The sequence below is a fragment of the Mameliella sp. LZ-28 genome (assembly GCF_012274245.1).
GTDB lineage: Bacteria > Pseudomonadota > Alphaproteobacteria > Rhodobacterales > Rhodobacteraceae > Antarctobacter > Antarctobacter albus.
The window spans coordinates 53,147-274,902 of the sequence record NZ_JAANYX010000036.1 but is presented as its reverse complement, the minus strand read 5'-3'; the positions used below and the strand labels follow the sequence as shown (position 1 = coordinate 274,902).

General features: G+C 65.2%; 223 protein-coding genes, 4 tRNA genes and 1 pseudogene (2 of these 228 running past the window's edge). 129 read left to right on the top strand and 99 right to left on the bottom strand.

All coding sequences use genetic code 11. The annotated features are described in order from the left end of the window. The 4 genes in view from G9Q80_RS25240 to G9Q80_RS25225 are tightly spaced (at most 9 nt apart) and all read right to left on the bottom strand, a layout consistent with a single transcriptional unit that may run on beyond the window. Nucleotides 1-1,270, bottom strand: the 5' portion of a protein-coding gene (locus G9Q80_RS25240; RefSeq protein WP_088715366.1) for a vWA domain-containing protein. Its footprint begins 1,214 nt before the window's first position; the window shows 1,270 of its 2,484 coding nt (coding positions 1-1,270); the start codon lies at nt 1,268-1,270; the stop codon falls past the left edge of the window. Beyond that, on the bottom strand, nt 1,260-3,437 hold the full coding sequence (locus G9Q80_RS25235; RefSeq protein ID WP_088715367.1) for a hypothetical protein: 2,178 nt from the start codon (nt 3,435-3,437) through the stop codon (nt 1,260-1,262). Before G9Q80_RS25235 ends, G9Q80_RS25240 begins: the two co-directional genes overlap by 11 nt. Next, nucleotides 3,434-4,402 carry a hypothetical protein gene (locus G9Q80_RS25230; RefSeq protein ID WP_088715368.1) on the bottom strand — a complete coding sequence of 323 codons (969 nt, stop codon included), beginning with the start codon at nt 4,400-4,402 and terminating at the stop codon, nt 3,434-3,436. Before G9Q80_RS25230 ends, G9Q80_RS25235 begins: the two co-directional genes overlap by 4 nt. Nucleotides 4,403-4,411: 9 nt before the next feature. Beyond that, the gene (locus tag G9Q80_RS25225; protein ID WP_069208953.1) at nt 4,412-6,700 is read right to left on the bottom strand and encodes an ABC transporter ATP-binding protein/permease; all 2,289 of its coding nucleotides are present in this window, start codon (nt 6,698-6,700) and stop codon (nt 4,412-4,414) included. 529 nt (nt 6,701-7,229) lie between these two features. Between G9Q80_RS25225 and G9Q80_RS25220 the strand changes: the two genes are divergently transcribed. The 6 genes from G9Q80_RS25220 to G9Q80_RS25195 are packed head-to-tail and all read left to right on the top strand — an operon-like array spanning nt 7,230 to nt 18,507. Next, a complete protein-coding gene (locus tag G9Q80_RS25220) occupies nt 7,230-10,061 on the top strand; it encodes a virulence factor SrfB (RefSeq protein WP_043138415.1) in 2,832 nt (943 codons plus the stop codon). A gap of 23 nt (nt 10,062-10,084) precedes the next feature. Next, nucleotides 10,085-12,667 (top strand): virulence factor SrfC family protein, encoded by a 2,583-nt coding sequence (locus G9Q80_RS25215; RefSeq protein WP_157903834.1) that lies wholly within the window; start codon nt 10,085-10,087, stop codon nt 12,665-12,667. Nucleotides 12,668-12,671: 4 nt separating this feature from the next. Next, the gene (locus G9Q80_RS25210; protein WP_088715370.1) at nt 12,672-14,195 is read left to right on the top strand and encodes a hypothetical protein; all 1,524 of its coding nucleotides are present in this window, start codon (nt 12,672-12,674) and stop codon (nt 14,193-14,195) included. A gap of 12 nt (nt 14,196-14,207) precedes the next feature. Next, entirely contained in the window at nt 14,208-16,007 is a 1,800-nt protein-coding gene (locus G9Q80_RS25205) for an Ig-like domain-containing protein (protein ID WP_088715371.1), read from the top strand. Further along, a complete protein-coding gene (locus tag G9Q80_RS25200) occupies nt 16,007-17,548 on the top strand; it encodes a hypothetical protein (RefSeq protein WP_157903835.1) in 1,542 nt (513 codons plus the stop codon). Before G9Q80_RS25205 ends, G9Q80_RS25200 begins: the two co-directional genes overlap by 1 nt. Further along, nucleotides 17,545-18,507 carry a trypsin-like peptidase domain-containing protein gene (locus tag G9Q80_RS25195; protein ID WP_088715372.1) on the top strand — a complete coding sequence of 321 codons (963 nt, stop codon included), beginning with the start codon at nt 17,545-17,547 and terminating at the stop codon, nt 18,505-18,507. The genes G9Q80_RS25200 and G9Q80_RS25195 overlap by 4 nt, the downstream gene beginning before the upstream one ends. A gap of 21 nt (nt 18,508-18,528) precedes the next feature. Here the strand turns inward: G9Q80_RS25195 and G9Q80_RS25190 are convergent, their stop codons facing one another. The 3 genes from G9Q80_RS25190 to G9Q80_RS25180 form a co-directional block, all read right to left on the bottom strand. Beyond that, nucleotides 18,529-18,855: a carboxymuconolactone decarboxylase family protein gene (locus G9Q80_RS25190; RefSeq protein WP_232788219.1), complete on the bottom strand. Its 327-nt coding sequence runs from the start codon at nt 18,853-18,855 to the stop codon at nt 18,529-18,531. Nucleotides 18,856-18,886: 31 nt separating this feature from the next. Next, on the bottom strand, nt 18,887-19,585 hold the full coding sequence (gst, locus tag G9Q80_RS25185; RefSeq protein ID WP_088715374.1) for a glutathione transferase, Atu5508 family: 699 nt from the start codon (nt 19,583-19,585) through the stop codon (nt 18,887-18,889). A 76-nt stretch (nt 19,586-19,661) separates the two neighbouring features. Continuing rightward, the gene (locus G9Q80_RS25180) at nt 19,662-22,079 is read right to left on the bottom strand and encodes a PIG-L family deacetylase (protein ID WP_088715375.1); all 2,418 of its coding nucleotides are present in this window, start codon (nt 22,077-22,079) and stop codon (nt 19,662-19,664) included. A gap of 238 nt (nt 22,080-22,317) precedes the next feature. On the opposite strand from G9Q80_RS25180, the gene G9Q80_RS25175 reads away from it, so the two are divergent. Further along, nucleotides 22,318-23,322, top strand: a complete 1,005-nt coding sequence (locus G9Q80_RS25175; RefSeq protein WP_246870580.1) for a ketopantoate reductase family protein — start codon at nt 22,318-22,320, stop codon at nt 23,320-23,322. Between the two features lies 1 nt (nt 23,323). On the opposite strand, the gene G9Q80_RS25170 is transcribed toward G9Q80_RS25175, so the two are convergent. Both G9Q80_RS25170 and G9Q80_RS25165 read right to left on the bottom strand, forming a co-directional pair. Further along, nucleotides 23,324-24,754: a glutamine synthetase family protein gene (locus G9Q80_RS25170; protein ID WP_088715376.1), complete on the bottom strand. Its 1,431-nt coding sequence runs from the start codon at nt 24,752-24,754 to the stop codon at nt 23,324-23,326. Beyond that, complete coding sequence (locus G9Q80_RS25165) at nt 24,754-26,070, bottom strand: aromatic ring-hydroxylating dioxygenase subunit alpha (protein ID WP_088715377.1); 1,317 nt, start codon at nt 26,068-26,070, stop codon at nt 24,754-24,756. Before G9Q80_RS25165 ends, G9Q80_RS25170 begins: the two co-directional genes overlap by 1 nt. A 269-nt stretch (nt 26,071-26,339) precedes the next feature. Between G9Q80_RS25165 and G9Q80_RS25160 the strand changes: the two genes are divergently transcribed. The 6 genes from G9Q80_RS25160 to G9Q80_RS25135 all read left to right on the top strand — a co-directional run bounded on the left by G9Q80_RS25160 (nt 26,340) and on the right by G9Q80_RS25135 (nt 32,297). Then, complete coding sequence (locus G9Q80_RS25160; protein ID WP_088715378.1) at nt 26,340-27,827, top strand: UbiA family prenyltransferase; 1,488 nt, start codon at nt 26,340-26,342, stop codon at nt 27,825-27,827. Nucleotides 27,828-27,840: 13 nt separating this feature from the next. Then, nucleotides 27,841-28,251 carry a GtrA family protein gene (locus G9Q80_RS25155; protein WP_315900633.1) on the top strand — a complete coding sequence of 137 codons (411 nt, stop codon included), beginning with the start codon at nt 27,841-27,843 and terminating at the stop codon, nt 28,249-28,251. Further along, entirely contained in the window at nt 28,248-29,573 is a 1,326-nt protein-coding gene (locus tag G9Q80_RS25150; RefSeq protein WP_088715379.1) for an FAD-binding oxidoreductase, read from the top strand. The genes G9Q80_RS25155 and G9Q80_RS25150 overlap by 4 nt, the downstream gene beginning before the upstream one ends. Then, entirely contained in the window at nt 29,570-30,307 is a 738-nt protein-coding gene (locus tag G9Q80_RS25145; RefSeq protein WP_088715380.1) for an SDR family oxidoreductase, read from the top strand. The genes G9Q80_RS25150 and G9Q80_RS25145 overlap by 4 nt, the downstream gene beginning before the upstream one ends. Nucleotides 30,308-30,442: 135 nt before the next feature. After that, complete coding sequence (locus G9Q80_RS25140; RefSeq protein WP_088715381.1) at nt 30,443-31,669, top strand: glutathionylspermidine synthase family protein; 1,227 nt, start codon at nt 30,443-30,445, stop codon at nt 31,667-31,669. Between the two features lie 46 nt (nt 31,670-31,715). Then, complete coding sequence (locus tag G9Q80_RS25135; RefSeq protein WP_043138384.1) at nt 31,716-32,297, top strand: DUF1190 domain-containing protein; 582 nt, start codon at nt 31,716-31,718, stop codon at nt 32,295-32,297. Between the two features lie 64 nt (nt 32,298-32,361). Here G9Q80_RS25135 and G9Q80_RS25130 read toward each other — a convergent pair whose 3' ends face one another. The 3 genes from G9Q80_RS25130 to G9Q80_RS25120 all read right to left on the bottom strand — a co-directional run bounded on the left by G9Q80_RS25130 (nt 32,362) and on the right by G9Q80_RS25120 (nt 35,795). Then, nucleotides 32,362-33,393 carry an L-idonate 5-dehydrogenase gene (locus G9Q80_RS25130; protein WP_088715382.1) on the bottom strand — a complete coding sequence of 344 codons (1,032 nt, stop codon included), beginning with the start codon at nt 33,391-33,393 and terminating at the stop codon, nt 32,362-32,364. 61 nt (nt 33,394-33,454) lie between these two features. Next, a complete protein-coding gene (gene argE, locus G9Q80_RS25125; RefSeq protein WP_184757097.1) occupies nt 33,455-34,609 on the bottom strand; it encodes an acetylornithine deacetylase in 1,155 nt (384 codons plus the stop codon). 1 nt (nt 34,610) lies between these two features. After that, on the bottom strand, nt 34,611-35,795 hold the full coding sequence (locus G9Q80_RS25120; RefSeq protein WP_074621763.1) for a M24 family metallopeptidase: 1,185 nt from the start codon (nt 35,793-35,795) through the stop codon (nt 34,611-34,613). 164 nt (nt 35,796-35,959) lie between these two features. Here G9Q80_RS25120 and eutB point away from each other — a divergent pair, with 164 nt between their 5' ends. From eutB to G9Q80_RS25070, 10 genes are all read left to right on the top strand, one after another. Continuing rightward, the gene (gene eutB / locus G9Q80_RS25115; protein WP_088715383.1) at nt 35,960-36,964 is read left to right on the top strand and encodes a hydroxyectoine utilization dehydratase EutB; all 1,005 of its coding nucleotides are present in this window, start codon (nt 35,960-35,962) and stop codon (nt 36,962-36,964) included. Then, entirely contained in the window at nt 36,954-37,934 is a 981-nt protein-coding gene (locus G9Q80_RS25110) for a cyclodeaminase (protein ID WP_088715384.1), read from the top strand. Before eutB ends, G9Q80_RS25110 begins: the two co-directional genes overlap by 11 nt. After that, nucleotides 37,931-38,410, top strand: a complete 480-nt coding sequence (locus G9Q80_RS25105; protein WP_088715385.1) for an Lrp/AsnC family transcriptional regulator — start codon at nt 37,931-37,933, stop codon at nt 38,408-38,410. Before G9Q80_RS25110 ends, G9Q80_RS25105 begins: the two co-directional genes overlap by 4 nt. Nucleotides 38,411-38,533: 123 nt before the next feature. Next, nucleotides 38,534-40,009, top strand: a complete 1,476-nt coding sequence (locus tag G9Q80_RS25100; RefSeq protein ID WP_088715386.1) for an NAD-dependent succinate-semialdehyde dehydrogenase — start codon at nt 38,534-38,536, stop codon at nt 40,007-40,009. Between the two features lie 18 nt (nt 40,010-40,027). Further along, complete coding sequence (locus tag G9Q80_RS25095; protein WP_088715387.1) at nt 40,028-41,398, top strand: aspartate aminotransferase family protein; 1,371 nt, start codon at nt 40,028-40,030, stop codon at nt 41,396-41,398. A gap of 153 nt (nt 41,399-41,551) precedes the next feature. Continuing rightward, entirely contained in the window at nt 41,552-42,208 is a 657-nt protein-coding gene (locus G9Q80_RS25090) for an ABC transporter ATP-binding protein (protein ID WP_088715388.1), read from the top strand. Further along, nucleotides 42,205-44,601, top strand: a complete 2,397-nt coding sequence (locus G9Q80_RS25085; RefSeq protein ID WP_088715389.1) for an FtsX-like permease family protein — start codon at nt 42,205-42,207, stop codon at nt 44,599-44,601. Before G9Q80_RS25090 ends, G9Q80_RS25085 begins: the two co-directional genes overlap by 4 nt. Further along, nucleotides 44,591-45,631, top strand: a complete 1,041-nt coding sequence (locus tag G9Q80_RS25080; RefSeq protein WP_088715390.1) for a lipocalin-like domain-containing protein — start codon at nt 44,591-44,593, stop codon at nt 45,629-45,631. Before G9Q80_RS25085 ends, G9Q80_RS25080 begins: the two co-directional genes overlap by 11 nt. Nucleotides 45,632-45,717: 86 nt before the next feature. Beyond that, complete coding sequence (locus G9Q80_RS25075) at nt 45,718-46,437, top strand: hypothetical protein (RefSeq protein WP_088715391.1); 720 nt, start codon at nt 45,718-45,720, stop codon at nt 46,435-46,437. A gap of 190 nt (nt 46,438-46,627) precedes the next feature. Further along, nucleotides 46,628-47,125, top strand: coding sequence for a pseudoazurin (locus G9Q80_RS25070; RefSeq protein WP_232786180.1), 498 nt, complete (start codon nt 46,628-46,630; stop codon nt 47,123-47,125). A 116-nt stretch (nt 47,126-47,241) separates the two neighbouring features. On the opposite strand, the gene G9Q80_RS25065 is transcribed toward G9Q80_RS25070, so the two are convergent. After that, nucleotides 47,242-47,318, bottom strand: a tRNA-Met gene (locus G9Q80_RS25065). Between the two features lie 146 nt (nt 47,319-47,464). Between G9Q80_RS25065 and G9Q80_RS28605 the strand changes: the two genes are divergently transcribed. Further along, nucleotides 47,465-48,487, top strand: a complete 1,023-nt coding sequence (locus G9Q80_RS28605) for an AbrB family transcriptional regulator (RefSeq protein WP_088715392.1) — start codon at nt 47,465-47,467, stop codon at nt 48,485-48,487. Nucleotides 48,488-48,523: 36 nt separating this feature from the next. Here G9Q80_RS28605 and G9Q80_RS25055 read toward each other — a convergent pair whose 3' ends face one another. The 15 genes from G9Q80_RS25055 to G9Q80_RS24985 form a co-directional block, all read right to left on the bottom strand. Next, nucleotides 48,524-49,837, bottom strand: coding sequence for a DUF8689 domain-containing protein (locus tag G9Q80_RS25055; protein WP_043138354.1), 1,314 nt, complete (start codon nt 49,835-49,837; stop codon nt 48,524-48,526). Nucleotides 49,838-49,948: 111 nt separating this feature from the next. Then, nucleotides 49,949-50,443 carry a prepilin peptidase gene (locus G9Q80_RS25050; protein WP_043138352.1) on the bottom strand — a complete coding sequence of 165 codons (495 nt, stop codon included), beginning with the start codon at nt 50,441-50,443 and terminating at the stop codon, nt 49,949-49,951. 5 nt (nt 50,444-50,448) lie between these two features. Next, entirely contained in the window at nt 50,449-51,300 is an 852-nt protein-coding gene (locus tag G9Q80_RS25045) for a tetratricopeptide repeat protein (protein ID WP_043138349.1), read from the bottom strand. An 85-nt stretch (nt 51,301-51,385) separates the two neighbouring features. Further along, on the bottom strand, nt 51,386-51,952 hold the full coding sequence (locus G9Q80_RS25040) for a tetratricopeptide repeat protein (RefSeq protein ID WP_069208978.1): 567 nt from the start codon (nt 51,950-51,952) through the stop codon (nt 51,386-51,388). Between the two features lie 4 nt (nt 51,953-51,956). Beyond that, complete coding sequence (locus G9Q80_RS25035) at nt 51,957-52,934, bottom strand: type II secretion system F family protein (protein ID WP_069208979.1); 978 nt, start codon at nt 52,932-52,934, stop codon at nt 51,957-51,959. 14 nt (nt 52,935-52,948) lie between these two features. Further along, nucleotides 52,949-53,914, bottom strand: coding sequence for a type II secretion system F family protein (locus G9Q80_RS25030; RefSeq protein ID WP_069208980.1), 966 nt, complete (start codon nt 53,912-53,914; stop codon nt 52,949-52,951). A 5-nt stretch (nt 53,915-53,919) separates the two neighbouring features. Beyond that, a complete protein-coding gene (locus G9Q80_RS25025; RefSeq protein ID WP_088715393.1) occupies nt 53,920-55,356 on the bottom strand; it encodes a TadA family conjugal transfer-associated ATPase in 1,437 nt (478 codons plus the stop codon). A 14-nt stretch (nt 55,357-55,370) separates the two neighbouring features. Then, on the bottom strand, nt 55,371-56,624 hold the full coding sequence (locus G9Q80_RS25020; protein ID WP_088715394.1) for a CpaE/TadZ family protein: 1,254 nt from the start codon (nt 56,622-56,624) through the stop codon (nt 55,371-55,373). 332 nt (nt 56,625-56,956) lie between these two features. Next, a complete protein-coding gene (locus G9Q80_RS25015) occupies nt 56,957-57,613 on the bottom strand; it encodes an OmpA family protein (RefSeq protein WP_223306163.1) in 657 nt (218 codons plus the stop codon). A 14-nt stretch (nt 57,614-57,627) separates the two neighbouring features. After that, nucleotides 57,628-59,064: a type II and III secretion system protein family protein gene (locus G9Q80_RS25010; RefSeq protein ID WP_043138332.1), complete on the bottom strand. Its 1,437-nt coding sequence runs from the start codon at nt 59,062-59,064 to the stop codon at nt 57,628-57,630. Nucleotides 59,065-59,282: 218 nt separating this feature from the next. Further along, nucleotides 59,283-60,137 (bottom strand): Flp pilus assembly protein CpaB, encoded by an 855-nt coding sequence (cpaB, locus tag G9Q80_RS25005; protein ID WP_043138330.1) that lies wholly within the window; start codon nt 60,135-60,137, stop codon nt 59,283-59,285. Between the two features lie 187 nt (nt 60,138-60,324). Further along, complete coding sequence (locus G9Q80_RS25000; RefSeq protein WP_069208984.1) at nt 60,325-60,504, bottom strand: Flp family type IVb pilin; 180 nt, start codon at nt 60,502-60,504, stop codon at nt 60,325-60,327. Between the two features lie 113 nt (nt 60,505-60,617). Continuing rightward, nucleotides 60,618-60,797, bottom strand: coding sequence for a hypothetical protein (locus tag G9Q80_RS24995; protein WP_043138327.1), 180 nt, complete (start codon nt 60,795-60,797; stop codon nt 60,618-60,620). Between the two features lie 162 nt (nt 60,798-60,959). After that, complete coding sequence (locus G9Q80_RS24990; protein ID WP_043138327.1) at nt 60,960-61,139, bottom strand: hypothetical protein; 180 nt, start codon at nt 61,137-61,139, stop codon at nt 60,960-60,962. A 109-nt stretch (nt 61,140-61,248) separates the two neighbouring features. Continuing rightward, nucleotides 61,249-61,428: a hypothetical protein gene (locus G9Q80_RS24985; protein WP_168246593.1), complete on the bottom strand. Its 180-nt coding sequence runs from the start codon at nt 61,426-61,428 to the stop codon at nt 61,249-61,251. 359 nt (nt 61,429-61,787) lie between these two features. On the opposite strand from G9Q80_RS24985, the gene G9Q80_RS24980 reads away from it, so the two are divergent. Continuing rightward, the gene (locus G9Q80_RS24980; RefSeq protein ID WP_088715395.1) at nt 61,788-62,657 is read left to right on the top strand and encodes a lytic transglycosylase domain-containing protein; all 870 of its coding nucleotides are present in this window, start codon (nt 61,788-61,790) and stop codon (nt 62,655-62,657) included. A 40-nt stretch (nt 62,658-62,697) separates the two neighbouring features. On the opposite strand, the gene G9Q80_RS24975 is transcribed toward G9Q80_RS24980, so the two are convergent. From G9Q80_RS24975 to G9Q80_RS24920, 12 genes are all read right to left on the bottom strand, one after another. After that, nucleotides 62,698-64,113, bottom strand: a complete 1,416-nt coding sequence (locus G9Q80_RS24975; protein WP_088715396.1) for an FAD-binding oxidoreductase — start codon at nt 64,111-64,113, stop codon at nt 62,698-62,700. 101 nt (nt 64,114-64,214) lie between these two features. Beyond that, nucleotides 64,215-65,042, bottom strand: a complete 828-nt coding sequence (locus tag G9Q80_RS24970; protein ID WP_074621745.1) for an MBL fold metallo-hydrolase — start codon at nt 65,040-65,042, stop codon at nt 64,215-64,217. Between the two features lie 135 nt (nt 65,043-65,177). After that, the gene (locus G9Q80_RS24965; protein WP_069208986.1) at nt 65,178-65,762 is read right to left on the bottom strand and encodes a GNAT family N-acetyltransferase; all 585 of its coding nucleotides are present in this window, start codon (nt 65,760-65,762) and stop codon (nt 65,178-65,180) included. Next, nucleotides 65,762-67,024, bottom strand: coding sequence for a M16 family metallopeptidase (locus tag G9Q80_RS24960; protein ID WP_043138318.1), 1,263 nt, complete (start codon nt 67,022-67,024; stop codon nt 65,762-65,764). The genes G9Q80_RS24965 and G9Q80_RS24960 overlap by 1 nt, the downstream gene beginning before the upstream one ends. After that, complete coding sequence (gene thrC, locus G9Q80_RS24955) at nt 67,021-68,409, bottom strand: threonine synthase (protein WP_088715397.1); 1,389 nt, start codon at nt 68,407-68,409, stop codon at nt 67,021-67,023. The genes G9Q80_RS24960 and thrC overlap by 4 nt, the downstream gene beginning before the upstream one ends. A gap of 1 nt (nt 68,410) precedes the next feature. Continuing rightward, nucleotides 68,411-69,088 (bottom strand): SURF1 family protein, encoded by a 678-nt coding sequence (locus tag G9Q80_RS24950; RefSeq protein WP_088715398.1) that lies wholly within the window; start codon nt 69,086-69,088, stop codon nt 68,411-68,413. Between the two features lie 111 nt (nt 69,089-69,199). Continuing rightward, nucleotides 69,200-70,006 (bottom strand): cytochrome c oxidase subunit 3, encoded by an 807-nt coding sequence (locus G9Q80_RS24945; protein WP_043138308.1) that lies wholly within the window; start codon nt 70,004-70,006, stop codon nt 69,200-69,202. A 20-nt stretch (nt 70,007-70,026) separates the two neighbouring features. After that, nucleotides 70,027-70,608, bottom strand: coding sequence for a cytochrome c oxidase assembly protein (locus tag G9Q80_RS24940; protein ID WP_088715399.1), 582 nt, complete (start codon nt 70,606-70,608; stop codon nt 70,027-70,029). Continuing rightward, nucleotides 70,598-70,768: a cytochrome c oxidase system small membrane protein gene (locus G9Q80_RS24935; RefSeq protein ID WP_043138304.1), complete on the bottom strand. Its 171-nt coding sequence runs from the start codon at nt 70,766-70,768 to the stop codon at nt 70,598-70,600. The genes G9Q80_RS24940 and G9Q80_RS24935 overlap by 11 nt, the downstream gene beginning before the upstream one ends. Continuing rightward, on the bottom strand, nt 70,765-71,700 hold the full coding sequence (gene cyoE, locus G9Q80_RS24930) for a heme o synthase (RefSeq protein WP_043138302.1): 936 nt from the start codon (nt 71,698-71,700) through the stop codon (nt 70,765-70,767). The genes G9Q80_RS24935 and cyoE overlap by 4 nt, the downstream gene beginning before the upstream one ends. A gap of 84 nt (nt 71,701-71,784) precedes the next feature. Continuing rightward, nucleotides 71,785-72,660 (bottom strand): cytochrome c oxidase subunit II, encoded by an 876-nt coding sequence (coxB, locus tag G9Q80_RS24925; protein ID WP_043138300.1) that lies wholly within the window; start codon nt 72,658-72,660, stop codon nt 71,785-71,787. Between the two features lie 265 nt (nt 72,661-72,925). Then, complete coding sequence (locus G9Q80_RS24920) at nt 72,926-73,183, bottom strand: hypothetical protein (protein WP_074621740.1); 258 nt, start codon at nt 73,181-73,183, stop codon at nt 72,926-72,928. A gap of 141 nt (nt 73,184-73,324) precedes the next feature. Here G9Q80_RS24920 and tldD point away from each other — a divergent pair, with 141 nt between their 5' ends. From tldD to dprA, 3 genes are all read left to right on the top strand, one after another. After that, nucleotides 73,325-74,746, top strand: a complete 1,422-nt coding sequence (tldD, locus tag G9Q80_RS24915) for a metalloprotease TldD (RefSeq protein WP_043138295.1) — start codon at nt 73,325-73,327, stop codon at nt 74,744-74,746. A gap of 67 nt (nt 74,747-74,813) precedes the next feature. After that, complete coding sequence (locus G9Q80_RS24910; RefSeq protein WP_069208990.1) at nt 74,814-75,212, top strand: hypothetical protein; 399 nt, start codon at nt 74,814-74,816, stop codon at nt 75,210-75,212. 133 nt (nt 75,213-75,345) lie between these two features. Continuing rightward, nucleotides 75,346-76,551 (top strand): DNA-processing protein DprA, encoded by a 1,206-nt coding sequence (gene dprA, locus G9Q80_RS24905; protein ID WP_088715400.1) that lies wholly within the window; start codon nt 75,346-75,348, stop codon nt 76,549-76,551. Between the two features lie 8 nt (nt 76,552-76,559). Here dprA and G9Q80_RS24900 read toward each other — a convergent pair whose 3' ends face one another. Beyond that, nucleotides 76,560-76,994 carry a hypothetical protein gene (locus G9Q80_RS24900; RefSeq protein WP_074621737.1) on the bottom strand — a complete coding sequence of 145 codons (435 nt, stop codon included), beginning with the start codon at nt 76,992-76,994 and terminating at the stop codon, nt 76,560-76,562. Nucleotides 76,995-77,181: 187 nt separating this feature from the next. Between G9Q80_RS24900 and topA the strand changes: the two genes are divergently transcribed. From topA to G9Q80_RS24880, 4 genes are all read left to right on the top strand, one after another. After that, entirely contained in the window at nt 77,182-79,890 is a 2,709-nt protein-coding gene (topA, locus tag G9Q80_RS24895) for a type I DNA topoisomerase (RefSeq protein WP_088715401.1), read from the top strand. An 89-nt stretch (nt 79,891-79,979) separates the two neighbouring features. Further along, on the top strand, nt 79,980-80,546 hold the full coding sequence (locus G9Q80_RS24890) for a L,D-transpeptidase (protein WP_043138279.1): 567 nt from the start codon (nt 79,980-79,982) through the stop codon (nt 80,544-80,546). Between the two features lie 117 nt (nt 80,547-80,663). After that, nucleotides 80,664-81,368, top strand: a complete 705-nt coding sequence (locus G9Q80_RS24885) for a CoA transferase subunit A (RefSeq protein WP_088715402.1) — start codon at nt 80,664-80,666, stop codon at nt 81,366-81,368. After that, complete coding sequence (locus G9Q80_RS24880) at nt 81,368-81,991, top strand: 3-oxoacid CoA-transferase subunit B (protein WP_088715403.1); 624 nt, start codon at nt 81,368-81,370, stop codon at nt 81,989-81,991. Before G9Q80_RS24885 ends, G9Q80_RS24880 begins: the two co-directional genes overlap by 1 nt. A 162-nt stretch (nt 81,992-82,153) precedes the next feature. Here G9Q80_RS24880 and G9Q80_RS24875 read toward each other — a convergent pair whose 3' ends face one another. The 3 genes from G9Q80_RS24875 to G9Q80_RS24865 form a co-directional block, all read right to left on the bottom strand. Then, nucleotides 82,154-82,621, bottom strand: coding sequence for a hypothetical protein (locus tag G9Q80_RS24875; protein ID WP_043138272.1), 468 nt, complete (start codon nt 82,619-82,621; stop codon nt 82,154-82,156). A gap of 264 nt (nt 82,622-82,885) precedes the next feature. Continuing rightward, entirely contained in the window at nt 82,886-83,335 is a 450-nt protein-coding gene (locus G9Q80_RS24870) for a phasin, PhaP (protein WP_043138270.1), read from the bottom strand. Between the two features lie 124 nt (nt 83,336-83,459). Continuing rightward, nucleotides 83,460-85,262: a PHA/PHB synthase family protein gene (locus G9Q80_RS24865; protein ID WP_043138269.1), complete on the bottom strand. Its 1,803-nt coding sequence runs from the start codon at nt 85,260-85,262 to the stop codon at nt 83,460-83,462. Between the two features lie 131 nt (nt 85,263-85,393). On the opposite strand from G9Q80_RS24865, the gene phaZ reads away from it, so the two are divergent. Further along, nucleotides 85,394-86,674 carry a polyhydroxyalkanoate depolymerase gene (gene phaZ / locus G9Q80_RS24860; RefSeq protein ID WP_043138267.1) on the top strand — a complete coding sequence of 427 codons (1,281 nt, stop codon included), beginning with the start codon at nt 85,394-85,396 and terminating at the stop codon, nt 86,672-86,674. Between the two features lie 154 nt (nt 86,675-86,828). On the opposite strand, the gene G9Q80_RS24855 is transcribed toward phaZ, so the two are convergent. The 4 genes from G9Q80_RS24855 to G9Q80_RS24840 all read right to left on the bottom strand — a co-directional run bounded on the left by G9Q80_RS24855 (nt 86,829) and on the right by G9Q80_RS24840 (nt 89,644). After that, entirely contained in the window at nt 86,829-87,368 is a 540-nt protein-coding gene (locus tag G9Q80_RS24855) for an adenine phosphoribosyltransferase (RefSeq protein WP_043138265.1), read from the bottom strand. A gap of 82 nt (nt 87,369-87,450) precedes the next feature. Next, nucleotides 87,451-88,071 (bottom strand): LysE family translocator, encoded by a 621-nt coding sequence (locus G9Q80_RS24850; RefSeq protein ID WP_088669901.1) that lies wholly within the window; start codon nt 88,069-88,071, stop codon nt 87,451-87,453. Between the two features lie 4 nt (nt 88,072-88,075). Continuing rightward, nucleotides 88,076-88,753 carry a DUF2927 domain-containing protein gene (locus G9Q80_RS24845; protein WP_088715404.1) on the bottom strand — a complete coding sequence of 226 codons (678 nt, stop codon included), beginning with the start codon at nt 88,751-88,753 and terminating at the stop codon, nt 88,076-88,078. A gap of 9 nt (nt 88,754-88,762) precedes the next feature. Continuing rightward, nucleotides 88,763-89,644: an S-methyl-5'-thioadenosine phosphorylase gene (locus G9Q80_RS24840; protein ID WP_088715405.1), complete on the bottom strand. Its 882-nt coding sequence runs from the start codon at nt 89,642-89,644 to the stop codon at nt 88,763-88,765. A gap of 283 nt (nt 89,645-89,927) precedes the next feature. Between G9Q80_RS24840 and G9Q80_RS24835 the strand changes: the two genes are divergently transcribed. Further along, a complete protein-coding gene (locus tag G9Q80_RS24835) occupies nt 89,928-91,562 on the top strand; it encodes a SulP family inorganic anion transporter (protein WP_074621730.1) in 1,635 nt (544 codons plus the stop codon). 113 nt (nt 91,563-91,675) lie between these two features. Here G9Q80_RS24835 and G9Q80_RS24830 read toward each other — a convergent pair whose 3' ends face one another. The 3 genes from G9Q80_RS24830 to G9Q80_RS24820 form a co-directional block, all read right to left on the bottom strand. Then, a complete protein-coding gene (locus tag G9Q80_RS24830) occupies nt 91,676-92,350 on the bottom strand; it encodes a CatB-related O-acetyltransferase (protein WP_088715406.1) in 675 nt (224 codons plus the stop codon). 302 nt (nt 92,351-92,652) lie between these two features. Continuing rightward, nucleotides 92,653-93,162: a DUF3592 domain-containing protein gene (locus tag G9Q80_RS24825; RefSeq protein WP_157903836.1), complete on the bottom strand. Its 510-nt coding sequence runs from the start codon at nt 93,160-93,162 to the stop codon at nt 92,653-92,655. 213 nt (nt 93,163-93,375) lie between these two features. Beyond that, the gene (locus G9Q80_RS24820) at nt 93,376-93,981 is read right to left on the bottom strand and encodes a flavin reductase family protein (protein WP_088715408.1); all 606 of its coding nucleotides are present in this window, start codon (nt 93,979-93,981) and stop codon (nt 93,376-93,378) included. Between the two features lie 83 nt (nt 93,982-94,064). Between G9Q80_RS24820 and G9Q80_RS24815 the strand changes: the two genes are divergently transcribed. Continuing rightward, nucleotides 94,065-94,550, top strand: coding sequence for a GNAT family N-acetyltransferase (locus G9Q80_RS24815; protein ID WP_088715409.1), 486 nt, complete (start codon nt 94,065-94,067; stop codon nt 94,548-94,550). A 50-nt stretch (nt 94,551-94,600) separates the two neighbouring features. Next, nucleotides 94,601-95,365, top strand: a complete 765-nt coding sequence (locus G9Q80_RS24810; RefSeq protein ID WP_074621820.1) for an EcsC family protein — start codon at nt 94,601-94,603, stop codon at nt 95,363-95,365. A gap of 254 nt (nt 95,366-95,619) precedes the next feature. On the opposite strand, the gene G9Q80_RS24805 is transcribed toward G9Q80_RS24810, so the two are convergent. The 10 genes from G9Q80_RS24805 to G9Q80_RS24760 form a co-directional block, all read right to left on the bottom strand. Further along, the gene (locus tag G9Q80_RS24805) at nt 95,620-96,045 is read right to left on the bottom strand and encodes a c-type cytochrome (RefSeq protein ID WP_088715410.1); all 426 of its coding nucleotides are present in this window, start codon (nt 96,043-96,045) and stop codon (nt 95,620-95,622) included. Then, complete coding sequence (locus G9Q80_RS24800) at nt 96,045-97,343, bottom strand: multicopper oxidase family protein (RefSeq protein WP_088715411.1); 1,299 nt, start codon at nt 97,341-97,343, stop codon at nt 96,045-96,047. The genes G9Q80_RS24805 and G9Q80_RS24800 overlap by 1 nt, the downstream gene beginning before the upstream one ends. Nucleotides 97,344-97,345: 2 nt before the next feature. Further along, nucleotides 97,346-97,780 (bottom strand): c-type cytochrome, encoded by a 435-nt coding sequence (locus tag G9Q80_RS24795; protein WP_043138240.1) that lies wholly within the window; start codon nt 97,778-97,780, stop codon nt 97,346-97,348. Nucleotides 97,781-97,873: 93 nt separating this feature from the next. After that, nucleotides 97,874-100,114, bottom strand: coding sequence for a phosphoenolpyruvate--protein phosphotransferase (gene ptsP / locus G9Q80_RS24790; RefSeq protein WP_069209003.1), 2,241 nt, complete (start codon nt 100,112-100,114; stop codon nt 97,874-97,876). Nucleotides 100,115-100,330: 216 nt separating this feature from the next. Further along, nucleotides 100,331-101,569 carry an aspartate kinase gene (locus tag G9Q80_RS24785; RefSeq protein WP_043138236.1) on the bottom strand — a complete coding sequence of 413 codons (1,239 nt, stop codon included), beginning with the start codon at nt 101,567-101,569 and terminating at the stop codon, nt 100,331-100,333. 170 nt (nt 101,570-101,739) lie between these two features. Continuing rightward, nucleotides 101,740-102,210: an SgcJ/EcaC family oxidoreductase gene (locus G9Q80_RS24780; RefSeq protein WP_088715412.1), complete on the bottom strand. Its 471-nt coding sequence runs from the start codon at nt 102,208-102,210 to the stop codon at nt 101,740-101,742. Then, the gene (locus G9Q80_RS24775) at nt 102,188-102,832 is read right to left on the bottom strand and encodes an SDR family NAD(P)-dependent oxidoreductase (RefSeq protein ID WP_088715413.1); all 645 of its coding nucleotides are present in this window, start codon (nt 102,830-102,832) and stop codon (nt 102,188-102,190) included. Before G9Q80_RS24775 ends, G9Q80_RS24780 begins: the two co-directional genes overlap by 23 nt. Before the next feature lie 61 nt (nt 102,833-102,893). After that, nucleotides 102,894-103,325: a DUF1178 family protein gene (locus G9Q80_RS24770; RefSeq protein WP_088669890.1), complete on the bottom strand. Its 432-nt coding sequence runs from the start codon at nt 103,323-103,325 to the stop codon at nt 102,894-102,896. Nucleotides 103,326-103,377: 52 nt separating this feature from the next. Then, nucleotides 103,378-104,601 carry a 3-deoxy-D-manno-octulosonic acid transferase gene (locus G9Q80_RS24765; RefSeq protein ID WP_088715414.1) on the bottom strand — a complete coding sequence of 408 codons (1,224 nt, stop codon included), beginning with the start codon at nt 104,599-104,601 and terminating at the stop codon, nt 103,378-103,380. 697 nt (nt 104,602-105,298) lie between these two features. Next, nucleotides 105,299-105,373 (bottom strand) — tRNA-Thr (locus G9Q80_RS24760). 127 nt (nt 105,374-105,500) lie between these two features. Between G9Q80_RS24760 and G9Q80_RS24755 the strand changes: the two genes are divergently transcribed. The 18 genes and pseudogenes from G9Q80_RS24755 (at nt 105,501) to G9Q80_RS24670 (ending at nt 118,612) form a co-directional block, all read left to right on the top strand. Further along, complete coding sequence (locus G9Q80_RS24755) at nt 105,501-105,671, top strand: hypothetical protein (RefSeq protein ID WP_162846271.1); 171 nt, start codon at nt 105,501-105,503, stop codon at nt 105,669-105,671. 7 nt (nt 105,672-105,678) lie between these two features. Next, on the top strand, nt 105,679-106,950 hold the full coding sequence (gene murA / locus G9Q80_RS24750; protein ID WP_043138222.1) for a UDP-N-acetylglucosamine 1-carboxyvinyltransferase: 1,272 nt from the start codon (nt 105,679-105,681) through the stop codon (nt 106,948-106,950). Then, the gene (locus G9Q80_RS24745) at nt 106,947-107,426 is read left to right on the top strand and encodes a DUF2948 family protein (protein ID WP_088715415.1); all 480 of its coding nucleotides are present in this window, start codon (nt 106,947-106,949) and stop codon (nt 107,424-107,426) included. The genes murA and G9Q80_RS24745 overlap by 4 nt, the downstream gene beginning before the upstream one ends. A gap of 331 nt (nt 107,427-107,757) precedes the next feature. Continuing rightward, nucleotides 107,758-109,059, top strand: coding sequence for a histidinol dehydrogenase (gene hisD, locus G9Q80_RS24740; RefSeq protein ID WP_088715416.1), 1,302 nt, complete (start codon nt 107,758-107,760; stop codon nt 109,057-109,059). An 11-nt stretch (nt 109,060-109,070) separates the two neighbouring features. Continuing rightward, nucleotides 109,071-109,524 (top strand): annotated as a pseudogene (gene arsC, locus G9Q80_RS24735) (arsenate reductase (glutaredoxin)). Beyond that, entirely contained in the window at nt 109,521-110,000 is a 480-nt protein-coding gene (locus G9Q80_RS24730) for a UPF0262 family protein (protein ID WP_043138217.1), read from the top strand. Before arsC ends, G9Q80_RS24730 begins: the two are co-directional and overlap by 4 nt. 1 nt (nt 110,001) lies before the next feature. Beyond that, nucleotides 110,002-110,448: an arsenate-mycothiol transferase ArsC gene (locus G9Q80_RS24725; RefSeq protein ID WP_043138215.1), complete on the top strand. Its 447-nt coding sequence runs from the start codon at nt 110,002-110,004 to the stop codon at nt 110,446-110,448. Nucleotides 110,449-110,503: 55 nt separating this feature from the next. Continuing rightward, nucleotides 110,504-110,905, top strand: coding sequence for a ketosteroid isomerase-related protein (locus G9Q80_RS24720; RefSeq protein ID WP_069209009.1), 402 nt, complete (start codon nt 110,504-110,506; stop codon nt 110,903-110,905). Then, nucleotides 110,905-111,486, top strand: coding sequence for a GNAT family N-acetyltransferase (locus G9Q80_RS24715; RefSeq protein ID WP_088715417.1), 582 nt, complete (start codon nt 110,905-110,907; stop codon nt 111,484-111,486). Before G9Q80_RS24720 ends, G9Q80_RS24715 begins: the two co-directional genes overlap by 1 nt. 9 nt (nt 111,487-111,495) lie before the next feature. After that, nucleotides 111,496-112,380, top strand: a complete 885-nt coding sequence (locus G9Q80_RS24710; protein ID WP_069209011.1) for a carbon-nitrogen hydrolase family protein — start codon at nt 111,496-111,498, stop codon at nt 112,378-112,380. 82 nt (nt 112,381-112,462) lie between these two features. Beyond that, nucleotides 112,463-112,681 (top strand): translation initiation factor IF-1, encoded by a 219-nt coding sequence (gene infA, locus G9Q80_RS24705; RefSeq protein WP_023849011.1) that lies wholly within the window; start codon nt 112,463-112,465, stop codon nt 112,679-112,681. Between the two features lie 189 nt (nt 112,682-112,870). Further along, on the top strand, nt 112,871-113,461 hold the full coding sequence (locus G9Q80_RS24700) for a Maf family protein (RefSeq protein ID WP_088715418.1): 591 nt from the start codon (nt 112,871-112,873) through the stop codon (nt 113,459-113,461). Beyond that, nucleotides 113,458-114,489, top strand: a complete 1,032-nt coding sequence (locus G9Q80_RS24695) for a ribonuclease E/G (protein WP_088715419.1) — start codon at nt 113,458-113,460, stop codon at nt 114,487-114,489. The genes G9Q80_RS24700 and G9Q80_RS24695 overlap by 4 nt, the downstream gene beginning before the upstream one ends. Continuing rightward, the gene (locus G9Q80_RS24690; protein ID WP_043138201.1) at nt 114,486-114,668 is read left to right on the top strand and encodes a DNA gyrase inhibitor YacG; all 183 of its coding nucleotides are present in this window, start codon (nt 114,486-114,488) and stop codon (nt 114,666-114,668) included. The genes G9Q80_RS24695 and G9Q80_RS24690 overlap by 4 nt, the downstream gene beginning before the upstream one ends. After that, nucleotides 114,668-115,912 (top strand): aminotransferase class V-fold PLP-dependent enzyme, encoded by a 1,245-nt coding sequence (locus G9Q80_RS24685; RefSeq protein ID WP_184757099.1) that lies wholly within the window; start codon nt 114,668-114,670, stop codon nt 115,910-115,912. Before G9Q80_RS24690 ends, G9Q80_RS24685 begins: the two co-directional genes overlap by 1 nt. Nucleotides 115,913-116,097: 185 nt before the next feature. Then, a complete protein-coding gene (locus G9Q80_RS24680) occupies nt 116,098-116,841 on the top strand; it encodes a 5-oxoprolinase subunit B family protein (RefSeq protein ID WP_232788220.1) in 744 nt (247 codons plus the stop codon). Continuing rightward, entirely contained in the window at nt 116,838-117,839 is a 1,002-nt protein-coding gene (locus tag G9Q80_RS24675) for a 5-oxoprolinase subunit C family protein (RefSeq protein ID WP_088715421.1), read from the top strand. Before G9Q80_RS24680 ends, G9Q80_RS24675 begins: the two co-directional genes overlap by 4 nt. Continuing rightward, complete coding sequence (locus G9Q80_RS24670; protein WP_088715422.1) at nt 117,836-118,612, top strand: LamB/YcsF family protein; 777 nt, start codon at nt 117,836-117,838, stop codon at nt 118,610-118,612. The genes G9Q80_RS24675 and G9Q80_RS24670 overlap by 4 nt, the downstream gene beginning before the upstream one ends. Nucleotides 118,613-118,626: 14 nt before the next feature. On the opposite strand, the gene G9Q80_RS24665 is transcribed toward G9Q80_RS24670, so the two are convergent. Next, nucleotides 118,627-119,589 (bottom strand): zinc ABC transporter substrate-binding protein, encoded by a 963-nt coding sequence (locus G9Q80_RS24665; protein ID WP_088715423.1) that lies wholly within the window; start codon nt 119,587-119,589, stop codon nt 118,627-118,629. 97 nt (nt 119,590-119,686) lie between these two features. On the opposite strand from G9Q80_RS24665, the gene G9Q80_RS24660 reads away from it, so the two are divergent. From G9Q80_RS24660 to G9Q80_RS24645, 4 genes are all read left to right on the top strand, one after another. Further along, nucleotides 119,687-120,166, top strand: a complete 480-nt coding sequence (locus tag G9Q80_RS24660; protein WP_043138190.1) for a transcriptional repressor — start codon at nt 119,687-119,689, stop codon at nt 120,164-120,166. 41 nt (nt 120,167-120,207) lie between these two features. Continuing rightward, nucleotides 120,208-120,906: an ATP-binding cassette domain-containing protein gene (locus G9Q80_RS24655; protein WP_088715531.1), complete on the top strand. Its 699-nt coding sequence runs from the start codon at nt 120,208-120,210 to the stop codon at nt 120,904-120,906. Further along, a complete protein-coding gene (locus G9Q80_RS24650; RefSeq protein WP_088715424.1) occupies nt 120,896-121,696 on the top strand; it encodes a metal ABC transporter permease in 801 nt (266 codons plus the stop codon). Before G9Q80_RS24655 ends, G9Q80_RS24650 begins: the two co-directional genes overlap by 11 nt. Before the next feature lie 84 nt (nt 121,697-121,780). After that, nucleotides 121,781-123,190 carry a hypothetical protein gene (locus G9Q80_RS24645; protein ID WP_232788221.1) on the top strand — a complete coding sequence of 470 codons (1,410 nt, stop codon included), beginning with the start codon at nt 121,781-121,783 and terminating at the stop codon, nt 123,188-123,190. Here the strand turns inward: G9Q80_RS24645 and G9Q80_RS24640 are convergent. Both G9Q80_RS24640 and G9Q80_RS24635 read right to left on the bottom strand, forming a co-directional pair. Then, complete coding sequence (locus tag G9Q80_RS24640) at nt 123,169-123,639, bottom strand: NUDIX hydrolase (protein WP_088715533.1); 471 nt, start codon at nt 123,637-123,639, stop codon at nt 123,169-123,171. The two genes, G9Q80_RS24645 and G9Q80_RS24640, sit on opposite strands and share 22 nt — an antisense overlap. Nucleotides 123,640-123,795: 156 nt before the next feature. Further along, a tRNA-Tyr gene (locus tag G9Q80_RS24635) sits at nt 123,796-123,879 on the bottom strand. Between the two features lie 132 nt (nt 123,880-124,011). On the opposite strand from G9Q80_RS24635, the gene rlmB reads away from it, so the two are divergent. The 7 genes from rlmB to G9Q80_RS24600 all read left to right on the top strand — a co-directional run bounded on the left by rlmB (nt 124,012) and on the right by G9Q80_RS24600 (nt 128,325). Then, nucleotides 124,012-124,788, top strand: coding sequence for a 23S rRNA (guanosine(2251)-2'-O)-methyltransferase RlmB (gene rlmB / locus G9Q80_RS24630; protein WP_069211108.1), 777 nt, complete (start codon nt 124,012-124,014; stop codon nt 124,786-124,788). Between the two features lie 9 nt (nt 124,789-124,797). Further along, nucleotides 124,798-125,130, top strand: a complete 333-nt coding sequence (locus G9Q80_RS24625) for a hypothetical protein (RefSeq protein ID WP_074621657.1) — start codon at nt 124,798-124,800, stop codon at nt 125,128-125,130. Nucleotides 125,131-125,261: 131 nt separating this feature from the next. Beyond that, nucleotides 125,262-126,389 carry a 3,4-dihydroxy-2-butanone-4-phosphate synthase gene (gene ribB, locus G9Q80_RS24620; RefSeq protein WP_069211110.1) on the top strand — a complete coding sequence of 376 codons (1,128 nt, stop codon included), beginning with the start codon at nt 125,262-125,264 and terminating at the stop codon, nt 126,387-126,389. After that, nucleotides 126,389-126,940 (top strand): 6,7-dimethyl-8-ribityllumazine synthase, encoded by a 552-nt coding sequence (locus G9Q80_RS24615; protein ID WP_088715425.1) that lies wholly within the window; start codon nt 126,389-126,391, stop codon nt 126,938-126,940. The genes ribB and G9Q80_RS24615 overlap by 1 nt, the downstream gene beginning before the upstream one ends. Continuing rightward, nucleotides 126,937-127,410, top strand: coding sequence for a transcription antitermination factor NusB (gene nusB / locus G9Q80_RS24610; RefSeq protein WP_043138178.1), 474 nt, complete (start codon nt 126,937-126,939; stop codon nt 127,408-127,410). The genes G9Q80_RS24615 and nusB overlap by 4 nt, the downstream gene beginning before the upstream one ends. Before the next feature lie 168 nt (nt 127,411-127,578). After that, nucleotides 127,579-127,914, top strand: coding sequence for a hypothetical protein (locus tag G9Q80_RS24605; RefSeq protein WP_088715426.1), 336 nt, complete (start codon nt 127,579-127,581; stop codon nt 127,912-127,914). A gap of 78 nt (nt 127,915-127,992) precedes the next feature. Beyond that, nucleotides 127,993-128,325 (top strand): hypothetical protein, encoded by a 333-nt coding sequence (locus tag G9Q80_RS24600; RefSeq protein WP_088715427.1) that lies wholly within the window; start codon nt 127,993-127,995, stop codon nt 128,323-128,325. 286 nt (nt 128,326-128,611) lie between these two features. On the opposite strand, the gene G9Q80_RS24595 is transcribed toward G9Q80_RS24600, so the two are convergent. Together G9Q80_RS24595 and G9Q80_RS24590 are read right to left on the bottom strand one after the other, a co-directional pair. After that, entirely contained in the window at nt 128,612-129,349 is a 738-nt protein-coding gene (locus G9Q80_RS24595; RefSeq protein WP_088669874.1) for a COG3904 family protein, read from the bottom strand. Nucleotides 129,350-129,374: 25 nt separating this feature from the next. After that, nucleotides 129,375-130,703 (bottom strand): coiled-coil domain-containing protein, encoded by a 1,329-nt coding sequence (locus G9Q80_RS24590; RefSeq protein WP_088715428.1) that lies wholly within the window; start codon nt 130,701-130,703, stop codon nt 129,375-129,377. Nucleotides 130,704-130,799: 96 nt separating this feature from the next. Here G9Q80_RS24590 and G9Q80_RS24585 point away from each other — a divergent pair, with 96 nt between their 5' ends. Both G9Q80_RS24585 and G9Q80_RS24580 read left to right on the top strand, forming a co-directional pair. Next, the gene (locus G9Q80_RS24585; RefSeq protein ID WP_246870579.1) at nt 130,800-131,279 is read left to right on the top strand and encodes an MmcB family DNA repair protein; all 480 of its coding nucleotides are present in this window, start codon (nt 130,800-130,802) and stop codon (nt 131,277-131,279) included. Nucleotides 131,280-131,388: 109 nt separating this feature from the next. Beyond that, nucleotides 131,389-131,769, top strand: a complete 381-nt coding sequence (locus G9Q80_RS24580; protein WP_088715429.1) for a VOC family protein — start codon at nt 131,389-131,391, stop codon at nt 131,767-131,769. Here the strand turns inward: G9Q80_RS24580 and G9Q80_RS24575 are convergent. Then, nucleotides 131,766-131,963 carry a DUF6324 family protein gene (locus G9Q80_RS24575; RefSeq protein WP_043138168.1) on the bottom strand — a complete coding sequence of 66 codons (198 nt, stop codon included), beginning with the start codon at nt 131,961-131,963 and terminating at the stop codon, nt 131,766-131,768. The two genes, G9Q80_RS24580 and G9Q80_RS24575, sit on opposite strands and share 4 nt — an antisense overlap. Nucleotides 131,964-132,055: 92 nt before the next feature. Between G9Q80_RS24575 and G9Q80_RS24570 the strand changes: the two genes are divergently transcribed. Next, entirely contained in the window at nt 132,056-132,535 is a 480-nt protein-coding gene (locus G9Q80_RS24570) for a GNAT family N-acetyltransferase (RefSeq protein WP_088669970.1), read from the top strand. A 1-nt stretch (nt 132,536) separates the two neighbouring features. On the opposite strand, the gene paaG is transcribed toward G9Q80_RS24570, so the two are convergent. Together paaG and G9Q80_RS24560 are read right to left on the bottom strand one after the other, a co-directional pair. Continuing rightward, complete coding sequence (paaG, locus tag G9Q80_RS24565) at nt 132,537-133,325, bottom strand: 2-(1,2-epoxy-1,2-dihydrophenyl)acetyl-CoA isomerase PaaG (RefSeq protein ID WP_074621811.1); 789 nt, start codon at nt 133,323-133,325, stop codon at nt 132,537-132,539. Between the two features lie 53 nt (nt 133,326-133,378). After that, entirely contained in the window at nt 133,379-133,870 is a 492-nt protein-coding gene (locus G9Q80_RS24560; protein ID WP_074621649.1) for a MarR family winged helix-turn-helix transcriptional regulator, read from the bottom strand. 151 nt (nt 133,871-134,021) lie between these two features. On the opposite strand from G9Q80_RS24560, the gene G9Q80_RS24555 reads away from it, so the two are divergent. The 10 genes from G9Q80_RS24555 to G9Q80_RS24510 all read left to right on the top strand — a co-directional run bounded on the left by G9Q80_RS24555 (nt 134,022) and on the right by G9Q80_RS24510 (nt 143,640). Further along, on the top strand, nt 134,022-134,486 hold the full coding sequence (locus G9Q80_RS24555) for a MarR family winged helix-turn-helix transcriptional regulator (protein WP_069209040.1): 465 nt from the start codon (nt 134,022-134,024) through the stop codon (nt 134,484-134,486). Between the two features lie 225 nt (nt 134,487-134,711). Beyond that, nucleotides 134,712-136,241 carry a benzoate-CoA ligase family protein gene (locus tag G9Q80_RS24550; protein WP_088715430.1) on the top strand — a complete coding sequence of 510 codons (1,530 nt, stop codon included), beginning with the start codon at nt 134,712-134,714 and terminating at the stop codon, nt 136,239-136,241. Further along, on the top strand, nt 136,238-137,056 hold the full coding sequence (locus tag G9Q80_RS24545; RefSeq protein WP_088715431.1) for an alpha/beta fold hydrolase: 819 nt from the start codon (nt 136,238-136,240) through the stop codon (nt 137,054-137,056). Before G9Q80_RS24550 ends, G9Q80_RS24545 begins: the two co-directional genes overlap by 4 nt. Before the next feature lie 2 nt (nt 137,057-137,058). Beyond that, nucleotides 137,059-137,493, top strand: a complete 435-nt coding sequence (locus G9Q80_RS24540; RefSeq protein WP_088715432.1) for a DUF309 domain-containing protein — start codon at nt 137,059-137,061, stop codon at nt 137,491-137,493. Nucleotides 137,494-137,639: 146 nt separating this feature from the next. Next, nucleotides 137,640-139,298 (top strand): 2,3-epoxybenzoyl-CoA dihydrolase, encoded by a 1,659-nt coding sequence (boxC, locus tag G9Q80_RS24535; RefSeq protein WP_088715433.1) that lies wholly within the window; start codon nt 137,640-137,642, stop codon nt 139,296-139,298. A gap of 85 nt (nt 139,299-139,383) precedes the next feature. Further along, nucleotides 139,384-140,835: a benzoyl-CoA 2,3-epoxidase subunit BoxB gene (gene boxB / locus G9Q80_RS24530; RefSeq protein WP_088715434.1), complete on the top strand. Its 1,452-nt coding sequence runs from the start codon at nt 139,384-139,386 to the stop codon at nt 140,833-140,835. A gap of 97 nt (nt 140,836-140,932) precedes the next feature. Then, nucleotides 140,933-141,100, top strand: coding sequence for a hypothetical protein (locus G9Q80_RS24525; RefSeq protein ID WP_157903837.1), 168 nt, complete (start codon nt 140,933-140,935; stop codon nt 141,098-141,100). Next, nucleotides 141,097-142,290 (top strand): benzoyl-CoA 2,3-epoxidase subunit BoxA, encoded by a 1,194-nt coding sequence (gene boxA, locus G9Q80_RS24520; protein WP_088715435.1) that lies wholly within the window; start codon nt 141,097-141,099, stop codon nt 142,288-142,290. Before G9Q80_RS24525 ends, boxA begins: the two co-directional genes overlap by 4 nt. A gap of 1 nt (nt 142,291) precedes the next feature. Continuing rightward, nucleotides 142,292-142,726, top strand: coding sequence for an acyl-CoA thioesterase (locus G9Q80_RS24515; RefSeq protein WP_043138148.1), 435 nt, complete (start codon nt 142,292-142,294; stop codon nt 142,724-142,726). 17 nt (nt 142,727-142,743) lie between these two features. Continuing rightward, nucleotides 142,744-143,640: a helix-turn-helix transcriptional regulator gene (locus tag G9Q80_RS24510; protein ID WP_088715436.1), complete on the top strand. Its 897-nt coding sequence runs from the start codon at nt 142,744-142,746 to the stop codon at nt 143,638-143,640. A 20-nt stretch (nt 143,641-143,660) separates the two neighbouring features. Here the strand turns inward: G9Q80_RS24510 and G9Q80_RS24505 are convergent, their stop codons facing one another. After that, entirely contained in the window at nt 143,661-143,894 is a 234-nt protein-coding gene (locus G9Q80_RS24505; RefSeq protein WP_083342214.1) for a DUF6455 family protein, read from the bottom strand. 300 nt (nt 143,895-144,194) lie between these two features. On the opposite strand from G9Q80_RS24505, the gene G9Q80_RS24500 reads away from it, so the two are divergent. Then, complete coding sequence (locus G9Q80_RS24500; RefSeq protein WP_088715437.1) at nt 144,195-145,394, top strand: thiolase family protein; 1,200 nt, start codon at nt 144,195-144,197, stop codon at nt 145,392-145,394. 113 nt (nt 145,395-145,507) lie between these two features. Further along, a tRNA-His gene (locus G9Q80_RS24495) sits at nt 145,508-145,584 on the top strand. 71 nt (nt 145,585-145,655) lie between these two features. On the opposite strand, the gene G9Q80_RS24490 is transcribed toward G9Q80_RS24495, so the two are convergent. Beyond that, nucleotides 145,656-146,429, bottom strand: a complete 774-nt coding sequence (locus G9Q80_RS24490; protein ID WP_088669865.1) for a DeoR/GlpR family DNA-binding transcription regulator — start codon at nt 146,427-146,429, stop codon at nt 145,656-145,658. Nucleotides 146,430-146,675: 246 nt separating this feature from the next. On the opposite strand from G9Q80_RS24490, the gene glpD reads away from it, so the two are divergent. From glpD to glpK, 8 genes are all read left to right on the top strand, one after another. Continuing rightward, nucleotides 146,676-148,274, top strand: coding sequence for a glycerol-3-phosphate dehydrogenase (glpD, locus tag G9Q80_RS24485; RefSeq protein WP_184757101.1), 1,599 nt, complete (start codon nt 146,676-146,678; stop codon nt 148,272-148,274). A gap of 13 nt (nt 148,275-148,287) precedes the next feature. Next, nucleotides 148,288-149,376: an ABC transporter ATP-binding protein gene (locus tag G9Q80_RS24480; RefSeq protein WP_088715439.1), complete on the top strand. Its 1,089-nt coding sequence runs from the start codon at nt 148,288-148,290 to the stop codon at nt 149,374-149,376. A gap of 11 nt (nt 149,377-149,387) precedes the next feature. Next, complete coding sequence (locus tag G9Q80_RS24475; protein ID WP_088715440.1) at nt 149,388-150,464, top strand: ABC transporter ATP-binding protein; 1,077 nt, start codon at nt 149,388-149,390, stop codon at nt 150,462-150,464. Further along, entirely contained in the window at nt 150,464-151,333 is an 870-nt protein-coding gene (locus G9Q80_RS24470) for a carbohydrate ABC transporter permease (protein ID WP_043138132.1), read from the top strand. Before G9Q80_RS24475 ends, G9Q80_RS24470 begins: the two co-directional genes overlap by 1 nt. Nucleotides 151,334-151,336: 3 nt before the next feature. Then, a complete protein-coding gene (locus G9Q80_RS24465; RefSeq protein WP_043138130.1) occupies nt 151,337-152,188 on the top strand; it encodes a carbohydrate ABC transporter permease in 852 nt (283 codons plus the stop codon). 22 nt (nt 152,189-152,210) lie between these two features. Beyond that, complete coding sequence (locus tag G9Q80_RS24460; RefSeq protein ID WP_043138128.1) at nt 152,211-152,483, top strand: DUF2160 domain-containing protein; 273 nt, start codon at nt 152,211-152,213, stop codon at nt 152,481-152,483. Between the two features lie 88 nt (nt 152,484-152,571). Beyond that, nucleotides 152,572-154,284, top strand: a complete 1,713-nt coding sequence (locus G9Q80_RS24455; protein ID WP_043138125.1) for an ABC transporter substrate-binding protein — start codon at nt 152,572-152,574, stop codon at nt 154,282-154,284. 108 nt (nt 154,285-154,392) lie between these two features. Further along, complete coding sequence (gene glpK, locus G9Q80_RS24450) at nt 154,393-155,871, top strand: glycerol kinase GlpK (protein WP_088715441.1); 1,479 nt, start codon at nt 154,393-154,395, stop codon at nt 155,869-155,871. A gap of 57 nt (nt 155,872-155,928) precedes the next feature. Here the strand turns inward: glpK and G9Q80_RS24445 are convergent, their stop codons facing one another. Both G9Q80_RS24445 and G9Q80_RS24440 read right to left on the bottom strand, forming a co-directional pair. After that, nucleotides 155,929-157,113, bottom strand: coding sequence for a nuclear transport factor 2 family protein (locus tag G9Q80_RS24445; RefSeq protein WP_088715442.1), 1,185 nt, complete (start codon nt 157,111-157,113; stop codon nt 155,929-155,931). A 72-nt stretch (nt 157,114-157,185) separates the two neighbouring features. Continuing rightward, nucleotides 157,186-158,262, bottom strand: coding sequence for an ester cyclase (locus G9Q80_RS24440; RefSeq protein ID WP_088715443.1), 1,077 nt, complete (start codon nt 158,260-158,262; stop codon nt 157,186-157,188). Nucleotides 158,263-158,482: 220 nt separating this feature from the next. Here G9Q80_RS24440 and G9Q80_RS24435 point away from each other — a divergent pair, with 220 nt between their 5' ends. The 16 genes from G9Q80_RS24435 to G9Q80_RS24360 all read left to right on the top strand — a co-directional run bounded on the left by G9Q80_RS24435 (nt 158,483) and on the right by G9Q80_RS24360 (nt 173,829). Further along, complete coding sequence (locus tag G9Q80_RS24435) at nt 158,483-159,721, top strand: ABC transporter substrate-binding protein (protein WP_088669861.1); 1,239 nt, start codon at nt 158,483-158,485, stop codon at nt 159,719-159,721. Nucleotides 159,722-159,819: 98 nt separating this feature from the next. Next, complete coding sequence (locus G9Q80_RS24430) at nt 159,820-160,848, top strand: carbohydrate ABC transporter permease (RefSeq protein ID WP_069209055.1); 1,029 nt, start codon at nt 159,820-159,822, stop codon at nt 160,846-160,848. Between the two features lie 13 nt (nt 160,849-160,861). Beyond that, complete coding sequence (locus tag G9Q80_RS24425; RefSeq protein ID WP_043138112.1) at nt 160,862-161,743, top strand: carbohydrate ABC transporter permease; 882 nt, start codon at nt 160,862-160,864, stop codon at nt 161,741-161,743. Between the two features lie 12 nt (nt 161,744-161,755). Next, a complete protein-coding gene (locus tag G9Q80_RS24420; RefSeq protein ID WP_043138110.1) occupies nt 161,756-162,808 on the top strand; it encodes an ABC transporter ATP-binding protein in 1,053 nt (350 codons plus the stop codon). Beyond that, nucleotides 162,808-163,305 carry an ester cyclase gene (locus tag G9Q80_RS24415; protein WP_074621635.1) on the top strand — a complete coding sequence of 166 codons (498 nt, stop codon included), beginning with the start codon at nt 162,808-162,810 and terminating at the stop codon, nt 163,303-163,305. Before G9Q80_RS24420 ends, G9Q80_RS24415 begins: the two co-directional genes overlap by 1 nt. Next, on the top strand, nt 163,302-164,633 hold the full coding sequence (hisD, locus tag G9Q80_RS24410; RefSeq protein ID WP_088715444.1) for a histidinol dehydrogenase: 1,332 nt from the start codon (nt 163,302-163,304) through the stop codon (nt 164,631-164,633). The genes G9Q80_RS24415 and hisD (G9Q80_RS24410) overlap by 4 nt, the downstream gene beginning before the upstream one ends. Continuing rightward, nucleotides 164,630-165,385 (top strand): SDR family NAD(P)-dependent oxidoreductase, encoded by a 756-nt coding sequence (locus G9Q80_RS24405; RefSeq protein ID WP_088715445.1) that lies wholly within the window; start codon nt 164,630-164,632, stop codon nt 165,383-165,385. Before hisD (G9Q80_RS24410) ends, G9Q80_RS24405 begins: the two co-directional genes overlap by 4 nt. After that, on the top strand, nt 165,385-166,401 hold the full coding sequence (locus G9Q80_RS24400; RefSeq protein WP_088715446.1) for a LacI family DNA-binding transcriptional regulator: 1,017 nt from the start codon (nt 165,385-165,387) through the stop codon (nt 166,399-166,401). The genes G9Q80_RS24405 and G9Q80_RS24400 overlap by 1 nt, the downstream gene beginning before the upstream one ends. Beyond that, nucleotides 166,402-167,424 carry a nuclear transport factor 2 family protein gene (locus G9Q80_RS24395; protein ID WP_088715447.1) on the top strand — a complete coding sequence of 341 codons (1,023 nt, stop codon included), beginning with the start codon at nt 166,402-166,404 and terminating at the stop codon, nt 167,422-167,424. Then, nucleotides 167,421-168,398 (top strand): nuclear transport factor 2 family protein, encoded by a 978-nt coding sequence (locus G9Q80_RS24390; RefSeq protein WP_088715448.1) that lies wholly within the window; start codon nt 167,421-167,423, stop codon nt 168,396-168,398. Before G9Q80_RS24395 ends, G9Q80_RS24390 begins: the two co-directional genes overlap by 4 nt. Nucleotides 168,399-168,558: 160 nt before the next feature. Continuing rightward, nucleotides 168,559-169,524, top strand: coding sequence for a cupin domain-containing protein (locus tag G9Q80_RS24385; RefSeq protein ID WP_069209060.1), 966 nt, complete (start codon nt 168,559-168,561; stop codon nt 169,522-169,524). 6 nt (nt 169,525-169,530) lie between these two features. Next, nucleotides 169,531-169,977, top strand: coding sequence for a hypothetical protein (locus tag G9Q80_RS24380; RefSeq protein ID WP_088715449.1), 447 nt, complete (start codon nt 169,531-169,533; stop codon nt 169,975-169,977). Next, nucleotides 169,974-171,095, top strand: a complete 1,122-nt coding sequence (locus G9Q80_RS24375; RefSeq protein WP_088715450.1) for a cobalamin-independent methionine synthase II family protein — start codon at nt 169,974-169,976, stop codon at nt 171,093-171,095. Before G9Q80_RS24380 ends, G9Q80_RS24375 begins: the two co-directional genes overlap by 4 nt. Next, on the top strand, nt 171,092-171,793 hold the full coding sequence (locus tag G9Q80_RS24370; RefSeq protein WP_088669852.1) for an alpha/beta fold hydrolase: 702 nt from the start codon (nt 171,092-171,094) through the stop codon (nt 171,791-171,793). The genes G9Q80_RS24375 and G9Q80_RS24370 overlap by 4 nt, the downstream gene beginning before the upstream one ends. Continuing rightward, on the top strand, nt 171,786-172,481 hold the full coding sequence (locus G9Q80_RS24365; RefSeq protein WP_074621626.1) for an RraA family protein: 696 nt from the start codon (nt 171,786-171,788) through the stop codon (nt 172,479-172,481). Before G9Q80_RS24370 ends, G9Q80_RS24365 begins: the two co-directional genes overlap by 8 nt. Nucleotide 172,482: 1 nt before the next feature. After that, nucleotides 172,483-173,829 (top strand): amidase, encoded by a 1,347-nt coding sequence (locus G9Q80_RS24360; RefSeq protein WP_088715451.1) that lies wholly within the window; start codon nt 172,483-172,485, stop codon nt 173,827-173,829. Here G9Q80_RS24360 and hisD (G9Q80_RS24355) read toward each other — a convergent pair. Beyond that, complete coding sequence (gene hisD, locus G9Q80_RS24355; RefSeq protein WP_168246592.1) at nt 173,811-175,106, bottom strand: histidinol dehydrogenase; 1,296 nt, start codon at nt 175,104-175,106, stop codon at nt 173,811-173,813. The genes G9Q80_RS24360 and hisD (G9Q80_RS24355) overlap by 19 nt on opposite strands. Nucleotides 175,107-175,261: 155 nt before the next feature. Next, nucleotides 175,262-175,738 carry a homoprotocatechuate degradation operon regulator HpaR gene (hpaR, locus tag G9Q80_RS24350; RefSeq protein ID WP_043138075.1) on the bottom strand — a complete coding sequence of 159 codons (477 nt, stop codon included), beginning with the start codon at nt 175,736-175,738 and terminating at the stop codon, nt 175,262-175,264. Nucleotides 175,739-175,803: 65 nt separating this feature from the next. On the opposite strand from hpaR, the gene G9Q80_RS24345 reads away from it, so the two are divergent. The 7 genes from G9Q80_RS24345 to hpaH all read left to right on the top strand — a co-directional run bounded on the left by G9Q80_RS24345 (nt 175,804) and on the right by hpaH (nt 182,844). Continuing rightward, nucleotides 175,804-176,193 (top strand): 5-carboxymethyl-2-hydroxymuconate Delta-isomerase, encoded by a 390-nt coding sequence (locus G9Q80_RS24345; RefSeq protein ID WP_088715453.1) that lies wholly within the window; start codon nt 175,804-175,806, stop codon nt 176,191-176,193. A gap of 9 nt (nt 176,194-176,202) precedes the next feature. Then, on the top strand, nt 176,203-177,714 hold the full coding sequence (gene hpaE, locus G9Q80_RS24340; RefSeq protein ID WP_088715454.1) for a 5-carboxymethyl-2-hydroxymuconate semialdehyde dehydrogenase: 1,512 nt from the start codon (nt 176,203-176,205) through the stop codon (nt 177,712-177,714). Nucleotides 177,715-177,804: 90 nt separating this feature from the next. Beyond that, complete coding sequence (gene hpaD, locus G9Q80_RS24335; RefSeq protein ID WP_088715455.1) at nt 177,805-178,665, top strand: 3,4-dihydroxyphenylacetate 2,3-dioxygenase; 861 nt, start codon at nt 177,805-177,807, stop codon at nt 178,663-178,665. Further along, complete coding sequence (hpaD, locus tag G9Q80_RS24330; protein ID WP_088715456.1) at nt 178,665-179,645, top strand: 3,4-dihydroxyphenylacetate 2,3-dioxygenase; 981 nt, start codon at nt 178,665-178,667, stop codon at nt 179,643-179,645. The genes hpaD (G9Q80_RS24335) and hpaD (G9Q80_RS24330) overlap by 1 nt, the downstream gene beginning before the upstream one ends. A gap of 144 nt (nt 179,646-179,789) precedes the next feature. After that, nucleotides 179,790-181,187 (top strand): pyridoxal phosphate-dependent decarboxylase family protein, encoded by a 1,398-nt coding sequence (locus G9Q80_RS24325; RefSeq protein WP_088715457.1) that lies wholly within the window; start codon nt 179,790-179,792, stop codon nt 181,185-181,187. After that, entirely contained in the window at nt 181,187-182,050 is an 864-nt protein-coding gene (locus G9Q80_RS24320; protein ID WP_198549987.1) for a fumarylacetoacetate hydrolase family protein, read from the top strand. Before G9Q80_RS24325 ends, G9Q80_RS24320 begins: the two co-directional genes overlap by 1 nt. Beyond that, nucleotides 182,047-182,844, top strand: coding sequence for a 2-oxo-hept-4-ene-1,7-dioate hydratase (gene hpaH / locus G9Q80_RS24315; protein ID WP_088715459.1), 798 nt, complete (start codon nt 182,047-182,049; stop codon nt 182,842-182,844). Before G9Q80_RS24320 ends, hpaH begins: the two co-directional genes overlap by 4 nt. Nucleotides 182,845-182,990: 146 nt before the next feature. Here hpaH and G9Q80_RS24310 read toward each other — a convergent pair whose 3' ends face one another. Further along, nucleotides 182,991-183,302 (bottom strand): DUF6476 family protein, encoded by a 312-nt coding sequence (locus G9Q80_RS24310; RefSeq protein WP_043138058.1) that lies wholly within the window; start codon nt 183,300-183,302, stop codon nt 182,991-182,993. On the opposite strand from G9Q80_RS24310, the gene G9Q80_RS24305 reads away from it, so the two are divergent. Both G9Q80_RS24305 and G9Q80_RS24300 read left to right on the top strand, forming a co-directional pair. Beyond that, nucleotides 183,301-184,323, top strand: coding sequence for an RluA family pseudouridine synthase (locus G9Q80_RS24305; protein ID WP_088669843.1), 1,023 nt, complete (start codon nt 183,301-183,303; stop codon nt 184,321-184,323). The genes G9Q80_RS24310 and G9Q80_RS24305 overlap by 2 nt on opposite strands. 60 nt (nt 184,324-184,383) lie before the next feature. Then, nucleotides 184,384-184,749, top strand: coding sequence for a cupin domain-containing protein (locus tag G9Q80_RS24300; RefSeq protein ID WP_088715460.1), 366 nt, complete (start codon nt 184,384-184,386; stop codon nt 184,747-184,749). A gap of 3 nt (nt 184,750-184,752) precedes the next feature. Here the strand turns inward: G9Q80_RS24300 and G9Q80_RS24295 are convergent, their stop codons facing one another. Then, nucleotides 184,753-185,394, bottom strand: a complete 642-nt coding sequence (locus G9Q80_RS24295; protein WP_088715461.1) for a DUF4386 domain-containing protein — start codon at nt 185,392-185,394, stop codon at nt 184,753-184,755. Between the two features lie 283 nt (nt 185,395-185,677). On the opposite strand from G9Q80_RS24295, the gene rpoH reads away from it, so the two are divergent. Continuing rightward, nucleotides 185,678-186,574 carry an RNA polymerase sigma factor RpoH gene (gene rpoH / locus G9Q80_RS24290; protein WP_088715462.1) on the top strand — a complete coding sequence of 299 codons (897 nt, stop codon included), beginning with the start codon at nt 185,678-185,680 and terminating at the stop codon, nt 186,572-186,574. A 78-nt stretch (nt 186,575-186,652) separates the two neighbouring features. Here the strand turns inward: rpoH and G9Q80_RS24285 are convergent, their stop codons facing one another. Continuing rightward, nucleotides 186,653-187,672 carry a leucine-rich repeat domain-containing protein gene (locus G9Q80_RS24285; protein WP_088715463.1) on the bottom strand — a complete coding sequence of 340 codons (1,020 nt, stop codon included), beginning with the start codon at nt 187,670-187,672 and terminating at the stop codon, nt 186,653-186,655. 185 nt (nt 187,673-187,857) lie between these two features. Here G9Q80_RS24285 and G9Q80_RS24280 point away from each other — a divergent pair, with 185 nt between their 5' ends. From G9Q80_RS24280 to G9Q80_RS28345, 3 genes are all read left to right on the top strand, one after another. Then, nucleotides 187,858-188,832 carry a Gfo/Idh/MocA family protein gene (locus G9Q80_RS24280; protein WP_074621615.1) on the top strand — a complete coding sequence of 325 codons (975 nt, stop codon included), beginning with the start codon at nt 187,858-187,860 and terminating at the stop codon, nt 188,830-188,832. A gap of 82 nt (nt 188,833-188,914) precedes the next feature. Next, nucleotides 188,915-189,523, top strand: a complete 609-nt coding sequence (locus tag G9Q80_RS28350; RefSeq protein ID WP_232788224.1) for a TonB-dependent receptor plug domain-containing protein — start codon at nt 188,915-188,917, stop codon at nt 189,521-189,523. Next, the gene (locus G9Q80_RS28345) at nt 189,489-189,893 is read left to right on the top strand and encodes a hypothetical protein (protein ID WP_232788225.1); all 405 of its coding nucleotides are present in this window, start codon (nt 189,489-189,491) and stop codon (nt 189,891-189,893) included. Before G9Q80_RS28350 ends, G9Q80_RS28345 begins: the two co-directional genes overlap by 35 nt. Nucleotides 189,894-189,958: 65 nt before the next feature. On the opposite strand, the gene G9Q80_RS24270 is transcribed toward G9Q80_RS28345, so the two are convergent. Continuing rightward, complete coding sequence (locus G9Q80_RS24270) at nt 189,959-190,927, bottom strand: NADPH:quinone oxidoreductase family protein (protein WP_088715464.1); 969 nt, start codon at nt 190,925-190,927, stop codon at nt 189,959-189,961. Between the two features lie 293 nt (nt 190,928-191,220). On the opposite strand from G9Q80_RS24270, the gene G9Q80_RS24265 reads away from it, so the two are divergent. The 4 genes from G9Q80_RS24265 (at nt 191,221) to G9Q80_RS24250 (ending at nt 194,412) form a co-directional block, all read left to right on the top strand. Then, entirely contained in the window at nt 191,221-191,595 is a 375-nt protein-coding gene (locus G9Q80_RS24265; protein ID WP_168246591.1) for a helix-turn-helix domain-containing protein, read from the top strand. A 49-nt stretch (nt 191,596-191,644) separates the two neighbouring features. Further along, complete coding sequence (locus G9Q80_RS24260) at nt 191,645-192,454, top strand: inositol monophosphatase family protein (RefSeq protein ID WP_088715465.1); 810 nt, start codon at nt 191,645-191,647, stop codon at nt 192,452-192,454. Between the two features lie 87 nt (nt 192,455-192,541). Beyond that, nucleotides 192,542-193,903, top strand: a complete 1,362-nt coding sequence (locus G9Q80_RS24255) for an 8-oxoguanine deaminase (protein ID WP_088715466.1) — start codon at nt 192,542-192,544, stop codon at nt 193,901-193,903. Nucleotides 193,904-193,914: 11 nt separating this feature from the next. Beyond that, nucleotides 193,915-194,412: a CAP domain-containing protein gene (locus G9Q80_RS24250; protein ID WP_229754771.1), complete on the top strand. Its 498-nt coding sequence runs from the start codon at nt 193,915-193,917 to the stop codon at nt 194,410-194,412. Nucleotides 194,413-194,425: 13 nt separating this feature from the next. Here the strand turns inward: G9Q80_RS24250 and G9Q80_RS24245 are convergent, their stop codons facing one another. Then, nucleotides 194,426-194,821 carry a DUF6524 family protein gene (locus G9Q80_RS24245; protein ID WP_088715467.1) on the bottom strand — a complete coding sequence of 132 codons (396 nt, stop codon included), beginning with the start codon at nt 194,819-194,821 and terminating at the stop codon, nt 194,426-194,428. A gap of 140 nt (nt 194,822-194,961) precedes the next feature. Here G9Q80_RS24245 and G9Q80_RS24240 point away from each other — a divergent pair, with 140 nt between their 5' ends. Together G9Q80_RS24240 and G9Q80_RS24235 are read left to right on the top strand one after the other, a co-directional pair. Further along, nucleotides 194,962-196,257 (top strand): adenylosuccinate synthase, encoded by a 1,296-nt coding sequence (locus G9Q80_RS24240; RefSeq protein ID WP_088715468.1) that lies wholly within the window; start codon nt 194,962-194,964, stop codon nt 196,255-196,257. A gap of 32 nt (nt 196,258-196,289) precedes the next feature. Further along, a complete protein-coding gene (locus tag G9Q80_RS24235; RefSeq protein WP_043138030.1) occupies nt 196,290-196,517 on the top strand; it encodes a DUF2842 domain-containing protein in 228 nt (75 codons plus the stop codon). 117 nt (nt 196,518-196,634) lie between these two features. On the opposite strand, the gene G9Q80_RS24230 is transcribed toward G9Q80_RS24235, so the two are convergent. Next, entirely contained in the window at nt 196,635-198,812 is a 2,178-nt protein-coding gene (locus tag G9Q80_RS24230; RefSeq protein ID WP_232788226.1) for a hypothetical protein, read from the bottom strand. A 121-nt stretch (nt 198,813-198,933) separates the two neighbouring features. Here G9Q80_RS24230 and G9Q80_RS24225 point away from each other — a divergent pair, with 121 nt between their 5' ends. Beyond that, nucleotides 198,934-199,620 (top strand): thiamine diphosphokinase, encoded by a 687-nt coding sequence (locus G9Q80_RS24225; protein WP_088715470.1) that lies wholly within the window; start codon nt 198,934-198,936, stop codon nt 199,618-199,620. Here G9Q80_RS24225 and G9Q80_RS24220 read toward each other — a convergent pair. From G9Q80_RS24220 to purD, 3 genes are all read right to left on the bottom strand, one after another. Next, nucleotides 199,541-200,491, bottom strand: a complete 951-nt coding sequence (locus G9Q80_RS24220) for a DMT family transporter (protein ID WP_088715471.1) — start codon at nt 200,489-200,491, stop codon at nt 199,541-199,543. The two genes, G9Q80_RS24225 and G9Q80_RS24220, sit on opposite strands and share 80 nt — an antisense overlap. Nucleotides 200,492-200,538: 47 nt before the next feature. After that, entirely contained in the window at nt 200,539-201,018 is a 480-nt protein-coding gene (locus G9Q80_RS24215) for a hypothetical protein (RefSeq protein ID WP_088715472.1), read from the bottom strand. Between the two features lie 91 nt (nt 201,019-201,109). Further along, nucleotides 201,110-202,375 carry a phosphoribosylamine--glycine ligase gene (gene purD / locus G9Q80_RS24210; protein ID WP_043138021.1) on the bottom strand — a complete coding sequence of 422 codons (1,266 nt, stop codon included), beginning with the start codon at nt 202,373-202,375 and terminating at the stop codon, nt 201,110-201,112. 158 nt (nt 202,376-202,533) lie between these two features. Between purD and xseA the strand changes: the two genes are divergently transcribed. Both xseA and phaR read left to right on the top strand, forming a co-directional pair. Further along, nucleotides 202,534-204,075, top strand: a complete 1,542-nt coding sequence (gene xseA, locus G9Q80_RS24205; protein ID WP_088715473.1) for an exodeoxyribonuclease VII large subunit — start codon at nt 202,534-202,536, stop codon at nt 204,073-204,075. Between the two features lie 101 nt (nt 204,076-204,176). Continuing rightward, nucleotides 204,177-204,713, top strand: a complete 537-nt coding sequence (phaR, locus tag G9Q80_RS24200; RefSeq protein ID WP_069209090.1) for a polyhydroxyalkanoate synthesis repressor PhaR — start codon at nt 204,177-204,179, stop codon at nt 204,711-204,713. A 72-nt stretch (nt 204,714-204,785) separates the two neighbouring features. On the opposite strand, the gene G9Q80_RS24195 is transcribed toward phaR, so the two are convergent. The 7 genes from G9Q80_RS24195 to G9Q80_RS24165 all read right to left on the bottom strand — a co-directional run bounded on the left by G9Q80_RS24195 (nt 204,786) and on the right by G9Q80_RS24165 (nt 212,959). Continuing rightward, nucleotides 204,786-205,991, bottom strand: coding sequence for a DegT/DnrJ/EryC1/StrS family aminotransferase (locus tag G9Q80_RS24195; protein ID WP_069209091.1), 1,206 nt, complete (start codon nt 205,989-205,991; stop codon nt 204,786-204,788). A 185-nt stretch (nt 205,992-206,176) separates the two neighbouring features. Beyond that, nucleotides 206,177-207,478 carry an NAD(P)/FAD-dependent oxidoreductase gene (locus G9Q80_RS24190; RefSeq protein WP_088715474.1) on the bottom strand — a complete coding sequence of 434 codons (1,302 nt, stop codon included), beginning with the start codon at nt 207,476-207,478 and terminating at the stop codon, nt 206,177-206,179. 100 nt (nt 207,479-207,578) lie between these two features. Then, nucleotides 207,579-208,952, bottom strand: coding sequence for a glutamine synthetase family protein (locus tag G9Q80_RS24185; RefSeq protein WP_043138010.1), 1,374 nt, complete (start codon nt 208,950-208,952; stop codon nt 207,579-207,581). 17 nt (nt 208,953-208,969) lie between these two features. Continuing rightward, nucleotides 208,970-209,668, bottom strand: a complete 699-nt coding sequence (locus G9Q80_RS24180) for a type 1 glutamine amidotransferase (protein ID WP_088715475.1) — start codon at nt 209,666-209,668, stop codon at nt 208,970-208,972. Between the two features lie 55 nt (nt 209,669-209,723). After that, nucleotides 209,724-211,070: a glutamine synthetase family protein gene (locus tag G9Q80_RS24175; RefSeq protein ID WP_043138005.1), complete on the bottom strand. Its 1,347-nt coding sequence runs from the start codon at nt 211,068-211,070 to the stop codon at nt 209,724-209,726. 204 nt (nt 211,071-211,274) lie between these two features. Continuing rightward, entirely contained in the window at nt 211,275-212,081 is an 807-nt protein-coding gene (locus tag G9Q80_RS24170; protein WP_088715476.1) for an ABC transporter permease, read from the bottom strand. Continuing rightward, on the bottom strand, nt 212,078-212,959 hold the full coding sequence (locus G9Q80_RS24165; RefSeq protein WP_088715477.1) for an ABC transporter permease: 882 nt from the start codon (nt 212,957-212,959) through the stop codon (nt 212,078-212,080). The genes G9Q80_RS24170 and G9Q80_RS24165 overlap by 4 nt, the downstream gene beginning before the upstream one ends. Nucleotides 212,960-213,094: 135 nt before the next feature. Here G9Q80_RS24165 and G9Q80_RS24160 point away from each other — a divergent pair, with 135 nt between their 5' ends. After that, complete coding sequence (locus G9Q80_RS24160; protein ID WP_088715478.1) at nt 213,095-213,337, top strand: hypothetical protein; 243 nt, start codon at nt 213,095-213,097, stop codon at nt 213,335-213,337. Nucleotides 213,338-213,403: 66 nt separating this feature from the next. Here G9Q80_RS24160 and G9Q80_RS24155 read toward each other — a convergent pair whose 3' ends face one another. The 6 genes from G9Q80_RS24155 to G9Q80_RS24130 form a co-directional block, all read right to left on the bottom strand. Next, a complete protein-coding gene (locus G9Q80_RS24155; protein ID WP_043137994.1) occupies nt 213,404-214,129 on the bottom strand; it encodes a transporter substrate-binding domain-containing protein in 726 nt (241 codons plus the stop codon). Nucleotides 214,130-214,194: 65 nt separating this feature from the next. Beyond that, a complete protein-coding gene (locus tag G9Q80_RS24150) occupies nt 214,195-214,968 on the bottom strand; it encodes an ABC transporter ATP-binding protein (RefSeq protein ID WP_088669823.1) in 774 nt (257 codons plus the stop codon). A 99-nt stretch (nt 214,969-215,067) separates the two neighbouring features. Further along, nucleotides 215,068-215,838, bottom strand: coding sequence for a phosphate/phosphite/phosphonate ABC transporter substrate-binding protein (locus G9Q80_RS24145; protein WP_088669822.1), 771 nt, complete (start codon nt 215,836-215,838; stop codon nt 215,068-215,070). Beyond that, the gene (locus G9Q80_RS24140; protein WP_043137988.1) at nt 215,835-216,275 is read right to left on the bottom strand and encodes a tellurite resistance TerB family protein; all 441 of its coding nucleotides are present in this window, start codon (nt 216,273-216,275) and stop codon (nt 215,835-215,837) included. Before G9Q80_RS24140 ends, G9Q80_RS24145 begins: the two co-directional genes overlap by 4 nt. Before the next feature lie 40 nt (nt 216,276-216,315). Continuing rightward, the gene (locus tag G9Q80_RS24135) at nt 216,316-216,759 is read right to left on the bottom strand and encodes a tellurite resistance TerB family protein (RefSeq protein ID WP_043137985.1); all 444 of its coding nucleotides are present in this window, start codon (nt 216,757-216,759) and stop codon (nt 216,316-216,318) included. A 52-nt stretch (nt 216,760-216,811) separates the two neighbouring features. Continuing rightward, nucleotides 216,812-217,603, bottom strand: coding sequence for a 23S rRNA (adenine(2030)-N(6))-methyltransferase RlmJ (locus G9Q80_RS24130; RefSeq protein ID WP_088715479.1), 792 nt, complete (start codon nt 217,601-217,603; stop codon nt 216,812-216,814). Between the two features lie 125 nt (nt 217,604-217,728). Here G9Q80_RS24130 and G9Q80_RS24125 point away from each other — a divergent pair, with 125 nt between their 5' ends. Beyond that, nucleotides 217,729-218,220: a hypothetical protein gene (locus tag G9Q80_RS24125; protein WP_088715480.1), complete on the top strand. Its 492-nt coding sequence runs from the start codon at nt 217,729-217,731 to the stop codon at nt 218,218-218,220. On the opposite strand, the gene G9Q80_RS24120 is transcribed toward G9Q80_RS24125, so the two are convergent. Continuing rightward, nucleotides 218,201-218,860, bottom strand: coding sequence for a DUF2306 domain-containing protein (locus tag G9Q80_RS24120; RefSeq protein WP_088715535.1), 660 nt, complete (start codon nt 218,858-218,860; stop codon nt 218,201-218,203). The genes G9Q80_RS24125 and G9Q80_RS24120 overlap by 20 nt on opposite strands. 312 nt (nt 218,861-219,172) lie before the next feature. Here G9Q80_RS24120 and G9Q80_RS24115 point away from each other — a divergent pair, with 312 nt between their 5' ends. After that, complete coding sequence (locus tag G9Q80_RS24115; RefSeq protein ID WP_133066411.1) at nt 219,173-220,126, top strand: hypothetical protein; 954 nt, start codon at nt 219,173-219,175, stop codon at nt 220,124-220,126. Between the two features lie 37 nt (nt 220,127-220,163). On the opposite strand, the gene pyrG is transcribed toward G9Q80_RS24115, so the two are convergent. Next, nucleotides 220,164-221,756 carry the 3' portion of a CTP synthase gene (pyrG, locus tag G9Q80_RS24110; protein ID WP_043137979.1) on the bottom strand. The gene runs 51 nt beyond the window's last position, so 1,593 of the gene's 1,644 nt are visible here — the last part of the coding sequence; its start codon lies beyond the right edge, outside the window; the stop codon is at nt 220,164-220,166.

The following is a 221,756-nucleotide window of genomic DNA, read 5'->3' as shown; positions in this document are numbered from 1 at the left end:
GGGCGATGGGATAGCGGAACTGCATCGGATCGCGCAGCCGGGTGGCCGAAGGCGACAGGTAGTCACCGTACATCGCCACGCCAAAGCGGAACGAGGCATTGCCCACATAGTCACGTGCCAGCCCGCGCACCGCGCGCGACACGATGTCGAAATAGCTGCGCATGGACTTGGTGCCGTCGATCAGGAACAGCACGTCGGTCTTGTTCAGCGCGTCAAAGACCTCGGGCGGGGGCGTGTCGTCGATCCGGGAACAGACGCCCGCACCGCCGCTGTCGCAATAGGCCCCGATGAAGGCGACCCGCAGGTTGGGCAGGAAGTTGTTGTTGTCCGAGCTGGCCTGCCGGTTGTCCTGCAAGACCGGGTATCGCTGGAACTCCGGTCCCTCGGTGGCGACGCGGTCCAGATTGCCCGGGACGCCGGCGATGGGCTTGGCGTAGGGGCTGTGCGGAAAGTCCGACAGCACCTGTCCGTCGCCGCCGGTCTTGAAGAAGGTGGTCAGGCGCGAATACCAGACCTGTCCCGCCTGCGCGTCCACCCAGCCGATGGGCTGTTCGCCCGAAAGCAGCAGATAGCGCAGCTGGCCATCCGGGCCCCGCGCGATCTCGCGGATCAGCAGCACGTTGAAGATGTTGATCGTGCCCGAGCGTTCGCGGTCATCTGGCAGGGCGTAGACGGGGATTTCCACCGGGCTGAGATCGCGGACGCTGGCATCCCCGGACAGGCCGGTGTTGTCGACGATGAACTTGGCGTCAAAGACCGACCGCGCGATCGAGGCGTCCTTGCACTCGGCGGTTTCCTCGCCCATGTCCTTGAGCCGCGAACAGAATTCCGACACCCGCATCGGCAGGATGTCACCGCAGTATTCGCCCCCGACGATGGTCCGCAGGGTCGCGGACATCTTGCCGGCCAGCACGTCGTCACCGTCGATCCAGCCGCAGTAGGGGGTTTCGCCGGTGCTGGACACCAGCACCTTGTCGCCGGCTTCGAAATGGCATGTCAGCCGCGTCAGAGGCGGCACCTTGGTCGGCGTCGGGATCGGGTTGCCGCCGCGCGTCTGGAAGATCTGGGTGTCGGCCACGGTCAGCACCGCGCCACCCGTGCCCTGCGGGTCGGGCAGCGAATCCAGCTGCTGGATGCTGCAAAGACCCTCTTCGATGTAGAAATCCTGCGGCGGCGTCCCCTGGGCATGGGCCAGGGACGCAAGCGTCAGTGTGGCCGTGAAACCGGCGACACCGATCACCCGGCGCCATTGGTCGGTCTTAGTCCGCATGGGTCGCGTTTCCTCCTTTGAGGCCCTCGAAGCTGACGGAGAGCTCATCCGGTGTCGGTCTGATGAACACGCTGTCGGGAAAGATGATGATATGCCTGTTCAGCTGGTCACGGCACCGCAGGGTGCGCACGTCGGCGTCCCGCACGGTGTTTTCCTCGCCGAGGCTGCTGGCAAGGTCGGGGAAATAGTTGCCGGAGGCGAACTCGACGATGCTGACCGTGGACCCCTCGTAGCCCAGAAAGGCGGAGGGATCGCAATAGTCGTTGCGGTCGGAAAAGCCGGTGCGGCCCACGACGTGAACGCCCGTCGGGACATCCGCGGACAGGGCGCCCGCCGCGCGCAACTCGTCCAGAACGGCGGTGACGCGAACATCGGCATAATCCGCGTTCGGTTCGACCCGGGCAAAACGCCCCAGTAGCTCGCGCAGCCAGTCGGGTTTCTGCCGCATCTCCAGCGGTGTCAGGCGGGCGACCTCGCGGTGCAGGCCGTTTTCGTCGGGCGCGAAAAAGACGAACTCGGCCGAACGGCTCTCTTCCAGCGCATCCTCGACGGCGAAATCGACATATGCTGCCAGGTAATGCAGCAGGTCGCTCCTTTGGTTGGTGAAGGCATAGACACCTTCGCCCTGTTCGGCGGTGCCCACCAGAGAGGCGCCCAGGTAGGTGTTCAGAAAGAAATACTCGGTGGCGGCATTGGGCAGCAGCCGGACCTCGGAAATCGTCACCACGCCATCCAGGTCGATCGAGACACGCGGGTCGCTGTCCGCGTCGCGCAGCGACAGGATCACGGGTTCGGCCAGGCGGCAGGCCTGGTTGTCGGCATCCTGCGGCGCGGTGATCTCGATCGCGATCTCGTCCAGCCGGGCCTTGTCGGGGAACAGTGCCTGAACTTCCTGCTCTCGCAGGAACCAGCCGGCCGAAATGTCACGCCCGGTAAAGAGCCGGGTCGATTTGCCGGCAAAGACCGGATCGGCATCCGTTCCCGGGGTTTCGGCGAAACGAACGCTGAGCGTGCAGTCGAGGTAGAGCGTCTCGGGGATCTCGAACCCGACGACCAGGCGCTTGAGGAAGGCCGACCGCTTGCGGGCCAGCGCGACGTTCACGACCAGGCGTTCGGTGGTGACGCTGGCCTCGACCAGGCGGGCGGACGCCGCTTCGTATTCCTCGTCGAACTGCAGGCATTCGGGGCCATAAAGCTGGGTGGCCAGCCGCGCCAGGTTGGCGTCCCAGGCCGGCGCCGCGTCCCTGCAGGCGATCTGGTAGGGCGGGACAGTGACTTCCTGCCCCTCGAAGAGGAAGACCGGCTCGACCAGATCCAGGAGGCTGCTGGCCCAGAGCTTGGAATAGGGGATGCCCGGTTCCGCCGGGGGCAGGGGCGTGGCCGTCACCTCGGGGCGGTCGACAGGCGCTGGATCGGGTGCCGGGTCTTCGTCCGGTTTCGCGGTCTGAACCGTCACCGGTGCGTCCGGTTCGACCGGTTTTGGCGGCGTGACGACCAGGGGCGCGTCCACCGCTTCCGGCAGGTCCGCAAGGTCCGCGGCGCAATCGTTGATGCACAGCAGCATAATGACCCCCTGTGACAGGTCGTCGGCGTCACGGGCGATGATGCGATAATACTTGGCAAGCCTTTCGCTCGTAAACTCCCCGGACCCGGCGGGGTTCGACTCCTTGCCGTCAAGGTTGGGCCAGAACTGGCGAATGGCCAGGCCGAAATTCGGTTCTGTCGTGTCAGTGACCGGCTTGTAGAATTGCAGTCCGACGCCCGGCAGATCGCCCGCGTCCTCGGGCATCGGGACGTCGTTGTAGGCGATGAGGCGCAAGGGAAAGCGCAGGAAACCCTCTGAATTGGCGTCGCGGCCGGGCAAAGGGTAGTCCAGCACGAGCCCCTCAGTGACCAGGCAATGCGGGTCGTCCGTGGCGACGGTGCGTCTTTCACCGCCCGCCCATTTGACCTTTTCCAGTGCCTCGTTGGACCGCGCCAGCGGGATCGCGTTCCGCGCAATCATCTGGTCACGCACCTTGGAGGCCAGCCCTGCCGGACCGCCCAGCAGGCGGTCGGGCTGATCGCGCATGATGCGCAGGTCCTCAAGGCAGGTCTCGGCAAGGGCGGGGGCGGCGGCGGATATGGTGGCCAGCAGGAGACTCGTGAAAAGCCTGTGACGTATCATTGCTTTCCTCCCTCAACGACGATGTGGGCTTTGTCCAGGCGGCCGGCAGAGACGACCGACCATTGGTCTCCGACCAGCTTGCACATGGCGATTTCGCCCTCCCTGGTGACGTAAAATGCATCGGCAATCCGGTTGGCCGCGCTGTCGACCAGCCATTGCCCGGCCTCCTGGCACATGGCGGCATCCGGCAGGTCGGGGATCATGGCGGCCAGCGGTCCCTGGTCCAACCCGAATTCCCGTTGGGCCGGGAACAGGGGCAGGCCATCCGGCGTCTGGCGCAGGACAAAGGGATCACCTTCGGCCACAACCGGGCCGGTGTCTTCGCGTGGCGTCGGCGCGGGGTCCGGATCTTCGGCAATCACCGGAGGTTCCGCCGTCGGCGCGGCAGGACGTGCGCGCAGCTCGGCAAGTTCGCCCTGCAAGGTGAGGATGGTGCGGTTCAGCTCGTCGATCTGGGCCTGCAGCGGGTCAAGGTCCGGCGGATCCGGGTGCAGGTGCAGGCAATCGGGCGGATCGGCCTCGTAGCCTTCGTTGGTGCAGACCTGGCGGAGCAGCTTTTCATGCGCCGCGACCTGTCCTTCCAGCGCGTCGATCCTTGGGCGAAGCTCCTGCATGTCCTCCAGCGCGGACAGCAGCGTGTCCATCAGCAGGTCGACATCGATACCGCTGTCTGCCGCCGGCGGCTCCGGCGCCTCGGGGGGCGGATCGGGAACCGGTGCCGGATCGGGAGGGGCATCCGCCGGCCCCGCGCCTTCGTCTGGCGCGGCGGGCGGATCGGCGTCCTCGGTTGCCGGGGCGGCGGCGGGATCATCGGCGTCCGGTGTTCCGTCCGGCGTGACCAGGCGGCCCTGTACCTCTTCCGAGACATCCGGCCCGGCGGCTTCATGGGACTCCGGGTATCCGGCGGTGGCCGTCAGGCAAAGGACGGACGCCGTGGCGGCCAGGACGGTGGATATTCTACCCAATGCTTTCCCTCAGATCGTTTGTAGCGTTTCACTCAAGTAGCGGTTCTTTCGCCACCATGTCCCGATAACGACGACGGTTACCAAGAGTGATAGCAGGAAAACCGCGATGAATGCGCGCCAGAAAAGCCCCTGTTTCATCGCCAGCCATTCCACCGGCAGGTCAAAGGCATTGGCGGCATAGGGCGCCGCGTAGGTCTGAAAGATCCAGTGCAGCCCCAGGAACCAGAAGATCGCAAGGCACAGCAACACGGCAATCTGCGTCTGGATCATCATCGCCATGTGGGCAACGGTGTAGCCAAAGGCCTTCATCACCGCGATCGACTTTTCGTTGCGCTGGACAAAGGCGGCGGTGGCCAGCGCGGTCGAGATCACGATGGTGGCGGCAAAGGTCCAGGACAGCACAGCGAAGGACACACTGGCCCCGTCCATTGCCCGCAGCATCCCCCGCACCTGGTTCAGGATGTCCTGGTCCAGCTTGAACCCGAACAGGACTGGCGTTTCATCCGGCGTACACTCGGGCATGTCGGGAAACTTGCAGACCACGTTTTCAAAGCTGGTCTTGTCGAAATAGACCGCCGCCTCGCGGTAGGTGGGCAGGGTGATCTTGCCGTTCTGCACGAAATTGTCCGGCGGGGCCTCCAGGAAAAGGTCATGATAGACCAGTTCGGTCACCGCCAACGGGTACTTGCGTTCCCCGCCGCCGGGGAATTCCTCGGCCACGCCCAGAACCGGCAGGCCGATGGTGCGATTGAACAGTTCCAGGCAGATCTCCTGACCGGCTTCGATCCGGAATGTTTCCATGAACCCCTGCGTCGCAAGGATGCCGGGCCTGGTGCGCCATTCGGGGTCGGCCTCCACCCCGTTCCAGGCCGGAAAGGAAAGATCCTCGAACAGCGGTTCGCGCGCGTCAAAGACCTGCATGGTGCGGATATAGGGTTCGATCCCGTCCAGGGGGCGCGTGTTGCAGGTGCCGTCCTTGGATTCATCGGGGAACCAGAGGTACTGCTGTTCGTGGACGCGGCGGCCAAAGACGCGGCGCGCTTTGTCGCTGGCCTCGGTGGCGATGGGGGCGGCATCGAACAACGTCTTGTCCAGCACCCCCAGAGAGGCGATGTCCAGCGTTTGCCCGCCGTTGTAGACCGTGCGCATGGTGAAATGCGACATGCTGGGTTGCGACAGTTGCGCGTTCAACGCGGCCTCTGTCACGTTGCGGCCAAGCGCCACGAAGTAAAAGACCGTCAGCCCCAGAAAGAGGATCAGGGTCAAGGAGCGCGTCATCGCCTGGTAGAGACCGCGCAGATGCGCCCAGATCCGGTTTGACCCGGCGGCGACGGCCCGGCGCATCCCCAGCGACACCTCGTCGACAGCGCAGTTCACGACAAAGCCGTAGGACCGCAGAGAGCCGGGGCGCCAGCGGGGCGCCCGCGCCAGCTCCATCTCGTCCGGTGCCGCATCGCCCGGACGGTCGATCATCCGGTCGAGCGCCTCGACCGTCAGGGCGGGCTGCTTGCGGCCCTGTTCGATCAGGTCATGCAGGATGTCCAGGCGTTCCTCGTAGGGCGCGTCCAGCGTCCAGGGCTGGCCGGTTTCCGCATCACAATAGACCCGGCCAGACGAGACCAGTGCCACCCGGTCCGCGTAATGTGCTGCCAGGTCCAGCTCATGCGTCACCCAGAGCACCGCGCAGCCGGTTTCATGGGTCCACCAGCGCAGCGCCTCGATGACGTTCTGGCTCATGGTCTTGTCGAGGCTGCTGGTCGGCTCGTCGCAGACGATCAGGTTCGGCTCGACACAGAGCGCGCGGATGATGGCGATGCGCTGGGCCTGACCGCCAGAAAGCGTTTCCGACAGCTTGTCCCACTGCGGTCCCAATTCGAAGTCCTGGGCCAGGTCGCGGGCCAGTTCCCCGGCATTGCCCTTGTTCGAGATATGGCCCGCCATCTTGGCATTGGCGCGGGCGGGGATCGCCTTGATCAGCTGCGCTTCCTGGAAAACGAAGGCGATCTCGCCCGGGGGCGGCCGGTTCTCGCGCAGCTGGTCCCAGACACGCCCGTCCTTGCCCCGGTACAGCAGTCGGCTCTGGTCGTTGAGGCGGTTGGGCTTGCGCAGTCCGGCCAGGATGCTGAGCAGGGTCGACTTGCCGGACCCGGACTCACCGATGATGGCGGTCACCTGGCCGCGGGGCAGGGTGAACTTGTCGGCATAGACACCGCTGGACGGTTGGTTTCCAGAGCCATTGTCGGCATAGACACAGCCAAGCCGCTCGGCTTTCAAGACCCAATCGTCACCCGCTGTCAAAATCGCCTCCGGTCGCCATGCGTTTATGTATTACATCAAACAGTAGGCAAATTAGGTCTGGCCAATCCAAAGAGCAACGGGATTCCTGACCGCCTTGCGCTGCTTTGCGGCAGGTCTTCCATCTCAGGCCTGTTGGAGATGTGGCGGGAAAATATTCCGTGGGACAGTCGCTTGCGCAGGGTTTGTCGCGCCCGGGTCGCGGTTCTTGAGGGCCAAGCCGGTCCATTTGTCGCCAGCAAGTCAGGAAAAGGTGAAAGTGGATCATGGTTAACGGACCCAGGGTTCCGGGTCCCTGATCGGTAAACAATTCCTGCCTGTGTTGGGCGATTGGTGCGCGCTTGGAAATCGTCGTCGCCCAAAGGCCGTATCTGGGGCGTTCGCCGCACTCTCCGGCTTCTTCCCGCTGCCCGTTTTCGAGGCAAATCAGGGGCAGGGGCTGCGGCTGCTGCCCTGGGCAAGCGCCCTTGTGACCTACAAGGGTGTCACCTAGGATCGTGAGCGTGTTGCGAAAACAGGAGATTCGGTTTGCATGTTTAGGCTTGTGCCAAATTCCGGAATTCAGTTTTTCGATTTTGAGTTTAATGTAAAAGACTTTCGCAGCATCCGGTTTTCCGTCGTGCGCGAGGAACGGACCCTGCGGTTTTCCCGCCTGCAATTGCACGAGGACGGGGAAAGCTACATCGACGAGTCCGGGCGTCCCGTCGCAGACGATGACCAGGTGTCCGGCAGCGTCGAGGCCGCGCTGCGGGACTTTGCCGGGCAATGGCTGCCCTTGCCGTTCTTTCGCAATGACAGGACCGGACCTCTGAACTGGGCGCGGGCCTATTTCCCGCGCAAGCAGCGGTCCGCGGACGTCAAGATCGTGCTGGTTTTCGATACCACACTGGGCGAGCACGAATCCGGACGCGCGCTGGAAGGGGACGAGCTCAACCGTATCGCCTCGCTCATGCCGGTCGAAAGCGACGTGGTGGCGGGCGAGACGACCTTTGGCGTGCCGAAGGACCACGAGGGCATCCGCACCTTCTTTGAACAACGCTGGGTCGGGGACTGGATCAAGAAAAGCTGGGTGCGCCCCGAACGGATCAACCCCGAGGCTGAAGAGATCCGCAATCGCAAGGCGCTGGCCAACTACCTGGCGCTGCTCTATTCCTTCGGCTCATCCGAGACGGTCGATTTCCCGCGCTGCCGCTTCATCGACAATACAGCCGACTCCACCCACCGCCCGATCGACGTGGACCTGGTGCTGGACATCGGCAACTCGCGGACCTTCGGCCTGCTGATCGAGGATGACGAGCGCGAACCGCATGTCGACCTGACCCGCAGCTATCCGCTGGAATTCCGCGACATCTCGCAACCCGACCAGGTGCACAATCGTCCCTTCGAAAGCCGGGTGGAATTCTGCAAACCCTTCTTCGGGCCTGCCAACCTGTCGCGGCTGACCGGGCGTCGGTCGGCGTTCCAGTGGCCCTCGGCGGTGCGGATCGGCGACGAGGCCGTGCGCCTGTCGCATGAATACAGCAGCGTCAACGGCGTTACCGGCATGTCCAGCCCGAAACGCTATCTCTGGAGCCGTACGCCGGTTTCCGTCGAATGGCGGTTCAATTCCGGCGGGCGCGAATCCGAGGACAGCGCCCTGGACACCGGCGGCTATTTCCGCAACTTCGCTGCCGACGGTGAATACCTTGCCGATGTGCCAGACGCGCTGCCGGCGGTGACGGCGAGTTTTTCGCGCTCTTCGGTCATGACCTTCTTCCTGATGGAACTGCTGTTGCAGGTCCTGCGCGAGATCAACAGCCCGTCACGCCGTGAAAAGCAGGGCCAGCAGCTGCAGGCCCGGCGCCTGCGCCGCATCGTGCTGACCATGCCGACGGCGATGACGCGTCCGGAACGCTCCATCCTGCGTCGCCGCGTCGAAACCGCGATCAAGGAAGTCTGGCAGGGGCTGAACTTTGCGCCCGACACGCAACCCAAGCTGCAGATGCAGTGGGACGAGGCCTCTGCCACGCAGGCGGTCTTTGTCTACAACGAGGTGGTGGAGCGGTTCTTTGGGGACACGGCGTCGTTCATGTATGCCTCGTCGCGCCCCGAGGCCCGCGACCGTCCCTTGCGGATCGTCAGTCTGGACATCGGCGGCGGGACCTCGGACCTGATCATCAGTTCCTACCGGAACGATGAACGCTCTCTCACGCCGAGGCAGGAATTCCGCGAAGGCTTTCAATGTGCCGGGGACGACATCGTCAAGGCGGTGATCGAGAACCACGTGATCCCTGCACTGACGGAATACCTGGCGAAACAGGATGTTCCGGGGGCCAAGAACTTTGTCGTCTCGCGCCTGGGCGCGGTCAGGGCAGGGGAAAGCGCGAAACGGCTGATCCGGCGCCAGCAGTTCTCGCAACAGGTGCTGACGCCCTTCGCCTACTGGCTGCTGGAGGCGCACGAGGGCAGTGACCGGTTCGGCGAAGACCTGCAGCTGAGCGCATCCTGGGACCGCGTCTTTGGCGAGACCCAGCCGACGCGCGAGGTGCTGGACCATATCTGCGAGATCGACGGGCTGGCGGAGCCGGTCGACCTTTCGGGCTTTTCCTTCTCCGTCACCTCGGCGCAACTGACACACACGGTCTACAAGGTCATGGAGCCCTTTATCGACTGCCTGGCCGAGGCGACCTATTATTTCGACTGCGATTTCATGCTGCTGGCCGGGCGGCCCTCGCGGTTCCCGGCCCTGCGGGCGATGATCGCCCAGCGGATGCCGGTCATGCCAGAACGCATCGTGACCATGCATGACTATGAGGTCGGCGCCTGGTATCCCTTCCGCAACTTCAACGACGAGATCGGCGACCCCAAGACCTGTGCCGCCGTCGGCGCGATGATCTGCGCCCTGTCCGAGGGGCAGCTCAACGACTTCCACATGCGCACCAGCGAGCTGACCATGCGGTCGACCGCGCGCTACATTGGCCAGATGAACCAGGGCCGCATCCGCGAGGATCAGCTGTTGTTCCGTAACGTGGACATGGAGCAGGACGACCAGTCGATCGAGGACGCGGTGTTCCGCTGTCACCCGCCGGTCGCGCTGGGCTTTCGTCAGCTGGACCTGGATCGCTGGCCGGCGACGATGCTGTACAACGTGACCCTGTCCAAGTCGAACCTGGAACGAGACCCGCCCTCTGTGATGGACGTGACGCTGACGCGGTTGCGGCCAGAGGATGATCCGTTGGAAAAACTGTTCGAGATCGAGGCCATCGTCGATGGCAACAAGGAAGACCTGCCGCGTGGCCTGGTGCGGATGAACCTTCAGACGATGGTGACGACGGATGTGCATTGGGCCGAGTCGGGCAGCTTCAACCTTGGGGGGATGATGTGATGTCGGGGGCTCAGGAGGCATTGGTGAGCGCGATCTCGGCGCACCGCGCCATCGCGGGCAAGTACAAGACCTGGGTGCGCAAGCATGCGGATATCGTCGGCCTGCGCCACGACCCGGTCGAACGTGAATGCGTGCTGATGGAAACCGAACTGGGCCGCCTGGAACGGGCGGCGCAGCGGCGCATGTGCGTCGGCGTGTTCGGTGCCAGCCAGGCGGGCAAGTCCTACCTGATCTCCTCGCTGGCGAGCAAACCGGGGGAACAGCTGCTGGCAAAGGCGGGCGACCGGACGTTGAAATTCATCGGGGACATCAACCCGGCAGTCAGCGGCAAGGAAACCACGGGCGTGGTGACGCGGTTCACCAGCACCGAAACGCTGGATGATCCGAACTACCCGATCGAGCTGTCCCTGCTGTCGGAAATGGACATCGCCAAGATCCTCAGCAACTCCTACTTTTCGGACTTCGAGACCGATGCCCTGAAACGGGTCTCGGGCGACGAGATCGAAGCGACGCTGGGCGAGGTCGCCCTGGCCGTGGATGCGGCGCGCAGCGACAGGGCCTATGATCTTTCGGCCTACCTGGAACGCCAGCTGCACCCGGATGTCTACCGGGCGAATTTCGCGCAGTTCAAACCGCACTGGGGCCGTATCTCGGAAATCCTCGAACACGGGGCAGTGGCGGACCGGGTGCGCGCCTACAGCCTGTTCTGGGGGCGCAACAGCTATTTCACCGAAGTCTTCGAAAAGATGATCTCGGCGCTTGAGGAATTGGGCCACGCGGATCGTTGCTGGGCCACGCCAGAGGTTTTTGACCCGCAGGCCAACGTGATCCTTGTATCGGCCCTGCAGCAGATCTGGAACGGCAGCGGGCTGGAGGCAAATATCCGGACCAACAGCGGCGAGATCCGCAAGGTGGATCACGCCACGCTGTCGGCCCTGGTGACCGAGCTGAAGGTGGTCATCAAGGAACCGCCGGCGGATTTCTTCGGCACCACGGACCTGCTGGATTTTCCTGGCGCTCGTACGCGGAGCGAGGAAAAGGCCATCGACGAAACCGTGGTCGGCAAGGCGCTGGTGCGCGGCAAGGTGGCCTATCTCTTCGACCGCTACCTGGACAACCGAGAACTGACGGCGATGCTGCTCTGTGTCGGGGACGGTCCGCAAGAGGTCGGCCCGCTGGCCGGGATGATCGAACGCTGGATCACCGTGACCCACGGCAAGACCCCGCAGGCCCGCGCGGATCAACCCTGCGCGCTGTTTTTCGTTGCCACCAAGGCGGACCTGACCTTCAACATCGCTTCGCGCGATGCGGTCAACATGCTCGAGGACCGGATGCATTCCATGCTGGAACGGTTCGGCGGCGCGCGCAGCGGCGACGAGGCGGAAACCGGTGCGGCGTCGATGTCCTGGGTGCGCGAATGGCAACCGGGCAGCCAGTTCCGCAACATGTACTGGCTGCGCAATACCAGCCAGCCTTCCACGGGCATCCTCAGCCGGGGCGAAAAGAACACGCCAGAGTTCGAGGAGACGGGCTTTGACACGCATCACACAGAGGTCTTCAAGGCCCTGCGAGAGGCGGTCACGACCTCGGCCAAGGTCAGCCAGCATTTCCGCGAGCCCGACAGGGCCTGGAACGAGATGTTGGAGCTGAACGACGGCGGCCGCACCTACCTGATCTCGAACTTGCAGAGCGTCTGCCACGTAGGGTTCAAACGCGATCAGCTACAACGCGAGTTCGCCGAGTTTCAGCAACGGCTGGAGCGGCTGTTGAGAGAGTTCCATGCCGACGGCGATGCGGAAAGGGTGTTCAAGGAACGCTCCAGGGCGGTGCGCGCGGCACTTCAGGACGTGCGTGCCTGTGCGTTGCAGCAGAAATTCGGCGAGTTCCTCCTGATGTGCTACATGTCGGAGCGCAGCCTGAAAGGCATCCTGCGCCAGTTGGAGCGCGAGGATCCCGATACCGGCCCCGCCGTCGTGCGCAAGGAAGACGATGGTTGGGACGCCATCTTTGACGACGACGACGAGGACATTGCCGAGGACGAGGCGCCCGAGATGCCAAAGGAACGGCACGATGTCTTTGCCGATCGCGTCCTCAGCACATGGTCCGATCAGTTGCAGGCCGTGCTGGAGAACCCGCGCGTGTCGCGCTACCTGAACATCTCGCCCGAGAACCTGGAAACCATGTTCAACGAGATGCGCGAGGGCGCGCAGCGTGCCGGGCTGGCCGACAAGGTGGCCCAGACCTCGCGCGATGCCTCGCAGTTCCCGCGCTCCTCCGAACGGTTGATCCCGCACAAGGCGCGCATGGCCTCGCTGACGGTCAACCATTTCGTCAACCAGCTGGGCTACGAGGCGGGCGAACTGACGCTCAAGGACAAGGCGCGGACCCCGCTTTTCGACCGCCCCGTCACGCCCGATGGCGGTGTTCCCGACCTGCCCAAGACGGCCGAACCGCGCGCCGTCAAGATGGCGCAGCATTGGGCCTGGGCCTTCAAGAACCTGTCCGAGAGCAATGCGCGGACCGATGATGGCCTGTCCGGAGTGGATCTGGCGGCCAACGCGGAACTGGGGGGGCTGATACAGGCCATGACGGACAGCAAGGCCTGACCGCGTGACCAGGCTTTTCGACATAGAGACGGATGATGGCCTGGGCCTCTTCGCGGTTGTCGAGGCTCCCGAGGGCGAGGTGGCGGCGTGGTCGATCACCCGCACCGGCTCTCAGGACACCCGGCTTTATGCCAAGGACGATGACTGGACCTCGGAACGCCACGAAGAGGTGTTCCGCCCGGCGGAGCAGCTGGAAAAGGGATCTGTCGGTGTCCTGATCCCGCCGGAAATGGCGATGAACCTGGAACCGGGGGTTCCGGTCACTCTGAACCTGCGGACAGCGCAGGGGGGAGAGGTCTCTTTTGGCCTGCCGGTGTCCACCAGCCACCCGATGTGGGGCGGGGCAGAGGCCGCCGGGCTGGCGCCGGATCCGGCCAGCACCGATGTCGTGGAATCCGAACTGCGGCTGGACGGTGCCGGGGCCAAGGCACCCGAGGACGAGGACCCGGCAGAGCCTGCAGGAGGGCCAGGACCGGAGACAGAGCGCACCGGCGACCCGGTGACCGACCCTGCGCGCCGTCGCTGGCCCTGGTGGCTGGCGTTGCTGTTGCTCCTCTTGCTGGCGGTTCTGGTCTATTTCCTTTTCCTTCGTGACGAAGGGCCAGAGCCGATCGTGCTGCGCGACGACCGATTGCACCTGGCGGCGGGCGAAACACAGGGCGAGGTTGCACTTTTTGCCAATGACGACCTGCCTGCCAGCGCCCGCCTTGCGGGGTGCGACGGTGTGTCGGCGCTGCCCGGCGCGACGGATGGCAGGGTGACGGTCCTGCGCAGTGCGCTGTCCGATGGTGCTCCGACCGTCTGGACCTGCCGGATCGACCCGGGGGATGGGCGCGCCATCCAGACCAGCCTGTTGACCGTCAGTGCCGATCCTGAAACGCCCAAGGAAGAGCCGGAGCCTCAGGTTCCCATTGAGCCGCCCGAGGTGGATCAACCGCCGAAGGCTCAGGAGCCGCCCGTAGATCTGACGCCGCGGGAAAAACCGGAGGTGCCGGGCACGTTGGCCGACCCGGATCCCGATACGCCACCCTCAGGACCACGCCAGACGGACGCCGAGGCCTGCCAGTCCGGGCGCTACCCCGAGACGCCGCTTGGGGATGGGACGAACCCGCCCATCGCCTGCGCCGACCGGTTCCTGCTGCGTGGCGACCCCAGCGGTCAACATCGGCTGGCGCCCTTGCGCAACGATCTCGACGATGCAGGACGTGCCGGGCTGCGGATCGCCTCTTGCGAACCGGCGCAGCGCGGCGATCTGACGGTTACTGTGTCCGGGGATGGCACACGGATCGTTCTGACCGACGCACAGGTGCCTCGCACGTCCACCTTTGGCCTGCGCCTCAGTTGTGTCATCAGCGACGGCGACGGGCTGACCGCGCAGGCGCCGGTCTCGGTGATCCTGGTGCCCGGAGACGCGGCGCTAGACGACAGTGCACCGGACAGGGCGCCGGACGGTGGGACTGCCCGGATCACCACCGATGGCCGCATTTCCGGTGCTCCTCCGGCGCCGACCCCGGATTTGGACAAGTAAGGATTAGACCCGATGAAACTGCTGACATCCGAGCCAAGGTCGCGCGTTTCAGGGATCGGATGGTCCGAACGCAACGTCATGCAGCTGTTCCAGCAGTTCGAGACCGCCTTCAAGATGCGCCTGTCCAAGGATGCGCAGACCTTTTTCGCCATGCCCGAGGCCGTCGGCGACGACCGGATCGATTTCTACACCGAAGATTACAAGACGGCGGTGAAATACGCCGACCAGCGGCCCGACACCCGCAAGGAGATCGACGGCCGGATCGAAGCCATCGTCAACGAGATCGAGGCTTTTCGCCAGGGGCTTGCCGACAGTGGCGACAGCAACAATCGCAACATCGCGCTGGCGTTGGAAAAGGCCTTTCGCGTGCCCAGCCGGGATGCGATCTGGATTGTCGATGGCGCGCCTGTGGTCACGTTGTGGGGGTTCCAGTCCGATGGCGCGTCTCTGGATCTGCGCAGCATCAAGATCCCGAAAAAGGACAAGCCCGTCGCGGGGGCGGCGGATGACGCGGGCCGCAACCGCAAACGGCTGTTGTTAGGTGGGCTCGCGCTGTTGCTGCTCTTGCTTGGCCTTCTGGCCTTTCTTTTCGGTCCTGCGCTCTTGTGCGACTTCGGCCTGCGTGCCTGCAACGCGCCGATTGCACAGGAAGACCGGGGCGTGCTGCCGGATGGGGCGGATTTTGTCGATGTGAACGTCGTCGCCAATGACAGCGATCCCGATGGCGACCCGATCACCATCGCCAGTTGCGATGCGCCGGGCATCGTGCGGGACGACCAGACCGTGCGCTTTGCCCGCGATCCGGCGCAATCCTCGGGCGAGGTGAGGTTCAGCTGCACGGTGCAGGATCCGTCTGGCCTGACCGATGCGGCGGATGTCGTGATTGCCGTTGGCGGTCAGGGCGGCGCCGGGGCCGGTACGGGCGGGGGCGTATCGGGCACGGCGCCGTCGGCGCGCACGGTGTCGGCCATCCTGCCCCCGGGTGAGCCAAGCGTCTCGGTGGACGTCCTGTCGGGCGTGGTGAACGGCGGCAACCGGGTCTGGCAGGTGGTTGGCTGTGATGCGCCTGGCGTGGTGGAAAATGGCCGTGTCACCTATCCGCGCAACCCCGATGACACCGTCCAGAGCGAGACATTCGACTGCCGCGTCCAGAGCGATGACGGGTTGACCCTGACCGTGCCCGTCGAGGTCGCGCGCGAGGCCAACCGTTGCACGCCCTTCACCACCAACCTGCCGGTCCGCCTGCTGATCGGGGCCGACTGGTCGTCCAGCATGGACCAGAACCGCCAGCAGCCGCCGCACAACTTCAGCCGGATGCTGGACGCGCTGGAAGAGCTGCGCACACGTCTTCCGGCAGAAACCTTCGCCACGCTCGAGCTCATGCGGGGGGAGTTCCCGGTCGACCTACGCACCGAAGGCGCGGCCTTTTTGTCCGATCCCACGGCCAACGGGCGCCCGACGCCCCGGTTTGCCGCCTATATCGAGTGGCTGCGCCAGGAGATCCAGAAGGCGGGAACCGATTTCTCGTTGATCACCGTGGTGACGATCACCGATGCCCAGGACAACCCCGAGGATTTCCTTGCTCAGTTCGAGGCCGCCTTCCAGACGTCCCGCGTGCCGATCGAACACACGCTGATCACCCTGACAGAGCCCAAGCCGCAGTGGGCGGACCTGTATCAGCGCATGGTCTGGCCTCCGGATGAAACCCGCAACTACCGAGAGTTGCTGGATGCCCCAGCTCAATCGCGGTTGCCCTCCGAGATCCTGCAAGCGGCCCGCATGGTGGTGCGCGAAGAGTGCGGAACGCCCTGATGGCTTCCAGTTTCCTGATCCGGACGGATGAAAGCCAGCAGGCGCCGCAGGGGGCCTTTGGCCGCCCCATAACCGCCTATTTCCCGCAGCTGCGCGCCTATGTCGCCGAGTACCTGGGCGGGGAAACGGCCGGCTATTTCGCCGAACCCGTCCGTGAGGCCGAAAGCGGCTTTACCGATTGGTTCACCGATGCGGCGGGCGACCCGCAACCGCTGTCTGCCCTGCGCGGGCCGGAACGGCGCGAGGCCCTGGCCCAGCTGGCCGAGTGGCGCCGCGAAATGCGCGCCTTCGCCGAAGCGGCCCCGGCGGAAAACGCGGGACAGATCCACAAGATCCTGTCGCTGGCTCTGACCGACCCATCCGAGGATGACGTCTTTGTCACGGGCGGCAGACCTGTGGTGGTGAACTGGGGGTTCGAGCCGCCGCGCGATTTCGTGCCGCTAACCTATCCCGGGACAGAGCGCCGCGCGCCGCCGCGGCCCGAACCGCCCAAGGACCCGGAAACAGCCGGGACAGAGCGCCGCCTGCTGGGGGTCAGCGTCCTGACGCTGTGTATGATTGGGGCGCTTTGTCTTGCGGCATTGACCCTGTTCGGAAAGTCGGCGGGGCTATTCGATGCGCCTCTGGTTGTCGCGGCAGAGCCTGACGGCAGCGATCCCGCCGAATTGGCCGAATTGCGGCGCCTGCAGGCCGCGAACGAGGCTTTGCGCCGGGACGTGGATGGGCTGCAGGAGGATCTGCTGGATCGTGCCCTGGCCTGTCTTGGGCAATGCACCGCGCCGCCTGTGCCGGTGGACCCGACACCGCCCCCCGTTCCGAACCCGGAAGGTCCGCCTCAGGGTACGCCGGTTGATCCGCCCGCGTCACCCCCGGCAGACGAACCGCCCGCCGATGATCCGCCGCCGGATGAGCCGCCGATCGTGGACCCGGCCCCAAGCGAGCCGCCTGCTGACGACCCGCCCGCCGGTGATCCGCCGCTGGACGAGCCTCCGGCCGATGCTCCCCCGGCTGACGAGCCTCCGGTTGATGACCCGCCCGTGGACGAGCCTCCCGTGGACGAACCTCCGGCCGACGCGCCTCCGGCAGATGATCCGCCCGCTGACGACCCGCCTGCGGACCCTGACCCCGAGGGTGATCCGCTTGTGGTGCCGGACGGGGCCGAGGATGTCGACGACCTGTCCTTCCTCGAAGGCACCTGGCGCTCCGTCGCCGAACAGCTTTTCCTGACTTTCTCGGACAGCGAACGCCCGGACCTCAAGATCGTTGTCGAATATGACATCGATGCCTCCGGCGAGGGCACGCGCCGGGTCCTGCTGGAGGACGGGACCGTTTGCACGGGCACCGTGACCGCCTCTTTCGATGCGCAGAACCGCCTGCAGATGGTCGAGGGAGAACGCGCCGATTGCGGCGAGGGGCTGTTTGTCGTGCCCTATGCCGTGACCTGTGAAATCGCCCAGGACCGGACCGCGGACTGTACGCTGACGCCCCGCGATGCCGGGGATGATGCCAGCGTCAAGACAGAGTTGAGGCGCCTCCAATGACCGCGAAAACCAGCCCCCAAGCCCCCGCCTGGTGGACCATACTGCGTGCGGCGGTGATCTTTGCCAGCGGGTTGCTGATCGCCGTGATGATCGCGCCCCGCTTTCTGTCACAGCCGCCCGACCTGCCCCGGCAAAGCTCGGACCCCTCGGTGCTGTCGTCGCTCCTGGCCTTTGAACAGGGTGTGGGCCAGCGCCTGCAATCCCGGGTGGCCGAGGCGGAGCAGCGCCTCTCCGGGTTCCAGTGCACCATCGACCAGGCCAGCCCGAACACGGGCCCCGCGCCGACCGTCTTTGCCGGTCGCCCTGACATGTCGCGCCTGCGAGCGGTCGCCGATGGGGCCGTGGTCTTCATCCAGGCGGGCGAGGGATCAGGCACTGGATTCTTCGTCACGCCACGGCATGTCGCCACCAATGCCCACGTCGTGGGGTCGGAGGTCGATGTGCTGGTCTATTCCGAAACGCTGTTCCCGACCCCGGTCCGGGGTCGTGTCACTGCCCGCACCGTCAAACGGGGCGAGGGCCTGGCCGAACGCGACTATGCCATCGTCGAGGTGGAGGGCGCCCAGGGTGTGCAACCATTGCAGTTCATGAACAGAGTGACCGAACTGGACCCGGTGGTTTCCGTCGGATTTCCGGGCCTGTTCCAATCCTTCCAGCAGACCGGCCTGCCGCGCATGATCTTTCGCGCGGGCGAATTCATCGACGCCCTGCCGCAGGCGGACGGGCGCGAGGTCTTTGCCCATTCCGCCGAGGTCCTGCAGGGCAACAGTGGTGGCCCGCTGATCAACGCCTGCGGGCAGGTCATCGGCATGAACACCTTCATCATCTGGGCCAATCCCTCGGGCGAGGGGGCATCGCCCAAGGTGAAAACCGATTTCGCCCTGCCATCGGCGGACCTGGCGAACTACCTGGCTTCGGAAGGGGTGACGGTCACCACCGCACAGACCTGCGAGCCCTGAGGGTCACTCGGCCTCCTTCACTCAGCGCGCCACGCGAACGCATTCCAGTGCTTGTGGCACGCCGCAATAGATCCCGACGACGTGAATGATGGCGCGGATTTCCTCCCAGGAAATGCCGTTTGTCCGGGCGCCGCGGCAGTGGGTTTCCCATTCCTGCATCTTTCCCAGCGCGCCGATCATGGCAAGGTTCATCATGCTGCGTGTCTTGGCGTCGATCACGTCGTCGCCCCAGCCGAACCCCCAGCACCAGGCGGTCATCGCCTCCTGGAAAGGGCGGGTGAAGTCATCGGCCTCGGCCAGGTTCCGGTCAACATAGTCTGCGCCCAGCGTTGCCCGGCGTTGATCCAACCCTTTCAGGAACAGGTCTTCGTCGATGTGCTCATCTGCCCATATCCTCGTTCAGCATCTCCAGCAGCGAGGCCTCTATCTGCCCCGCGCAATAGACATCCGCGCGATCGGCCCAGTCGTTGCGCAGACGCACCAAGGCGGGCAAGGCGGCCACGCGGTCCACCAATGCGGTCAGCACCGGCGCGTGCTCATGCAGCAGGGGCCGAAGTGGCGGCAGGCGATCGACCATCGTGTGCCACAGCGCGGCCAGCGTGAGGTCGGCGAGGCCCGGCGCCTCTGCGCCGGAGACGAACCCATCCGTTGCCGTGCCCCTCGTCTCCATCACCAAGCGTTCGTGGCCCCGCATCCAGCGTGGCAGGCGATCCTCCCGGAAGGCGGTCCAGCTGTCCCGCGTCCACATGGTGGCACCATGATGGCAGGTGATCTCGAGCAGGATGTCCGAGGCATCGCAGAGCAGGCGCAATTCCAGGTCCGGATCGTGCGACAGGTCGTGTTTGCGCCCCAGGTACATGCAGATGGCGGGCATCTGCGACAGGGCCCGCCCGGTGTCATGGTCGATCAGCACGGGCGGGCCGATGAAGGGCGTCGGCTGCTCTTCGGGGCGGGCGGTCTTGGCGGCCAGGACGGCGTCAAAGCCCGGTTCGTCCCACTCTGCACCCGCCTGGGCCAGGATGAACCGAGGCACATGGCCCCGGAAGGGGATGGGCCAGTAGAGCAATGTGTATGACATGGGGCCTCCGGTCTTCGGCCCGAGGCTACGCCGATTCCGCCTGCGGGGTCATCCCTTTGCGGAGTCGCGGCGCGGTTCAGATCACCAGGTCGATTTCTTCCGGCGCGGGGTCTTCCGGGGGCGGCTCGGCGGCCTCTGGCGGCTGCATCAGCGCCTCGTACAGGGTGGCCTGGTCGGGATCGGTCGCGGTCAGCTGGTATTCGTCGGCGACGTATTCGCGCTGAACCCAGTCCACGTAAGAGCCGATAAGCGCGCCATCGCTGCCAAAGACCAGCGGATCATGGGCGGCATAGGTGTCAAAGGTGGTTTCCACCACGGTCTGTTCTTCGGGCGTCAGGTTTTCTTCCAGCCCCCAGGAGGCATAACCGACATAGCTCGTGACCGTGAGATCCGCGTTGTAACCGGTCACGGCATCGGTCGCAAAGGCCGCCGTGGTCAGGTGGTCGGAATGCTCGATGTCGGCCAGGTCGCTGGTGTGGTCCTGGATATGGATATGGTCCGGCGTGTGCCGTTCCATCAGCGCGGTCAGCAGGCCGGTCAGCTCTTCGGAAGTATAGGTGGCGCTGCCATCCACTGCCGTCACGCTGTCGATTTCTCCCTCGGCCAGCTGCTCGAGGCTCTGGTAGCCGTAAGCGGGAGAGCCGCTGCCATCCCCGAACCCGTCCGGCAGGCGCAGGAAATACAGGCGCACGTCGGGATCATCGGCCAGGTAGGAACTGGCCACTTCGTAGGTCGTGTCACCGACCGTCACGCTGACGGTTTCATCCACCCACTCATCGGACCCAGCCATGTAGCCATAGGCCGCCTTTTCCCCGGCCTCGCGTCCGGCCCAGTAGTCTTCGCCGCGCCCTGCATCACCGGCGGTCAGGTAGATGGTGGTCACGGGCGTGTCGCCGTCGATCAGCGTGTCCAGCGTCGGGTTCATGAACAGCAGGTCGTCGTCCTGGTGAGCCACGATCACCATGTCGCCGCTACCGGCGACGGGCGGTCCGGGATCGACGGGATCGGTCGGGTCCACCGGATCGGTGGGGTCCGTTGGGTCCGTGGGGTCGGTCGGATCGCCCGGGTCTGCAGGATCTGTGCCATTGGTGACGGTCAGGACCGCGACTTCGCCGATCAGCGGTGAGTCCCCGTCCCAGTTGGAGCTGCCTACCAGCAAGTTGGCACGATCCACGTCCGCCGGAACCACGCCTTGTTCCTCTGCCAGCCGCACGCCATTCTTGTCGATCCACATCAGCCCGGTTTCGTCGATGCCGAAACTCCAGTCGGCGGTCTCTCCCTCCACGATGGCGGCCTCGGCCACGACGCGATAGACCTCGCCGTCCTGCCAGAGTTCCAGCATGATGCCAGAGGTGTTCTCGATCTGGGTGAAAAGGATATTGTTCGTGGCCGGGCCGTCGCCAAAGTCGATGACCCGCTGCCAGTATCCGCCCTCGATGTCATCGAAACGCACGGTCGTGTCGATCCGGAAGGCCCCGTCGATCTGTTGCGGGCCATCGACAGGCTCCACCGGATCAACGGGATCAACCGGGTCGGTCGGATCTACCGGATCAACCGGGTCCGTTGGGTCCACCGGGTCCACCGGGTCCACAGGATCGCTCGGCCCCTGTGTCACCGTCAGGTCCAGCACGACGCCGTCAAGTGGTTCTCCGTCGGGCCCTGCGGCGCTCCCGACCGACAGCGGACCCCGGTCCACGTCCGCAGGCACCACCCCGGCGCCCTCTGCCAGCAAGGTGCCGTCCTTTTCCAGCCACATGCGCCCGTCCGGGTCTATGCCGACGGACCAGACCGCGTATTCCCCTTCGACCAGGGCTCCTTCGGCGATGATCTCGTGGGTGGTCCCGTCCTGCAGGATGGAAAAACGCAGGGCATCCGAGGTCCCCACCTGTTGCAACCGGATCGCGCCCTCTGGGCCGTCCCCGCCAAAGTCGAAGAGGGTCTGGTCCTGCGCGGCGTCAAGATCGTCGAACCGGGCGACAAGGTCCAGTTGAAAGGCGCCGTCGATCTGTTCCGGCATGTTCAGGCGTCCGCCATCAACGGTGTCGCCGGTGTTGGTCACGTCTATTCCCAGGACGGCACCGTCCAGCGGCGTGTCATCCGCCCAGTTCGACTCTCCCAGCAGTTCGTTGAGCCGCACCGTGTCGGTGGGGACCACGCCGGCCGCTTCGGCCAGTCGGACACCGTTCTTGTCGATCCACATGGTGCCATCAGCCGCGATGCCGACGTTCCAGGTGGCGGTTTCGCCTTCGACGATCGCCTCTGGTGCGGTGACGCGGTAGGCCTGTCCATCCTGGTAGAGGACGAACATCAGGGTGTTGGTGTTCTCGTATTGTGTCAGCAGCAGGTTGTTGCTGTCCGGCCCGTCGCCAAAGTCGAAGACACGCTGCCAATAGCCAGCGTCGAGGTCGTCGAAACGCGCGACCACTTCGATCTCGAAGGCGCCGGTCACATCCTCGAAGTCGTCAAGCGGCCCTGAAATTCCCAGAGGTGGCATGGCCTTTCTCCCTTGGCCCGCACGGAAGTCCACCGTTCGGAGGTTATGGATTTCTGGAATACTTCGGCCGGGGGCCGTCAATCGGACTGAAAAACAGGTCCATGTTAGCAGTTTCTCGCATGGGTTGTGCAACGGGTATTGCTTCAGGTGGAAACTCTGCATTGCCGGATTGGAAACAATTGACCGGCGTGGAGGCAGCCACCCTGGACCAGGCTTGCGCCGCCCCTGTCGGCCCCGCATGCTCGCGCCCAAAATGCGGATGGGAGAGACGGACATGAGGGTGGTGATTTTCGGCGTTGGTGCAGTTGGCGGGGTCGTCGGGGCAGCGCTCGCCCAGGCCGGGCACGAGGTGATCGGCGTCGCGCGCGGGCGGCGGCTGGCAGCGGTGCGCGACAAGGGTCTTTTGCTGCGCGGCCACCAGGGCGAAAAGCGCGTCCCGCTGGACCTGGTTGAAAAGGCGACAGAACTGGCACCGCGCGACGACGACATGATCTTGCTTGCGACCAAGAGCCAGGACAGCGCGGCGGCGCTGGGCGACCTGCGTGCCGCTGGCTACGTCTCGCAACCTTTCTTCTGCATGCAGAACGGTGTCGCGAACGAGGACCTCGCGCTTCGGTTCTTCGACAACGTGCATGGGATCAACGTGATGCTGCCCGCCGAATACATCGCGTCGGATGAGGCGATCTGTTTCGGGCGCCCCAATTACGGTGTTTTCGACATCGGACGCTATCCCGGAGGTTCCGATGCGGCGGATCAGGCGTTGGCAGAGGCGCTGACGGGGGCCGGCATCCGGTCATTCGTCACGGACGCCGTGATGGAAAACAAGTTCGGCAAGCTGATCGTCAACCTCGGCAATATCGTCGAGGCGGCCCTGGGACGGGGCGTGAAGGCGCCCGAGATCACATCCGCCCTGCGCCAGGAGGCTGAAACCGTGTTCCGGGCTGCGGGCGTGTCCTGGCAGGACATGGGCGAAGGTGACCCGCGTCGTGGCACGCTGTTGGAGATTGCGCCCGTCGAAGGCGTCGACCGGGCCGGCAATTCCACCACGCAGAGCTTTCTGCGGGGGGCGGGGTCGGTCGAGACGGATTACCTCAACGGCGAGGTGGCACTGATCGCCCGGCGCAACGGTGGGCACGCGCCCCTCAATGCGGCCATAACAGCGCTTGCCGCCCGACTTGCGCGTGGTGGCGCGGCGGCGGGCGGCATGACGCCGGAGGCGCTGGCCGCAGAACTGGGTATGTGAGTCAGAAGGCGGTGAAATACTCCGCCTGCTCCCATTCCGAGATCGCTGACAGGTAACGCTCCCATTCGGCCCGCTTCAGCCGGGCGAGGTAGGACACGGTCTCTTCCCCCAGTGCCTCGCGGTACATCGGTGATGCCTCAAAGGCGGCGATCGCCTCGCCCAGGGTGGCGGGCAGTTGCTCTGCCGCGTCGTCGTAGGGGTTCTCAAGCGGGGCGGGGGCAGGGTCTCCGGCCTCGATCCCGTCGAGCCCCGACAGGATCTGGAAGGCCAGCGCGAAATAGGGATTCGCGGCGCTGTCGGCCACGCGGTTCTCGACCCGGCTGGCCCCGTCCCCGGGGGCCATCAAGGCGCGCAGCATGGCGCCCCGGTTGTCTGCGCCCCAGCCGATCCGGTTCGGCGCAAGCTGGTAAGGCGCGTAGCGTTTATACCCGTTCACCGTGGGCGTCGTCGCGATACAGGAGGCGCGCGCATGGGCCAGCAGGCCGCCGATCCAACCCGAGGCCACATCTGTCAGCACACCGCCCTCATCCGGGATCAGCAGGTTGCGCCCGTCCATGTCGGTCACGCTCTGGTGGATGTGCCAACCATTGGCCGCGGCGTTTTCCAGCCGGGGCTTGGCCATGAAAGATGCCAGATAGCCCTCGCGCGCGCAGACTTCCTTGACCATCGTGCGGAACAGTACCGCGCGGTCGGCAATCGTCAGCGGGTCATCGGCGGCAAAGGTGAACTCGAACTGGCTCGGCCCCATCTCGACCTCGACAGAGAGGACCGGCAGGCCCATCGCCTCGGCGCTGCGTCGCAGGATGTCGAGGAGCGGTTCGGCGGCGTCATAGCGGGTCTCGGTGAGATACTGCCAGCCCTGGTTCACGCCGCGCGTCAGCGGCGGGCGCGGTGGCATGGTGGCGTCGGCATGGTCCAGCGCGGCTTCAACCGGTTCGAAGACCTGGAACTCCACTTCCAGCCCCATGACAGCCCGCATGCCGCGCGTCGCCAGCCTGTCGATGGCCCCTTGCAGCAGCGTCTCCGGTACGAAGGGGATCGCGCTGCCGTCGGTGCGCAACACACGGCAGAGGATCATGGCCGAATGCGGCGCATGGGGCAGGGGACAGAAGGTCTCGACCCGGGGCACCAGCAGCACGTCACTGGCGCCCGCCATAGGCGTATCACCCGCTTCGGACCAGATCGGAAAAACCGTCCGGTGCGACAGGTCCTTGAGCAGGAGCGTGGAGGGCACCCGCAAGCCGGATTTCAACGCGCCCTCCAGCCCGCGCCGCGTGACGGTCTTGCCGCGCAGGATGCCGTGGGCATCGGCAAACAGCATGCGCAGGGTTTCGATCCCCTCGGCCTCGACCCGCGCCATCAGGTCTGCCGCAGCTTCGGGCTGCAACAGCCCGTCGCGACACAGGCGGCCCTGCGCCAGGTGGTCCCGCATCAGAGGCCCGCGTCCCACGGACAGGCGTCGCGCCGTTCGGCATCGGCCCGCAGGCTGGCCGCGTCCCAATCGGCGCTGTCGGCAATGGCATCGTTTGACAGCGGTCCCTTGAGGGTCGACGGATCAACCGCGCCCCGCATCGGCAGGGCCTCTTCCTCGCCTTTTTCCAGCCCATCCATCGCGGCGCGCAGCATGCGGCGATAGCGGATGATGCCGACGTCGGTCTTGCCCAGGTGTTCGTCAGTGCGGTCCTGGATCGGTCCCATGCTCTCGACCGCCCACTGGTCATGCACGTTGATGTCCAGCCCCATGCCGGTATAGGTCTCGCGTGCCTGTTCCTCGGGGTCATAGCCGTAGTCGTTGCGCTTGTTCTTGAGCGGCGCGTAATCCGGTAGGCGGTGTTCCTTCAGCCGTTGCTCGCGCATCAGCTCCTTGTTCACCGGCTTGTCGAAGCTGGTAAACATAGAATACCAATAGCAATTCTCATCATCGATGGGGACGTGCCACTGGGTGATCGTCATCTCGCGGCTCATCGGGATGCAGATCGCCTCGGGGAAGATCTGGTTGGTCACACGCACATGGGTCAGCCCGTTTTCCATGTGCCGCAGTGCCGTCAGTTTCAGCCCAAAGTCGGTTTCCTCGACGCGGATCTCGGGGCGCGGGTAGTCGCGCAACAGCTTGGTCATGGGGATGTTGGTATCCGCCGCGCTGTCGCGGAACTGCTTGCCGTAGCTGTCCTTGGGGTCCTCGTCTTCCAGAAAACGGTGCAGGAACGAGGCGTGCGCCGGATCGATGCCGACCTCCAGCGCTTGCAGCCAGTTGCATTCCCACAACCCCTTGAAGGCAAAGACATGGGTGTCCGGTGCCCGGAAACAGTCGAAATTCGGCAGGGGCGGGGGGTCTCCGGGCCCGAGGTAGGCAAAGACGATGCCGTTGCGTTCCACCACCGGGTAGGCGGGCGTGCGGATCTGTTCATGCATCTTCGAACCCTCGGGCTCTCCGGGTTGTTCGACGCATTGCCCGGTCCGGTCGAAGTGCCAGCCGTGGAAGGGGCAGCGCAGACCGTTGTCCTCGCGACGCCCGTAACACAGGTCGGCCCCCCGGTGCGGGCAATGCCGCCCGATCAGGCCCAGTTCCCCCTCGTTGTCCCTGAACAGAACCAGCTTTTCGCCCAGCAGGGTGACCGGCACGAGGGGGCGGGGGCCTTTCAGCTCGTCGCTGAGGGCGGCAGGCTGCCAGTACCGGCGCAGGACCTGGCCCGCAGGCTGGTCCCGGCCCACCCTCGTCAATCGATCATTGAGCTCCTGGCTGATCATGCCGCATTCCTCCCGCGTTTCGGCTGTCTGGCTTTGGGCGGAGTTTGGCGGGCAGGTTGTTGCGGCGTCAAGGTGAACGCCGCCCGCGGAGAGGGTGCCGCAAGGTCAAGCCTGCTCGACGGGCACAAGGTGAATACGGATTGGCGGTCTCGCAAGGCCGGGCCTGTGGCCCGCCGGACACAATCCGCGCTACAGGTTTTCCGCGCTCGACGTGACAGGCCGGCCCGCCTAGGGTAACGGCTGATCCAAACACCTGAATGGACAGGATAATGTACGCAGAGCCAGCACGCGGTCAGGATGGACAGTCCGGCGGTGCAGCGGAGGATCCGCAGCGTGACCGGACCGGGCTGACGCTGGTCGTCGATCTCGACGGGACGCTGTTGCGCAGCGACATGCTGTACGAAAGCTTCTGGACCGCGTTCGGCCGTGACTGGACCGTGGCGCTGACCGCCATGCGGGCGCTGACCCAGGGGCGCGCGGCGCTGAAACGGCGGCTGGCCGAAACCGCCCGGCTGGAAACAGCGACCCTGCCTTTCGACCGAGAGGTGCTGGCCTATATTCGGGCGTGGCGCGAAAAGGGCGGGCGCACCGCGCTTGTGACGGCCTCGGACCAGAGCTTGGCCGACGCCATTGCCGGCCACCTGGGCGTCTTCGACGAGGTGCATGGCTCTGACGGAACGCGAAACCTCAAGGGAAAGGCCAAGGCTGCCTTTCTCGCGGATCGTTTCGGGGCGGCGCAGTATGTCTACATGGGCGACAGCTCCGCCGACCTGCCGGTCTGGGAACAGGCCGCCCGGGCGGTGACCGTGAACGCCTCGCAACGGCTGCGGTCCGAGGCAGAGGCCATCGCGCCCGAGGTCGAGCACCTGACAACCAAGCCCGTGACACTGCGGCCCTACGTCAAGGCGCTGCGTCCGCACCAATGGCTGAAGAACATCCTGGTTTTCCTGCCGATGCTGGCCGGGCACCAGTTCGATCCGGCGACGGTGTTCTTGGCCATGTCGGCCTTCGTCGCATACAGCCTGGTGGCCTCCAGCGTCTATGTCGTCAACGACATGACCGACCTGAACGCCGACCGCGCCCATCCGCGCAAGAAACGGCGCCCCTTCGCCTCGGGCGCGGTGCCGCTTTCGCACGGGATGATCATGGCGCCCGCGCTGTTCCTGGCCGGCGCGGCAGTGTCATTGGCGGTGAGCCCGGTCTTTCTGGCGGTGGTCTGCGGCTATTTCGTGCTGACAACGGCCTATTCGCTGAACCTCAAGCGCAAGATGGTGATCGACATCTGCACACTGGCGGGGCTTTACAGCATGCGCATCGTGGCGGGCGCGGTGGCCACGGGCATTCCCCTGTCGGTCTGGTTGCTGGCCTTCGCGATCTTCTTTTTCCTCGCCCTTGCCGCGGTCAAACGGCAGGCGGAACTGGTCGACAGCGCCCGGCGTGGGACGCTGCATGCGCGCGGGCGCGGCTACAACGTCGGAGACCTGCCGATCATCACCATGATTGCCATCGCGGCGGGCTATGTCTCGGTGCTGGTGCTTGTGCTCTATGTGGATTCGCCGGATGTCAGCGATCTCTACAATGCGCCATACATGCTTTGGGGGATCGGCGCGGTTCTGCTGTTCTGGATCACGCGGACCATCATGATCGCCCATCGAGGCCAGATGCACGACGACCCGCTGGTCTTTGCCGCCCGTGACCGCGTCAGCCAGCTCTGCGTGCTGCTGTGCCTCGGGTTCGCCGTGATCGGTGCCTTGTGAGATGACGCGCCGGATGCTCCTGCTCCGCTACGCGGTCTTTGCGGTGCTGGCCACGCTCGCCAATCTTGCCACCCAGCGGCTGGTCCTGCTGGCGGGGGACGGTGGGACCGCCTTTGCCCTTGCGGTGGGGGCGGGTACGCTGGTGGGCCTGGTGGTGAAGTACCTGCTCGACAAGCGCTGGATCTTCTACGACGACGCCACCGGCCTGCGCGCACATGGGCGCAAGTTCACGCTGTATACGGTGATGGGGATCGTCACCACGGCGGTCTTCTGGGGAACCGAAACCGCCTTCTGGATATTCTGGAAAACCGATGTGATGCGCGAATTGGGCGCAGTCCTCGGCCTCACCATCGGCTACGTCATCAAGTACAATCTCGACCGGCGCTTTGTCTTTACCGATGCGCGGCTGGGAGCAATGTCATGAAACTTTCCGGATGGGGCCGTTTTCCGCAGGTCGAAACAGAGGTGCGTGCCCCGCGCGACGAGGCGGCGCTAAGGGCACTTGTCACCGGCGACAGGCCGGTCATCGCGCGCGGCAACGGGCGGTCCTACGGCGACAGCGCGGTGGGCGCCGGCCTGACGCTGGACATGCGCCACTTCAACCACATGCTGGAATTCGACGCGGAAACCGGGCGACTGGTGGCCGAGGCGGGTGTCCTGCTGGGAGATGTGATCGACGCCTTCCTGCCGCGCGGCTGGTTCCCGCTGGTGACGCCGGGGACGAAACTCATCACCCTGGGTGGCGCCATCGCGGCGGATGTGCACGGCAAGAACCACCATGTCGAGGGCAGCTTTGGCGCCTGCGTCGACTGGGTCGAGATCATGGGCCCGGATGGAGAGGTGCGCCGCGCCACCCGCAAGGACGAGGATGACCTGTTCTGGTGGACCATCGGCGGCATGGGCCTGACCGGCGTGATTCTGCGCGCCGCCATCCGCCTGCGGCCCGTGGAAACGGCCTGGATCAGGCAGACGATCCACCCCGCGCCCGACCTCGCCACGGCGATGGACCTCTTCGAGGCGCATGGCCATGACACCTATTCCGTCGCCTGGATCGACTGCATGGGGCAGGGGCGGCATCTTGGCCGTTCACTGGTCATGCTGGGGGAACATGCGACGCGGGCCGAACTGGACCCGAAGAAGGCCGCCAACCCGCTGGACGCGGGCCACAAGGGCAAGCTGTCCGTGCCGCTGGATTTTCCAGGCTTCGCCCTGAACCGCTGGACGGTGCGCGCCTTCAACGAGCTTTACTACCGCATGGGCGCGTGGAAGGCGGGCACGTCGCTGGTCGACTGGGACAGCTATTTCTACCCGCTCGACTCGGTGCTGAAATGGAATCGCATCTATGGCCGCCGCGGCTTTGCCCAGTTCCAATGCGTGATCCCTCTGGCCTCGGCCCGCGAGGGCCTGACAGAGCTGCTCAAGGCGATTGCCGATGCCGGCGCGGGGTCGTTCCTGGCGGTGCTGAAACGGTTTGGTCCGCAGGACAGCGCTTTTTCCTTCCCGATGGAGGGCTACACCCTGGCGCTGGACTTCCCGATGAAAGCGCACACGCTCGACCTGCTGGAACGGCTCGACGCCATCGCCGTCGCCCATGGCGGGCGCTTCTACCTGGCCAAGGACAGCCGGATGCGCGCCGAGACCCTGCGCCAGGCCGATACCCGCGTGCGTGACTTCACCGAGATGCGCGAAACCCTTGGTCTCAAGGCGCATTTCGCCTCTGCCCAATCCGAAAGGCTTTCCCTGTGACCGATCTGCCCGTCCTGATCCTTGGCGCCCGCTCCGACATGGGTCAGGCCATCGCCCATGCCTTTGCCGCGCAGGGCCACCCGATCCAGCTGGCCGCGCGCAACGCCGCCAGCCTTGACGCGGCGCGCGCCGACCTGGCCCTGCGCCACGGAGTCGAGGTGACATTGCACGACTTCGACGTGCTGGACAGCGACGGCTTTGCGCCGTTCCTCGACAGCCTGCCCGCGCTGCCGCAGGTCGCGGTCAGCGTCGTGGGCTACATGGGGGACCAGGCAGAGAATGAGCGGGATCTCGACAAGGCATCGCTGGTCCTGCGCAGCAATTTCGAGGGCCCCGCAGGCATCCTCGCCCTCCTTGCTAACCGGTTCGAGGCGCGGGGCTCGGGCACGCTGGTCGGCGTCAGCTCTGTCGCGGGCGACCGGGGGCGGGCCACCAACTATGTCTACGGTTCCGCCAAGGCCGGGTTCACCGCCTTCCTGTCGGGCCTTCGCAACCGACTGGCCAAAAAGGGCGTGCATGTGGTCACCGTGCTGCCGGGCTTCGTCAACACCGCGATGACAGAGGGGATGGACCTGCCCGCAAAACTGACCGCCGAACCGCAGGAGGTGGGCGGCGCCGTGCTGAAGGCGGTGCAGAAGGGGCGCAACGTGATCTATGTGCGCGGTATCTGGTGGCTGGTCATGGCGATCATCCGCAACATCCCCGAACCTGTCTTCAAGAAACTCAAGATCTGACGGCAGACACACCGGTCTTGTGTCCGGTGACGGTATTTTCCCCGCAAGCTAGCGACGGCCCGCCCTTGCAGGGCTGCGCCCGGCACCCGAAATCACCATCAAAGACCCGCCGCAAGGCAACAGGAGAGCAGGGACGTGCAGAAGACCCATTTGCCCGAGCGGCCGCATTGGCGTGATCATGCCAAGGAGGTCGGCTTTACCTTCGCCGACATGCATGGCGAGCCCTACTGGGACGAAAGCTCGGCCTATGCCTTCACGCTCGACCAGATCGAAAACGATCTTGAGGACCCGGCGACAGAGCTGCATTCCATGTGCCGCGAGGCTGTTGCGGAGATCATCACCTCCGAGCGCCTGATGACGCAGCTTGCGATCCCGGAAAACCGCCGCGACCTTGTCGCCAACAGCTGGAAGCAGGGCGACCCGGAAATCTATGGCCGGTTCGATTTTGCCTATGACGGCAAGGGGCCGGCGAAGCTGTTGGAATACAATGCCGACACGCCGACCTCGCTTTACGAAAGCGCGGCGTTCCAGTGGCAGTGGCTGGAGGATCAGCTTGCCGCCGGTGTGTTGCCCGAGGGCACCGACCAGTTCAACGGTATCCACGAGGCGCTGGTCGCGCGCTTCGATGAGGTCTTCGAGGCCAACAGCGATCTGCATTTCACGGCGGTCGCGGGCAACCCCGAAGACTACGGCACGGTCGAGGCGATGGGATGGGCCGCGCGCGAAGCGGGCCTGGGTGCGCATTACTGCGACCTCGACAAGATCGGGTTGAGCGAGGACGGCCAGTTCCTCGATGACGAGGATCGCCGCATTGCCGTCCTGTTCAAGCTCTACCCCTGGGAAGACCTCTTCCTTGACGATTATGCCGATCACATCGACGGGTCGGGCTGTCTATTCCTTGAACCCGCGTGGAAGGCGCTGTTGTCGAACAAGGGGTTGTTGCCGGTTCTCTGGCAGATGTTCGAAGGCCACCCCAACCTGTTGCCCGCCTTCTTCGAGGCGGACATCGCCGATGCACTGGAGGGCACGGGCAGTCCCTCCGCCGGGGCCGCACAGGCATTCTCCCGGGCCGAAGCCGACCTGGCCGCAGGCCATGTGCGCAAGCCGATCCTGTCGCGCGAAGGCGCTTCGGTGTCGATCCTGAAGGCGGGCAAGATCCTCGAAGAGGCCCAGAACACCGAGTATTCCGAACACCCCCGGATCGTACAGGCCTACGCCCCCTTGCCGCAGTTCGACGGTTTCCGGCCCGTTGTCGGCACATGGATCGTCGGGCAGTCCTGCGCCGGGATCGGCATCCGCGAAGACCGCTCTCGCATCACGCAGGATTTGTCGCGGTTCAAACCTCACTATATTCAGGCATAAGCCGCGCAACCAACTGACCGCCCTCCGGGCAGAAGGAAAGAGTGTCATGTCCAAACGTTCGAAACGGGTTGCCATCGCGATCGTCGGCGCCGCCGCCTTTACACTTGCGGGCTGCAAGGAAGAACAGGTGGACGCCGCCGCCTTTCCCGACCTCCAGACCTGCAAGGATGAGGCGCTGCGTGGCGGCATGTTCTCGGCGCAGGACTGCGAGATCCAGTTTGCCGAAGCGCAGAAGCTGCACGTCGAGGCCGCGCCGCGCTATGATAGCCGCGAGGTCTGCGAGGAGTTGCACGGCCCGGGCGCCTGCGGCACCGAGGCTGCGGTGACGGAAGGTGGTTCCGGCAGCATCTTCATGCCGCTGCTGGCCGGCTACCTGATCGGGAACATGATGGGCGGACGGTCCGGCATGTCCGCCGCGCAGCCGCTTTACAAGACGCAGGACGGACGCTTTACCAATGCGGCGGGCACCAGCGTCTTTTCAGGCAACCGGGGTGCGACCAAGCTCGGGACCTCGCAGTTTGCGCGCCCGGCCTCGACCATCGGCGCCAAGCCCATGTCCCGCGCCACCGCGATCTCCCGTGGCGGGTTTGGCAAGACGGCAGGAGACCGCACGCGGTTCGGCGGCTGACCAAGCTCACTGCCGACACCGTTGGAGGGGCGCGGCAGCAAGCGATTGACCGGTTTGTTGCCGGTCACGAAAACCGGATCTGTGCCTTCATCGCCCGGCTACGGTCCGAGGCCAGCCTGAATCCTTCCTCGGCCTCATCCAGCGCGACTTCATGGGTGATCAGGGGCTTCACGTCGATGCGGCCCTTGCGCATCAGTTCCACGGCGGCAAAGAATTCCTCGTGAAAGCGGAAGGACCCGCGCAACTCCAGTTCCTTGGCAGTGATCGCCTGCACCGGCAGGGTCATGTTGCCCCCAAGCCCAAGCTGGAGGATCACGCCCCCGGGCCGCATTGCCGGGATTGCCGAGACCAGAGCAGGCGCCGCGCCCGAGCATTCGAACAGCACGTCGATCTGGCCTTTCTCAGCGGCCAGGGGCGCCAGCCCGTCAGGGTGTTTGCCCATGTTCACAACCCGGTCGGCGCCCAGTTTCGCCGCCATGTTCAGGGTGAAATCGGTGAGGTCCGTGGCCACGATTTCGACCGCGCCCGCTGCACGGGCCACCAGCACCGCCAGCATTCCGATCGGTCCGCAGCCGGTCACCAGCACGCGTTTTCCCAGCAGGTCGCCTGCGCGCCGCGCCGCGTGCAGCACCACCGAAAGCGGCTCTGCCATCGCGGCCTCGCCGGCGCTCAGGTCCCCGGCGGGCGCACATTGTGCGACATCCGCCACCAGGTACTCTCGGAACGCGCCCTGGATGTGGGGGAAGGGCATGGCAGAGCCGTAGAACCGCATGTTCAGGCAGTGGTTCGGCTGGCCCGCGTGGCAAAACCGGCAGGCATGGCAGGGGCGAGAGGGCGAAACGGCGATCCGCAGCCCCTCAGCCAGTCCGCTGACCCCTGCGCCAAGGGCCTCGATCCGGCCCGCAACCTCGTGGCCCAGGATCATCGGCTCTTTCAGCCTTACGGTGCCAAAGCCGCCCTGGTGGTAATAATGCAGGTCGGAGCCGCAGATGCCGCCGGTTTCCAGCCGGACAAGCACCTGCCCCGATCCCGGAACTGGCATCTCGCGGTCCTCGATCCTGAGGTCATGCGCGCCGTGGGCAACGATGGTCTTCATGCTGGCTCCTCCCCTGTTCCGGGCCATGATGGGGACGGGGCCGGGGCTTGTCGAGGGGCGTTCAGGTCAGGTGCTTTTCCAGCCCTTGCAGCATGTGCAGGCAGGCCGAGAGCTGGTCGCGGCTGACGTATTCGTCCGGCTTGTGCGCCTGTTCGATGGACCCGGGGCCGCAGACCACGCAATCCATGCCCAGCGATTGAAACAGCCCCGCCTCGGTGCCAAAGGCCACCACGTCCAGCCCGTTGGCGCCGGTCAGGGCCGAAACGATGTCCGCCACTTCGCTGTCCTTGACCGGGTGGAGGCCTTGGGTTTCGGCGATGACCTCGCGGGTGATCGCGACCTCGGAATGCACGGACAGCATCGCGGGCAGCATCTCCTCGGCAAAGCGGTCGATCTCGGCCAGCACATGTTCGGCGTCGGAACGCTGCACCGGACGCATTTCCCAATCGATTTCCGCATGGTCGGGGATGACGTTATGCGCGTGACCCGAATGAATGCGGCCGATGTTCAGGGTGGTCCAGGCCGGCGAAAACGGGCTGCCCTCGGGCGCGCGGGTCCGCAGTTCGCCTTCCAGTTCCATCAACCGCCCGGCATAACGCGCGGCGCAGACGGCGGCATTGACCCCGTGATCGGGGGCCGACCCATGCCCGGCACAGCCGGTGATATGGGTGGTGTATTCGTAACAGCCCTTGTGACCGTTGATGACGCGCATCATCGTCGGTTCACCCAGGATCGCCATCGCCGGGCGGATTTCGCGGGCACGCAGGTCGTCGACCAGCGCGCGGGCGCCGAAACAGCCCACTTCCTCGTCATAGGTCAGCGCGATGTGGACCGGGCGGGTCAGCGGCCATTCGGCGATGCGCGGGGCCACCGCCAGCACGCCGGCGATGAACCCCTTCATGTCGCAGGCGCCGCGCCCGTAGAGCCGCCCTTCGCGGTCGTCCATGACAAAGGGGTCCGAAGACCATTCCTGGTCCTCGACCGGCACCACGTCGGAATGGCCCGACAGGACCAGCCCGCCGTCGCCCTCCGGGCCGAATGTGGCAAAGAGGTTGGCCTTGTGCCCGGTCTCGTCCAACGTCACGTCGCAGATCGCGCCCAGATCCTTAAGATAGTTCGCGGCCCAGGCGATCAGGTCCAGGTTGCCGTCCGCGGAGACGGTCGGGAAGGCGATCAACTCGCCCAGCAGTTCCTCTGTGCGGTAGAGCAGGTCCATATCAGTCCTTGACGAAAAGCTGGCGCGGACGGTCGCACAGGCATTCCGCCGGCCCGTCCTCGCGGATCAGGATGGATTCGGTGATTTCCAACCCCCAGTCTTCCATCCAGAGGCCAGGCATGAAGTGGAAGGTCATGCCCGGTTGCAGCACGGTTTCGTCGCTGGTGCGGATCGAGATCGTCCGCTCTCCCCAGTCCGGAGGATAGCTGAGGCCGATGGGATAACCGCAGCGCCCGGTGCGCTGGATGCCGCCCTTGGCCAGTGCCGCGTAAAGGGCGCGGGCGATGTCGCCGGCGGTATTGCCCGCTCGCGCCGCCTCCAGCCCCATTTCCAGCCCTTCGACCAGCGCCTTTTCCGCGTCCAGCATGTGTTGCGGCGGCTTGCCCAGGAAGACGGTCCGACAGAAGGGGGCGTGGTAGCGGCGATAGCATCCCGCCAGTTCGAAAAAGGTTGCCTCGCCCTCGGCAAAGGGGCGCCCGTCCCAGGTCAGGTGCGCGGCAGAGGCGTCAAGGCCCGAAGGCAGCAGTGGCACGATGGCGGCGTAATCGCCCCAGTGACCGTCGGCGCCGCGGATCGCATCGGCATAGATCTCGGCGACCAGTTCGTTCTTGGGCAGGCCCGGTTCGACGCGCTCGAGAATGCCATCGACCATCTTCTCCGAGATCTTGGCGGCACGGCGGATAAAGGCGATTTCCTCGTTGGATTTCACGGCCCGTTGCCAGTTGACCAGAGCGGTGGCGTCGATCAGTTGCGCGTCCGGCAGTTCCTCGACCAGCGTCGCATGTGCCCGGGCCGAGTAATAGTAGTTCTCCATCTCGACGCCGATCCGGCCCGTGTCCAGACCGCGCGCACGGATATGCGCGGCCAGATCCTGCATCGGGTGAATGTCCGTGGCCTGAACGTAATCGTCGGCATAGCCAAGGATGCGGTCGGGGTCCATCCAGACGGTGCGCAGCGCGCCGTAGCCGTCCATCGACCGGCCCCACCACAGCGGCGCCTCTCCGGGGATGACCAGAACGCCCTGGTGAACGTAGAAGGACCAGCCGTCATAACCGGTCAGCCAAGCCATGTTCGACGGGTCCTCGACGAAAAGCGCATCCAGCCCCAGGGTTTCCATGCGCGCCTCGACCAGGCGCAGGCGCCGGTCATATTCGGTCTGCGAGAAGGGAAGGTTCGGGGCCGACATCTATTGCACCTCTTATCATTGTCCGTTCCGCCATGGTTTGGCGAAACGGAGGAACTGCAAGGAAAAACCTTATGGGACAGCTTGAAGTCCTAGGTGGCGATTGGTCATTGTGCAAGAAGGGGGACCGACACCACTTGGTTCGAAAACGACCGGCAGGGGGCACAATGACCGACTTCGCGCTGGACCGCGTCTTCGCCGCACGCGCCCGCATCGCAGGAATTGCAGACCGGACGCCGCTGGTTCCTTCGTCGCTCAACGCGCGCTTTGGTCAAGAGTTCCTGCTGAAACTGGAGATCGTCCAGCCGGTGGGGGCCTTCAAGCTGCGCGGGGCCGTGAACGCGATTTTCGGGCTGGATGCGGATGTGGCCGGTGTGACCTGCTGTTCCACCGGAAATCACGGGCGCGGCGTGGCCTATGCGGCGCGGGCGCGGGGGCTGCGGGCGGTGGTCTGCATGTCCCATCTCGCCCCCCAGGCCAAGGTGGCGGGCGTACGCGCGCTGGGTGCCGAGGCGCGGATCGTGGGGCAAAGCCAGGACGAAGCCCAGGCCGAGGCAGAGCGGCTTGTGCGGGAAGAGGGGCTGACGGAAATCTCGCCCTTCGACGACCCCCTGGTGATCGCGGGGCAGGGGACCATCGGGCTGGAACTGATGGAGGCGCGGCCCGACCTGGACACGATCCTGGTGCCGCTTTCCGGGGGCGGGCTGGCGGCGGGCGTCGCCTTTGCCGCCAAGACGATCAATCCGAGGGTTCGGGTGATCGGTATCACGATGGATCGGGGAGCGGCAATGTATGCCTCATTGCAGGCCGGGCACCCGGTCGAGGTGACAGAGGTCGCCAGTCTTGCCGACAGCCTGGGCGGTGGGATCGGTTTGCAGAACCGCCTGTCCTTTCCGCTGTGCCGAGACTACCTGGACGACGTGGTGCTGGTCACCGAGGACGAGATCTATCACGCGTTGCAGACGATCTACTACGAGGATCGCATCGTCTGCGAAGGGGCCTGTGTCGTCGGAATCGCGGCCGTTCAGGCGGGCAAGGTGGCCCTGCGCGGACCCACGGCCACGATCATCACCGGGCGCAACCTGGACATGTACCTGCACGCGGCGATCATGGCGGGGCAGGACGTGACGCTGGGGGAGCTGACCATCAAGGGGACGCGCTATGAGCCATGATGTGACCATCCTGACAGAGGCCGATTTGCGCGCTGCCGTCGCCCTGGACCTTACCGCGGTGGACGTGGTCGAACGCGCTTTTGCCGCGCTGGCCAGCGGTGACGTGGTGATGCCGCCGATCCTGTCGATGGACCTGCCGCAGGTGAACGGAGAGGTCGACGTCAAGACGGCCTATATCCCCGGCTTTGACGGCTTTGCGATCAAGGTCAGCCCGGGGTTCTTTGATAACCCAAAGTTGGGCCTGCCCAGTCTCAACGGGCTGATGATCCTATTTTCCGCCCGGACCGGGCTGGTCGAGGCGCTGCTATTGGACAACGGTTACCTGACCGATGTGCGCACGGCGGCGGCAGGGGCGGTTGCCGCGCGCCATCTTGCCCCGACCGAGGTCACAACTGCCGGGGTGATCGGCACCGGCGTGCAGGCGCGTTTGCAGATGCAGGCGGCGCATCTTGTGCGGCCCTTCAAACGGGCGCTGGTCTGGGGGCGCGACCCGGTCAAGGCTACGGCCTGTGCGGCGGACATCGCGCAGGCGCTGGGCGTCGAGGCCGAGGTCATGACCGATGCCCGCGACCTGGTGGCGCAAAGCCAGCTGGTCATCACCACGACACCGGCGCGCGCACCTGTCCTGATGGCGGACTGGCTGCATCCTGGGCTGCACATCACGGCGATGGGCTCGGACCAGGCGGGCAAGAACGAGATCGATCCGGCGGCGCTGGCGCGCGCGGATCGCTATGTCTGTGACCGGATCAGCCAGTGCGAGACCGGCGGAGAACTGGAAGCCGCGCTCGCGGCGGGCCTGAGCCTGTCCCCGGTGGAACTGGGCGAGCTGATCGTGGGCAAGGCGCCGGGGCGCCGTGCGCCGGAGGACATCACCCTCTGTGACCTGACCGGCACCGGCGCGCAGGATACGGCCATCGCCACCCATGTGATGCAGGTCCGTGGCACTGCCGGGACGACGATTGCCACATGACCCGTCTGGACGCACGCGACCTCAAAATCCTCTCGGTCCTCGCGAAAGAGGGCCGCATCACGAAGGCGGCGCTTGCCGACAAGGTGGGTCTGTCTGCGACGCCCTGCTGGGAACGGCTGAAGCGACTGGAGCAGGCCGGCCTGATCACAGGCTATCGGGCAGAGATCGATCTCAAGCGGATCGCGCCCCATGTCACGGTCTTCGTCGCCGCCGAACTGGCGGATCACACGGCCGCCAGCATGCAGGGCTTTGAACGCGCCATGCAAGGCTACGACGAGGTGGTGAATTGCTGGGCGCTGGGCGGCGGGTTCGACTACCTCTTGCAGATCGTCGCGCGGGACATCGACGCCTACCAGCGCCTCATCGACGCGATGCTGGAGGCCCGGATCGGGCTGGCGCGCTATTTCACCTATATCGTCACCAAACCGGTGAAATCTTCGGCCATGCCTCCGTTGGATGCGCTGCTGGGCGATTGAAACCAACGATTTGGACTGTCTCGAGGCCGGATTGGAGAGGGTTCTTCTGATCTGGTGGCTGGATTTGGTCTCGGACCGTGCCGGGTTCAGGACATTCTGCACCTCAGAAAATGGAGGTGTGACATGACCCAGACGGTTCTTTCCGCGCGTGAGGAAGTCTCTGACAAGTCGCTGGTCCGCAGCTTTTCCTATGTCGGTGGCAAGTGGATCGCGGCGCGGGACAACGCGGTGCTGCAGGTGACGGACCCGGCCAGCGGCGCCGTGGTCGGAGAGGTCGCCAGCCTGACCGCCGAAGACAGCGCCAGCGCCGTGGACGCGGCGCAGCGCGCCTTTGGCGCCTGGTCGGTGACCTTGCCGCAGGAGCGGTCCGCCCTGTTGCGGCGCTGGTTCGACCTGATGGTCAAGCACAAGGAAGACCTCGCCCGGATCATGGTGCTGGAACAGGGCAAGCCGATCTCCGAGGCGCGCGGCGAGATCGACTATGCCGCCAGTTTCGTCGAATACTACGCCGAGGAATCCAAGCGCCCGAACATCGAGGGCGTCACCAGCCACCTGCCCGATGCCGAGGTGGAGCTTTGGCTGGAACCGGTTGGCGTGGCAGCGCTGATCACGCCGTGGAACTTTCCCTCGGCCATGCTGACCCGCAAGGCGGCGGCGGCGCTGGCGGCGGGTTGCACCGTGGTCGCCCATCCCAGCCATGAAACCCCCTTCAGCGCGCTTGCCCTGGCCGAGCTGGCAGAGCGCGCGGGCTTTCCGCCGGGTGTCTTCAACGTGGTGACGGGCCGCGCCTCGACCGTGGTGCCACCCTGGACCGATGACAAGCGCGTGCGCGCACTGTCCTTCACCGGCTCGACCGAAGTGGGGCGGCTGCTGTACCGCGCCTCTGCCGAGACGATCAAGAAACTGGTCATGGAACTGGGCGGCCACGCGCCGGTGATCGTCTTCAAGGGCGCGGATCTCGACGAGGCGGTGGCCGAGACGATCAAGGCGAAATTTGCCACCTCCGGCCAGGACTGCCTTGGCGCCAACCGCATCTACGTCGAACGGCCCATCTATGACGCCTTCTGCGAGAAATTCGTGGCCGCCACCAAGGCGCTGAGCATCGGTGCCGGCATGAGCGATCCCGACATCGGGCCGCTGATGAACGAAGCGGCGGTGAAGAAACAGGAAGAGCATGTCGCCGATGCGCTGGACAAGGGCGCCAAGCTGGCCTGCGGTGGCAAACGCAATGCACTGGGCCCGCTGTTCTACGATCCGACGGTGCTGACCGACGTGCCGGACGACGCACAGATCATGAGCGAGGAAACCTTTGGCCCGGTCGCCCCGATCACGCCCTTCGATACCGAGGACGAGGTGGTGACGCGCGCCAATGCGGGCGAATACGGGTTGGTCGCCTATGTCCACTCGCTCGACCCGCGCCGCATCTACCGGCTGAGCCGCGCGCTGCAGTTCGGCATGGTGGCGGTGAACCGCACCAAGGTGACGGGCGCGCCGATCCCGTTCGGGGGTACGAAACAATCCGGTCTTGGTCGCGAAGGCGCCCGCCGGGGGATGGAAGAATTCATGGACATCAAATACGTCTGCCGCGATTGGGCGTGAGGCGAGGAAAGGACCGAGATGCTTAGAAATGATCAACTGGACCAGTGGGACCGCGACAACTTTTTCCACCCGTCGACCCACCTGGCCGAATTCGCCCGGGGCAACGTGCCCAACCGCATCGTGACCGGCGGTCAGGGTTGCCACATCGAGGACCGCGAAGGCAACAAGCTGTTGGATGCCTTTGCCGGGCTCTATTGCGTGAACGTGGGCTATGGCCGCAAGGACATTGCCGATGCCATCGCCGATCAGGCCAGGGAACTGGCCTATTACCACGCCTATGTCGGGCACGGCACCGAGGCAAGCATCACGCTGTCCAAGATGATCCTCGACCGCGCGCCCAAGGGCATGTCCAAGGTCTATTTCGGCCTGTCGGGCAGCGACGCGAACGAGACCAACATCAAGCTGGTCTGGTACTACAACAACATCCTGGGCCGCCCGGAGAAAAAGAAGATCATCTCGCGCTGGCGCGGCTATCACGGCTCGGGCCTGATGACCGGCTCGCTGACGGGCCTCGAGCTGTTCCACAAGAAATTCGACCTGCCGCTGACCCAGGTGATCCACACCGAGGCGCCCTATTACTACCGCCGCGACAACCTGGACCTGACGCCGGAACAGTTCACCGCCCATTGCGCGGCAGAGCTGGAGGCGCTGATCGAACGCGAAGGCGCCGACACCATCGCCGCCTTCATCGGCGAGCCGGTGCTGGGCACGGGTGGAATCGTGCCGCCGCCGCCGGGCTACTGGGAGGCGATCCAGGCGGTGCTGAACAAGCATGACATCCTGTTGATCGCCGACGAGGTCGTGACCGGCTTTGGCCGTCTGGGCACCATGATGGGGTCCGATCACTACGGGTTGAAGCCCGACCTCATCACCATCGCCAAGGGCCTGACCTCGGCCTATGCGCCGCTGTCGGGCTCCATCGTCGGCGACAAGATGTGGAAGGTGCTTGAACAGGGCACGGATGAGAACGGCCCCATCGGCCACGGCTGGACCTATTCCGCGCATCCGATCGGCGCGGCGGCGGGGGTCGCCAACCTGAAACTTCTGGACGAGCTGAACCTGGTGCAGAACGCGGGTGAGGTGGGCGCGCATTTCCAGAAGGCGCTGCACGACGCGCTGGATGCGCACCCGAACGTCGGCGAGGTGCGCGGCGAAGGCATGATGGCGGCGGTGGAATTCGTCTCGGACCGTGACAGCCGCACGTTCTTCGATCCGTCGAAGAAGGTCGGGCCAAGCGTGGCCGCCGCGCTGCTGTCGCGCGGCGTGATCGGGCGCGCGATGCCGCAGGGTGACATCCTGGGCTTTGCACCGCCTTTCTGCCTGACCCGCGAAGAGGCCGAAGAGGTCGCCGGCAAGACGGCAGAGGCGGTCAGGGAGGTTCTGGGCTGACCCCGACCGGAATCGCTTCCGCGCAGGCGGACGCGGACCTGCGACCACAGGGCGCCCCCGGAACGGGGCGCCTTTTTCGTCTGTGCCTGTTGCGCGATGAACGGGTTTGCTAAGCCCGGCGGGGGGCTATGTCGCCCTCTCGGAGGGTAGGTCATGTTGCTGCAGGTTTCAGGCGTCACCAAGAGCTTTGCCGGGGCAGAGGGGCCGGTTCCCGTCCTGTCCGGCGTCGACCTGTCTCTGGACCTTGGCCAGACCATGTCGCTGCAGGGCGAGTCCGGTTCCGGCAAGAGCACGCTTCTGCACATCGTCGGCGGGTTGGATACGGTCGACGGCGGACAGGTCCTGTTCGACGGGCGCGACGTCGCCGCTTTGGACGAGGCCGGGCGGGCAGCCTTGCGGCGGTCGGACGTGGCGGTGATCTTTCAGCAGTTCAACCTGATCCCCTCGCTGGACGTGTCGGACAACATCCGGTTCCAGGCGCGGCTGGCAGGGCGAGAGGATGCCGCGCAGGTGGCGCGACTGATCGAAACGCTTGGCCTGGGCGATCACCGGCACAAGTATCCTGAACAGCTGTCCGGGGGACAGCAGCAGCGTGTCGCGATTGCGCGCGCGCTTGCGGCCCGGCCCCGGTTGATCCTGGCGGATGAACCCACTGGCAACCTTGACGAAACGACGGCGGCAGAGGTGCTGGACCAAATGCTGGCGCTGGTGGTCGACACCGGCGCGGCGCTGATGGTGGTGACCCATTCGCCTGCCGTGGCAGCACGCATGGACCGGCAATTGCACCTGCGTGCCGGAAAACTGGCATGACGCGCGCGGTGCTGCAGGCGCTGGCCGCGCACTGGCGGCGCAATCCCTTGCAGTTCTTTACCTTTCTTGCCGGTCTCGCCCTGGCGACGGCGCTGTGGTCCGGCGTGCAGGCGATCAATGCCGAGGCGCGGGCCAGCTATGACGCCGCCGCCGCGACACTCGGTGAGGGGCGCTTTGACCAGCTTGTGCCAAGGGCCGGGGACAGCTTTCCGCAAGAAACCTATGTCGCGCTGCGACGGGCGGGCTGGCAGGTGTCGCCCGTGGTCGAAGGGAGCTTGCGCACCGATACCGGGCGGGTCCGGATAGTCGGGCTGGATCCCTTGACCACGCCCGGTGCACTCAGCCCCGTCGGTGGTGCCAGAGATATCGACCTGAACAGCTTCCTGACGGTGGGGGTGCTGTTTGCGGATGCCGCGACGGCGGATCGGCTGGCGGGCCTTCCGCAAGAGGTTGTCAGGGATCCTTCCGTGGCGCCGGACACGGCCCTGACGGATGTGGGTGTGGCGCAACGCCTGCTGGACCGGCAGGGAAGGCTCAGCCGGTTGATCGTCGCACCAGATCAGCCACTGGGCCTGCCGCCGAATGACGAGGTGGCGCCGGGACTGACGCGCGTCGCGGCGCAATCGGGCAGTGACGTGGGGCAACTGACCGGCAGTTTCCATCTCAACCTGACGGCCTTCGGCCTGCTGAGTTTTGCCGTCGGCATCTTTATCGTGCATGGCACCATCGGCCTGGTCTTTGAACAGCGCCGGGGCATGGTGCGCACCCTGCGCACCCTGGGCGTGCCCTTGCGGCGCCTGATCGTGCTGATGACGGTCGAGCTGCTGTTGCTGTCACTGCTGGCCGGCGCGATCGGCGTCGTGCTTGGGTATTTTGTTGCCGCCCTGTTGTTGCCGGACGTGGCCGCGACGCTGGAGGGGCTTTATGGCGCGCAGGTGTCCGGTGGTCTGCAACTGCGCCCGGTTTGGTGGCTGTCCGGGCTGGCGATTGCCGTGCTGGGGGCCGGGATGGCGGGGGCCGGGTCGCTTTGGCGGATCGCGCGGATGCCCATCCTGGCCAGCGCCCGCCCGCGCGCCTGGGCAATGGCCGCGGGCCGGGGGCGCTGGTTGCAGGGCGGTGCGGCGGTGCTGCTTTTGGCCGTGGCGGCGGGGATTGCCCTGGCCGATGCCGGTCTGATCGCCACCTTCGCGCTGTTGGGCTGCCTGTTGATCGGGGGCGCGCTGGCGCTGCCCCTGATCCTTGGCGCCGTCCTTGCGCTGGGCCAGTCCCGCGCCAAAGGTGTGATCGGCGGCTGGTTCTGGGCCGACACGCGCCAGCAATTGCCTGGCCTCAGCCTTGCGCTCATGGCGCTTCTGCTGGCGATGGCGGCGAACGTGGGCGTGTCGACGATGGTGTCCAGCTTTCGCCTGACTTTCATCGATTTCCTCGATCAGCGCCTGTTCGCGGATACCTATGTCCGTGGCATCGACAGCGATCGGATGGCCGGGATAGAGGCGTTCCTGCAGGAACGGGGGGCGACAGTGCTGCCCCTTTTGCGGGTCGACAGCCGCCTTGCCGGGGTCCCGGCCGAGCTGATGGGCGCGCGGATCGGGCCCGCCTACGAGGACAACTGGGTCTTTGTCGATGCGCGGCCGGATGCCTGGGACAGGGTCGCGGCGGGCGAGGCGGTGATCGTCAACGAACAACTGGCGCGCCGGGCCGGGCTGTGGTTGGACGACAGACTGGACCTTGGCGGAGGTCTGCGCCTGCCGGTCGCCGGTGTCTACGGCGATTACGGCAACCCTCTGGGCCAGGCGGTCATCTCCGAGGCGCGGTTCGCCGGGATTTTCCCCGACGAGACGCCGCGACAGTTCGGTGTGCTGGGCCTTGACCCCGAAGACCTGCGCAGCGCGCTGGGCGAGGCATTCGACCTGCCGCCGGGCAGCGTGGTGGACCAGTCATCGGTCAAGGCCTTTTCGCTGGCTGTCTTCGAGCGGACCTTTACCGTCACGGCGGCGCTCAACGTGCTGACGCTGGCGGTGGCGGGCTTTGCCATCCTGATGAGCCTGCTGACCCTGTCCGCCATCCGCCTGCCACAGCTTGCGCCAGTCTGGGCGATGGGGCTGACGCGCGGCAGGCTTGCCCGGGTCGAGCTGATCCGGGCGCTGGTGCTGGCGGCGCTGACGGCTCTGCTGGCCCTGCCGCTGGGGCTGGCGCTGGCCTGGGTCCTGTTGGCGATGGTCAATGTGCAGGCCTTTGGCTGGCGCCTGCCGATGTATCTCTTTCCGCTGGACTATGCACGGCTGGGGCTGCTGACCCTGCTGGCGGCGGCGCTGGCCGCGCTCTGGCCCGCGTTGCGCATGGCGCGCACGCCGGTGTCGCAATTGCTGAGGGTCTTTGCCAATGAACGCTAGGCTGATCGCTTTCCTGCTGCTCTGGCCGATGGCGGCGCTGGGGCAGGGTTTTGCCGGGCTGGGCACGGATGCGACGGGCTTTGCCATGCCCGCCCCGGATCCGGTCTTTGACTTCCCCGCCGATCACGGCCCGCACCCCGATTATCGCATCGAATGGTGGTACGTGACCGCCAATCTGGCCGGTCCGGATGGCACCGACTACGGGGTGCAGTGGACGCTGTTCCGCTCGGCCCTGGCACCGGGAGAGGGGGAGGGCTGGACCTCGCCGCAGGTCTGGTTCGCCCATGCGGCGGTGACCACGCCCGGGGCGCACCATGTTGCCGAGCGCTTTGCCCGTGGCGGCATCGGGCAGGCGGGTGTCACGGCGCAGCCTTTCGATGCCTGGATCGACGACTGGCAGATGACTGGCGAGACGCTGGACAAGGTGACCCTGACGGCCAGCGGGACGGAGTTCCGCTATGATCTGCGGCTGGCGGCGCAGGGGCCGCTGGTCTTTCACGGTGACCGGGGATTTTCGGCCAAATCGGCGGAGGGGCAGGCCAGCTATTACTATTCGCAGCCCTTCTACCGAGTCGAGGGTGTCCTGGATCTGCCTGACGGCCCGGTGCCCGTGACCGGAGAGGCCTGGCTGGATCGCGAATATTCCTCGCAACCACTGAGCAGCACGCAATCGGGCTGGGACTGGTTTTCGCTGTCCTTCGATACGGGGGACAAGCTGATGGGATTTCGCCTGCGCCAGACAGATGGCAGCGCCTATACCTCGGCCACCTGGATCGGTGCGGACGGAGCGACACAGGCTTATGGTGATGGCGCCCTGACCGTAGAACCATTGCAGGACGCAGAGGTCGCCGGGCGAGAGATCCCGGTGACCTGGCGCGTGAGGCTTTCGGACCGGGACATCGACGTGACGGTCGAGGCGCTGAACCCTGAAGCATGGATGGCGGTTTCGATCCCCTACTGGGAAGGGCCGGTGCGCGTCGGTGGCAGCCACGCGGGACGCGGCTATCTTGAGATGACGGGATACGAATGACCGTCTTGCCGCCCGCGTCCATGGTGCGCTTTGTGCTGTCGGGGCTGTGAAGGCAGATAGGCCAGCGAGGGGACGAAAGGGATAGGATGCGGTGGCTGCGAAGGATCTTGGCACGGACGGCGCTGGTGGTTGCCGGCGGTCTGACCTGCTCGCCGGTCCTGGCCGATCGGGTCGAGTTGATCGTTGCCCGCGATGACCGCTCTGTCGAGATATTCATGGGCATGCCCGTCCTGACGGCGGTCGACACCTTTGGCCTGGATGCCGGAATGCTGATAGGGCCGGACGGGCGTGTGCGTTTCGAGAGCCTGCAGGAGGGAACCTGGCAGATCGCGGATGCGCTGTGGGAGCGGGTCGAGGCGCGTATCGCCGGGCAGACGGCAACGTTCGAAGGCATGTCCCTGATGGTGCATCCGCTGAACCAGCCCCTGCCGTTTGTCACACCGCTGGACGGGCTGACGGCGATTTCCGTCTGCGGTGTCCCCGCGCCGGAGGCCCCGCGAGGCCTGCGGGATCTCTATCTCTACGCCGGTTTCGTGGCATACCCGGATGACCCCGGCGCACCAATCACTCTGCGCCTGCCCAACCCCGAGGGATTGGACCTGTTGGTGCAGGATCATGGCTTTGGCGGGCCACTCCGGGACCGCCATGTGCACCTGTCGCCGGGTAAGCCGCTGGAACTTGCCGTCCCCCGCGGCCCGGTGGCGGTTCCGGTGGCGGTCATGGTTGTTGTCATGGTGGCGGTGTCCGGTCTGTTTCTGGCCTTTGCGGCGGGCCGGTCCCGGTGGTCGGTCCGTGCCTCTGCCTGAGCTGCGGACAAAGCGCCGCATCACGCCCGTTTCCGGATGTCAGACGGACCCTGAGGTCTAATTCACAACGCGGAAACCGGCCTATGGGGCTGCGCCACGCTGGACAAGGTTCCGGGGATTGCCGCAACGTGCCGGCATCCCGCGCTGGCCTTCCCAAGGGGACCGGTGTGCAATCCCGATGGAGGAAGACTTGACCCGTTTCATCACACGACGCACCGCGCTTCTTTCTGCTGCGGCTTCGGCCACGCTGGCCCTGACCCTGCCCGGTCGGGTGCTTGCGGCGACGACACATGAAATCCAGATGCTGAACCAGCACCCCGAGGATCGCAAGCTGCGGCAGGTGTTCTTTCCGCGAATCGCTGTGATCGAGCCCGGCGACAGCGTCAAGTTCCTGGCCACCGACAAGGGCCACAACGCCCAGTCCGCCGACGACATGATCCCCGACGGTGCGGAACCGTTCCGGGGCCGGATCAACGAGGAGATCGAAGTGACCTTCGACACCCCCGGGTTCTACGGCTACCAGTGTCAGCCGCATTACGCCGTCGGCATGGTTGGCCTGATCGTGGTCAGGGGCGACGGCATGATGGACAATCTCGAAGCCGCAAAGGCTGCGCGCCACCGGGGCAAGGCCAGGGCGGTCTGGGGCGATATCTGGGCCGAGGTCGATGGCATGGACCTTTCTGCCTGAAAGGTCCGAAAAAGGGTTGGGAAAGGGGGGCAGCGCCTCTCTTTTCCGGGGACAGGTCATCCGCGACAAGACATCGGACCCGACCCGGGCGTGAATTCGAAAATGAAGGGGAGGAATGGTGGCGTGGGGGGGACTCGAACCCCCGACCTAACGATTATGAGTCGTTCGCTCTAACCAACTGAGCTACCGCGCCAAGCAGTGTGGGGGGTCGGATACGGAAGCCGCGCGCCGCCGTCAAGCGCAAAATCGCACCGGCGCAAAACCATTCCGCATGGCACCGCGTCGAAGGCTGTCCCGGGGGCTGGCGTAGGTCAATCTGGATGGATAAACCGGTCCGGCATGTCCCACCTTACCGGAACTCTCCTGGCCTTTTGCGCGGGTGCGCTGGGCGCGCTGGTCTTCGGGCTGATCGGCTTTCCGGCCGCGGCGCTGACCGGTTCCGCCGTGGGGGTCACGCTGGCCGGGTTGGCAGGCCTGCGGTTCGACCTGCCGGTCTGGATGCGGACAACGGCCTTTATCCTGCTGGGCGTCAACATCGGAACCGGTGTCACGCCGGAGACACTGCAGGCGGCGGCCTCCTGGCCGCTCAGCATCGCGGTCCTCGGTACCAGCCTGCCCTTGGGGTTGGCGATCGCGAAAGCCGGCATGGTGCGCTGGATGGGCTTCAGCCAACGTGATGCGATCCTTGCCTCGGCGCCGGGACACCTGAGTTACGTGCTCAGCATGTCGTTGGAACAGGGCGGCCCCACGGCACAGATCGCGGTGATCCAGAGCATCCGGGTCCTGTTCCTGACGCTCTGCGTGCCGCTTCTGGTCAGCGTCGTCTTTGGCGCCAGCGGGGCGACCCTCCTTCCGGTGGCCGACATGACGCTGATCTCGCTGGGCCTGCTGGGGCTTGCGGGTCTGATTGTGGGCTATGGCTACCAGAAGCTGCGCGTGCCGGCGGCTTTCCTGATGGCGGGCATGACGGTCAGTGCGCTGGGCCATGTGACTGACCTGACGCCCGGGCGCCTCTCGGCGGGGCTGGGCGACGCGGCTTTTGTGGTGATGGGGACGATGATCGGCTCTCGTTTCGCGGGACAAAGCGGGGCCGTGCTGCGCAACTCGGTCGTGGCCGGTGCCTGGCTCACACTGGTCAACGTGATCACCACCTTGATGGCGGTGACGGTTGCTCTGGTCCTGATGGGCGTGCCGCCCGCCGTCCTGATCGTGGCCTATGCCCCCGGCGGGGTCGAGGCGATGGCCGCCATCGCCGTGACCCTTGGGCTGGACCCGGCCTATGTGGCGGCACACCATGTGATGCGGTTGTTGATCCTCAGCCTTCTGTTGCCGATCTGGATGGCACGGATCAGGGAGGGTTAGCCCCCTCGCGCACAGAGGGGACCGGGCAAGCCACCCTCACTTCACGATTTTTTCGTCCTTCACGAACATGTTGCTCCAGGCGCGGTCGATCAACTCGGGGGTCATCTTGTAAGGGATGCCCTCAAAATCACAGACGGCGATCATCTGGTCGATCAGGAAGACTGGCTGGTAATTCGCGTAGATGTTCTTGATCGTCGGGTACTTGTTCTTGAGCAGGTGGACGAGGCTTGCCTCGTCCAGTTGCATCTTCTTCTTGCGGGCCACAAGGCTGAAGATCTTGAGGAAATCCTGCTGGTTCGGCCCGTCGATCTTGATCTTGAAGAAGATCCGGCGCAGCGCGGCCTGGTCGAAGATCTCGTTCGGGTGGAAGTTGGTCGAGAAGATCACCAGCGTGTCGAAAGGCACTTCGAACTTTTCGCCCGACTGCAGGGCAAGGATGTCCTTGGATTCCTCCAGCGGCACGATCCAGCGGTTGACCAGCTTCTGCGGTGGTTCGGCCTGGCGGCCAAGGTCGTCGACGATGAAGATGCCGCCGGTGGATTTCAGCTGCAATGGCGCCTGGTAGGTGCGCGCCGTGGGGTTGTAGACGAGGTCGAGCATGTTGAGCGACAGTTCGCCCCCGGTGATGACCGTGGGCCGCTGGCACAGGACATAACGCCTGTCAAAACGCGCGCGGCGGCGCAGGGCGTTGGGGTCTTCGGCGTCGTCCTCGGCCTTGGAATGCACGATCGGGTCGTAGACCGTGATGACCTGGCCGGAATACTCGATGGCGCGGGGGACGTATATCCTGTCGCCCATTGCATCGCGGATGCCGTTGGAGATCGAGCTTTTGCCGTTGCCCGGTGGGCCGTACATGAGGATCGACCGGCCCGAGGAAACGGCGGGCCCGAGGTTGGAAATCAGGTCTTCGGGCAGGACCAGGTGGCCCATCGCGCCGGTCAACTGATCGCGGGTGATCTGGATGTTGCGGATCGACTGGCGCTTGACCTGTTCGGCGTAGACATCCAGCGGGATCGGCATGGCGCCGAAGTATTCGGACTGTGCGAGTGCATCCAGCGCGCGGGCCTTTCCGCTGTCCGTCAACTGGTATGGCATCTCGGAGGAGACCTCGCCCGAGGGGCCGAGCGTGCCCATCGCCTCCATCAGGCCCTGGCCGCGGCACATGTCGATCAATTCCTGCGCGACCGTCACCGGAAGGCAGACGGTGCGTGCAAGATCCGTCACGATGTTGGTGTTCTTGCGGAACATCGTCTTGAGCACGATGTCACGCATCATCACCAGCGGAAGCTTCATTTCCTCGATCCGCCGTGGCTGCGGCGGGGCCAGGACGGCGCCGGTTTCCATGTTCATGTCGGATCTGCCCTTAACTGCTTTGGCAAGCAGACTGGCAGGGGATTGTGGCAGGATGAGGGAGCGACTGCGGAAATTCCGAACCGCCCGCCGGGGCAGGGCGTGCCGGTGTCACGCCCCGTAGAACAACCCCAACCCGAGGTAGATCGCCAGTGTTCCGCCCAGGGCAAGCCCCATCGGGAATTTCGACCCGGCCTCCCAGCTGTGCCAGTGGGGTGCCAGGTGGCGCAGCGGCGTGCGCTTGGCCAGGCGGTGCGCCACGAAGGCCGCCAGCAGGTTGGCGGCAAAGAGCGCCATCAGGAACCGCAGGTCCCCGATGTGGATGAAGGGGGCGGCGGCGGCGGCGAATTTCGCGTCGCCGGCCCCCATCGCCCCGCCCGCATTCAGCGCGATGCCCGCCACCAGCACCACGACAAGATGCAGGTAGCGCCAGAAATAGACATCCAGCGGCAAGGCGACCACGCCCACGAAGAGGTAAACCAGGAACAGCGCCACAACCGCATGGTTGGGGATGCGCATCCCCTTCATGTCGGTGTAGCAGATATAGACACAGATCGGCAGGACGAAGGGCAGGAACCACAGGGCCGCGGCGGCACTCAGCGACATGGATCTCAGGCCTCGTCAAGCGCCGCCAGCGCCCGGGCCGCGGCCTCGAAGTGCTGCGGGTGCGTCTCCATCGCTTCGCGCAGCAGGGCCTTGCCGGTCTTGACGTCACCACTCTTGATCGCGGCCAGGCCCAGCGTGTGCAGAAGTTCCGCCTTTTCGACCTGGGTCATGGGGATGACGGGCAGGATGTACTTACCCTGCGCGCCGCGCGCCATGACCAGGTTGTTCTTGGCGGTATACAGCTTGTCGTCGTGGCGGATGGCCTCGAGGAAGAGCTTTTCGGCCTCGGGTAGATCGCCACGCGTCAGCTTGGAATACCCCCAGTTGTTCAGCACCGAGGCGGGTTTGGTCGTCAGGCCCACCGCGACCTCGTAAAAGCTGTCGGCCTTTTTCCATTCCTTGTTGCTATCGGCGATCATCGCCTCCAGCCGGTAACGCTTGTAGGTCTCGACGGTGGGCGGGATCGCGTCCAGCACCTTTTCCGCCTGGTCCCATTCGCCCGCGCGGATCAGGACATCGGCCAGTTGCACCCGGTCGTCATCGGTCGAGTCCTCGTGCTCGACGACCTTGGCCCAGGCCACCTTGGCCTCGGGGATGCGCTTGGCCCGGACCAGAGACTGGGCAAGGCCGCGGCGAATGTCGATCCGGTCGGGGTTTTCCTTGAGCGTGCGCTGGAAATAGGCCACGGCCTCGTTCGGGTCGCCCACGGTCAGCATGACCTCGTTCAGGTCGCTTTCGTCGACCACGTTCACGCCCTGGAACTTGCGGTCCATTTCGGCGGTGTCGATGCCCTTGTCACAGGCCGACAGCGCGACGACGCCCGCCGCGCAGAGGGAAACGATGATGGGATGGCGCATTTTGCCTGCGTCCTTGTGCTGCTCTGCCTCTCGCCCGCCTTTTCGGCGGTTGTTCTTTTGCCCCGTTGTCCGGGGCGGATGATCGTCAGCCGCCAGTGCGCCGGATCAGGTAGTCCCCGTGCCCGCGGCGTACGATCTTGTATTCTTGCTCTAACTCATCACCATAAACGGAATTTTCCATTTTTGCGAGCGCCAAGCGAAGATTGTCGCGAATTGAGTCACTTTGGCCATTGTCCAACGCAAAGGCCCGGCGGAAGACCTCGGAGGCCTCGGCGGTCTCACCCTTTTCGATCAGCACGATGCCGAGGTTGTTCCAGGCTTCGGCCCAGTCCGGTTCTTCCTTTACGGCGCGGCGCAGCAGCGGTTCGGCCTGGTGCAACCGCCCCAGCGCCAGGTTGGCGGACCCCAGGGCCATCAGGACCTCGGCGGTCAGTCCCTGGTCGGCGGCGGCGCGGGTAAAGGCCTCGAGCGCGAGTTCGTGCTGGCCGGCGGCCATCAGGCGGTGGCCCACGGTCAACCCATCCACCGCTTCGCCCCTGGGGTCGAGGCCGGGTGCGTAGGGTGAGGCGGGTTCGTTATGCGCGAACGGGCCGCCTGCGGTGCAGGCGGCCAGCGGCAGCGTCATCAGGGCGGCCCAAAGAGCCTGTTTCATGCGGTCAGTTGCCCACAGCCATCGAGCCCATTTCGGAAATGCCAACCGCGGACGGGCCCACGAGAATGATCAGCAGCGGCGGCACCGTGAGCATCATAGTGGTCAGCGTCATCTTTGTCGGCAGTTTGTTCGCAGCTTCCTCGGCACGCATGACTCTTTTGTCACGCATTTCGCCGGCGTAGACCCGCAGCGCATCGGAGATCGAGGTGCCGAAGGTCGCCGCCTGGTTCAGCACGGTGACGAAGGACGAGATGTCGGGCAGGCCGCAGCGGTCGGCCATGTCGTTCAGGACCTGGCTCTTGTCCTTGCCGGCCTTCATCTCGTAGCTGATGATCTCGTATTCCTCGGCCAGCGGAGGGAAGGAACTGCGCAACTCGCGGGCGACGCGGACGATGGACTGGTCCATCGACTGGCCTGCCTCGACGCAGACCAGCATCATGTCCAGGCTGTCAGGAAAGCCCTGCTGGATCTGTTCCTGGCGGCTGGCGACCCGCTTGTTGACCCAGTACTTGGGCGCCATGTAGCCAAGGCAGCCGGGGCCGAGGATATACATCAGCTTGGTCTGCATCGTTGCCGTCTCTGGGTCGATGAAGAAGATGTAGTACACGACCCCTGCGCAGAGCAGGGCGATCCCCAGCGCGAATTGCAGGAAGTAGTAGATCTGCACCGCGTCCTTGGACCGGTAGCCGGCCTGCATCAGCTTGGTGCGGATCTCGGAGTATTCCTTGGCGTCCTGCGGTTCCAGGAACTGCGCATACTTGTTGAGCTTTTCGTTCTTGCTCTTTTCCCGCAACACGGCGCGGGTCTCTGCGTCCATGCGTTTCTTGCCGTCCTGCTTGAGCTTGTCCAGCGGGTCGGGGCGGGAGTTGAGGAACATCGGGATGGTGGCGACGATCAGGAGCGCCGCCAGTCCCGCGACCACGATCAGCGGACCGGCGGGACCCAGCGTATCGGTGATCATCGTGTTGAGCGTGTCGAGCATTGGGGCAGCCTTTCTCAGACCTTGATATTCACCAGCCAGCGCATGACGATCATGTTCGCGACCAGCATGATGCCGACAATGAAGCAGGCGGGAATGAACCAGGGGTGATCGAGCACCTCGTCATAGTAGTCGGGCTTGGCGACCTGGATGAAGATCAGCGCCGCGACCGGGAAACCTGACAGGAACTTGCCTGACCATTGCGCCTCGGCAGTGATCGCCTTGACCCGGCGGAAGAGGCGGAAACGGGCGCGGATCACCTTGGCCAGGCCTTCGAGGATCTCGGCCAGGTTGCCGCCGGCCTGCTGCTGGATCGCCACGGCCACGGCCAGAAAGCGCAAGTCCTGCATGTCCAGCCGTTCGGCCATGTGCTTCAGTGCCTCGCCCACGTCACGGCCATAGGTCGATTCATCCGCGATGATGCCGAATTCCGTGGCCAGCGGGTCCTTGAGTTCCTTGGCGACGATCGAAATGGCCGAGCTGAACGGGTGCCCCACGCGCAAGGAACGGACCATCAGTTCCACCGCGTCGGGTAGCTGTTCCTCGATCATGCTGAGGCGTTTCTTGGCGCGGTGATTGACCCAGAAATAGACACCGCCCACGCCCATGAAGACGGACATGACAGCGCGCACGGCGGCGCCTGCCTCTGTCCCGATGCTGAGGCCGACGAAGGCAAAGACGGAGGCTGCGACCATGACAAGGATCAACTGTTGCGGCGTGAAGGCAAGCGCCGCTTTCTGGGCCTTGCTCGCCAGCATCGAGTAGATGGGCAGCGAACGGCTTTGCATGTGCTGGTCCATCTCCTTGCGGAGCTTGGCCAGGACGTCCTCTCGGCGTTCGCCCTTGTCGAGCATCTCCAGCCGGCGGTTGACCCGGTTGGTGAGGCTGATCGACTTGCCGAAGGCGACGAGGTAGACGCCGTTGACCAGGATCAGCACGCCCAGGAAGATCCCGCCGTAGATGATCGGTTCTGCGCTGAGCATATGCGTTACTCCGGTCTGAAGGGTTCGTAGATCGAGGCGGGCACGTCGTAGCCCCACATCCGGAACCGTTCGGCAAAGGCGCTGCGAACGCCGGTGGCCGTGAAATGGCCGATGATCTTGTTATCGGGGGTCAGGCCGACGCGCTGGAAGCGAAAGATTTCTTGCATTGAAATCACATCGCCTTCCATGCCGGTGATCTCGGTGATCGAGGTCATGCGGCGCGAGCCGTCCTGCAGGCGGCTGGCCTGGACGATCAGGTTGACCGCGCTTGCGATCTGGCTGCGCATGGCCTTGAGCGGCATCTCGATCCCCGCCATCGCGATCATGTTTTCCAGACGCGCAACACCATCGCGGGCGCTGTTGGCATGGATCGTGGTCATCGAGCCATCGTGGCCGGTGTTCATGGCCTGCAGCATGTCGATGACCTCCTCGCCGCGAGTCTCGCCGACGATGATACGGTCGGGACGCATCCGCAGGGCGTTTTTCAGGCAGTCGCGCGGGGTGACGGCGCCCTTGCCCTCGACGTTGGGCGGGCGGCTTTCCATGCGGCCGACGTGGCTCTGCTGCAGCTGCAGTTCGGCGGTGTCCTCGATGGTCAGGATGCGTTCGCTGTCGTCGATGAAACTGGACAGCGCGTTGAGCGTCGTGGTCTTGCCCGAGCCCGTCCCGCCCGAGACGATAATGTTCAGGCGCGTGGCGACGGCGGCCTGCAGGTAGACGGCCATTTCCTCGGTGAAGGCGCCGAAGTTCACCAGGTCGTCGATGCCCAGCTTGTCCTTCTTGAACTTCCGGATGGACACAAGGCTGCCGTCGATGGCCACGGGCGGTACCATCGCGTTGAAACGCGACCCATCCGCCAGACGGGCGTCGACGTAGGGGTTCGATTCATCGACGCGCCGGCCCACGGCCGAGACGATCTTGTCGATGATCCGCATCAGGTGGCGTTCATCCTTGAAGGTCACGTCCGACAGCGTCAGCTTGCCGTTCTGTTCGATGAATATCTGCTGGGGACCGTTGACCAGGATGTCCGAGATCGTCTCGTCCTTGAGCAGTGGTTCCAGAGGGCCGAGCCCCTTCACCTCGTCGTAGAGATCGGCCATCATCGCGCGGCGTTCGTCGCGGTTCAGAACGACGCCCTTCTCCTGCAACGTCTCGTTGGCGATCGCGCTGATTTCCTCGCGCAGCTCCCCTTCCGAGGCCTTGTCCAGCGCGGCCAGGTTCAGGTTTTCCAAGAGAGCGCGGTGTAGTTCCAGCTTGATTTCGCCAAGCCGTTCCTTGCGCTTCTTTTCCTTGTCCACGGGGGCCGCCTGTGCGGCGGGTTTCGCCTTGCGTCGCACGGCTGTGGGCTGGACGGCAGGCTGCGCGGCGGCCGGGGCCGCCGGGGCAGGGGCCTTGACCGGCTGGGCGCCGGGAGCGGAGTTTTTCTTGTAACGCGAGAACATGTATATCCCCTGGATCAGGCGGCTTCGGCGTCGCTGTCGCCGATGGCGTTGAGCTGCTGGGCAAGCTTGACGATTTCGCGGCGCAGCGGGTTCTTGGCCGCGTGGCTGGCCAGCGGCAGCCCGTGGTCGCAGGCCTGCATGACGGTTCGGCCGCCATCCGGGAGCTGCACGTCCAGCGAGATCGCCAGGCTGTCGGCCAGCCGCTTGACGCGGCTCTTGCCCTGCAGGTCGGTGAATTTCGGCGCCCGGTTGAGCGCAAAGCGGATCTTCTCGAAAGGCAGTTCCTCGGATTGCAGCGCCCGTTTCAGGCGCAGCGTGTTCTGGGCCGACCGCATGTCCAGTTCGATCAGCGCGAAATACAGCTGCGCCTCTGTCAGCACGGTTTCCGTCCACTGCACGACGGTGGAGGGCATGTCGACGATGACATAGTCGAAATGCTCACGCGTGATGTCCAGCAGGCGTTTGATCTCGGTCGGTCCGATGATGTCCAGTGGCAGGATGTCCGAGGGTGCGGTAAAGACCTGCATCTTGTCCTCGAAGCTGACCAGTGCCTGGCCGAAACTGTCACCGTCCATCGCCTCGATGTCGGACAGGGTTTCGTAGACGGCTTCGCGGCGGGGCAGGTCGAGATAGGTCGAGACAGAGCCGAACTGCAGTCCAAGGTCGATCAGGCAGACCTTGGGCTGTTTTTCCTTTCCGCCGGTGGCCAGCTCATAGGCCAGGTTCACCGCCAGGGTCGTGGCGCCGACGCCGCCGGCAAGGCCGTGAACGGCGATCAACACGCCGTCACCGCCACCGGACAGGCGGACGCCTTCGGCATTGGTGGCGGGCGCGGGTTCGGACTGAACGGCGGCGGGTGCAGGCTGGCGCAGGCGTTCCAAGGCCCCGGCCAGCTCACCCTCGGGCAGGGGGTAGGGCACGAATTCATCGGCCCCGTCGCGCAAGAGATGGTGCAACGAGGCGGGCGTCACGTCTTCGGCGATCAGGATGACCTTAACGCCATTTTCCTTGGCGGCGTGAATGACCTGGGACAACATCGGCAGGTCCGGCTCGTCGATGGCGTCGATGGCCATTGCCACGAATTCCAGCGACCGTCCGTCAGGCTGGTTCAGGAAGGCCGTGGCCTCGTCGAAGCCGAGGTCCCCCCATCCTTCTCCAAGCAGGGCTTCCATGTCGTCGATGAGCAGGTCGAAGTTCTGGACGTCGCGGCTGATGGTGCAGGCGACGATCGGCGCCGGCTCCGTTTGCTGTTGTGTCGCGTTGGTCATGCCTGTCGTCCTTTACTTTTGCCGGACCGGGTGGACGTGGCTAAGAGAAGTCCCCCGGACCCGCGGTGCGCGACTCGGGATTTGCGCACGCACTGGTTCTCCAAGGCGACAGTCCCCCATAATCGAGGCAACATTTGGGCCAAAAAACCGAAATTGTACGGTGAACGGGGACTGACGGCGGGCCTTGGTACGCCCTCGCATCCCTCCAGTGGTCAATAGGATTATTCGATCAATTCAAACGAGTATGGTGCATGCGCATGAATGACCCTCCCGTGCGCGGACATGAAAAAAGGGGCCGTTTGGCCCCTTTCCTTGCCGGTCCCAAGTCAGGATCACTCGGTGATCGCGAGATCCTGTCCCTGCTGTCCGGTCAGCCCGGTCTTGGGTTCGGCGCTGTTGATATACTCGCGATAGATCACCTCGGCATATTTGCCATCCAGCACCGTGGGGTGGCTGGACACAAAGCCCGACACCTCGGTCACGGTGCGGCGGTTGCGGCGTTCGCGGCCCTCGGTCACAATCAGCGGCTGTGTCTCGCCGTAGGAAACGACGGCTTCGAGGCGCGAACGGCTGATGCCCTGGCTGACGAGGTAGTTCACGACCGCATTGGCCCGCCGCAGGCCCAGGCTCTTGTTGTAGCCGTTGCTGCCGACCTTGTCGGTGTGACCGTAGACGCGGAACCGGATTTCCGGGAACTGGCGGATCCACTGGGCCTGTTCGCGCAGCGTGTCGCGCGCGCCGTGGTCCAGAACGGCGCTGTTGAAGGCAAAGTTCACCGTCGTCATCACTTCGGAGGCAAAGCGTTGCGACATGTCGTAGATGATCTGCTTTTCGCCGGTCATCAGCTGGTGATTGTTCATAGTGGCATTGCCGAAGTGACCGGTGTCGATCAGCGCGCCCGCCTCGCGGTCAAACCCGACAGGGGCCTGGCTGCATCCGGCGATCAAGAGGCCCGCGGTCAGCGCGGCGGAAAAGGGAAGCCTGATCATCATTCGCCTCTGCATCAATCCATCACATATCCGTAGGAGCCGGTGAAGTCCTGCTTGGCCACTTCACCCGCGGCCCCGGAATTCGGCGCCTTCTGCCCCGGCTTGCCGGCGACCTTGCCACGCAGGAAGAGGTCACGTTCGGTCGGGGGAACAACGCGGTCGGTCGGAAGGGCCAGGTATTCGCCTCGCGTCGGCGTCACCAGGTGCGGGGTCACGATGATCACCAGTTCGGACTGCGAGCGCTGGTATTCCGCGCTGCGGAAGAGCGCGCCCAGCACCGGCACGTCGCCCAGCCAGGGCAGCTGCGAGTTGCGGTCGGTGAAATCGTCCATCAGCAGGCCCGCGATGGCAAAGCTTTCGCCGTCACGCAGTTCGACAGTGGTCGAGGTTTCGCGTCGCTTGAAGCCGTTGATCGAGATGTCCGAAAGAACGATCGAGTTGTTGGTGTCGATCGACGAGACCGCGGCCTCGAGCTCGAGGTTGATCAGGTCGCCATCGACCACCCGGGGGATGAAGTTCAGCTCCACGCCGAAGGGCTTGTACTCGATGGTGATGGTATTGTTCTGCTGGCTGACCGGGACGGGGTATTCGCCACCTGCCAGGAACTTTGCCTCCTGGCCCGACAGTGCGGTCAGGTTCGGTTCGGCCAGGGTGCGCACGATGCCCTTGCGTTCCAGCGCCTCCAGCATGATGCCCACTTCGAGCCCGCCGGCGTTGAAACCAAAGAGAACTGCGCCCTCGACGTCCAGTCCCTGCGGTGCCAGCTTGTCGGCGACGGCGTCGACCGCCGCATCCGAAGCGGCGCTCAAGGTCCCCAGTTCAAGGCCGAGATCGCCGCCTGCAACCGATCCGCCGGTGGCCAGCGAGGTTCGCAGCATCTTGGCCGCTGTGCGTTCCATCTCGGCGAAACGGACCTTCAGCATGACTTGCTGCACGCCGCCCACGGACATCAGGTTCGACACGCGGTCGGGCGCATAGCGCTGTGCAAGGTCCAGGGCGCGTTGCATCCTGGCCGTCGACGACACGGTCCCCGACAGCACGATGCCGTCATTGGCGGTGCGCACCTCGATCTTTTCCTGGGGAAGGATCTGGCGCAGCCGTTCCTTGAACTCGGACACATCGGGCGAGACGCGGATATCGACGTTCGAGATCAGCTCACCCGCCGCGTCGAGAATGGTGAGCGTCGTCGTTCCAGGCGCCTTGCCGAGCACGTAGATATTGCGGTCGTTCAACGACGAGATGTCCGCGATCGCAGGATTGGCGATGGACAATTCCGCAAAGGGAATATCGCTTTCGACCACCAGTGCGCGGTTCATCGGGACGTTGAGCACAGGTTGCGTGCCATTGCGCAGGATGCGCAGGTTGTCCGCCTGTGCGTACTGCACCGCCAGCGGGGCGACCGCAAGCGACAGGCCCAGGAGGGCCGTCTTCAGGAATCTGTCAATGGTCATGTGACCTGCCTCTCGATCACTGCTCGGACGCAGGTCTGACGCCTGCATTTTTCCCGAACATGCGGCATTTCGTGTTTTTTTGCAAGAATCAATGGCTTCAGTGTTGCGGCTTATGTGGACAACCCGCAACACGCCGGGTATTTTCGCAACAAGAGGCCCCCGCCAAGGCAGGGGCCTGATCTTTTCAAGCGGTTGAATTCGCCGTTCGAATTTGCGCGTCAGTTGGTGCAGGGGATCGGGATCTCGACCACTTCGGCGCCGCGACGCACCCGGGTGGTGCAGGTCTTGTCGGCTTTCTTCTCGGCGCGTTCCTCGGCCACGATCCCCAGAAGTGACCGCTGGTCCACCTCGATCGCCTCGGCAACGGTATCGTCCAGCTGGGACATCAGCGACAGAGACAGCTTTCCGGTCGACTGGGCCTGCGCAAGGGCGGCGACCTGTTGCGGACTGGCGGCCACGGTCACGGTGCGGGCAATGGTTGCGGTGTTGTATTCAGTGTCGGCGGTCTGGTCGATGGCAATCAGGCGGATACCGGTCTGGATCAGCTTGGTTACCTCGCCGGACGAGCGTTCACCGATCTCGCCGGGCAGGCGGCCTGTCCAGTAGACATCGACCCGGTCGCCCGGACGCAGGAAACCGGACACGCCCGAAGCCACGTCGACCTTGATCGCAAAGGCGCGCTGCCCACGATCAAGGCGCGAGGTCAGGCCTGCGTCGCCGCCGGGTTCGGACACCTTCACCTTCATCAGCACTTCGGCCTTCTCGATCGGGCGCATGGCGAGGCGGGGTTCCTGGCCGTCGACGAAGAAGGGATTTTCCTCGTCGAAATAGTCCTCGGGGAGGGCCTGCCTGGGCCAGTGGGTCAGCACGACGTCCTCCGGCTTGATCTCTTCGCCGTAGTTGATGGCGCGTTTCGTGATGAAGACCTTGGCCACCGGAACAGAGGCGCCTGCCTTGGCACGCTCTTCTGCCAGGGCGCTCTCGTACGCCCCGATGTAATTCTGCGCCATGTAGACGGCAAAGCCCGCCAGGGCGAGGCCGGCGATCAGCACAAGTCCGAATACGAGTCGCATATGTCACCTCACTTGGACAAACTTGGATTCGCCGGTTTCCCGGCCCGGATCATCCTGGCGGGGGAATGCGGCAAGAACGGGACACTCGCTGGGCGGTTTGGCGACGCCTCTGCCCTCCTGTGGCAGAACGCGGCGACGGGCGGCCCGCGCAACGGGCCGCCCTTGCGAATGTCGTGGCAGCAGGGGGTCAGAAGTCGTTCTGGCGGACAAGTTCGGCGGCAAGGCCGTCGCGCAGGCCGAGCGTCGAGTTTTCCGCCGCGGTATAGGCCGCGATGCAGAAACCGACGATTGCGGCGGTCAGAATGACCCAGTCCACGGTCACGGCACCATCTTCCTCGGCCGCAAAGGCTCTCATCAGATCACGCATGGTGTTACTCCGGGCTGGACCGCACAAGCAGAAATGCGGTTGTGAAAAAGGCGCGCGCCGCGGCGGGCGCGCGCCTGGGTCTTCAGGTGATCGCCATCGGGCGATCAGGCAACTCAGAAGTCGTTTTCGAGAGCGACGCGTGCGGCGGCGTTGTCGATCAGCGTCTGCGAGTTGGTCTCGATGGTGGTGTAGGCGGCGACGGCCAGGCCCACGACGGCTGCGGTAAGGACGACCCAGTCGACAGTCACGGCGCCGTTTTCGTCTTTGCGGAAGTTCTTGATGAAGTTGATCATTGGTTTTCTCCGGTCGACCTCTCGGTCGGTCATGTCTTGATGAAGTTGATCATTGGTTTTCTCCGGTCGACCTCTCGGTCGGTCATGTCATGTGCGGTAGGGAGGGCCAGCCGCCAGGCGGCCGGGCCCAGGGGGATACGCGGCGCTCAGGCCGCGCCCGACTTAGAAGTCGTTTTCGAGAGCGACGCGTGCGGCGGCGTTGTCGATCAGCGTCTGCGAGTTGGTCTCGATTGTGGTGTAGGCTGCGACGGCCAGGCCCACGACGGCTGCGGTCAGGACAACCCAGTCGACAGTCACGGCGCCGTTTTCGTCTTTGCGGAAGTTCTTGATGAAGTTGATCATTGGTTTTCTCCGGTCGACCTCTCGGTCGGTCATTTCATGTGCGGTAGGGAGGGCCAGCCGCCAGGCGGCCAGGCCATGAGGGATACGCGGCGCTCAGGCCGCGCCCGACTTAGAAGTCGTTTTCGAGAGCGACGCGTGCGGCGGCGTTGTCGATCAGCGTCTGCGAGTTGGTCTCGATGGTGGTGTAGGCGGCGACGGCCAGGCCCACGACGGCTGCGGTCAGGACAACCCAGTCGACAGTCACGGCGCCGTTTTCGTCTTTGCGGAAGCTCTTGATGAAGTTGATCATTGGTCTCTCTCCGTAGATATCTTGCTTTGCTTTCAGCGACCGTCTTGGGCGTTGCGGGCCTCTCTCACCTTGCCCTGTCCCTCGTCGGTATGAACTTATTAAGCAGTTGGTTTGGGGCGAGAGTGTGGCTCGAATGGATTGATTTTGCAGCCGGGTCGGATTTTTGAGAGAATCCATATAGGTACTTGTATTGGTTTCAAAAAATTCTGTTTTCTGGATGTCCAGACCGTTAATTTCGGCCCTGGAATGCCTGCTTTCGAAGGCGCCGGTTCGGCCTTTCGCAACACTGATGGATAAATTCCGCGGATTGTGCGAGACTGTGGAAAAGTCAGACCGAAAAACGGGGATCGAGCAGGCCCATGGTCGTCAGAATGCTGATTTGCGCCGCAATTGCGGCCAGTTTGGCCTGTGCGCAGGGCGCCCAGGCACAGGATGGGACCGGGGCACCGGCTCAGGATTTCACTTTCAAGCGGGTGACGCCCCCCAAGGCCGGGGTCAAGAAACGCATCACCGTCCAGATCGCGCCGCGTGCCAACCCGGCTGTGGCGCCGCCGCTGCCCTCTGCACCCGCAAAGGCGCCGACCGCGGCACCGCAGGCAACCGCCGCCTTGGCTGCCGTGCCTTCAGTCCCGCTGGGTAGCTACTCCTGGTTCTGGACCGCCGTTTCGCCCGAGGCTACGGCCACCGGGCCGGGACGATTGGCCCCCGCGCTGGCCACGCTGACCAAGGGCCCCGAGGGGCAGAGCGTCGGCGGCCCGCGCCTGCAGGCGCTGCAGGACATCGCGCAGGTCCACGGCGTCGACCTTCTGCGGGAGACAGTGGGCACCCGCGTTTCGCCGGCCTTTGCCCTGGCAGTGATCGCCGTGGAGTCCGCCGGCGCGCCCAGGGCGCAAAGCAAGGCGGGCGCACAAGGGCTGATGCAACTGATGCCGGCCACCGCCGAGCGCTTCGGGGTCAAGGATTCCTTCGATCCGGTTCAGAACATCCGGGGCGGGGTCGCCTTTCTGGACTTCCTGATGGAGAAATTCGAGGGTGATCCAATCCTCGTGCTCGCCGGCTACAACGCAGGCGAGAACTCCATCGGTCAGCACGGGGGCGTGCCGCCTTACGCCGAGACGCGGGATTACGTCCCCAAGGTGCTGGCCGCCTTTCAGGTCGCCAAGGGGCTGTGCATGACGCCGCCCGAGTTGATCTCGGACGGCTGCGTGTTCCGGGTGATGTCGCAGTAAGGCGGCTCTGTCCCGGGCCTGCACCGGGACCCCGCCGGGATCAGCCCCGCAGGACCGCGCCCGGGTTCATGATGCCCTTCGGGTCCAGTGCCGATTTGATCGCCCGCATCGCGGCGAGCTTGGCCGGATCGCCATAGCGTTCAAGGTCATCGACCTTCAGCCGCCCGATGCCGTGCTCTGCACTGACGGAACCGCCCAGTTCATGCACAAGGTCGTGCACGCAGGTCTTGATCGCGTCGCGCTGATCGACATGGTCGGCCTTGGTCCGGCCCGGGACCGGGAACACATTGTAGTGCAGGTTGCCATCGCCTGCGTGGCCGAAACAGTTGATGCGCCAGTCCCCCAGCCGGGCCAGCGCCGGACCGGCCCGCGAGATGAACTCGGGGATGGCGCCAAGCGGGACGGAAATGTCGTGGCTGGAGACGGCCCCCACAAGGCGGTTTGCCTCGGACATGTGCTCTCGCAGTGTCCAGAGCGCCTCGGACTGGGTCAGCGACTGTGCCACGATGCCGTCCGTGACCAGGTCGGCCTCATGCGCTGCGGCAAAGAGGGTTTCCAGCGCCTCGGCAGGATCGGCGCCACGCCCCAGGCCGATGTCCATCAGCACGCTCCACTCTGGCGGCGTGTCCCAGGGTTGGCGCAGGTTGGGCAGTTTCTCTGCCAGGAAGTCGAACCCGGTGCGGTGCATCAGCTCGAAGGCGCTGATCGTCTCGCCCAGCTGGCCGCGCGCAAGTGCCAGAAGGGTCAGCGCTGCCTCGGGCGAGGGGACCGTCAGCAGGGCCGTGCCGGTGGCCGCGGGCCGGGGCGCCAGTTTCAGGCTGGCTGCCGTGATGATGCCCAATGTGCCTTCGGCCCCGATCAGCAGGTGGCGCAGGTCATAGCCGGTGTTGTCCTTGCGCAGCCGTTTCAGCCCGTGCCAGACCGACCCGTCGGGCAGGACTGCCTCCAGTCCCAGAACCTGGTCGCGGGCATTGCCGTAGCGCAGCGTGTTGATGCCGCCCGCATTGGTTCCCAGCAAGCCGCCGATCCTGGCAGAGCCTTCGGAAGCCAGCGACAATGGGAACAAACGGTCCACGTCGGCAGCGGCGCTCTGGACATCGGCCAGGATTGCGCCGGCTTGGACCACGGCCGCGTTTTCCTGCGGGTGGACCGAACGGATGGCCGACATGCGTTCCAGCGAGACGATCAGAGGTGCAGGGCCGTCCGGTTTCAGCTGGCCGCCGACAAGGCCGGTTCCGCCGCCAAGGGGGATGATGCCGACGCCTGTTTCGGCACAGGTCCGCACGATCGTGGAAACCTCTTCCGTGGACCGGGGCAGGGCGATCCATTCCGCCGTGCTGGTCCAGCGTCCACGCGGTTCCTCGCGGTGGCGGGCCTCTGCGGGACGCAGGGTGTCATCGGGTAGCAGCGCCGAGAGGCGCTGGACAAAGGCGTGATCGGCGGGGGCAAGCGGCATGGCATCCTCTTTCTTCGGATGCCCGCACTTGTGGCACGCGGGTCAGCGGGGGGCCAGCCCCTCGCGCTCCCCGAGGTGTGTGCCGCCCAAAGAGGGCCGGGTCAGTCCGGGTCGGTCAGGTAGCGAGGCTGCAGCACGATGACGGTGGGTCGGCGCGGCAGGTCGCGCAATGAGATCTCGAGCGTCGCATCGCTGCGCCGGTCGATCTGGAAGGTGTCGCTGACGTCGGCCAGGAACCGTTCCAGGGCGTAGCCGGAGAACCAGTGCATCGGGATCACGACCGAGCTTTTCAGCCGGTCGACGATCCGTTTGACTGTCGACAGCGGCATCGTCATGCCGCCGTCCACCGGCACCATCAGCACATCCGCCCGCCCAAGCGCGGCGTATTGCCGGCCGGTCGGTTCGTGGTGCAAGTGGCCAAGATGGGCGATGCAGAGGCCCTCGACCTCGAAGATGAAGATGGAATTGCCGTTCGGCTCGTCCCCGCCATAGGCAGAGCGGATGTCGGTCGAGACATTGCGGATCAGCATTTCACCAAGGTCCAGGTAATGATCGACGCCTTCGCCAAAGACCTCTCCCCATCCGCGCAGGACGTGAGGGATGGCCGGATCGACGGCATGGGTCCAATGCGTTGTGTGGGCGTGGTTCATGGTGACGATGTCGGGGATCATCCGCGTGGTGCCGATATTTCCGTTGTAATCGGTCACGGCCTCCAGCCCGCCGCGTGTCTGGATCAGGAAGGAGGCATGGGCGATGTAGTGGATGCGAACCGTGTATTCGGGGATCGGCGCGGTCCAGCTAGCCTTGTGCAGGTATTCGATCCCCGGGGCCGCATCCGCTATGGCGATGCAGTGCGAAGGTCGGCGCTGTTCCTGGGCCTGTACCAGCGTGGCGGTCAGGAAAAGAAGGGCGGCGGCAAGGCGGATCATTGGGCGCTCCTGTCGGGTGACGTCCCGGAAAGGGTAGCGCGGCTGCGGCCCCGGCCAAATTCACAATTTCGCCGGGAACGGCCGGTCAGTGTATGGGGATGCTTTTCTGTGCATCAGGATGAGGCCCAGAGGCGTCTAGCCGACCTCGGTCCGGCCACGCCTGTCCGACCGCAACGAGGCATAGAGCACGTGGGTCCGCCAACGGCCATTGATCTGCAGGTAGCTTTGCGCCACGCCCTCGTACTTGAAGCCCGACTGTTCCAACAACCCGCGCGAGGCGACGTTTTCCGGCAGGCAGGCGGCCTCCATCCGGCTCAGCCCCATCTTCTCGAAGGCCTGGTGAACCATCATGGCGATGGCCTCGGACATGTAGCCGCGCCGAGTGTAGCGTTCGCCGATCCAGTAGCCCAGCGTACCCGCCTGTGCCGGGCCGCGGCGGATATTGTCCAGCGTGATCGCGCCCAGCAGCGCCTGGTCCTCGCGGCGGATCAGGAACAGCGGCAGGGCCGAGCCGGTCCCGATCGAGCGTGAGGCCCAGTAGACACGGTTGGTAAAGGCCTTTCGCGTCAGGTGGTCGGTGGACCAGGATGGCTCCCAGGGGGTCAGGAACTCGCGGCTTTCGCGGCGCAGGTTCGACCAGGGCGTGAAATCGGAATGCACGGGCGGGCGCAGCGTCAGGCGCTCTGTCTCGAGCTGTACCTTGCGCCGGAACGCCAGCATCATGCCGCCCGGCGTGCCTGCAGCTCGGAGAGCGTGGGGGCCTCTGCGACGGGACCGTAAAGCGCCATCGCGGCGGCGGCCTCTGCGGCCTGCGCCTCGGCAAAGCGCAACACGTCCTCGCGCGTGACCGCGTCGATCTTGGCGACTGTGCGCTCGATGTCGGGGACTTCTCCCCAGATCTGGACCATGCGCGCGCTGCGTTCGGCGCGGGACGAGGGGCTTTCGAGGCCCATCAGCAGGCCGGCCTTCATCTGGGCGCGGGCACGCTCGATCTCGGCGGGGCTCATGTCCTCGGCGCTGCGTTTCATTTCGTCCACGGTCAGCGTGATCAATTCCGGCATCTCGGCGCCGGAGGTGCCGGCATAGATCGTCGTCATGCCGGTGTCGGCATAGGCGCCGTTCTGGGCAAAGATGGTGTAGCAGAGGCCGCGTTTCTCGCGGATTTCCTGGAACAGCCGCGATGACATGCCGCCGCCTAGGGCCACGGAGTAGATCTGGGCGGTGTAGAATGCCGGATCGCGATACCCCGGTGCCTCGAAGGCCAGAGCCAGGTGCGCCTGTTCAAGATCCTTGGTCCGCCGCGTTTCGCCGCCGTGGAACCGTGCGGGATCGGCAGACAGGGCGCTGCGCGGAACCATGTCGCCAAAGAGCGCCTCGGCCTGTTTGACCAGCGAGTCATGATCCACCGCGCCCGCGGCCGACAGGATCATCTGGTCCGGCCCGTAATGTTCGTTCACGAAGCCCGCGAGGTCGCCACGGTCGAACCCCTGCACGCGCGCGGCCTCGCCGAGGATGGTGCGGCCGATGGGCTGATCGGGATAGGCCTGTTCCTGCAACCAGTCAAAGATCACGTCGTCGGGCGTGTCATGCGCCTGGCCGATCTCCTGCAGGATGACATGGCGTTCGACCTCGATTTCCCTGGGGTCGAACACCGGGTCCCGCAGGATGTCGGCGATCACGTCCACGGCCAGCGCCACGTCCGGTTCCAGAACGCGGGCGTAGTAGGCCGTGACCTCGCGCGAGGTATAGGCGTTGATATAGCCGCCCACGTCCTCGATCGCCTCAGCGATCTGCAGGGCGCTGCGGGTCTTGGTGCCCTTGAAGGCCATGTGTTCCAGGAAGTGCGCGATGCCGTTCTGTTCTTTGCGTTCGTGCCGCCCTCCGGCCGTGACCCATAGCCCGACCGCGGCACTTTGCAGGCCGGGCATGTTTTCGGTCACGACGCGCAGTCCGTTGGAAAGGGTGGCGATCTGAACACTCACTTGGCAATACGCTCCTGGATGAGGGATTCGAGGGCGGCGAGGTCGTTCTGCACCCGCGTCACCCGTTCCGGACGCTCATACAGATCGGCCATGCGATTTGGAAGAGGGGGGCGAATGCCGCTGGCCTTTTCCACCGCGTCAGGGAACTTGGCCGGATGCGCGGTGGCCAGCGTGATCATCGGTGTTGCCGGGTCGCGCTGTGCCTCACCCACGCGGACACCCACAGCAGAATGCGGGCAAAGCAGCTCTCCCATCGTGGCATGGGCGGTGCGGATCGTTTCCAGCGTGTCTTCTTCGGACACGCGGCCCGAATCGAAATGCTCGCGCAGGGCCTCCAGCGCGCCCTGGCTGACCTTGAAACCACCGGCTTTCAGCTCGTCCATCAGTTGCGCCACGGCGGCCCCGTCGCGGCCATAGGCATCAAAGAGCGCGCGTTCGAAGTTGCTGCTGACCTGGATGTCCATCGACGGGCTGATCGAGGGATGGACCTCGGAGGTCTGGTAGTCGCCCGACGACAGGCAGCGGTGCAGGATGTCGTTCTGGTTGGTGGCGACTACCAGCCGGTCTATGGGCAGGCCCATCTTCTTGGCGATGTAGCCGGCAAAGATATCCCCGAAGTTGCCGGTGGGCACGGTAAAGCTGACCTTGCGATCCGGCGCACCCAAGCTGACGGCGGCGGAGAAATAGTAGACGACCTGCGCCAGCACGCGCGCCCAGTTGATCGAGTTCACACCGGCCAGCCGTACGCCATCGCGGAACTCGAAGTGGTTGAACATGTCCTTGAGCCGCGCCTGGCAGTCGTCGAAATGCCCCTCCAGCGCCAACGCGTGCACGTTGGCCTCGGCCGGAGTGGTCATCTGGCGGCGCTGCACCTCGCTGACCCGGCCATGCGGGAACAGGATGAAGACGTCGACGTTGTCCAGCCCCTTGAAGGCCTCGATGGCCGCCGATCCGGTATCGCCCGAGGTCGCGCCGACGATGGTCACACGTTCTCCCCGGCGTTCCAGGGCCTCCTGGAACAGCTGGCCAATCAGCTGCATGGCAAAGTCCTTGAAGGCCAGCGTGGGGCCGTGGAACAGCTCGAGCAGGAAATGGCCCGGCGCCAGTTGCACCAGCGGCGCCCGCGCGCCGTGGCCGAACCCGGCATAGGCCTTGGCGATCAGGTCGGCGAACACTTCGTCGGTAAAGCCCTCGCCGACGAAGGGGCGCATCACGCGGAACGCCGTTTCCTCGTAGCTGAGGCCGTGCAGGGCGCGGATGTCGTCCGCGCTCATCTGAGGGATGGTTTCAGGGACATAGAGGCCGCCGTCACGCGCGAGACCGGACAGCATCGCCTCTTCGAATGTCAGCGCAGGCGCCTGTCCGCGGGTGGAGATGTAACGCATGTCAGGCCTCCCTGCCTGTTTTCAGCCGCCTGATCCAGACGCCTGTCATGATGAGCCAGACCGCGGCGAGCGAATACCACGTTATGGCGTATTGCAAGTGATCGTTGGGAATGCCGCTGGTGTCGACGGGCAGGGGCGACACACCCTCGTCGGCGGGCGACATTGTCCGTGTCACGACCAGCAGGGGTTCGGTATCCAGCCTGTCCGCCATCTGTTCTAGATCGCGTGCAAACCATGTATTGTCCGCCGGATCGTTGTCGGGGGTCGAGGAATTGCGGTCATCGGGCCAGTGCAGATTGCCCGTCACCTCCGCCGGTCCGGCGTAGCGGGGTCTGTCCTTCCGGTCGACGGGGACAAAGCCGCGATCAATCAGCACGCGCCGCCCCTCCGCTGTCTGAAAGGCCGAGATGAGACGCCAGCCGGCGCCACGCTGTTTGACGGAGACAAGCACGGCCAGTGTCTCGGCGCCGATCTCTCCGGTCAGGGTCGTGGGCTGGTAGCGTTGCGCCTCGGGATCGATCAGCCGGGGCAGGGGCTGTGGGGCACTTGCGATCGTGGTCTCGATCTCGTCGAGGATGCCCCGTTTCCATTCCAGCCGCTGCAATTGCCAGGTGCCCAGCCAAAGCAGGATGGCGATGCCTGTCAGGCCAATCAGCAGGGGGGCGATGTAGCGTCTCAAGCGGAGCTCCGGAAACGAAAAAGGCGCGCCCGGGTGGGGCGCGCCTTGGTGTACCTTGTGGGCCGTGAGGTTCAAGGCCTGATGTAAGGCGGGGGTCGCCCCGCCGCATCTTCAGCCGCCCCAGATGTAGACCGCAGCAAAGAGGAACAGCCAGACCACGTCGACGAAGTGCCAGTACCATGCCGCCGCTTCGAACCCGAGGTGGTTGGTGGCGGTGAAATGGCCGCGGTAGACGCGGATCAGGCAGATGAACAGGAAGATCGTGCCGATGATCACGTGCGCGCCGTGGAAGCCCGTCGCCATGAAGAAGTTGGCGCCGTAGATGTTGCCACCGAAACCGAAGGCCGCGTGGCTGTATTCATAGGCCTGGAAGACGGTGAAGATCAGGCCCAGCAGGACGGCAATGATCAGGCCCGACTTGACGTCCTGGCGGTTGTCCTCGTGCACCAGCGCGTGGTGCGCCCAGGTCGCCGCCGCGCCCGAGCAGAGCAGAATCAGCGTGTTGATCAGCGGCAGGTGCCAGGGATCGAAGGTCTCGATGCCCGCGGGCGGCCAGACGCCGTCGACGGCGGGCGAGTTGCCGTCGGGATCCATCGGGTACATGGCGTGTTTGAAGAACGACCAGAACCAGGCGAAGAAGAACATCACCTCGGACATGATGAACAGGATGAAGCCATAGCGCAGGCCGATCAGCACGACCGGCGTGTGATCGCCGACCTGGTTCTCCGCCACAGTGTCCGACCACCAGCCGAACATGGTGTAAAGCACGCCGACAAAGCCGATCAGGAACATCCAGGGGCCGTTGTCATGGAACATCAAAACCGCGCCGAACAGCATGACGAAGCCGGCAACCGCCCCGAGGAAGGGCCAGATAGAGGGGTTCAGGATGTGGTAGTCGTGGTTCTTTGCATGCGCCATTGCGGTTCCCTCGTTAGGCGTTAGTTCACGGACGCTTTCGCGTCTTTCTTGGCGTCGAGCGCGGCCTGCGTCTCTTCGGGCAGGTCGATCTCGTAGAAGGTATAGGACAGCGTGATGTGGTTGGTGTGCTTGGCGTCCCGATCGGTGACGATCTCGGGGTCGACAAAGAAGCTCACCGGCATCTGCACGCGTTCACCGGGCATCAGCACCTGTTCGGTAAAGCAGAAGCATTCGATCTTGGAAAAGAAGGCGCCGGCCTCGTAGGGGGCCACGTTGTAGGAGGCCTGCCCGGCGATGGGACGGTCGGTGGGGTTGTAGGCCTCGTAGAAGGCCAGGCCTTCTTCGCCGATGCGAATGGTCATCTCTGTCTGCATGGGTTTGAACTCCCACGGCATCCCGCGTTCCTTCGAGGCATCGAAACGCACCTTGATCGTTTGGTCCAGCACGTCGCCGGCCGCCACGGCCACGTTGGGCGTGCCGCCAAAACCGGTCACCCGGCAGAACCAATCGTAGAACGGTACAGAGGCCCAGGCGAGGCCCCCCATCAGGACGACGACACCGACCGTCTGGTAGACCGTCTTCAGCTTGCCATCAGTTGCCATCAGTTACTCCCTGTTGCGGTTGCATCTGGAAGTCCCCCCGGGTGACTTTCACGACGGTCAGCCCGAATATTATCGCTATGAATGCCGCCAGCACCAGTCCGACGCCGATGTTGCGACCGCGGCGGCGCTTGTGCAGCTCGTGTTCCTTGACCAGGCTCATGCCCAGACCCCCATGCGATCCAGACCCGCGTCCACCAGGATCGCGCCGAAATGCGCGAAGAGGTACAGCAGCGAGAGCTTGAAGAATTTCTTTTCCACCTTGTAGCTGTCCGCTTCGGCCTGCGCCTCGTCGCGGCGCGCAATCTGCACGGCGCCTTTCAGGAACAGGGCGTTCAGCAGCAGGGAGGTGGCCAGGTAGACCGGGCCGCCGACCTGGGTAAAGCCCAGCCCGATGGCGAAGATGGCCAGCAGCACGGTGTAACCCAGGATATGGCGGCGGGTCGCGCGGCGACCGTGGGTCACGGTCAGCATCGGCACGGTGGCATTGTCATAGTCCATGCGCACAAAGAGGGCGAGCGCCCAGAAGTGCGGCGGCGTCCAGAGGAAGGTGAGGCAGAACATCAGCACCGAGGCGGTTGAGATGTCGCCGGTTGCGGCGGCCCAGCCGATCATCGGGGGGAAGGCCCCGGCGGCACCGCCGATCACGATGTTCTGCGGCGTCAGCCGTTTGAGCCACATCGTGTAGATCACGACGTAGAAGAAGATGGTGAAGGCCAGCAGCCCCGCCGCCACCCAGTTGGTGGCGAGGCCCAGGAAGACCACGGCAAAGACCGACAGGGTCAGGCCGATGGCCAGCGCTTCGTCCCGGGTGACCTTGCCGGCGGGAATCGGGCGCTTGGCGGTGCGTTTCATCACCGCGTCGATATCCGAATCGTACCACATGTTCAGGGCGCCCGAGGCACCGCCGCCCACGGCAATGAACAGCACCGCGCAGAATCCCACGAAGGGATGCACACCGACCGGCGCGGCCAGCAAGCCGACAAAGGCGGTGAAGACGACAAGCGTCATCACCCGCGGCTTCAGCAGGGCGAAGTAGTCGCCGAACTGGGCCTCGTTCTCGTAGGGGCTGGCGTGCAGGCTGGCGTCGCTCATCTTTGGTCCCTGTGGTCAAAAGATGCGCCGGACGGGCGCACCTTGCAAGTTGGGCATGGGATGGGTCCTGGGACCCATCCGGTCTCAGTTGGTCAGAACTTCGCGAACGTCGGTGTAGCCACCTTCGTCGATAGAACGCTGCAGCCAGGCTTCGTAGGCCTCTTCGCTGACGACCTTGACGGTGATCGGCATGTAGGCGTGCGCGATACCGCAGAGTTCCGAGCACTGGCCGTAGTAGACGCCCTCTTTCTCGGGGGTAAACCACAGTTCGGCCAGGCGGCCGGGAACGGCGTCCTGCTTCACGCCGAAGGCGGGAATGGTCCACGAGTGGATCACGTCGGCACCGGTCACCTGCATCACGACGGTCTTGCCCACGGGCAGGACGATGGCGGTGTCGGTGGCCAGAAGGAAGTCGCTCTTCTCATAGCCGGCATCGACCAGCTGTTCCTCGACGGCCGGGGTCATGCGGTTGTCGCCACCGGTGGCGGGCGAACCGATCATGTAGGCGTCGTAGATCAGGTCGGTTCCGACATATTCGTAGCCCCAGTACCACTGGTAGCCGGTCACCTTGATGGTGATGTCGCCCTCGGGGATCTCCTGCTGCTTGAACAGCACCGGCAGCGAGAAGGCGCCGATGAAGACGAGGATGACGATCGGGCCGATGGTCCAGGCCACCTCGAGCGGAGAGTTGTGCGTGAAGGAGCTGGGGTTCGGGTTCGCCTTGCGGTTGAACCGCACGTAGATGAAGGCCATCAGGGCGACGACCAGCAGGCAGATGGCGGTGATGATCACCAGGATCATGCCGTCCAGCCACTGCAGATCGGCCGCCAGTTCGGTGGCGGCGGGCTGGAAGCCCATGCCACCGTCGTGGGGTTTGCCCACGACGGGAAGGTCCTGCGCCAGTGCCGGCGCGGCGATGAAGGCGCTCAGAAGGCCCAAAAGCATCGGTTTGCTTTGCATGTCTCACCCTGATCGGTTGCGAGTGTGGTCGGACGGGAGGAACACCGCAGTAGACACGGCAGTTCACGCACCTCCCATTGCGTTCTGTCTGCTTAAAATCATATTCTGGAATGCCAGGAAAGCACGGTTCTTGCGGCAAACCGCCGCTTTTTTTGATCCAGATCAAGCGGCGATGTCGCAGGGCATGTCCTGCGAGGGCAATTCGGGCAGGCATAGGCGTGCCCGTTTCGCCGGTTTCAAAGCGTCTGAGCGCGGTCGTGAACTGTTACTTGCCGATGGGCGTGCCTCTGGTGTCTGGCCCTGTATCTATGCCGATGCCCGCGCCGTCCACCTTGTGAGGGACGTTTTCCGACATGGGGGGCAGGGATCCGGGCTTTTCGATGGTCAGCGTGCTGGTGTTCCGGTCCAGCGTCACCCCGCCCCCGCTTGGCGGGGCCTGCAGCATTTCGATCACGTCGATGTACTGGGCCGAGGCACCGCCAGCGCTGAGGGCAAGGAGCAGTGCAGTCAAAGTCTTGCGCATGGATCGTCCTCCCGAATGACATTGCAACCTAACACGACGTGCCTCCTTTCCCAAACGCGCCCGACCTCTGCCGTGGTCAAGCCGATGCCGATGGTCTAGGTCTTGGGGCAACAGACGCCCTGACCGATCCCGGAGTTTCACATGTCCAACGCTCCCTTTCGCCCGTTCGAGACCCATCTGGACCTCGATGCCACCACAGCGCTTGTCCGCGACGCGCTGGCCGGTGCCGAGGATGGCGAGCTTTTCATCGAGCGCGCCCGTTCCGAAGCGCTCGTTCTCGATGACGGACGGGTCAAGACCGCCAGCTATGATTCCTCCGAGGGCTTCGGCCTGCGTGCGGTGCGCGGCGAAGTGGCGGGCTATGCCCATGCTTCCGAGATCAGCGAAGCGGCGCTGAAGCGGGCGGTGGACACGGCGCGGCTGGCCATCGGAGATGGCGGCGGGATCATGGCGCCGCCCCCCGCGGGCACCAACCGGCACCTTTATACGGACGCCGATCCCATCGAGGGAGCCAGTTTCCCGGTCAAGCTGGAAACCCTGCGCGAGATCGACGCCTTCACCCGTGATCTCGATCGCCGCGTCGTGCAGGTGACAGCGACAATCGCCGCCTCCTTGCAGGAGGTCTCGATCCTGCGCGCCGACGGAACGCTGGTTTCGGACGTGCGGCCGATGACACGGGTCAATGTCTCGGTCATCGTCGAGGAGAACGGCCGCCGCGAATCCGGCACCGCGGGTGGTGGCGGGCGTGTGGCCCTGGACGGGCTGCTGGCGCCGCAGGACTGGCAGTCCAAGGCGCGAGAGGCGCTACGCGTCGCGCTGGTCAACCTCGAGGCGGAACCGGCCCCGGCGGGTGTCATGGACATCGTGTTGGGCCCCGGATGGCCGGGCATCTTGCTGCATGAGGCTGTGGGTCACGGGCTTGAAGGGGATTTCAATCGCAAGGGCTCGTCCGCATTTGCCGGCCTGATGGGCCAGCAGGTCGCCGCAAAGGGCGTGACGGTGCTGGACGATGGCACGATTCCGGACCGTCGCGGCTCGATCACCGTGGATGACGAGGGCACGCCCTCGGGCAAGAACGTGCTGATCGAGGACGGCAAGCTGGTAGGTTTCATGCAGGATCGGCAGAACGCGCGCCTCATGGGGGTCGACCCGACGGGCAACGGACGGCGGCAGAGCTATGCCCATATCCCGATGCCGCGCATGACCAACACCTACATGCTGGGCGGCGATTCGGATCCCGCGGATATCGTTGCCGATCTCAAGGATGGCATCTGGGCCGTTGGCTTTGGCGGCGGACAGGTGGACATCACCAATGGCAAGTTCGTCTTTTCCTGTACCGAGGCCTACCGCGTGAAGAACGGCAAGGTGGGCGCCCCGGTCAAGGGCGCGACGCTGATCGGTGACGGGGCAAATGCGCTGAACCGTATCCTGGCGCTTGGCAACGACATGGAGCTGGACCCGGGCATGGGCAATTGCGGCAAGCAGGGCCAATGGGTGCCGGTGGGCGTGGGACAGCCGACCGTGATGATCGGGGGGCTTACGGTTGGCGGCGCCCAGGCCTGACCCCTGGTGGCACCCGTTCCGCAGCGATCCCGGTCTTGCGGATCGATTGAGTATCCGGGTGCATCTATTGGCCGTGGGCATCGCCCTCACCGGCACGGTGGTGTTCGGGGTCATCCTGGGCATGAATGCCTCGCTCCTGGCGGGGGTTTCCTCCGAAATCGCCGGTGTTTTCGGCGCCATCGGGATCGTTCTGGCGTTCTCGGCCCTGTTCAGCTGGGCGGGTCATCTGCCTGGGGCGGTGGTCCTCCATCTAGCCTTGGTCAACGGGTGGGGCGGCTGGGCCGTGGCGCTTGCGGGCGGATTGGTGATCGGCACCCTCCTGTCGGCTTTGATCGGCGGCATTCTGGCGGTGATTCTGGGGCCGTTCCTTGCCCTGATCCATCTTGTCGCGTTGCGCTGGATGGCATCAGTGTTTCGGCCTGCAGGTGACGCGGGCTCTCCACCGGAGCCGGAGGGGCTTGCCTAGGCGGCGCAAGGCTGACGTCAAGAGTTTTGGAAAAACAGTGTATTACACGAAATCCTGCGGGTGATCCTGCGCGATTCACCTATGGTTAACCACTCTGGCGCTATCACTGGTCCTGCAAGAAGACGGGGTCAGGATGCGCGACGAAAGCTACTCTTCCACTCACCCCCCACTCCCACCCACCACGGAAGATCATCGCGTGGATTGGCTCCGTCTCTTGCGCTCTCGTCGCGTTGGGCCGACGACTTTCTGGAGATTGATGAACGAACATGGCAGCGCCGCCGCCGCGATAGACGCCTTGCCGGATGTCGCCCGCGCCGCCGGGGTCGAGAAGTACGAGGCCTGCCCGCGTGGCGTGGTCGAGGCAGAACTGGCCGCCGGGCACCGCGCCGGGGCCTGGCTGCTCTGCCGTGGAGAGCCGGGGTATCCCTCGGACCTGGCGGAACTTCCAGACGCGCCACCGCTGCTTTGGGGCCTCGGCGATAGGGACGTGCTGCGGCGCCCCATGATTGCCCTGGTCGGCGCACGCAGCGCCTCGTCCCTGGGTACGCGCATGGCGCGGCGCCTGGCCGAAGGACTGGGAGAAGTCGGGTTCGTGGTGGTTTCCGGGCTGGCCCGGGGAATCGATACCGTGGCCCATGTCGGCGCCCTGCGCAGCGGCACCGTGGCCGTCATGGCCGGTGGTGTCGATGTGCTCTACCCGGCCGAGAATACACGTCTGGCGGACGAGATATGTCAGAGTGGCGGCTGTCGGTTGAGCGAACAGCCGATGGGCCTGCAGCCCGTGGCCCGGCATTTCCCGACACGCAACCGGATCGTTTCCGGCCTGTCTCGCGGAGTCGTCGTTGTCGAAGCGGCGGCAAAGTCCGGGTCGCTGATCACCGCGCGCACCGCGCTTGACCAGGGACGCGAGGTGCTGGCGGTTCCCGGTCACCCGATGGATGCCCGCGCCAGCGGCTGCAACATCCTGATCCGCGACGGCGCGCGCCTCGTGCGCAACGTCGAGGACATCATCGAGGCGCTGCCTCCGCTGGACACACCGAACGCCAAAGCCCAACCCGAACTGGACCTGCCAGATCCGTCACAAGGCGCGGAACGTGTAGATCGGGCATCGTCCCATTCGCAGCGGGCGCCGGACCGGAAACCCGCCCTTCGCAAGGCCGCGGCACTGCACCAGCAGATTCTGGACCGGCTTGGTCCTTCGCCCTTGGCCGAAGACCAGTTGATCCGCGATCTGGGCGCACCCGCCGGCAAGGTCTCGCCGGTGCTGACCGACCTCGAACTGGACGGACGCATCCGGCGCCAGCCGGGCGGATTACTGTCCTTGGTGGTGCGGCACTGATCCCGGGATCAGCAGAACTCCGGGATCACCGGCCCCCAGGTGGGGCAGAAGGTGGGGTCCGACCACCAGACATCGGTGGCGCCGATGGCGTGCTGGACGGCGACCCAGGTCGATCCGGAACGCTGGTACAGCACCTGGATGTCCGGCCCGCCCCAGTCAAAGGGATTGTCCCAGCCGGGCCGGACGGGGATCTCGTCCCGCGTAATCTCGCGTCCGCCGGGGCGGACGGGATGCAGGCTGGCAAATCCCACGTCGCCGCTGACCCGCAGGTCCGAGACGACGAAGATCACCGGCGCCCCAAGCACCCATTCCGCGTGCGGCCGGATCGCGTCCATCAGGTCGGTTCGCAGAGCGGTTCCGCGTGCGGGTTCCTGCCAGGCGCTGGCCGACAAGGGCGTGACGGCCAACGAGATGGCGGCCAGAAAAGCGGTAAATCGGGTCATGGTTCTAGCTCCGTTACATGCGGGGAACCTAGCCGAAACCGGAGCGGCGCGGAAAGCGGCATCGCCAGCGTCATGGCGCCCCGGATTGACAAATCCTCCTTGCGCACCACATCTTGCGCCGCCATACGCGGCTCAAGACAAGGCCCTCACACGGCCCCAAAGAAATTTAACGAGGTAGCAGAACCCCATGCCCGTCGTCGTCGTCGAATCCCCTGCCAAGGCCAAGACAATCAACAAGTATCTGGGGTCCGACTACACTGTTCTGGCGTCCTACGGCCACGTCCGTGACCTGCCGCCCAAGGACGGTTCGGTCGATACCGATGATGATTTCGCGATGAAATGGGAGATCGCCAACGATTCGCGCAAACACGTCGCGGCGATCGCTGAGGCGCTCAAATCCGACGACGAACTGATCCTCGCCACCGACCCCGACCGCGAGGGGGAGGCGATTTCCTGGCACCTGAAAGAGGCGCTGACCAAGCGCCGGTCCATCAAGAAGTCCACCAAGGTCGAACGCGTCACCTTCAACGCGATTACCAAGCAGGCGGTCAGCGAGGCGATGAAGAACCCGCGCGACATCGACGCGCCGCTGGTCGAGGCCTACCTGGCGCGCCGGGCGCTGGACTACCTCGTGGGCTTCAACCTTTCGCCGGTGCTCTGGCGCAAGCTGCCGGGCGCGCGCTCTGCGGGGCGGGTGCAGTCGGTTTGCCTGCGCCTGATCGTCGAGCGCGAGATGGAGATCGAGGCCTTCAAACCTCGGGAATACTGGCAGGTGAAGGCGCAGTTGACCACGCCGCGGGGGCAGAGCTACGAGGCCCGGCTGACCAATCTCGCGGGCAAGAAGCTCGACCGCTACGACCTCGCCAACCTGACCGATGCCGAGATGGCCGTCAGTGCCATCGAAAAGCGCGCATTGAAGGTATTGTCGGTCGAAGCCAAGCCGACCTCGCGGAACCCTTCCGCGCCCTTCATGACCTCCACCCTGCAGCAGGAGGCCAGTCGCAAGTTCGGCATGGGCGCACGCCAGACGATGAACGCGGCGCAGCGCCTGTATGAGGCCGGGCACATCACCTACATGCGGACCGACGGCATCGACATGGCGCCGGAAGCGGTCATGGCCGCGCGTGACGCGATCAAGGATCGCTACGGTGCGAATTACGTTCCCGACAGCCCGCGCATGTACAAGAACAAGGCCAAGAACGCACAGGAAGCGCACGAGTGCATCCGGCCCACGGACATGACCAAGGACGCCGAGAGCCTGCGCCTGTCCGAACCCGATCAGCGCAAGCTTTACGACCTGATCTGGAAGCGGACGCTGGCCTGTCAGATGGAAGCGGCACGGCTGGAACGGACCACGGTCGAGATCGGCAGCGACGACGGCCAGGTGGGCCTGCGCGCGACGGGTCAGGTGGTCCTGTTCGACGGCTTCCTCAAGATCTACGAAGAGGGCCGCGACGAGCCGGTCGAGGATGACGACAAGCGGCTGCCGCAGATCATGCAGGGAGAGGCGGCCAAGTTCGACGCCGGCGCCCTGAAAGGCGAACACGCCAAGGCGGTCGAAAAGGCGGTGGGTGATGCGCGCAACGCCGTCATGTCGAATGACGGGGCCACGCTGGCCACGCAGAGCTTCACCAACCCGCCGCCGCGCTACACCGAAGCGACGCTTGTCAAGAAGATGGAAGAGTTGGGCATCGGTCGCCCGTCGACCTATGCCTCGATCGTGACCACGATCCAGGAACGGGAATACGTTCGCAAGGAACAGAACCGCCTGATCCCCGAGGACAAGGGGCGCATCGTCACGATCTTCCTGCTCAACTTCTTCAAGCGCTATGTCGAGTACGATTTCACCGCCGCGCTCGAGGATGAGCTGGACAGCGTGTCTGCGGGCAACGAGGACTACAAGGACCTTCTGGCCAAGTTCTGGCGCGACTTCAGTGCCGCGATTGCCGAGACTTCCGAGTTGCGGATTTCCGAGGTTCTGGACGTGCTGGACGAGGCTTTGGCGCCGCAGCTGTATCCGCCGCGTGAGGATGGCAGCGATCCGCGCATCTGTCCGAAGTGCGGGCAGGGGCAGTTGCACCTGAAGACCTCGCGCACCGGCGGTTTTGTCGGCTGCGGCAACTACCCGGAATGCACCTATACCCGCCCGATCGCGGGTGAAGGCGCCGAGGGCGAGGAGCGCCTGCTTGGCGAGGACGGCGGAGACGAGATCTGGCTGAAGGCCGGGCGCTTTGGGCCCTATGTCCAGCGCGGCGAACCCACGCCCGAGAACAAGAAGCCGCCGCGGGCCTCGCTGCCCAAGGCGCGCGGGCAGTTCCTGCCGGGGTGGGAGCCGGATGGCATGACCCTGGAAAAGGCGCTGACCCTTCTGACATTGCCGCGAGAAATCGGGATGCACCCCGAGGGCGGCGTGGTCAAATCGAACCTGGGCCGCTTTGGTCCATTCATCATGCACCAGAAGCCGGACGAGGAAAAACCTGTCTACGTTAACCTCAAGGAATTCCAGGAGGTTTTTGAGATCGGCATGAACCGTGCAGTGGAAATGCTGGCCGAGAAACGGGCTAACCCGGGACGCGGTCGTGGCGCGGCGGCCAAGCCGCTGCGGGAACTGGGGGACCATCCGGACGGCGGCGCGCTGAGCGTCTACGAAGGGCGCTACGGGCCTTACGTCAAGTGGGAGAAGGTCAATGCGACTTTGCCCAAGGATGCCGATCCCAAGGAGATCACGCTGGAGGCCGCGGTTGCGCTGGTGAACGAAAAGGCGGCCAAGAGCGGCAAGAAGAAGGCTGCTCCCAAGAAGGCAGCGGCCAAAAAGCCGGCCGCCAAAAAGAGCACCGCGAAAAAGGCCACGGCCAAGAAAACCGCTGCGAAGAAAGCGGCGGGCGACGAGGGTTGAAAACACATTTCGTCAACTGGATGTGATTGGTGCCGCATCGCGGCGCGGAGTAAGGCTTGCCGTGGAATACTACAGGCAAGGAGAGCATCATGAACAAGGGAATGTCCCGCCGTGGCCTGCTGATCGCGGGCGGCGCGGCGCTGGTCGTGCCGGCCCGGGCCCGGGCCGAGGTGCGCGAAGAGGCGACAGTCGTGCGGCGCAACATCTCGAGCTTTTCGAGCCAGGACTGGCGTGACCATTTTGACGAACTGGGCGTGGGCTGCATCGTCTGCGATACCGCTAGCCGCGCACTGCATTACTGGAACGCGGACGGCAGCGACTATCGCGTCTATCCGACCTCGGTGCCCAAGACCGACGAGCTGACGAAACGCGGATACACCAGGATCGTGCGCAAGAAGGAGGCTCCCTCCTGGACGCCGACCGCGTCGCAGATGGAACGCTTTCCGGATTGGCGACCGGTGGAAGGGGGCGCGCCGGACAATCCCCTGGGCACGCATGCGATGTACTTTGACTGGCCGGCCTACCTGATCCACGGGACGCACGACACGCGCAAGATCGGGCGACCGTCGTCCGATGGCTGCATCGGTCTTTACAACGAAAAGATCGCAGAGCTGTACCAGATCACGCCGATCGGCACGCAGGTGCGCCTGATCTGATACCCTCTGGGTCAGGTGCGAAATCCCGCGGGCGGGTCGACATCGGCCCGCCCGCGTTGACTCTTTGCTGCAGAGCGGCGACAACTTGCGCCAATCCAGGTGAACAGGGGGAGTCCCATGAAAAAGGTCTACGGTTCGGCGGCAGAAGCGCTGGACGGTCTTCTAGAAGACGGCATGCTGATTGCCGCCGGGGGCTTTGGCCTCTGTGGCATTCCCGAACTGCTGATCGATGCGATCGTCGAGAGCGGGGTCAAGGATCTGACGGTCGCGTCGAACAATGCGGGCGTCGACGGGTTCGGTTTGGGCAAACTGCTCGACACCCGCCAGATCAAGAAGATGATGTCCTCTTACGTGGGTGAAAACGCCGAGTTCATGCGCCAGTACCTCTCCGGCGAGCTGGAGCTGGAATTCAACCCCCAAGGCACCCTGGCCGAGCGGATGCGGGCCGGTGGCTGCGGGATCCCTGGGTTCTACACCAAGACCGGCTACGGCACGCAGATAGGTGAAGGCAAGGAGGTCAAGGTCTTCAACGGGGAACACTATATCCTCGAGGAAGGCATCTTTGCCGACCTCTCGATCGTGAAGGCGTGGAAGGCGGACGACACCGGGAACCTGGTGTTCCGCAAGACGGCGCGGAACTTCAACCCGCCGGCGGCCATGTGCGGCAAGGTCTGCGTGGCCGAGGTCGAGGAAATCGTGCCGCGCGGCTCTCTGGATCCGGATCACATCCACCTGCCGGGGATCTACGTGCACCGGATCATCCAGGGCGACCACGAGAAACGGATCGAACAGCGGACCGTCCGCAAGCGGGAGGAAGCCTGATGCCCTGGGATCGCAACCAGATGGCCGCGCGCGCGGCGCAGGAACTCGAAGACGGCATGTACGTGAACCTCGGGATCGGCATCCCGACGCTGGTCGCCAACTACGTCGGCGACAAGGACATCACGCTGCAGTCGGAAAACGGCATGCTGGGCATGGGCCCCTTCCCCTTCGAGGGCGAAGAGGACCCGGACCTGATCAACGCCGGCAAGCAGACGATCACGGAACTGGCGCGGACGTCGTATTTCGACAGCGCGATGAGCTTTGGCATGATCCGCGGCGGCAAGATCGCGGCGGCGATCCTGGGCGCGATGGAGGTGGCCGAGAACGGCGACCTGGCGAACTGGATGATCCCGGGCAAGCTGGTCAAGGGCATGGGCGGGGCGATGGACCTCGTGGCCGGTGTCGAGAAGGTGGTGGTGGTGATGGACCACACCAACAAGCACGGTGACTCCAAGCTGCTGAAGGCGTGCACGCTGCCGCTGACGGGCAAGGGCGTGGTCGACCGGATCATCACCAACCTGGGCGTTCTGGACGTGGTCGAGGGCGGCCTCAGGATCGTCGAATGCGCCGAGGGCGTGACCGAGGACGAACTGCGCGCCGCGACCGAGGCGACCATCGTCTAATCCCGGGACGCTTTCCGGACCAAAGGGCGCGCCCGCGAGGGGCGCGCCCTTTTTCGTTGGTGCATTGAGCAAATGAAAAAGGGCAGGATCCGAAGATCCTGCCCCAGGTCCTTGCGCCAAGGTTGGGAGGAGAGGCGCAATTTCCGTCCGGTCTAGACCGGATTACTTGGCCGGCGCGGCTTTCTTGGCGGTGGTCGTCGCCTTGGTGGCCGTCGCGGTCATCTCGTCGGTGGCCTTCTTGACCGCCGCGGTTGCGTCCTCGGAGTAATCCTTGCCGGCCGCCATCAGCAGTTCGACGGTGTCCATCTGGACCTTCTTGGCGATTTCGGCGAAGGCGGCGGTGTTTTCGGCCGCGATCTCTGCCTGTGCCGAGGCGAAGTCGGTCATTGCCTTGGCGTAGTCGGCGGGCTCTGCCTTGGCCTTCGACATCTCGGTCATCTTGGACAGGGTGTCTTTGGTCCAGGTTGCCGACAGTTCGGTCGATTTCTTGGCCGCTTCCAGCGCGACGCCGGACAGCTTCTCGCTCAGGGTCGCGGTGGTCTTGAAGGCGTCGTCCATCGCCTTGGTGTCGACGGGGAATGCGCCCATCATTTCTTTCATCATGGCGGTGATGTCGTCGGTCTTTGCCATCTGTCTTGATCCTTTTTCCAATGTTGCGCCGTCTCCGGCGTGCTGCGTTCCACTGACCCAAAGATGGATGCTGCGTCGCAGCATTTCAAGATTTTTCTGCTGCGATGCAGCAAAAATTATGTCGCACCCCTTGTCGCAGGGGCAAAGTAGCGATGGACAAGTTCCTGCCAGGCAAAGAAAAAGGGGCAGGATCCGAAGATCCTGCCCCAGGATATTGCGCCAAGTTTGGGAGGAGAGGGCGCAAAATCTTTCGGTCGAGACCGATTACTTGGCCGCGGCGGTTGCCTTCTTGGCGGTCGCGGTCATCTCGTCGGTGGCCTTCTTCATGGCCGCGGTCGCGTCCTCGGAGAAATCCTTGCCGGCTGCCATCAGCAGCTCGACGGTATCCATCTGGACTTTCTTGGCGATCTCGGCGAAGGCTGCCATGTTCTCGGCTGCCACTTCGGCCTGGCCGGATGCGAAATCGGTCATCGCCTTGGCGTAGTCGGCCGGCTCTGCCTTGGCTTTCGACATGTCGGCCAGCTTGGACAGGGTGTCCTTGGTCCAGGTTGCCGACAGCTCGGTCGACTTCTCAGCGGCTTCCAGAGCAACCGCCGACAGCTTTTCGTTCATGGTCGCGGTGGTTTTGAACGCGTCTTCCATGGCCTTGGTGTCCACGGGGAATGCGCCCATCATCTCTTTCATCATCGCGGTGATGTCCTGGGTCTGTGCCATCTCAGTCAATCCTTGTGTCTTGCTGCCCCGGGCCCGCCCCGTCGTTCAGCAACTGACTAGAATATGCATGCTGCGACGCGGCATTTCAAGAAAAATTTCTGCGCCGCAGCATCTGGCTGACAAGTCACTGGTTTTGCTGGGCCGCTTTCAGCTTAACGTAGGTGCCGGGGGCGGGCGCAAGCGGCGCATAAGCCGAATCGCCCGGTTCACGCGCGGGGACCTTCTTGCCCGAGCGTTTGCGCAGCCAGCCTTCCCAGTGCGGCCACCAAGAGCCTTCCTGGAACTCGGCGGTCTCTTTCCAGGCATCGAAGTCACCGGACAGGTCGTCGTTGACGAAATGGCCGTACTTGCCCTTGGAGGGCGGATTGACGATCCCCGCGATATGGCCGGACTGGCCCATCACGAAATGCTTGGACCGTGATCCCATCATCTGCACGCCACGATAGACGTCACGCGCCGCGGCAATGTGATCTGTCTCTGCCGCGATGGACATCAGCGGCACATCCACGTCCTTGACGCTGAGCTTTTCCCCGAAAAGCTCGAACGTGCCTTCGGCGAATTCATTGCGCTGGCAAAGCCCGCGCAGGTACTGGCTGAACATCCGCCCCGGTAGGTTCGCCCCGTCGCCGTTCCAGTACAGCAGGTCGAAGGCGGGCGGGGTTTCCCCCATCATGTAAGAGCGGATCGCAGGACCGTAGATCAGGTCGTTCGACCGCAAAAAGGAAAAGGTGCGCGCCATGATGAAGGAGGGCAGGATGCCTTCCTGGTCGATCTCCTGTTCGATCCCGTCCGCGAAATCGTCCTGCAGGAAGGGCGTGAATTCTCCCTGGTCGCTGAAATCGGTCAGCGCGGTAAAGAAAGTGGCCGATTTCACCGACTTGTCGCCACGCTTTTTCATCAGCGACAGGGTCAGGCTGAGCGTCGTGCCGGCGATGCAATAGCCGACCGCGTTGATCTTGTCGGTCCCGCAGATGTCCTTGGCGACCTCGATCGCCTTGAGGAAACCCTCGTCGACATATTCCTCGAGGCCGACGTCGCGGTACTTGCCGTCCGGGTTGATCCAGCTGACCACGAACAGGGTATAGCCTTGGTCCACGACCCAGCGGATCAGGCTATTCTGCGGTTTCAGGTCGAGGATGTAGAACTTGTTGATCCAGGGCGGGAACAGCACGATGGGGGTCTCGTAGACCTGTTCGGTTGTCGGGCTGTACTGGATGATCTCCATCATGCGGTTGCGATAGATCACCTCGCCCTGGGCGGTGGCGATGTTCTCGCCGATCTCGAAGGCGCTGTCATCGGCCAGCCGCACAACAAGCTCGCCGTTGTTCGCTTCAAGGTCGCCGACAAGGTTTTCCAGCCCGCGCACCAGGCTTTCGCCCTCGGTCTCGACCGCCTTCATCAGCGCGTCGGGATTCGTGGCCAGGAAGTTGGTCGGCGCGAACATGTCGACGATCTGCTGGCTGAAATAGCGCAGACGCCGCTTTTCCTTCTCGTCCATGTCCTCGATCGCGTCGATCGCATCGCGGATGGCGTTGGCGTTGATGAGATACTGTTGCTTGACGTAGTTGAAATAGGGATGACTGTCCCAGAGCGGGTTCTTGAACCGTTTGTCGCTGGGGCCCGGGTTCTCCGGCGCGGTCAGCTTGCCGCGCGCCAGTTGTTGCTGCGCCTCGACAAAGGTGGTGACGGTCTTGCCCCAGAAACTGACCTGCTGCTCGATCAGCTTGGCCGGGTTGGTCATCCATTCCTGCATGTAGGCCTGTGCGGCCTTGGTATACAGCGCGTGGTCGGGGCCGTTCAGCGCCTGCGGCGTTGGATGGCGTCGGGTCAGGGCCGAAACGAGCCGCTTGCTCAGTTCCTCGACCCGCTCAAGGTTCTCCTCCAGCCGCGCCCGGCTTTCGCCTGCGGCAACCTCGTTTGTTGTCATTGGAAACAAATCCCCCTATCCTTCGCAAGTGCAGAAATACCGTCGTGGGTTTCGGGGGGCAAAGCGACGAATTGGCTCGGGCCTGGGTGCGCGGCAAGCCGCTGACCCCGCGAAACAAAAGGAGTGCTGTCGTGCGCTACATGGCGACCTATGATCTGATGGAGAGCATCCGCAACACCAACGCCTGGATGGGCGCGACGGCGCGGACGATGGCCTCTTACCCGGTGTTCTCGGCCTTTCCCAACCCCGGGCTGGAGTGGATGGCGGCATGGGGTGCCGTCACGGAACGCACCTTCGAGCGCATGGTGGTCAAGCCCGACTGGGGGATCCGCACGTTCACCTGCGAAGACGGCAAGGATCACCTCGTCGACGTCGCCACCGTGGTGGAAAAACCCTTTGGCAACCTGATCCATTTCAACGTCTCCGGGCGCGAGGAACAGCCACGGAAGATCCTGCTGGTCGCGCCCATGTCGGGCCACTATGCCACACTACTCCGCTCGACCGTCAAGTCGCTTATCGTGAACTGCGAGGTCTACGTCACGGACTGGCACAATGCGCGCGACATTCCGGTGAGCGCGGGCAAGTTCGATATCGAGGATTACACGCTCTACCTGATGGAGTTCATGCGGCACATGGGGCCGGATACCCATGTGATCGCCGTGTGCCAGCCGGCGCCGCTGACCTTGGCCGCGACCGCCTACCTGGCTGAGCTGGACCCGGAGGCGCAGCCGCGCACCCTGACCTTGATCGGCGGGCCGATCGACCCGGACGCCACCCCCACCGACGTGACCGACTTTGGCCGCCGCGTGACGATGGGGCAGCTGGAAGAGACGATGATCCAGCGTGTCGGCTTCAAGTACAAGGGCGTCGGCCGCATGGTCTACCCGGGCCTGTTGCAGTTGGCCTCGTTCATGTCGATGAACGCGGATCGCCACTCTGCTGCCTTCCGCGATCAGATCATCCGCGTTGCACGCGGAGAGGCCTCGGACCACGACGCGCACAACCGTTTCTACGACGAATACCTGGCGGTCATGGACATGCCGGCGGAGTTCTACCTGTCGACCGTCGAGCGGGTCTTCAAGAATCGCGAGATCGCCAAAAACGAATTCATCGTGGACGGCCATCGGGTGGACATCGGCAAGATCACCAAGGTCGCGGTGAAAACCGTCGAAGGCGCGAAGGACGATATCTCGGCGCCCGGGCAATGCGTGGCGGCGCTGGATCTGTGTACCGGCTTGCCGGACGAGAAGAAGGCCAGCCACCTGGAGCCGGGGGCGGGCCATTACGGCATCTTCGCCGGCAAGAGCTGGCGCAACAACATCCGCCCGCTGGTGCTGGACTTCATCGACGCCAATTCGGACCTGCCCAAGGGCCCTGCGGCCGTTCCGGTGAACCTGGCCGATCACCGCTGACCGATCGGTGATCCAATTGTGCGCGCCTGCGGGCGCGCGCTTTGCCTGTCGTCCTTGCGCGGCAAGCGCGCCGTCCTCCGGCAGGGGGCTCTGCCCCCGCGCCTTTGGCGCTCCCCCGAGGTATTTTTGAAACCAAAGAAGCTCGGAGCGGGTGTCAGAGACCGTCGAAGGTACAGAGTGTATGGACGTCCATGTCCATTGCTTCGAGCCTTTTGCGGCCGCCCAGGTCCGGCAGGTCGATCACGAAGGCGCAGCCGATGATCTCGCCGCCCAGGCGTTCGACCAGCTTGATGCCGGCCTCGGCGGTGCCGCCCGTGGCCAGAAGGTCATCGACCAGCAGCACCTTTTCGCCCGCCTCTATGGCGTCGTCGTGGATCTCGACCACCGCCTCGCCGTATTCCAGCTGGTAGTCTTCGGAGATGACCGCGCCGGGCAGCTTGCCCTTCTTGCGGATCGGCACGAAACCGGCGGAGAGCTGGTGCGCCACGGCGCCGCCCAGGATGAAGCCGCGGGCCTCCAGCCCCACCACCTTGTCGAAGCGCACCCCGGCGTAGGGGTGCAGGAGCTGGTCGACGGCCATGCGAAAGCCGCGCGGGTCGGCGAACAGCGTGGTGACATCCCGAAACATGATCCCCTCGTGCGGGAAATCGACGATGGTCCGGATGTAGTCCTTGATCTCTGTCTTGCGCGGCATGGAAGGGTCCCCGGTTGAAACGCCCGCCCGCCGTAGCGTGGCAGCGGCGGGCTGTGCAAGTCTTCTGCCCGCAGGCCCCCTGTCAGGCGCGGCGCAGTGTTGCCGTCAGCACGCCCATCCCGATCAGCGTGGCGCCGCCCGCGCGGGTCAGCCAGGCCAGGATCGAGGGTCGTTGGATCATGCGCCGCAGCCGGTCGGCAGCCAGCGCATAGGCGAGGGCGTTGAGCGCCGCCAGGGTGACAAAGGTGCTCACAAGGATAGCGAACTGCGGCAGGAGCGGCGCCTGGGGGGTGACGAATTGCGGTACGAAGGCGATGAAGAAGGCGATGCTCTTGGGGTTCAGCGCGGTCACGGCGAGATTGTGGCCAAAGACGCCGCGCGCGGTCACGTCGCTGTCGGGCAGGGCCAGCCCCTCACGCGGGGCCGAGCGGATCAGCTTGATCCCCAGCCAGACGAGATAGGCGGCGCCGACCCATTTCAGCACCGTGAAGAGCGTCGCCGAGGCGGCGACCAGCGCACCGAGGCCCGCGAGCGACAGGCTCATGGCGATGAAATCGCCGGTGGCCACGCCGGCGGCAGAAGCAATGGCCACCGACCGGCCCTTGCTGAGCGCATAGGACAGGACCAGCAGAACGGTGGGGCCCGGGATCAGCAGGAGGGCGGTCGAGGCGGCGACGAAGGCCAGCCAGAGATTCAGGTCCATGCGGCTACTCCCGTGGCGGATAATGGCGTCGCAGGGCCTTGAGATCCTGCGGGCCGAGGTCCTTGGATTGATTGTCATCCTGCGAAAAGATTGACCTGCCGAGGTAAGCGGGATTCCGGATGTCGGTCAACAGGCCCAGGGCCTGGGTCAGTTCCTCGATCATGGCGGATTCGTAGTGGCGGATGTCCAGCCGGGTGCCAAAGATGATCCGCGCGCGCTGGATCACATGGGTGTCGCTGCGCGACCAGACGATGACGCGCGCGCCGGTGACGCTCATGCCGTCCACGCCCTTGATCCCTGTGCCGCTGATCGGCGTGGAGCCGTCCGTATCGACGAGGTAGATGCGGATGTCGGCCTCGGCCTCCGGCGCGACTTCGCGGAGCGAGATTCCGGCCCCGGCACGGTTGATGTACTGGATGGCCCGTTCCAGCGCGGCGCGCGCGCGTTTCTGCCGCCCGCCCAGAAAGGCGCGGTCGATCCGGGCAAACTGCACCCGCAGGGGGCGGTCTGTGGGCCAGCGCACCATGTCCTTGCGGCAGGACTGGCCCGGGGGGGCGGCGCAGGCGACCAGCCGGTAGAAATCCTCGTCGCTGAGCAGACCATCGGTTTCGACATAGTCCACCGCCCCCGAGGCGGCGCAGGGCAGGGCGAGTGCCAGGCAGAACAGGGCAGGTCTCAGCATGGCCGGGCGTCAGTTGCCACCCAGCATCCGGCCGGCGACCGCATCGAGCTTGGCCAGTAGCGCGGGATCGCGCTTCTCGGGCGCGGTGAGCAGGGCATATTCCAGCGCCCGGTCGCAGCCGTGCGGGCAGGGGGCACGGTCGGCCCCCAGGAGGGCGGGCAGGCGGCGCACCATCTCGCGCCCCTTGTCGGCGTTGCCGGACAGGGTCTTGATGATGTCCATGATGTCGACTTCGCCGTGGTCGGGGTGCCAGCTGTCATAGTCGGTGACCATCGCGATGGAGGCGTAACAAAGCTCGGCCTCGCGGGCGAGCTTGGCCTCGGGCATGTTCGTCATGCCGATCACGTCGCAGTCCCAGCTTTCACGGTACATCTTCGACTCCGCCAGGGTCGAGAATTGCGGCCCTTCCATCGCCAGGTAGGTGCCGCCCTTGTGTACGGTGATACCGGCGTCCCTGGCGGCGGTGAAACAGGCATCGCCCAGGCGCGGGCAGGTGGGATGGGCGACCGAGACATGGGCGACGCAACCGGTGCCGAAGAAGGATTTTTCACGCCCGAAGGTGCGGTCGATGAACTGGTCGACGACGACAAAATCGCCCGGCGCCATTTCCTCGCGGAAGGAGCCGCAGGCAGAGACGGAGATCACGTCGGTCACGCCGATGCGTTTCAGCGCGTCGATATTGGCGCGATAGGGGACCGTCGTCGGCCCGTGGACGTGGCCCCGGCCGTGGCGCGGGAGGAAGGCCATCTTCACGCCGTCCAGCGTGCCGGTCAGGATCTCGTCAGAGGGCGTGCCCCAGGGGCTGTCCACGGCCTGCCACGCCGCGCCTTCCAGCCCCTCGATGTCGTAGATGCCCGACCCGCCGATCACGGCGATCATCGTATCCGTCATGTCTGTACCCCGTCCTTGCGTGGCGTCGCGGCGCCCGGTGTTTCGCTTTGCCCGAAGTGTGCCGGATGCGTGTCCGAGGGCAAGCGCCCGAGCAGGGTTTCGTGATACAATCCAGCAGGTGTTGCCGCTGTGGGATACCCGCTGGCTGTGGTCCGGTCGCATACGGAAGAATTCCGTGCATCTTTGGCCAGGTTCCGCTATGAGGCCCTGAATCGCGAACATGCTGCGATGCGGCGTTAGCGGCCACAGGCTGCCCGATGCTGCGCCCAGGAAAGGATCCCCGATGAAAAAAGCCCTCTTGGCGCGTTTCGCCAACCGTGTGGAATTGCCCGACCTGTCCCTGATGCCGGACGAGAAACTGACGCCCAGCCGGTGGCGGATCGAGCTTTTGGCGGGTCTGACCGTGGCGCTGGCGCTGGTGCCCGAGGCGGTGGCCTTTGCCTTTGTCGCCGGGGTGCACCCGCTGGTGGGGCTTTACGCGGCCTTCCTCGTGGGGCTGGTGACGGCGCTGATCGGCGGGCGGCCGGGCATGATCTCTGGCGCGACGGGGGCGCTGGCGGTGGTCATGGTGGCGCTGGTGGCGCAGCATGGGGTCGAATACCTGTTCGCGACCGTCGTCCTGATGGGCATTCTGCAGGTGATCGCCGGGGCGCTGCAATGGGGCAAGTTCATCCGCCTGGTGCCGCATCCGGTCATGCTGGGCTTTGTGAACGGGCTGGCCATCGTGATCTTTCTGGCCCAGCTGGGTCAGTTCAAGGTCCCGGGAACAATGGAAAATACCGGGCACGGCATGGGCGGGGGCGAATGGCTGTCGGGGATGCCGCTGTACCTGATGCTGGGACTGACGGCGCTGACGATGGCGATCATCTGGGTCATGCCGAAGGTCAGCAAGGTTGTGCCCGCGCCGCTGGCCGGGATCTTTGTCGTGGCTGCGCTGGTGATCGGCTTCGGACTGGACGTGCCGCGCGTGGGCGACTTGGCCTCGATCCAGGGGGGCTTGCCGCCCTTCCACATCCCGGCGGTGCCTCTGAACCTGGAAACGCTTGAAATCATTCTGCCTTATGCCGTGATCCTGGCGGCCATCGGGCTGATTGAATCGCTCCTGACCCTGAACCTGGTGGGAGAAATCACCGGCAAGCGCGGCGGCGCCAGCCAGGAATGTATCGCGCAAGGGGCCTCGAACATCCTGACCGGCTTTTTCGGCGGCATGGGCGGCTGTGCGATGATCGGCCAGTCGATGATCAACGTCAAATCCGGCGCGCGCACGCGGATCGCGGGCATCGCAGCCGCGCTGTTCCTGCTGACCTTCATCCTCTTTGCCGCGCCGCTGATCGAACTGATCCCGCTGGCCGCGCTGGTGGGGGTGATGTTCATGGTGGTGATCGGGACATTTGCCTGGAACTCGTTGAAAATACTGACAAAGGTTCCGGCTATGGATGCCTTTGTCATCCTGCTGGTGACGGTCGTCACGGTGATGGAAGACCTGGCCGTCGCGGTCGTCGTCGGTGTCATCGTCTCGGCCCTGGCCTATGCCTGGAACAACGCCCGGCGCATCCATGCCAAGACGCGCGAGTCGCACACCGATCTGGGTGCCAAGGTCTACGAGATCCAGGGGCCGCTGTTCTTTGGCTCCAGCGACGGGTTCATGGAACTGTTTGACGTCGAGAACGACCCGGACGTGGTGATCGTGGATTTCAACGAAAGCCGGGTGGTCGATCAGTCGGCCCTGCAGGCGATCGAGGCCGTCGCGGGCAAGTACCAGGACGCCGGAAAGCAGATCAAGCTGCGTCACCTGAGCCGGGATTGCCACAAGCTGTTGACCAAGGCGGGCCACCTGATGGTCGATAGTGACGACGACCCGGATTACGAACTGGCGGTCGATTACAACGTTCGCACGGGCATCCTGGGCGGGCACTGAGACCGGGCGGCGTTTTGTACGTTTTGTACAAAACGTACGCCGTTTTCAGCATTTTGTACAAACCGGCAAGGTTTCGTTAAGGGCGCCCGCGAAAGGGCGCCCTTTTTTCGCGTTCAGCCGGGATCTGCCGGCGCGATTTGCTGCAGCGCGGCAACGTCGCCGGCCTCCAACGCCGGACGGGCCCGGGCGACAAGCTCGGGCGGCCAGTCCCACCAGGCCAGCGCGTTGAGCGTCTCGATCTCTTGCGGGGCAAACCGCATCTTGACCACCTGCGCCGGGTTGCCGGTGACGACGGCGTAATCGGGCACCGTGCCGCGCACCACGGCGCCCGCACCGACGATGACGCCATTGCCGATCCGCGCGCCGGGCAGGACCAGGGCGCCATAGCCCAGCCAGACGTCATGGCCGATCACCGTGTCGCGGCTGTCGGGCTGGTAACCCAGCATGGTCGACGGGTCGAAGACCGCAAAGGGAAAGGTGGTCAGCCCGTCCATCGCGTGATTGGCGGAACTGCCGATGAACCGGACCCCGTGGGCGATCTGGCAATACTTGCCGATGCGCAGCTTTTCCTGGCTGAAGGGGAACAGGTAGGGGGCCAGCCGCGCCGCCCAGTCCTCAGGCGGGTCGAAGTCCGAGGCGTAGGTGTAGTCGCCGACCACGAAGCGCGGATGGTCGATCACGTTTTTCAGGAAAACCGTGCCGCGATGCGGGGTGCCGTCGGGCAGGGTGATGGGAAAGGCCGCGTCTGGCGCGGGCAGGGAAGGACCCGGCTTGGATGGATCAGGCATGATGCCTCCTTTGAACTCTGGGGAAATGTCAGGGGTTCAAAGGGTCTGGTCCATCACTGCCTCCAACGTTGCAGGGCAGAGGTAGCACGTCCGGCACCGGAATGCGAGAGTGCGGGGCCATGCGGATCCGCATGGAGGGCATACGGGGTGGAGGGTTGCAGTCCGAAGCGGCGAGTGCACGTCACGAGCCGGCCCGTTGGAGCGGACCTTCGGGGGTGGTTGTATGAGTGACGGGTTTGCGGGACCTTGCTGCCGTTGACATCGTAGATATGAAGGTCTGCATCCGCCGCAATCACTGTTGGTCAAGCTTCTGGATTCCCCCTCAACAATCGTCCCATAACAAAACTCATCAAGCTTCCGATCAGGATCCGCCGAGGGAAATACCAAGGCCCATCTTGAGTTTCGACACGAACGTCCTTGGGGTCATCGGGGTCGTACTTGATATCCAACTCAGTTCCGACCGGCACATTGTAGTAGCTGGCCCTGACGCGAGGGGTCGTGACGTGGGTGGTTCCATTTTCGTGTGTCCATTTAAGCGTCAGTTGATAGACTGCAGCACCATCCGATGTTTCGCCCTCCTGCACCTCCAAAACTTCTGAAGTTGCAGTGAGCGCGTCTAACTCAAAATGTGCTCTTTGAACGATCCAAACCAACCCAACCATGCAACCGGTTATTCCCACAAACATTAGGTTGGCCCCCGAGCCTCTTCTCGAGAAGACGCCCAACCTTTGACCATCTTCAGTCCGATGCAACATGCCTTCTAAGAATGCGACACGTAGCAAATCCCAAAACCTCGCTAAAATGTTCATCATGCCTCCACTCCCGAGACCCGACATTAGGTGCGTTGCCTAATTTTGGAAAGCTGGGCTCTTTGCCAGCTTTCCCCGCACCACACGCGAAAGACCGCTGTCGGGGAACGGACATGACGTTGAACAGTCCGCTCCCCGTATACAGCCGTTGATCGCCCGGCGCTGTCGCGCGGTATCCGAAGCCGCTGTCCAAGGCGCCAGTGTGGGGCTGTCCCGTCATTCCCCCGGGCGCTTCAGTTCGAACTTCTCGCGCACGACGGTGTAGTCGCGATAGCCCATGCGGCTGAGCGGGTTGAAGGTCAGCACGTCGAAGATGCCGTCGACCAGGCAGTTGTCGCGGATATGCACGCCGGTCACCTCTCCGAAGACGGCGAAATTCGCTTTTCCGGGCAGTTGCACGATCTGGGTCAGCTTGCATTCCAGGTTGGCGGGGGCCGCCGCCACGCGCGCACAGGCGATGGTCTCGCACTCCGCTTTCTCAAGGCCCGCCTCGGCGAACTCGTCGACCTCCTTGCCGAAGAAGGCGGAGGTGGCGTTCATCGCGTCGCGCATCTCGTATTCCACGATGTTGACGCAGAAGACGCCGGTGTCGCGGATCTGGGCTACGCTGTCCTTGGTGTCGCCGCGGTCCTCCTTGGCCGAGGTCGAGGCGAACATGACCTGCGGCGGGACATAGGCGACCGCGTTGAAAAAGGAATAGGGGGCCAGATTGTCGTGCCCGTCGGCCCCCCGGGTCGAAATCCAGCCGATGGGGCGGGGTGTCACGATGGCGTTGAACGGGTTGTGCGGCAGGCCGTGGCCGTCCTCGGGACGATAGAACAAGGGTGTCGCTCCTGTTTGCGCGTGAGTTTGTCGCGTGATACGCGGCCTTGCGCCGGAATGCACGGGGGCAGGGGGCAGGACTGGTGTTCACGCTTGCACAGGAAACAGCGGATGACTGGTGGGAGGTCGAGGCCCTCTTCGACCTGGCCTTTGCGCCGGGACGCACGGCGCTGTCGTCCTACCGCCTGCGCGAGGATGTGGCGCCTGTGGCGCCCCTGTGCCGGGTGGCCCGGGACGAGAACGGGATCATCGGCGGGGCGATTCGCTATTGGCCGGTGCGCGTGGGCGATCACGACGCGCTTCTCCTGGGGCCGGTCGCGGTGCACCCCATCGCCCAGGGCGAGGGGCTGGGCGCGGCGCTGATCCGGGACACGGTGGCGCGGGCAGAGGAACAGGGCTTTGCGCGGGTGCTGCTGGTGGGAGATGCGCCGTATTACGCGCGCTTCGGTTTCCAGCGTCTTGAGGGGGTCGAGATGCCGCCGCCGACCAACCCGGACCGGGTGCTGGGGCTGGAGCTGGTGCCCGGTGCCTGGGCCGGTGTCACGGGTCCGGTGACGCGCGCGGCTTGATCGCGGGCCGCTCAGATCCCATCTTTGTGAGGATCGAGGAGGGCCCAGACGTGACTGACACGACATTGCCGGTACTGCACCACAAGGCGGAAATTGCCGCCCTGGCCAAACGTTATCACGAGGCCGGGTCGATCGGAATGCAGGTGTTGTCGCTGATCGGCGGACAGGCGGGCAATCTGCTGGAACGACTGCCCGACCATGCCAAGGACCGGCTGGAAGAGGGGACTCGGCGGGCACTGACCGTCGCCCTTCAGGCGGCGCAGCAGTCGCGCGGCGTGGTGCCGGACCAGAAGGGCTGGCTGAACACGGCGCTGGCCACGGCGATGGGGGCTGCGGGCGGATCGGGCGGGTTGCCGACGGCGCTGGCGGAATTGCCGGTTACTGTGACGGTGCTGTTGCGGGCAATCCAGGGAATCGCGGCGGAATACGGGTTCGATCCCGATGACCCGGCAGTGGCGCGGGAATGTCTGACGGTCTTTGCCGTGGCAGGCCCGCTGGAAGCGGACGACGGCGCCGATATGGGCTTTCTCGCGGCGCGGGTGACGGTGACGGGCGCGGCGGTGCACAGCCTGATTGCCCGGATCGCGCCGAAACTCTCGGTCGCGATGGGCCAGAAACTGGCGGCGCAGACGGTGCCGGTACTGGGGGCCGTGGCGGGGGCGGCGACGAACTACGCCTATACCAGTTACTACCAGCAGATGGCGCATGTGCATTTCGGCCTGCTGGCCCTGTCCGAGCGATCCGGCCTGCCGCGGGACGAACTGGTGGCCGAGCTGAAAGCCCAGATGGCGGAACCGCGGTTAACGCGGAATTAGGCTTAACCGCGGTATGTGAGTCGTACCGGGGCGGAAAGCCCCGGAACGAAGCGCCCGTCCCACGAAAGGCCCGGCTTCGCCGAAGGCCGCGCCAAAAGCACAGGGGATAGGGTCTCCATCCGCGCAGAATGCGCGGGCGGCGCTCTGGCCAGAACGGTAGGGGCGAACTCGTGTAGACAGTCCTGGAACCCGGTCACATGCCGAAGGCTGTGACCGGGTTTTTTCATGGGCTGTTGCCTGGACGGGCGTCCCGGTCAGTCGTGCGGCGGATTGCGGCCGGCGTGGATCTCGCGGATGCGGTCCGGCCAGGTCGAGCGGATATAGGCCAGCACCTGCCAGATTTCCTCGTCCGAAAGCGTGTCGGCGAAACTGGGCATGCCGCTGGTGAAATTCTTGAGCCCGAGGTCTGTCACAACCGCCTGTCCGCCGCGTTTCGTGTAATCGAAGAGATCGGCGTTGGCATGGTGCCAGGTGTGACCGGTCTCGTCATGCGGCGGCGCGGGGTAGATGCCGTTTGCGTCCGGGGTCTGCCAGTCCGGCTGGCCCTGCAGGTTGACTCCGTGGCAGCTTGCACAATTTTCGGCATAGATCGCCCGCCCGGCGTCAATGTCGCGCCCGTCGAGCTCATGTGCCGCGAGGGCGGGCAGGGGCAAGAGGACAAAGGCCAGAATCGCGCGCATCACGCCACCTCGACCCAGGTTTTCATGCCCGAGGCCTGATGCCCCAGCATGTGACAATGCAGGAGCCACTTGCCCGGATTGTCGAAGACCACGAGGATTTCGCGCGTCTCGCCCCGCATCAGCAGGGTGGTGTCGCGCAGGTCGCCGGGGCTGCCGTCCTCGTTCACCTCGTGGAAATGGTGGCCGTGCAGGTGGATGCCATGCGGAAAGGCGGTGTCGTTGACGAGGCGCAGGCGCGCGGTCTCCCCCCGGTCGAAGCTGGCCCAGGGGCTGTCGGGCAGGCCCGAGACGCCGTTGAAGGACCAGATGTCATCGCCCGCGTGCTGCCCGCCCATCGCGCCGCCCTGCATCCGCAGGGTCAGGGCGCGGGGATTGTCCGAGGGTGTCGGGCGGGGGCTGTCGGGCAGGGCGGCAACGGGTGCCTCGCGCGGCGTCACCGGGTCCTGTCCGGGTTCCAGCGTGCCCATGACAAAGGCCTCTTCCGGGGTGGGAAAGAGAAAGCGGACCGTGTCGGTCACGTCCCCGATCACGTCGATGCGCTGCGCAGGGGAAAGCGAGACCTGGGACAGGTCGCGCGGTTCCGGCAGGGGGCGGCCATCCAGCGCCACCACACGGCCCGCGATCCCGTCGAGCGCCAGCGGAAAGACCCGCGCGGTGGCGGTGTTGATGATGCGCAGGCGCAGGCGCTGGCCCCGGTTCACCGTGATCTCCGGGAGGATCGCCTTGGCGAAATTGCCCAGCCGGCCGGCATGGGCGAAATCATGCATGTTGCCGAAATCGCCCGCCATCTTGCCGGAAGGCTCCAGCCGCCAGTCGTCGAGGATCACGGTGATGTCGTGGTCGACATCCGGGGGCGTGGCCTCTTCGACGATGAGCGGGCCGTAGAGACCGCGCGCCACCTGTTCCCAGCTCTGGTGATGCGAGTGATACCAGTAGGTGCCCGCGTCCGGCGCGACGAATTCATAGTCGAACGTGCTGCCGGGGGCGACCGCCTCCTGCGTCAGGCCGGGCACGCCGTCCATCGCGTTGGCAATGCGGATGCCGTGCCAGTGCACGGCGGTGGGATCGGGCAGATTGTTTTCAAAGGCGACCGAAAGGCGCTCACCCGCGCGCAGGCGCAGTTCCGGACCGGGGGTCGAGCCGTTGAAGCCAAAGCCCGCCGTCTGCCCCTCTCCGGCATCGAGGATCTGCGAGACCACGGGTTCGGCCCGCAGCGGGTGCGGGGCAGCCAGGGCCAAGCGGGGCAGGGCCGTGACGGCAAGCGTCGAGGCAAGGAACTGGCGGCGGTTCAGCGACATGGTCATTCCCGGTAGAGGCTGTGGCAGGATTTGCAGGCCTGGCCCAGCCGTTGCACGGCAGGCACCAGGTCGTCCGGCGACGTGAGCGATTTCGACACGTCCAGCGCGGCGGTTTCCAGCGCCCGGGCCTTGGCCGTGAAATCGGCGAAATCGGTCCAGATCGCGGGTTTGGCCTCGGACTTCGGGTCGGTTTCCCGGGCGGTGAACAGCGCAGGGGTGTCCGCGGAATGGCGCGCGATGCCCGCGGCGGCGTCTTGCGCGGCGCTGGCGTCGAAACTCGCCTGTCCCTTGGCCATGCGGCCCAGCACCTTCATCGCGTCGCCGATGGATTTCATCGCCTCCATGCGCGCCAGAACGGCCTGGTTCTGAACCCCGGAATGGGCAAGGGCGGCGGCCCCGGCCAGGATGAAAAGGCCGGTCAGGATCGGTTTGTGCATGTCTGTCCCCAAGTCTGTCGTGTCGGGGCAGAGTTGAAGCAGGGGCGGCACCTGTCAAGGCGGTGCAGGGCAACTTGGCGTGAGGCGCCGCGATCAGGAATTGTCGCGCAGGTACTCCATGACGGCCTGCCGTACCGATTGTTCACCGCGCATCTTGGATTCCTCGATCACGTCGCGCACCTCTTTCAGCGAATAGCGCATCAAGAGCGATTTCACCGGTCCGACCGAGGCGGGCCGCATCGAGAGCGAGCGCAGCCCGATGGCGGCCAGCACCAGCGCTTCGATCGGGCGGCCGGCATCCTCGCCGCAGAAACTCAGCGGTGTGCCGGTGCTTTCGCAGCGTTCGACGATGTTCTCGATGAAGCTGAGGAAGGAGATGTTGAGCGTGTCGTAGCGGCGGCGGACCAGCTCGTTTTCGCGGTCGGCGGCAAAGAAGAACTGCTTGAGGTCGTTGCCGCCGATGGAGAGAAATTCCACCTCTTCGAAGAAACGGCGCGAGGCGAAAGCCAGGCTGGGGGTTTCCAGCATGGCGCCCACTTCCATGCGCTCTGGCACCGGGTGACCCAGGCGACGTTCTCGGGCCAGCACCTTGTCCACCTCGTCGCGGGCGCGGGCGTATTCCTCGTACTGGGCGATGAAGGGAAACATGATCGTCAGCGGGCGGCCATTGGCGGCGCGCACCAGCGCCTGAAGCTGCATCCGCATCACGCCGGGACGGTCCAGCGCCACCCGGATCGCCCGCCAGCCAAGCGCCGGGTTGGGCTCGTCCAGCGATTTCATGTAGGGCAGCACCTTGTCCGAGCCGATGTCGAGGGTACGGAAGATCACGCGCTTGCCCTGCGCGGCATCCAGCACTTGGGCGTAGATCTCGACCAGCTCGGTGCGCTTGGGCATCTTGTTGCGGACGAGGAACTGCAGCTCGGTGCGGAACAGGCCCACACCCTCGGCGCCAGAGCCTTCGAGCGAAGGCAGGTCGGCCATCAGCCCGGCGTTCATGTGCAGGTGCACGCGCACCCCGTCGGCAGAGACGCAATCGGTGTCGCGGATCGAGGAATAGCGTTCCTGGGCCTTGGCCTGCATCGCCATCTTGTCGCGGAAGGCGCTGACCACGGTGTCGTCGGGGCGCAGGTGCACGATGCCCTGGTCGCCGTCGACAAGGATCTGGTCGCCGTTCAGGGCCTCGTTGGTGATGCGGTCGACATGGATCACCAGCGGGATTGCCAGCGCGCGGGCGACGATGGCGGCATGGCTGCCGACAGAGCCTTCTTCCAGCACCACGCCCTTGAGCTTGCGGTTGTATTCCAGCAGTTCGCCGGGGCCGATGTTGCGGGCGATCAGGATCGGGTTGTCGGGCAGCTCGGCGCCGGTCTGGGCGCCCTGGCCGGTGAGGATGCGCAGCAGGCGGTTCGACAGGTCGTCGAGATCGTGCAGACGGTCGCGCAGGTAGGTGTCGTTGACCTGCGCCATGCGGGCGCGGGCCGTGGACTGTTCCTTTTCCACCGCCGCCTCGGCCGAAAGGCCACGGGCGATGTCCTCTTCCATGCGGCGCATCCAGCCCTTGGAATTGGCGAACATGCGGTAGGCTTCGAGCACCTGGGCGTGCTCGCCCTCGCCGCCGGCGCCGGCCAGCATCTCGTCCACCGAGACACGCAGCTGGTCCACCGCGTCATGCAGGCGCTGCAGTTCGGTGTCGGGGTCGTCGGCCACAGGGTTGGTGACGACCACGCGCGGTTCGTGCAGCCAGGCATTGCCCATCGCGCTGCCTTCCTGACCGGTGCCGCCGCGGAACAGCAGCGACTGGGTGTGGCGCGCCTTGAGCGCCGCGCCCTCGCCGACGAAGGCGCCCAGTTCCGTCATCTCGGCCAGGACCATCGCCACGACCTCGAGTGCGTAGACCTCGTCCGAGGTGAATTCGCGCGCCTGCTTGGACTGAACGACCAGCACGCCCAGCTTGGAGCCGAGGCGCTGGATCGGCACGCCGAGGAAACTGGAATAGATCTCTTCCCCGGTTTCCGGCATGTAGCGGAAGCCGCGGGCCGAAGGCGCGTCTGCGGCATTGATCGTCTTGCCGGTGGCGGCGACGCGGCCCACCAGGCCCTCGCCCAGTTTCATGCGGGTCTGGTGCACGGCCTCGGCCTTGAGGCCCTGGGTGGCGCAGAGCTCCAGCGTTTCATTGTCACGGAACAGGTAGATCGAGCAGACCTCTGTCCCCATGCTGTCGGCGGTCAGATGGGTGATCTTGTCCAGGCGCGCCTGCCCGGCGGCATCCTCTGCCATCGTGTCGCGAAGCCGGCCAAGCAGCTTGCGGCTTTCCGATTCGGTATTTGTCGGCATGGATGTCTTCCCGCGCCTCTCCGGTGGATGCGATCCGGAGCAATAGAGCATTGCGCGCCCCATTGGAAACCGCTTTTCGCGGACGGGGCGAGAATATACCCGCTATGCGTGTGACGAGTGGCGCCGATTTGATGAGAAAACACTCAATCGGCGTGGGCGCGGGCCGCGCCCGGAGTGTGCCCTCAAGACCCGTCCAGGGCCTTGGGGGCGCCGGGTTCAGCTTGCCTTGTCCAGTTCGAAGGCATCGTGCAGCGCCTGCACGGCCAGTTCCATGTACTTGCGTTCGATCAGGACGGAAATCTTGATCTCCGACGTGGTGATGACCTGGATGTTGATGCCTTCGTCGGCCAGCACGCGGAAGAACTTGGCCGCGACGCCGGCGGCCGAGCGCATGCCGATCCCCACGACCGAAACCTTGGCCACGTTGGTATCGGCGACGATGCCGTGAAAGTTGATCTCGCCCTTGGCCTTGGCGTCTTCCATCGCCTTCTCGGCGCGCGCCACCTGGTTGGTGGGGCAGGAGAAGGTCATGTCGGTGCGGCCATCTTCCGAGATGTTCTGCACGATCATGTCCACGTTCACCCCGGCCTCGGCCAGGGGGGTGAAGATCGCGGCGGCGATGCCGGGACGGTCGGCGACCGAGACCAGCGTCATCTTGGCTTCGTCGCGGGAGTGGGCCACACCGGCCACGATATTGCTTTCCATGATCTCTTCCTCGTCGCAGACCAGCGTTCCCGCCGCGTCGTCCATTTCCTCGAAGCTCGACAGTACCCGCAGCGGCACCTTGTAGCGCATCGCCAGCTCGACAGAGCGCGTTTGCAGTACCTTGGCGCCGAGGCTGGCCATTTCCAGCATTTCCTCGAAGGCGATGCGGTCCAGCTTGCGCGCCTTTTCGCAGATCCGCGGATCGGTGGTATAGACCCCGTCCACGTCGGTGTAGATGTCACAGCGCACCGCGCCGAAGGCGGCGGCAAAGGCCACGGCGGTGGTGTCCGAACCGCCCCGGCCCAGCGTGGTGATGCGGCCCTCGGGCGAGATGCCCTGGAAACCGGCCACGACGGCGACCTTCATGCCCTCGGCGAATTTCGCGGTGATATTGGCCGGGGGGATGTCCTCGATCCGGGCGGAGGCATGGGCCGAGGTGGTTTTCACCGGCACCTGCCAGCCCTGCCAGCTGCGGGCGGGAATATCCATTTCCTGCAATGTCAGCGCCATCAGCCCGGCGGTGACATTCTCGCCCGAGGACACGACGGCATCGTATTCACGCGCGTCGAACAGCGGCGAGGTGTCCTCGACCAGGCCCACCAGCTTGTTGGTCTCGCCGGACATGGCCGAGACGATGACGATCACGTCATGGCCCTTGGCGACCTCGACGCCGACGCGCTTGGCGGCGCGGCGGATGCGGTCCAGCGTGGCGACGGAAGTGCCGCCGAATTTCATCACGAGCACGGACATGGAGGTCCCCCTTCAGATCGCAGGGCGTTTACGCCGCGTTGAGGCCGCGCGCAAGGGCGCATTGGCCGCAGGGTTGGGGGGCGAAGTAGGGGCGCTGCCCCTCTTGATCCCGGACCAGGTCCGGGACCAATTCACCCCGGGGGTATTTGGACCAAGAAGAAGCCGCAGGGTCAGCGCTGACGGTAATCGACCGCGGTAAGGGCGCCGGAGTTCACATGGGTTTCCTTGCCCGGCACGACGTCGGTGTTCTGGGCCGAGACCGCCAGCCAGCCACCGGGGCCGCGCTGCAGGACGGCGGTGAGGATGGTCTGCCGGTTCCCGGCAATGCTGCTGTCGGGCGCTATCTGGCCTGAAAGGGTCAGGCGGCAGCGCACCACGGCCACGTCTTCGCCAAGGCGCCGGATCTCTGTCCGGCCGGCGCGCAGGGTCGTCTCCCTGAAAAAGCTTTTCAGCGCGTAGTCATGCGGTTTGGCGATGGCCGCGCGCCCGTGCCACCAGAGGCCGGTGACATTCACGAAATCCGCGTCCTCGGTGAAGAGCGCGGCGATGGCCTCGCCGCGCCGTGTCTCCCAGGCGGCGATGAAGGCGGCGGGAAACTCTTCGGGCCGCGCGAGGGGATCAGAAAGGATGGGCGCGGCCATCCCAGGTCTCGAAGCAGCCGGTGGTCTCGGGGGAAAGCGCGTCGATCCTGTCCACCAGCCCGCGCGCGGCCTCCTCGACGTCGATCTCGGCCGAGGCGCCGCCCATGTCGGTGCGGACCCAGCCGGGATGGTAGATGCCCACGGCGATGCCCAGCGGTTTCAGATCGGTAGCGAGGTTGCGGCCCAGGTTCAGCGCCGCCGCCTTGGAAGCGCGGTAGATATAGCTGCCGCCCGGCGCGCGGGTGTGCGAGGCCATCTGAGACGAGATGATCGCGATGCGCGGCATGTCGGAGAGTTGCAGGTTGGGCAGAAGCGACTGCACTGTGAGGAAAACGCCGGTGACATTTACGGCGAAACTCTCGGCCCACATCTCGGGCGGGTAGCCATCGGCGAGGTTCTCTCCCTTGTCGAGGTAGACGCCGGCGTTGCAGATCAGCGTGTCGATGGCCTGGCCTTCCAGTCTTGCGGAGAGGGCGCGGTGCGAGGCCGGGTCCGTGACCTCCAGCGGCAGGTATTCGGGGTGATTGCGTGCGGTGCCAAGCACCTTGTCGCCGCGCGCCGTCAGGGCGCTGTCCAGCGCCGCGCCGATGCCGCGGTTGGCGCCGGTGATGAGGATCTGCATGGGCGGGCTCCCTGATGTCTGGCCGCTTTGCCTAGCGCAATGGCGGGGGCCGGAACAGGTGTCAGTTGCTCTTGCGCGTGGGGGTGAAGGGCAGGGGCGCGACCTTGATGCCGTCCTCGATCAGCGCCTTTGCCTCGTGCCCCTTGGCCTCGCCCCAGATCGGGCGTTCGGGGGCGTCCCCGGCGTGCATGGCGCGGGCCTCTTGCGCGAAACGGTTGCCGACATAGTCAGAGTTCGCCTCGACATGGGCCTTGAGCGCGGCCAGAGCCTGTTCGGCGGGATTCGCGGGTTTGGACAGCGGTTTTTCCGGGGCAGGTTCCGGCTTGTCCCCCTGTCCGACGCGCGGCGCCATCAGCGCCTTTTCCACCTTTTCCGACCCGCAGACGGCACAGGCGACGTGGCCCGCAGCCTGCAGCTTGTCAAAGGCGGATGCGGATTGGAACCAGCTGTCGAACTGGTGCCCGTCGGCGCATTTGAGGCTGTACTGGATCATCTCCCGGCTCCGGATGGCGATTGAACGAAAGATAAGGATAACGCGCGGCGGATCAAGTTCGCTCTGGCGGCGGCAGATGCATCAGGACGCTCTTTGCCAGCGTGTCGAGGTTGCTGTCCTGGCGCAGGGCGGCGCAGGCCGCGCTGCCGGATTTCTCTTGTTCGGCAGGGTCTTGCAGGGCAGTCAATGCGCGGGCGAGCGTGTCGGCATCGGTGATTTCCAGCGCGATGCCCCGCAGGCGTGAAAAGGCGGCGGTGAAATTGCGCGTGTCCGGCCCGTGGATCAAGGCGGCACCAAAGGCGGCGGGCTCGTAGGGGGTGTGCCCGCCCCGGTCGCTGAGCGTGCCGCCGATGAAGACCCGGCCCGCGCGGGCGTACCAGAGCGGCATCTCTCCCAGCGTGTCGGCCAGGTAGACCTGCGCCTTGGCAGGGTCCTCACCCCGGCTGCGGCGGCCGACGGTCAGGCCCTGGGCGCGGGCGTCCTCGGCGATTTCGTCGGCGCGGCGGGGATGGCGCGGGGCGAGGATGAGCTTCAGGTCCGGAGTATCCCGCAGGCAGGCCTTGTGCGCCGCCAGGGCGATCTGGTCATCGCCTTCATGGGTGGAGGCGGCGAGCCAGGTCAGGTGACGGGGCAAGGCGGCGTCCAGCCCGGGATCGGGCACCGGGGCGGGGGGCGCATAAAAGGCCTTGAGGTCGACGACCGGCCCCCGTGCGCTGGCGGGCAGGCCGAGATCGGCCAGCCGCTCTGCGCTTGCAGCGTCCTGCGCCGAGGCAAAGCCCACGCGGTTCAGTGTCCGCCTCGCCAGTTTCGGCAGCCGCGCCCAGCTGCGCGCCGTGCCCGCGCTCATCCGTGCGCCCAGCAGCAGGACCGGGCCGGGGCAGGTGATGAACCGGTTTGGCCAGAGCTCGGCCTCCAGCGCGATATGGGCGCGCACCTGCCAGCCCAGCATGATCCGGCGTGTCGGGCCGTGCAGGTCCAGTGGCGCCAGCCGTGCGGTGACGCGGGGCAGGTCCCAGCGTTTGGCCAGTGCCACGCCGGTGTCCGTGTTGGCGGTGACCAGCCAGTGCAGGTCCGGGCGGGCGGCGATCAACCGTTCGAGAAGCGGCCGGACGGAGGCAAGCTCTCCATTCGAGGCACCGTGCAGCCAGACATGCGCGCCGGGCACGGGCGTGCCTGGCGTCAGCCGGGACCGGGCCGCGGCGATCCCGCCCCGACGCAGGGCGCGTCCCAGGGTGCCGGCGGCAAAAAAGCTGAGGAGCAGACGATAGAGAAACACGGTCGATCCGGTCGTTGCGCGGGCCAACTGCCCGAACTTGCGGATAGGCCCTGTAGCGGGGCTTTGGCAAGGGTGGGTGATATGGCTGCAGATCCCGGTTTGCGCGACGAGAGTGACCATTTTCGCCTGCTTGGGTTTTCAGTGGGTTAGAGCTGGCAGTAGGATTCGGGTGAGCCTGGACTGGCGGGAGTGTACTTTACCAAAAGGAGCATTTTTTTGCTCATTTCCCTGAGCGCGGCCAGATAAATTGTCATTACACGATCTTTTAACAGAAGGCCGGGACCGAGTTGGGCAAATGGCTTCGCCGCTGCGGTGACCGTCACCAAGCTTCTTGTTCCGATATGGGGATAACTACTGATCGCATCGTTGAATCAGCAGGTTGTCGCCCCAGGTTCCTGTGAAAGGAATTCCGGTCGGAAAGGCCTCAAGATCGGCTTAGAAGCAATACCGTCAAGGTGCGGGCCTGAAAACCACTTTTCCAATTTCGAAACAAGTGGTTGTGGGTCGTTTCTCACCCCGGGGCCGCGCTCGGTCTTGATCCGGGAGCGGTGCCTTGGGCGGTCTTCGGCGATGGCGTCGGGCCGGGGCGTTGAATGCGAAACGAGGCGCATCTTTTTCCGCAGTGTACCCGCTGCCCGTTAGCCAGGATTCCGAGGCCCAGGAAGGGGAGCGAAAACGGAGGGGAGAACTGAAAAAATGGTGCTGCTGGAGAGAATTGAACTCTCGACCTCTCCCTTACCAAGGGAGTGCTCTACCTCTGAGCTACAGCAGCGTGTGGCGGGCCTCTTAGACCGGAAATTCTGACCGCGCAAGAGGTCGAATTGAAAAAACCGACAAAGCTTTGCCCACCGCCTTGCCGCAGGCTGGACCAGCTTTCCCGGCTGGGGTACACCCGCGCCATGAAGCAGGATGACAAACGGCGGGGCCAAAGTGGCAATGACGGCAGGGATGCGCGGCTGAAAGCGGCGCTGAAAGCCAACCTTGCGCGCCGCAAGGCCCAGGCCCGGGCGCGGCAGGACGCCGCAGAGCCCGCTGCACAGGACAATGGCGACACGCCGGGCGAGGAATAGGACAGGCATGGATTCGATTGTTGTGACGGGGAACGGCCCGCTGGCCGGAGAGATTCCCATCGCGGGCGCCAAGAACGCCTGCCTGACGCTGATGCCGGCGACGCTGCTCAGCGACGAGCCGCTGACACTCACCAATGCGCCGCGCCTGTCGGACATCCGCACCATGACGCTGCTGTTGCAGTCGCTGGGCGCCGAGGTGTCGACCCTGGCCGATGGCCGGGTGCTGGCCATGTCCTCGCACGGGAAGATCACCCAGCGGGCAGAATATGACATCGTGCGCAAGATGCGCGCCTCGATCCTGGTGCTGGGGCCGCTGCTGGCGCGCGAAGGCTATGCCGAGGTGTCCCTGCCCGGGGGTTGTGCCATCGGCGCGCGGCCCGTGGATCTGCATCTCAAGGCGCTGGAGGCGATGGGGGCCGAGATGGACCTGCGCGACGGCTATGTGCATGCCAAGGCGCCGGCGGGCGGGCTGCGCGGCGGGATCGTCGAGTTTCCCTTCGTCTCGGTCGGTGCCACGGAAAACGCGCTGATGGCGGCAACCCTGGCCAAGGGTACTACCGTGCTGAAGAACGCCGCGCGCGAGCCGGAGATCGTCGACCTGGCGCGTTGTCTGCGGGCGATGGGCGCCCAGATCGAGGGCGAAGGATCGCCCGAGATCACCATCCAGGGGGTCGACCGGCTGGGCGGGGCGACGCATGCGGTCGTGACCGACCGGATCGAACTGGGCACCTACATGCTGGCGCCTGCGATCTGCGGCGGCGAAGTGACCTGCCTGGGTGGCAAGATCGAGCTGGTCGAGGCTTTTTGCGAGAAACTCGACGCGGCGGGGATCGCCGTGGAGGAAACCGAGGCCGGCCTGAAGGTCGCGCGCCGCAATGGCCGGGTCTCGGCGGTGGACGTGACGACAGAGCCTTTCCCCGGGTTCCCGACCGACCTGCAGGCGCAGATGATGGCGCTGTTGTGTACCGCCGAAGGGGTGTCGGTGCTGGAAGAGAAGATCTTCGAGAACCGTTTCATGCACGCGCCGGAACTGATGCGCATGGGCGCGCAGATCGACGTGCACGGTGGCACGGCGACCGTGACCGGGGTCGAGCGGCTGCGCGGCGCGCCGGTGATGGCGACGGACCTGCGGGCCAGCGTTTCGCTGATCCTGGCCGGGCTGGCGGCCGAAGGGGAGACGGTGGTCAACCGGGTCTACCACCTGGACCGCGGCTATGAAAACGTCGAGGACAAGCTGTCGGCGGTGGGCGCCCGGATCGAGAGGGTGGCGGAGACATGACCGAGGACGCGCGTTTCGAAGATGGCGGCGAACGCCCGCTGAACCTTGGCGCGCTGGATGCCGGGGACCTGGAGGTAATTTCGAGCCTGGTGCAGGACGCGGTTCTGCCCGTGACCGAAATCCGCTGGCAGGCTTCGAAACGGCGGGTCGGCCTGTTGGTCAACCGCATCCGATGGGAAGATGTCGAGGCGGCCCGTGCACGGGGCCGTCCCGTAGAGCGGGTGCAGTCACTTCTGGTGATCGAAAACGTGCTGGGAATGGCGAGCCAGGGGGTGGACCGGTCGGACCGCGACATGATCCTGCAGCTTATGTCGGTGACATTCGAGCCGGGCGAGGACGCGGAGGGTTTTGTCGTGCTGACGCTGGCCGGGGACGGGGCCTTGCGTGCCAAGGTCGAGGCGCTGGAAGTGGCGTTGCGGGACGTGACGCGGCCTTACCTGGCGCCCTCGGGGAAACTCCCGGACCACGGGGCGTAAGCCTGTGGCGGGCTGTCGTCGGGACGGGACTTTTTGCGGCTTAGCCGCAAAGGCGCCCGCCCGCCGACCCTTTGGACGGCGCCTGTCGGCGCCGTTTCCTGTTTCTGGAGTCACAGGGAAACAAGCATCGCCAGTTCCCCTGAGCCCTCCCACGTTCCGGCCCTGATCGGCCTCAAGCGACGGAGGGCTCCGGGGAACAGGCTGAGTACCGGTCCGCCGAGGATGGCAAGCGCTCAAGCAGATGGTTTGAGACGCGGAGCGCGCGCCGGTCGTGGCGCTTGAGGCCGGCGGACGGGCGGGCTAAGAGGCGCTGGATACAGCGGAGGTGCCCATGCCCGTCTTTCTCGATAGCCGCCAGGACGATTTCGAAACCGCCTTTCAGGCCCTTCTGGGGGCCAAGCGGGAGGACAGCCCGGACGTGGATTCCGTGGTGGCGGAGATCATCGCGGACGTGCGTGCGCGCGGCGATGCGGCGGTGTTGGAGCTGACCGCGAAATTCGACCGGCTGGAGCTGGACGCAGCCGGCTTGCGGTTTTCCGAGGCCGAGATCGCGGCGGAGTGCGCGCGCGTACCCGAGGCCGAGCGCCAGGCTCTGGAGACGGCGGCCGAGCGCATCCGCGCCTACCACGTCCGCCAGATGCCGCAGGACCAGAGCTGGACCGACCCGGAAGGCGCCACGCTGGGCTGGCGCTGGGGGGCGGTGTCTGCGGCGGGGCTTTATGTGCCCGGGGGGCTGGCCTCTTATCCCTCGTCGGTGCTGATGAACGCCATTCCCGCCAAGGTGGCGGGTGTTGAGCGGCTGGCGATCTGCGTGCCGACGCCGGACGGGGTCGTGAACCCGGCGGTCCTGCTGGCGGCGCGGATTGCCGGGGTGGACGAGATCTATCGCATCGGCGGCGCGCAGGCGATTGCCGCGCTGGCCTATGGCACCGAGAGCATCGCGCCGGTGGACAAGATCACCGGGCCGGGCAATGCCTTTGTCGCGGCGGCCAAGCGCCGGGTCTTTGGCAAGGTCGGCATCGACATGATCGCCGGCCCGTCCGAGATCCTGGTCATTTCCGATGGAGACACCAATCCGGACTGGATCGCGCTGGACCTGATGAGCCAGGCAGAGCACGACGAGAGCGCGCAGGCGCTGCTGATCTGCACCGACGAGGCATTCGGCCGCCAGGTGGCGGAGGCCGTCGAGGCGCGCTTGCAGACGCTGGAGCGGCGGGCCATCGCGGGGGCCTCCTGGCGCGATTTCGGGGCGGTGATCACGGTGGCTGACCTGGACGAGGCGGCGGCGCTGTCGAACCGGATCGCGCCCGAGCACCTGGAACTTTGCGTGGCCGACCCCGAGGCGCTGGCCGGGAAATGCCAACACGCCGGGGCGATCTTCCTGGGCCAGTGGACGCCCGAGGCCATCGGAGACTATGTCGGCGGGCCGAACCACGTCCTGCCGACGGCGCGCTCTGCCCGGTTCTCGTCCGGCCTGTCGGTGATGGATTTCCTCAAGCGGACGACCCTGGCGCGGATGACGCCGGACAGCCTGCGCGCCATCGGCCCGGCGGCCGAGGTGCTGGCGCGATCCGAAAGCCTGGAGGCACATGGGCTGAGCGTGACGGCGCGGCTTGAAAAACTCAATCGCTGAAGGGGCTTCGCATGACGGTCGTCATTTTCCACAACCCGAACTGTTCCAAGTCGCGCGCGGCGCTAGAGCTGATCCGGGAGGCGGGCGAGGAGCCTGTTGTCGTGCCCTACATGAAGACGGGCTGGACCGTGCCGCAGTTGCAGGCGCTGTTTGCCGTGGCAGGGCTGACGGCGCGCGAGGCACTGCGCACCGCGCGTGGTCAGGCGAAGGACCTGGGGCTGCTGGAGGAGGGGGTCGACGAGGCGGCCCTCCTAGAGGCGATGGTGGCGCATCCCGAACTGGTCGAACGGCCCATCGTCTGTTCTCCGAAAGGCGTGCGGCTGTGCCGTCCGCCCGAATTGGTGGCGGACTTGCTGTAGGGTTGAGGCGGGGCCGGTCCGGGCACAAGATTTGACCCTTTGGTGCCATTGCCCCCGGGGGCGGGCCGCGCTAAGCCAATGCGAGTTTTCAGGATGCTGCCCATGACCCGCATCGCGCATATCGAACTGGATGATGCCAACCTGCCTCCGCCGACGCCGGAGATCGAGCAGGAGCGGCGCGTGGCCATGTTCGACCTGATGGAAGAGAATTCCTTTGTCCTGCCCGCGCGCGAGGATCGCGCCGTGCCGCCCGGGCCCTACAACGTGGGGCTGTCGATCCGGGACAAGCGGCTGGTCTTTGACGTCAGCACACAAGATCATGAAAAGGCGGCGGAATTCCACCTGTCGCTGTCGCCCTTCCGGCAGGTGGTCAAGGACTACTTCCAGATCTGCAAGAGCTACTTCGATGCCGTGCGGACCCTGCCGCCCAGCCAGATCGAGACCATCGACATGGCCCGGCGGGGCATTCACAACGAAGGCGCGCGCATCCTGCAGGAGCGGCTGGAGGGCAAGGTGGAGGTCGACGACGCCACGGCGCGACGGCTGTTCACCCTGGTCTGCGTCCTGCATTTCGGGGGCTGAGGTGCCGGAGCTGCCGCAGTCGATCCTCTTTGCCTGCGACCACAATGCCGTTCGGTCCCCGATGGCCGAGGGCATCATGAAAAAGCTGTACGGGACAGAGACCTATGTGCAGTCGGTCGGTGTCGTGAACGATCTCGAGATCGACGGTTTCGCGATTTCGGTCTGCGCGGAGATCGGGGTAGAGCTGGAACGGCACCGATCGCGCAGTTTCGAGGAAATGGAGCAGATGGGCGAGATGTTGTCGGGATTCGACCTGATCGTCACCCTGTCGCCGGCCTCGCAGCGGCGGGCGCTGGACCTGACACGCTATTACCACCTGACGGTGGAATACTGGCCGATCATGGATCCGACGGGCATCGGCGAGACGCGCGAGCAGAAGCTGAACGCCTATCGCCAGACGCGGGACCAGCTGGTCAAGCGGCTGGGCGATCAATGGAGTGCGGAGTAAGCGGCTGCGCCGCTTTTTCGAGTATTTTCAGAGAGAAGAAACAGGGAGTTGCGCAATGGGTCAGGCGCGGGACGTGGTGGCGAAGTATTTCGCGGCCTTCAATGCGGGTGACACGGCGGGAATGCTGGAGTGCCTGTCGGATGACGTGGCGCATCACGTCAACGAGGGACAAGTGCGGCGCGGCAAAGAGCTGTTCGAGGCGTTCTGCGCCCACATGAGCCGCTGCTACCGTGAAAATCTGACCGATATGGTGGTCTTCGAGAGCGAGGATGGCAGCCGGGCTGCGGCGGAATTCACCGTCAACGGCACCTACCTGCAGACGGACGAGGGGCTGCCGGAGGCACGCGGACAGACCTATCGCCTGCCGGCGGGGTCGTTCTTTTCGCTGGACGGCGGCAAGATCAGCCGGGTTGTCACCTATTACAACCTCGCAGACTGGACCGCGCAGGTCTCGTGATGCGGGTCGAGGTGCTGACAGGCGCCGCGCTGGAGGCGGCGCTGGATGACGTGGCGCGGCTGCGGATCGCGGTTTTCCGTGCCTTTCCCTATCTTTATGACGGGGACTTCGCCTATGAGCGCGGCTATCTGCAGACCTACCGCGAGAGCGAAAACGCGGTGCTGGTCGGGGCGTTTGACGGCGACAGGCTTGTCGGGGCGTCCACGGGCACCCCTCTGGAGGATCACGCAGAGGATTTCGCCGGGGCCTTCGAGGGCAAAGGCTTTGACCTGTCCCAGATCTTTTACTGTGCCGAGTCGGTGCTCTTGCCCGAGTATCGCGGGCACGGCATCGGGCACCGGTTCTTTGATCTGCGCGAAGCGCATGCGCGCGAGCTTGGGCGGCGGTACTGCGTCTTTTGCGGGGTGGTGCGTCCCAAGGATCACCCGCTGCGGCCTGCAGGTTACGCGCCGCTTGATCCGTTCTGGCGCAAGCGGGGCTATGAACCGCTGGACGGCGCGGTGGCGCGGTTCCGCTGGAAGGACATCGACCAGGAGGTGGAGACGGAAAAGCCGCTCCAGTTCTGGATGCGGGCATTGTGAGGCAGTGAGATGAAGGTTGCAGCGGCGGCGTACCCGGCGGAATTTCTGGACAGTTGGCAGGCTTACGAGGCCAAGTTGACCCGATGGGTGAGTGAGGCTGTGGGCGAGGGGGCCGACCTGCTGGTCTTTCCCGAATACGGCGCGATGGAACTGGCGACACTGGCAGGCCGCGAAGTCGCCCTGGACCTAGAAGCCAGCCTGCACGCGGTGTCCGAGCGGGTGCCCGCCGCCGATGCGTTGCACGCCTCGCTGGCGCGGCGGTTCGGGGTGCATATCCTGGCCGCCTCGGCTCCGGTCTTCGATCCCGCGATCGGGCCGCGTCCGGTGAACCGGGCGCGCTTCTTTGCGCCTTCGGGTGAGATGGGCGTGCAGGACAAGCAAATCATGACCCGGTTCGAGCGCGAGGACTGGGACGTCGTGCCGGGCGGGCCGCTGCGGCTGTTCGACACGGTGCTGGGCAAGATCGGTATCCTGATCTGCTATGACAGCGAATATCCGTTGCTGGGGCGGGCCCTGCAGGAGGCGGAAATCCTGTTGGTGCCCTCGGTGACAGAGGCGCTGTCCGGGCACAGCCGGGTGCGCATCGGCGCTATGGCCCGCGCGCTGGAGGCGCAATGTGTCGCGGTCATGTCCTCGGTCGTGGGGGAGGCGGACTGGAGCGAGTCGATCGATGTCAGCGTCGGGCGCGGCGCGGTCTTCGGCCCGCCGGACATCGGCTTTCCCGAGACCGGCATCCTGGCCGATGGTGTGCTGAACCGGCCCGGCTGGACCTATGCCGAGATCGACCCGGGCGCGGTGGCGCGGGTGCGGCGTGAGGGCGTGGTTCTGAACCGGCTGCATTGGGACGATCAGGTGGGCCGGGACGGCGCGCCGGAGGTGGTTGCCCTGCGCTGAGATGTGACTTGAATTCCCCGCGCTGCAGGCGCATATTATGGCGCGCCGCGCCTAGAGCGCGGTTTTCGATTCAGGAGAGAACATGGCCAAGGAAGATACGCTCGAATTTCCCGGTGTCGTGAAGGAACTCCTGCCGAACGCGACGTTCCGGGTCGAGCTTGACAACGGCCATGAGATCATCGCGCATACGGCAGGCAAGATGCGCAAGAACCGCATCCGTGTCCTCGCGGGAGACCGGGTCCAGGTGGAAATGACCCCCTACGACCTGACCAAGGGTCGGATCAACTATCGCTTCAAGTAAGTTGCAAGACCGGCGGCGCGCAGCCTTTCCGGTTGCGGTGTTCGCCGGGTGATGCGGGGAACGCGCTTGCGAAGCGCGTTGAAAGCGGCTTTCAAGCCGCTTTTTCGCGTGGCGGCGCCTGTCGCACCCTTGCATCCGCGCGGCGCCTCTGGTGAAGCCTGACCTGTCCCCGTTGCAAGGAAATCGTCCATGTCCCCAAAGCCCCGCCTGATCCTGGGCTCCGGCAGCCCCCGCCGGCGCGAGCTGCTGGCACAGCTTGGTGTCACGGCCGATGACATCCGTCCGCCGGATATCGACGAGGACCCGAAAAAGGGGGAACAGCCGCGTCCCTATTGCGTGCGGCTGGCCCGGGAAAAGGCCGAGGCGATTCCCTCGGACCGGGACGAGATCGTGTTGTCGGCGGATACCACCGTGGCAATGGGCCGCCGCATCCTGGGCAAGCCGGCGGATGAAAAGGAGGCGGCGCAGTTCCTGACCCTGTTGTCGGGGCGGCGCCACCGGGTCATCACCGCCGTCGCCGTGCGCCGGGGTGAAAAGGTCTGGGAGCGGGACGTGGTCACGCAGGTCAAGATGAAGATGCTGTCCAACGAAGAGCTGAATGCCTACCTGCACAGCGGCGACTGGCGCGGCAAGGCGGGCGGCTACGGCATCCAGGGACCGGCAGGGGCGCTGATCCCCTGGATCAGCGGGTCATTCACCGCCGTGGTGGGCTTGCCGCTGGCCGAGACGGCAAATCTGCTTCAAGCAGCGGGCTATCCGCTTTACAGGGACGCGTCATGAAGGGCAGCACAATCGTATTGGACCAGTGGAAAGGCCGCGAGGCGGCTGCTTTGCTGGTGGACGGGCAGTTGGAAGACCTGTTGATCGACGCGGACCTGCCGCGTCCCGGGTCGATCTATCGCGGCGTCGTGGAACGGCCGATGAAAGGGCAGGGCGGGCTTTTCCTGCGCACCCCGGACGGCAATGCCTTTCTGCGGCAGGTCAAGGGGTTGAGCCCCGGCGACCGGCTGTTGGTGCAGGTGACAGGCTATGCCGAACCGGGCAAGGCGATCCCGGTGACCAACCGTATCCTGTTCAAGTCGCGCTATGCCATCGTCACGCCGGGGGCGCCGGGGATCAACGTCTCGCGCCAGATCCGCGACGACGAGACCCGCGATGCCCTGCTGGAGATCGCGCATGACGTCATCTCTGAAAACCCTTTGCCAGAGGGGGCGGGGGTCATCCTGCGCTCCTCGGCGCATCCGGACCTGGCGGATGAGGTCATGGATGACCTGCTGGCCATGTCGGACCTGGCCCGCGCGGTTCTGGCGGATACCACCGGCGATGCGGAACTGCTGGTCGAGGGTGACGGCCCGCATGCGCTGGCCTGGCGCGAATGGGTTGGCCCGGCGGATCTGGACGACGCCGAGGGGGCATTCGACCGGCACGAGCTGGGGGAGACCATCGAGGCGCTGGGCAAGGCGCGTGTGGCGCTGCCCTCTGGCGGGTCGATGCTGATCGAGCCGACCTCGGCGCTGGTGGCGGTGGACATCAACACCGGCGGCGATACCTCTCCGGCGGCGGGGCTGAAGGCGAATATCGCCGGCATGCGGGACCTGCCGCGCCAGCTGCGGCTGCGCGGTCTGGGGGGGCAGATCGTGGTCGACCCGGCGCCGATGGTGAAAAAGGACCGCCGCCAGGTCGAAAGCGTGCTGAAGGCGGCGCTGAAGGCCGAGACCACGGAGACCGTGGTAGCGGGCTGGACGACGCTGGGCTTGCTGGAACTGCAGCGCAAGCGCGACCGCGTGGCGTTGAGAGAGGTGATATGAGCTGTCCGATCTGTTCGAAGACCACTGACCCCGAGTACCGGCCCTTCTGCTCGAAACGCTGCGCGGACGTGGACCTGGCGAAGTGGCTGGGCGGCAGCTACGCGATCCCCTCGGAGGATCCCGAGGACATGGAAGAGGCGGCGCAGGCCGTGGAACGGGAAGAACGGAAACCGCACTGATGTTCGAAGATGCCTTGTTGAGCGAGATTCGCGGGCGTTTTGCCCATGTCGAGGACTGCCCCTTTACCGGCAAGCGCGTGTTCTTCGAGAACGCGGGCGGGGCACTGACCCTGAATGCGGTGGTCGAGACATCGACGCGGTTCGCGGCGATCCCCGACAACCAGGGGCGCGACAACCCGGCCTCCAGGGCGCTGGTCGAGGTGATCGACAGGGCGCGGGCGGATGTGCGCGATTTCCTGGGCGCCGAGGGCGGTGCGGTGATCTTTGGCGAAAGCGGCACCGAACTGCTGTTCCGGCTGATCCGGGATGCCTGCCTGGGTGCGGGGCCGGGGAGCGCGCTGGGGTCGACCGTGGAACACCCGGCATCGCGCAGCGCGATGGCGCGCTGGGCCGGGGTATCCTCGCGGCGGCATGTCCTGATCCCGCATGACGACGCCACGGGGCGGGTGACGCCCGATGCCTATGCGGCGCATGTGACGCCGGACACGGCGGTGGTCACGATCCTGCACACGTCGCCGGTGACAGGGATCGGGATGGATCTACCGGGGATCGCCGATGCGATCCGCGCCGTGGCGCCCGAGTGTTTCATCATCGTCGACGGCATCCAGCACGCCTGCCACGGCCATATCGACGTGGCGGGTGCGGGTGTCGACGGCTACGTGATCTCTCCGTACAAGGTCTTTTCGCGGCATGGCTACGGCGTGGCCTGGGCCTCGGACCGGCTGACGGCGCTGGCGCATGATGCGCTGGTCGGCGGGCCGGAGGGCAACTGGGAACTGGGCACGCGGGATACCGGCGCCTACGCGACCTTCTCGGACGTCGTGAGCTATTTCGACTGGCTGGGCGCGCAGGTGTCGGATGCGGCGACGCGGACCGAGCGGCTGGCGGAGGCACGGCGGGCGATCCATGCCCACGAGGCGGCGCTGTGCCAGGCGATGATCCACGGCACCGGCAACCTGGCCGGGCTGGCCGACCTGCCCGGAGTGACCGTGGTCGGTGGCACCGACAATCCCGGGCGCGAAGGGCTGGTGAGTTTCTGGGCCGAAGGGCGCCCTTCGGCCGAGATCGTCACGGCGCTGAACGAGGCCGGCATCCGCACCCATACCCGCAAGGCGGATCATTATTCCGGCAACGTGCTGGAACCGCTGGGACAGGCCGATTGCATCCGGGTGTCGCTGGCGCACTACAACTCGATGGGGGAAGTGCGGGCTTTCCTGACGGCGATGCGGGGCATTCTCGGCTGAGGTTGGCGCTGTTTGGCAGGTGCTTTTTTCGGGGAGGGGGCGTCATGCCGAAGGCATGCCTCCGGCATGACCCCCCGTCTCCCTGCGGTCGACTCCCCCGAGGTATTTTCAAAACCAAAGAAGCCGCGGCGCAGTGGACAAGCCGCCTGCCGCATGGTGGTCTCTGGGAGGAGGAGCAACGCGACGTGACAAAAGAGCCTTGCACTGACTTTCCACGGGTCGCGCCCATCGGCCTTGACGGCGTGATCGTGCAGTTCGGTCCGGCGCTGTCGGAACCGGCGAACAGGGCGGCGCTGGCCTTTCGGGCAGCGGTCGAACGCGATCCGCCGGACGGGGTCGAGGAGATTTCGACTTCGCTTGTCTCCACCTACCTGCGGTTCGATCCGCTGTTCCTGTCGCTTGAGGCCCTGAGCGCCGATCTGGAGGCAAGGCTGGCGCATGATGACTGGTACGCGGCGCCCCTGCCCGAGGGACGGCGGCTGTTGCGTATTCCCACGGTCTTTGGCGGCGATTTCGGCCCGCAGTTGGGGGAGGCGGCGTCGGCGGCTGGCATGAGCGCGGAGGCGGCGCAGCTTGAGTTGTCGCAGGCGCGGGTGCGGGTGAACGCCATCGGCTTTGCGCCCGGTCAGCCCTACCTTGGCACGCTGCCCGAGGCCTGGGACATCCCGCGCCAGGCAGGGCTGACGCCGCGCGTGCCCGAGGGGGCGTTGGTGGTGGCGATCCGGCAATTCGTGCTGTTCTCTGTGTCCGCGCCGACGGGGTGGCGGCAGGTGGGGCGCACGGCGGCGCCCCTGTTCCGGCCCGAGAGCGAGGCGCCCTTCCTTTTGCGGCCCGGGGACGAGGTGATATTTGACGCCGTCGAGCCCGGGGCCTGGGACCGTTTGTCGGGCGATCCCAAGGGCGGCGTGACGGTGGTGCCTTTGGCATGAGCGTGCTGGAGATCCTGCAGGCCGGGCCGGGCGTGACGGTGCAGGATGACGGGCGACCGGGGTACATGGCGCTGGGCCTGTCGCGGGGCGGGGCGGCGGATCGGCAAGCGCTGGCCGAGGGGGCGGCGCTGTTGCGCCAGCCCGTGGGGACGGCCTTGGAACTGGCGGGGTTCGGCGGACGGTTCCGGGTCGATACGCCTTGCCGGATCGCGTTGACCGGGGCGCCCATGCGCGCCACGCTGGAGGGCGCGCCGCTGGCCTGGAACGCGAGCCATGCCCTGCCTGCCGGGGCGGTGCTGGAGATCGGCGGCGCCCTCGCGGGGGTCTACGGCTACCTGACCGTGGGCGGCGGGTTTGATCTGCCCGAGGACCTCGGCGCGCGGTCAGCGCATCTGAACGCCGGGTTGGGGAGGCTGCTGGAGGCGGGCGACCGCCTGCCGCTTGGCCCCGACACCGGGCGCGAGACGGGGCTGACGCTGGACCCGGTGGACCGGTTCGGTGGCGGTGTGCTGAGGGTGCTGCCGTCCTTGCAGACGGGCATGTTCCCCGAGGAAACGCGGGCGCGGTTCGTCGAAGAGCGATTCACGCGCGACAGCCGGGGCAACCGCATGGGAATCCGCCTGAAACCCGAGGGCCAAGGCTATGGCCTGACCGAGGGGCAGAGCATCGTGTCCGAGGTCATCACGCCCGGGGACATCCAGATCCCCGGCGATGGCGCGCCCTATGTCCTGCTCTATGAATGCCAGACCACCGGGGGCTATCCGCGCATCGGCACGGTGATCCCGGCGGACCTGCCGCGCGTGGCGCAGGCGGCGCCGGGGGCGGAGCTGCGGTTCCGCTTCGTGTCGCGCGACGAGGCGCTGGAGGCAGAGGCGGCGTTCCGGCGCGGGCTGGAAAGTATCCCGGTGCGCCCGCTGGTGCGGGATCCGGCGGATATGCCGGACCTGCTGTCTTATGAATTGATCGACGGCGTGACCGCCGGGGAGGAGCCGACATGACATCCGTGGATCTGAACGCCGACATGGGCGAGAGTTTTGGCCCCTGGGTGATGGGGCAGGACGCCGCCCTGCTGGAGGTCGTCACCAGCGCCAATGTCGCCTGCGGCTTTCACGCCGGGGACTGGGACGTGATGGCCGAGACGATGACGACGGCCAAGGCGCGGGGGGTGGGCATCGGCGCGCATCCCGGGTTCGCCGACCTGCAGGGGTTCGGGCGGCGGCGGATGCACCTGCCGGAACGGTCGCTGCGGCACATGGTGCAGTACCAGCTTGGGGCGGCGCTGGGCATGGCGCGGGCCGTGGGCGCCGAGGTGCGGCACCTGAAACTGCACGGCGCGCTGTCCAACATGACCTCGGAGGACGAGGCGCTGGCCGAGGCCTGTTATGGCGCCGCGTTGGAAGTGGCGCCCGAGATCATCGTGATGGTTCTGGCCGCGACGGCGCAGCAGCGGGTGGTGGAACGGCTGGGCTGTCTCTGGGCGGGCGAGATTTTCGCCGACCGGGCCTACAACGCGGATGCGACGCTGGTGGATCGCAGCCTGCCCGGGGCGGTGCTGCACGATCCGGCAGAGGCGGCGCCGCGGATCGTCAAGATGGTGCAGGCGGGCGCGATCCTGCCCGAGACGGGCGATCCGATCCCGGCGGGGATCGACACGATCTGCCTGCATGGGGATGGGGCGACGGCCCTGCCGATGGCGCGCGCCGTGCGTGGTGCGCTGGAGGCGGCGGGGATCGAGGTCAAGGCCTTCGAAGGGCGGCGCGGGGCCCCGTAGGGCCCCGGCGCGGGTCAGTTGCCGGCGCAGCCTGCGATCCGGGTCGCGGTTTCCAGGATCAACGCCGGGTAAAGCGCGGTGCCCTGCGGCAGGTTCGTTCCCAGCGGGTCGAGCTGCACCGAGGGCAGGCCGCTGGCCTTGACCGCCTCCAGCAGGCGCGGGTCCGTGGTGGCTTCGGTCAGGACGCAGGCCGCCCCCTGTTCGGCGAGCCCGTCGCGCAGGGCGGCCAGCCGGGACGGTCCGGGCGTGTTCGCATCCGCATCCGAGATGGCGCCGATGACACTGAGGCCAAAGAACTCTTCGTAGTACTGGTAGGCATCATGGGCGAGGGCGAGCGGGCGGTCAGCGACCGGATCCAGGGCCGCGCGTGCCTGCTCCACGGTTTCTGCGATGGTCCGGGCGCCGGCCTCGGCATTGGCGACATACGTAGCGGCGTTCTCGGGGTCCGCCTGTGACAGGGCCTCGGCGATCAGGCTCAGCCAGAGCGTCGCGTTTTCCGGGGACAGCCAGATGTGCGGGTCATGGGCGCCGTGGCCGTCGTGGGCATGATGCTCTTCGGCGTGGTCGTCTTCATGTTCGTCGTGTTCATCGCGATGCTCTTCATGCTCGTCATGTTCATGCGGAAAGAGACCGGTGTCACGGAAGGGCAAAAGATGCGTGCCGGGCGCCTCTCCAAGGGGCAGCGAGAGGGCAGAGCCGGCCAGCGCGTCGATCTGCTCTTGCAGTTGCGGTGTCAGGTCCGGCCCGACCCAGACCACCACGTCGGCATCGGACAGGGCACGTCCCTGGCTGGGGCGCAGGGCCATGTGGTGCGGCGAGTCACCGGGAGCCAAAAGCCGTTCCGGCGTGCCAAGATTGCCCAGGACAGTGGTGACGAGGCTTTCGACCGGGCCGATGTCGGTGACGACGCGGGGCACCTCTGCCAGGGCGGTTTGGGGCAGGGCGATGCAGGCGGACAGGAGAAGGGGGCGGAGCATGGAACCTCGGATCGTGTGTGTTATGATATAACGTTCGCGGGCTTGTACGGCAAAACGTTATACCATATCAACCCCAAACCCGAAGGAGAGTCGCGACATGGAAACCAAGGGGTTCGAACATCACGATCACCATCACTGCATCGCCACGTCGCTGCGCACGGCCGAAGAGGCCTGCAAGGCGCAGGGGCTGCAGTTCACGCCGGTGCGTCGCCGGGTGCTGGAGATCCTGCTGGACGAGCACCGGGCGATGGGCGCCTACGACGTGCTGGATGTGCTGCGCAAGGAGGGGCTGGGTTCACAGCCGCCGGTGGCCTACCGGGCGCTGGATTTCCTTGTGGCGAACGGGTTTGCGCATCGCATCGAGCGGCTGAATGCCTTTGTCGCCTGCGCGGCGCCGGGGGAACGGCATGCGCCCTGTTTCCTGATCTGCCGGGCCTGTTCGGCGGTGGCGGAAACGCCGGGGCGGCGCGCCTCTGACGCGCTGCGGGCCGCTGCCGGGGAGCTGGGGTTCAAGGTCGAACGCGTGGCAATCGAGGCCGAGGGCCTGTGCCCCGCCTGCGTGGAGGCCGGCGCGTGAGCGGCTTGATCGAGGCGCGGGGCCTGACCCTGCGGCACGGCATGCGCGAGGTCCTGCGCGACGTGGATTTTTCGATCGCACCTGGGGAGATCGTCACCGTGGTGGGGCCGAACGGTTCGGGCAAATCGACGTTGCTGAGGGCGCTGATCGGGGCGCTCAGACCTTCGCGGGGCAAGGTGACGCGCCAGCCTGCGCTGCGGCTGGGCTATGTCCCGCAGGGGCTGCGGCTGGACGGGTCGATGCCGATGACTGTGGCGCGGTTCCTGAACCTGCCGTCGCGGGTCAGCGCGGCGGACTGTGCCAAGGTCCTGGACGATGCCGGGGCAGGCGACCTGGCGGGGCGGCAGATGTCGGACCTGTCGGGCGGTCAGTTCCAGCGGGTCCTGCTGGCGCGGGCGTTGTTGAACGAGCCGCAGATCCTGATCCTGGACGAGCCGACAACCGGTCTGGACCAGCCCGGACAGGCCAGTTTCTATCGCCAGATCGAGGCGCTGCGGAACCGCATGGGCTGCGCCGTCCTGATGGTCAGCCATGAATTGCACGTCGTCATGAGCGCAAGCGACCGGGTGATCTGTCTCAACGGTCATGTCTGCTGTGAAGGCCACCCCGAGGTCGTCGCCCAGGCCGAGGAATACCGCGCGCTGTTCGGCACCGGCACGCAGGGTGCGCTGGCGCTATACCGTCACGAACACACGCACAGTCACGATCACGCGCCGGGAGAGAGCTGTAATGCTGGATGATTTCCTGGTCCGCGCGGTGCTGGCGGCAGTGGGTGCGGCGCTGGCGGCGGCCCCTCTGGGGGTCTTCGTGGTCTGGCGGCGCATGGCCTATTTCGGCGACGCGACCTCGCACGCGGCGATCCTGGGGGTGGCGCTGGCGCTGGCCCTGTCGGTGCCTGTCTTTGCCGGGACGCTGGTTGTGGCGCTGTTGGTGGCCTTTGGCGTCGCGCGCCTGACCGGGCGCGGCTATGCCGCGGACATGGTTCTTGGCGTGGCCGCCCACGCGGCGCTGGCGACGGGGCTGGTGGCCGCGAGCTTTCTGTCGGGCCCGCGGCTGAACCTCGAGGCCTATCTGTTCGGAGACATCCTTGCGGTCAGCAAGATGGACCTGGCGGTGATCTGGGGCGGGGGCGCCGCGGTGGCGGGGCTGATCGGCTGGCGTTGGCAGGCGCTGCTCTTGTCGACCCTCTCTCCCGACCTGGCGGCCGCCTCAGGTGTGAACCCGGAACGTGAACGTGTGACGCTGATGCTGGCGCTGGCACTTGTGGTGGCGGTGGCGCTGAAGGTCGTGGGCGCGCTGCTGATCGCGGCCCTGCTGATCATCCCGGCGGCGGCGGCACGTCCCCTGTCCCGCACGCCCGAGGGTATGCTGGCGGGCGCGGCCACGGTGGGCGTGATCGCCGCGCTGGGCGGGCTCTGGGCAGCGTGGAGCCTTGACACGCCTGCGGGGCCGAGCATCGTCTGCGCCGCTGCCATCACCTTTGGCATAAGCGCTCTTGGCGGACGTCTGCTCGGCGGGCGCGGCGGCTGATCCCGCCTCGGACCGAATTGCGGCTGTCCCCCCGGGGGCACAGCGGGTAGGAAAGACCCAAGCGAGGGCCTGATAACCGGGAGAGTGGCGATTCCTGAGCGGGGAACAGACAAGGTTGATGCGGCCACCGGCGTGTTGCTGGTGCTGGTCGCCATCGTTGTCACCCTGGACGAATGGGCCTTGCACGGCGCCAATGTGCTGATCCCCTTCCTGGTGGTGGCGCTGGTGGTCCTTCTGGCAGTCAGGGTCGCGCGGTCACGCCAGGCCTTTGTGCTGGCGGCTTTGGTGTTGACCGGCATCGCGATGGCGGTTCTGTCCGAGTGGCAGCAGACCGTGCTGCGCGCACTGGGGTCTGCCGGTTTCATCGCCGCCTTTTTCGCCGCGCTGACCACGCTGCGCAACGTGGCCGAAAGCTCTCCCTCCATCCGCGCCGCAGGCACGTTCCTGGCCGAGCAGCCGCCCGGGCGCCGCTATGCCGCGCTGACGGTGGGCAGCCACCTGTTCGCCCTGTTGCTGAACTACGGGGCGATCTCGTTGCTGGGGAACCTGGCGACGACAAGCGCCGCGCAGGAACCCAATGCCGAGATCCGGCGCCACCGCACGCGCCGGATGCTGCTGGCGATCCAGCGCGGCTTTATCTCGTCGCTTCCCTGGTCGCCGCTGGGGTTCTCGATGGCGATCACCAATGCGCTGATCCCCGGTGCCCGCTGGGCGGCATCGGTGCCCGCCGGGTTCGTCAGTGCGGGGATCATCATCGTGACGGGCTGGGCGCTGGACCGGATCTTCAAGCCGAAACTGTCGGTTCCGCCGCCGCCGCGCGGGCCGGTCGACGGGTCCTGGGGGCTGATGCGCCCGCTCCTGCTGCTTTTGCTTCTGCTGGGCGTGACGGTATCCGTGCTGCACACCCAGACCGGGTTCCGGATCGTTGGGATCGTGATGCTGGTGGTGCCGCTCTTGTCGCTGGGCTGGGCGCTGGTCCAGCATCGGGGCGGAGCGCTGGATTACGGGATGCGTGACCGGCTGGTGCGCTATGTCACGCAAGAGCTGCCGGGCACCCGGGGCGAGGTCACGCTGTTGATGATGGCGGGCTATATCGGGACCGTGGGTGGCCCGCTGCTGGGCCCCGTGGTGGCCGGGGCGGGCATCGACCTGGCCGCGCTGCCGACCTGGGCGGTGCTGGTGCTGCTGGTCTGGCTGGTGCCGTTCCTGGGGCAACTGGGCATGAACCCGATCCTCGCGGTGACGCTCTTTGCCTCGATCATTCCGGCGCCCGAGGTTCTGGGGGTCACGCCCGCGGCGGTGGTGGCGGCCATTGCCGCGGGCTGGGCCATCAGCGGCATCTGTTCGCCTTTCACTGCGACCACCTTGTTGATCGGGTCCTTTGGAGGCGTCAGCGCCCTGCACGTAGGGACCCGTTGGAACGGGGCATTTGTCGCCATCGTCGGGGCGCTGTTGTCCGTCTGGGTGGTGATCTACGCCCTGGTCCTCGGCTGATCCGGCCCGTCAGACCTTGGTGCGATCAAGGCGGCTTGCGCGGCGACCTCTGCAACGTCCCGGCTGAGAGCAAGCGCGCCAGAGTGCAGGTCGTCCATCGGGAACCAGCGCGCCTCGAGCGCGTCGTCTCCGGCGACCGGATCGCCGTCCAGCCATTCGCAGAGCACAGCCACCAGGACGTAGTGATACCGCAAAGTGCCGTCGTCGCCATGATCGAAGGCATCGACCGCGGTAAAGACCTGTTGTGCCTTGGCGCGTATCCCCGTTTCTTCCGCAAGCTCACGCAGCGCGGCGGCGTGGATGGATTCGCCGGGCTCCATCTTGCCCCCCGGAAAGCCCCACCGCCCGGCGTCCGGCGGGTTTCGGCGCCGGACCAGGAGCACATGGTCATGCTGTAAAACCGTCGCGATCGTCGCGACGATGGGTCTGACAGGGGCGATCTGGGTCAAGCTGTAGCACTTCCGATTGAACACGCCGGGCGCCGGCGGCCCGGCCCTGTCTCATCGGTAGTTGCCATGCCGGAAGAGGCCAAGCGATTATCGGGCAAATCGGCACTTGGTCCCTGCCGCGCCCACCAAACAACACCATCGACTTAGGAAGAATGATGGTGGGCGACCTTGGAATCGAACCAAGCGTGCGTCTCCGCGAGGGAGTTACAGTCCCCTGCCACACCTTGCGGCCTGTCGCCCACCGAGCGCCGGTCGCTGCCGGCGTGGGGGGCTGATTACAACCGCCCAAAATCCGCGTCAACAGGAAATTCCCTTGGCAAAGGCCCTTCTTGGATGCAAAGCCTGTCACCTCAGGACACGGGGGCATCGGCGATGGCGAAGAAACCGAAATGGGTGATCGAGAAGGAGCAGGCGAAACGTGCTTCGGCGGCGGAAACCGTTTGGCTTTTCGGGCTGCACGCGGTGCGTGACGCCCTCATGAACCCCCGGCGCGACAAGCTGCGGCTGATCCTGACGCCCAATGCCGCCGAGAAACTGACCGATGCGGTCGAAGCCTCTGGCATGACGCCTGAAATCCACGATCCGCGCAAGTTCGGCGCGCCGCTGGATCCCGGGTCGGTGCACCAGGGCGCGGCGCTTGAGGTCAAGCCGCTGGACTGGGGGCGGCTGGAGGACGTGGCGCTTTCGGGCGAGGGGACTTTGCGGCTGGTTCTGCTGGACCGCGTCACCGATCCGCACAACGTGGGTGCGATTCTGCGCTCGGCCGAGGTCTTCGGGGCGCAGGCGGTGATCGGCACCCGTCACCATGCGGCGCCGGAAACCGGCGCCCTGGCGAAGACCGCAAGCGGGGCGTTGGAGCGCCAGCCCTACCTGCGAGAGCGCAACCTGGCCGATACGATCGTCGCGTTGCAGAAGATGGGATACCTGGTGCTGGGTCTGGACGGCGAGGCGGAACAGACCATCGAAGAGGCGCTGGAGGGCCGGCGGGATGTGCCTGTCGCGCTGGTGCTGGGGGCAGAGGGGCCGGGGCTGCGGCCCAAGACCAAGGAGACGGTCGATGCGCTGGTGCGGATCGATTTCGCGCGCGACTTCGGCTCTCTCAACGTCTCGAACGCGGCGGCGGTTGCGCTTTACGCGGCGCGTGCCTAACTGCGCTAAATGCCGACCACCAAGATTGCCACCTGTTGTTACTGCGGCACCCGTGCCGCGCTGCGCCTGGAAGGAGAGCGGCGTCACGAACTGGCCTGTTCCGGCTGCGGGGCGCCGCTGCACAACCTGAAATCCCTGCGCGTCGATGCCGTCGACCCCGAGGCGCACCGCCCGCCCCGCAAGGGCAAGCGCAAGCGCGCGCCCGAGGTCCATGCCACGCGCCGGGAAACCTGGGAACCGCCGCTGAAGAAGCCGAAGAAAAAGAAGAAAAAGCGGCGCAAGAGCCCGGCCTACAAGCTGTTGAGCGAGGCCTTCGACCTGATCGAGGACATCTTCGACTGAGGGCGCGCGACCGGGACCACCCGGAATGCCCGAGTGTATTTTGAAACCGGCGTTCCGTTCAAGTCCCCTTGCCTCTGGCATTTGGCCCGGGTCTCAAGTATCCCGCCTGAGACTGGCAGGAGGGAGGCCCTATGCCCGATTTCGAAAATCCCGGACCGGTGGAACAGGACTGGTCCAACGCAATCTCCTCGATCGAGGAAATCATCGACGATGCCCGCAACGGGCGCATGTTCGTCCTGGTCGACCATGAAGACCGTGAGAACGAAGGCGACCTGGTGATTCCCGCGCAATGGGCGACGCCCGATGCGGTCAACTTCATGGCGCTTTATGGCCGCGGGCTGATCTGCCTGTCCATGACCTCGGACCGGATCGAGGAACTGGGCCTGTCGCTGATGTCGACGAACAATTCGTCCCGGCATGAAACCGCCTTCACCACCTCGATCGAGGCGCGCGAAGGGGTCACGACGGGCATTTCCGCCGCGGACCGCGCACGGACCATCGCGGTGGCCGTCGATGCTTCGAAGGGCGCGGCGGACATCGCCACGCCGGGCCATGTCTTTCCGCTGCGCGCCCGCAAGGGCGGCGTGCTGGTCCGCGCGGGCCATACCGAGGCGGCGGTCGACATCTCCCGTCTTGCCGGCCTGAACCCGGCGGGCGTGATCTGCGAGATCATGAACGAGGACGGCACGATGGCGCGCCTGCCCGAGCTGGTCGCCTTTGCGCAGCGCCACGGGCTGAAGATCGGCACCATCAGCGACCTGATCGCCTATCGCCGCCGCAACGACAACCTTGTGAAGGTGCGTTCGGAGGCGCCGATCACCTCGGAGTTCGGCGGCGAGTGGACGATGCGAGTCTATACCGACGAAACCCACGGCGACGAGCATATCGTTCTAGTGAAAGGCGATATCTCGACCCCTGATCCGGTGCTGGTGCGGATGCATGCGATGGACCCGCTGCTGGACGTGATCGGCACAGGGCCCAAGGGCCGCGCGCATGAATTCCAGCACGCGATGGAAGAAGTCGCGCGCGAAGGGCGCGGCGTCGTCGTGTTGCTACGCGATACCTCGCAGCACCTGGACGCCAGCGACGAGGTCTCTCCCAAGACGCTGCGGCAATACGGGCTGGGGGCGCAGATCCTGTCCTCGCTGGGCCTGTCCAAGCTGACCTTGCTGACCAATTCGCCCACTCCCAAGGTGGTCGGCCTCGAGGCCTATGGTCTTGAAATCACGGGCACCCGCAAGATCTCGGAGCTGGGCTGATGGCATCGAACGAGACCCACCACACGCTGGACCGGCCGTCGTTCGACAAGCCGGTCAAGGTGCTGATCGTCGTGGCGCCCTACTACAAGGACATCGCCGATCAGCTGGTCGCCGGGGCCGAGGCCGAGATCGAGGCCGCGGGTGGCTGGCACGAGACCATCGAGGTGCCCGGCGCACTGGAAGTGCCCAGTGCCATCGGCATTGCCGGGCGGTTGTCGAATTTCGATGCCTATGTCGCGCTGGGCTGCGTGATCCGGGGGGAGACCACCCATTACGAGACCGTGTGCAACGACAGCTCGCGCGCGCTGACCCTGTTGGGCCTGCAGGGGCTGTGCATCGGCAACGGTATCCTGACGGTGGAAAACTACGAACAGGCCCGCGTGCGGGCCGAGGCGAGAGGTCAGAACAAGGGCGGCGGCGCGGCGGCTGCGGCCTTGCATCTCCTGGCGCTGGAACGTAAGTGGGGCGGCTCTCGCAAGGGAGTGGGATTCGTCCCCTTCGGCGATGAAATCCAGATCGCAGGCACCAGCAAGGACCCCGACATCGCATGACCAAGCTTTCGGGCAACCAGAAACGCAAGATGCGCAGCGCCTCGCGGCTCTACGCGGTTCAGGCCCTGTTCCAGATGGAACAGTCGGATGCCGGGCTGGACAAGGTGCGGCGCGAGTTTCTGGAGTTCCGGTTCGGTGCCGAACAGATCGACGGCGAAGAGATGATCGACGGGGATGTCGATTTCTTCGCCCGGCTGTTGGAACAGGCGGTCAACTGGCAGGTGAAGATCGACCAGATGACCGACCGGGCGCTGGTGGCGAAATGGCCCATCGCGCGGATCGACCCGACATTGCGGGCGCTGTTCCGCGTTGCAGGGGCCGAGCTGCTGGAGTTCGACACGCCGCCGAAGGTGGCCATTGTCGAATACATGGACGTGGCGAGCGCTTTCTTTCCGGAGGGCAAGGAGGCGCGTTTCGTGAACGCGGTGCTGGACCACATGGCCCGCGAGGCGCGCCCCGAGGCCTTCTGAGCCCGATCCGCCGGGCGGCCAGTCCGGGCGAGACCTTTGTACGGTTTGTACGTTTTGTACGCGGATTCCGGCAAAACGTACAAAGGAGTCACGAAGGCTTAACCCTTGTACAGTTGCCTTCTGCACCCCAAGTTGTATTCTGAACCCGGAATGCGAAGGAGTCGCCCCATGCCCAAGCTCATCCGTCTCTACATCCTGCAGGTCCTCGCCGGTTTCGGCCTGTCGGCGGTCTTTGTCGGCGCGCTGTTGTGGTTCAACGTGGCCAACCTTTGGCACCTGATCTCTGGCAGCGACATGGGGGTCGTGGCGGTGCTGATGCTGTTCATGTTCAACGGCATCGTCTTTGCCGGGGTACAGTTCGCCATCTCGATCATGCGCATGGGGGAAGGGGACGACACCTCGGGCGGCAAGCGTCAGCATGTGCGGTCGCAGGAACCGGCCCCTGTGCGGGTGGCGGCAGAGGCCCCGCGAAACCGGGCATTGCGCGGCCTGCAGCGCCGCTGAGATGTTGACGGCACGTCGCGCCCGGCCTTGCCGGGGGCGACGCGCGACTTACCCTTTCGCATGGAAAGGGAGGCGCAGATGCCCCGGATCATCCGGCTTTACATCACGCAGAGCCTTGTCGGCGCCGGGATTGCCACGGTCTTCGTGGCGGGCCTGCTGGTGCTGGACGTGGGCAACCTGTGGCACCTGGCGACCCGTACGGCCATCGGGCCCTTTGCGGTGTTGCTGCTTTGGGTGCATTGCGCGGCGGTCTTTGCGGCGGCGCAATTCGCGATTTCGGTCATGCGTCTGGGCGAGCGGGAGACCCCTGCGCCGCCACCGCCAAGCGGGCCGCGACGTCCGCTGCTTGTCGAGGTCACAGGCCGGCGGTCCGGCATCGGGGGCAAGCCGCCTTTCGGACACCCCGGCTGAGCCATGCGGCTCAGCGGCCCGCCCTCCAGCCTGCTTGCCGGTCCGGTCATGATGGGGAAGCGGCGGGAACCACGCCAACCGTGTGGGTAACGCATTCCCGAGGACCTGTATATACAGGTGGGCGCCAGGTAACGAGACCACGATCCCGCCAGAGCCAGCTCCCTCGGATTTGCTTAAGGCCACCGGAATGTACCCGTCTCACGAGAAGGGCAGAACCCGCCACGCGCAGACCTAAGTTGCGCGGGGGGCCGAGACAAGGGCCTGCGAAGAAATTGTGTCGCCGGCCTCAGGGTGTTTCGGTGACAAGCGCGTAGCGTGCCAGTTCCTCGGGCAGCAGGATGTAGATTTCATCGGGCGGCGTGGCGAGCGCGTGGCGCATGACGCGGGTGTCGACGCCCATGTCGTCGAGATAGCCCATGACCTCTGCCTGGCCGCGCTGGATGTCCTCGACGGCGGTGAAGGCGGGCAGCAGGGTGTTTTCGCCAAAGTAGTGCTGGTGCACCCCGATGGAGGCGGAGGCGGCGGCGCTGCGGGTCTGCCCGCCGGCAAAGAGGTAGGGGCAGGCGGAATAGCAGAATTCGCCCGACAGGACCTGCGTGGCGATGCCCGAGGCGCGCAGGTGGCGGCCAAGGTCGAGCGCGTCACGCACCGAGCCGCCCTCGGACTGCAGCAGAAGGGTTTCGATCGGCGGGTCGGCGCGGTCGATCTGGGGGATCAGGCGTTCGGCGTCGCCCTCGGCGATGGCCCCTTCGAGCCGCCATATTCCCTGGTCGAAGGTCAGGGTCAGCCGGTTGGGCAGTTCGCCGGGATCGCGTTCGGGCGCCACGGCAGGGCGGTCGCGGCGCGGGTCGAAGACGCGGCGCTGGTCGCCGGGGCGGACGGGCTCTGACAGGCGCGGGGCGTCTGGCTTGAAGCCGGGCAGCGAGATCGGCCCCTGGCGCATGTCGCCGAGGACCAGCAGGATGCCGATGCCGACCTGGAAGACCAGGACGGCCGACAGGGTGCGGGCGACGGAGCGGTTCATGGCCGGTGTCCCTGCATGGCCGGGGTCATGCGGACTTTCCCTTGAGCGGCGTGACCTCCTCACCCTCGGGGCGCGGGGTGGCGGCGGGCTGGGCGGTGTGTGCAGGTGGTGCCGTGGGCGGGCCGGCGACGGCCTCGACCTCGCGCAGGGCGGTGACGGCGGCGCGCAGTTCGGCCAGCGTCAGCGTGTCCTCGACGCCGGCGCCCTCGCGGCCCTGGCGAATGGCGGCATGGGTGATGGCAAGGATGAAGACCAGCACCATCGGAAGCAGGTCGATGGCGATGGCCCCGGCCCAGGAAGGCACGAAGTTGCGCGCGTAGAGGATCACCGCGTCGGCGGCGGACAGCGGCGTGTAGGTGACGTCGGTCGGCGGTCGCAGCGACTGGACGTTCTGCGCCGCGCGTTCCAGCGTTGCCGCCCGTTGCGCCAGCACCTCCAGCACCGAGGTGATGGTGGCGGACTGGTCGGCCCGGCCCTGCGCCGTGGTGCTGTCCAGTTCTGGCAGCACCACGGAGGCGGCAAGGTCCTGTGCCGCGCGTTCGACCAGCGGGGCAACCGAAAGCTGGCGCAGCTGGGTGATGAGTCCCTGCAGGCGCACGGCGGCCTCGGAAAACTCGACGCTGCGGGCCTCGACGCTGCCGGGTTCGACGGTCAGGGCGCGCATCCGGCTGAGGATGGTGTTGCCCTCGGTAAAGGCGGTGTCGACCAGCGGCGTCTGTTCGGCGATCTGCGCCTCGAGCGCGGTCAGTTCGGCGGCCTTCTGGCGCAGGACCCGGAAAACGGCGCCGCGCCCGGCAAGGCCCGAAAGCGCTCCCTCGGCCTCGAGGTCGGAAAGATCCTCGAACGATTGGCGGACGCGGGCGACATCGCGTTCCAGTGCCTGGCCGGTGAGGGCGATCTCATGCGCGCGTTCCAGCGCGGCCTGATAGTCCTGAACGGTTTCGGCAAGATGCTGTTCGACGGCGGCCGAACCGGCCAGGGCGGCGGCGTTCAGCCAGGAGGACATGGCGACGATGGCCAGACTGCCCAGCCCCATCGCCGCCATCAGCCCGGTGCGGGCGCGGGTGGTGCGGACAGCGGGAAAGAGCCGCAGCATGTAGGACCAGAACACGAAGATGCCCACCGAAACGGCGGTCGAATAGGCGATGGCGGCAAAGACCGACATGGCGCCGTTTTCGTCCAGCAGCGAGGACACGCCGAGGTAGGTATAGATCCCCGAGGCGACCGAGAGCACGCCAAGCGCCGTGCCGGAGAAGCTGTCGAGCCACGTCAGGTGGCCTTCGAGTTCGCGCGCGGCGCGCACGCCACGGGCTTCGGCGCGGGTCAGGCGGGTGTCGGTCTGGTCCTGGGACATGCGGGGCCTTGGGTCATCTCTGAGGTTCCGGGCGAGCCTAGTCCTTTCCCCGGCAGAGGGAAGGCGGCCCGGGGTGGGGTTGCATTTGTTCACGAAATGTTCAAGAATTTGGGCATGGACTTGCCTGTCACCTCCGACCTGATGCCCGGCCAGCTCCTGGCGCGGGGCGTGTGCCGCCACCTGGCGGGGCATGGCTTTGCCGTGATCGAGGAATTCGTGCCCGACCGGGGGCTGCGCGTCGACATCATGGCGCTTGGCCCCAAGGGAGAACTTTGGGTGGTCGAGTGCAAGTCGAGCCGCGCGGATTACATGAGCGACGGCAAGTGGCAGGGGTATCTGGACTGGTGCGACCGCTATTTCTGGGCGGTGGACCAGGATTTCCCGACCGAGCTGCTGCCCGAGGGGACGGGGTTGATCATCGCCGACGGCTATGACGCCGAGATCCTGCGCATGGTCCCCGAGGACAAGCTGGCGGCGGCGCGGCGTAACAAGCTGATCCGCAAGTTCGCCGTCCACGCGGCGCGGCGGCTGCACGGGCTGCGCGATCCGGGCGCGGGGCTGGAACACCTGGGCTGACGGGGCTTGCAGGAAATCACGCGGGCGGGGCCTGACGGGGGTTGCCGGGCGGGACCGATCCGTCCCACCATGTCCGAAAAGGCCCCTTTGCCAACGGAAAGGATCTGCCATGCAGCTTGGTGCGTTTTCGGTCAGTCTCTCGGTCCGTGACCTGGTCGCTTCACGGGCATTCTACGAGGCGCTGGGGTTCCAGGCAGTCGGCGGCGTGGCTGAAGAGGGCTGGCTGATCCTGCGCAACGGCGACAGCGTGATCGGCCTGTTCCAGGATATGTTCGAAGGCAATATGCTGACCTTCAACCCCGGCTGGCGGTCGGAGGACGAGGCGCTGTCGGAGTTCACCGATATCCGCGAGATCCAGGCGCGCCTGAGGGCGCAGGGGATCGAGCCGGAAAAGGGGACTGATGAAGATGGGGCCGGGCCTGCCTGCATGACGCTGGTCGACCCGGACGGAAACCGGGTCTTTCTGGACCAGCATGTGCCGAAACCCTAGCGTTTCTTCGGTTTTGCCTTGCGCGCGGTGGCGGCGGCGGCGCGCAGTTCCTCGGCGATTTCCTCGGCCTCCACGGGGTCGAAGTCCATCGGAATCTCGATCCCGTCGGCAAGGATGAACAGCCGGACCATGCCGGCGTCGGTGGGGCCAATCTGGAGGTTGGCCTCGATGTCGCGTTCGTCGTTGATGCCCATCTGCCTCTGCCTTCTCTGAGACCCGCGAAAGATCGTCGTGACCTAGCGGCGAAAGGCTTGATTTGCAAGCCGTGTGGGGGTTTCTTGCCCTCATGACAGTCGACCTGAAAGACCTTGGCCCCGGCGACATCGACTGGCTTGTCGATCAGCACGCGTGGCTTTACGCCCGCGACGAAGGCTTTGACGACAGCTTTCCGGTGCTCGTGCGGCAGATCCTCGAGGAATTCGCGCGGGACCATGACCCTGCGTGCGAAAAATCCTTTATCGCCTGGGACGGGGATCAGCGGCTGGGCAGCATCTTTTGCGTGCGCGAGGATGACGAGACCGCCAAGCTGCGCCTCTTCCTGCTGGTGCCGGAGGCGCGGGGCAGGGGTCTGGGCCGGACCTTGCTGGAGGCCTGCATGGGTTTCGCGCGGGACAAGGGCTATCGCCGGATGGCGCTCTGGACGCATCAAAGCCACCGCGCCGCCTGCGCGCTGTACGAAAAGTCGGGCTGGCGGCTGGTCCGCTCCGAGCCGAAGGTGAGCTTCGGCACGGAGGTCGTGGAACAGGGGTACGAGGTGGACCTGTAACCTAGCGTTCGCCGGTGAATTTCGGCGCGCGCTTGTCAAGGAAAGAGGCCACGCCCTCGGCATAGTCGGGGTGTTCGCCGCAGGCCTTCATCAGTTCTGCCTCGAGATCCAGGTGCGCGTCCAGCGTGTTGGTCGCGGCGGCGGTGATCGCCTCTTTGGTGCGGGCATAGCCGAAAGTCGGGCCTTCGGAGAACTGCGCGGCCAGCTTGCGCGCCTCTTCCATCAGCGTGTCGTCGGGCAGCGCCTTCCAGATCAGGCCCCAGTCGGCTGCCTTGACGGCGGGCAGCGGTTCGGCGGTCAGGGCCAGGCCCATCGCGCGGGCGCGGCCCAGGAATTGCGTCAAGTGCCAGCTGCCGCCGGTGTCGGGGATCAGCCCGACCTTGGAGAAGGACTGGATGAACTTGGCGCTTTCGGCGGCCAGCACCATGTCGCAGGCCAGCGCCACGGAGGAGCCGGCGCCGGCGGCGACACCGTTGACGGCGCAGATCACCGGCATGTCCAGAGCGCGGATCTGGCGGACCAGCGGCGCCCAGTAGCTGCGCACTGTCTCGCCCAGGTCGGGCGGGCCGTCCATTTTGCGCGGGTCGCGGTCGCCGAGGTCCTGCCCGGCACAAAAGCCGCGCCCGGCGCCGGTCAGCAGCACGGCGCGCTTGGCCTCATCCGCAGCCCGGGTCAGGGCGGCCCGCAGGGCCAGGTGCATCTCGGGCGTGAAACTGTTCAGCCGCTCGGGCCGGTTCAGCGTGATTTCCAGCCAGTTGCCGTGATCGGTGACAAGAATGGTGTCCGACATGTTCCCCTCCTCAAGGCGATTGTCGCGGTGGATGGCACGGGCCTGCGGCGGGATCAATCCGTCCCGGTCTTGTCCGCGGGCTTCTCCGGCGGCATCCGCAGCGGCGCCCGGGTGCGGTCGTTGCCCGCGATGGCGACCTTGGTGGCCAGGCGGATGAACTCGCGCTTTTCGTCCTCGTCCAGTCCCACAAGCAGGTTGCGCTGCATCTCTTCGACGATGGGGCGGATATGGGCGATGCGCTCGGCGCCCTCGGGCGTCAGGGCCAGCACCTTTGCGCGGCGATCCTTCGGGTTGGTCCGGCGTTCGATCAGCCCCTTGGCGCAGAGCCGTTCGATCACCCCCCCGATGGTGGCGCGGTCATGCGCGATCATTCCGGCCAGCGTCGCCTGGTCGATGCCGGGATGTTCCTGCAGCATGGCAAGGGCCGCGAATTGCGGCGAGGTCAGGTCGACCCCCGCCTCGCGCATGCGTTCGGCAAAGATCGAGGCCGAGAGCTGTTGCAGCCGGCGGATCAGGTGGCCGGGCATTGTGTAGATGGCTTTCATGGTGCCATGATCGGACAGGCCGGGGAAAGTGACAAGTACGCATATTGTCATGGTACTGCCTATTGCCCCGAGGCGCCGTGCCGCCAGCCGTGACAAGGCTGGCCCGGTGTGCGAGGTCTGGCGGGGCGATGGGATTGGGAAAGGGCCGGGGATGGAACGACCGGATGCGGGTCTGAGGCAGTTGACCGTCTACCGGCTGCGTCGCGCCACGGTGCAGATGCTGTCGACCATTTCGCAGGAGCTGGCGCCTTTTGGCCTGCGTCGGACGACCTTTTCGGCGCTGTCCGTGGTGGTGGACCAACCGGGGTTGCGGCAGACGCAGCTGGCCGATGCGCTGGCGATCGAGCGGCCCAACCTCGTCAAGATCGTGGATGAAGTGGAGGCGGCGGGCCTGATCCAGCGGCGCCAGGCCGAAGGGGATCGGCGGGCCTATGCGCTGCACCCGACCGAGGCGGGCAAGCTGCTGCATCGGCGCGCTTTCGAAGCGGTGCAGGCCGCGGATCGGCGGCTGGTGCAGGGCTTGTCCCTGGCCGAGGTCGAGGCGCTGAATGCCGCTTTGCACCTGATCGAGTCGAATGCCGGGGGCGCGGTGGAGACCGCGTTGCAGGGTGATTGAGCCCGGTTCCCGCTCAATTTTCGCACTATAGTGCAGATCTCAAACTCTGAAACTGATTTGATGCATCAAATTGCATATCGCTCAGATAAGGTGTACGCTTATCAAAATGACGATTCCGTTCTGTCCGCAGGCAGGATCGTCGCGGCGCGTCTTGGGTGCGGTTCGATCGGGGAGGATCGCGGCACCGGGTAAGGGACGGGATGACCGGCAGGAGGAGGCCAAGTCATGAATGGAAACGCAGCGATATATTTCGTGGACCGCCACGTGGACGAGGGGCGCGCCGACAAGGTGGCCTTTCGCGAAGCGGATGGCCGCAAGCGCAGCCTGACCTATGGCGCACTGGCCGAGCAGACCGGCCGCTTTGCCGGCGCGCTCTACCGTCACGGGGTGCGGCGCGAAGAGCGGATCGCGATGATCGTGCAGGACCAGGTGGAGTTTCCGGTGATCTTCTGGGGGGCGCTCAAGGCGGGTGCGATCCCGGTGCCCCTGAACACGCTTCTGTCGGCCTCGGTCTACGAGTCGATCCTCGGCGACAGCCGTGCCTCGATCCTGGTGGTGTCGGAAAAGCTGTGGGAGACGGTGAAGCCGGCAATCCAGGACAACCGTTTTCTGCGCGCGGTGGTGGTGATCGGAGAGGCGCCGGAAGGCACCGAGAGCTACGAGGATTTCATCGCCGGCGCACCGGTCGAGGACCCTGTCGAGGCCTTTGACGATGAAATGGCCTTCTGGCTCTATTCCTCGGGGTCGACGGGGCAGCCCAAAGGGGTGCGTCACGTCCATTCCAGTCTGAAGGCCACCGCCGATACATTCGGTGCGCAGGTGCTGGGCATCCGCGAAGAGGACACCGTCTATTCCGTTGCCAAGATCTTTTTCGCCTACGGGCTGGGCAATGCCATGTCCTTTCCGATGGCGGTGGGCGCGACGACGGTGCTGCTGTCCGGGCGGCCCACGCCCGAGGTGGTCTTTGCCATCCTGGAGGCCGAGCGCCCGACGCTGTTCTGCGGGGTGCCGACGCTCTATGCCGCGATGAATGCGGCGATGGACAAGTCGGGCGTGCCGGCCCATGCCATGCGGCTGTGCACCTCTGCCGGTGAGGCGCTGCCCAAGGAGGTGGGTGAACGCTGGTTCAGGATGACCGGGGCCGAGATCGTCGACGGTGTCGGTTCGACCGAGATGCTGCACATCTTCCTCAGCAACCGGCCCGGAGAGATCGTCTATGGCACCTCCGGCACCCCGGTGCCGGGCTACGAGGTTCGGCTGGTGGATGAACACGACGAGGACGTGCCAGAGGGCGAGGTGGGCGAGCTGCTGGTGCGTGGGCCCTCGGCGGCGGATGGCTACTGGAACCGGCGGCACAAATCGCGGTCGACCTTCGAGGGACACTGGACCCGGACGGGTGACAAGTACGAATGCACCGCCGAGGGGCGGTATGTCTACTGCGGGCGCACCGACGACATGTTCAAGGTTTCCGGGATCTGGGTCAGCCCCTTCGAGGTCGAGCAGGCGCTGATCGAGCATCCCGCGGTTTTGGAGGCCGCGGTGGTCGCCTGTGCCGACGAAAAGGGATTGGACAAACCAAAGGCCTTTATCGTGCTCAAGGAGGGTCAGGAGGCCGCTGCTGTCGACGGGCTCAAGGAGTTCGTGAAGGAAAAGATCGGCATGTGGAAATACCCGCGCTGGATCGAGGTGGTCGAGGACCTGCCCAAGACCGCGACGGGCAAGATTCAACGTTTCAAGCTGAGAGGGGCGGCATGACTGCGGATTGGACGGAAAGCGGCCGGTTGAGCGCCGGCGGCAAGGAATTGGAATACGCCTGCTACGGGCCCGCGCCGGACAAGGCGCCGACGTTGGTCCTGCTGCACGAGGGGCTGGGGTGCGTGGCGCTATGGCGAGATTTCCCCAAGGCGCTGGCCGAGGCGACGGGCTTTGGCGTCTTTGCCTTTTCGCGCGCGGGTTATGGCCAGTCGGACCCGGCGGACCTGCCGCGCCCGCTGGATTACATGACGCGCGAGGCGGTGGACGTGCTGCCCGAGGTGCTGGAGGCGATCGGCTTTCAGCGCGGTGTGCTGGTGGGTCACAGCGACGGCGCGACCATCGCGGCGATCTACGCGGGCAGCGTGTCGGACCTGCAGGTGCGGGGGCTGGTGCTGATGGCGCCGCATTTCTTTACCGAGGAGATGGGGCTGGCCGAGATCGCCAAGGCGAAAGAGGCGTATGACACCACCGACCTGCGCGAGAAGATGGCGCGCTATCACCGCGACCCGGACAATACCTTCCGGGGTTGGAACGACAGCTGGCTGCACCCGGAATTCAAGGCCTGGAACGTGGGTGACGTGATCGACTACCTGCGCATCCCGGTGCTGGCGGTGCAGGGGAAGGACGACCAGTACGGCACGCTGGCGCAGATCGAGGAAGTCGAGAGCCGTAGTTACGCGCCGGTGGACACTCTGATCCTGGACGACTGCCGCCACGCGCCACACCTGGACCAGCCGGAAAAGGTGGCCGCGGGCATCGCGGAGTTCTGCGCCCGGCTGGAGCGGATCGAAGCCGCCGAACCCGAGGTCGCGTGACCATGTCGGCCTGGCACAGGCCGACCCACGCCCATGTGCCGGGGCAGAATGCCCGGCACCCGGAGGGCGCTTTCGACCACATCAGGGCCTCGGCCCAACCGGGCATGACCCCGGCGGACCTGGCGGAAAGCGATGCTTTCCGCCACGGTCTTTTCTACATCGACAGCGGTTTCTACTGGGAAGCGCACGAGGTGCTGGAGCCGATCTGGATGGCCTTGCCCGAAGGGCAGGACCGGCGGTTCCTCCAGGCGCTGATCCAGACCGCCAATGCCCTTCTGAAACGCGAGATGATGCGTCCCGGTGCGGCGCGGCGGCTGTGCGGGATCGCGCGCGACCTGCTGCCGGCATCGCGCGAGGCTTGGGTCATGGGCATAGGCGCGGGACGCATCCACGCAATGCTCGATTCTCTTGAGGGGGATCTGAGATCTGCACTATAGTGCATTAAATTGCCTAAGATGTGTTGGATTGCGCCAAAGTCATTGAGTTTGCAGGGTTTATTTTGTGCTCTATTGTGCATACATAAGTTTACTTACTTTCCGCTTTGATGTAAGTTGACTACAGCTTCGCGACCAGGGAGGACCCGATGACCAAGATGATCGACTTTCAGACCGACCCGTCAAAGTACCGCCATTGGCGTGTCGAGTATGACGGCCCCGTAGCCACGCTCATCATGGACGTCGACGAGGATGCGGGCCTCTTCGAGGGCTACAAGCTCAAGCTGAACTCCTACGACCTGGGCGTGGATATCGAGCTGAGCGATATCGTGCAGCGGATGCGGTTCGAACATCCCGAGGTCAAGACCGTGGTCATGAAGTCGGGCAAGGCGGGCGTGTTCTGCGCCGGTGCCAACATCCGGATGCTGGGCGGTGCCGCTCACAGCCACAAGGTGAACTTCTGCAAGTTCACCAACGAGACCCGCAACGGTTTCGAGGCCGCCGAAGAGGAGAGCGGCCAGAAGTACATCGCCGCCGTCAAGGGCGCCTGCGCCGGGGGCGGCTACGAACTCGCGCTGGCCTGCAACCACATCATGCTGACCGATGACAGCACCTCGTCCGTCGGCCTGCCCGAGGTGCCGCTGCTGGCGGTTCTGCCGGGCACCGGCGGCCTGACCCGCGTCACCGACAAGCGCAAGGTCCGCCGCGATCTGGCCGACATTTTCTGCTCGATCGAGGAAGGCGTGAAGGGCAAGCGCGCCAAGGACTGGCGCCTGGTGGACGAGGTCATCCCGAACTCGAAATTCGACGATACGGTGATGGAGCGGGCGAAGGAATTCGCAGCCGCCTCGGACAAGGCGGATGTGGCGCAGGGCATCCAGCTGGGCCCGCTGTCGCGGACCATCACCGAGGACGCGGTCAGCTATTCGCTGGTCGAGGTCGAGATCGACCGCAAGGGGCGCAAGGCCACCATCACGCTGAAAGGCCCCGAAGAGGATGCGCCCGCCGACATGGACGCCTTTGCCGCACAGGGTGACCAGGCCTATATGCTGAAGCTCTGCCGTGAGCTTGAGGATGCGATCCTGCACCTGCGCCTGAACGAGATGGAAATCGGCCTCTGGATCTTCCGCACCCAGGGCGACCCGGAAAAACTGGCCGCGCATGAGGCGCTGCTGGCGGACAACGCCGACCACTGGCTGGCCAACGAAGTGCGCCACTACTGGAAGCGCACGCTCAAGCGGATCGACGTGACCTCGCGCTCTCTGGCGGCCTTTGTCGAACATGGCTCGTGCTATGTCGGCGTGCTGGCCGAGATCCTGTTCGCGGTCGACCGCAGCTATATGATGGAAGACGAGTTCGAGGGCGACAACCGCCACATGGCGACCATCACCCTGACCAAGGACAACTTTGGCCCCTATCCGATGGGCAACGGGTTGACCCGGCTGGAAACCCGTTTCCTGGGCGAGCCGGAGCATGTCGACGAGCTGAAAGGCAAGATCGGCGAGGCGCTGGAGGCCGAAGAGGCGGACGAGCAGGGCCTTGTCACCATGATCCTGGATGACATCGACTGGGAAGACGAGGTGCGGATCTTCATGGAAGAGCGCGCCAGCTTCAGCCCCGATGCGATGACAGGCATGGAGGCGAACCTGCGCTTTGCCGGGCCGGAAACGATGGAAACCCGGATCTTTGGCCGCCTGACCGCCTGGCAGAACTGGATCTTCAACCGCCCGAATGCCGTCGGCAAGGACGGCGCGTTGCAGCGCTACGGCACCGGCGTGCGCGGCGATTACAACATGGAGCGCGTCTGACGCGTTCGGCATGGCGGGGTTCTCCCCGCCCTGCGGGCCCCGGCGAAGGCCGTTCCCGTGACACCACACCCAAAGGGAGAGAGAGATGCTCGATCTGATCAACGTGAGCTACGACACCCAGATTCCGAACAACGTGGGTCTGTCGTCCGACAAGAAAGTCCTGAAGGCGCTGTCGAAATGGCACCCCGGCTACCTGGACTGGTGGAACAAGCTGATCCCGCAGAACTTCCAGGAATCGATGGTCTACCTGCGCACCGCCGTCAGCGTGGACCCCAAGGGCTGGGCCAAGTTCGACTACGTCAAGATGCCGGAATACCGCTGGGGCGTGTTGCTGGCGCCGCAGGTCGAAGGCCGCACCATTCCCTGTGGCGAACACGCCGGCCAGCCGGCCTGGCAGGAAGTGCCGGGGGAATACCGCAACCTGATGAAGCGCCTGATCGTCATCCAGGGCGACACCGAGCCGGGGTCGGTCGAACAGCAGCGCTTCCTGGGCCTGACCGCGCCGTCGCTTTACGACATGCGCAATCTGTTCCAGGTCAACGTCGAAGAGGGCCGCCACCTCTGGGCGATGGTCTACCTGCTGCAGAAGTATTTCGGCAAGGACGGCCGCGAAGAGGCGGATGACCTGCTGATCCGCTCGTCGGGCAGCGAGGAAGCGCCGCGGATGCTGGGCGCCTTCAACGAGGAAACGCCGGACTGGCTCTCCTTCTTCATGTTCACCTACTTCACCGACCGTGACGGCAAGATGCAGTTGGAATCGCTGGCGCAGTCGGGTTTCGACCCTCTGTCGCGCACCTGCCGTTTCATGCTGACCGAGGAAGCGCACCACATGTTCGTGGGCGAGACCGGTGTCGGCCGCACCATCCAGGCGACTGTCGAGGCGATGAACAAGGCGGGCATCACCGATCCCTACGATGTGGGCAAGATCCGCGACCTGAACGTGATCGACCTGCCGACCATCCAGAAGAAGCTCAACCTGCATTACACGCTTTCGCTGGACCTCTTCGGGCAGGAAGTCTCCACCAACGCGGCCAATGCCTTCAACGCGGGCATCAAGGGCCGGTACATGGAGAACCGGATCGACGACGACCACATGCTCAAGCACGACACCTACAAGGTGCTGGACCTCGAGGATGGCAAGATCGTCGAAAAGGACGTGCCCGCGCTGACCGCGATCAACATGCGCCTGCGCGACGACTATATCCGCGACGCGGCGGGCGGCGTGAAGCGCTGGAACAAGATCATCGAAAAGGCCGGGATCGAGTTCGAGCTGAAGCTGCCGCATCAGGCCTTCAATCGCAAGATCGGCATCTTCGCGGGCCACAACTTCGACCCGGACGGCAACCATGTCTCGGGCGAGGAATACGACAAGGGCATCACCAAGTGGCTGCCGACCCATGCGGATGGTGACTATATCCAGTCGCTAATGAAGCCGGTCTACGAGCCGGGCAAATACGCCAGCTGGATCGCCCCGCCGAAGGTCGGCATCGACAACAAGCCGGGCGACTTCGAATACGTCAAGCTGCACATGGCCTGATGCGCCGGGGACGGGGATCACCCCCGTTCATCCCGAACCAATGGGCGGCGCGGGGCATGACCCCGCGCCGGACCGACCAGCAGGAGGAGGAAACGCGATGATTACCAAACGGAACGTCGGCCATGCGCCGCGCGTGACCGAGGTCGCGAAGGAACTGGGCGAGATCGGCTGCTGCATCGGATGCGAGAATTGCCGCGGCTTGTGCCAGGCCGTGATCGAGGCCATAGCTGTCCCAGAGGCCGTTTTGCACCGGGGGACGCAATGAACAAGCCGCTGAAACAGCACCTGATCGACCCGGAAATCTGCATCCGCTGCTATACCTGCGAGATGACCTGCCCCGTGGGCGCGATCGAGCATGACGAGAACAACGTCGTCGTGAACGCGGATGCCTGCGATTTCTGCATGGACTGCATCCCGGTCTGTCCGACTGGCTCCATCGACGAATGGCGCGTGGTCGAGAAACCCTATTCGCTCGAAGAGCAATACGAGTGGATGGAACTGCCCGAACAGGGCGAGGTTTCCGTGGCCGAAAGCGCCGAGGATGGCACCGAAAGCGGTGAGGACCCAGTGGCGGCCCTGCTGGCCGAGGCGCACAAGGGCGCTGGCGGCAAGGCAAAGGCGCCCGCCAGCGCGGCCAAGCCGACGGTCAACCTCTACAACCTCGCCAACCCGGTCGAGGCGGTGGTGCAGGGCAACTATCGCCTGACCGCCGAAGGCGCGGACACGGATGTTCGTCACATCATCCTGGATTTCCAGGGCAGGCCCTTTCCCGCTCTTGAGGGGCAGTCGCTGGGCATCATCGCGCCGGGCACAGATGCCGAGGGCAAGGCACACCTGCCGCGGCTCTACTCTGTCTCTTCACCACGTGACGGTGAACGCGCGGGCTATCACAACGTCTCTCTGACGGTGAAGCGCGAGGAAGGCGGTGTCTGTTCGAACTACGTCTGTGACCTGAAAAAGGGTGACAAAGTGCAGGTGACGGGGCCTTTCGGGGCGACCTTCCTGATGCCGAACGATCCCGATGCCCGCCTGTTGATGATCTGCACCGGCACCGGCTCGGCGCCGATGCGGTCCTTCACGATGGCGCGTCAGCGCACCGTGGGCAAGAAATCCGGCGGCATGGTGATGTTCTTTGGCGCACGCACGCCGGACTCGCTGCCCTATTTCGGACCGCTCAACAAGGTGCCTTCCAGCCTGCTGCAAAAGCATCTGGTGTTCAGCCGGATGCCCGGCCAGGACAAGGAATACGTCCAGGATCGGATGCGCGTCGAAGAGGACATCGTGGCCGACATGCTGCAGGACCCCAACACGCATATCTACATCTGCGGGCTGAAGGAGATGGAGGAGGGCGTCGAACGCTCGTTCACCAATATCGCCGAAAGCATCGGCCAGCAGTGGCGCAACCTGCGCGATGTCCTTCGCGAGGAAGGCCGCTATCACGTCGAGACCTATTGAGATGGAAGACCGTCCCGACAATGCCCATCGGCATGTGATCCGCGTGACCTGGGGCGACTGCGACCCGGCAAAGATCGTCTATACGGCGCGCATCCCCTGGTTCGCGCTGGATGCCATCAACGGTTGGTGGGTTGAGAACCTGGGCGGCGACGGCTGGTTCCAGATGGAGATCGACCGCAACGTGGGCACGCCCTTTGTGCGGCTGGAAATGGACTTCCGCAGCCCGATCACGCCCCGGCACGAGCTGGTCTGCCACGTCTGGCCGGTGCGCCTGGGCGAGACCTCGATCACCTTCCGGGTCGATGGCGAGCAGGACGGCAAGCTGTGCTTTTCCTCGCGGACGGTCAGTGTCTTCATCGAGGCGGATGCCTTTTCCAAGCGCACGCCGCCCGATGACATGCGCGCCGCGATCGAAGCGCGGCTGCCTGCGGCCTAGACCGGGGTGCGGGTGCCATGACCGGACCGGCGCGCGGGGCGGAAGAGGCGGATCCAGCTGCGCTTTACCGGTTGGTCGGAGATCGCGTGCGCGCGGCCCGCAAGTCCTCGGGCCTGACACGGCAGGACCTGGCGGAGCTGTCGGGCGTCTCGCCGCGTTACCTGGCCAAGCTGGAAGGCGGTGACGGCAATATCTCGATCGGCCTGCTGAAGCGGGTGGCGCTGGTCCTGGGCCGTCCGATGGCAGAGCTTTTGGCCGAGGAGGATCCGCTGGCGTCGGATCTTGCGCAGCTTTCGCTGCTGTACCGCAATGCCTGCGGCGCGACGCGAGAACAGGTCTTTCGGGTGCTGGACCCGGGGCGCCTGCGGGCGCAAAAGGCAGAACGCATCTGCCTTGTCGGTCTGCGCGGCGCGGGCAAATCCACGCTGGGTGCGCGCATCGGCGCCGACTTGGGCCTGCCCTTTGTCGAGATGAACGCCGAGATCGAGCGCAGCGCCGGCATGGCGGTGTCCGAGATCATCGCGCTGTACGGGGCGGAGGGCTATCGCCAGATCGAGGCGGAGGCGCTGGACCGGCTCTTGTCGACGCAAAGCCGGATCGTCCTGGCCGCCAGCGGCGGCATCGTCGAGGAACCGCAGACTTTCGAGCGGACGCTTGCCGGCTTTCACACGATCTGGGTCAAGGCCGCGCCGGGGGATCACATGGACCGGGTCCGGGCGCAGGGGGATACCCGGCCGATGGCAGGCAATCCGCAGGCAATGCTGCAGTTACGCGAGATCCTGAAGGCGCGGGAAGTGAGTTACCGAAAGGCCGAACATCACCTGGACACCAGCGGCCGGTCGGTGGAGCAGTCCTTGCAGGACCTGCGCGGGTTGATCGCGGCGCAGGGCCTGCTGGCAGGGCAGGGCAGCTAGATGCGCCGACCTTCCGCGGGTCAGAGCCAGGTGTTGCGGCAGTAGTCGGGCGCCCGCTCCAGCCGGTCGTTGCAGGCCTGCAGCTGCTTGCAGTCCTCCTGCTGGCGGCACTGGGTGCAGCGCATCACCGCCGCGCGAAAGGCGATGGCCTGACCTTCGGGGTTGCGTTGGGTCGTCTCTGCCAGATCGTAACCCAGGCGCTGGGCCATTCCGTGGGTCAGTTCGGTGCTTTGCGCCATCTTTCTCATGAACATCGGGGTATTCCTTGCAAATGCAATCCTGTCTTTGAGCGGAGCATGCCGCAGGATCGGCGCCTGGACCTTGACCTCTGTCAACACGGCTGAAGGAAGATGATTGTTTTCGGGGATGAAATTTGTTAAGTATACAAATTAGGATTAAACATAACAAATTTGGGAGGGGGATTTGTCATGGCTTCAAAGGGGCTGATGAGGGCCGCTCTGGCGGTATGGCGGCCGGCCTTCCCGTTTCTCGATGATTGGTCTTCCTCGGACTGAGGGCCGAACCTTCCATTCCCACTCAACACGGAGGCGGCCATGCAGGCCTATATCCCTTACGGCGCTTACTGGAGCACACCCTTTGCTCGTTGGCAGGGCGAGTTCGCGGAACTGCACGCGATGGAATTCGCGGCGCATGTGACGCGCGAGGCGCTGGCTCAGCGAGACATTCCCGTCGAGACCTTCGATTTCGCGGCCTACGGTCTGACGGTGCCGCAATACCGCAGTTTCTATGGCCTGCCCTGGTTCACGGGCATGATCGGGGCCGAACGCCTGCCGGGGCCGACCGTCAACCAGGCCTGCGCGACGGGGGCGCGTCTGTTGGCCACCGCGGCCGGCGAGTTTGCCATCGGGGCGGCCTCTGCCGCGTTGCTCGTCTCGGGGGACCGGACCTCGAACAGCCCGCATGTCTACTATCCTGCACCGGGCGCGCCCGGCGGCACGGGACAGAGCGAGGACATCGTGCTGGAGAGTTTCAACAAGGATCCCTTTGCCCGTTGCGCGATGATCGACACGGCAGACAACGTGGCGCGCCGCGTGGGGATCGAGACCGCCGAACAGCATGAACTGACCCTGTACCGTCAGGGCCAATACCAGGAGGCGCTGAAAGACGACCGGGCCTTTCAGAAACGCTACATGGCGGCGGAATTCGCGGTGCCCGATCCGCGCTTTCGCAAGACGGTGGGGACGATTTCGGGGGATTGCGGCGTCTATCCGGCCTCGCCCGAGAAGATGGCGGCGCTGAAGCCGGTGCGCGAGGGCGGCACGGTCACTTTTGCGGCCCAGACCCATCCGGCGGATGGCAACGCAGGGCTGGTCATGGTGTCCGATCCGGGCCGGGCGCGTGACCTGGCCACGCGGGGGGATGCGCCGCTGGTCGAGCTGGTGGCGGCGGCGCAGGCGCGCGAGGAAACGGCTCATATGCCCGCCGCCCCCATCGACGCCGCGCGCCGCGCGCTGGACCTTGCGGGGCTGTCGATCAATGACATGGAGGTGGTCAAGTCACACAACCCCTTTGCGGTCAACGACATCGCCTTTGCCCGCGCCTTTGGCATCGACTGGCGCGACATGAACAATTTTGGCAGCTCGCTGATCTGGGGGCATCCGCAGGGGCCGACCGGTCTGCGGGCCATCATCGAGATGATCGAAGAGCTGGAAATGCGGGGCGGAGGGCACGGTCTTTTCCAGGGCTGCGCAGCCGGCGATTCCGCAATGGCGCTGATCCTGAAGGTGCGGTAAAATGAGCCTCCGAACAGCGCGGAATTCTGTGTCACAGAGGGCTTGCGCTGTTCGGGGCGTGCTGTTAGTAAGCCGCACGGTTTCTGGCAGGTTAGCCCTGCAAGGCCTGATGTGCCGCCTTAGCTCAGTAGGTTAGAGCGCTTGATTGTGGATCAAGAGGTCTCCCGTTCGAACCGGGAAGGCGGTACCATCAACTCTCGGACATCAATGGAATTCTCCGGCAGGTAGCCATCCTGCTAACGGCTGCGCGGTCTGTATCCGTCAGGTGTCTGGCTGAACCGAGGTCACGACCCGCGTTCCCCAGGACTGGCAGGCCGTGGCAAGACCGGGGGGCAGCGGTGCATCGGTAAAGAAGGCGTCCAGGTCTGCCAGCGAGGCGATGCGGGCAGGGGCGCTGCGCGAGAACTTGGTGTGGTCCGAGACGAGGAATGTCTTGCGCGACTGCCGCAGAATCGCCTGGCTGACGCTGACTTCCTGGATGTCGAAATCGAGCAGGTCACCATCGCGGTCCAGCGCCGAACAGCCGATCACCGCGAGGTCGAACTTGAACTTGCGGATCGTCTCGGCAGCGAGATTGCCGATCAGGCCGCCGTCCGACCGGCGCAACTGTCCCCCCGTCACGATGATCTCGCAGCCGGGATTGCCTGCAAGGATGTTGGCCACGTTCATGTTGTTCGTGACCACCATGAGGTTCTCATGGTGTTTCAGCTCTTCGGCGACGGCCTCGGTCGAGGTGCCAATGTTCAGGAACAACGAAATGCCGTTGGGGATCTGGTCGGCGCAGGCGCGGGCGATGGCGCGCTTGGCCTCCTGGTTGAGCGACCGGCGTTCGCCGTATTCGATATTCGTCGTCCCCGAGGGCAGGACCGCGCCGCCATGCACCCGCTCCAACCGCCCGGCCTCTGCCAGGTCGGTCAGGTCTCGGCGGATGGTCTGCAGGGTGACGCCGAAATGCGCGGCGAGCCCTTCGACCGTGACCTTGCCTTCGCGGCGCGCGATGTCGAGGATCTCTGGCTGCCGGAAGGATTGGGACACGTTCGGGGCTTTCGGGTCTGGGCGTTTCTAGAGTGATGCGGCCCAGCCTTCCCCGAAACGCGCGAAATGGCAACCGGTAGGATCGGTTCGAAGGGTAGACGGGTTCGTTTTCTGCGGAAGCGAAACCGAAGAAAGCGCGATGTTTCGTGATAAATCGGAAAATCGAACACAAACGAAAAGGAATCCATTGCTTCACGCAAATTTCTTGGTCATAACTGTCGCAGAGACGCGCATGGGGGGATTCGCGTGGGACGACCGACAGACAAGACGGTTACTGACCTGTTCATCATCGGCGGCGGCATCAATGGATGTGGTATCGCACGGGATGCGGTCGGGCGCGGGTTGTCGGTCACCCTGGCCGAGATGAATGACCTTGCCTCGGCGACCTCTTCTGCCTCGACCAAGCTGTTTCACGGCGGATTGCGCTATCTCGAGTATTTCGAGTTCCGGCTGGTGCGCGAGGCGCTGATCGAGCGTGAAGTGCTGTTGAGGGCGATGCCCCACATCAGCTGGCCGATGCGCTTTGTGCTTCCATATCATAAGGATATGCGGTTCGATTCGGAAACGCCGACGTCGAAGCTGCTTGGGGTCTTTATGCCCTGGATGAAGGGGCGGCGCCCGGCCTGGCTGATCCGGCTGGGGTTGTTCCTCTATGACAACCTTGGCGGGCGCAAGATCCTGCCGGGGACGCGAACCGTGGACCTTGTGAACGGGCCGGAAGGCGCGCCGCTGGAGGACAGGTTCGAGAAGGCTTACGAATACTCCGATTGCTGGATCGAGGATTCGCGCCTTGTGGTCCTGAATGCGCGCGATGCAGAGGCCCGTGGCGCGCATGTGATGACCCGCACCAAGGTGCTCAGCGCGACCTGCGAAGATGGTCTGTGGCGCATCGAAACGCGCAATACCGAAAGCAACGCAACTCGCACTTTCTATGCGCGGATGCTGGTCAATGCCGGCGGCCCCTGGGTCGGCGACATCATCCAGACCAAGGCGCGGCTGAATTCACGCGAGGGGGTGCGCCTTGTCCGCGGCAGCCACATCGTCACCAAGAGGCTGTACGACCACGACAAGTGCTATTTCTTCCAGGGCACGGACGGGCGGATCATCTTTGCCATTCCCTACGAGACGGATTTCACGCTGATCGGCACCACGGATGCCGACCATGACGATCCGTCCACGAAACCGGAATGCACCCCGCAGGAACGCGACTACCTGTTGGATTTCGCCAACCGCTATTTCAAGCGCGACTTGACGGCAGAGGACGTCGTCTGGACCTATTCGGGCGTTCGCCCGCTCTATGACGATGGCGCCAGCAGTGCGACCGCAGCCACACGGGACTACACGCTGAAGGTCGATACCAGTGCCGGTGCGCCGATGCTGAACGTCTTTGGCGGAAAGATCACCACCTATCGCCGGCTGGCCGAAAGCGCGCTGGAGAAGATCGGCACACAGATCGAGGTCACGCAGGGCGCATGGACCGCAGGTGTGCCACTGCCCGGTGGCGATTTCCGCGTGCGCGGCGTGGGGACACTGATCTCTGATCTCAGGGGGGGCTATCCCTTCCTGACCGAGTTCTGGGCCAGGCGGCTGGTGCGGGCCTACGGAACCGAGGCCGCCAAGGTGCTGGGGGATGCGAAGGAGGCCGCCGACCTGGGGCGCGATTTCGGCGCGACCCTGACCGAGGCCGAGGTGACCTGGCTGATGACACATGAATATGCGCGCACCGCCGAGGACGTGGTCTGGCGCAGGAACAAGCTGGGGCTCCGGCTGGATGCCGGCCAGATCGAGGCCCTGGATGCCTGGATGGCCCGCAACCGTCACAGCACGCCCGCAGCAGCGGAATGAGGAGGAGGACCCGATGACGCTGGAACTGAAAGGCGTATCGAAGACCGTGGAAGGGCAGGTGCATATCCACCCCACCGACCTGACGCTTGAAAAGGGCACGATGAACGTGCTGCTTGGGCCGACCCTGTCGGGCAAGACATCGCTGATGCGCCTGATGGCGGGGCTGGATGTTCCGGCGACGGGGCAGGTGATCTGGAACGGCGAGGACGTGACCGGCCAGCGCGTGCAGGACCGCAAGGTGGCGATGGTCTACCAGCAGTTCATCAACTACCCGTCGATGAGCGTCTACGACAACATCGCTTCTCCGATGAAGCTGATGGGCGCGGACCGGGCCGAGATCGACCGCCGCGTGCGCGAGACCGCGGACCTGATGAAACTTACCCCGATGCTGGACCGCAAGCCGCTGGAACTGTCGGGCGGGCAACAGCAGCGTTGCGCCCTGGCGCGGGCCCTGGTCAAGAACGCCGGGCTGGTGCTGCTGGACGAACCGCTGGCCAACCTGGATTACAAGCTGCGCGAGGAGCTGCGGGTGGAGATCCCCAAGATCTTCGAGGCCTCGGGCAGCATCTTTGTCTATGCCACGACCGAACCGGAAGAGGCGCTTCTGCTGGGCGGCAATGTCGCAACGCTCTGGGAGGGGCGGATCACGCAGTTCGGCCCCACGCCTGCGGTCTACCGTCAGCCAGTAGACGCCACGACGGCGCGCGTGTTCAGCGACCCGCCGATGAACTTCCTGCAGATTTCCAAGACCGGCGACCGGATCATGTTCGGTGACGGGCAAAGCGCGCAGGCGACGGGCAAGATCGCCGAACTTGGGGATGGCCGCTACACCGCAGGGTTCCGTCCCAACCACCTGGAGATCGGCAAGCATGCCACGGACGCGATGGAGTTCAAGACCAGGCTGAACGTGACAGAGCTGACCGGGTCCGAAACCTTCGTGCACCTCGATCACCACGGCGAACGCTGGGTCGGCCTGATCCACGGCGTGCATGACCTGACGCTGGGCGAAGAGTTGAGCGTCTGGCTGGACCCGCGCCATGTCTACATCTTCGGCGAGGACGGCCAGCTGGTCGCGCCCGCCGCCTATGCGCTTGCGGCCTGAGGGGGGACACAATGGCCAAGATCACGCTAGACAACCTGGCGCATTCCTACCTGCCGAACCCGGCCAGCGAGGATGATTTCGCGCTGAAGGAGCTGAACCACGACTGGGAGGACGGGGCCGCCTATGCGCTTCTGGGGTCCTCGGGCTGCGGGAAATCCACGCTGCTCAACATCATCTCGGGGCTGTTGCATCCCAGCCAGGGGCGCATCCTGTTCGACGGCAAGGACGTCACCGGGGCGCCCACCGCGGAACGCAACATCGCGCAGGTGTTCCAGTTCCCGGTCGTCTACGACACCATGACCGTGCACGACAACCTTGCCTTTCCGCTGCGCAACCGGGGCCGGGACGAGGCCTATGTGGCCGAGCGCGTGCAGGAAATCGCCCGCATGATCGGCATGGAGGACAGGCTGCGGAAAAAGGCGCGCGGCCTGACGGCGGACGCCAAGCAGAAGATCTCGCTGGGGCGGGGCATGGTGCGCAAGGACGTGAACGCGCTGCTTTTTGACGAGCCGCTGACCGTGATCGACCCGCACATGAAATGGGAACTGCGCACCCAGCTGAAAAAGCTGCACCACGATTTCGGCCACACGATGATCTACGTCACCCATGACCAGACAGAGGCGCTCACCTTCGCCGACAAGGTCGTGGTCATGTATGACGGTCGGGTCGTGCAGATCGGCACACCCGAAGAGCTGTTCGAACGGCCCGAGCATACCTTTGTGGGCTATTTCATCGGCTCGCCGGGCATGAACGTCATCCCGGCCAAGATCGATGGCAACAAGGCCTATATCAACGGGTCCTTCGTGGAGCTGTCGCAGGGGTACAAGCCGCTCGACGGCAAGGTCGAGATCGGCGTGCGGCCCGAATTCGCCCGCCTGAGCCAGTCCGAGGGCCTGCCCGTCAAGGTGCGCCGCGTCGAGGACGTGGGCCGCCACAAGATCATCCGGGCCGAGTTCTTTGGCACCGACATCAATATCATTGCGGGCGAGGATGACCGGATCAGCGCCGACATGAATCGCGTCACCTTCGATGCGGCTCACGTCAATGTCTATGCCAATGACTGGCGTGTACAGGGGAGTGCGGCGTGATGGAAAAGACAGTCAATCAAAAAGCCTGGTTTCTTGTTCTGCCGGTTCTGCTGCTGGTCGCCTTTTCGGCGGTGATCCCGCTTATGACGGTGGTCAACTATTCCGTTCAGGACACCTTCGGGAACAACCAGTTCTTCTGGGCCGGTCTCGAATGGTTCAAGGAAATGCTCGAGTCCGAACGCATGTGGGACGCGCTGGGCCGCCAGCTGATGTTCTCGGGTATCATCCTTGCGATAGAGATCCCGCTTGGCATCTTCGTGGCGCTGAACATGCCCAAGGGCGGGTTCTGGGCCTCGCTTTGCCTGGTGCTGATGTCGCTGCCGTTGCTGATCCCCTGGAACGTGGTGGGGACCATCTGGCAGATCTTCGGCCGCGTGGACATTGGCCTGCTGGGCTACACGCTGGACGCGCTGGGCGTGAACTACAACTACACGCAGGACACCGTGGCGGCCTGGATCACTATCGTCGTGATGGATGTCTGGCACTGGACCTCGCTGGTGGCGCTGCTGGCCTATGCCGGGCTGAAGTCGATCCCCGATGCCTATTACCAGGCGGCCAAAATCGACCAGGCGAGCCGCTGGAAGGTGTTCCGCTTCATTGAACTTCCCAAGATGATGGGCGTTCTGATGATCGCCATCCTTCTGCGCTTCATGGACAGCTTCATGATCTACACCGAGCCGTTCGTCGTCACCGGCGGCGGCCCCGGCAACGCCACGACGCTGCTGTCCATCGACCTGGTCAAGATGGCGCTGGGGCAGTTCGACCTTGGACCCGCGGCGGCGTTCTCGCTGATGTATTTCCTCGTGATCCTGCTGATCAGCTGGGTGTTCTACACGGTGATGGTCAACCTCGACAAACGGGAGGGCTGAGTGATGGCCGACCTGAGTGCAAACCAATCGACTTCTCGCGGGCTGTCGCTGCCCCGGATCAACAGCCGGGCCGTGGTGATGACGCTGTACCTGCTGTTCCTGCTGCTGCCGATCTACTGGCTCTTGAACATGAGCCTGAAGACGAACACGGAGATCCTGAACGAATTCACGCTCTGGCCGCGTGACCTGACCTTTGCCAACTACGCCACGATCCTGACCGATCCGGCCTGGTACATGGGCTACGTCAACTCGCTGATCTACGTGGTGATGAACACGGTGATCAGCCTCGCGGTGGCGCTGCCGGCGGCCTATGCCTTTTCGCGCTATCACTTCATGGGTGACAAGCACCTGTTCTTCTGGTTGCTGACCAACCGGATGGCGCCGCCGGCCGTCTTTGCGCTGCCGTTCTTTCAGCTCTATTCCTCGGTCGGGCTGTTCGACACACATATCGCCGTGGCGCTGGCGCATTGCCTGTTCAACGTGCCGCTGGCGGTCTGGATTCTCGAAGGCTTCATGCGCGGTGTGCCCAAGGAAATCGACGAAACCGCCTATATCGATGGCTACAGCTTTGGCAGCTTCTTCGTGAAGATTTTCACCCCGCTGATCGCCAGCGGCATCGGGGTCGCGGCCTTCTTCTGCTTCATGTTCTCCTGGGTGGAACTGCTGCTGTCGCGCACCCTGACCACGGTGGACGCGAAACCCATCGCCGCGATCATGACCCGGACGCAGGGCGCCTCGGGCATCGACTGGGGTGTGCTGGCCGCGGCGGGCATCCTGACCATCGTGCCGGGCGCGCTGGTGATCTACTTCGTCCGCAACTACATCGCCAAGGGCTTTGCCCTGGGCCGCGTGTGACCCGGGAAAGGGAGGAATTTCAATGGACTGGATGGCATGGACCTGGCCGACCGCGATCTTCTTCATGGTCATCGCCACGTTGCTGATCACCTTCACGGTGCTGGCGATCAAGTTCCCGGAAACGCCCCGCACGGGCATTCTGCGGATCGAGACGACGCGCGGTGACAGGCTCTTCATCACGCTTCTCGGCTCGGCCTTCATCAACCTGGCCTGGCTTGGACTGGTCGGCGCGAACCAACCCTACGCGCTGATTGTCTGCCTGATCTACGCCGCGGCGGTCTTCCGCTGGGTGTAGCGACGGGCGCGGGGCCGGGACCAGAGGAGACCCGGCCGCGATCTGCTTGTTCCTCAGTCAATGGTTCAAAATGGGAGGAAACCAACAAATGAACCTCAACCTCAAGACAACCACGGCAGCGCTGCTGATCCTCGCGGGTCCGGCCTTTGCCGACATGGACGCCGCGCGCGCGTTCCTGGACAGCGAGATCGGCGATCTCTCTGCCCTGCCGCGCGACGCCCAGGAGGCGGAGATGCAATGGTTCATCGACGCCGCAGCACCCTTCTCGGGGATGGAGATCAAGGTCGTCTCGGAAACCATCACCACGCATGAATACGAAGCGCAGGTGCTGGCCCCGGCGTTTACCGCCATCACCGGCATCAAGGTCACGCATGACCTGATCGGCGAAGGCGACGTGGTCGAAAAGCTGCAGACGCAGATGCAGTCGGGCCAGAACATCTACGACGGCTACATCAACGACTCGGACCTGATCGGCACCCACTGGCGCTATCAGCAGGTGCGCAACCTGACCGACTGGATGTCGGGCGAAGGCGCCGATGTGACCTCGCCCACGCTGGACCTGGACGATTTCATCGGCCTCAGCTTTACCACCGGGCCGGATGGCAAGGTCTACCAGCTGCCGACCCAGCAGTTCGCGAACCTCTACTGGTTCCGCTACGACTGGTTCAACGATCCCAAGAACCAGGAGGACTTCAAGGCCGCCTATGGCTACGACCTCGGTGTTCCGGTCAACTGGTCGGCCTATGAGGACATCGCCGAGTTCTTTACCGGCCGCGACCTGTCGCACATGGGTGTCGAAGGCGAGATCTTCGGCAACATGGACTACGGCAAGAAGGACCCCAGCCTTGGCTGGCGCTACACCGATGCGTGGATGTCCATGGCTGGCATGGGAGACGTCGGTGAACCCAACGGCCTGCCGGTCGACGAATGGGGCATTCGCGTCAACGACCAGAGCCAGCCTGTCGGCTCCTGCGTTGCGCGCGGTGGTGCCACCAATGCCCCGGCGGCGGTCTATGCCGTGACCAAGGCGATCGAGTGGCTGGAGAAATACACGCCGCCCGCCGCCGCAGGCATGACCTTCTCCGAGGCGGGTCCGATCCCGGCGCAGGGCAATATCGCCCAGCAGATGTTCTGGTACACCGCCTTCACCGCCGACACGGTCAAGCCCGGCCTGCCGGTGATGAACGAGGATGGCACGCCCAAGTGGCGCATGGCGCCCTCGCCGCATGGTGTCTACTGGAAAGAAGGCCAGAAAGTCGGCTACCAGGACGCCGGTTCCTGGACGCTGATGAAGTCGACCCCGGTCGACCGTGCCAAGGCGGCCTGGCTCTATGCCCAGTTCGTCACCTCCAAGACCGTGGACGTCAAGAAGTCCCACGTCGGCCTGACCTTCATCCGCGAGTCCACCGTGCAGCACGACAGCTTTACCGATCGTGCCGACAAGCTGGGCGGCCTGGTGGAGTTCTACCGCTCGCCCGCGCGCGTGGCCTGGTCGCCGACCGGCACCAACGTGCCGGACTACCCCAAGCTGGCACAGCTGTGGTGGCAGAACATCGGTGACGCCATGTCCGGTGCCAAGACGCCGCAAGAGGCGCTGGACGCCCTGTGCGCCGACCAGGAACGCGTGCTTGAGCGTCTGGAACGTGCCGGTATCCAGGGCGACATCGGTCCCAAGCTGAACGACGAGCGTGACGCCGAATACTGGTTCGACCAGCCCGGCGCGCCCTTCGCCAAGCTGGACGACGAAGACGAAGAGCCCAAGACCGTCAGCTACGACGAGCTGATCAAGTCCTGGCAATAAGCCTTCCTCCCCGGTCGGGGCCCTTCGGGGCCTCGACCACCCCTTGTTTTCCCCCCATACTCGGCGCTGCGACAGCGCAACCTGAAATCGCTTTGAGGAGAGGCGGTCATGACCCATATCCTGGCCATCGATCAGGGCACGACGTCCACCCGCGCCATCGTCTTCGATCCTTCCATGTCTGTCACCGCCTCGGCGCAAGAGGAATTCCCCCAGCATTATCCGGCATCGGGCTGGGTTGAACATGATCCGGCGGATCTCTGGGCCACCACCGCTGCCACCTGCCGCGCTGCGATCGAAAAGGCGGGCGGGGCAGCGATCACCGCCATCGGCATCACCAACCAGCGCGAGACCACGCTGGTCTGGGATCGCAAGACGGGCAAGCCCATCCACAATGCGATTGTCTGGCAGGACCGGCGCACCGCGGACCTGTGCCGCAAGCTGAAGGATGATGGCTTTGAGGACATGGTGACGGATCGGACAGGTCTGTTGCTCGATCCCTATTTCAGCGGCACGAAACTGGCCTGGCTGTTGGACAATGTCGATGGCGCCCGCGCGCGCGCAGAGGCCGGAGATCTGGTTTTCGGCACCGTCGACACCTGGCTGGTCTGGAACCTGACCGGCGGCGCGGTGCATGTGACCGACGCCACCAATGCGGCGCGCACCATGCTCTATGACATCCGCAAGGGCCGCTGGTCGCAAACGATCTGCGACCGGCTTGGCATTCCCATGTCGATGCTGCCCGAGGTCCGTGATAGCGCCGCCGATTTCGGCCAGACCCGTCCGGACCTTTTCGGCCGCCCGATCCCGATCCTGGGCATTGCCGGCGACCAGCAGGCGGCCACGGTGGGGCAGGCCTGTTTCGAACCCGGCATGCTGAAATCCACCTATGGCACCGGCTGTTTTGCCCTGATCAACACCGGCGATACGCCGGTCCGTTCGCAAAACCGCCTGCTGACCACCATCGCCTACCAGCTGGACGGCAAGCCGACCTACGCCCTCGAAGGCTCGATCTTTATCGCCGGGGCGGTGGTGCAATGGCTGCGCGACGGGTTGAAGATCATCCGCGAGGCGAAAGAGACGCAGCCGCTGGCCGAAGGGGCCGATGACGCGCAGAACGTGGTGCTTGTACCTGCCTTTACCGGGCTGGGCGCGCCCTATTGGAATGCCGAATGCCGGGGCGCGGTCTTTGGCCTGTCCCGGAATTCCGGCCCGGCAGAGCTTGCCCGTGCCGCGCTGGAAAGCGTCGGGTACCAGACCCGTGACCTGCTGGCTGCCATGCAGGCGGACATGGGCGGGGTCAGCGATGCCGTCCTCAGGGTGGACGGGGGTATGAGCGCCTCGGACTTTGCCATGCAGTTCCTGTCGGACATCATCGGCGCGCGGGTCGACCGGCCCAAGGTGCTGGAAACAACGGCGCTGGGGGCGGCATGGCTGGCCGGTCAACGCGCCGGGATCTACCCGGAACAGGCCGAGTTCGCGGCGGGCTGGGCGCTAGAGAAGAGCTTTGTCCCGGCGATGGACGAGGCCACGCGCCAGGACAAATACGCGGCCTGGCAACGCGCAGTCGAGGCCACGATGCGTTTTTGAGAACGTGCTTGGCGGGGCTGTCAGGACGGCGCCGCCAAGCCGTCAGGGCAAGCGGCCTCAGGCGTCGCCTTCGTCCAGGACCGCGCTGTCGCGGTCGGCCATCTGGGCCAGCTTGATCTGCATCAGTACCGACATTTCGTCGTAGTTCGTCCATTCATCGACGATGCGGCCGTTCTTGATGTGGAAATGGCTCATGCCCATGATCTGCACCCGCTTGCCGGTGGGCGCGCCGATCTCTTCCATCACGCCCCAGCCGAGGTGATGCCCCTCGATCAGCCAGCGCACGGCGACCTTGGTGCCGCCTTCCTCGCAGGGGACCGAACAGATGTGCTGCGGCATGTAGAACCCGTCAGGCACGGTGGCATAGAGGCCGACCGTCTGGTGCGTGACGGCGCCGTGGCCGTAGAGTTCCTTCATCAGGGGGCCGTGGTACTGGACCGTGGGGGCATAGACCTCGCGGATCTTGCCGAACATGCGCTTGTTGTGGATCTCGTGCAGCCACTCCAACACCTCGCGTTCGAGGTCGGTGTTGGCGATCTCGGTGTCAGGGGCGGTCTCGGGCGGGTACTGGCCGATCAGGCGGCGGTTTTCGCCCATGTCGACGGCCAGCAGCCCCTTTTCAAAGTAGGGCCGGGCGAGGTTTTCGGCGTAGGCCTGGGCGTCCAGCCCGATCTGTTTCACCTGCGCCATGCTGTCGACCACCAGCCATTCGCGGTAGATCATGTTCTCGTAGATCATGCAGTCGGCGATGGTGCGCGCGACAAAGGTGCGGCCCGTGGGCTTGCCGTAGATGCCGGGCTGGGTGTGCCGCCCGGTGCCGGTGACGAGGTGCGAGGTGTAAAAGCCATCTTCCTCGTTGCCGTTCCAGATCACCTGGGTGGCCATGCCGCGGCGTTCGGGCAGCATGAACATCCGCTTGATGGTGTCATGTACCACATCCTCGCGGTTATAGATCGTGCCGGTGGCGTGATAGACGACGCAGTTATGCGTGTAGTGGGTATAGATCAGCCCCACGTCGCGTTCGTCCCAGATGCGGTGCGTGCAGCGGACGATGTAATCCACGATGTCGGTATAGATCGGGTCGAAACCCCGCATCGGTTGCGCGCGGTCGCGGCCTTCGGGGACGATGTCGACAAAGTCGCGCCGCTCGACCTGCAGCACGGATGCCGGGTTGGTCTTGCCCGGGGGCGTGTCCTTGCCCCTGGGTGCCGTTTCGCTTGCGGGCTGGTCCTTCGTGGCCATGTCTCTGTCCTGACGTTGCGGTTTCACTTGCGCGGAATGAAGCATGCAATGCATACGATTGCAAGTCTCACGTCACTCCAGCCCGGCGCCCCGGCGGAAATGGCTCTGCATGCGGTCCAGAACGTCCACGCCCATCTGCATCAGAAGGTCCAGGATATCGAGCGGTACCCAGTTTTCGCGAATCAGGCCCTGGTGGTGCAGGTAGAAATCCATCACCCGCATCATCACCGGGCGTCCCGTGGCCGCGAGACCGAGGAAATCCGGGCCGTCATGCGTGGCGAAGACGCTGGGCCAGCCGCCGGTTACCGAGTAGGGTCCGTCGCCCACGCGGATATAGTGGCCACCCTTGTGCCGGGCCTTCAGTTCGGCGATTTCATCCCATTGCCCACCGCCCTTGCGACCGGGAAAGGCGCGGCGGAACGGCAGCTGATGATAATCCACAAAACCCTGCAGGCCGCGCGTCGTGCCGATGCCCGACGGCCCGTACCACATCATCATGGGGTGCCAGTGGTCCTTTTGCGGCATGGTCAGCAGGCCCTCGCGCCCGCGTTTCCCAAAGTCGTCGTAGGCCGCCAAAGTGCCGTGCATGGCAAGGGTTTGCGCGATGCTGGACGCGCCTTCTTCCGGGTCCTGCGGGGTGAATATCAGGCCGTCCCCGGTGATCGGTCCGGGCCACATGCCCTCTGTTCCCAGGCTGGGCGCCAATGGCCAGAAGCCGGCTTGCCGGATCACGTCCAGCACGTCCCACAGGCAGTTTGTCTGGACGATCTTGCCGTCGCGGATCTCGTGCACCTCGCCGTAGCGTAGGTAGATGGGGCGCCCGGTGGCGGGAATGGTCAGCCAGTCTTTCCGGAAGGTGCCACAGTAATGGCCCATCATGGCGACATAGGTGCGTCCCTCATACTCTCCGCCCATGACGATGAGGTCTCTCCGTTCCAGGTCGGGCAGGGCGGCCATCAGGGGACGCCAGAGCGAATCGGTTAGGAAGTCCAGCCCCACGCCCTCGTTTATCGGATGGGCGGCGCTCACCTCGACCTCGGGGTGGTAGAGCGCGGCAAGCCGGGCGCCCAGATCGGCCTGTCCGCTTTCGCAAAGTGCGGACAGATCCCTGTGCAGGCTGCGTTTCAGTGCGGTGATGTCAGTGGTCATCCTGGTCTCCCTTTGTGGGCATTCTGACGTTTGCAGGAAATTATTGCAATCGTATTCATGAATTGCTACGGTAAGGTGGTTCCGGGCCATTGTCCGGGGCGACGCAAGGCAAATGACCATGACAAGCGCGCAACCCCGGGCGGAAAAGAGGCCGGGGTAGAAATCGGGAGGCTGTCCGGGTGGCCGGAAGGCGCGCGCAGTTCCAACGGGAGAGATCGGAATGAAGTTCAATGTTAGGGCAACGGTCGCCGCGGGTGCGCTGATTGCATCGGCGGGTGGCGCCTGGGCCGACTGCGGCATCGAGAGCGGATCGGTCCGCATTCTGTCGAATGACTTCGACGCGCTGCACGCGGTGGCCGACTGGGCCGCGAAATGTGCCAACGACAAGGTCGAGGTGACGAAGAACCACACCGAGGAACACAAGAACATCCAGGTGCCGGCGCTGACGACCAATCCGGCCAGCTACACCGTCGCCGTTGTCGCCACAAACTCCATCGTGCCGCTGCTCAGCGACGGTCTGATCCGCCCCCTGGACGAATACGTCGAGAAATGGGGCGGCCAGCTGCAGGACAGCCAGAAGATCGTCGTCGACGGCAAGATCATGGCAATCGCCTTCATGGCCAATGCCCAGCACATGTTCTACCGCGAAGATCTGCTGAAGGAACACGGTATCCCCGTGCCCACCAGCTATGACGAGATGTTCGCCGCCGCCGACAAGCTGCGTGAGGCGGGCGTCATGCAGACGCCGATTTCTTCTAACTACATGCCCGGCTGGAACATCGCAGCCGAGTTCGTGAACAACTACCTTGCCACCGGCAATGACTTCTTCGTGCCCGGCAGCGCCGAGCTGGCGATCGACAACGAGGATGGTCTTCTCGTTCTCAACAACATGAAGAAGATGCTGGACTACATGAGCCAGGACTGGGCCACCTTCGACAGCAACGCGCAGAAGCCGCTGTGGGAAGCGGGCGAGGCGGCGCTGTCGATCTCCTGGGGGTCGCGTGCCGGGGCCTACATCGCCGATGACAACCCGGCGCCGGAAATCGCGGCCAATACCGCCTTTGCTGCGGCGCCCACGATCGGGGAGTACAGTATCCCTTCGGCGGCACTGTGGTGGGACGGGTTCACCATTGCCAAGAACATCTCGGACGAGGATGCCGAGGCGTCGTTCCGTGCGATGATGAACGGCCTGTCGCAGGACATGCTGGCGGCCAACATGGATGCGGCGGTCTGGCTGATCGACGGCTATGAGCCGACACCGGCCGCCACTGGCGTGATCGCCGACCTGCAGGCCGGCGCGCGGCCCTACCCGATGTTGCCCTACATGGGCCTGCTGCACACCGCATTGGGTGACAACCTGGCAGAGTTCCTGCAGGGCAAGGAAAGTGCCGAACAGGCGCTGGCCGATGTGACAGCGGCCTATACCACCGCCGCCACCGAAGCCGGCTTCCTGAACTAGGGGCGGTCCGGCCGGGGTCGCCGCAGGGCGGCCCCACTCACCCCAATCAGCGGAACGGATGACCTCGTGCCCCTGGCGGGCGCGACAAGGGGGAAGTCATGCCTCACAAGACGTTCATGGCCTTTATCTGGCCGTCACTCCTGGCGATGGTGTTGTTCATCGCGCTGCCGATCCTTTCGGTGGGCTACCAGTCGCTTTTCATCGAGCACAAACAGATCCTGATCGAGGCCGAGACCTGCGGGCCGTTCGGCTGCAACAAGGAAGTCACCGTCGACGTCGAGGCGATGGCCGACCTGCGGGCCGAACAACCGGCTGGCCGGTTCAACGGGCTGGGCACCTATACCAACGCCAGCCACCTTGCCTTCGACGAGATCGGCGAGATCTTTGCCACCAGCGAGAATTTCGGCGAGATCCGCAACCGGATCATGAACCTGCCGTTCTACAAGGCGCTGATCTTTACCCTGGCCTATACCTTCATCGTGACCCCGCTGGTGATCATCCTGGGCTTCATCATCGCGGTGGTGGTCAATTCCATTCCCAAGATGCTCAAGGGGCCGGTGATCTTCTTTTCGCTGCTGCCAATGCTGGTGACGCCACTGGTGGGGTCGCTGGTGCTGTTCTGGATGATCGACAGCCGGGGCATCATCGGGGCAGGGCTGCAGGCGCTGTTCGGGGATCCCACCCTGTCGCTCAAGGCCTCTCCGACGCTGACCTGGATCACGCTGTTCGTCTATGGTGTCTGGCATTCGGCGCCCTTTGCCTTTGTCGTTTTCTACGCCGGGCTGCAGACCGTGCCCAAGGATACGCTGGAATCGGCGATGGTGGACGGCGCCAGCCGGTGGGAGCGGGTGCGTTTCGTGACCATTCCCTACCTGATGCCGCTGGCGACCTTCATCGCGCTGATGCAGCTGATGGACAATTTCCGCATCTTCGAGCCGATCATCGGCTTCTCGGCCGCGGCCAGCGCCACCTCGCTCAGCTACCTCATCTACAACGATCTTCGCGCCGCTGAATCGCCGCTTTTCGGGTCTGCCGCGGCGACCTCGATGCTGACCATCGTCGGCGTGATCATCCTGCTGTTGCCGGTGCTGCGCCGCAACTGGCGCGAATTCAACCGCAAGACCTGAGGGAGGGCCGGACATGTCCAATCTTGCCAACAAGAAACCGCCATCTCTGGTGGCCCTGTCGACGGTCTTCGTACTGTTCTGGCTGGTGGTTGCCGCCTTTCCCTTCCTCTGGACGATGTGGGGTTCCTTCAAGGTCGAGGGCGACTTCTTTTCCCGCGCCGACTGGATGAACGCGATCACGGGGCCGGTGACGGAACGCCAGCATGGCGGGCCTTTCACGCTGGACGGGTATCGCGGCGCGTGGATCGAACAGGAATTCTGGCGCGCGGTTCTCAACACCGGCATCGTCGTCTTCTTCACCGTGGTGATCTCGCTGACGCTGGGCACGCTGGGCGGCTATGCGCTTGCACGGTCGGGGTTCAAGTACACCTTCTGGCTTTTGATGGCCGCGCTGGTGTTCCGGGCGATGCCGCATGTGACGCTGGTGTCGGGCTACCTGCTGCCCTTCTTCCAAATGAACATCTGGGGTTACCTGCCCACAACGATCATCGTGCTGGTGGCGATCAATCAGCCTTTCACCCTGTGGATGCTGCACAGTTTCTTCCTCTCGATCCCCAAGGATCTGGACGAGGCGGCGATGGTCGATGGCTGCACGCGCTTCCAGGCGTTCCGCCTGGCGATCATCCCGGTCATGTGGCCGGGCGTGGTGACGACGGGGTTGTTCAGCTTCCTGCTGGCCTACAATGACTTCACCGTCACCTCGATGCTTCTCACGCAGGAAAACGCGACGATGATCCCCAAGATCAACTCGTTCCTGGGGTCCACCCAGGAAGAGGGCAAGGTGATGTACGCCGTCGCCGCCGTCGTCTCGGCCATCGTGCCGCTCTTCGTGCTCATCCTGTTCTTCCAACGCCAGATCGTCAGCGGCCTGACCGCCGGCGCCGTCAAGGGATAAGGGGCTTTTCAAATGGCCAGACTGCAACTCAAGAACGTGAACAAGCGCTGGGGGTCCTTCGTCGGCGTGGACAATTTCGACCTCGACATCGCGGACCAGGAATTTCTTGTCCTGCTGGGGCCCTCGGGCTGCGGCAAGTCCACCACCATGCGGATGATCGCCGGGCTGGAGGATGTGACCGACGGCGAGATCTGGCTGGGCGACCGAGTGGTGAACAACCTCGAACCCAAGGATCGCGACATCTCGATGGTGTTCCAGTCCTACGGGCTTTACCCGAACCTCAGCGTCTACGAGAACATCCGTTTTCCGCTGCGCGTCCGCAAAGTGCCCAAGGAACAGCATCACGAGATGGTCATGAAGGCCATCGACATGGTCGAACTCAACGATTTCATGGACCGCCGTCCCGCCGAACTGTCGGGTGGTCAGCGCCAGCGTGTGGCTCTGGGCAGGGCCATCGTGCGCAAGCCCACGGTCTTCCTGATGGATGAGCCGCTGTCGAACCTGGACGCCAAGCTGCGGGTCAGCACGCGGGCGCAGATCAAGAACCTGCAGTCCAAACTGAAGACGACGACAGTCTACGTCACCCATGACCAGATCGAGGCCATGACGCTGGCCGACCGCGTGGTCGTCATGAACAAGGGCAAGATCCAGCAGGTCGGCACGCCCACGGACATCTACGACAACCCGGCCAATACCTTCGTTGCCAGCTTTATCGGCTCCCCGGCGATGAACCTGGTGGAAGGCCGGCTGGAAAACGGCGTCTTCCAGGGTGATGGCATCCGGGTCGAGGGCCTGCCCGCCGGTCCGTCCGGCAATGTCACCCTGGGGTTCCGGGCCGAGGACGCGGAAATCGTGGACGGCGCGGGCGAGATTTCGGCACCGATGTATTCCATCGAACTCCTGGGCGAGGCGTCGATGATCACCTGGCGGCTGGGCGGATCGCTTGTCTCGATCAAGACCAACAAGGAATACCGGGCCGAGATCGGCGATACGGTGAACGCCCGCATTCCCGCCGGGATCTGCCACCTTTTCGACACCGCGAGCGGAGAAAGGATCGCACAATAATGACCCCCGAGGAACAGGCCGAGGCGACCCGCCAGGTCATCATCCGCATGGAAGAGGCGCTGGGCGCCAATTCCAACGACATGGGCAGCCATTTCCACGAGGACTTCCGCTGGATGGGCAACCAGGGTTGCGGCACGAAACCGGGGCTGGATGCCTTTCGCCGCAACTGGCAGCTGCCGCTGCGCGCCGCCTTTACCGAGCGGGAGTACAAGACCGAGAAATTCATCTGTGAAGGCGACTGGGCGTCTTGCTTTGGCCATATCGAGGCGACCCATTCCGGGACCTTCATGGGTATCGCGCCCACCGGCAAGCGGGTGACGATCCCCTACATGGATTTCTGGAAAGTGACCGAGGGGCGTATCGCCGACAACTGGGTGTCGGTCGATTTCGCCGCTGTCCTGGCCCAGCTGGGCCGGGATGTATTCGACGGGCAGGGCTGGGAGCATTTTGACGACGGTACGCTCACGCCGCCCAGTGCAGAGAAGGAAACGACATGACCATCACCTATCTCAAGCGTGGCAAACCCGAGGCCGACCGCGCCGAAGACGACGCAAGAACCGCGGCTGTGGTGGCCTCGACGCTAAAGGATATCGAGACGCGCGGCGACGCGGCGGTGCGCGAACTGGCGGTGAAATTCGACAAGTATGACCGTGAGAGCTATCGCCTGAGCGAGGCCGAGATCGAGGCGATCATTGCCAAGGTCAGCCCTCAGGACCTCGAAGACATCAAGTTCGCCCAGGAGCAGGTCAGGAATTTTGCCCAGGCACAGCGCGACTCGATGCTCGACATCGAGGTCGAGACGCTGCCCGGCGTGATCCTGGGCCACAAGAACATCCCTGTGCAATCGGTGGGCTGCTACGTGCCCGGCGGCAAGTTCCCGATGGTCGCCTCGGCGCATATGTCGGTGGCGACGGCCAAGGTGGCCGGTGTGCCGCGCATCGTCGCCTGCACCCCGCCCTTCAACGGCGAGCCGAACCCCGGCGTGATCGCCGCCATGCACCTGGGCGGCGCGGACGAGATCTATGTCCTCGGCGGCATCCAGGCCGTAGGCGCCATGGCCATCGGCACCGAGAGCATCGCCCCGGTGCACCTGCTGGTCGGCCCCGGCAATGCCTTTGTCGCCGAAGCCAAGCGCCAGCTCTTTGGCCGTGTCGGCATCGACCTCTTCGCTGGCCCGACCGAGACGATGGTGATCGCGGATGAGAGCGCCGCCGACGCGGAACTCTGTGCGACGGACCTGCTGGGCCAGGCCGAACATGGCTACAACAGCCCCTGTGTCCTGATCACCAACTCCGAAAAGCTGGCACGGGACACCTTGACCGAGATCGACCGCATCCTCGAGATCCTGCCCACCGCCGGCACCGCGAAAGTGTCTTGGGAGGATTACGGCGAGGTCATCGTCTGCGACACCTACGACGAGATGCTGAAAGTGGCGGATGACATCGCGTCCGAGCATGTGCAGGTGATGACCGACCGCGACGACTGGTTCCTCGACAACATGACCTGTTACGGCGCGCTTTTCCTTGGTCCGCGAACGAACGTGGCCAACGGCGACAAGGTGATCGGCACCAACCACACCCTGCCGACCAAGAAGGCGGGCCGCTATACCGGTGGGCTCTGGGTGGGCAAGTACCTGAAAACTCACAGCTATCAGAAGGTCCTGACCGATGAGGCTGCGGCCCGCATCGGCGCCTATGGTTCGCGGCTCTGCCTGCTTGAGGGGTTTGTCGGTCACGCGGAACAATGCAACGTACGTGTGCGCCGCTATGGTGGGGTGAATGTGCCCTACGGGGCGCCCGCGCATCTGGCGGAAGCGGCGGAATGACCCTGCCGCGCACACCTTCCCTGCGCCTCGACGGCAAGCGCGCGCTGGTGACTGGTGCCTCTTCGGGCATCGGTCAGGCCTGCGCCGTGGCGCTGGCCGAGGCCGGCGCGCATGTCATCTGCGCGGCGCGCGGCGCGGACCGCCTGAACGAGACCGTGGCCGAGATGCAGGCCGAGGGCTGGAGCGCTGCGGCCTTGCCGTTGGACATTGCCGATCTGGATGTGATGCGGGACGCGCTGGCGGGTCAGCGGCTGGACGTGGTGGTCAACTCCGCCGGTCTCGCCCGCCACAGCCCGGCGATGGAGACCACGCCCGAGGACTACGATGCCGTCATGGGCGTCAACCTGCGCGCGGCCTACTTCCTGTCGGTGGCGGCGGCCAAGGCCATGCCCGAGACCGGCGGCTCGATCATCCATATCAGCAGCCAGATGGGCCATGTGGGCGGTATCGACCGGGCGGTCTATTGCGCGTCGAAACACGGGCTCGAAGGCATGATCAAGGCGATGGCGATCGAGTGGGGCAAGCGCCGTATCCGCATCAACTCGATCTGCCCTACCTTCATCCGTACGCCGCTGACCGCCCAGACTTTCGACAACCCCGAGCGCGCCGCCTGGATCGAGGAAAAGATCAAGCTGGGCCGCGTCGGCGAGGTCGAGGACATCATGGGGGCAGTGCTTTATCTGGCCTCCGATGCCTCGGCTCTGGTAACCGGCACCTCCATGTTGATTGACGGAGGCTGGACGGCGGACTGATGACGAATGAACGGGTGACATCGATACAGGTGGCGCGCCGCGCCGGGGTAAGCCAGTCGGCGGTAAGCCGGGTCTTCACGCCCGGGGCCAGCGTGTCCAAGGCGACGCGGGAAAAGGTGTTGCAGGCGGCGGAGGAGCTGGGCTATCGGCCCAACGTCCTGGCGCGTGCGATGATCACCGGCCGGTCGCGCATCATCGGCCTGGTCGTTGCCTACCTTGAGAACCAGTTCTACCCCGAGGTCGTCGAACGCCTCTCCGTCGCGCTTCAGAAAGAGGGCTACCACGTCCTTGTCTTCATGTCCTCGCCCACGGTGGGCGACGTGCAGGACGTGATGCGCGAGATCCTGGATTACCAGGTCGACGGCATCGTCCTGGCCTCCGTCTCGATGTCGTCGGTCCTGGCTGCCCGGTGCCGGGATCATGGAATTCCGGTGGTGCTGTTCAACCGCGAACAGGATGAATCCGGGATGTCGTCGGTCACCACGGACAACTACCAGGGGGGGCGGGCAATTGCCGCCCATTTCGCCGCCGCCGGACATCAGAAGATCGGCTATATCGCTGGCCTCGAAGAGGCCACGACACAGCGCGACCGCGAGGCGGGATTCCGCGACGGACTGGAAGAGGCCGGATTGACATTGACGGCGCGCGAACTGGGCAACTTCGAATACTCTCAGACGCGGGCCGCGGCGCTGGAGATGTTCGCGGGGCGCGACTACCCGGACGCGGTTTTCGTCTGTAACGACCACATGGCCTTTGCCGCGATGGACGTGATCCGTTTCAAGCTGGGCCTGCGGGTTCCCGAGGACGTGGCGGTGGCGGGTTTCGACGACGTGCCCATCGCCGCCTGGCCCGCCTATGACCTGACCAGCTTTCGCCAGCCCATCAATCGCATGATCGCGCAGACGGTGAAGATCCTTCTGCGCAGGATCGAGGACCGCGAAACCCCGCCCGAGCGCATCACGCTGGACGGAGAGTTGAAGCTGCGCGGCTCGACGAGGAACATTGGAGCAACCTGAATGCGCGGATTTGATCCCAAGTGGCAGGATGTACCGCATTTCATCATCGGCATCACCAAGGAAATCTGGGAGGATCGAGAGATCGGCTCGCTGCGGCATCGCTATGCGCCGGGGTTGATCGTTCGTTCTCCGGCCTCTGTCGTTGTGGACAATTCCAACGTCATTGCGGCGACAATGGCGACGCTGGCTGAATTCCCCGACCGGGAATTGCTGGGTGAGGATGTGATCTGGTGCGAGGATTCCGAGGGGGCGACGGAAACATCGGATGCCTTCCTGTCGTCTCACCGGCTGATCTGCACCGCCACCCACAGCCATCCCGGCATGTACGGCACGCCCACGGGGCGGCGGGTGACCTATCGCATCCTGGCCGATTGCGCGATCCGCGACGACGCGGTCTATGACGAATGGCTGGTGCGGGACCAATCCGCCATCGTGGCCCAGATGGGGTTCGACGTGGTCGACTGGACCCGCGACCTGATCGCGCGAGAGGGCGGCCCGGAGACCTGCGTTCCGCCGATGACCCCGGCGACGGATGTGGCCGGTCCCTACGACCGGAAGGGCAACCAGAATGAATGGGGCCAACGCTACGCCGACGTGATCTCGGCGATCATGGCTGCGGACATGAACGTGATCCCGCGCGCCTACGATCGTGGCGTGAACCTGCACTACCCCGGCGGCCAGGACGGCCTGGGCTGGGGCGATGCGGATCGGTTCTGGATGGGGCTGCGGGCCGCTTTTCCGATGGCCACGTTCAAGATCGAACATGTGGTGGGCCGCCAAGACCCGCTGATGCCGCCGCGCGCCGCCGTCAGGTGGAGCCTGCACGGCAGACACTCCGGCTGGGGCCGCTTTGGCCGGCCGACGGGGGCCGAGGTCTACATCATGGGCATCAGTCACGCGGACTTCGGGCCCTACGCGGGCAGCGGCACATGGGGCGAACCGACAATCCGCCGTGAATTCACCCTGATTGACGAAACCGCGATCTGGAAACAGATCCTCTTGCAGACCGGAGCACATGAATGAAGGGGTTTTCCGACAAGTTCAGCGACCTTCCCGATTACATCCTGAAAATCACCAAGGAGATCTGGGAAGACCGCGGGCTGGCCACGCTGCATCATTACTATGGCCGCGACATCCCCATGCGCTTTCCCTCGGGCCTTGTGACGGGCAATGCTGGCGTGATCGACGGCACGCTGGCGACCCTGGCCGAGTTCCCCGACCGGCAGTTGCTGGGCGAGGACGTGATCTGGTCCGAAGGGCCGGAAGAGGGGCGTTACCTGTCCTCGCACCGGCTGGTGACGTCGGGCACGCATACTGGCCACGGGGCCTTTGGCGCACCCACGGGGCGCAGCTTTACCATCCGCGCCATTGCCGATTGTGCCGCCAAGGGGGACGTGATCGACGATGAATGGCTGATCCGCGACGTGGGCGGCATAGCGCGCCAGCTTGGCTGGGAGCCGGCGGACTACGCGCGCCACCAGATCCAGGCCGAGGGCGGACCCGATGCCTGCCAGCGTCCCTTTCATCCCGGCCACGATGTCCAGGGCCCCTATACCGGGCGTGGCAATGACAACGAGTGGGGCGCCCGGCTGTCCGATATCCTGACCCGGATGATGGACAAGGATTTCACCGTCATCCGGCAGGAATACGACCGAGCGGTGCGCACCGAACATTGGGGCGCGCGCGGCGGCTGGTCCTATGACTTTGCCGAGACGGACTGGATGCGCCTGCGGTCGTCCTTTCCGACCGCGACATTCGAGATCCATCACCAGATCGGCCGGTCGGACCCCGGAACGCCCAACCGCGCCGCGGTGCGCTGGTCGCTGACCGGCAAGCATTCCGGACACGGATTTTTCGGGGCGCCCACCGGGGCCGAGGTGCACGTGATGGGCGTCACCCATGCCGAATGGGGCGAATGGGGCCTGCGCCGGGAATTCACCCTGATCGACGAGGTCGCGATCTGGAAACAGATCCTGCTGCATCAGGGGCAGGTCTGATGATCGCACTTGCGCGACAATTGCGGCCCCTGCACGGGTTCCTCGCCAGCCGCCGTGCGCGGCGGCTGAACAATCGCCCGCCCGGGGCGCTGAACATGTCTCACTAGATTTGTTCAACCCGCCGCGCCGGACAGCGCGTGGCAACCAGAGAAAGACCCACATGACACCGCAAGACATGAACGCCCGCATCGTCCGCTACGGCGAGTTGCAGCCCTGCAAGACCGCCTTCATCGACGCCCATACACCGGGCTCGGACCAGAAGGAGAACTTTACCATCATCGGCGGCGGCGTGTCCGAGTCGCCGGATCAGCACGTGCACATCACCATTCCGCACGGGTTCAACATCGGTGCGGCGGGGCAGCCGCCGAAGTGCCGCAACTCGATGCACAACCACCGCACGGCAGAGGTGTTCTTCATCCTCTCCGGGCGCTGGCGCTTCTTCTGGGGCGAAAAGGGCGACGCGGGCGAGGTGATCCTCGAAGAAGGGGACATCTTCAACATTCCCACCAACATCTTCCGCGGGTTCGAGAACATCGGTACCGATTACGGGATGATCATGGCGATCCTCGGCGGGGACGATGCCGGTGGCGGCGTGATCTGGGCGCCGCATGTGATCGAGGACGCCAAGGATCACGGGCTGATCCTGGGCGAGAACGGCAAGCTGTACGACAGCAAGAAGGGAGAGAGCCTGCCCGAGGGCGTGAACCCCATGCCGCTGCTGACCAAGGAAGAACTGGCCAAGGTCGATTGTCCGACGACGTCGGATGTGATCGGCGGCTACGTCCGACGTTATCTCGACATGGTGGCGCTGGCCAATGACGGTGCGGTCAAGGTCATCGGCGAAACCGGCATCATCCGCGACAAGCCGGGGTTCGAGGTCGATTTCCTGACCCGCGCCAACGCGACAGAGGAAAAACACGCCCATGACAAGCCTTCCGTTCTGATGCCGGTCAAGGGGCACTGGCGGGTCGACTGGGAGGGCGGCAGCGCGATCCTGGCACCCGGTGACACCATGAGCGTGCCGGAGAACCTGGCCCATTCGGCGGTGCCCTCGATGACCGGAGAGGCCGCGATGTACCATGTGATCGCTACCGACGATCCTGCGGGCCAGACCTGGCAGGGCTGACCGTCGATGCGGGTGGTCTTTGCCTTTGTCCTGTTTGTGGGGCTGTCCTGGGCGGTGTCGGACATTCTGTCCGGTCGTGCCCGGGATGCGCTTCTCGGGCTGGCCATCGCCCTGGTCAGCGGCGGGCTGCTCTGGCGTGATCTGCGCGACCCGGAAAAATCGCGCAAGGGCGGAGAGCAGGCAAGGATCACTTTCACCTTTGAACCGGGTGATGGGATCGGACCGCCGGGCACCTATGCCCAGATCGATACCTACCGGCGGGCTGCCTGGTCCGTCTCGCTCGATCGGGCGCCGCGGCGCGAGGACATGGACATGTACGGCGTCCTGCGCCGGGGTTGGGTCTGGCTGGGTGCCGACGGTCTGCCGCAGCGCGTGCGCGTCGACGGTGGCATGACCTGGGAAAGCTGGCCGGTGCTGCAAGCCGTGCCTTTGAACAAGGAACTGAAACCATGAGCATTCTTACCACACATGTCGGGTCACTGCCGCGCACTCAAAAGGTCGTGGATTACATCTTTGCCAGGGAAAACGGGCAGGACTACGACGCCGGGGCCTTCGATGCCGCCATGACCGAGGCGGTGCTGGAGACCGTGCGCAAGCAGGCCGAGGCCGGGATCGACATCGTCTCGGACGGCGAGACGTCGAAGATCAGCTACGCGACCTACGTCAAGGACCGCTACACCGGCTTTGACGGCGACAGCCCGCGCAACGCGCCCGCCGACCTGAAACTGTTCCCCTCATTCCTCAAGCGCATCGCCGAAGACGGCGGCACACCGCAATACGCCCGCCCGATGTGCATCGGAGAGGTGAAATCGAAAGGCCAGGGAGAGCTGGAAAAGGACATCGCCAACCTTCAGGCCGCGATGGCTGCGCATGGGGTCGAGCGGGGGTTCATGAACGCGGCCTCGCCCGGGGTGATCTCCTTGTTCCTGCAGAACGACTACTACAAGTCGCGCGAGGCCTACCTTGCCGCGCTCGCCGATGCGATGAAGGCGGAATACGAGACGATTGTCGCCTCGGGCCTCGACCTGCAACTGGATTGCCCGGACCTGGCCCTGTCGCGGCACATGCTGTTCACCGATCTCAGCGATGCGGAATTCGTCAAGGTGGCCGCCGCCCATGTCGAGGCGCTGAACCACGCGCTGGCCGATGTGCCCGAGGAGAAGGTGCGCATCCATATCTGCTGGGGCAACTACGAGGGGCCGCATGTCTGCGACATTCCGATGGCGCAGATGTTCGACACGCTGATGTCGGCCAAGGCGCGATACGTCCTGTTCGAAACCTCGAACCCACGCCACGGCCATGAATGGACCGTGTTCCGCGACCGCAAGGGCGACATTCCCGAAGGCAAGGTTCTTGTGCCCGGGGTGGTGGATACAACCACCAACTTCGTCGAGCACCCCGACCTGGTGGCGCAGCGCATCCAGCGATTTGTTGATATCGTCGGCGCCGACCGTGTGATCGCCGGGTCCGATTGCGGCTTTGGCACTTTCGCTGGCTTCGGCGCGGTGGATCCCGACATCGCCTATGCCAAGCTCTCGGCGCTGGCCGAGGGGGCAAAGCGCGTCTCATGACCCCGCTTGTCTTGCTGCCGGGCATGATGTGTGATGCACGGCTCTTTGCGCCGCAGATCGCCGCGTTGTCCGGCAACCGAGCGGTTCATTGTGCGCCGATCGGCGCGCATGACACGATGCAGGCACTGGCGGCAGAGGTGCTGACCCATGCCCCGCCGCGCTTTGCGCTGGCGGGGCTCAGCATGGGGGGCATCGTCGCGATGGAGGTGCTGCGGCAGGCGCCCGACCGGGTGGCGGGCCTTGCTCTGCTCGACACCAATCCCAAGGCGGAGCTGGACGAGGTGCGCGCCCGTCGCGTTCCGCAGATGGACAAGGTGCGGGCCGGGCACCTGGACGCTGTAATGCGCGACGAGATGAAACCGAATTACCTGACCGAAGGCCCACGCCGACCCGAGATCCTCGATCTCTGCATGGAGATGGCGCTGTCACTTGGGCCCGAGGTCTTTCTCAACCAGTCGCGGGCCTTGGCGGAACGTCCGGACCAGCAGGAGGTGCTGCGCGCCTACATTGGCCCGGCTCTGGTGCTCTGTGGACGCGACGATGCGCTGTGCCCCGTGGTGCGGCACGAGTTGATGCACGATCTGATCGTCGGCAGCACCCTGCACGTGATCGAGAATGCCGGGCACCTGCCCACCCTGGAAAGACCCGATGAAACCAATGCCACCCTGGCGGCCTGGCTGGAGAAATGTGATGGATGACACCCTTCTGGCGCTTCTGCGCAGCGTCGACACCCCCACCGTCTGCAACGCCATCGAGGTGGCCCAGGGCAAACGCGGCTTCAACGGGTTCACGCGTGGCACGATGCTGTGCTCGGACCCAGAGGGCGGCGCGATGGTGGGCTACGCGGTGACCGCAAAAATTTCCGCCCTCGCCCCGCCAGAGGAACCGGCGGACGTGATCCGCGCGCGCCGGATGGCCTATTACAAGGCGATGGCCGAGGGACCGAAGCCCTCTGTCGCGGTGGTCGAGGACGTGGATTTCCCTAACTGCATCGGGGCCTATTGGGGCGAGGTCAACACGACGGTTCACAAGGGCTTTGGCATGTCCGGGGCGCTGACCAATGGCGTGATGCGCGACCTGGGCGACCTGGCGCCGGGTTTCCCGGTGGTGGCGGGCTCTGTCGGGCCAAGCCACGGATTCGTGCATGTGACCGAGCTGGATACCCCGGTCGAGATTTTTGGCCTGACGGTCAACCCCGGCGATCTGGTCCATGCGGACCGGCACGGCGCGCTGGTGATCCCGGCGGATATCGTCACCCGGATCGGCGCGGCGATTGAAAAGATGCAGAATACGGAACATCTTGTTCTTGGGCCTGCGCGCGAAGAGGGGTTCGATTTCGCCAAGTTCGAGGCGGCCTGGGCCGCCTTCGAGAAGGCGCGGACCTGACGTGCCTGCGTCGAACCCCTGTGACCTGAGCATTGCCGAGGCCGGCGCCGCACTGCGCAATGGTGGCCTGACCTCGGTGGCGCTGACCCGTGCGCATCTGGACCGCATCGCCGCGCGCGACGGCGCGATCGGCGCCTTTGTGCATGTGGCCGGGGCCGAGGCGCTGGCGGCGGCAGAACTGGCGGACAGGGAGTTGGCCGAGGGCAGGGACCGGGGGCCGCTGCATGGCATTCCTTTTGCGGTCAAGGATATCATCGACGTAGCGGGCTGGCCAATCCGATGGGGATCGCGGGCGCAGGCGGGTCGGATCGCCACCGAAACCGCCCCGGCGGTCGCGGCGCTAATGGCGGCGGGCGCGATGCCACTGGGGGTCGTGGGCACCTATGAAATGGCGACCGTCGGCCCGGATGAGTCCGCCTTGGGCCGCCCGCCGGTCAACCCCTGGAGCAGGGACCACATCACCGGTGGCTCGTCGTCAGGCTCTGCGGCGGCTGTGGCGGCGGGACTGGTGCGTATCGCGCTGGGGACGGACACCGGCGGATCGGTGCGCAGTCCGTCGGCCTATTGCGGCGTGGTCGGGTTGAAACCCACCTATGACGCGGTTTCGCGCAAGGGCGTGATGCCGCTCTCCCCCTCGCTCGACTGTGTCGGTCCGCTTGCGCGCTGCGTCGGCGACGCTGCGCTGGCCTTCACTGCGCTGACCGGCGGCGACTGGCAGGCAGGGGGCATCGACGGGCTGTCGCTGGCCTATGGCCGGGGCTGGGCCATCGACGATGCGGCGCATCCTGCGTTGCTGCCGCTTCTTGATGACGCGGCCTCGGTGCTCAGCCTCTGCGGCGCAAGGATCACTCCGGTTGTTTTGCCGGATTATGCCCCGGTCGAGTCGGCGGGGTCGGATATCCTGCTTGCCGAAGGCTGGGCGGCGCATGGTGCGACGGTCGAGGCCAACCCCGAGGCCATCGGCGACATGGCCCGCGCCAGCCTGTGCGGCGGCAAACTGGTGCCCCCGGAGAGGCTTGCCAAGGCGCGCGCCAGTGTGGCGCCGCTGACCGAGGCGCTGGATGCCGTCTTCGCACAACACGCCGCGCTGATCTTGTCCACCACGCTGGCCCCCGCGCCGCCCTTTTCCGCCTTCGCGGCGGGCCAAGCCGTCTGGACGGCGATGCGCACGATCCCTTTCAACATGACCGGCCATCCGGCGCTGTCGGTGCCGATGGGCTTTGCAGATGGCTTGCCGCTGGGCCTGCAGATCGTCGGGCCGAAAGGCGGCGAGGCCACCATCCTGCGGATCGGCGCCGCCTTCGAGGCGGCGACCGATCACTCTGTTCTTCAGCCGCCGCTGGCCTGAAGCCGGTCAAGCCGCAGCTGCGCGGCGTGGCGGTGGCCGTCCAGGCCCTCGCTTGCGCTCTGGCGGACGGCGGGCGGGGCCACCTGGCGGACGCCCTCGGGCTCCATCCACTGATGCGTCGCCACCTTGACATAGGCGCCCACCCATAGCCCGCCGGTGTAGCGCCCCGCGGCCATCGTCGGCAGCGTGTGGTTGGTGCCGCAGCATTTGTCCGAATAGACCACGCTGGCCATTTCGCCAATGAAGAGAGAGCCGTAGTTGCGCAGTTTCAGGGCAAACGCCTTTGGATCGGCGGTATGGACCTGCAGGTGCTCGGCGGCGATGTAATCCGAATAGGCGATCATCGCGGCCTCGTCCGCGCAGACCGCGATCTCGCCATAGTCGTCCCAGGCCTGCCGGGCGGTGTCTGCGGTGGCCAGTTCTTCCAACTGGCGGGTTACCTCAGCTTCGACCCTCTCGGCCAGAGCCGCATCGGTGGTGATCAGGCCGACGCGCGTGCGCACGTCATGTTCGGCCTGCGCCAGCAGATCGGTGGCGATCATCGCCGCGTCGCCGGTGCTGTCGGCCAGCGTGTAGATCTCGGACGGGCCGGCCAGCTGGTCGATGCCGATGGGGCCAAAGACCTGGCGCTTGGCTTCGTTGACGAAGGCATTCCCGGGGCCGACGATCTTGTTCACCGCCGGGACCGTCTCGGTGCCAAAGGCCATCGCCGCGATCGCCTGCGCGCCGCCGATGCGAAAGATCCGGTCCGCCCCGGACAGGTGGCATCCAGCGATCATGGCGGGATGGGCGTTGGGCGGCAGGCAGGCGATGATCTCGTCCACGCCGGCCACCTTGGCCGGGACGATGGTCATCACCGGCGCCGAAAGCAGCGGGTAGCGCCCGCCGGGCACGTAACACCCCACCCGTTCCAGCGGAATGATCCGGTGGCCCAGGTGTACGCCTTCGCGGATCTCGACCTCGAGCGGCAGCATCGTGGCAAGCTGTGCCTCGGCAAATTTGGTTACGTTTGCAATCGCAAATTCCGTATCCGCGCGGGTCTGCGAATCGAGGGTCTTCAGCGCCTCTTCCCGCTCTGCCTCGGTGACTTCGAAGGCGGTCAGTTCACTCTTGTCGAACCGGGCGGCGAAGTCGGCGACAGCGGCGTCTCCGCGCGCCTTAACATCTGATAATACGTCGGAAACAGTGTTTTGAATGTCCGATGTTCCGCTTTCGGATGAAAGCCTCGGCGCGCGGAGCCAGGTGACGCCATCGACCGGAGGTTGCAAGGTGGGCACAGTCTGTCCTTTCGTGTTCAGGAGCATGGTCTATGCGGGCGCATTTTAAGGTTGTCGATGATTTTTGCAAACGTATTCGTTTCTGCACGACGCTGTCCTGACCTGCGCTGTCGGTCCGGCGCAGGGTGGTGGGGCTTGAGCGGGCGGTGAGGGGGTCAGTCGCCGTTCCCGGCGTCGTCCTGCCTTGTCAGGTCGTCGGTCATGCGCTCCAGCGCATCGAGCAGGTCTGCAATCCGTTCCGCGCTCAGCTTTGCCTCGATCTCTGCGTAGATCTTGGCGCTGACCAGCCCGGCCTCGTGCAACAGCGCGTCGCCTGCTTCGGTCAGGCGGACCAGTGTTCGGCGCCTGTCGTTCTTGTCCCGCCCCTGGGTGATCAGGCCGCGTGACTCCAGCGATTTCAGGATGCGCGTCAGCGATGGTGCCAGGACACAGGCGGCGCGGGCCAGTTGTGTGGCGTCGATCTCCTCGGCTTCCTGCACGACGCGCAGCACGCGCCATTGCTGCTCTGTCACGTCGATGTCGCGCAGCATTGGGCGGAATCTCTCCATCACCGCCTCGCGGGCCCGCAAGAGCGCGATGGGCAACGTGCGTTGCGTTGCTGACAGCGGAAAATCGTCTCTGGATCGGGTCATCGAAGTCTCCTGTTGACAGGCAGATTATTATTTAACATGTTAAGTGTCAAAGGGGGAGTCGCAGCATGCCGCATCTGAAGCTTGAATATTCGCCGGGTCTTGAGGCGCTGGCCAACATACAGGCGCTCTGTGATGTCCTGCACGCGGCGATGTCGGCCGCAGGCGTCTTTCCGCTGGCGGGGATCCGGGTGCGGGCGCATCGTTGCGACGCGGCGTCCGTGGCGGACCGCCACCCGGACAATCATTTCCTAGCGATGGAGCTGTCGGTTGGTGCCGGGCGCAGCAAGCCGGTCCTGGCAAAGGCCGGGGAGGCTGTCTTTGCCGTCGCCCGAGATACGCTGGCGGACTTGCTGGACAGTCCGCATTTCGCCTTGTCGCTGGAAATCCGCGAGATCGACCCGGATCTGAGCTGGAAAGCCAATCCCATACACGCCCGCCTGAAGGCGGAAAGCTGAGAGGACGTCATGAGTGACCTGACCCAAAACCTGGCCAAGGCCGAAGCGGCGCTGTCGCGGTTCAAGCGCGAGGGTGTTCTGAACCATATCGGGGGCGAACAGCGCATGGCTGCCTCCGGCGCGACTTTCGAAACGATTTCTCCTGTCGACGGTGGCACGCTGGCGCCGGTGGCCAAAGGCGGGGCAGAAGACGTGGACGCCGCGGTGCGCGCCGCGACCACGGCTTTTGATGAATGGCGCGATATGCCCGGCAAGGCCCGGCGCGAGATCCTGCACAATGTTGCCGACGGCATCGTCTCCCGCGCCGAGGAAATCGCCCTGGTCGAGAGTATGGACACCGGGCAGGCGATCCGCTTCATGTCCAAAGCCGCGATCCGCGGGGCCGAGAACTTTCGCTTTTTCGCCGACAAGGCGCCCGAGGCGCGCGACGGGCAGACGCTTTATGCGCCGGGTCAGATGAACGTCACCTCGCGCCGGCCGATCGGCCCGGTGGGTGTGATCACACCGTGGAACACGCCCTTCATGCTGTCCACCTGGAAGATCGCACCGGCGCTGGCGGCGGGTTGTACCGTGGTTCAGAAACCGGCCGAGTTTTCGCCCATGTCGGCGAAACTGCTGGTCGAGATCGCCGAGGAGGCGGGGCTGCCGCCGGGCGTGCTGAACGTGGTGAACGGCATGGGCGAGGATGCGGGCAGGGCGCTGACCGAACACCCCGGCATCAAGGCGATTGCCTTTGTCGGCGAAAGCCGGACCGGCTCGATGATCATGCGGCAGGGATCGGAGACGCTGAAGCGCGTGCATTTCGAACTGGGCGGCAAGAACCCGGTGATCGTCTTTGACGACGCCGATATCGAACGCGCCGTGGATGCGGCGGTCTTCATGATCTACTCGCTGAACGGCGAACGCTGCACCTCGTCCTCGCGCCTGCTGGTGCAGGAGACGATCTATGACGAGGTTTGCGCCCGAGTGGCCGAGCGCGCCTCGAAGATAAAGGTGGGCCACCCGCTGGACCCCGAAACCGTGGTCGGCCCGCTGATCCATCCGGAGCACGAGAAGAAGGTGCTGGGCTATTTCGACAAGGCCCGCGAGGACGGGGCCACGGTTGCCGCCGGTGGCGTCAAGGTGGGGGATGAGGGCTGTTACGTCGCGCCGACCCTGTTCACCAATGCCAACAACGACATGGCGGTGGCGCGTGAGGAAATTTTCGGCCCGGTCCTGACCGCGATCCCTTTCAAGGACGAGGCAGAGGCGATGCAGATCGCCAATGACACGGAGTATGGCCTGACGGCATACCTCTGGACCTCGGACCTGTCGCGCGCGCTGCGGATGACGCAGCGGCTGGAAGCGGGCATGATGTGGGTAAACTCGGAGAACATCCGCCACCTGCCGACGCCCTTCGGTGGGGTCAAGGCATCCGGCATCGGCCGCGACGGCGGCGACTGGTCCTTTGATTTCTACATGGAGACGGTCAACGTCAGCTTTGCGACCGAGGCGCACAAGATCCCGAAACTGGGGGGCTGAGGCGGTCCTTCGGGCCGTCTGGGGTATTTCGACCAAGAAGAAGCATGGGGCCTGCGCGGGCCAGAGCGCGCGCGGCCGGAGGAGGAAGAGATGGGAGAGCTGGTACTGGCCGCAAAGGCGACCCACGTGCCGACCATGTTGATGTCCGAGCAGGAAGGCGCGCTGAAAGGCTGCCGCCAGCAGGCCATCGACGGGCACCGCGAGATCGGCCGCCGCGCCCGCGAGGCCGGGGCGGACACCTTCGTGGTGCTGGATACGCACTGGATGGTGAACGCGGGCTATCACGTCAACGCGCTGCCGCATTTCAAGGGCTGTTACGCCAGCCACGAGTTCCCGCAGTTCATCCGCGACATGGACTATGAATATGATGGCAACCCGGCCCTTGGCGACCTGATCGCGGACTACGCGATGGCGGAGGGGACGCATACGCTGAGCCACCAGGTCGAGAGCCTCGACCTGGAATATGGCACGCTGGTGCCGATGCGGTTCATGAATGCGGACCGCGCGCTGAAGGTGGTCTCGGTCTCCGCCATGTGCCAGGTGCATTCGCACGAGAGCTCTCGAAAGGTGGGGGTGGGCATCCGCAAGGCCATCGAGGCGAGCGATTCAAAGGTGGCGCTGATCGCCTCCGGCTCGCTCTCGCATCACATCTGGCCGACCGAGATCTATGCCGAGAACAATGGCACCTTCACCATCTCGAAGGAGTTCAACCGGCAGGTGGACCTGATGGTGCTGGACATGTGGAAGCGCGGCGACATCGAGACCTTTCTGAAAATCCTGCCCGACTACGCCGAACACTGCGACGGCGAGGGCAACATGCACGACACCGTGATGCTGATGGCGGCGCTGGGCTGGGATGCCTATCGCGGTCGCGGCGAGCTGATCGGCGAATATTTTCCCAGCTCCGGAACGGGGCAGGCCAATGTTGTCTTTGACCTGGAGGGCGCGTGATGCCGATCCCCGAACCGAACCTCTACCCGCCGTTCAACATCGTACGGCTGAGCCATGTCGAATACGGCGTGACGGATCTTGCCGCCAGCCGGGCGTTCTACGTCGACACGCTGGGCCTGCAAGTGACGGAGGAGACGCCGGAGACCCTGTGCCTGCGCGCGATGGAGGAACGCGGCCATCATTGCATGGTGCTGCGCAAGGCGGACGAGGCCTCGGTGCGGTACCTGTCCTACAAGGTCTATTCGGAAGAGGACCTGGACCGCGCCCATGACTGGTTTGTCTCCGAGGGGCATTCGGTGGCATGGGTGGAACGGTCGCACCAGGGGCGGACGCTGCGCACGCATGACTGTTTCGGTGCGCCGATGGAATTCTACTTCCGCATGGACCGGCTGCCGCCGATCCACCAGCAATACCGGCTTTACAATGGGGTCAAACCGCTCAGGATCGACCATTTCAACTGTTTCGCGCCGGACGTGGACAAGGCGGTGGCTTTCTACGGGCGGCTGGGATTCCGGGTGACGGAATATACCGAGGACGACGTCAGCAAGAAGCTCTGGGCGGCCTGGATGCACCGCAAGGGGGGCGTGCATGACGTGGCCTTTACCAATGGCACCGGGCCGCGCCTGCATCACACCGCCTTCTGGGTGCCGACGCCCTTGAACATCATCGACCTGCTGGACCTGATGTCGACCACTGGCTATCTCGACAATATCGAACGCGGGCCGGGGCGGCACGGGATTTCCAATGCCTTCTTCTTGTATATCCGTGACCCGGACGGGCACCGGATCGAGATCTATTGTTCCGATTACCAGACCGTCGATCCAGACCTGGAGCCGATCCGCTGGGACCTGAAGGACCCGCAGCGCCAGACCCTTTGGGGGGCACCGGCGCCCAGGAGTTGGTTCGAGGAAGGATCGGTTTTCGAAGGCGTGGAGCCGGTCGAGGCTGTGCTGAGGGCGACGCCGATCGTGGCGCCCTGAGCCGTTGCCTGGCGGACGCGCCTGCGGCGCGGCAGGTCAAGCGCGCTGGCGCGCGTGGTTGGGGGCTCTGCCCCCGCCCTGCGGGCGTCCCCGGAGGTATTTTTTGCCCAAAGAAACACGGGTCGAGGATGAGTGGAGAGAGTGATGGACTGGGATGAGTTTGCGGCCTGGGGTGCGAAGGCGGCGGAATTCGGCGCCGAGTATCACAAGGGGGTGCGGGAGCGGCCGGTGCGGCCGGCCGTGGCGCCCGGGAGTTTTGCCGACCGGCTGGCGCCCGCCCCGCCCGAGGCGGGCGAGGAGATGGGCGCGATCTGGGAGGATTTCGAGCGCATCGTGCCCGAAGGGCTGACCCACTGGCAGCACCCGCGGTTCTTTGCCTATTTCCCGGCCAATGCGGCGCCGGTGTCCATGCTGGCCGAGATGCTGGTGAGCGTGCTCGCCCCGCAATGCATGCTTTGGCAGACCTCTCCGGTGGCGACCGAGATGGAAGGGGTGATGATCGACTGGCTGCGCCAGGCGCTGGGACTGCCCGAGGGGTTTTCCGGCGTGATCCAGGATTCCGCCTCGTCGGCGACCCTGTCGGCTGTGCTGACCATGCGCGAAAGGGCGACCGGCTGGACCGGCAACCGCGAGGGGCTGTCGGGCAAGGGGCAGTTGCGCATCTATTGTTCGGACCAGGTGCACAGTTCGATCGACCGGGCCTGCTGGGTGGCGGGGATCGGGCAGGAGAACCTGGTCAAGCTGCCGACACGGGGCGCGCCGGAGTTCGCCGTGGATGCCGAGGCTCTGCGCGCGCGCATCGCCGAGGACAGGGCCGCCGGCCATGTGCCCGCCGGGATCATTGCCGTGACCGGGGCCACCGGCGTGGGGGCCTGGGATCATCTGCCGGAACTGGTGGAGATCGCGCGGGATGAGGGGCTGTACCTGCATCTGGATGCGGCCTGGGCCGGGTCGGCGATGATCTGCCCGGAGTTCCGGGCGCAGTTCTGGGAAGCTGTGGAGGGCTGTGACAGCATCGTCTTCAATCCGCACAAGTGGCTGGGCGCGCAGTTCGATTGTTCGGTGCAGTTCCTGCGCGATCCGAAACAGCAGATCGACACGCTCAAGATCGAGCCCGAGTACCTCAAGACCTCCCATGCGGAGGTGGTCAACTACTCGGAGTGGACAATCCCCCTGGGCCGGCGGTTCCGGGCCCTCAAGCTGTGGTTCCTGATCCGGTACTACGGGCTGGAGGGACTGCGGGCGCGCCTCCGCAACCATGTGGCCTGGGCCGGGGCGCTTTGCGAGGAGCTGCGGCGGGACGGGTTCGAGATCGTGACCGAGCCGATCCTGTCGCTGTTCACCTTCCGGGGGCCGGGCGATGATGCCGCCCAGCAGGCGTTGGTGGATGCGATCAATGCCGACGGGCGGATCTATGTCACGCAGGGCATGCACGCGGGCCGCAAGGTGATCCGCTTTCAGGTGGGGCAGTTCGACTGCACCCGGGACGACGTGATGATGGCCGGCACGGTCATTCGGGAACTGGCAGGGGACAGATCATGATGACACCGCATTTCGTGAGTTACAGCCACGCGGGCAAACCGGGCTACGGCTTGCATACGGAGGAGGGGGTGATCGACCTTTCCTCGGCCAACCCGCAATACCCGACCCTGCGCGAGGTGATCGCGGCGGACGCGCTGAAGGAGATCTTCATGCAGGCGGCGGGACGCGCGGCGGATCTGCCGCTGGAGGCGGTGATGCTGGAGCCGCCGATCCCGGCGCCGGACAAGATCATCTGCGTCGGCGTCAACTACCCGGACCGCAATGCCGAGTACAAGGACGGCCAGGCGGCGCCATCGAAGCCCTCCTTGTTCATCCGTTTCCCGGGGTCCTTCGTGGGACATGGGGCCAACCTGGTGCGGCCGCCCGAGAGCGAACAGCTGGACTACGAAGGCGAGATCGTTCTGGTCATCGGCAAGGGCGGGCGGCGGATTCCGCGCGATGAGGCTTATGACCATGTCGCCGCGCTGACGCTGTGCAACGAGGGGACGATCCGGGACTGGGTGCGCCACGCCAAGTTCAACGTCACGCAGGGCAAGAACTGGGACCGCTCGGGCGCGATCGGCCCCTGGCTGGTGCCCTTCACCAATGCGGCGCAGCTGGACGACATCGCGCTGGAGTGCCGCGTGAACGGCGAGGTTCGGCAGCAGGACCGGACCTCGCGGATGATCTATGATTTCCGCTACATCATCAATTATGTCTCGACCTTCTGCACCCTGGTGCCGGGCGATGTGCTGGTCTGCGGCACGCCCACCGGGGCAGGAGCGCGGCTGGACCCGCCGGTCTGGCTGAAGCCGGGCGACGTGATCGAGGTCGAGGCCGAGGGCATCGGCGTGTTGCGCAACGGGGTGGAGGACGAGGTGTGACCGAGGACGAGATCCACGCCGCGGCGCGGGCCCTGGTGCGGGCAGAGGCGTCGGGCGAACAGATCGGGCTCTTGTCGCTGGCGCATCCCGGCATGACGATGGACGAGGCCTATGCCGTTCAGGCCGCCTATGTCACCGCGCGCCTGGCAGAGGGACGCCGACAGGTGGGCTGGAAGATCGGCCTGACCTCGCGCGCGATGCAGGATGCCCTGGGGATCGACACGCCGGACAGCGGCGTCTTGCTGGAGGACATGGTCTTCGAGAGCGGCGGTGTCGTGCCCAAGGGGCGGTTCATCCAGCCCCGGGTGGAGGCGGAGATCGCCTTTGTCATGAAGGCGCCGTTGCAGGGCGCGGTGACACGGGAAGAGGTGGTCGCGGCCACGGACCATGTCTGCGCCTCGCTGGAAATCCTCGATACGCGCATATTGCGCAAAGATCCGCAGACGGGCCGGACGCGCAGCGTCTGCGACACCATAGCGGACAACGCGGCCAACGCAGGCATCGTCCTGGGAGAGATGAAGGTGAATCCCCGGCTTGTGGACCTGCGCTGGACCGGGGCCATCGTGACCCGCGACGGCGCGGTCGAGGAGACGGGGCTGGGCGCCGGGGTGCTGAACGATCCGGTCATGGGGATCGTCTGGCTGGCGGAACGGCTGGCGGGTTATGGTCAGGGGATCGAGGCCGGGCAGGTGGTCCTGTCCGGCTCCTTCATCCGGCCCGTGGAATGCCCGCCCGGCTGCATGGTAGAGGCCGATTTCGGCGACTTCGGGATGGTGTCGATCAGTTTCGAGTGAGGCGAAGCCGGGCCGGCGGGACGGGACTGTTTGCGGCTTTGCCGCAAAGACGCCCGCCCGCCGACCCTTTGGACAGGCTGCGCCTGCCTTGCGTTTCCGGAGACCCCAGACGCCAAGCTGCGTGCCGGTCCGCCGCAGGCGGTCCGTCACTCTCCGGGTTCGATCCGCATTTCCTGACGCAGTTTGCCGGTGGCGCGGTCGAAGATCAGGATGCGGTCATCCGCCGTGATCACCGCGTACCAGTCGGTGCCTTGCGTGTAGGCGCTGGCGGTGGTGCCGTCGGGCAGGGTGATGACCTCTGGCAGCGGGGCGCGTGCATTGCTATAGCGGTGCCAGATCAGGCCGAGGATCCCGATGATCCCGGCAATCATCACCGCCGTCAGAACCGTGACCAGAATGCGCAGAAAGCGCAGCGAGGGCGGCTCGGGCAGATCGTCTTCGGGATCGGGAGAGGCCATGACCATCCTTCGTATCGTGATTTCGGCGGATCCGCCGGTGCGTCTTGATAAGGCGCTGGCGCGCGATGTGCCAGAGGCGGCGGCCTTGTCGCGCACGCGCCTGGGCCGGCTGATCGTCGAAGGTTCCGTCAGCCGCGGCGGTGTCCCCGTGACCGATCCCAAGGCGCGGGTCGCGGAAGGGGACGAGATCGAGATCGTCGTGCCCGAGGCGCAGGAGTATGACGTTGTCGCCCAGGACATCCCGCTGGCGGTGCTTTGGGAAGACGAGGATCTGATCGTCGTCGACAAGCCCGCCGGGATGGTGGTGCACCCTGCGCCCGGATCACCGGACGGGACGCTTGTGAATGCGCTTTTGCATCACTTTGGCGGTGCGCTGTCCGGGGTGGGGGGCGAAAAGCGGCCGGGCATCGTGCACCGGATCGACAAGGACACCAGCGGCTTGCTGGTGGTGGCGAAATCCGATCGGGCGCATCACGGTCTGGCCGCGCAATTCGAGAAACATACCGTGCGGCGGGCCTACCTGGCCCTGGCCCACGGTGTGCCAGATCTGGCCGATCCGCGGCTGTTGAACACGCGGGGCGTCTCCGTCGGGGGCGAGGGCGGCGTCACCATCACCAGCGGGTTGGCGCGGCACAAGACCGACCGCCAGCGGCAGGCGGTCTATTTCGATGGGCAGGGGCGGCACGCGATCACCCATGTGAAACTGCTTGAGCGGTTTGGCTCTCCGCCCAGCGTCAGCCTGGTGGAATGCCGGCTGGAGACCGGGCGCACACACCAGATCCGCGTCCACATGGCCCATGCGGGCCATGCGCTGATCGGCGACCCGGTTTATGGCGGGCGGCGGAAACTGTCGGAAAAGGCGCTGGGCGCGGCCTATGATCTGGCAAGGGGCTTTGACCGGCAGGCGCTGCACGCGGCGGAACTGGGGTTCGACCACCCGGTGACGGGCGAGGCGCTGATGTTCCACAGCGATCTGCCGGAGGACATGGCGGGCCTGCTGGCCGCGCTGCGCGCCCTCTGAGACACTTGGCGGACCGGAGCGCCGCTGTCATCATTGCATCGGGCCGTGGAGGAGACGCCGATGCATTACCAGCTACTCTATTGCGACGAAGCCGGCGACAGCCATTGGCGCGAGGTCGACGTGCCTCTATCCGAACAGGTCTTTGCGCCGCCGGCGCAGGATATCCTGGTCTCTGCGCCTGATGCGGCGCAGGCCATGATCTGGCTGCGGCTGGAAGCCGGTTGGAACGAGCCCATCCATCCAACGCCCAAACGCCAATTGTTGATCTGTCTTTCGGGCGGGATCCGCGTCACCGCCAGTGACGGTGAAGCGCGGGATTTCGGGCCGGGCGATTGCTGGCGGATGGAGGATACATCCGGCAAGAGGCACCACACATGCGTGACCGGCACGGGCGCGTTCGAATGCGCAATAGTGCAGTTCGACTGAGGCTCAGGTCCTGCCCGTGATCAAGAGCCAGAGGCAAAGCGCGCTTTCGGCCAGGATGCAGACCAGGTAGGCGGGCTGGAAGGCTTCTGACAGCAGCGGGGCGGCCAGGCGCAGCAGGCTTCCGGTGAGGTAGACGAGGCCCGCCGCCGCGATGCCGAGCGCGATGATCCGAGGGGTGGCGCCCAGCGACAGCAGGCGCGCCATCAAGAGGCTGTTCACGCCGAAGAGGATCAGCCCGATGTCATAACCCAGGGCGTGCATCTCTGTCATGTGGACGGCCATGCGCGGCAAGTCCGCCAGCAGGGCAGGGGCGCCGGCCAGGGCGATCAGGCTGGCGCCGATCAGCACCGCCTGCCCCAGCCGAAAGACCATCGCCGCGCGGGCCAACCCCTCGGCCCTGTCACGCAGCATGGCGAAGAACAGCAGCGCCAAAGCGATATCTGCCAGCAGCATGACGACGTCCGCCAGAAGGCTCAGCCGGAACTGCGGCAGGTTTGCGCCGATGGCCGCTGCGATTTCATGCGGTGAGCCGGCAAGCAGGGGGCCACGCAGGGCGATCTCTGCGGTCAGGCCACTAAGGATGATCACGAGGTAGAGCGCACCGGCTGTGCGGACATGAACAGGCGAGGGAGCGAGGGCTTGCATGGTGGCGTCTTTCTTGCAGATGGACGGATGTGCCCTGCTATCCTATGCGAATAGATTTGATTATCCGCGTATTTTGCACTATAATCATGCGTAAACGTATATGTTTCAATTCATCAGGAACCGAGCACGTCTCTGTGACGCTATGACATAAAGGATGACGTCGTCACCTATCGAGCTTAACTGCGCTAACGCTAACGGATGCGGGACTTGAACTATTCAGTTCAGGTTCCTACCTGATGTTAAAGCCCGTAACATGCGGGTCCGAACGGAGGGAACAGACAAGATGTCGAACTATGCAAATCTCCCGGCACCCTCGCCGGAAGCGGGTCTGAGCCGCTACCTCCAGGAAATCCGGAAGTTCCCGCTTCTGGAGCCGGAAGAGGAATACATGCTGGCCAAGCGCTGGGTCGAGAACGAGGACACCGAGGCCGCACACAAGATGGTCACCTCGCACCTGCGCCTGGCGGCCAAGATCGCGATGGGCTACCGCGGTTATGGCCTGCCCCAGGCCGAGGTGATCTCCGAGGCCAACGTGGGCCTGATGCAGGCGGTGAAACGCTTTGATCCGGAAAAGGGCTTCCGGCTGGCCACCTACGCGATGTGGTGGATCCGCGCCTCGATCCAGGAATACATCCTGCGGTCCTGGAGCCTTGTCAAACTGGGCACGACCAGCGCGCAGAAAAAGCTGTTCTTCAACCTGCGCAAGGCCAAGAGCCGCATCGGCGCGCTCGAGGACGGCGACTTGCGGCCCGAACATGTCGAGAAGATCGCCACCGACCTTGGTGTGACCGAGGATGAGGTGATCTCGATGAACCGGCGCCTGTCCGGCGGCGATGCCTCGCTGAACGCCACCGTCGGCTCCGAAGGCGAAGGCACGATGCAGTGGCAGGACTGGCTGGAAGACGAGGATGCCGATCAGGCCGAGGATTACGCCGAGCGTGACGAGCTTGAGGCGCGCCGCGCCCTGCTGGCCGAGGCGATGGATGTCCTGAACGACCGGGAAAAGGACATCCTGACCCAGCGCCGGCTGGCGGAATCGGCGGTCACGCTGGAAGAACTGTCCGGCCAGTACGACGTCTCGCGCGAACGTATCCGCCAGATCGAGGTCCGCGCCTTCGAGAAGCTGCAAAAGCGGATGCGCGACCTTGCCAAGGAACAGGGGATGCTGTCGGCTGTCTGAGACGGTTTCTCCCTCCGTTGAACGCGAAAGGCGGGGCAATGCCCCGCCTTTTTCATCTCCGCCGCCCTGTGCGGGGGATCATTTCTGGTAGAGCGGGCCGCGCTTCCAGCCTTCCTCGGCGATGAAACCGGGCAACTGGCTGCTCATCAGGATGCGGTCGCTGTTGATCCGCAGCATGATGTCGGTGGGCGTATCCAGTAGCGGCGTGAAATCCGTGACCCGCGTGATGTTCATGTAGATCGCCACCAGCTCGGGCAGGTTGGACAGGGCGGAAATATCTGTCACCGGCGTATCCGAAAAGCTGAGCAATTGCAGCGATTGAAGGCCCGCGAGAGGCGAGAGGTCACTGACCTGGCTGCCGGTCAGGAACAGGGTCTGCAGCTTGTTCTTGCCCGCGAGGGCGGAAATATCCCCGATCTGGCTGTTCTTGCCCCTGAGCACCTCCAGGTTATCCGCCGGAGCCAGGGCTGAAATATCCGTCAGGCAGGCGCCTTCCGCCCATAGCTCGCGGAAAGCGGGTCCCACGATCAGCCCGTCGAGACTGATGATATCCTCGCCGTCGATGTTGAGCAGTTCCAGGGCGGGGGTCGGGCCAAGGCCCGCGAGGTCGGGCAGGGAAACGCCGTTGAACCCCAGGATCTTGAGGTTGATCATCGCGCCGTCGGCCTTGATGTCGTACAGGTCCGGGCCGTTCAGGCGCAAGTTCTCGATCCGGCCCAGCGTCGCCCGGGGCAGATCCGACAGGCCGAGGGAGTCCTTGATCCATAGCCCCCGAAGCGCTGGCAGTCCGTCGAGAAAGGCGAAATTGCTGATCTCATTGTCCTGCAGGCGAAGGGCCTGCAGCGTGGGCAGGTCCAACCCGTCCCAGCGCGCGCCGGGAAGGTCCTGGACCCGTAGGGCGCCAAGGTCCGTCAGCACGTTCAGCGCGGCCAGATCGACGACGAGGGCGGGATCGCCGTTGCCGGCCAGTTCCAGCGACTGCACCCATGTGGCCGCGGCAAGTTTTGACAGCTCGTCCAGTTCCGCGGGGCCAAGAACGATCCTTCTGTCCTCTGGTGAAATGCAACTGTTGCCAATGGGCAGGCAGTCCTGCGCCAAGGCGGTTCCGGCGACGCTTCCTGCAACAATGGAAAGTGCAATGAAAACTCTGCGCAGCATGGATCGGCACCCATCAACCAATGATCTTCAGAGCGGATGCCGTGGCCATCGCCAGAGGTCAATGCGGCGTTTTCAGGCCCCTCCGCTTGGGGTAGGGTTGGCGCTAACAAATCTGGGAGAGAGACATGACCGATCACGTTCGCTGGGGCATTCTGGGCGCGGCGAAATTCGCGCGCGAACACATGGGGCCGGCCATTCACATGGGGCGGCGCGGTCGGCTGGCGGCGCTGGCGACCTCCTCGCCCGACAAGGCCGCGCCCTTTGCCGCGCTAGCGCCGGGGCTGACCGTGCACGACAGCTATGACGCCCTGCTGGCGGACCCCGGGATCGACGCGGTCTACATTCCTCTGCCCAACCACCTGCATGTCGAATGGGCGCTCAAGGCGCTGGAGGCGGGCAAACATGTGCTGGTCGAGAAACCACTGGCGATGACGGCGGCAGAGTTCGACCCGGTGATCGCCAAACGCGACGAAACCGGGCTGCTTGCGGCAGAGGCCTACATGATCGTGCACCATCCGCAGTGGCACAAGGCCAGCCAGTTGTACCAGGAGGGCGCCATCGGCAAGCTGGTGCGGGTCTCGGCGGCCTTTTCCTACGACAACCGCGCCGATGGTCAGAACATCCGCAACCGGCCCGACACCGGCGGCGGCGCGGTGCCGGACATCGGCGTCTACATCTACGGCGCGACGCGTTTCGTGACCGGGGAAGAGCCGGACGAGATCCTCTCGGCCGTTGTCGAGCGCGAAAACGACGTGGACGTCTGGACGCATATCACCGCGCGTTTCCCCTCGTTCCACTATACCGGCGTGGTCTCGATGCGGATGGCGCCCTGGCAAGAGGTGGTCTTTCACGGCGAAGAGGGTGTGATGAAGCTGACCGCGCCCTTCAACGCCGGCGTCTACGGCGAGGCGCGCGTCACGGTACAATCCAAGGACCTGGTCGAGACGGTGCACCGCTTTCCGGCGGACAACCACTATGTCCACCAGGTCGAGGCCTTCAACACCAGCGTCCTGGACAAGGCGCATTACCCCTGTCCGCTGGAGTTCTCGCGCGGCACCCAGGCGATGATCGACATGGTCTGGGCCAAGGAACGGGGTTGATCGGACCCGCCAACCCGCCCGGGGCATTGGTCAGCGCGGCCCGTGCCTCGGGTTTCCTTGACTTGACTCTTTTGTCGATTAATTGCCTGAGAAACAGAACCGCACGCCAGACAGCCTGTCCCTGAAGGTCATCCAGCTGCTCGGACATCACGATTCGAGGGGGCAACATGACGGGACCGACTGGGCGCGGGCCTTGCTGCTGGGCACCGACCCGGTGTTCCTGGGCGCGCTTCGCATCATTCCCGAGCCCGCCCAGACGCTGCTGGGCAACCACAGGATCGACGAGGAGCAGCTGGAGCAGCGCAATCCGGTCTCGGTGGCCGATGTCTTCCGGGGCGAATCCTCGGTTGCCGTCAATGGTGGCGCGGCCATCGCGCAAAAGGTCGTCGTCAACGGGATCGAGGAAAGCCTGCTCTCTGTCACCATCGACGCTGCGCGGCAGAACAAGTCCGCCTTTCACCACACAGGCAACATCCTCTTTGACCCGGCGCTGCTGAATTCGGTCGAGGTCAGCGAGGGCATCGGCCCCGCCGACGCCGGGCCGAACGCCCTGGCCGGGGGCCTGGCCTATACCACCAAGGACGCACGCGATTTCCTGGAACCGGGCGAACGTCTTGACGGGCTAACCTCGCTGCGCAGGGCAGGGCTTCCGGCGCTTGCTCACCCTATTCGGACAGGAAGAGCGGTTTGAGCGGCTGCTCAGCGGCACCCGCCAGACCGGCGGCGATTACAAGGATGGCGACGGCAAGACCGTGGCGGGCACGGAGGCGGACCTGTCGGCCTATGTGCTCAAGTTCTCCTTCACCTCGGACATCCAGGACACCGGCAGTCGGTCAGCCCAGGCCGGTCCCGGCGGGATTCTCTTTACCCGTCCCGACTTTGCCGAGGTGGTCGGGCCGCCCAGCGTCTTTGTCGAGGGGCTGGAGGTGCGGCTGGACGTCGAGAACCTCTTTGACCAGACCTATGCCAGCCGCAGCGCCGACGACCTTGGCCTTGGCAACGTCGTCCCCCTGAACGAGCCGGGCCGGACGATTTCCCTCACCGCAAGCCTGCGGTTCTGAGGCGGAGAGGGCGGCCGGTAAGCAGGGCCGCCCTCTGGTTTTCAGAAAAGGCCTGTCGCTGACGGTCAGAGATCGGCGACGGTGATGACCACCTTGCCGGTCGATTTGCGGCTGCGCAGCAGCTCCATCCCTTCGGCGGCCTGCTCCAGCGGCAGGACGTGGCTGATATGCGGTTTCAACCGTCCCTCGCCATGCCAGGCCATCAGCTGCGCCAGCGATCCGGTCAGCACATCGGGCCGGAAGGCCAGGTAGCCGCCCCAGTACAGGCCCATGACCGAAAGGTTCTTGACCATCAGGTGATTGGCCTTGATTTGCGGCACGTCGCCGCTTGCAAAGCCGATGCTCAGCAGGCGCCCCTCGGGGTTGCACGACCGGAAAGCGGCGGTGAACTGGTCGCCGCCCACCGGGTCATAGACCACATCCGCCCCGCCAAGCGCCTTCATCTCGGCGCGGATGTCGCCGGTTTCGGCATCGATCAGGTGGTCGGCGCCTGCCTGTTTCGCCGCCTCCAGCTTGTCGGCGCCGCGCGCGCAGGCCACGACACGCGCGCCCATCAGCTTGCCGATCTCGACGGCGGTCAGCCCGACGCCACCCGCGGCGCCCAGGACCAGCAGCGTCTCGCCGGGCTGCAGGCGTGCCCGGTGATCCAGCGCAAGGTGGCTGGTGCCATAGGCGATCTGGAACCCGGCGGCATCGGTCCATCCCATCGTGTCGGGCAGCTTGACCGCGCGCGCCGCCGAGAAACAGCCGTAGTCCGCAAGCCCGCCCTGGCCGCCAAAGACCGCGACTCGGTCACCCGGCGCAAAGCCTTTGACGTCAGGTGCCGTTGCGTCAACGATTCCCGAAACCTCCATTCCCAGCACGAAAGGCAGGGCCGGCGTGTCCTGATAGGTGCCTTTCTGCATCAGGAGATCCGCAAAATTCAGTCCGCAGGCGGCGATCCTCAGGCGGATTTCACCCTCTGCCGGTTCGGGTATTGCAACATCGCTCAGGCGGGCGGGCGTGTCGTGATCGGTCAGGAAAAAGGCGCGCATTCCATCCTCTGCATATGGTTTTTCAATTGCCTAGCCGAGATTGCCCCTCAGGCAAAGCACCCGCGCCGGGGCCTGCGGCAAAATGAAGTGTAACCGAATGCTTTCCGGTCAAGTTCAACTTTGTCGTGTTTTTCCCCGCTGTGCACCATCAATAGGTGGTTGCGCGACTTGATTTTGAGGACCGTTATGATGTAGCACATTAGGCCATAGACGTGTAGGATGATGCTGGTTCTGGGGGATTTGGGGTACGGTCCCGGCTCATCTGTTCACACCCATAGAACAGGAAGACACAGATGGCGCACCCCGTTGACGTTCACGTCGGCAAACGCATTAGGCACCGTCGCTGGCTCGTCGGCATGACGCAGCAGCAGCTGGCCGAACGCGTTGGCATCAAGTTCCAGCAGATCCAGGAGTACGAGACCGGCGCGAACCGCGTCAGCGCCTCGCGGCTCTGGGACATCGCCGAGGCTCTGGACGTCCCGGTCAGCTTCTTCTTCGAGGGCATCGAAAACGAGAACGCTGCCGAAGAGGGCGCCGCGGAGTCCGTGCCCGCAGACATCATGGGCGACAAGGAAGCCCTGGACCTGGTTCGCTCGTATTACGCGATCCCGGAGAACCAGCGCCGCCGCCTCTTCGAACTGGCGCGCGTCCTGTCCGACGTGGCTTGAGCCCTGCGCGCCGCTGCTGTAGCCCGGAACCGGGTTACAGGAGGGGCGTATGGACCGGATCCCGTCGGAGCTTGCCAAGGAACTGATCGACACGGCGGAGGCCTTGGCCGACGCGGCAGGCAAGGCGATCCTGCCCTTTTTCCGCCAGCGCGGCCTGACAGCCGAAAACAAGGACGCGGGCACCGGGTTCGACCCGGTGACCGCAGCCGACCGCGCCGCCGAACAGGCCATGCGCGCGGTCCTTGCCGACAGGCGCCCCGGCGATGCGATCCTGGGCGAGGAATACGGCACACAGACCGGCACCACCGGTCTCACCTGGGTCCTTGATCCGATCGACGGCACACGCGCTTTCTTGGCGGGAACCCCGACATGGGGGGTGCTGATCTCAGTCCGCGATGATACCGGCCCGGTCTACGGCATCATCGCCCAGCCCTACACGCAGGAGCGGTTCCGCGGCGGCCTGTCGCGCGCGGATTTCACCGGGCCGCACGACGCAGGTCCGCTGGCCGTGCGCGGCACGCAGGCCATCGACCAGGCAATCCTTTTCACCACCTTCCCCGAGGTCGGCACGCCCGAGGATCGCGCCGGGTTCGAACGCGTGGCCGCACGGGCGCGACTGGTGCGCTATGGCATGGATTGCTACGCCTACGCGCTGCTGGCAGCGGGCCAGATCGACCTGGTGATCGAGGCGGGGCTGCAAGCCTATGACATCCAGGCGCCCATCGCCGTGATCGAGGCGGCGGGCGGGATCGTCACCAATTGGGAAGGCGGTCCGGTGCATGACGGTGGCCGTGCGCTTGCCGCCGCGACGCCGGAGCTGCACGCCGCGGCGCTGGACCTGCTGCGCACCGCGGGCTAAAAAAGGCGCGGGCGGTCACGCGTCCTTCCCTTTTCTGGCGTGCCTCACCCTGTCTCTCACCGAAAAGGGCTTTCGTGAGGGGCTGACATGGCACAATCCACAAATGCACAAACCGAAATCCTGATCCGCAACGCGCGGACCGTCCTGTGCATGGACGACGACAAGCGGGAACTGACCGGCGCCGATATCCTGATCCGCGACGGCGTGATCGCGCAGATCGGGCAGGGGCTGACAACCTCAGGGCGCATCGTCGAGGCGGGCACCTGCGTGGCCACGCCCGGCCTCGTCAACACACACCACCACCTGTACCAGACGCTGACCCGCGCGGTCCCGGGCGGGCAGGACGCACTGCTGTTTGGCTGGCTGCAGACGCTCTACCCGATCTGGGCGCGGTTCGGTCCCGAAGAGATGTTCGTCTCGGCCCAGGTGGGGCTGGCGGAACTGGCGCTGTCGGGCTGCACCATGTCCTCGGACCACTTGTACCTCTACCCGGGCGGTGCGCGGCTGGACGACACCATCGCCGCGGCCCGCGAGGTGGGCCTGCGGTTCCATCCCACCCGCGGCGCCATGAGCATCGGCGAAAGCGACGGCGGTCTGCCGCCGGATTCGCTGGTCGAAGGCGAGGCGGCGATCCTCGACGATTGCATCCGGGTGATCGACGCCTTTCACGACGCATCCGAGGGCGCGATGGTGCGCGTCGGCGTCGCCCCCTGTTCGCCCTTTTCGGTCAGCCGAGAGCTGATGCGCGACGCGGCGATCCTGGCCCGGGACAAGGGCGTGCGCCTGCACACGCACCTGGCTGAAAACGACGAGGATATCGCCTATTCCCAGGCGCAGTTCGGCTGTCGCCCCGGCCAATACGCCGAGGAACTTGGATGGACCGGCGAGGATGTCTGGCACGCCCATTGTGTGAAACTGGACGGGCAGGAGATCGACCTTTTCGCGCGTTCCAAAACCGGAGTCGCCCATTGTCCCTGTTCCAACTGTCGCCTTGGCAGCGGGATTGCCCCGGTGCGCGCGATGCGCGACGCGGGGGTGCGCGTGGGTCTTGGCGTGGATGGATCGGCCAGCAACGACGCAGGCAACCTCGCAGCCGAGGCGCGCCAGGCGATGCTGTTGCAGCGGGTGGCGCGCGGCGCCGACGCCATGAGCGCGCGCGAGGCGTTGTGGATCGCCACGCGCGGCGGGGCACAGGTGCTGGGCCGCGACGATTGCGGCCAGATCGCGGTGGGCAAACGCGCGGATATCGCGCTCTGGGATGTCGGTGGGCTGGAAAGCGCCGGTAGCTGGGATCCGGCGGCGCTGCTTCTGGCCGGACCGCAGCGCGTCCGGTATCTTCTGGTCGAGGGCCGGTTGGTGGTCGAGGACGGGCGGATCGTCAGCTTTGACATCGACGCGGCGGTGGCGCGGCAGAACGCGCTGGCGCGCAAGCTGGCCGAGGCGCTTTAGGGGGAAATGACATGCGGCTGGTCTGGATGATGGCGCTCTGCGCGGCGGTGGCCTCTTGCGGTTGGGTGCCGCAGGGGCGGTTCTCCGGACAGGGCGGCATGCGTGCCGAACCGGCCTCGCGTGGCTTTGGCGGCTTTGCCGAGGGGCAGGGGGGCGCGGCGCTGAACGCCTTTCGGGCCGAAAACGGACTGCCGCCGCTGACGCGCTCCGCCCGGCTGGAAGAGGCCGCGCGTTTCCATGCGCAGGACATGGACCGCAAGGGCTTCTTCGACCATGTCGGCCCGGACGGCAGCAACCCGATGAGCCGCGTGCAAAAGGCCGGCTACCGGCCCTGCGTCATCGCCGAGAACATCGCCCAGGGGCAAAGGTCGCTGGGCGAGGTGATGTCGGACTGGGCCGGGTCGCCCGGCCACCGGCGCACCATGCTGTCGCAGGGGGCCACGGAATACGGGCTGGTGCGCAGTTCCAATGACAGCTGGGTCATGGTCGTGGGGCGCGACGGCTGCTGAGCCGCCGCGGGCCTTATTCCTCGACGTCGTCCATGTCGACCTGGCCCGACAGCTTGCGCCGGATGATCGACCAGCTGAGGCCCACCCCCAGCACCAGCGACAGGGCAAAGATGCCGATCCAGGTCGACAGCTTGGGGTCCGACAGGTCGAGCAGCCCGTAATAGACCAGCGCCCAGAGAATCGCGGCCACCAGCCCCAGCACCAGCGCCATGCCGAAGACCCCGATCGAACGCAGCGTGGCCCGCAGGTAGATGATGTAGCCGATCAGCAGGACGATCCCGAAGAGCACCACCAGCGGCAGGTTGCCGTCCGTGTTGTTCATGGCCCAGCGGATATAGTTGAACTGGCTCGGGTTGTAGGTCGCGGCCAGCAGGACGAAGGCAAAGAGCCAGCGCAGCAGGAAACTCATAGGGGCACCTCCAGAGGTTTGCCGCCTTGCTGCCCTGACGGCGCGCGCCTGTCCAGTCTCTTGCGGCGATTTTGCGGTTTCGCAGTCGGCATTGCGCGCGTATACACGCGCGGGTTTGCAACGCCGTAAAGGGGAATGTGATGGCAAATGTCGTCGTGGTTGGCGCGCAATGGGGTGACGAAGGCAAGGGCAAGATCGTCGACTGGCTGTCGAGCCGGGCCGATGTGATCTGCCGTTTCCAGGGTGGCCACAACGCCGGGCACACGCTGGTCGTCGATGGCAAGGTCTACAAGCTGCACGCGCTGCCGTCTGGCGTGGTGCGCCGGGGCAAGCTGTCGGTCATCGGCAATGGCGTGGTGCTGGACCCCTGGCACCTGTTGTCCGAAATCGAGACGATCCGCGCGCAGGGCGTCGAGATCACGCCCGAGACGCTGATGATCGCCGAGAACACGCCGCTGATCCTGCCGATCCACGGCGAGCTGGACCGCGCCCGAGAGGCGGCCGCACGTCCGGGTGCCAAGATCGGCACCACTGGACGCGGCATCGGCCCGGCCTACGAGGACAAGGTGGGCCGCCGTGCGGTGCGCGTCGCCGACCTCGCCGATGAGGCCACGCTGCAGGCTCGGGTGGACCGGGCGCTGGCGCATCACGACCCGCTGCGCCGCGGCCTGGGGATCGAGCCGGTTGACCGCGACGCGCTGATCGCGCAACTGCGGGAGATCGCGGGGCAGATCCTGGAATACGCGGCCCCGGTCTGGAAAGTGCTGAACGAGCGCCGCCGCTCCGGCCAGCGCATCCTCTTCGAAGGCGCACAGGGGGCCCTGCTGGACGTGGATTTCGGCACCTATCCCTTTGTCACCTCCTCGAACGTGATCGCCGGGCAGGCAGCCACCGGCACTGGCATCGGCCCGGGCGCCATCGATTTCGTGCTGGGCATCGTCAAGGCCTACACCACCCGCGTGGGTGAGGGGCCCTTCCCGACGGAACTGCACGACGACGACGGCCAGCGCCTGGGCGAGCGGGGTCATGAGTTCGGCACCACAACGGGCCGCAAGCGCCGCTGCGGCTGGTTCGACGCGGTGCTGGTGCGCCAGACCTGCGCCACATCGGGCGTCAATGGCATTTCTCTGACCAAGCTGGACGTGCTGGACGGGTTCGAGACGCTCAAGATCTGTGTCGGCTACGAGCTGGACGGCAAGGTTCTGGATTACCTGCCCTTCGCCTCCGAGGAGCAGGCGCGCTGCGTGCCGGTCTACGAGGAAATGGAAGGCTGGAGCGAATCGACCGAAGGCGCGCGCAGCTGGGCCGATCTGCCGGCAGCGGCGATCAAGTACGTCCGCCGTGTCGAGGAACTGATCGGATGCCCTGTGGCCCTGCTGTCCACCTCGCCAGAGCGTGACGACACGATTCTGGTCACCGACCCCTTCGCGGACTAACTGCACCGGCAGGATCGGAAAGGAGCAAGACGATGGCACTCAGCTACAAGGCGCGCAGGCGCTGGTCCCTTTTCGTGCTTCTGGTGGGGTTCCCGCTCTATATCGTGGTGGCCTGGGGTGTGCTGAGCCGTCTGGACCTGTGGCACCTGCCGGTGGCGGTGGAATTCGGGATCTACGTCTTTTTCGGCGTGGCCTGGATCCTGCCGCTGAAGCCGATCTTCAAGGGGGTCGGCCAGGCCGACCCCGACGCCGGAGAGTGACGGCAGGACGGACGCTTGTTGCCTGCGGCAACCGCGTCCCGCCCAACGCCACTTGAGCGGTGCACATAAAAAAGCCCCCGTGCCTGGCACGGGGGCTTTGTCGTTCCGGCGGCGGGATCAGCCGTTGGCGGCGGGCTTGAAGCTGATCGTTTCGGCGGCGGTAAAGCGTCCGCCCGAGGTCTTGCGGATCTTGCCCTCGCGCAGCAGCTGGCCAAAGCTGCGTAGCCGGTCCTCGCGTGAGCTGTCGGTGACCTCGGCCTGGCGCAGCGTTGTCATCAACTGCGGGCGCGAGAACTGGTCCCGGCCCTCGACGTAGGACATGTAGGCGGCGGCGGCCTCCAGCAGTTCGGGCAGCTCGGCGGCGCCCACATCCTGCGCATAGGCGGCAAAGCCCGAGGCCATGCCGGCCTCTGCCGGGGCCTGGGTTTCGGGCGCGGGAACCGTGCGGCGCACGCGGCGCGGGCGGACCGGACCGGCCTCGGATGCGTCGGGGGCCGGGGCGACACGCTGTTCGGCCACCAGCTTCAGCGGCGTCGGTGCGTCGTTATGGGCCGCGGGGCGCGGGCTGGGGTGGCTGACGCTCTGCGGGCGGCGCGGGCGCACCACGCTGGCCAGGTCTTCGCGGTAGGGTTCCTGTTCCTCGGCCGCATCGGCTTTCTGGCCCAGCAGACGGTCGGCCTTGGTCGCGGCCACGGCGGCGCGCAGGTGGGCGATGGCGCTGCGCCGGCGGTTGCCCTCGGGTTCGTCCATCTCTGTGTTGGTCTGGTCCAGCAGGCGCGAGGTATCGCCGTCGCCGACCTCACCTTCGGTCAGCATGGCGCGGGCCGGGCTGGCCAGCTTGACGGCCTTGCGCGCGCTGTCCTGGACCGCTTCGGCCACCTCTTCGTCCCAGTCGGGCGCGAGGTCTTCCTCTGGCTCGGTGATCGGGTTGTCCAGACGCAGCGGCGTGGCGGCTGTCATCAGGGCGTCGTCTTCGTCATCGTCCGCGGCGGTGTCCGTGGTATCTGCCAGGGCTGCGTCGTCATCCTCGTCCCAGGCGCCGAAATCGCTGGCCAGTTCCGCCTTCACAGCGGCCAGTTCGCGGGCCAGTTCCTCTTCTTCCTCGGGGCTGAGGCTGCTGGTGTCATCCGGGGTGAAGCCGTCGGGCGCGGGCTCGTCCAGTACCTCTTCCAGCGTGCCTTCGTCGATGGCCTGTTCAAAGGCGGCGCGCTTGACCTTGACGATGCGCGCGCGCACCGGGGCCGGCTCGGGCCGATCCTCGGAGGACAGGTCGTCGACGGGCGCGGCTGTCTCTGCCTCCGGGTCCGGCGCGGCCTCTGCCGCCCAGGCCCGGTCAAGCGCGGCCTCGGGGTCATCCTCGGGCGCCTCGTCCAGATCGTCGATCTCGTCCGGTTCGGCATCCGGGCGCATCGGGCCGGTGGCCAGCGCGGCGGCGGCGGCGGTCGTAGCGACCAGGGGCAGGGCGCCAGAGTCCGGTGCGTCTTCCTCGTCGTCGTCCTCGGCCATCAGGCTGGCCACGGCGGCGTCCAGCGCGCTGTCGTGATCCGCTTCCGGCACGTCCAGGTCGTCGGAGAGGTCCGAAACAACCTCGGCGTCCTCCTCCTCTTCGTCAAAGAGGGCAACGTCCAGCTCGGCGGCCTCGGTGTCGCCGCTTTCGACGACCAGTTCGTCCAGCAGCGTTTCCAGCGCGTCACTTTCGGGGGCTTCCTCGGGCGTCTGGTCCAGTGCAACCCGAGGCGCGTCAGCCTCGTCCTCGACAGAGGCGACGACGGCGCGGATCCGGTCCAGCTTGGCCGTGATATCGTCCGGTGCGGAGGGCTGCGGAGCAGGCGCAGCCTCCGTCCCGTCGGGGGCCACGTCGTCCAGCGCAACCTCGGGCACGAGGTCGGCGGTCGCGGGCTCCGGTCTTTCGGTCAGAACGGCAGTGGCCTCGATAGTGTCGTCATCGGGCAGCAGGTCATCGGCGGCGACCTCTTCGGTGCGGCCCGACATCGCGGCGGCCATTGCCCCGGCAGAGGCGGCTGCGGCCATGACGCGTGGCGGGCTGCCAAGGGACAGCGTGCCGCTGCCCGGTTCGGCCAGGCGGTCGCGCAGGTATTCCGAGGCCAGCTCGGGGTCGAACTGCGGCGGTTCGGCGCCAAAGAACCGGTCCTCTCCCACGACGCCGCGGAAGAAATGAGTCGCCTCCTTGACGACCTCCAGAGGATCGTCGAATCCCTCGGCGGTGCAGGAGAAGGTGCCGTAGGACACGGTCAGGATCTTGCTCGAACTCACCATCGTGCTGCTCACTTTCATTCGTTCTGCAACAGTGTGTTTACCACGCTGACCGGGACGAAAGCTGATCGAATCTGTGCCCTGAAGGGTATCATTTCGTGACCGGATTGTGGTCTGTTTCGCAAAGCGCCATTAATTCGCCATGAAGTCTAAAATTGTTCATAGCGACGCGCCAGTCCTCCTCGTGGGTGGTGGCGAAGTCGACAACGCGGTGCTGGCCCGGGCGGTGCAGGCGGCGGAAGTGGTCGTTGCGGCCGATAGCGGCGCAGCGGCGGTGCTGACGCAGGGGCGGATGCCCGACGCGGTCTATGGCGACATGGATTCGCTGGCGCCTGAGGTGCAGGCCCGGCTGGATCCGGGCGTGCTGCGGCCCATCGCGGAACAGGACAGCACCGATTTCGACAAGTGCCTGCGCCATATCTCGGCGCCGCTGGTCTTTGGCTACGGGTTCCTGGGCAAGCGGCTGGATCACCAACTGGCGGCCATGACGGTTCTGACCGGGCGTGCCGATGTGCGCTGCATCCTGATCGGGACCGAGGACGTGGTCCTGCTGTGTCCGCCGGACCTGTCGATGGAGCTGGCCCCGGGCACGCGGCTGTCGCTGTTCCCGATGGCGCCGGTCACCGGCCGGTCAGAGGGGCTGCGTTGGCCCATCGACGGGCTGAACTTTGCGCCCAGCGGCCCGGTGGGAACCTCGAACGAGGTGACGGGGCCGGTGCGCCTGTCGATGGATGGGCCCGCGATGCTGCTCATCCTGCCGGCGGAATGCCTGAATGCATTGCTTTCGGGACTGGCGGCCGCGCCCGGTGAATGGCCCGCTCGCGCATGACGATATACAGCCCGGCGGCGATGGTCACACCGATCCCCAGCGTTGCCAGCGATCCCGGCAGGTCCCCGAAGATCACGTAGCCCACGGCGGTGGCAAAGGGGATTTCCAGGTATTGCATCGGCGCCAGGGTCGAGGCAGGCGCATAGCGCAGCGACCATGTCATCAACAGGTGCGCCAGCGTCCCCGCCACCCCCATCGCCGTGATCAGCCACCAACCGCGCGCCGAGGGCGCGACCCAGGCCAGCGCCTCGACCGCGTCGCGCGGCGTCAGCGCCATGACCGGCACCATGATCACCAGGGCAATCACGGCAGAGACCGCCTGCATGGCGATGGGATCGGTTTCACCCGCGATGCGCCGGGTCACCAGCATGAACAGGGCAAAGACCACCGCAACACCCAAGGGCAGCAGCGCGGGCCAGCCGACCTCGGAAAAGGCGGGCTGCACCACCATGAGCGTTCCGACAAACCCCACCGCACTGGCCGCCAGCCGGCGCCAGCCCACTTCCTCTCCCAGGAACCAGAAGCCCAGCAATAGCAGGATGAAGGGCATGACATAGGCGATGGCAATGGCATCGGCCAGCGGCAGGTACAGAAGCGAGGTGAAGACCAGCGAGATCCCCGCGATATGCAAGAGCGTGCGCAGGGTGACATAGAACAGGATGCGCCTGTCCATCCGCCAGACCCGGCGCGTCGCCACGGTCAGCGGGACAAGGATCGCCGCCTGAAAGGCAAAGCGCAGGGTCACCAGCTGGCCCACCGCCATCTCGGGACCCAGCAGCTTTGCCAGCGCATCGCCAAAGGGCGCCAGCAGGCAGAAAGCCAGCATCAGGGCGATGCCCAGCATGGGACGGTCAAGTTCGGTGCTGCTCATGCGCGGACCCTAGCGCCGGGGCCACGGCGGCGAAACGGCAAAAATGCCTAGCTGCCGCCGGGGCGGTCCAGGCGCTCCAGCAGCGCGGGCAGGGTAGAGATGGGGACCTCCGGCCTGCGGCGCCAGGGGGCGTGCCCGTGCATGATAACGGCCCCAAAAAGAGCCAGGGCGGCAACCGGCACCACCATGCCCACCAGCCGGTCGGCATCGACGCCGGTGGCCAGCGCCGCGATGCCAAGGCCCGGCCCCATCACCAGCGCCAGCACCCCGATCCCGAACCAGACCATGCGCAGCCTGCCGGTTTCGCCGATCCGCACCGGCAGATCCGGGGTATGACGGGCCAGCCGCTCGGCCACGGCGCTGCAGAGCGTGCGGTGGGCGGCCCGATCCGGGTGGTCGCCGGACAGGCCGAGGCGGCTGTTGATGGCAATCCGGATCAGGCCCGATGGTGTTGTCAGGTCCAGCCGCCGCGTCCGCGTCAGCTGGACCTTCGAGTCGACAAGGGTGGCTTGATCGACCGTCGACAAATCAAGGGTCCCCTGCGGCCCGGTCAGCGTGTCGCCGTCCAGCTGCCAGTCTTATGGCCCGCGCAGGGGCGCGGGGCGAAAGCTGTAGGTCTCAGTCAAGCGCCCGCCAGCCGATGTCGCGGCGATGCACGCCATCAGGCCAGTCCACGGCATCCACCAGCGCATAGGCACGGTCGCGGGCCTCTTGCAGGGTGGTGCCGCGCGCCGTCGCGTTCAGAACCCGCCCGCCATTGGCCAGCACCTTGCCGCCCTCGGCCTTTGTCCCCGCGTGGAACATCATGTGGAAACTGTCCTCGGGCAGGCTGTCCAGCCCGCGGATTTCCGTACCCTTTGCATAGTCCCCGGGATAGCCCGAAGCGGCCATGACCACGGTCATGGCGTGATCCTCGGCCCATGTGACCTGTGCCTCGGCCAGCCGCCCATCGGCGCAGGCATGCATCAGGTCCAGCGCCTGCGCCCCCAGCCGCAGCATCAGCACCTGGCATTCCGGATCGCCGAAGCGGACGTTGTATTCCACCAGCCGGGGCTGCCCGTTCTCGATCATCAGCCCGACATAGAGCACGCCCTGGTAGGGCATCCCGCGCCGCACCATCTCGGCCATCGTCGGGCGCACGATCTCGTCCAGCGCCTTTTGCGTCACGGCCTCGTCCATGATCGGCGCGGGGGAATAGGCCCCCATGCCGCCGGTGTTGGGGCCGGTGTCGCCTTCGCCGATGCGCTTGTGATCCTGCGCGGTGCCGATGGGCAGGCAGGTCTCGCCATCGACCAGCACGAAGAAACTCGCCTCTTCGCCGGTCATGAATTCCTCGATCACCACCTCGGCGCCCGCGCCACCAAAGGCGCCGCCGAACATGTCGTCGACGGCGGCGCAGGCCGCCTCGACGGTCTCGGCGATGATCACGCCCTTGCCGGCGGCCAGCCCGTCCGCCTTGACGACGATGGGGGCGCCCTGGGCGCGGATATGGGCCTTGGCCGCTTCGGCCTCCGTGAAATGGCCATATCCTGCGGTTGGGGCATTTACGGCGGCGCAGATTTCCTTGGTAAAGCTCTTCGAGGCTTCCAGCCGGGCGGCGGCGGCAGAGGGGCCGAAGACCAGGATGCCCGCCTCGCGCAGGCGGTCAGCCACGCCGGCGGCCAGCGGCGCCTCGGGGCCGATGATGACGAGGTCGATGGCGTTTTCGCCGGCGAATTCCGTCACCGCGCCGGGGTCCTCGATGTCCAGCCGCGCGCATTCGGCGATCTGGGCGATGCCCGCGTTGCCCGGGGCCACGATCAGCTTGTCGCACTTGGGGTTCTGCAGGGTGGCCCAGGCAAGACTGTGTTCGCGGCCGCCGCTGCCGAGGATGAGGATATTCACGGGCGCACTCCTTTGCTGGCCGGGGCGGGGGCTCTGCCCCCGTCGCGCGGGGCGCGACTCCCCCGAGGTATTTTCAAAACCAAAGAAGCCGGGGGCGGGCTTTTCCGGCGTTTGACCGTCGTTTAAGGTCAGCGGCAGGCAAGAGCAAGCGAGGCGGCATGGACCTGATCGACGACGGACCGGAGGGCAACACGCCGGAATTCAGCGTCAGCGAACTCTCGGGCGCGGTAAAGCGCGTGATCGAGGGCGAGTTCGGTTTCGTCCGCGTGCGCGGCGAGGTCGGGCGGGTGTCGCGGCCACGCTCGGGGCATGTCTACCTGGATCTCAAGGACGACCGCTCGGTGATTTCGGGTGTGATGTGGAAAGGCGTCGCCGCCCGCCTGCAGACCCAGCCCGAAGAGGGGATGGAGGTGATCGCCACCGGGCGCCTGACCACCTTTCCCGGCCAGTCGAAATACCAGATCGTCATCGAGGACATCCGCCCGGCGGGGGCGGGCGCGCTTATGGCGATGCTGGAAAAGCGCAAGGCGATGTTGCAGGCCGAGGGGCTGTTTGCCCCCGAGCGCAAGAAACGCCTGCCCTACCTGCCAGAGATCATCGGCGTCGTGACCTCGCCCAGTGGTGCGGTGATCCGTGACATCCTGCACCGCCTGCGCGAGCGTTTCCCGCGCAAGGTGCTGATCTGGCCGGTGGCGGTGCAGGGGGCCAAATGCGCCCCCGAAGTGGCCCGCGCCATCGAGGGGTTCAACCGGCTGACCCCCGGCGGGGCCCTGCCGCGCCCGGACCTGTTGATCGTGGCGCGCGGCGGCGGCTCGGTCGAGGATCTCTGGGGCTTCAACGAAGAGGTGGTGGCGCGTGCTGCTGCCGCCTCGGAGATTCCGCTGATCTCGGCCGTGGGGCACGAGACGGACACCACGCTGATCGACTTCGTGTCCGACCGGCGCGCGCCGACGCCGACGGCGGCGGCGGAACTGGCGGTGCCCGTGCGCATGGAGCTGATAGGGGCGGTGCGCGACTTCGGCGGCCGCATGGAACGCGCCATGTCGCAACGGCTGGAGGTGCGCGGCCAGCGGCTGCGCGATCTTTCGCGCGCCCTGCCACGCCCCGAGGAATTGCTGGACGGTCCGCGCCAGAGGCTGGACCTGCAGGGAGACCGCCTGCCGCAAGCGCTGTCGCGCTCTGTCGAACGGCGCAGGTTGCACCTGTCCGAGACCGCGGGCAGCCTGCGCCCCGGCGTCCTGACCCGCGCCATCGCGGTGGAACAGCGGCGGCTGGAGGATCGCGCCGCACGGATTGGCCCGGCGCTGGCACGCCTGGTCGAGGCCCGGCGCGAGGCGCTGGGCCGCCGCGCCGACCGGCTCAGCCCGCGTCAGATCACGCGCGAGATCGCCGTGGGGCAGGAACGGCTGGCCGGCCTGACCCGCCGGCTGGACGAGGCCATGACCGCCCGCCAGGGCGAAAAGCGCCGCAAGCTGGACGCGCTCATGCGCCTGCACGAGACACTGGGCTACCGCGAGACGCTGCGGCGCGGCTATGCCGTGGTGCGTGGCGATGGCCACCTGGTGACGACCAAGGCCGCCGCCGAGGGCGCCACCGGGCTGGAAATCGAATTTGCCGATGGCACGCTAAAGCTTGGCGGGCGTTCCTCACCTCGCAAATCCGCCAAGCCGGAACCGCCGGAACAGGGCAGCCTGTTCTAGCGCCGAACCTTCATTCTGCGTCACAACCGCCCGCAGGCTTTCCTTTTCTTCTGCACTCGCATAGGATTCGCTGCATCGCACCAATGCCGGGGAGGGCACCAGTGGCCGAGAGTGAAAAACCGCTTCTGATCAAGCGTTACGCCAGCCGGCGGCTCTACAACACCGAGACCTCCGACTATGTCACGCTCGAGGACATTGCCGGGTTCATCCGGGACGGGCGCGACGTCAAGATCGTCGACCTGAAATCGGGCGACGACCTGACCCGGCAGTACCTGCTGCAGATCGTGGCCGAGCATGAAAGCAAGGGCCAGAGCGTCCTGCCGATTAACGTGCTGACCGACCTCGTGCGCAGCTATACCACCCAGGCCACCAGCGCGGTGCCGCAGTTCCTGGCCGCCAGCTTCGAGATGTTCCGCGACAGCCAGTCCAAGTGGTTCGAGAACGTCAATTCGATGAACCCGATGGCCAAGGGGTTCGAGGCCATGCAGGCCCAGCAAGAGGCGTTCCTCAAGGCGATGGGCGGTCAGCTTCCGGGCGAGGACGAGCAAAAGCCGTCCAAGGAAAGCAAGGAAGACCTCGAGACCATCAAGAAACAGCTGTCCGATCTTCAGGCCAAGCTGTCCAAGCTCGACAAGTAAACCGCGGGGCAGAGAGCGCCCGGCCACCGTCCTGCATGGCAGGAGGGCGACCGGGACACCGGCTCTCCCGCCTCAGGTGCCGTAGGCGCGTTGCGGCGCCGTGGCCGTGTCTGCCGCGCGGGTCAGCACGGCGGCCACTGCATCGCAGTCCGTGAGTGAGAGGCGGGCGGGCAAGCGGGTGTCGCAGGCGCGCATCAGCATCGCGCGGGTCCGCGGCAAGTCGGGCATCTCGGGCAGGAACTGCCAGTTCCAGTAGGCGCGGGCGTTGTCACGGCTCAGGCCAAAGACCTGCACCTTGACGCCTTCCGCCTCGGCGGCCGCGACAAAGGCACGGACCTCGGCGTCGCTCATGCCGCACAGGTTGAACTGCAGCGAATCCGGCGCGCGTTCCTCGGGGGCCAGTTTCGCGGGCACCGTGATCCAGGGGCTGCGGTCGATCTGCGCCGCGACATGGTCATGGTTGCGGCGCCCGTCCGTCACCCGGCGGTCGATATGGGGCAGCTGGGGCCGGATCACCGCTGCCGAAAGGTTCGACATGCGCAGGTTGTACAGCGGCAACTGGTTCTGCCAGCGGGCAAAGGCCTGTTCCAGCTCGGCGGTATTGTCACCGGGGCGCAGGTGCTTTTTCCAGGCGTGCTCATAGGCGCCCGACAGGATCACGGCCCGCGCCACCAGGTCGGCGTCGTCGGTCACCAGGATGCCGCCTTCGCCCGCGTTCACCAGCTTGTAGCTCTGGAAACTGAAACAGCCGACCCGCCCCAGCGTGCCGATCTTGCGCCCGTGCCAGGTGGTGCCCAGGCTGTGCGCCGCATCCTCGATCACCGGCACGCCGGCCTCGGCGCAGAGCGCCAGGATCGCGTCCATGTCCGAGGTATGGCCGCGCATGTGGCTGACGATGACCGCCTGCACGCCGGGCAGACGGGCGGCGAAATCCGTCATGTCGATGCGATAGTCCTCGCCCACCTCGCAGAGCACCGGCACCAGTCCCGCGTGCACGATCGATGAGGGCACTGCAGCAAAGGTGAAGCCGGGGATCATCACGCGGGCGCCCTTCGGCAGGTCCAGTGCCTCCAGCGAAAGGAACAGCGCCGCCGAGCAGCTCGACACCGCAAGCGCGTATTTCACCCCCATGAACTCTGCGAACTCGCGCTCCAGCAGGGCGACGGGCGCATCCTCGGGGGCGGTGTAGCGGAACAGGTCGCCGGACTGCAAAAGCCGGTCGATCTCGGCGCGGGCCTCGGCGGGGATCGGCTCGGCGTCGTGCATGTTCGGAAGCATGTTTTCAAAATCCTGAAGTTCGGTTTTCGAAAATGTAAATCAGTTAGGGGTGTGAGGAAAGCCCCAAAGCGTCGCACGCCGCCGGGCTGGCGCCCCGCGACGCGGCGTTTTCCGGCACGGAAAACGCATCGGTTCCTGTCAAAGGATCCGAAACGCCCATCCAATTTGTCGGTGTGAAGGCCGGGTTACAGGCCCAGCCGGTCGCGCATCGCGTACCAGCTCATCGCCAGAACCAGCAGCGGCGAGCGGAATGCCGGCCCGCCCGGAAAGGCCGGGCTGGGCAGGGCGGCGAAGGTATCGAACCCCGCCGATTGCCCGCGCACCGCTTCGGCCATCAACTTGCCCGCCTGCACCGCGTTGCCCACCCCGTGCCCGGAATAGCCCGAGGCCGTCAGCACGTTGGGGGCCAGCCGCGCCAGGTGCGGCAGGCGTTTCATTGTGATCGCCAGCGTCCCGCCCCAGGCATGGGTCAGGTCCACGCCCCGCAGGTGCGGAAAGATCTCCAGCATCGGCTTGCGCACCGTTGCGCGGATGTCCGAAGGAAACCTGTATCCATAGCTTTCGCCGCCGCCGAACAGCAGCCGCCCGTCCGGCGACAGCCGGAAATAATTGACGACAAAGCGATCGTCCGACACGGCGATCTCCTCGGCCAGCACCCGCGCGGTGTCTGCCCCCAAGGGCTCCGTCGCCACCACGAAATTGTTGATCGGCATGACCCGCGCCGCCACCTGTCGGTCCAGCCCGCCCAGGTAGCCGTTGCAGCCCAGCACCAGGTGATCGGCCACCACGCGCCCGGCCTCGGTCTGCACGGTCACGCTCTTGCCCCGCTGGATGTGATGCACATGGCTGCGCTCGAAGATCCGCGCTCCGGCGCCCTCTGCGGCCCGCGCCAACCCCAGCGCCAGTTTCAGCGGGTTCAGATGCGCCGCCCCCCGGTCCAGCACCCCGCCGCGATAGGCGGGAGAGGGGCAGAGCGCGGCAAAGCCGTCCCGGTCCAGCACCTCCAGCCCATAGCCATAATGCCGTGCCATGTGGTCCGCGTAATCGTGCAACTCGCGCACCGACCCGTCCGAGGACCCGGCCCAGGCGATGCCGTCGCGCAGGTCGCAGTCGATCCCGTGCCGCACCGCCAGGTCCCGCACCAGCGCCTTGGCCTCCTCGCCCAGCTCCCAGAACCGGCGCGCCTCATCGCGCCCCACCATCTTCTCCAGCTTGACCTGGTCCTGCCGCTGACCGCTGCCCAGCTGCCCGCCGTTGCGCCCCGAGGCGCCAAAGCCCACCCGGTGCGCCTCGACCAGCACCACGTCCAGCCCGGCCTCCGCCATGTGCAGCGCCGCCGACAGGCCGGTGAAGCCGCCCCCCACCACGCAGACATCCGCCCGCACCTCGCCCTTCAGCACCGGGTAAGGCGGCAACTCCGGAGTCACGGCGGCATACCAGCTCTCAGGGTATTCCCCGCGCCGGTCGTTGGAAAACAGCAGGTTCAAGAGACACCTCTTGGCTTCTTCTTGGTGGAAATACCTCGGGGGTATGGGGGCAGAGCCCCCATCCTACCAACCTGCGCGCGCGTCAGCGCGCACCGCCGGATCACACGTTCAACAGCAGGTGCTCGCGCTCCCAGGGAGAGATCACCTGCAGGAATTCCTCGTATTCCGTGCGCTTCACGATGGAATAGACCCGCGCGAACTCCGGTCCCAGCACTTCGTGCAGGGCTTCCGCTCCATCGAAAATGTCCAGCGCCTGGCCCAGGACGCGGGGAATGTCGCCTTCGCCCTCGTAGGCATCGCCGCGGAACTGTTTCGACGGGCGCCGCTCTTCCATCAGTCCCAGGTAGCCGCAGGCCAGCGAGGCGGCGATGCCCAGGTAGGGGTTGCAGTCCATGCCCGCCAGCCGGTTCTCCACCCGGCGCGCCTCCGGCCCCGACAGGGGAATGCGGATGCCCGTGGTGCGGTTGTCGCGTCCCCATTCCAGGTTGATCGGCGCCGCGTGGTCCTTCACGTAGCGGCGATAGCTGTTCACATAGGGCGCCAGCACCGCGATGGCCGAGGGCAGATGCGCCTGCAGCCCGCCGATGAAATGGAAAAACGCATCCGTCTCGCCGCCCTGGGGACCGGAAAACAGGTTCTTGCCGGTTTCCAGGTCAAGTACCGAGTGGTGGATGTGCATGGCGCTGCCCGGCTCGTCGGCGATCGGTTTCGCCATGAAGGTGGCGAAACAGTCGTGCCGCAGCGCCGCCTCGCGGATCAGCCGCTTGAAGTAGAACACCTCGTCCGCCAGCTTGACCGGGCTGCCATGCCGCAGGTTGATTTCCAGCTGGCCGGCGCCGCCTTCCTGGGTGATGCCGTCGATCTCGAACCCTTGTGCCTCGGCGAAATCGTAGATGTCGTCGATCACCGGGCCGAACTCGTCCACGGCGGTCATCGAATAGGCCTGGCGCGCGGCGGCAGGGCGGCCCGAGCGGCCCATCATCGGCTGGATGTCCTTGGCCGGGTCGACATTGCGCGCCACCAGGTAAAATTCCATCTCCGGCGCCACCACCGGCTTCCACCCCTGTTCCTCGTAGAGCTTGACGACCCTTTTCAGGATGTTGCGCGGGGAAAAGGGCACCGGCACGTCGTGCCGGTCATAGGCATCATGGATCACCTGCAGGGTCCAGTCGCCGGTCCAGGGCGCGGCGGTGGCCGTGCTCATGTCAGGTTTCAGGATCATGTCCCGCTCGATGAACCCGTCGTCGCCCGCGGCCTCGCCCCAGTCGCCGGTGATGGTCTGGAAGAAGATAGAATCCGGCAGGTGGAAATACCCCATCCGGGCGAATTTCGACGCCGGCACCGCCTTGCCCCGCGCGATGCCGGGCAGGTCCGAGACGATGCATTCGACCTCGTCCAGGCGGCGCCCCTCCAGGTAGGCGCGGGCCGGTTCGGGCAGGGTTTCGGTCCAGTCTTTCGGGGCGCTCGTGTCCACGGGCTGTCCTTTGCGTTTCAGGCGGCGCGCTGCGGCAGCCGCTTGTGTTTCAGGAAGTAAATCAGGTCGTCGATCAGTTCGGCACTGTCCAGCGGAGCATCCAGCCCGGCCTCGGCCTCCTGCAGGATCTGCTCGGGCACCACGCCCGGGCCGCGTTTGTCGATCAGGCCCTTGGTAAAGGCGCGGTCGAACTCGGGGTGGGGCTGCACGGTATAGGCCTTGCCGGGGTACAAGAGGGCGGCATGACGGCAGAAGTCATTGCTGGCCAGTGTCACGCTGCCCTCGGGCGGGTCCGTCACCTGGTCCTGGTGCCAGGCCATCACGGTTTTCGGCCCGCGCCCCTCAAATTCGTAGGTCTGTGGCCCCACCGCCCAGCCGCCTGGATACTTGACCGCCGTGCCCCCCAGCGCCTGCGCGATCACCTGGTGGCCAAAGCAGATCCCCACCAGCGGCTTGCCCGCCGCGACGATCTGCCGAATGAATTCTTCGAGCGGCGGAAGCCAGGCATGATCCTCGTAGACCCCGTGCCGCGATCCGGTGATCAGCCAGCCGTCGGCGGCCTCCGGTCCCGGCGGGAACTCTCCATTGACCACGGACCAGGTTTCGAAGGTGAACCCGGCGTGGGACAGGCGATCCATGAACATCTCCGGGTACTGGCCATGCTCCTGCGCCAGTTCCGGCACCACGATGCCCGTCTGCAAGATACCGATTTTCATGAAACACCCATGTTCCTGGTCCGAAAGCTAGGCGCGCGCCGCGCGCCCTGCAAGATCAGACCGTATCCAGGTAAAGGTCCATCTGTTCGTGCTTGGTCAGCTCGTCCATGTCCCGCAATTCCTGCCGCTTGGTCAGGACAAGGTTGCGGATCAGTTCCTTCGGAAAGATGCGGGGCATCAAGGGGCTGTCGGCAAAGGCCTCGATCGCGCTGCCCCAGTCGCGGGGAATATGCGGCAGGTCCTGGTCGTAGGCGTTGCCGGTGATGCGCGCGGGCGGCTCGGTGGCGTCCTCCATCCCCATCAGCGCCGCGCCCAGGATCGCCGCCAGCGCCAGGTAGGGGTTCACGTCGCCCCCGGCCACGCGATGTTCGATGCGGCGCGCGGCAGGCGGGCCAGAGGGCACGCGCACCGCCGCCGTGCGGTTGTCATAGGCCCAGCAGATCGCTGACGGCGCGTGAGAGCCGGGCACGATGCGCTCGTAGCTGTTCAGGTGCGGCGCATAGACCAGCGCGCTGTCCGACAGCGCCGCAAGGCATCCGCCGATGGCATGGCGCAGGGCATCCGTGCCCTCCGGCCCGCCGTTGTCAAAGATGTTCTTGCCGTCCGCGTCCAGCACGCTGAAATGCGCATGCATCCCGTTGCCGGAATAATCCTCGTAGGGCTTGGCCATGAAGCTGGCGGCAAAGCCGTGTTTCCGGGCCAGCCCCTTGACCAGCTGTTTGAACAGCCAGGCGTCGTCAGCGGCCTTCAACGGGTCCGCCTGGTGCATCAGGTTGACCTCGAACTGGCCGATCCCCGCCTCGGAAATCAGCGTATCGGCGGGAATGTCCATGACCTCGCAGGCCTCGTAGAGGTCGGTAAAGAAGATGTCGAAGGCATCCAGCGCCCGGATCGACAAGACCTCTGCCGCGTCGCGCCGCTTGCCCGAGCGGGGGCTGATCGGCACCTGCAGGCGCCGGGTGCTGTCGTCGATCAGGTAGAACTCCAGCTCGACCGCCACCACCGGCGTCAGCCCCTTTTCGGCAAAGCGTTTCTGTACGAAGGACAGCGCATGGCGCGGGTCGCCCTCGAAGGGGCGGCCATCCTCGTGGAACATCCAGATCGGCAGCAGGGCGGTGGGCGCCTCCAGCCAGGGCATGGGCACAAAGCCGCGCTCTGTCGGAAACAGGATCGCGTCGCGGTCGCCACTGTCAAAGACCAGCGGGCTGTCGGCGATGTCCTCGCCCCAGATGTCCACGTTCAGCGCCGAGAAGGGAAAGCGCGTGCCGTCCTTGAGCATCTTGACGGCGCTGGGAATGGGCATGCGTTTGCCCCGGGCAACGCCGTTCACGTCACAGGCGGCGGCTCGGATGGTGCGGATTTGAGGGCGGTCGTGCAGCCAGTCGGCGCTGGGGGCGGGCATGGGGATCTCGTGCTTTCAGAATTTGATCAAATTCATAGGCGAGCCCGCGCCATTGGGCAAGGGGGGCGTTCACGGCGCATCGCGGGAAGGGGTAGCGCGCCCGCTTTGCGGGCAGCTTTCGGGCCGGGTTAACCGTTCCTTGCCGGTTTGTACGTTTTGCCGGAATCGACGTACGTTTTGTACAAAACGTACATGGCCGGGGCCTCAGCGGATCAGGTTCATCCGCATCTTCAACCGGCCCCGGGACTCTTGCGGCAGGTGCCGGTTCAGCCGCCGGTTCACCAGCCCGAAGACCGTGATGATGACCAGCGTGACCAGGATGAAATACCCGGCCAGGATCGGGTAGGGCACGAAGGGGTTGAAGGTCTTGTCGGCAAAGTAGTTGGCGTAATACAGCGCATCGCCCTTTTGCCGCCAGGCCGGAAAGCCCGAGAAATAGACCAGCGTCGTGGCATGAAAGAGAAAAATCGCCTCGTTCGTGTAGGCAGGCCAGGCCAGCCGCAGCATGGTGGGCCAGGTGATCTTGCGGAACTTGGTCAGCCCGGAAAACCCGTAGGCATCCGCCGCCTCGGTGTCGCCCTTGGGGATCGACAAGAGCGCGCCGTAGAAGATCTCTCCGGAATAGGCGGCGGTGTTCAGGAACAGGACAATCGCCGCCCCCAGCCAGGCCGAGGTGAAGGGATCGAAGATCGGCGAGACGGATTTCAGGCTGAGAAAGGCGAAATAGGCAAAGAAGAACTGGATGAACAGCGGGCTGCCGCGGAAGACAAAGATGAACCATTCCGAGGGCTTACGCGCCAGCGGGTTCGACGACGCCTTGCCCAGGGCGACCGCAGTGGCCAGGAAGAACCCGGTCAAAAGGGCGATCAGACCGAAGTAGATGTTCCAGATCATCCCCGAACCGATCAGGGTGAATTGCTGGCACAGCGTGAAATCCTCGCGCGGCAACAGCCGCTCGCCGATCCCGATGGAGCGCAACCCGTAGTCGGCGATGGTCTGCAAACAGCTCATGCCGCTTTCCTCTGTGCTTCGCCGCCGGAGGTCGCCTGTCCATGCGTGAGCCGCTTCATGATCCGGTCCAGCACGATTTCGGACACCCGCGTGAACAGCAGGTAGAACACCAGCAGCGCCAGGAAGTACCACATGCGCCAGTCGCCGTGCGGGTAATCGGTAAACCGCGCCGTCTTGGCACCGCCCAGCTCGCGCGCCCAGTAGACGATATCCTCGACCCCCAGCAGGAACAGCAGCGGTGTCGCCTTGATCAGCACCATCCAGAGGTTCGACAGGCCGGGCAGGGCATAGACCCACATCTGCGGCACCAGGATGCGCCAGTAGCACTGGCGCGGGCTCATGCCATAGGCCTCGGCGGTTTCCATCTGGGCGCGGGGGACGGCCCGCATGGCGCCATACAGGACGTTTGCCGCGAAGGCACCGAAAACAATGGCAAAAGTCAGAACCGCGAGGAAAAAGCCATAGGTCTCATGCACCCATTGCGCCGCGTTGCCAAGGGGCAGCTTGGCCTCGGCGCAGACCACGAAATCATTGCCCTGCCGGATCGGCTGATCCCAGTCGGGGCACTTCACCTCGTGCCGGATCCATTCGAAAAACTGGTCCAGCGCGATGACGAAGAAGAGGAAAAAGGCGATATCCGGCACGCCGCGAACGATGGCGATATAGCCGCGGCCCAGCCAGCTGAGCGGCAGGACGCGCGACCGCGCCGCCGAAGCCCCTGCAAAGCCGAAGGCCAGCGCCGCCGGGGCGGTGATCGCCAGCAGCAGCAGAACGGTCCCCACCGAAAGGTAGATGGCCATGTGCTTGCCCGTGGTCAGGTAGCAGGCCATCCAGGCCACGTTGCCCAACGTGTCGGGATCAGCGCAGAAGCCGAACATCGCACCCTGTCTTCATAGCCACCTTCATTTGCGTCTCATTCCGGGTCAAAGCCGCTGCCGCGCCTTTTTCATTGACCAAGCCAGCGTCCCCCGGCACCCTGTCCCCATTCAACTTGTTTCTTTCAGGAGGTCAAAATGCAGGACGAATTCGTGTTCAAAAAACCCATTGCCGCCGTCGTGGACAACGGATCGGGCATGTTCCAGCCGCCCGCGATCGACGCATTCGAAGATCCGCTTCTGGGCAAATCGGGGCCGCCGGTCTTTCAGGATGGCGCGTTCAACCCCTACGCCTATCTCAAGATTCCCGACATCGCGGGCGAGTCCTTTACCGATGGCGGCTTCATGCCGCCGGCCTTCGACGACCCGCTGCTGGGCTAGGCGGTTGGCCGCGCGGAGTGTTTCCCGCGCGGCCTGCACCTCGGCCAGGTACCTCAGCCAGGTACCTCAGAAAGTCTCGCCGACTTCCCATTTCTCGATCAGCGCGTTCAGCGAGCCGTCGTCCTTCATCGACTGGATGGCCGCGTCGAACTTGGCGCGCAGCTCGCCGTCGCTTTCGCGCAGGCCCATGCCGATGCCGCCGCCGATCAGGATGTCGTCACCGACAAAGGCCAGGTCGGCGTTTTCGTCCGCGATGGGGGCAAGGTAGGCCTTGTCCGCCAGGACCGCGTCCGCCTCGCCGTTGCGCACGGCGGCGATGGTTTCGTCAGGGGTGGCAAATTCGACCAGTGTGGCGCCCATCTCGGCGATGTAGGAGGCCTGGATGGTGCCCGCCTGCGCGGCGAAGATGCCGCCTTCCATGTCCAGTTCCATGCCTTCCATCGCCAGGAAGGCCGAAGGATCGGGCTGGGTGTAGTTCTGGGTGAAGTCGATGACCTCGTCGCGTTCATCCGTGATCGACATGCCCGCGATGATGGTGTCGTAGTTGCCCGAGACGAGGTTCGGGATGATCGAATCCCATTCGTTGGTGACCCATTCGCAGGTCAGCTCGGCGCGGCTGCACAGCTCGTCGCCCAGCTCGCGTTCAAAACCGGCCACTTCGCCGTCATCGTCGATGTAGTTGTACGGAGGGTAAGCGCCCTCGGTACCCAGACGCACAACCGAGTGGCTTTCCGCGAAGGCCGCGCCGGCGAACATCGCCAGTGCGGCTGTTCCGATCAGAAGGTTTTTCATATCGTTACTCCCTGTTGGACTTCCGGCGGCTGTCCCGCCGTTTTTCGGATGCCGGCCCTTTGGGCCTAGGCATGGACGGTCGACTTCAGGAACCCCCGAAGCCGTTCCGATTTCGGCGCGCCGAAGAGTGTCTCCGGCGGGCCTTGTTCCTCGATCAGCCCCTGGTGCAGGAACACGACGTGGTCGCTGACGTCCGAGGCCATCTTCATGTCATGGGTCACGATCAGCATCGTGCGCCCCTCTTGGGCCAGCGACTTGATCACCCGCACCACTTCCTGTTCCAGCTCCGGATCCAGCGCGCTGGTCGGTTCATCGAAAAGCAGTGCTTCCGGTTCCATGCAGAGCGCGCGGGCGATCGCGGCGCGTTGCTGCTGTCCGCCTGACAGCTGGGCCGGGTAGACGTCGCATTTGTCGCCTATGCCCACCTTGTCCAGGTAGCCGCGCGCGGCCTCTTCCACCTGAGCACGATCGCGGCCCAGCACAGTGACCGGCGCCTCCATGACGTTTTGCAGGATGGTCATATGGGCCCACAGGTTGAACTGCTGGAATACCATCGACAGGTTCGTCCGAATGCGCAGAACCTGCTTGGCATCCGCCGGGCGGCGGTTGTGGCCGTCACCCTTCCAGTGGACCGGTTCCCCCTTGAAGAGGATCTCGCCCTGCTGGCTGTCTTCGAGCAGGTTGCAGCAGCGCAGCAGCGTCGACTTTCCGGAGCCGGACGACCCGATCAGCGAGACCACGTCACCCTTGCGGGCCGTGATGTCGACTCCCTTGAGAACTTCGAGAGAGCCATAGGCCTTGTGCAGATTGCGGATTTCAATGACGGGCGTGTCGGACAAGCGGAGCCTCGGGCAGATCGCAGGATGGCCGGTATCAACGCGCAATCCTGCGCACTTGGCAAGGGGGCCAAGGGCAAAAAGTCCGGTTCTGACCTTGGGTCAGGCGGGCGCAGGCGCCGGGATGGGCAGGTCGAAATAGCGTTGGGGGTCTAAGACGTGGAAAGAAAGCGGGCCGCCCATCTCGAAAGGGTCGCCTTGCGGAACAAAGTCAACGACCGCGTCAAGCAGCGCCGCCCGAAGCGGCGCAGGATTAGTGCCTCGGGTGGCTATCAAGGGCAATCCCGGTGTGGCCGCTGTATGGCCGGCAACATGGACTTTGGCAGAGGCTGGCTCGAAACGCTTGAGAAGACGCCAGGTCACCGCATCGACAAAGGCGATATCCGCGTGTCCCTGAGCCACCGCATCGAGCGAACCGGCATGGGAGCCGGTTTTGACAAATGCACTGTAGGTCGGCACTCTGAAAAAGGGCGTGCCCCCTTGCGAAGCCGCCCAACCGGACTGACTGTCGGAGGAATTGTAGGCGAGCCGCAGGCCGTCTATACCTGTAACGTCGTGCGGATTATTGCGAACAAGGCGCCTCAGGACGCGCGAGTAATAGTGTCCCGGCTTGCAGTTCAGGCCGAAGCCGAGCGTTCCCACGTAGGTCACCCTGTCCTTCAGCACCGTCCGAAAAGGCAAGCCACAGGTCATCGACAAGGCCAGATCGTCCCGCAACCAGTGATCGCTCCACGGTTCGGGGATCGCGTCCGGCGGTGTCAGGTCCGGCAAGTCCAACCCGTGGCGGCGGCCTGCCGATTGCACGCACGACCAGAAGTCGCACCAGGACCGCGCGTTCTCTTCCCGCCAATACATCGGCAGGCTGGCGATCATTGCTTTTTCTCGACCCGCTGCCGTGCCAGGGCGCTGTCACGGTCGTTGATCCCCAGAAGGTTCGACACCAGCCTGAGCAGCGCGTCCTCTTCGGCCTCGCGCACGCCATCGGCCAGTACCACCTGCCAGAGCGCCTCGATCACCGCGATGCGGTCCTCGTAGGGCACGGCATCCTTGATCGCGCGGGTAAAGCGCACGGTGTCCGGTGCCTCTGCCTCCAGCCCCTCGCCCTCGGCCCGCAGACGCGCGGCTTCGAAGGGCGACAGGCCGTACCGGGTGGCGATAATCCGATCTATGCGGTCCCGCTCGCTGTCGTCGAAGGCGCCGTCGGACCTGGCGACCCGGACCAGCAGCGCGGTCAGCGCAAGTCGGGCGTCTTCGTCAGGCAGGGGGGCGGGGTCGGTCGCCGTCAGGCGCTTGAGGAAATCTGCGAACATGCTCTGGGATATAAGCCCGGTTTCGGGCCGGCACAATTACTCAGGGGATCACGGCCGCGCTGCGCGCCGCTTCGTTGTCATGCGGGGCGACGCCAAGCGCCTCTTCGACCAGGTTCACCAGCGCGGCTTCGCGGGCATCGGTGATCCCGTCCGCCCAGGCCACCTGCCAAAGCGCCTGTACGGTTTCGACGCGGTGGGCATAATCCACGTTCTCGCGGATCAGCGCGGTCATCCTGGCGTCGTCCTTGATCTCGCGGGCCAGCCTTTCGCAGGTGGCGCGCATCTTGGCGGCCTCGACCGGGTTCAACCCGAAGGCCGCGGACAGGGTCCGGTCAATCTGGCTGATTTCCTCGAAGAGATAGGTGTCGTCTGCCCGCGCCACGCGGACCAGAAGAGTGCCAAGCGCCAACTTGGCATCCGGTTCCGGCAGCGGTGCGGGCTGGCGCGGACCGTGGTGGAAAAAGGCTTTCAACCGCTCGAACATGGCCGGCCTCCTGATGGTTCGCCAAAGGCCTAGCATGACGCCGGAGGCGGCGTCACCTGCCTGTCGAGCCGGTCCTTGCGAATTGGTCCGAGAGTGGTTTCAGTGCCGCGTCCATCCCCCAGGGCGGGTTTACGACAAAGAGGCCCGAGCCGATCATGCGGTGACCGTCCCGGGCAGGCGGAAAGCGGACCTCGTGGCGCAGGGCCTCGGGGAATTCGGCCTCCAGCTGGCGCAGCATGGGCGCATGTGCCCCGTCGCGCAGCAGCGGATACCACAGCGCCAGGATGCCCACGTTCCACTTGCGGGCGAGGGCCTGCATGGTCCGGGGCACGCTGACGTAATCCGCCTTCACCTCCCAGCTGGGGTCGATCAGCATCAATCCTCGGCGCGGATCGGGGGGGCAGAGGCTTTGCGCCATCTCGTAGCCGTCCTGCCTGTAGACCCGCGTATTGGGCGCCCGCACCGCGCGGGACAGCGCTTCGTGCTCCTGCGGATGCAGTTCGGCCAGGTGCAGCCGGTCGTCCGCGCGCAACAGGCTCTGCGCGATCAGCGGTGAGCCGGGATAGGCCGTCGGCCCCCTTTCCGTCCGCACCTTCTTCAGCGCCCGGGCATAGGGATGATCAGCGCCGAACCAGCCTTCGGCCCGGGCGATCCCCTGTGCTGCCTCGCCGGTCTTGACCGCCTCGGCGCCGGCAAGATCATAGAGCCCGCGCCCGGCGTGCGTCTCGATATAGCTGAGCGGCTTTGGCTTGCGGGTCAGGTAGTCAAGCATCCATGCCAGGGCCGCGTGCTTGTGCACGTCGGCCAGGTTCCCGGCATGATAGGCGTGTTGATAGGACAGCATATGAGCGGCCTAAGAGTTTGCGGCGGGGCTGGCAAGGGCCTACGGGGCAGACCGCTTGCGCATCGCCCGCAAGCCGGTATCACATGCGGTAGTGCAGACCCCAGGGGACTTGGCGAGGCGGATGGATGGCACAGAGCGGCGTGCAGGGCGTGATCGACCGCGAGGCGCGGGAAAAGGAACTTCTGGAATACCTGCGTGTCTACGTCATGATCTGGCAAAAGATCGACTTCATCTGGGGCATGTTCCTGACCTCCTATATCCCCCTTTTCGGTTTCCTGCATTTCTACCAGGGCGACCTGGGGGGCAGTTTCGCCGGGATGTTCGTGCTGGCCGTCGCCTTTTTCACCTATGTCAACGGGCAGGCCCTGCGGCAGCATTATGACATCGCCATCACCATGAGCCGCGAGTTCCGGCGCCTGAACCGGTCCTTTCCGGACATCAACGGCGCGCTGATCCGCACCGCGCAGGACAACCGCCCCCGGCTGGTCTGGGTCACGCATGGGGCAGCCTTTGGCGGGATGCTCTACATGATGGTGGGGCGCATCGGGACGGGCTTCTGCGCGGCGGGCACGGCAGAGGGCGGCTGGGACTGTATCCTCACGCTGGTTTTCGGCTGAGGCGCCTTTCGCCCAGGAACCAGAGTTCGAGCAGCGCAAGGTAGGGCAGGTAGAAGGCCCAGACCATCGCGCGGTCAAAGGGGCCGTAGAAATCGTCCACCCCGATGCCCCCCGTCGTGGCGAACCACAGCCCGTAGTGCAGGCGATAGAAGTAGGAGCCCACCGCCAGCACCATCAGGCGCAGCGCCCAGCGGCGGTGGCGCGTCACGTCCTTGTCGATGGCGTAGTAGACGGTGTTGGACGCCGCGAGGATCATCAGCGCGCCATACAGCGCGAACCAGCCCGACATCCAAGGGCCGCCAACGGTGCCCTGCAGCGCGATGTAAAGCAGCCCGGCGAGACCGGTGACTACGGCGGTCGTGGCCAGCGTATAGCCCGAGAGCCGGTGCAAACCCGGCGCCCGCCGGCGGATCACCGGGAGGAGTTGCAGCGGCACGGTCGCGGTGATGACGGCGCCGGTGATCATGTGGGCATAGATGGCCAGATTCGAGAGCGGCGCGCCGGGATGAAACAACCGACCCAGCGCCTCAGGCACGCCTTGCAGCGCCAGCACGGGCCGGGTGAGCGCGTGCCAGGCAAAGGGCAGCACCATCAGGGCCAGAAGGACCAGCAGGACAGAGGGTAGGGCGCGACGGATCATGGCGCGGAAGGTAGGGTGATTTGCGGGGACCGGGAAGGGGGCGCGAAACATCTGTACGCGAAGCTCCTGGGCGCGGGACAAGGCCGCAGGCCGCCGCGCGAGCGCCGACCCGCCCCCCGGGGCGGCGCTTTGGTTGGGCTGGGCGCCGGCCTTTGAGGTCCTTCGGATGTGTCAAGATAAACCGCACCCGATCAACCGTCGGAGCGCCACCCCGCGGGTCGGCGCTGGCGCGGCTATTGTCGAGCGCTATAAAATTTCCTAGACTTGGATTGGCTACACATATTCCAGTCCTTGAGTTTTTGAGGTGAGTTTTTGACCATCGTTGTATCTGGTCCGAAACCTAGGCGCCGGAACTTGGATGCGTCTGAATTAAACGATCAAGACGTGTCAGGTGCACGTTTCTTCGGAGTTACATCAAACGGTCACGGCCAAATTTGGCAGCAACAAGAAGGCGAGATCTGGAGGGCGGGTATTAACGGCGCAGAGAAGTTGGTTGTTTCCAATTATGGCTCAGTTAGGGAGGCGCTGAAAGGTCAGTTTTCTTGTGACTTTGTGGTTCACAAGATGGAATTATGCCCGGGTCAATATTACCCAAGAATCGGCAGGCCGAATGATCAGCATCCAGATAGCGGTCCGGCTCGACCTAATTTTGCGAATGCTGATATGGGTGAATTATTCAACTCTGCTAGGTATTATTCGGCTTTGGTAGGGCAGTTGTGGGAGGTCTTGGAGGTCATTGAGCCGGTGATCGAAAATAAAGACTGCTTTGGCAATAAAATTCGTAGCCTCCTAATTCTTGCTTGTACTGAGTGTGAAAATCAAATGCGCCTCATTTTGAGGTGCAATGGATTAGAGAAGGATCGTTACAACACTTCGGATTTTGTCCGTCTATTAAAGCCAATGAGATTGAACGAGTATGCGCTGGAATTTTCCGAGATGCCGTGGCTTGGCGAGATTCACCCTTTTCGTGACTGGAGTTCGGCGAAGCCAACGGTATCTCTATCTTGGTATGATGCCTACAATGCTACGAAGCACGACAGAAGTGCGTGCCTATTTCGGGCAAATTTATCTTCTCTATTCAAATCTTTGGCGGCTCTTTGGATTCTATTGACTGCTCAATATGGATCGCACTCGTGGCGAACAGTATCCGAAAGTGATCGGGTCTTTACAGCAAAATCGGTTCCAAGGTGGCGATATTCTGAATGCTATACATACCCGTACTCTGGAACTGGAATGTCCGCCCAGGAAGTAAAGCTATTCAAATGACATCACGCCGCCACTGTATTTTTGAATTCATACGTCCTCAAACCAACCTCGACACCTCTTTCGCCGCCCGCACAAAATCCCGGAAAAGCGGATGTGGGTCAAAGGGTTTCGACTTCAGCTCGGGGTGGAACTGGACGCCGATGAACCAGGGGTGGTCCGGCCATTCCACGATCTCGGGCAGCTTGCCGTCGGGGGACATGCCCGAGAAGCACAGACCGCTGGTTTCCAGCTGCTCGCGGTACTTGATGTCGACCTCGTAGCGGTGGCGGTGGCGTTCGTCGATGGCCGTCTTGCCATAGACCTTTGCCACCTTCGAGCCTTCGGTCAGCACCGCGTCATAGGCCCCCAGCCGCATGGTGCCGCCCTTGGCATCGTCCGGGCGGCGGTTGACCTTCTCGTTGCCCTGCACCCATTCCTTGAGGTGATAAACCACGGGTTCGAAACGCTTTTCCCCGGCCTCGTGGTCGAACTCCTCCGATCCCGCCTTTTTCACACCAGCGACGTTGCGCGCCGCCTCGATCACCGCCATCTGCATCCCCAGGCAGATGCCCAGGTAAGGCACCTTGTGCTCACGGGCGAATTGCGCCGCCTTGATCTTGCCCTCGGTCCCGCGCTCACCAAAGCCGCCGGGGACGAGGATGGCATCGAATTTCTCGAGGTGCGGGGCCGGGTCCTCTCGGTCAAAGATCTCGGCGTCGACCCATTCGACCCGTACCTTGACGCGGTTGGCCATGCCGCCGTGGGTCAGCGCCTCGGCGATGGATTTATAGGCGTCCTCCAGCTGGACGTACTTGCCGACAATGGCGACGTTGACCTCGCCCTCGGGGTTGTGGATGCGGTCGCTGACATCCTCCCATTTCGACAAGTCGGGCTTGGGCGCGGGGCTGATCTGGAAGGCGTCGAGAACTGCCTGGTCCATGCCCTCGCGGTGATAGGCCAGCGGTGCGTCGTAGATCGACGACAGGTCCTGCGCGGCGATCACGCTGTCGGGGCGGACGTTGCAGAACAGCGCCAGCTTTTCGCGCTCCTTCTGCGGGATCGGCCCCTCGGAACGGCAGACGAGAATATCCGGCGCGATGCCGATCGAGCGCAGTTCCTTGACCGAGTGCTGGGTCGGCTTGGTCTTCAGCTCTCCGCTCGCCTTGATCCAGGGCAGCAGGGTGAGGTGCATGAAGATGCACTGGCCGCGCGGCTTGTCCTGGGAAAACTGGCGGATCGCCTCGAAGAAGGGCAGGCCCTCGATGTCGCCAACGGTGCCGCCGATTTCACATAGCATGAAATCGACCTCGTCCTCTCCGATGGAGATGAAGTCCTTGATCTCGTCGGTGACGTGCGGAATGACCTGGATCGTCTTGCCGAGGTAATCGCCGCGGCGCTCTTTCTCCAGCACGTTGGTATAGACTCGGCCCGAGGAAATGGAATCGGTCTTGCGCGCGGGGACACCGGTAAAGCGTTCGTAGTGGCCCAGGTCGAGGTCGGTCTCGGCACCGTCGTCGGTGACGAAGACCTCACCGTGTTCAAAGGGCGACATGGTGCCGGGATCGACGTTCAGATAGGGGTCCAGCTTGCGCAGGCGGACCGAAAAGCCGCGTGCCTGGAGAAGTGCGCCAAGGGCGGCGGAGGCCAGCCC

Excerpts from the sequence above, each read along its gene's own strand:
- G9Q80_RS24480 (WP_088715439.1), top strand. The coding sequence starts at position 148,288 with ATGACGCTGGAACTGAAAGGCGTATCGAAGACCGTGGAAGGGCAGGTG.
- G9Q80_RS25220 (WP_043138415.1), top strand. The coding sequence starts at position 7,230 with ATGTTTAGGCTTGTGCCAAATTCCGGAATTCAGTTTTTCGATTTTGAG.
- G9Q80_RS25050 (WP_043138352.1), bottom strand. The coding sequence starts at position 50,443 with ATGTCGCTGAGTGCCGCCGCGGCCCTGTGGTTCCTGCCCTTCGTCCTG.
- G9Q80_RS24235 (WP_043138030.1), top strand. The coding sequence starts at position 196,290 with ATGGCACTCAGCTACAAGGCGCGCAGGCGCTGGTCCCTTTTCGTGCTT.
- G9Q80_RS24785 (WP_043138236.1), bottom strand. The coding sequence starts at position 101,569 with ATGTCCGTGCTCGTGATGAAATTCGGCGGCACTTCCGTCGCCACGCTG.
- ribB (WP_069211110.1), top strand. The coding sequence starts at position 125,262 with ATGCCCGATTTCGAAAATCCCGGACCGGTGGAACAGGACTGGTCCAAC.
- G9Q80_RS24270 (WP_088715464.1), bottom strand. The coding sequence starts at position 190,927 with ATGCGCGCCTTTTTCCTGACCGATCACGACACGCCCGCCCGCCTGAGC.
- G9Q80_RS24280 (WP_074621615.1), top strand. The coding sequence starts at position 187,858 with ATGACCGATCACGTTCGCTGGGGCATTCTGGGCGCGGCGAAATTCGCG.
- G9Q80_RS24160 (WP_088715478.1), top strand. The coding sequence starts at position 213,095 with ATGCAGGACGAATTCGTGTTCAAAAAACCCATTGCCGCCGTCGTGGAC.
- G9Q80_RS24120 (WP_088715535.1), bottom strand. The coding sequence starts at position 218,860 with ATGATCCGTCGCGCCCTACCCTCTGTCCTGCTGGTCCTTCTGGCCCTG.
- topA (WP_088715401.1), top strand. The coding sequence starts at position 77,182 with ATGCCCGTCGTCGTCGTCGAATCCCCTGCCAAGGCCAAGACAATCAAC.
- G9Q80_RS24710 (WP_069209011.1), top strand. The coding sequence starts at position 111,496 with ATGAAGGTTGCAGCGGCGGCGTACCCGGCGGAATTTCTGGACAGTTGG.
- G9Q80_RS24840 (WP_088715405.1), bottom strand. The coding sequence starts at position 89,644 with ATGACGGATACGATGATCGCCGTGATCGGCGGGTCGGGCATCTACGAC.
- G9Q80_RS24800 (WP_088715411.1), bottom strand. The coding sequence starts at position 97,343 with ATGTCGCTGAACCGCCGCCAGTTCCTTGCCTCGACGCTTGCCGTCACG.
- G9Q80_RS24560 (WP_074621649.1), bottom strand. The coding sequence starts at position 133,870 with ATGAAAGCCATCTACACAATGCCCGGCCACCTGATCCGCCGGCTGCAA.
- G9Q80_RS24345 (WP_088715453.1), top strand. The coding sequence starts at position 175,804 with ATGCCGCATCTGAAGCTTGAATATTCGCCGGGTCTTGAGGCGCTGGCC.
- G9Q80_RS24465 (WP_043138130.1), top strand. The coding sequence starts at position 151,337 with ATGGCCGACCTGAGTGCAAACCAATCGACTTCTCGCGGGCTGTCGCTG.
- G9Q80_RS25030 (WP_069208980.1), bottom strand. The coding sequence starts at position 53,914 with ATGCTCAGCGCAGAACCGATCATCTACGGCGGGATCTTCCTGGGCGTG.
- G9Q80_RS24405 (WP_088715445.1), top strand. The coding sequence starts at position 164,630 with ATGACCCTGCCGCGCACACCTTCCCTGCGCCTCGACGGCAAGCGCGCG.
- G9Q80_RS24540 (WP_088715432.1), top strand. The coding sequence starts at position 137,059 with ATGTCGGCCTGGCACAGGCCGACCCACGCCCATGTGCCGGGGCAGAAT.
- argE (WP_184757097.1), bottom strand. The coding sequence starts at position 34,609 with ATGGACCTGCTCTACCGCACAGAGGAACTGCTGGGCGAGTTGATCGCC.
- G9Q80_RS28605 (WP_088715392.1), top strand. The coding sequence starts at position 47,465 with ATGTCCCACCTTACCGGAACTCTCCTGGCCTTTTGCGCGGGTGCGCTG.
- G9Q80_RS24500 (WP_088715437.1), top strand. The coding sequence starts at position 144,195 with ATGCAGGCCTATATCCCTTACGGCGCTTACTGGAGCACACCCTTTGCT.
- G9Q80_RS25020 (WP_088715394.1), bottom strand. The coding sequence starts at position 56,624 with ATGACCAACGCGACACAACAGCAAACGGAGCCGGCGCCGATCGTCGCC.
- G9Q80_RS24415 (WP_074621635.1), top strand. The coding sequence starts at position 162,808 with ATGACCCCCGAGGAACAGGCCGAGGCGACCCGCCAGGTCATCATCCGC.
- G9Q80_RS24845 (WP_088715404.1), bottom strand. The coding sequence starts at position 88,753 with ATGCTGAGACCTGCCCTGTTCTGCCTGGCACTCGCCCTGCCCTGCGCC.
- boxB (WP_088715434.1), top strand. The coding sequence starts at position 139,384 with ATGCTCGATCTGATCAACGTGAGCTACGACACCCAGATTCCGAACAAC.
- G9Q80_RS24665 (WP_088715423.1), bottom strand. The coding sequence starts at position 119,589 with ATGCTCCGCCCCCTTCTCCTGTCCGCCTGCATCGCCCTGCCCCAAACC.
- G9Q80_RS24615 (WP_088715425.1), top strand. The coding sequence starts at position 126,389 with ATGGCATCGAACGAGACCCACCACACGCTGGACCGGCCGTCGTTCGAC.
- G9Q80_RS24260 (WP_088715465.1), top strand. The coding sequence starts at position 191,645 with ATGGACCGGATCCCGTCGGAGCTTGCCAAGGAACTGATCGACACGGCG.
- G9Q80_RS24515 (WP_043138148.1), top strand. The coding sequence starts at position 142,292 with ATGGAAGACCGTCCCGACAATGCCCATCGGCATGTGATCCGCGTGACC.
- G9Q80_RS24935 (WP_043138304.1), bottom strand. The coding sequence starts at position 70,768 with ATGAGCCTGGTCAAGGAACACGAGCTGCACAAGCGCCGCCGCGGTCGC.
- G9Q80_RS24225 (WP_088715470.1), top strand. The coding sequence starts at position 198,934 with ATGAAGTCTAAAATTGTTCATAGCGACGCGCCAGTCCTCCTCGTGGGT.
- thrC (WP_088715397.1), bottom strand. The coding sequence starts at position 68,409 with ATGCGTTACATCTCCACCCGCGGACAGGCGCCTGCGCTGACATTCGAA.
- G9Q80_RS24170 (WP_088715476.1), bottom strand. The coding sequence starts at position 212,081 with ATGAGCTGTTTGCAGACCATCGCCGACTACGGGTTGCGCTCCATCGGG.
- G9Q80_RS24985 (WP_168246593.1), bottom strand. The coding sequence starts at position 61,428 with ATGATCAACTTCATCAAGAGCTTCCGCAAAGACGAAAACGGCGCCGTG.
- G9Q80_RS24455 (WP_043138125.1), top strand. The coding sequence starts at position 152,572 with ATGAACCTCAACCTCAAGACAACCACGGCAGCGCTGCTGATCCTCGCG.
- G9Q80_RS25175 (WP_246870580.1), top strand. The coding sequence starts at position 22,318 with ATGCTCGCGCCCAAAATGCGGATGGGAGAGACGGACATGAGGGTGGTG.
- G9Q80_RS24140 (WP_043137988.1), bottom strand. The coding sequence starts at position 216,275 with ATGTTCGCAGATTTCCTCAAGCGCCTGACGGCGACCGACCCCGCCCCC.
- G9Q80_RS24755 (WP_162846271.1), top strand. The coding sequence starts at position 105,501 with ATGAAGCAGGATGACAAACGGCGGGGCCAAAGTGGCAATGACGGCAGG.
- tldD (WP_043138295.1), top strand. The coding sequence starts at position 73,325 with ATGTCCAACGCTCCCTTTCGCCCGTTCGAGACCCATCTGGACCTCGAT.
- G9Q80_RS24370 (WP_088669852.1), top strand. The coding sequence starts at position 171,092 with ATGACCCCGCTTGTCTTGCTGCCGGGCATGATGTGTGATGCACGGCTC.
- G9Q80_RS24245 (WP_088715467.1), bottom strand. The coding sequence starts at position 194,821 with ATGAGTTTCCTGCTGCGCTGGCTCTTTGCCTTCGTCCTGCTGGCCGCG.
- G9Q80_RS25000 (WP_069208984.1), bottom strand. The coding sequence starts at position 60,504 with ATGCGTGATCTGATGAGAGCCTTTGCGGCCGAGGAAGATGGTGCCGTG.
- G9Q80_RS24920 (WP_074621740.1), bottom strand. The coding sequence starts at position 73,183 with ATGCGCAAGACTTTGACTGCACTGCTCCTTGCCCTCAGCGCTGGCGGT.
- G9Q80_RS25155 (WP_315900633.1), top strand. The coding sequence starts at position 27,841 with ATGCTCCTGCTCCGCTACGCGGTCTTTGCGGTGCTGGCCACGCTCGCC.
- glpK (WP_088715441.1), top strand. The coding sequence starts at position 154,393 with ATGACCCATATCCTGGCCATCGATCAGGGCACGACGTCCACCCGCGCC.
- G9Q80_RS24385 (WP_069209060.1), top strand. The coding sequence starts at position 168,559 with ATGACACCGCAAGACATGAACGCCCGCATCGTCCGCTACGGCGAGTTG.
- paaG (WP_074621811.1), bottom strand. The coding sequence starts at position 133,325 with ATGTCGGACACCATTCTTGTCACCGATCACGGCAACTGGCTGGAAATC.
- G9Q80_RS24555 (WP_069209040.1), top strand. The coding sequence starts at position 134,022 with ATGGAACGACCGGATGCGGGTCTGAGGCAGTTGACCGTCTACCGGCTG.
- G9Q80_RS24730 (WP_043138217.1), top strand. The coding sequence starts at position 109,521 with ATGACCCGCATCGCGCATATCGAACTGGATGATGCCAACCTGCCTCCG.
- rlmB (WP_069211108.1), top strand. The coding sequence starts at position 124,012 with ATGGCGAAGAAACCGAAATGGGTGATCGAGAAGGAGCAGGCGAAACGT.
- G9Q80_RS25235 (WP_088715367.1), bottom strand. The coding sequence starts at position 3,437 with ATGATACGTCACAGGCTTTTCACGAGTCTCCTGCTGGCCACCATATCC.
- G9Q80_RS25095 (WP_088715387.1), top strand. The coding sequence starts at position 40,028 with ATGCTTAGAAATGATCAACTGGACCAGTGGGACCGCGACAACTTTTTC.
- G9Q80_RS25055 (WP_043138354.1), bottom strand. The coding sequence starts at position 49,837 with ATGAACATGGAAACCGGCGCCGTCCTGGCCCCGCCGCAGCCACGGCGG.
- G9Q80_RS25120 (WP_074621763.1), bottom strand. The coding sequence starts at position 35,795 with ATGTCGGCCCCGAACCTTCCCTTCTCGCAGACCGAATATGACCGGCGC.
- infA (WP_023849011.1), top strand. The coding sequence starts at position 112,463 with ATGGCCAAGGAAGATACGCTCGAATTTCCCGGTGTCGTGAAGGAACTC.
- G9Q80_RS24870 (WP_043138270.1), bottom strand. The coding sequence starts at position 83,335 with ATGGCACAGACCCAGGACATCACCGCGATGATGAAAGAGATGATGGGC.
- G9Q80_RS24365 (WP_074621626.1), top strand. The coding sequence starts at position 171,786 with ATGGATGACACCCTTCTGGCGCTTCTGCGCAGCGTCGACACCCCCACC.
- G9Q80_RS24525 (WP_157903837.1), top strand. The coding sequence starts at position 140,933 with ATGATTACCAAACGGAACGTCGGCCATGCGCCGCGCGTGACCGAGGTC.
- G9Q80_RS24550 (WP_088715430.1), top strand. The coding sequence starts at position 134,712 with ATGAATGGAAACGCAGCGATATATTTCGTGGACCGCCACGTGGACGAG.
- G9Q80_RS25100 (WP_088715386.1), top strand. The coding sequence starts at position 38,534 with ATGACCCAGACGGTTCTTTCCGCGCGTGAGGAAGTCTCTGACAAGTCG.
- G9Q80_RS24805 (WP_088715410.1), bottom strand. The coding sequence starts at position 96,045 with ATGCGCGCGATTCTGGCCTTTGTCCTCTTGCCCCTGCCCGCCCTCGCG.
- G9Q80_RS24220 (WP_088715471.1), bottom strand. The coding sequence starts at position 200,491 with ATGAGCAGCACCGAACTTGACCGTCCCATGCTGGGCATCGCCCTGATG.
- G9Q80_RS24975 (WP_088715396.1), bottom strand. The coding sequence starts at position 64,113 with ATGCCGCTTGCCCCCGCCGATCACGCCTTTGTCCAGCGCCTCTCGGCG.
- G9Q80_RS24240 (WP_088715468.1), top strand. The coding sequence starts at position 194,962 with ATGGCAAATGTCGTCGTGGTTGGCGCGCAATGGGGTGACGAAGGCAAG.
- ptsP (WP_069209003.1), bottom strand. The coding sequence starts at position 100,114 with ATGCCGACAAATACCGAATCGGAAAGCCGCAAGCTGCTTGGCCGGCTT.
- hisD (WP_088715444.1), top strand. The coding sequence starts at position 163,302 with ATGACCATCACCTATCTCAAGCGTGGCAAACCCGAGGCCGACCGCGCC.
- G9Q80_RS24970 (WP_074621745.1), bottom strand. The coding sequence starts at position 65,042 with ATGATCCGCCTTGCCGCCGCCCTTCTTTTCCTGACCGCCACGCTGGTA.
- coxB (WP_043138300.1), bottom strand. The coding sequence starts at position 72,660 with ATGCAAAGCAAACCGATGCTTTTGGGCCTTCTGAGCGCCTTCATCGCC.
- G9Q80_RS24295 (WP_088715461.1), bottom strand. The coding sequence starts at position 185,394 with ATGCAAGCCCTCGCTCCCTCGCCTGTTCATGTCCGCACAGCCGGTGCG.
- G9Q80_RS25135 (WP_043138384.1), top strand. The coding sequence starts at position 31,716 with ATGTCCAAACGTTCGAAACGGGTTGCCATCGCGATCGTCGGCGCCGCC.
- G9Q80_RS25130 (WP_088715382.1), bottom strand. The coding sequence starts at position 33,393 with ATGAAGACCATCGTTGCCCACGGCGCGCATGACCTCAGGATCGAGGAC.
- G9Q80_RS24695 (WP_088715419.1), top strand. The coding sequence starts at position 113,458 with ATGAAGGGCAGCACAATCGTATTGGACCAGTGGAAAGGCCGCGAGGCG.
- G9Q80_RS25025 (WP_088715393.1), bottom strand. The coding sequence starts at position 55,356 with ATGTTCTCGCGTTACAAGAAAAACTCCGCTCCCGGCGCCCAGCCGGTC.
- G9Q80_RS24420 (WP_043138110.1), top strand. The coding sequence starts at position 161,756 with ATGGCCAGACTGCAACTCAAGAACGTGAACAAGCGCTGGGGGTCCTTC.
- G9Q80_RS24885 (WP_088715402.1), top strand. The coding sequence starts at position 80,664 with ATGAAAAAGGTCTACGGTTCGGCGGCAGAAGCGCTGGACGGTCTTCTA.
- G9Q80_RS24795 (WP_043138240.1), bottom strand. The coding sequence starts at position 97,780 with ATGCACAAACCGATCCTGACCGGCCTTTTCATCCTGGCCGGGGCCGCC.
- G9Q80_RS25085 (WP_088715389.1), top strand. The coding sequence starts at position 42,205 with ATGACGCGCGCGGTGCTGCAGGCGCTGGCCGCGCACTGGCGGCGCAAT.
- G9Q80_RS24305 (WP_088669843.1), top strand. The coding sequence starts at position 183,301 with ATGACCATCCTTCGTATCGTGATTTCGGCGGATCCGCCGGTGCGTCTT.
- G9Q80_RS25150 (WP_088715379.1), top strand. The coding sequence starts at position 28,248 with ATGAAACTTTCCGGATGGGGCCGTTTTCCGCAGGTCGAAACAGAGGTG.
- G9Q80_RS24380 (WP_088715449.1), top strand. The coding sequence starts at position 169,531 with ATGCGGGTGGTCTTTGCCTTTGTCCTGTTTGTGGGGCTGTCCTGGGCG.
- G9Q80_RS24900 (WP_074621737.1), bottom strand. The coding sequence starts at position 76,994 with ATGACCCGATTTACCGCTTTTCTGGCCGCCATCTCGTTGGCCGTCACG.
- G9Q80_RS25090 (WP_088715388.1), top strand. The coding sequence starts at position 41,552 with ATGTTGCTGCAGGTTTCAGGCGTCACCAAGAGCTTTGCCGGGGCAGAG.
- nusB (WP_043138178.1), top strand. The coding sequence starts at position 126,937 with ATGACCAAGCTTTCGGGCAACCAGAAACGCAAGATGCGCAGCGCCTCG.
- G9Q80_RS24180 (WP_088715475.1), bottom strand. The coding sequence starts at position 209,668 with ATGAAAATCGGTATCTTGCAGACGGGCATCGTGGTGCCGGAACTGGCG.
- G9Q80_RS24145 (WP_088669822.1), bottom strand. The coding sequence starts at position 215,838 with ATGATCGCCAGCCTGCCGATGTATTGGCGGGAAGAGAACGCGCGGTCC.
- G9Q80_RS24155 (WP_043137994.1), bottom strand. The coding sequence starts at position 214,129 with ATGAAAAACCTTCTGATCGGAACAGCCGCACTGGCGATGTTCGCCGGC.
- hisD (WP_088715416.1), top strand. The coding sequence starts at position 107,758 with ATGCCCGTCTTTCTCGATAGCCGCCAGGACGATTTCGAAACCGCCTTT.
- G9Q80_RS24590 (WP_088715428.1), bottom strand. The coding sequence starts at position 130,703 with ATGTCCCAGGACCAGACCGACACCCGCCTGACCCGCGCCGAAGCCCGT.
- G9Q80_RS24230 (WP_232788226.1), bottom strand. The coding sequence starts at position 198,812 with ATGAAAGTGAGCAGCACGATGGTGAGTTCGAGCAAGATCCTGACCGTG.
- G9Q80_RS24690 (WP_043138201.1), top strand. The coding sequence starts at position 114,486 with ATGAGCTGTCCGATCTGTTCGAAGACCACTGACCCCGAGTACCGGCCC.
- G9Q80_RS24445 (WP_088715442.1), bottom strand. The coding sequence starts at position 157,113 with ATGGCCACGAAGGACCAGCCCGCAAGCGAAACGGCACCCAGGGGCAAG.
- hpaD (WP_088715456.1), top strand. The coding sequence starts at position 178,665 with ATGCCGATCCCCGAACCGAACCTCTACCCGCCGTTCAACATCGTACGG.
- G9Q80_RS24650 (WP_088715424.1), top strand. The coding sequence starts at position 120,896 with ATGCTGGATGATTTCCTGGTCCGCGCGGTGCTGGCGGCAGTGGGTGCG.
- G9Q80_RS24865 (WP_043138269.1), bottom strand. The coding sequence starts at position 85,262 with ATGACAACAAACGAGGTTGCCGCAGGCGAAAGCCGGGCGCGGCTGGAG.
- G9Q80_RS24585 (WP_246870579.1), top strand. The coding sequence starts at position 130,800 with ATGTTCAAGAATTTGGGCATGGACTTGCCTGTCACCTCCGACCTGATG.
- G9Q80_RS25045 (WP_043138349.1), bottom strand. The coding sequence starts at position 51,300 with ATGCGCCATCCCATCATCGTTTCCCTCTGCGCGGCGGGCGTCGTCGCG.
- G9Q80_RS24310 (WP_043138058.1), bottom strand. The coding sequence starts at position 183,302 with ATGGCCTCTCCCGATCCCGAAGACGATCTGCCCGAGCCGCCCTCGCTG.
- G9Q80_RS24715 (WP_088715417.1), top strand. The coding sequence starts at position 110,905 with ATGCGGGTCGAGGTGCTGACAGGCGCCGCGCTGGAGGCGGCGCTGGAT.
- rpoH (WP_088715462.1), top strand. The coding sequence starts at position 185,678 with ATGTCGAACTATGCAAATCTCCCGGCACCCTCGCCGGAAGCGGGTCTG.
- G9Q80_RS24430 (WP_069209055.1), top strand. The coding sequence starts at position 159,820 with ATGCCTCACAAGACGTTCATGGCCTTTATCTGGCCGTCACTCCTGGCG.
- G9Q80_RS24510 (WP_088715436.1), top strand. The coding sequence starts at position 142,744 with ATGACCGGACCGGCGCGCGGGGCGGAAGAGGCGGATCCAGCTGCGCTT.
- G9Q80_RS24775 (WP_088715413.1), bottom strand. The coding sequence starts at position 102,832 with ATGCAGATCCTCATCACCGGCGCCAACCGCGGCATCGGCGCGGCGCTG.
- cyoE (WP_043138302.1), bottom strand. The coding sequence starts at position 71,700 with ATGAGCGACGCCAGCCTGCACGCCAGCCCCTACGAGAACGAGGCCCAG.
- G9Q80_RS24320 (WP_198549987.1), top strand. The coding sequence starts at position 181,187 with ATGACACCGCATTTCGTGAGTTACAGCCACGCGGGCAAACCGGGCTAC.
- boxA (WP_088715435.1), top strand. The coding sequence starts at position 141,097 with ATGAACAAGCCGCTGAAACAGCACCTGATCGACCCGGAAATCTGCATC.
- G9Q80_RS25040 (WP_069208978.1), bottom strand. The coding sequence starts at position 51,952 with ATGAAACAGGCTCTTTGGGCCGCCCTGATGACGCTGCCGCTGGCCGCC.
- G9Q80_RS24850 (WP_088669901.1), bottom strand. The coding sequence starts at position 88,071 with ATGGACCTGAATCTCTGGCTGGCCTTCGTCGCCGCCTCGACCGCCCTC.
- G9Q80_RS25015 (WP_223306163.1), bottom strand. The coding sequence starts at position 57,613 with ATGATCAGGCTTCCCTTTTCCGCCGCGCTGACCGCGGGCCTCTTGATC.
- G9Q80_RS24995 (WP_043138327.1), bottom strand. The coding sequence starts at position 60,797 with ATGATCAACTTCATCAAGAACTTCCGCAAAGACGAAAACGGCGCCGTG.
- G9Q80_RS24265 (WP_168246591.1), top strand. The coding sequence starts at position 191,221 with ATGGCGCACCCCGTTGACGTTCACGTCGGCAAACGCATTAGGCACCGT.
- gst (WP_088715374.1), bottom strand. The coding sequence starts at position 19,585 with ATGTCATACACATTGCTCTACTGGCCCATCCCCTTCCGGGGCCATGTG.
- G9Q80_RS25075 (WP_088715391.1), top strand. The coding sequence starts at position 45,718 with ATGCGGTGGCTGCGAAGGATCTTGGCACGGACGGCGCTGGTGGTTGCC.
- hpaR (WP_043138075.1), bottom strand. The coding sequence starts at position 175,738 with ATGACCCGATCCAGAGACGATTTTCCGCTGTCAGCAACGCAACGCACG.
- G9Q80_RS24425 (WP_043138112.1), top strand. The coding sequence starts at position 160,862 with ATGTCCAATCTTGCCAACAAGAAACCGCCATCTCTGGTGGCCCTGTCG.
- G9Q80_RS25200 (WP_157903835.1), top strand. The coding sequence starts at position 16,007 with ATGGCTTCCAGTTTCCTGATCCGGACGGATGAAAGCCAGCAGGCGCCG.
- G9Q80_RS25035 (WP_069208979.1), bottom strand. The coding sequence starts at position 52,934 with ATGCTCGACACGCTCAACACGATGATCACCGATACGCTGGGTCCCGCC.
- G9Q80_RS24470 (WP_043138132.1), top strand. The coding sequence starts at position 150,464 with ATGGAAAAGACAGTCAATCAAAAAGCCTGGTTTCTTGTTCTGCCGGTT.
- G9Q80_RS24875 (WP_043138272.1), bottom strand. The coding sequence starts at position 82,621 with ATGGCAAAGACCGACGACATCACCGCCATGATGAAAGAAATGATGGGC.
- G9Q80_RS24660 (WP_043138190.1), top strand. The coding sequence starts at position 119,687 with ATGGAAACCAAGGGGTTCGAACATCACGATCACCATCACTGCATCGCC.
- G9Q80_RS24130 (WP_088715479.1), bottom strand. The coding sequence starts at position 217,603 with ATGCTGTCCTATCAACACGCCTATCATGCCGGGAACCTGGCCGACGTG.
- G9Q80_RS24165 (WP_088715477.1), bottom strand. The coding sequence starts at position 212,959 with ATGTTCGGCTTCTGCGCTGATCCCGACACGTTGGGCAACGTGGCCTGG.
- G9Q80_RS24825 (WP_157903836.1), bottom strand. The coding sequence starts at position 93,162 with ATGATGAACATTTTAGCGAGGTTTTGGGATTTGCTACGTGTCGCATTC.
- G9Q80_RS24670 (WP_088715422.1), top strand. The coding sequence starts at position 117,836 with ATGACATCCGTGGATCTGAACGCCGACATGGGCGAGAGTTTTGGCCCC.
- G9Q80_RS24505 (WP_083342214.1), bottom strand. The coding sequence starts at position 143,894 with ATGTTCATGAGAAAGATGGCGCAAAGCACCGAACTGACCCACGGAATG.
- G9Q80_RS24940 (WP_088715399.1), bottom strand. The coding sequence starts at position 70,608 with ATGGCAACTGATGGCAAGCTGAAGACGGTCTACCAGACGGTCGGTGTC.
- hpaE (WP_088715454.1), top strand. The coding sequence starts at position 176,203 with ATGAGTGACCTGACCCAAAACCTGGCCAAGGCCGAAGCGGCGCTGTCG.
- G9Q80_RS24990 (WP_043138327.1), bottom strand. The coding sequence starts at position 61,139 with ATGATCAACTTCATCAAGAACTTCCGCAAAGACGAAAACGGCGCCGTG.
- G9Q80_RS24830 (WP_088715406.1), bottom strand. The coding sequence starts at position 92,350 with ATGCCTGATCCATCCAAGCCGGGTCCTTCCCTGCCCGCGCCAGACGCG.
- G9Q80_RS24980 (WP_088715395.1), top strand. The coding sequence starts at position 61,788 with ATGGTCGTCAGAATGCTGATTTGCGCCGCAATTGCGGCCAGTTTGGCC.
- cpaB (WP_043138330.1), bottom strand. The coding sequence starts at position 60,137 with ATGCGACTCGTATTCGGACTTGTGCTGATCGCCGGCCTCGCCCTGGCG.
- boxC (WP_088715433.1), top strand. The coding sequence starts at position 137,640 with ATGACCAAGATGATCGACTTTCAGACCGACCCGTCAAAGTACCGCCAT.
- G9Q80_RS24945 (WP_043138308.1), bottom strand. The coding sequence starts at position 70,006 with ATGGCGCATGCAAAGAACCACGACTACCACATCCTGAACCCCTCTATC.
- G9Q80_RS24460 (WP_043138128.1), top strand. The coding sequence starts at position 152,211 with ATGGACTGGATGGCATGGACCTGGCCGACCGCGATCTTCTTCATGGTC.
- G9Q80_RS25195 (WP_088715372.1), top strand. The coding sequence starts at position 17,545 with ATGACCGCGAAAACCAGCCCCCAAGCCCCCGCCTGGTGGACCATACTG.
- G9Q80_RS24175 (WP_043138005.1), bottom strand. The coding sequence starts at position 211,070 with ATGCCCGCCCCCAGCGCCGACTGGCTGCACGACCGCCCTCAAATCCGC.
- G9Q80_RS25010 (WP_043138332.1), bottom strand. The coding sequence starts at position 59,064 with ATGACCATTGACAGATTCCTGAAGACGGCCCTCCTGGGCCTGTCGCTT.
- xseA (WP_088715473.1), top strand. The coding sequence starts at position 202,534 with ATGGACCTGATCGACGACGGACCGGAGGGCAACACGCCGGAATTCAGC.
- G9Q80_RS24575 (WP_043138168.1), bottom strand. The coding sequence starts at position 131,963 with ATGGGCATCAACGACGAACGCGACATCGAGGCCAACCTCCAGATTGGC.
- G9Q80_RS24700 (WP_088715418.1), top strand. The coding sequence starts at position 112,871 with ATGTCCCCAAAGCCCCGCCTGATCCTGGGCTCCGGCAGCCCCCGCCGG.
- G9Q80_RS24570 (WP_088669970.1), top strand. The coding sequence starts at position 132,056 with ATGACAGTCGACCTGAAAGACCTTGGCCCCGGCGACATCGACTGGCTT.
- G9Q80_RS24375 (WP_088715450.1), top strand. The coding sequence starts at position 169,974 with ATGAGCATTCTTACCACACATGTCGGGTCACTGCCGCGCACTCAAAAG.
- G9Q80_RS24770 (WP_088669890.1), bottom strand. The coding sequence starts at position 103,325 with ATGATCCAGTACAGCCTCAAATGCGCCGACGGGCACCAGTTCGACAGC.
- G9Q80_RS24125 (WP_088715480.1), top strand. The coding sequence starts at position 217,729 with ATGGCACAGAGCGGCGTGCAGGGCGTGATCGACCGCGAGGCGCGGGAA.
- G9Q80_RS24475 (WP_088715440.1), top strand. The coding sequence starts at position 149,388 with ATGGCCAAGATCACGCTAGACAACCTGGCGCATTCCTACCTGCCGAAC.
- G9Q80_RS24600 (WP_088715427.1), top strand. The coding sequence starts at position 127,993 with ATGCCCCGGATCATCCGGCTTTACATCACGCAGAGCCTTGTCGGCGCC.
- G9Q80_RS24580 (WP_088715429.1), top strand. The coding sequence starts at position 131,389 with ATGCAGCTTGGTGCGTTTTCGGTCAGTCTCTCGGTCCGTGACCTGGTC.
- G9Q80_RS24135 (WP_043137985.1), bottom strand. The coding sequence starts at position 216,759 with ATGTTCGAGCGGTTGAAAGCCTTTTTCCACCACGGTCCGCGCCAGCCC.
- G9Q80_RS24300 (WP_088715460.1), top strand. The coding sequence starts at position 184,384 with ATGCATTACCAGCTACTCTATTGCGACGAAGCCGGCGACAGCCATTGG.
- G9Q80_RS25165 (WP_088715377.1), bottom strand. The coding sequence starts at position 26,070 with ATGATCAGCCAGGAGCTCAATGATCGATTGACGAGGGTGGGCCGGGAC.
- G9Q80_RS24745 (WP_088715415.1), top strand. The coding sequence starts at position 106,947 with ATGACCGAGGACGCGCGTTTCGAAGATGGCGGCGAACGCCCGCTGAAC.
- G9Q80_RS24890 (WP_043138279.1), top strand. The coding sequence starts at position 79,980 with ATGAACAAGGGAATGTCCCGCCGTGGCCTGCTGATCGCGGGCGGCGCG.
- G9Q80_RS25110 (WP_088715384.1), top strand. The coding sequence starts at position 36,954 with ATGAGCCATGATGTGACCATCCTGACAGAGGCCGATTTGCGCGCTGCC.
- G9Q80_RS24250 (WP_229754771.1), top strand. The coding sequence starts at position 193,915 with ATGCGGCTGGTCTGGATGATGGCGCTCTGCGCGGCGGTGGCCTCTTGC.
- murA (WP_043138222.1), top strand. The coding sequence starts at position 105,679 with ATGGATTCGATTGTTGTGACGGGGAACGGCCCGCTGGCCGGAGAGATT.
- G9Q80_RS24435 (WP_088669861.1), top strand. The coding sequence starts at position 158,483 with ATGAAGTTCAATGTTAGGGCAACGGTCGCCGCGGGTGCGCTGATTGCA.
- G9Q80_RS25105 (WP_088715385.1), top strand. The coding sequence starts at position 37,931 with ATGACCCGTCTGGACGCACGCGACCTCAAAATCCTCTCGGTCCTCGCG.
- G9Q80_RS24605 (WP_088715426.1), top strand. The coding sequence starts at position 127,579 with ATGCCCAAGCTCATCCGTCTCTACATCCTGCAGGTCCTCGCCGGTTTC.
- G9Q80_RS25205 (WP_088715371.1), top strand. The coding sequence starts at position 14,208 with ATGAAACTGCTGACATCCGAGCCAAGGTCGCGCGTTTCAGGGATCGGA.
- G9Q80_RS24880 (WP_088715403.1), top strand. The coding sequence starts at position 81,368 with ATGCCCTGGGATCGCAACCAGATGGCCGCGCGCGCGGCGCAGGAACTC.
- G9Q80_RS24965 (WP_069208986.1), bottom strand. The coding sequence starts at position 65,762 with ATGCTGGCGTTCCGGCGCAAGGTACAGCTCGAGACAGAGCGCCTGACG.
- G9Q80_RS24720 (WP_069209009.1), top strand. The coding sequence starts at position 110,504 with ATGGGTCAGGCGCGGGACGTGGTGGCGAAGTATTTCGCGGCCTTCAAT.
- G9Q80_RS25080 (WP_088715390.1), top strand. The coding sequence starts at position 44,591 with ATGAACGCTAGGCTGATCGCTTTCCTGCTGCTCTGGCCGATGGCGGCG.
- G9Q80_RS24325 (WP_088715457.1), top strand. The coding sequence starts at position 179,790 with ATGGACTGGGATGAGTTTGCGGCCTGGGGTGCGAAGGCGGCGGAATTC.
- G9Q80_RS24395 (WP_088715447.1), top strand. The coding sequence starts at position 166,402 with ATGCGCGGATTTGATCCCAAGTGGCAGGATGTACCGCATTTCATCATC.
- G9Q80_RS24595 (WP_088669874.1), bottom strand. The coding sequence starts at position 129,349 with ATGAACCGCTCCGTCGCCCGCACCCTGTCGGCCGTCCTGGTCTTCCAG.
- G9Q80_RS24675 (WP_088715421.1), top strand. The coding sequence starts at position 116,838 with ATGAGCGTGCTGGAGATCCTGCAGGCCGGGCCGGGCGTGACGGTGCAG.
- G9Q80_RS24195 (WP_069209091.1), bottom strand. The coding sequence starts at position 205,991 with ATGCTTCCGAACATGCACGACGCCGAGCCGATCCCCGCCGAGGCCCGC.
- G9Q80_RS24255 (WP_088715466.1), top strand. The coding sequence starts at position 192,542 with ATGGCACAATCCACAAATGCACAAACCGAAATCCTGATCCGCAACGCG.
- G9Q80_RS24685 (WP_184757099.1), top strand. The coding sequence starts at position 114,668 with ATGTTCGAAGATGCCTTGTTGAGCGAGATTCGCGGGCGTTTTGCCCAT.
- G9Q80_RS24440 (WP_088715443.1), bottom strand. The coding sequence starts at position 158,262 with ATGACCACTGACATCACCGCACTGAAACGCAGCCTGCACAGGGATCTG.
- eutB (WP_088715383.1), top strand. The coding sequence starts at position 35,960 with ATGACCGACTTCGCGCTGGACCGCGTCTTCGCCGCACGCGCCCGCATC.
- G9Q80_RS24780 (WP_088715412.1), bottom strand. The coding sequence starts at position 102,210 with ATGGCCGCGCCCATCCTTTCTGATCCCCTCGCGCGGCCCGAAGAGTTT.
- hpaD (WP_088715455.1), top strand. The coding sequence starts at position 177,805 with ATGGGAGAGCTGGTACTGGCCGCAAAGGCGACCCACGTGCCGACCATG.
- G9Q80_RS25160 (WP_088715378.1), top strand. The coding sequence starts at position 26,340 with ATGTACGCAGAGCCAGCACGCGGTCAGGATGGACAGTCCGGCGGTGCA.
- dprA (WP_088715400.1), top strand. The coding sequence starts at position 75,346 with ATGCGCGACGAAAGCTACTCTTCCACTCACCCCCCACTCCCACCCACC.
- G9Q80_RS25170 (WP_088715376.1), bottom strand. The coding sequence starts at position 24,754 with ATGCGGGACCACCTGGCGCAGGGCCGCCTGTGTCGCGACGGGCTGTTG.
- G9Q80_RS24390 (WP_088715448.1), top strand. The coding sequence starts at position 167,421 with ATGAAGGGGTTTTCCGACAAGTTCAGCGACCTTCCCGATTACATCCTG.
- G9Q80_RS24625 (WP_074621657.1), top strand. The coding sequence starts at position 124,798 with ATGCCGACCACCAAGATTGCCACCTGTTGTTACTGCGGCACCCGTGCC.
- G9Q80_RS24400 (WP_088715446.1), top strand. The coding sequence starts at position 165,385 with ATGACGAATGAACGGGTGACATCGATACAGGTGGCGCGCCGCGCCGGG.
- G9Q80_RS24655 (WP_088715531.1), top strand. The coding sequence starts at position 120,208 with ATGCGCGAGGTCCTGCGCGACGTGGATTTTTCGATCGCACCTGGGGAG.
- G9Q80_RS24545 (WP_088715431.1), top strand. The coding sequence starts at position 136,238 with ATGACTGCGGATTGGACGGAAAGCGGCCGGTTGAGCGCCGGCGGCAAG.
- G9Q80_RS24855 (WP_043138265.1), bottom strand. The coding sequence starts at position 87,368 with ATGCCGCGCAAGACAGAGATCAAGGACTACATCCGGACCATCGTCGAT.
- G9Q80_RS25180 (WP_088715375.1), bottom strand. The coding sequence starts at position 22,079 with ATGCCACCTCTGGGAATTTCAGGGCCGCTTGACGACTTCGAGGATGTG.
- G9Q80_RS24835 (WP_074621730.1), top strand. The coding sequence starts at position 89,928 with ATGAAAAAAGCCCTCTTGGCGCGTTTCGCCAACCGTGTGGAATTGCCC.